General features: G+C 67.9%; 169 protein-coding genes, 2 tRNA genes and 2 pseudogenes (1 of these 173 running past the window's edge). 79 read left to right on the top strand and 94 right to left on the bottom strand.

From position 1 onward, the window contains the following. Window positions 1-164 precede the first annotated feature (164 nt). Together AS181_RS07095 and AS181_RS07090 are read left to right on the top strand one after the other, a co-directional pair. Entirely contained in the window at window positions 165-929 is a 765-nt protein-coding gene (locus AS181_RS07095) for an SDR family NAD(P)-dependent oxidoreductase (RefSeq protein ID WP_058250863.1), read from the top strand. Window positions 930-989: 60 nt separating this feature from the next. Further along, the gene (locus AS181_RS07090; protein ID WP_058250862.1) at window positions 990-2,636 is read left to right on the top strand and encodes a class I adenylate-forming enzyme family protein; all 1,647 of its coding nucleotides are present in this window, start codon (window positions 990-992) and stop codon (window positions 2,634-2,636) included. Window positions 2,637-2,681: 45 nt separating this feature from the next. On the opposite strand, the gene AS181_RS07085 is transcribed toward AS181_RS07090, so the two are convergent. Further along, window positions 2,682-3,872 carry an acyl-CoA dehydrogenase family protein gene (locus tag AS181_RS07085; RefSeq protein WP_058250907.1) on the bottom strand — a complete coding sequence of 397 codons (1,191 nt, stop codon included), beginning with the start codon at window positions 3,870-3,872 and terminating at the stop codon, window positions 2,682-2,684. A gap of 201 nt (window positions 3,873-4,073) precedes the next feature. Here AS181_RS07085 and fabG (AS181_RS07080) point away from each other — a divergent pair, with 201 nt between their 5' ends. Then, complete coding sequence (gene fabG, locus AS181_RS07080; protein WP_058250861.1) at window positions 4,074-4,835, top strand: 3-oxoacyl-ACP reductase FabG; 762 nt, start codon at window positions 4,074-4,076, stop codon at window positions 4,833-4,835. A 45-nt stretch (window positions 4,836-4,880) separates the two neighbouring features. After that, window positions 4,881-6,104, top strand: a complete 1,224-nt coding sequence (locus AS181_RS07075) for an acetyl-CoA C-acetyltransferase (protein ID WP_058250860.1) — start codon at window positions 4,881-4,883, stop codon at window positions 6,102-6,104. A gap of 58 nt (window positions 6,105-6,162) precedes the next feature. Here the strand turns inward: AS181_RS07075 and AS181_RS07070 are convergent, their stop codons facing one another. The 6 genes from AS181_RS07070 to AS181_RS07045 form a co-directional block, all read right to left on the bottom strand. Then, window positions 6,163-7,035, bottom strand: a complete 873-nt coding sequence (locus AS181_RS07070; protein WP_058250859.1) for a LysR family transcriptional regulator — start codon at window positions 7,033-7,035, stop codon at window positions 6,163-6,165. A gap of 6 nt (window positions 7,036-7,041) precedes the next feature. Then, window positions 7,042-7,944 (bottom strand): LysR family transcriptional regulator, encoded by a 903-nt coding sequence (locus AS181_RS07065; RefSeq protein WP_058250906.1) that lies wholly within the window; start codon window positions 7,942-7,944, stop codon window positions 7,042-7,044. Window positions 7,945-7,974: 30 nt separating this feature from the next. Continuing rightward, the gene (locus tag AS181_RS07060; protein ID WP_058250858.1) at window positions 7,975-8,736 is read right to left on the bottom strand and encodes a crotonase/enoyl-CoA hydratase family protein; all 762 of its coding nucleotides are present in this window, start codon (window positions 8,734-8,736) and stop codon (window positions 7,975-7,977) included. A gap of 34 nt (window positions 8,737-8,770) precedes the next feature. Continuing rightward, window positions 8,771-9,895: an MBL fold metallo-hydrolase gene (locus AS181_RS07055; RefSeq protein WP_058250857.1), complete on the bottom strand. Its 1,125-nt coding sequence runs from the start codon at window positions 9,893-9,895 to the stop codon at window positions 8,771-8,773. A 126-nt stretch (window positions 9,896-10,021) separates the two neighbouring features. Beyond that, window positions 10,022-10,807, bottom strand: coding sequence for an alpha/beta fold hydrolase (locus AS181_RS07050; protein WP_058250856.1), 786 nt, complete (start codon window positions 10,805-10,807; stop codon window positions 10,022-10,024). A gap of 56 nt (window positions 10,808-10,863) precedes the next feature. After that, on the bottom strand, window positions 10,864-12,468 hold the full coding sequence (locus tag AS181_RS07045) for an ABC-F family ATP-binding cassette domain-containing protein (protein ID WP_058250855.1): 1,605 nt from the start codon (window positions 12,466-12,468) through the stop codon (window positions 10,864-10,866). A 216-nt stretch (window positions 12,469-12,684) separates the two neighbouring features. Between AS181_RS07045 and AS181_RS07040 the strand changes: the two genes are divergently transcribed. After that, entirely contained in the window at window positions 12,685-13,695 is a 1,011-nt protein-coding gene (locus AS181_RS07040) for an enoyl-CoA hydratase/isomerase family protein (RefSeq protein ID WP_058250854.1), read from the top strand. Window positions 13,696-13,947: 252 nt separating this feature from the next. Here the strand turns inward: AS181_RS07040 and AS181_RS07035 are convergent, their stop codons facing one another. Together AS181_RS07035 and AS181_RS07030 are read right to left on the bottom strand one after the other, a co-directional pair. Next, window positions 13,948-14,676 carry a hypothetical protein gene (locus tag AS181_RS07035; protein ID WP_091344275.1) on the bottom strand — a complete coding sequence of 243 codons (729 nt, stop codon included), beginning with the start codon at window positions 14,674-14,676 and terminating at the stop codon, window positions 13,948-13,950. 28 nt (window positions 14,677-14,704) lie between these two features. Further along, window positions 14,705-16,315 carry a peptide chain release factor 3 gene (locus AS181_RS07030; RefSeq protein ID WP_058250853.1) on the bottom strand — a complete coding sequence of 537 codons (1,611 nt, stop codon included), beginning with the start codon at window positions 16,313-16,315 and terminating at the stop codon, window positions 14,705-14,707. A 143-nt stretch (window positions 16,316-16,458) separates the two neighbouring features. Here AS181_RS07030 and AS181_RS07025 point away from each other — a divergent pair, with 143 nt between their 5' ends. Beyond that, the gene (locus AS181_RS07025; RefSeq protein ID WP_058250904.1) at window positions 16,459-17,346 is read left to right on the top strand and encodes a DUF559 domain-containing protein; all 888 of its coding nucleotides are present in this window, start codon (window positions 16,459-16,461) and stop codon (window positions 17,344-17,346) included. A gap of 63 nt (window positions 17,347-17,409) precedes the next feature. On the opposite strand, the gene AS181_RS07020 is transcribed toward AS181_RS07025, so the two are convergent. Beyond that, on the bottom strand, window positions 17,410-18,426 hold the full coding sequence (locus tag AS181_RS07020) for a beta-ketoacyl-ACP synthase III (protein ID WP_004022635.1): 1,017 nt from the start codon (window positions 18,424-18,426) through the stop codon (window positions 17,410-17,412). A 291-nt stretch (window positions 18,427-18,717) separates the two neighbouring features. Between AS181_RS07020 and AS181_RS07015 the strand changes: the two genes are divergently transcribed. After that, window positions 18,718-19,785: an ATP-binding cassette domain-containing protein gene (locus tag AS181_RS07015; RefSeq protein ID WP_058250852.1), complete on the top strand. Its 1,068-nt coding sequence runs from the start codon at window positions 18,718-18,720 to the stop codon at window positions 19,783-19,785. After that, entirely contained in the window at window positions 19,782-20,546 is a 765-nt protein-coding gene (locus AS181_RS07010) for an ABC transporter permease (RefSeq protein WP_058250851.1), read from the top strand. Before AS181_RS07015 ends, AS181_RS07010 begins: the two co-directional genes overlap by 4 nt. Before the next feature lie 377 nt (window positions 20,547-20,923). On the opposite strand, the gene AS181_RS07005 is transcribed toward AS181_RS07010, so the two are convergent. The 3 genes from AS181_RS07005 to AS181_RS06995 are packed head-to-tail and all read right to left on the bottom strand — an operon-like array spanning window position 20,924 to window position 23,312. Next, complete coding sequence (locus AS181_RS07005) at window positions 20,924-22,003, bottom strand: beta-ketoacyl-ACP synthase 3 (protein WP_058250850.1); 1,080 nt, start codon at window positions 22,001-22,003, stop codon at window positions 20,924-20,926. Window positions 22,004-22,052: 49 nt separating this feature from the next. Then, window positions 22,053-22,619 (bottom strand): aminoacyl-tRNA hydrolase, encoded by a 567-nt coding sequence (gene pth / locus AS181_RS07000; protein WP_058250849.1) that lies wholly within the window; start codon window positions 22,617-22,619, stop codon window positions 22,053-22,055. 45 nt (window positions 22,620-22,664) lie between these two features. Further along, window positions 22,665-23,312 (bottom strand): 50S ribosomal protein L25/general stress protein Ctc, encoded by a 648-nt coding sequence (locus tag AS181_RS06995; RefSeq protein WP_058250848.1) that lies wholly within the window; start codon window positions 23,310-23,312, stop codon window positions 22,665-22,667. Between the two features lie 240 nt (window positions 23,313-23,552). Between AS181_RS06995 and AS181_RS06990 the strand changes: the two genes are divergently transcribed. Continuing rightward, complete coding sequence (locus AS181_RS06990) at window positions 23,553-23,999, top strand: limonene-1,2-epoxide hydrolase family protein (RefSeq protein ID WP_058250847.1); 447 nt, start codon at window positions 23,553-23,555, stop codon at window positions 23,997-23,999. A gap of 24 nt (window positions 24,000-24,023) precedes the next feature. On the opposite strand, the gene arsC is transcribed toward AS181_RS06990, so the two are convergent. The 3 genes from arsC to glmU form a co-directional block, all read right to left on the bottom strand. Continuing rightward, entirely contained in the window at window positions 24,024-24,365 is a 342-nt protein-coding gene (gene arsC, locus AS181_RS06985) for an arsenate reductase (glutaredoxin) (RefSeq protein WP_058250846.1), read from the bottom strand. A gap of 345 nt (window positions 24,366-24,710) precedes the next feature. Next, window positions 24,711-25,688, bottom strand: coding sequence for a ribose-phosphate diphosphokinase (locus AS181_RS06980; RefSeq protein WP_004022643.1), 978 nt, complete (start codon window positions 25,686-25,688; stop codon window positions 24,711-24,713). A 57-nt stretch (window positions 25,689-25,745) separates the two neighbouring features. Next, window positions 25,746-27,206 (bottom strand): bifunctional UDP-N-acetylglucosamine diphosphorylase/glucosamine-1-phosphate N-acetyltransferase GlmU, encoded by a 1,461-nt coding sequence (glmU, locus tag AS181_RS06975; RefSeq protein ID WP_058250903.1) that lies wholly within the window; start codon window positions 27,204-27,206, stop codon window positions 25,746-25,748. Between the two features lie 316 nt (window positions 27,207-27,522). On the opposite strand from glmU, the gene fabG (AS181_RS06970) reads away from it, so the two are divergent. After that, window positions 27,523-28,278, top strand: a complete 756-nt coding sequence (fabG, locus tag AS181_RS06970) for a 3-oxoacyl-ACP reductase FabG (protein ID WP_058250845.1) — start codon at window positions 27,523-27,525, stop codon at window positions 28,276-28,278. Between the two features lie 114 nt (window positions 28,279-28,392). Then, a tRNA-Gln gene (locus AS181_RS06965) sits at window positions 28,393-28,464 on the top strand. A gap of 287 nt (window positions 28,465-28,751) precedes the next feature. Here AS181_RS06965 and AS181_RS06960 read toward each other — a convergent pair. From AS181_RS06960 to AS181_RS06910, 11 genes are all read right to left on the bottom strand, one after another. After that, window positions 28,752-30,287, bottom strand: coding sequence for a long-chain-fatty-acid--CoA ligase (locus AS181_RS06960; RefSeq protein WP_058250844.1), 1,536 nt, complete (start codon window positions 30,285-30,287; stop codon window positions 28,752-28,754). Window positions 30,288-30,303: 16 nt separating this feature from the next. After that, complete coding sequence (locus tag AS181_RS06955) at window positions 30,304-31,755, bottom strand: MmgE/PrpD family protein (protein WP_058250843.1); 1,452 nt, start codon at window positions 31,753-31,755, stop codon at window positions 30,304-30,306. Then, window positions 31,752-32,552, bottom strand: a complete 801-nt coding sequence (locus AS181_RS06950; RefSeq protein ID WP_082652879.1) for an ABC transporter permease — start codon at window positions 32,550-32,552, stop codon at window positions 31,752-31,754. Before AS181_RS06950 ends, AS181_RS06955 begins: the two co-directional genes overlap by 4 nt. Next, the gene (locus AS181_RS06945; protein WP_231742320.1) at window positions 32,549-33,274 is read right to left on the bottom strand and encodes an ABC transporter permease; all 726 of its coding nucleotides are present in this window, start codon (window positions 33,272-33,274) and stop codon (window positions 32,549-32,551) included. Before AS181_RS06945 ends, AS181_RS06950 begins: the two co-directional genes overlap by 4 nt. Window positions 33,275-33,354: 80 nt before the next feature. Further along, entirely contained in the window at window positions 33,355-34,173 is an 819-nt protein-coding gene (locus AS181_RS06940) for an ABC transporter ATP-binding protein (protein WP_058250840.1), read from the bottom strand. 7 nt (window positions 34,174-34,180) lie between these two features. After that, window positions 34,181-35,173: an ABC transporter substrate-binding protein gene (locus AS181_RS06935; protein ID WP_058250839.1), complete on the bottom strand. Its 993-nt coding sequence runs from the start codon at window positions 35,171-35,173 to the stop codon at window positions 34,181-34,183. 28 nt (window positions 35,174-35,201) lie between these two features. After that, window positions 35,202-36,317: a 2-methylaconitate cis-trans isomerase PrpF family protein gene (locus AS181_RS06930; RefSeq protein WP_269434028.1), complete on the bottom strand. Its 1,116-nt coding sequence runs from the start codon at window positions 36,315-36,317 to the stop codon at window positions 35,202-35,204. Window positions 36,318-36,358: 41 nt separating this feature from the next. Then, window positions 36,359-37,258, bottom strand: a complete 900-nt coding sequence (locus AS181_RS06925) for an isocitrate lyase/PEP mutase family protein (protein ID WP_058250837.1) — start codon at window positions 37,256-37,258, stop codon at window positions 36,359-36,361. After that, window positions 37,255-37,863 carry a 3-isopropylmalate dehydratase small subunit gene (gene leuD, locus AS181_RS06920; RefSeq protein ID WP_058250836.1) on the bottom strand — a complete coding sequence of 203 codons (609 nt, stop codon included), beginning with the start codon at window positions 37,861-37,863 and terminating at the stop codon, window positions 37,255-37,257. The genes AS181_RS06925 and leuD overlap by 4 nt, the downstream gene beginning before the upstream one ends. Then, entirely contained in the window at window positions 37,860-39,266 is a 1,407-nt protein-coding gene (leuC, locus tag AS181_RS06915) for a 3-isopropylmalate dehydratase large subunit (protein ID WP_058250835.1), read from the bottom strand. Before leuC ends, leuD begins: the two co-directional genes overlap by 4 nt. A gap of 37 nt (window positions 39,267-39,303) precedes the next feature. Next, a complete protein-coding gene (locus tag AS181_RS06910; protein WP_082652878.1) occupies window positions 39,304-40,095 on the bottom strand; it encodes an IclR family transcriptional regulator in 792 nt (263 codons plus the stop codon). Between the two features lie 233 nt (window positions 40,096-40,328). Between AS181_RS06910 and AS181_RS06905 the strand changes: the two genes are divergently transcribed. Together AS181_RS06905 and AS181_RS06900 are read left to right on the top strand one after the other, a co-directional pair. After that, window positions 40,329-41,699: an MmgE/PrpD family protein gene (locus AS181_RS06905; RefSeq protein WP_058250834.1), complete on the top strand. Its 1,371-nt coding sequence runs from the start codon at window positions 40,329-40,331 to the stop codon at window positions 41,697-41,699. Between the two features lie 51 nt (window positions 41,700-41,750). Continuing rightward, on the top strand, window positions 41,751-43,052 hold the full coding sequence (locus AS181_RS06900) for an SLC13 family permease (RefSeq protein ID WP_058250833.1): 1,302 nt from the start codon (window positions 41,751-41,753) through the stop codon (window positions 43,050-43,052). Between the two features lie 52 nt (window positions 43,053-43,104). Here AS181_RS06900 and AS181_RS06895 read toward each other — a convergent pair whose 3' ends face one another. Beyond that, window positions 43,105-44,445: an NtaA/DmoA family FMN-dependent monooxygenase gene (locus AS181_RS06895; protein WP_058250832.1), complete on the bottom strand. Its 1,341-nt coding sequence runs from the start codon at window positions 44,443-44,445 to the stop codon at window positions 43,105-43,107. Next, window positions 44,442-45,614 carry an LLM class flavin-dependent oxidoreductase gene (locus AS181_RS06890; protein ID WP_058250831.1) on the bottom strand — a complete coding sequence of 391 codons (1,173 nt, stop codon included), beginning with the start codon at window positions 45,612-45,614 and terminating at the stop codon, window positions 44,442-44,444. Before AS181_RS06890 ends, AS181_RS06895 begins: the two co-directional genes overlap by 4 nt. A 187-nt stretch (window positions 45,615-45,801) precedes the next feature. Here AS181_RS06890 and AS181_RS06885 point away from each other — a divergent pair, with 187 nt between their 5' ends. From AS181_RS06885 to AS181_RS06875, 3 genes are all read left to right on the top strand, one after another. After that, a complete protein-coding gene (locus tag AS181_RS06885; RefSeq protein ID WP_058250830.1) occupies window positions 45,802-46,944 on the top strand; it encodes an LLM class flavin-dependent oxidoreductase in 1,143 nt (380 codons plus the stop codon). A gap of 1 nt (window position 46,945) precedes the next feature. Continuing rightward, complete coding sequence (locus tag AS181_RS06880) at window positions 46,946-47,140, top strand: hypothetical protein (protein ID WP_058250829.1); 195 nt, start codon at window positions 46,946-46,948, stop codon at window positions 47,138-47,140. 75 nt (window positions 47,141-47,215) lie between these two features. Further along, window positions 47,216-47,725 (top strand): pyridoxamine 5'-phosphate oxidase family protein, encoded by a 510-nt coding sequence (locus tag AS181_RS06875; RefSeq protein WP_058250828.1) that lies wholly within the window; start codon window positions 47,216-47,218, stop codon window positions 47,723-47,725. A gap of 14 nt (window positions 47,726-47,739) precedes the next feature. Here the strand turns inward: AS181_RS06875 and AS181_RS06870 are convergent, their stop codons facing one another. The 4 genes from AS181_RS06870 to AS181_RS06855 are packed head-to-tail and all read right to left on the bottom strand — an operon-like array spanning window position 47,740 to window position 51,540. Continuing rightward, on the bottom strand, window positions 47,740-48,753 hold the full coding sequence (locus AS181_RS06870) for a glycine betaine ABC transporter substrate-binding protein (protein ID WP_058250827.1): 1,014 nt from the start codon (window positions 48,751-48,753) through the stop codon (window positions 47,740-47,742). Beyond that, the gene (locus AS181_RS06865; RefSeq protein WP_058250826.1) at window positions 48,750-49,568 is read right to left on the bottom strand and encodes an ABC transporter permease; all 819 of its coding nucleotides are present in this window, start codon (window positions 49,566-49,568) and stop codon (window positions 48,750-48,752) included. The genes AS181_RS06870 and AS181_RS06865 overlap by 4 nt, the downstream gene beginning before the upstream one ends. Beyond that, window positions 49,565-50,899, bottom strand: coding sequence for an ATP-binding cassette domain-containing protein (locus AS181_RS06860; RefSeq protein ID WP_058250825.1), 1,335 nt, complete (start codon window positions 50,897-50,899; stop codon window positions 49,565-49,567). Before AS181_RS06860 ends, AS181_RS06865 begins: the two co-directional genes overlap by 4 nt. Further along, window positions 50,896-51,540 carry an ABC transporter permease gene (locus AS181_RS06855; protein WP_058250824.1) on the bottom strand — a complete coding sequence of 215 codons (645 nt, stop codon included), beginning with the start codon at window positions 51,538-51,540 and terminating at the stop codon, window positions 50,896-50,898. Before AS181_RS06855 ends, AS181_RS06860 begins: the two co-directional genes overlap by 4 nt. 149 nt (window positions 51,541-51,689) lie before the next feature. Between AS181_RS06855 and AS181_RS06850 the strand changes: the two genes are divergently transcribed. From AS181_RS06850 to AS181_RS06840, 3 genes are all read left to right on the top strand, one after another. Continuing rightward, the gene (locus AS181_RS06850) at window positions 51,690-52,340 is read left to right on the top strand and encodes a vitamin K epoxide reductase family protein (RefSeq protein WP_058250823.1); all 651 of its coding nucleotides are present in this window, start codon (window positions 51,690-51,692) and stop codon (window positions 52,338-52,340) included. Window positions 52,341-52,396: 56 nt separating this feature from the next. Further along, a complete protein-coding gene (locus tag AS181_RS06845; RefSeq protein WP_058250822.1) occupies window positions 52,397-53,098 on the top strand; it encodes a TetR/AcrR family transcriptional regulator in 702 nt (233 codons plus the stop codon). A gap of 169 nt (window positions 53,099-53,267) precedes the next feature. Beyond that, the gene (locus tag AS181_RS06840) at window positions 53,268-54,851 is read left to right on the top strand and encodes a cation:proton antiporter family protein (RefSeq protein ID WP_058250821.1); all 1,584 of its coding nucleotides are present in this window, start codon (window positions 53,268-53,270) and stop codon (window positions 54,849-54,851) included. Window positions 54,852-54,885: 34 nt separating this feature from the next. Here AS181_RS06840 and AS181_RS06835 read toward each other — a convergent pair whose 3' ends face one another. Next, entirely contained in the window at window positions 54,886-55,458 is a 573-nt protein-coding gene (locus AS181_RS06835; RefSeq protein WP_058250820.1) for a GNAT family N-acetyltransferase, read from the bottom strand. Window positions 55,459-55,560: 102 nt separating this feature from the next. On the opposite strand from AS181_RS06835, the gene mfd reads away from it, so the two are divergent. Then, window positions 55,561-59,139 (top strand): transcription-repair coupling factor, encoded by a 3,579-nt coding sequence (gene mfd / locus AS181_RS06830; RefSeq protein ID WP_058250819.1) that lies wholly within the window; start codon window positions 55,561-55,563, stop codon window positions 59,137-59,139. A gap of 139 nt (window positions 59,140-59,278) precedes the next feature. Further along, window positions 59,279-60,187: a MazG family protein gene (locus AS181_RS06825; protein ID WP_058250818.1), complete on the top strand. Its 909-nt coding sequence runs from the start codon at window positions 59,279-59,281 to the stop codon at window positions 60,185-60,187. 94 nt (window positions 60,188-60,281) lie between these two features. Here AS181_RS06825 and AS181_RS06820 read toward each other — a convergent pair whose 3' ends face one another. From AS181_RS06820 to AS181_RS06810, 3 genes are read right to left on the bottom strand one after another with little or no spacing between them, the layout of a single operon-like run. After that, window positions 60,282-61,619 (bottom strand): amidohydrolase family protein, encoded by a 1,338-nt coding sequence (locus AS181_RS06820; RefSeq protein ID WP_058250817.1) that lies wholly within the window; start codon window positions 61,617-61,619, stop codon window positions 60,282-60,284. Further along, window positions 61,616-62,629 (bottom strand): isopenicillin N synthase family dioxygenase, encoded by a 1,014-nt coding sequence (locus AS181_RS06815; protein WP_058250816.1) that lies wholly within the window; start codon window positions 62,627-62,629, stop codon window positions 61,616-61,618. The genes AS181_RS06820 and AS181_RS06815 overlap by 4 nt, the downstream gene beginning before the upstream one ends. Window positions 62,630-62,669: 40 nt before the next feature. Next, window positions 62,670-63,851, bottom strand: a complete 1,182-nt coding sequence (locus tag AS181_RS06810) for a hypothetical protein (protein ID WP_058250815.1) — start codon at window positions 63,849-63,851, stop codon at window positions 62,670-62,672. A 299-nt stretch (window positions 63,852-64,150) separates the two neighbouring features. Between AS181_RS06810 and AS181_RS06805 the strand changes: the two genes are divergently transcribed. The 15 genes from AS181_RS06805 (at window position 64,151) to AS181_RS25120 (ending at window position 78,832) form a co-directional block, all read left to right on the top strand. Beyond that, window positions 64,151-64,930 carry an ABC transporter ATP-binding protein gene (locus AS181_RS06805; protein WP_058250814.1) on the top strand — a complete coding sequence of 260 codons (780 nt, stop codon included), beginning with the start codon at window positions 64,151-64,153 and terminating at the stop codon, window positions 64,928-64,930. Next, window positions 64,927-65,814, top strand: coding sequence for an ABC transporter permease (locus tag AS181_RS06800; protein WP_078112125.1), 888 nt, complete (start codon window positions 64,927-64,929; stop codon window positions 65,812-65,814). Before AS181_RS06805 ends, AS181_RS06800 begins: the two co-directional genes overlap by 4 nt. A 51-nt stretch (window positions 65,815-65,865) precedes the next feature. Continuing rightward, window positions 65,866-66,897 carry an isopenicillin N synthase family dioxygenase gene (locus AS181_RS06795; protein WP_058250813.1) on the top strand — a complete coding sequence of 344 codons (1,032 nt, stop codon included), beginning with the start codon at window positions 65,866-65,868 and terminating at the stop codon, window positions 66,895-66,897. A gap of 34 nt (window positions 66,898-66,931) precedes the next feature. Beyond that, window positions 66,932-67,582, top strand: a complete 651-nt coding sequence (locus tag AS181_RS06790) for a GntR family transcriptional regulator (RefSeq protein ID WP_058250812.1) — start codon at window positions 66,932-66,934, stop codon at window positions 67,580-67,582. Window positions 67,583-67,727: 145 nt separating this feature from the next. Then, complete coding sequence (locus AS181_RS06785; protein WP_058250811.1) at window positions 67,728-69,134, top strand: sulfatase family protein; 1,407 nt, start codon at window positions 67,728-67,730, stop codon at window positions 69,132-69,134. A gap of 140 nt (window positions 69,135-69,274) precedes the next feature. After that, the gene (gene stf0, locus AS181_RS06780) at window positions 69,275-70,084 is read left to right on the top strand and encodes a trehalose 2-sulfotransferase (RefSeq protein WP_058250810.1); all 810 of its coding nucleotides are present in this window, start codon (window positions 69,275-69,277) and stop codon (window positions 70,082-70,084) included. Beyond that, window positions 70,081-71,070 (top strand): sulfate adenylyltransferase subunit CysD, encoded by a 990-nt coding sequence (cysD, locus tag AS181_RS06775; protein WP_264186743.1) that lies wholly within the window; start codon window positions 70,081-70,083, stop codon window positions 71,068-71,070. The genes stf0 and cysD overlap by 4 nt, the downstream gene beginning before the upstream one ends. Continuing rightward, window positions 71,070-72,992: an adenylyl-sulfate kinase gene (gene cysC / locus AS181_RS06770; protein ID WP_058250809.1), complete on the top strand. Its 1,923-nt coding sequence runs from the start codon at window positions 71,070-71,072 to the stop codon at window positions 72,990-72,992. Before cysD ends, cysC begins: the two co-directional genes overlap by 1 nt. Next, window positions 72,989-73,918, top strand: coding sequence for a formylglycine-generating enzyme family protein (locus tag AS181_RS06765; protein ID WP_388028858.1), 930 nt, complete (start codon window positions 72,989-72,991; stop codon window positions 73,916-73,918). The genes cysC and AS181_RS06765 overlap by 4 nt, the downstream gene beginning before the upstream one ends. A gap of 286 nt (window positions 73,919-74,204) precedes the next feature. After that, window positions 74,205-74,993: a lytic transglycosylase domain-containing protein gene (locus AS181_RS06760; protein WP_058250808.1), complete on the top strand. Its 789-nt coding sequence runs from the start codon at window positions 74,205-74,207 to the stop codon at window positions 74,991-74,993. Between the two features lie 184 nt (window positions 74,994-75,177). Continuing rightward, complete coding sequence (gene eno, locus AS181_RS06755) at window positions 75,178-76,461, top strand: phosphopyruvate hydratase (RefSeq protein ID WP_058250807.1); 1,284 nt, start codon at window positions 75,178-75,180, stop codon at window positions 76,459-76,461. A 12-nt stretch (window positions 76,462-76,473) separates the two neighbouring features. Continuing rightward, a complete protein-coding gene (locus tag AS181_RS06750; RefSeq protein WP_058250806.1) occupies window positions 76,474-77,148 on the top strand; it encodes a septum formation initiator family protein in 675 nt (224 codons plus the stop codon). Then, window positions 77,145-77,681: a DUF501 domain-containing protein gene (locus AS181_RS06745; RefSeq protein WP_058250805.1), complete on the top strand. Its 537-nt coding sequence runs from the start codon at window positions 77,145-77,147 to the stop codon at window positions 77,679-77,681. Before AS181_RS06750 ends, AS181_RS06745 begins: the two co-directional genes overlap by 4 nt. Further along, window positions 77,678-78,625 (top strand): Ppx/GppA phosphatase family protein, encoded by a 948-nt coding sequence (locus AS181_RS06740; protein WP_058250804.1) that lies wholly within the window; start codon window positions 77,678-77,680, stop codon window positions 78,623-78,625. Before AS181_RS06745 ends, AS181_RS06740 begins: the two co-directional genes overlap by 4 nt. A 30-nt stretch (window positions 78,626-78,655) precedes the next feature. Further along, window positions 78,656-78,832: a hypothetical protein gene (locus AS181_RS25120; RefSeq protein ID WP_175404283.1), complete on the top strand. Its 177-nt coding sequence runs from the start codon at window positions 78,656-78,658 to the stop codon at window positions 78,830-78,832. A gap of 11 nt (window positions 78,833-78,843) precedes the next feature. On the opposite strand, the gene AS181_RS06735 is transcribed toward AS181_RS25120, so the two are convergent. The 4 genes from AS181_RS06735 to AS181_RS06720 all read right to left on the bottom strand — a co-directional run bounded on the left by AS181_RS06735 (window position 78,844) and on the right by AS181_RS06720 (window position 82,424). Next, the gene (locus AS181_RS06735; protein ID WP_058250803.1) at window positions 78,844-79,341 is read right to left on the bottom strand and encodes a DUF4395 domain-containing protein; all 498 of its coding nucleotides are present in this window, start codon (window positions 79,339-79,341) and stop codon (window positions 78,844-78,846) included. Window positions 79,342-79,442: 101 nt separating this feature from the next. Next, window positions 79,443-79,934: a hypothetical protein gene (locus tag AS181_RS06730; protein ID WP_058250802.1), complete on the bottom strand. Its 492-nt coding sequence runs from the start codon at window positions 79,932-79,934 to the stop codon at window positions 79,443-79,445. A gap of 90 nt (window positions 79,935-80,024) precedes the next feature. Beyond that, a complete protein-coding gene (locus AS181_RS06725; RefSeq protein ID WP_058250801.1) occupies window positions 80,025-81,239 on the bottom strand; it encodes a fatty acid desaturase family protein in 1,215 nt (404 codons plus the stop codon). Window positions 81,240-81,308: 69 nt separating this feature from the next. Then, the gene (locus AS181_RS06720) at window positions 81,309-82,424 is read right to left on the bottom strand and encodes a ferredoxin reductase (RefSeq protein WP_058250800.1); all 1,116 of its coding nucleotides are present in this window, start codon (window positions 82,422-82,424) and stop codon (window positions 81,309-81,311) included. A gap of 161 nt (window positions 82,425-82,585) precedes the next feature. Here AS181_RS06720 and AS181_RS06715 point away from each other — a divergent pair, with 161 nt between their 5' ends. Then, window positions 82,586-83,248 (top strand): TetR family transcriptional regulator, encoded by a 663-nt coding sequence (locus AS181_RS06715; RefSeq protein ID WP_058250799.1) that lies wholly within the window; start codon window positions 82,586-82,588, stop codon window positions 83,246-83,248. Between the two features lie 34 nt (window positions 83,249-83,282). Here AS181_RS06715 and AS181_RS06710 read toward each other — a convergent pair whose 3' ends face one another. Beyond that, window positions 83,283-83,549, bottom strand: coding sequence for an Lrp/AsnC ligand binding domain-containing protein (locus tag AS181_RS06710; protein ID WP_265965881.1), 267 nt, complete (start codon window positions 83,547-83,549; stop codon window positions 83,283-83,285). Window positions 83,550-83,661: 112 nt separating this feature from the next. Here AS181_RS06710 and AS181_RS06705 point away from each other — a divergent pair, with 112 nt between their 5' ends. The 4 genes from AS181_RS06705 (at window position 83,662) to AS181_RS06690 (ending at window position 87,844) form a co-directional block, all read left to right on the top strand. Beyond that, window positions 83,662-84,024 (top strand): rhodanese-like domain-containing protein, encoded by a 363-nt coding sequence (locus AS181_RS06705; protein ID WP_269434027.1) that lies wholly within the window; start codon window positions 83,662-83,664, stop codon window positions 84,022-84,024. 199 nt (window positions 84,025-84,223) lie between these two features. After that, the gene (locus tag AS181_RS06700; RefSeq protein ID WP_058250898.1) at window positions 84,224-85,402 is read left to right on the top strand and encodes an LLM class flavin-dependent oxidoreductase; all 1,179 of its coding nucleotides are present in this window, start codon (window positions 84,224-84,226) and stop codon (window positions 85,400-85,402) included. Window positions 85,403-85,469: 67 nt separating this feature from the next. Continuing rightward, window positions 85,470-86,597 carry a dimethylsulfone monooxygenase SfnG gene (sfnG, locus tag AS181_RS06695; RefSeq protein ID WP_058250796.1) on the top strand — a complete coding sequence of 376 codons (1,128 nt, stop codon included), beginning with the start codon at window positions 85,470-85,472 and terminating at the stop codon, window positions 86,595-86,597. Then, entirely contained in the window at window positions 86,594-87,844 is a 1,251-nt protein-coding gene (locus AS181_RS06690) for an SfnB family sulfur acquisition oxidoreductase (protein WP_058250795.1), read from the top strand. The genes sfnG and AS181_RS06690 overlap by 4 nt, the downstream gene beginning before the upstream one ends. A 24-nt stretch (window positions 87,845-87,868) precedes the next feature. Here AS181_RS06690 and AS181_RS06685 read toward each other — a convergent pair whose 3' ends face one another. Further along, complete coding sequence (locus AS181_RS06685) at window positions 87,869-89,104, bottom strand: TerD family protein (protein WP_058250794.1); 1,236 nt, start codon at window positions 89,102-89,104, stop codon at window positions 87,869-87,871. A gap of 216 nt (window positions 89,105-89,320) precedes the next feature. Here AS181_RS06685 and AS181_RS06680 point away from each other — a divergent pair, with 216 nt between their 5' ends. The 3 genes from AS181_RS06680 to AS181_RS06670 all read left to right on the top strand — a co-directional run bounded on the left by AS181_RS06680 (window position 89,321) and on the right by AS181_RS06670 (window position 92,853). Further along, window positions 89,321-90,901, top strand: coding sequence for a serine/threonine-protein kinase (locus AS181_RS06680; RefSeq protein ID WP_058250897.1), 1,581 nt, complete (start codon window positions 89,321-89,323; stop codon window positions 90,899-90,901). Continuing rightward, window positions 90,901-91,845: a hypothetical protein gene (locus AS181_RS06675; protein ID WP_058250793.1), complete on the top strand. Its 945-nt coding sequence runs from the start codon at window positions 90,901-90,903 to the stop codon at window positions 91,843-91,845. Before AS181_RS06680 ends, AS181_RS06675 begins: the two co-directional genes overlap by 1 nt. 162 nt (window positions 91,846-92,007) lie before the next feature. Further along, window positions 92,008-92,853: a hypothetical protein gene (locus tag AS181_RS06670; RefSeq protein ID WP_175404287.1), complete on the top strand. Its 846-nt coding sequence runs from the start codon at window positions 92,008-92,010 to the stop codon at window positions 92,851-92,853. 15 nt (window positions 92,854-92,868) lie between these two features. Here AS181_RS06670 and AS181_RS06665 read toward each other — a convergent pair whose 3' ends face one another. The 5 genes and pseudogenes from AS181_RS06665 to AS181_RS06645 form a co-directional block, all read right to left on the bottom strand. After that, complete coding sequence (locus AS181_RS06665; RefSeq protein ID WP_058250791.1) at window positions 92,869-94,206, bottom strand: YibE/F family protein; 1,338 nt, start codon at window positions 94,204-94,206, stop codon at window positions 92,869-92,871. Between the two features lie 83 nt (window positions 94,207-94,289). Beyond that, complete coding sequence (locus tag AS181_RS06660; RefSeq protein WP_058250790.1) at window positions 94,290-95,228, bottom strand: MetQ/NlpA family ABC transporter substrate-binding protein; 939 nt, start codon at window positions 95,226-95,228, stop codon at window positions 94,290-94,292. An 87-nt stretch (window positions 95,229-95,315) separates the two neighbouring features. Continuing rightward, window positions 95,316-96,023, bottom strand: a complete 708-nt coding sequence (locus AS181_RS06655; RefSeq protein WP_058250789.1) for a methionine ABC transporter permease — start codon at window positions 96,021-96,023, stop codon at window positions 95,316-95,318. Further along, window positions 96,020-97,063: a methionine ABC transporter ATP-binding protein gene (locus AS181_RS06650; protein WP_058250788.1), complete on the bottom strand. Its 1,044-nt coding sequence runs from the start codon at window positions 97,061-97,063 to the stop codon at window positions 96,020-96,022. The genes AS181_RS06655 and AS181_RS06650 overlap by 4 nt, the downstream gene beginning before the upstream one ends. Continuing rightward, window positions 97,060-98,465, bottom strand: a pseudogene (locus AS181_RS06645) (LLM class flavin-dependent oxidoreductase). Before AS181_RS06645 ends, AS181_RS06650 begins: the two are co-directional and overlap by 4 nt. 117 nt (window positions 98,466-98,582) lie before the next feature. Between AS181_RS06645 and AS181_RS06640 the strand changes: the two are divergent. Next, on the top strand, window positions 98,583-99,086 hold the full coding sequence (locus tag AS181_RS06640) for a mycothiol transferase (RefSeq protein ID WP_058250787.1): 504 nt from the start codon (window positions 98,583-98,585) through the stop codon (window positions 99,084-99,086). Between the two features lie 350 nt (window positions 99,087-99,436). On the opposite strand, the gene AS181_RS06635 is transcribed toward AS181_RS06640, so the two are convergent. Continuing rightward, window positions 99,437-99,850: a hypothetical protein gene (locus AS181_RS06635; protein WP_058250786.1), complete on the bottom strand. Its 414-nt coding sequence runs from the start codon at window positions 99,848-99,850 to the stop codon at window positions 99,437-99,439. 129 nt (window positions 99,851-99,979) lie between these two features. Here AS181_RS06635 and AS181_RS06630 point away from each other — a divergent pair, with 129 nt between their 5' ends. From AS181_RS06630 to AS181_RS06620, 3 genes are all read left to right on the top strand, one after another. Then, a complete protein-coding gene (locus tag AS181_RS06630; RefSeq protein WP_058250785.1) occupies window positions 99,980-100,909 on the top strand; it encodes an LLM class F420-dependent oxidoreductase in 930 nt (309 codons plus the stop codon). A gap of 343 nt (window positions 100,910-101,252) precedes the next feature. Then, on the top strand, window positions 101,253-101,642 hold the full coding sequence (locus AS181_RS06625; RefSeq protein WP_058250784.1) for a hypothetical protein: 390 nt from the start codon (window positions 101,253-101,255) through the stop codon (window positions 101,640-101,642). Between the two features lie 21 nt (window positions 101,643-101,663). After that, a complete protein-coding gene (locus AS181_RS06620) occupies window positions 101,664-102,500 on the top strand; it encodes an alpha/beta hydrolase (RefSeq protein WP_058250783.1) in 837 nt (278 codons plus the stop codon). Between the two features lie 15 nt (window positions 102,501-102,515). On the opposite strand, the gene AS181_RS06615 is transcribed toward AS181_RS06620, so the two are convergent. The 5 genes from AS181_RS06615 to AS181_RS06595 form a co-directional block, all read right to left on the bottom strand. Further along, window positions 102,516-102,962, bottom strand: a complete 447-nt coding sequence (locus AS181_RS06615) for a hypothetical protein (protein WP_058250782.1) — start codon at window positions 102,960-102,962, stop codon at window positions 102,516-102,518. 108 nt (window positions 102,963-103,070) lie between these two features. Then, window positions 103,071-104,552 carry an alpha/beta hydrolase gene (locus AS181_RS06610; protein WP_058250896.1) on the bottom strand — a complete coding sequence of 494 codons (1,482 nt, stop codon included), beginning with the start codon at window positions 104,550-104,552 and terminating at the stop codon, window positions 103,071-103,073. Window positions 104,553-104,627: 75 nt separating this feature from the next. Next, a complete protein-coding gene (locus AS181_RS06605; protein WP_058250895.1) occupies window positions 104,628-105,437 on the bottom strand; it encodes an alpha/beta fold hydrolase in 810 nt (269 codons plus the stop codon). A 44-nt stretch (window positions 105,438-105,481) separates the two neighbouring features. After that, window positions 105,482-106,414 (bottom strand): alpha/beta hydrolase, encoded by a 933-nt coding sequence (locus AS181_RS06600; protein ID WP_058250894.1) that lies wholly within the window; start codon window positions 106,412-106,414, stop codon window positions 105,482-105,484. A 290-nt stretch (window positions 106,415-106,704) separates the two neighbouring features. Continuing rightward, a complete protein-coding gene (locus AS181_RS06595; protein ID WP_058250781.1) occupies window positions 106,705-108,129 on the bottom strand; it encodes an aldehyde dehydrogenase family protein in 1,425 nt (474 codons plus the stop codon). A 184-nt stretch (window positions 108,130-108,313) separates the two neighbouring features. Between AS181_RS06595 and AS181_RS06590 the strand changes: the two genes are divergently transcribed. Continuing rightward, a complete protein-coding gene (locus AS181_RS06590; protein WP_058250780.1) occupies window positions 108,314-108,634 on the top strand; it encodes a putative quinol monooxygenase in 321 nt (106 codons plus the stop codon). Window positions 108,635-108,640: 6 nt separating this feature from the next. Here AS181_RS06590 and AS181_RS06585 read toward each other — a convergent pair whose 3' ends face one another. The 3 genes from AS181_RS06585 to AS181_RS06575 form a co-directional block, all read right to left on the bottom strand. Beyond that, the gene (locus tag AS181_RS06585; protein ID WP_058250779.1) at window positions 108,641-111,004 is read right to left on the bottom strand and encodes an MMPL family transporter; all 2,364 of its coding nucleotides are present in this window, start codon (window positions 111,002-111,004) and stop codon (window positions 108,641-108,643) included. A gap of 1 nt (window position 111,005) precedes the next feature. Continuing rightward, on the bottom strand, window positions 111,006-111,665 hold the full coding sequence (locus AS181_RS06580; RefSeq protein WP_082652880.1) for an acyl-CoA-like ligand-binding transcription factor: 660 nt from the start codon (window positions 111,663-111,665) through the stop codon (window positions 111,006-111,008). 104 nt (window positions 111,666-111,769) lie between these two features. Beyond that, window positions 111,770-112,783: a LacI family DNA-binding transcriptional regulator gene (locus AS181_RS06575; RefSeq protein ID WP_058250777.1), complete on the bottom strand. Its 1,014-nt coding sequence runs from the start codon at window positions 112,781-112,783 to the stop codon at window positions 111,770-111,772. Window positions 112,784-112,902: 119 nt separating this feature from the next. Here AS181_RS06575 and AS181_RS06570 point away from each other — a divergent pair. Then, a pseudogene (locus tag AS181_RS06570) lies at window positions 112,903-114,360 on the top strand (MFS transporter). 40 nt (window positions 114,361-114,400) lie between these two features. On the opposite strand, the gene AS181_RS06565 reads toward AS181_RS06570, so the two are convergent. The 6 genes from AS181_RS06565 to AS181_RS06540 all read right to left on the bottom strand — a co-directional run bounded on the left by AS181_RS06565 (window position 114,401) and on the right by AS181_RS06540 (window position 122,341). Then, window positions 114,401-115,636 (bottom strand): alpha-hydroxy acid oxidase, encoded by a 1,236-nt coding sequence (locus AS181_RS06565; RefSeq protein ID WP_058250776.1) that lies wholly within the window; start codon window positions 115,634-115,636, stop codon window positions 114,401-114,403. Between the two features lie 20 nt (window positions 115,637-115,656). Next, window positions 115,657-117,144, bottom strand: coding sequence for a rhamnulokinase (locus tag AS181_RS06560; protein WP_058250775.1), 1,488 nt, complete (start codon window positions 117,142-117,144; stop codon window positions 115,657-115,659). Next, window positions 117,141-119,177: a bifunctional rhamnulose-1-phosphate aldolase/short-chain dehydrogenase gene (locus AS181_RS06555; protein WP_058250774.1), complete on the bottom strand. Its 2,037-nt coding sequence runs from the start codon at window positions 119,175-119,177 to the stop codon at window positions 117,141-117,143. Before AS181_RS06555 ends, AS181_RS06560 begins: the two co-directional genes overlap by 4 nt. Window positions 119,178-119,225: 48 nt before the next feature. Beyond that, window positions 119,226-120,386, bottom strand: a complete 1,161-nt coding sequence (rhaI, locus tag AS181_RS06550; protein ID WP_058250773.1) for an L-rhamnose isomerase — start codon at window positions 120,384-120,386, stop codon at window positions 119,226-119,228. A gap of 125 nt (window positions 120,387-120,511) precedes the next feature. After that, on the bottom strand, window positions 120,512-121,885 hold the full coding sequence (locus AS181_RS06545) for an MFS transporter (RefSeq protein ID WP_058250772.1): 1,374 nt from the start codon (window positions 121,883-121,885) through the stop codon (window positions 120,512-120,514). Between the two features lie 108 nt (window positions 121,886-121,993). Next, window positions 121,994-122,341 carry an L-rhamnose mutarotase gene (locus AS181_RS06540; protein WP_058250771.1) on the bottom strand — a complete coding sequence of 116 codons (348 nt, stop codon included), beginning with the start codon at window positions 122,339-122,341 and terminating at the stop codon, window positions 121,994-121,996. A gap of 177 nt (window positions 122,342-122,518) precedes the next feature. Between AS181_RS06540 and AS181_RS06535 the strand changes: the two genes are divergently transcribed. Continuing rightward, complete coding sequence (locus AS181_RS06535) at window positions 122,519-123,373, top strand: SDR family NAD(P)-dependent oxidoreductase (RefSeq protein WP_058250770.1); 855 nt, start codon at window positions 122,519-122,521, stop codon at window positions 123,371-123,373. Here AS181_RS06535 and AS181_RS06530 read toward each other — a convergent pair. The 14 genes from AS181_RS06530 to AS181_RS06480 all read right to left on the bottom strand — a co-directional run bounded on the left by AS181_RS06530 (window position 123,370) and on the right by AS181_RS06480 (window position 133,062). Beyond that, window positions 123,370-123,588 (bottom strand): hypothetical protein, encoded by a 219-nt coding sequence (locus AS181_RS06530; protein WP_004020299.1) that lies wholly within the window; start codon window positions 123,586-123,588, stop codon window positions 123,370-123,372. The genes AS181_RS06535 and AS181_RS06530 overlap by 4 nt on opposite strands. Window positions 123,589-123,816: 228 nt before the next feature. Continuing rightward, complete coding sequence (locus tag AS181_RS24920) at window positions 123,817-124,512, bottom strand: hypothetical protein (protein ID WP_139114196.1); 696 nt, start codon at window positions 124,510-124,512, stop codon at window positions 123,817-123,819. A gap of 371 nt (window positions 124,513-124,883) precedes the next feature. Further along, window positions 124,884-126,251 carry a hypothetical protein gene (locus AS181_RS06525; RefSeq protein WP_058250769.1) on the bottom strand — a complete coding sequence of 456 codons (1,368 nt, stop codon included), beginning with the start codon at window positions 126,249-126,251 and terminating at the stop codon, window positions 124,884-124,886. Window positions 126,252-126,863: 612 nt separating this feature from the next. After that, window positions 126,864-128,018, bottom strand: coding sequence for a phage major capsid protein (locus AS181_RS06520; RefSeq protein WP_058250768.1), 1,155 nt, complete (start codon window positions 128,016-128,018; stop codon window positions 126,864-126,866). Between the two features lie 304 nt (window positions 128,019-128,322). Next, window positions 128,323-128,625 (bottom strand): hypothetical protein, encoded by a 303-nt coding sequence (locus tag AS181_RS06515; RefSeq protein ID WP_058250767.1) that lies wholly within the window; start codon window positions 128,623-128,625, stop codon window positions 128,323-128,325. A gap of 267 nt (window positions 128,626-128,892) precedes the next feature. Next, a complete protein-coding gene (locus AS181_RS24915; RefSeq protein ID WP_156422433.1) occupies window positions 128,893-129,057 on the bottom strand; it encodes a hypothetical protein in 165 nt (54 codons plus the stop codon). Then, window positions 129,054-129,428 (bottom strand): hypothetical protein, encoded by a 375-nt coding sequence (locus AS181_RS24910; RefSeq protein WP_139114195.1) that lies wholly within the window; start codon window positions 129,426-129,428, stop codon window positions 129,054-129,056. The genes AS181_RS24915 and AS181_RS24910 overlap by 4 nt, the downstream gene beginning before the upstream one ends. After that, window positions 129,425-131,047, bottom strand: coding sequence for a hypothetical protein (locus AS181_RS06505; protein ID WP_175404282.1), 1,623 nt, complete (start codon window positions 131,045-131,047; stop codon window positions 129,425-129,427). Before AS181_RS06505 ends, AS181_RS24910 begins: the two co-directional genes overlap by 4 nt. Next, on the bottom strand, window positions 131,044-131,373 hold the full coding sequence (locus AS181_RS06500) for a DUF2742 domain-containing protein (protein WP_058250765.1): 330 nt from the start codon (window positions 131,371-131,373) through the stop codon (window positions 131,044-131,046). The genes AS181_RS06505 and AS181_RS06500 overlap by 4 nt, the downstream gene beginning before the upstream one ends. Continuing rightward, a complete protein-coding gene (locus AS181_RS06495; RefSeq protein WP_058250764.1) occupies window positions 131,374-131,907 on the bottom strand; it encodes a hypothetical protein in 534 nt (177 codons plus the stop codon). After that, the gene (locus AS181_RS06490; RefSeq protein WP_058250763.1) at window positions 131,904-132,116 is read right to left on the bottom strand and encodes a hypothetical protein; all 213 of its coding nucleotides are present in this window, start codon (window positions 132,114-132,116) and stop codon (window positions 131,904-131,906) included. Before AS181_RS06490 ends, AS181_RS06495 begins: the two co-directional genes overlap by 4 nt. Further along, window positions 132,116-132,487, bottom strand: coding sequence for a hypothetical protein (locus AS181_RS06485; RefSeq protein ID WP_058250762.1), 372 nt, complete (start codon window positions 132,485-132,487; stop codon window positions 132,116-132,118). The genes AS181_RS06490 and AS181_RS06485 overlap by 1 nt, the downstream gene beginning before the upstream one ends. Window positions 132,488-132,616: 129 nt before the next feature. Next, window positions 132,617-132,769 carry a hypothetical protein gene (locus AS181_RS24905; protein WP_156422432.1) on the bottom strand — a complete coding sequence of 51 codons (153 nt, stop codon included), beginning with the start codon at window positions 132,767-132,769 and terminating at the stop codon, window positions 132,617-132,619. Window positions 132,770-132,840: 71 nt separating this feature from the next. After that, window positions 132,841-133,062 carry a helix-turn-helix domain-containing protein gene (locus AS181_RS06480; RefSeq protein ID WP_058250761.1) on the bottom strand — a complete coding sequence of 74 codons (222 nt, stop codon included), beginning with the start codon at window positions 133,060-133,062 and terminating at the stop codon, window positions 132,841-132,843. A 117-nt stretch (window positions 133,063-133,179) separates the two neighbouring features. Here AS181_RS06480 and AS181_RS06475 point away from each other — a divergent pair, with 117 nt between their 5' ends. Both AS181_RS06475 and AS181_RS06470 read left to right on the top strand, forming a co-directional pair. Beyond that, on the top strand, window positions 133,180-133,713 hold the full coding sequence (locus AS181_RS06475; RefSeq protein WP_058250760.1) for a helix-turn-helix domain-containing protein: 534 nt from the start codon (window positions 133,180-133,182) through the stop codon (window positions 133,711-133,713). Window positions 133,714-133,718: 5 nt separating this feature from the next. After that, window positions 133,719-134,903 (top strand): site-specific integrase, encoded by a 1,185-nt coding sequence (locus tag AS181_RS06470; RefSeq protein WP_058250759.1) that lies wholly within the window; start codon window positions 133,719-133,721, stop codon window positions 134,901-134,903. Window positions 134,904-134,914: 11 nt separating this feature from the next. Here the strand turns inward: AS181_RS06470 and AS181_RS06465 are convergent. Continuing rightward, window positions 134,915-134,988, bottom strand: a tRNA-Leu gene (locus AS181_RS06465). 189 nt (window positions 134,989-135,177) lie between these two features. On the opposite strand from AS181_RS06465, the gene AS181_RS06460 reads away from it, so the two are divergent. The 5 genes from AS181_RS06460 (at window position 135,178) to AS181_RS06440 (ending at window position 141,187) form a co-directional block, all read left to right on the top strand. Beyond that, on the top strand, window positions 135,178-136,416 hold the full coding sequence (locus AS181_RS06460) for an oxygenase MpaB family protein (RefSeq protein WP_058250758.1): 1,239 nt from the start codon (window positions 135,178-135,180) through the stop codon (window positions 136,414-136,416). A gap of 53 nt (window positions 136,417-136,469) precedes the next feature. Further along, entirely contained in the window at window positions 136,470-138,740 is a 2,271-nt protein-coding gene (locus tag AS181_RS06455; protein ID WP_058250757.1) for an MMPL family transporter, read from the top strand. A 55-nt stretch (window positions 138,741-138,795) separates the two neighbouring features. After that, window positions 138,796-139,482, top strand: coding sequence for a TetR/AcrR family transcriptional regulator (locus AS181_RS06450; protein WP_058250756.1), 687 nt, complete (start codon window positions 138,796-138,798; stop codon window positions 139,480-139,482). A gap of 144 nt (window positions 139,483-139,626) precedes the next feature. Continuing rightward, complete coding sequence (locus tag AS181_RS06445; protein WP_055474978.1) at window positions 139,627-140,493, top strand: Bax inhibitor-1/YccA family protein; 867 nt, start codon at window positions 139,627-139,629, stop codon at window positions 140,491-140,493. A 133-nt stretch (window positions 140,494-140,626) separates the two neighbouring features. Next, window positions 140,627-141,187, top strand: a complete 561-nt coding sequence (locus AS181_RS06440; RefSeq protein ID WP_058250755.1) for a DUF6790 family protein — start codon at window positions 140,627-140,629, stop codon at window positions 141,185-141,187. A gap of 16 nt (window positions 141,188-141,203) precedes the next feature. Here AS181_RS06440 and AS181_RS06435 read toward each other — a convergent pair whose 3' ends face one another. Together AS181_RS06435 and AS181_RS06430 are read right to left on the bottom strand one after the other, a co-directional pair. Then, window positions 141,204-142,427 (bottom strand): acetyl-CoA C-acetyltransferase, encoded by a 1,224-nt coding sequence (locus tag AS181_RS06435; protein ID WP_058250754.1) that lies wholly within the window; start codon window positions 142,425-142,427, stop codon window positions 141,204-141,206. 65 nt (window positions 142,428-142,492) lie between these two features. After that, window positions 142,493-143,428, bottom strand: coding sequence for an SGNH/GDSL hydrolase family protein (locus AS181_RS06430; RefSeq protein ID WP_374193861.1), 936 nt, complete (start codon window positions 143,426-143,428; stop codon window positions 142,493-142,495). A gap of 88 nt (window positions 143,429-143,516) precedes the next feature. On the opposite strand from AS181_RS06430, the gene AS181_RS06425 reads away from it, so the two are divergent. Together AS181_RS06425 and AS181_RS06420 are read left to right on the top strand one after the other, a co-directional pair. Then, window positions 143,517-144,911 (top strand): cystathionine beta-synthase, encoded by a 1,395-nt coding sequence (locus AS181_RS06425; RefSeq protein ID WP_055474900.1) that lies wholly within the window; start codon window positions 143,517-143,519, stop codon window positions 144,909-144,911. A 10-nt stretch (window positions 144,912-144,921) separates the two neighbouring features. Then, a complete protein-coding gene (locus AS181_RS06420) occupies window positions 144,922-146,094 on the top strand; it encodes a cystathionine gamma-synthase (protein ID WP_058250752.1) in 1,173 nt (390 codons plus the stop codon). Between the two features lie 15 nt (window positions 146,095-146,109). On the opposite strand, the gene AS181_RS06415 is transcribed toward AS181_RS06420, so the two are convergent. Next, window positions 146,110-147,216: a class I SAM-dependent methyltransferase gene (locus AS181_RS06415; RefSeq protein ID WP_058250751.1), complete on the bottom strand. Its 1,107-nt coding sequence runs from the start codon at window positions 147,214-147,216 to the stop codon at window positions 146,110-146,112. 163 nt (window positions 147,217-147,379) lie between these two features. Between AS181_RS06415 and AS181_RS06410 the strand changes: the two genes are divergently transcribed. The 4 genes from AS181_RS06410 to AS181_RS06395 are packed head-to-tail and all read left to right on the top strand — an operon-like array spanning window position 147,380 to window position 155,625. Continuing rightward, window positions 147,380-148,087 (top strand): PIG-L deacetylase family protein, encoded by a 708-nt coding sequence (locus AS181_RS06410; protein ID WP_058250750.1) that lies wholly within the window; start codon window positions 147,380-147,382, stop codon window positions 148,085-148,087. Window positions 148,088-148,117: 30 nt separating this feature from the next. Next, a complete protein-coding gene (locus AS181_RS06405) occupies window positions 148,118-151,120 on the top strand; it encodes a BTAD domain-containing putative transcriptional regulator (protein WP_058250749.1) in 3,003 nt (1,000 codons plus the stop codon). A 49-nt stretch (window positions 151,121-151,169) separates the two neighbouring features. After that, window positions 151,170-152,369: a threonine ammonia-lyase gene (gene ilvA / locus AS181_RS06400; RefSeq protein ID WP_058250748.1), complete on the top strand. Its 1,200-nt coding sequence runs from the start codon at window positions 151,170-151,172 to the stop codon at window positions 152,367-152,369. 28 nt (window positions 152,370-152,397) lie between these two features. Beyond that, a complete protein-coding gene (locus tag AS181_RS06395; protein WP_058250747.1) occupies window positions 152,398-155,625 on the top strand; it encodes a BTAD domain-containing putative transcriptional regulator in 3,228 nt (1,075 codons plus the stop codon). On the opposite strand, the gene AS181_RS06390 is transcribed toward AS181_RS06395, so the two are convergent. After that, window positions 155,607-156,440: an ABC transporter permease gene (locus AS181_RS06390; RefSeq protein WP_058250746.1), complete on the bottom strand. Its 834-nt coding sequence runs from the start codon at window positions 156,438-156,440 to the stop codon at window positions 155,607-155,609. The genes AS181_RS06395 and AS181_RS06390 overlap by 19 nt on opposite strands. Beyond that, the gene (locus AS181_RS06385) at window positions 156,437-157,507 is read right to left on the bottom strand and encodes an ATP-binding cassette domain-containing protein (protein ID WP_058250745.1); all 1,071 of its coding nucleotides are present in this window, start codon (window positions 157,505-157,507) and stop codon (window positions 156,437-156,439) included. The genes AS181_RS06390 and AS181_RS06385 overlap by 4 nt, the downstream gene beginning before the upstream one ends. Before the next feature lie 292 nt (window positions 157,508-157,799). Between AS181_RS06385 and AS181_RS06380 the strand changes: the two genes are divergently transcribed. Then, window positions 157,800-158,552, top strand: coding sequence for a hypothetical protein (locus AS181_RS06380; protein ID WP_058250744.1), 753 nt, complete (start codon window positions 157,800-157,802; stop codon window positions 158,550-158,552). Between the two features lie 15 nt (window positions 158,553-158,567). Here AS181_RS06380 and AS181_RS06375 read toward each other — a convergent pair whose 3' ends face one another. Next, a complete protein-coding gene (locus AS181_RS06375; RefSeq protein ID WP_058250743.1) occupies window positions 158,568-159,086 on the bottom strand; it encodes an SRPBCC family protein in 519 nt (172 codons plus the stop codon). Between the two features lie 208 nt (window positions 159,087-159,294). Between AS181_RS06375 and AS181_RS06370 the strand changes: the two genes are divergently transcribed. Then, window positions 159,295-160,230: a hypothetical protein gene (locus AS181_RS06370; RefSeq protein WP_058250742.1), complete on the top strand. Its 936-nt coding sequence runs from the start codon at window positions 159,295-159,297 to the stop codon at window positions 160,228-160,230. A gap of 157 nt (window positions 160,231-160,387) precedes the next feature. Here AS181_RS06370 and greA read toward each other — a convergent pair whose 3' ends face one another. From greA to AS181_RS06355, 3 genes are all read right to left on the bottom strand, one after another. After that, complete coding sequence (gene greA, locus AS181_RS06365; RefSeq protein ID WP_058250741.1) at window positions 160,388-160,879, bottom strand: transcription elongation factor GreA; 492 nt, start codon at window positions 160,877-160,879, stop codon at window positions 160,388-160,390. Window positions 160,880-161,007: 128 nt separating this feature from the next. Then, complete coding sequence (locus tag AS181_RS06360; RefSeq protein WP_058250740.1) at window positions 161,008-161,781, bottom strand: queuosine precursor transporter; 774 nt, start codon at window positions 161,779-161,781, stop codon at window positions 161,008-161,010. Next, window positions 161,778-162,275: a DUF4307 domain-containing protein gene (locus AS181_RS06355; RefSeq protein WP_055474887.1), complete on the bottom strand. Its 498-nt coding sequence runs from the start codon at window positions 162,273-162,275 to the stop codon at window positions 161,778-161,780. The genes AS181_RS06360 and AS181_RS06355 overlap by 4 nt, the downstream gene beginning before the upstream one ends. A 48-nt stretch (window positions 162,276-162,323) precedes the next feature. Here AS181_RS06355 and mca point away from each other — a divergent pair, with 48 nt between their 5' ends. The 3 genes from mca to AS181_RS06340 are packed head-to-tail and all read left to right on the top strand — an operon-like array spanning window position 162,324 to window position 164,075. Next, window positions 162,324-163,220, top strand: coding sequence for a mycothiol conjugate amidase Mca (gene mca, locus AS181_RS06350; protein WP_055474886.1), 897 nt, complete (start codon window positions 162,324-162,326; stop codon window positions 163,218-163,220). Next, entirely contained in the window at window positions 163,220-163,549 is a 330-nt protein-coding gene (locus AS181_RS06345; RefSeq protein ID WP_058250739.1) for a hypothetical protein, read from the top strand. The genes mca and AS181_RS06345 overlap by 1 nt, the downstream gene beginning before the upstream one ends. A gap of 22 nt (window positions 163,550-163,571) precedes the next feature. Then, window positions 163,572-164,075, top strand: coding sequence for a TspO/MBR family protein (locus tag AS181_RS06340; protein ID WP_058250738.1), 504 nt, complete (start codon window positions 163,572-163,574; stop codon window positions 164,073-164,075). Here AS181_RS06340 and rocD read toward each other — a convergent pair. Then, window positions 164,041-165,297 carry an ornithine--oxo-acid transaminase gene (gene rocD, locus AS181_RS06335; RefSeq protein ID WP_058250737.1) on the bottom strand — a complete coding sequence of 419 codons (1,257 nt, stop codon included), beginning with the start codon at window positions 165,295-165,297 and terminating at the stop codon, window positions 164,041-164,043. The two genes, AS181_RS06340 and rocD, sit on opposite strands and share 35 nt — an antisense overlap. Window positions 165,298-165,394: 97 nt before the next feature. Between rocD and AS181_RS06330 the strand changes: the two genes are divergently transcribed. Both AS181_RS06330 and AS181_RS06325 read left to right on the top strand, forming a co-directional pair. Beyond that, window positions 165,395-165,841 carry an Lrp/AsnC family transcriptional regulator gene (locus AS181_RS06330; protein ID WP_058250893.1) on the top strand — a complete coding sequence of 149 codons (447 nt, stop codon included), beginning with the start codon at window positions 165,395-165,397 and terminating at the stop codon, window positions 165,839-165,841. A gap of 249 nt (window positions 165,842-166,090) precedes the next feature. Beyond that, the gene (locus AS181_RS06325) at window positions 166,091-167,179 is read left to right on the top strand and encodes a 3-deoxy-7-phosphoheptulonate synthase (protein WP_058250736.1); all 1,089 of its coding nucleotides are present in this window, start codon (window positions 166,091-166,093) and stop codon (window positions 167,177-167,179) included. Window positions 167,180-167,414: 235 nt separating this feature from the next. On the opposite strand, the gene AS181_RS06320 is transcribed toward AS181_RS06325, so the two are convergent. The 4 genes from AS181_RS06320 to trhA form a co-directional block, all read right to left on the bottom strand. Further along, complete coding sequence (locus AS181_RS06320) at window positions 167,415-169,064, bottom strand: alkaline phosphatase D family protein (protein WP_058250735.1); 1,650 nt, start codon at window positions 169,062-169,064, stop codon at window positions 167,415-167,417. 115 nt (window positions 169,065-169,179) lie between these two features. Further along, complete coding sequence (locus AS181_RS06315) at window positions 169,180-170,739, bottom strand: PepSY-associated TM helix domain-containing protein (protein ID WP_374193859.1); 1,560 nt, start codon at window positions 170,737-170,739, stop codon at window positions 169,180-169,182. Between the two features lie 107 nt (window positions 170,740-170,846). Beyond that, the gene (locus tag AS181_RS06310; RefSeq protein WP_231742312.1) at window positions 170,847-171,398 is read right to left on the bottom strand and encodes a hypothetical protein; all 552 of its coding nucleotides are present in this window, start codon (window positions 171,396-171,398) and stop codon (window positions 170,847-170,849) included. Window positions 171,399-171,457: 59 nt separating this feature from the next. Beyond that, entirely contained in the window at window positions 171,458-172,126 is a 669-nt protein-coding gene (gene trhA, locus AS181_RS06305) for a PAQR family membrane homeostasis protein TrhA (RefSeq protein WP_058250734.1), read from the bottom strand. Window positions 172,127-172,240: 114 nt separating this feature from the next. On the opposite strand from trhA, the gene AS181_RS06300 reads away from it, so the two are divergent. Next, window positions 172,241-173,023: an isoprenyl transferase gene (locus tag AS181_RS06300; RefSeq protein ID WP_058250733.1), complete on the top strand. Its 783-nt coding sequence runs from the start codon at window positions 172,241-172,243 to the stop codon at window positions 173,021-173,023. 27 nt (window positions 173,024-173,050) lie between these two features. On the opposite strand, the gene pdxR is transcribed toward AS181_RS06300, so the two are convergent. Further along, window positions 173,051-174,514: a MocR-like pyridoxine biosynthesis transcription factor PdxR gene (pdxR, locus tag AS181_RS06295; protein WP_058250732.1), complete on the bottom strand. Its 1,464-nt coding sequence runs from the start codon at window positions 174,512-174,514 to the stop codon at window positions 173,051-173,053. Between the two features lie 82 nt (window positions 174,515-174,596). Between pdxR and AS181_RS06290 the strand changes: the two genes are divergently transcribed. Then, the gene (locus AS181_RS06290) at window positions 174,597-175,376 is read left to right on the top strand and encodes an SDR family oxidoreductase (RefSeq protein WP_058250731.1); all 780 of its coding nucleotides are present in this window, start codon (window positions 174,597-174,599) and stop codon (window positions 175,374-175,376) included. Further along, window positions 175,373-175,882 (top strand): carboxymuconolactone decarboxylase family protein, encoded by a 510-nt coding sequence (locus AS181_RS06285; RefSeq protein WP_058250730.1) that lies wholly within the window; start codon window positions 175,373-175,375, stop codon window positions 175,880-175,882. The genes AS181_RS06290 and AS181_RS06285 overlap by 4 nt, the downstream gene beginning before the upstream one ends. Here the strand turns inward: AS181_RS06285 and coaA are convergent. After that, window positions 175,854-176,795 carry a type I pantothenate kinase gene (coaA, locus tag AS181_RS06280; protein WP_058250729.1) on the bottom strand — a complete coding sequence of 314 codons (942 nt, stop codon included), beginning with the start codon at window positions 176,793-176,795 and terminating at the stop codon, window positions 175,854-175,856. The genes AS181_RS06285 and coaA overlap by 29 nt on opposite strands. 97 nt (window positions 176,796-176,892) lie before the next feature. Between coaA and AS181_RS06275 the strand changes: the two genes are divergently transcribed. From AS181_RS06275 to AS181_RS06255, 5 genes are all read left to right on the top strand, one after another. After that, on the top strand, window positions 176,893-178,125 hold the full coding sequence (locus AS181_RS06275; RefSeq protein WP_058250728.1) for a hypothetical protein: 1,233 nt from the start codon (window positions 176,893-176,895) through the stop codon (window positions 178,123-178,125). A gap of 51 nt (window positions 178,126-178,176) precedes the next feature. Further along, the gene (gene glyA / locus AS181_RS06270; RefSeq protein ID WP_058250727.1) at window positions 178,177-179,484 is read left to right on the top strand and encodes a serine hydroxymethyltransferase; all 1,308 of its coding nucleotides are present in this window, start codon (window positions 178,177-178,179) and stop codon (window positions 179,482-179,484) included. 43 nt (window positions 179,485-179,527) lie between these two features. Then, complete coding sequence (locus AS181_RS06265; protein WP_058250726.1) at window positions 179,528-180,394, top strand: acyl-ACP desaturase; 867 nt, start codon at window positions 179,528-179,530, stop codon at window positions 180,392-180,394. Window positions 180,395-180,735: 341 nt separating this feature from the next. Then, the gene (locus AS181_RS06260) at window positions 180,736-182,028 is read left to right on the top strand and encodes a PhoH family protein (protein ID WP_058250725.1); all 1,293 of its coding nucleotides are present in this window, start codon (window positions 180,736-180,738) and stop codon (window positions 182,026-182,028) included. Between the two features lie 558 nt (window positions 182,029-182,586). Further along, window positions 182,587-183,129 carry the 5' portion of a L,D-transpeptidase family protein gene (locus tag AS181_RS06255; protein ID WP_058250724.1) on the top strand. It continues 432 nt past the right edge of the window, so the window shows 543 of its 975 coding nt (coding positions 1-543); its start codon is at window positions 182,587-182,589; the stop codon falls past the right edge of the window.

Genomic DNA, 183,129 nt, shown 5'->3' with positions numbered 1-183,129 from the left:
GCTCGCTTCGCTCGCACCTCAGGGAGCAACGGGGGCTCGCTTCGCTCGCACCTCAGGGAGCAACGGGGGCTCGCTTCGCTCGCACCTCAGGGAGCCGGGGCCGGGCTCGCAAGCTCGCCCCTCAGGGGGCACGGAACAATTTCATCGAAAGGTACTGAATAACAATGAAACTCAATGGACTGTCGGTCGCGATCACCGGCGGCGCATCCGGTCTCGGGCTCGCGACTGCTCAGCGCGTCGTCGACGCCGGTGGCCTGGTCACCCTGATCGATCTGCCGACCTCGGACGGTCAGGCCGTGGCCGACGGACTCGGCGCCGCAGCGTCGTTCGCGGCCGCCGACATCACCGACCGTGAACAGTTCGCGGCCGCACTCGATGTCGCCGACGACCGAGGGGGCCTGCGCGGACTCGTGCACTGTGCCGGCGCGGGCCGGCGCATGCGCATCCTGGACAAGGAGGGCAAGGCGGGTTCGGTGGAGGACTTCGAGTTCGTCATCAAGCTCAACCTCGTCGGGTCGTTCCATGCGCTCTCGCTCGGCGCGGAACGTATCGCTCGACAGAAGCCCGTCGACGGGGAGCGGGGCGCCATCATCATGACCGCGTCGGTCGCGGCGTACGAGGGACAGATCGGCCAGATCAACTACTCGGCGTCGAAGGCGGGCATCGTCGGGATGACGCTGGTCGCCGCACGGGACCTGGCCAGCAAGCTCATCCGCGTCAACACCATCGCGCCGGGCACGATGGACACGCCGTTGCTCGCCCGGCTGCGCGACGACGTGCGCGATGCGCTCGCCGCGAGCATTCCCAATCCGGCGCGGCTCGGTAGGCCGGAGGAGTTCGGTCAACTCGCCGCGTCGATCCTGGAGAACACCTATCTCAACGGCGAGACCATTCGCCTCGACGGGGCGATCCGGATGGCGCCGCGGTAACCCGAACCCCGGCACGTCCGTTCTGCGTCTCCACAACGCCTTTCGAGAGGAATCATCGCGATGTCTGTCACGGCGCCCACCACTCTGAGCTATCCCGACGCCACGATGGCGGTGCTGCCGGCGAGTATGGCCGCCCTCTACGGCGAGCGCGCGGCCGTCGTCGATGGCGCGACGACGCTCACGTTCACCGAGCTCGACGCGCGTTCGGCCGCCGTGGCGTCGGCGTTGCGTGCGGTCGGAGTGAGGGATCGCGATGTGGTCCTGCTGTACCTGACCAACAGCGTCGAGTTCGTCGTCGCCTACTACGGATCACTCCGGGCCGGTGCGGCGGTGACCCTGGTCAATCCGTTGCAGCCCGTACCGGGTCTGCGACGTCAGATCGCGGAAACCGCTGCGGTGGTGGGTTTCACGCAGATCGAGCAGTCCGCTCGTCTCCTGTCCGCCGCCGTCGGCACGGCGTTGACGACGGTGGTGACGGTGGACGGGGCCGCGGATGCGCCGGAGGGCATCGACACCGTCCCCCTAGCGGAGTTCGTCGTCGGGCACGAGACGGCCCCGCCGGTCTCGACCACGAGCGACGACGTCGCGCACCTCGCCTTCACCGGCGGCACCACGGGTGTCTCGAAGGGCGTTCGGGTCCTGCACCGCAACGTGCTCGGCAACGTCACGCAGATGATCGCCTGGCGGGCAGGTCATTCCGTGGCGGTGGGAACCGACGGTCTCCTGACCCTCACTCCCCGGTCGTCTGAGAACCCGGGGGTGGTGCCCGGACATGCGGCGACGGTCGTCGTGTCCCCGCTGTTCCACGCGCACGCCCTCATCAACATGTCGTTTCTCCTGCTGTGCGGTGCCACGCACGTGTTCGCCGGTCGTTTCGAGCCCGGGCGGATGCTGGCTCTCATCGAGGCGCATCGGGCGTCGTACGTGACCGGGAGTCCCGCGATGTGGCATGCGCTCGCCGTCCACCCCGACGTCTCCACACGGGACCTGACCTCGGTGCGGGTGGTCTCCTCCGGCGCGGCGCCGATCGATCACGTGACCCTGGAGCAGCTCGAGAAGGCGTTCCCGGCATCGGCGATCGTGGAAGGATACGGCCTCACCGAGGCGACGTGCCTGGTGTCCTCGGCGCCCCTGACGTCCGGGGGTCGATACCGGCTCGGGAGTGTGGGTCTGCCGACGTTCGACACCCAGATCGAGATCCGCGCCGTCGACGATCCGGCCGTCGTCCTCCCGCCGGGGGAGAAGGGACAGTTGTGGGTGCGCGGCCCGCAGGTCACCGACGGCTATCTCGATCACCCCGAGAAGACGGCCGAGCAGTTCGTCGACGGGTGGCTCGACACCGGTGACATCGCCTACCGCGACGCCGACGGGTACCTCTACATCTGCGACCGCGCCAAGGACATGCTGATCTACAAGGGCTACAACGTGTATCCGCGCGAGCTCGAGGAGATCCTGGTGACGCATCCCGACGTCGGTGCGGCGGCGGTCGTCGCCCGGGAGGCGGGTGCGGTGGGGCAGGAGCCGGTGGCCTTCCTCGTCGCCCGGGACGGTCACGTCATCGACGCCGATGCGGTGTCGGACTTCGTCGCCGCGCAGGTGTTGCCCTACAAGAAGATCCGGGACGTGTACGTGGTCGACGAGCTGCCCACCTCGGCGGCCGGCAAGGTCCAGAAGGTGGCGTTGCGGGAGCGCCTGGCGAACGCCTGACAGGGTCAGCGCCGGCGCCCGAGGCGCCGGCGCACGCGCGTGTGGTCAGCGCTGCGCGCGCTTGACCAGGTTGCGCCCGATGATGAGTCGCTGGATCTCGCTGGTGCCCTCGTACAGGCGCAGCAACCGCACCTCGCGGTAGATGCGTTCCACCGCGACATCGCGCATGTAACCGCTGCCGCCGTGGATCTGCACGGCGAGATCGGCGACCTTGCCGACCATCTCGGTGCAGAACAGCTTGGCAGCCGACGGGGCGATGCGGCGGTCGGTGTCGTCGACCCACGCCCGGGCGGCCTCGCGGACGAGCGCGCGTCCGGCCATCACCCCGGCCTGCTGGTCGGCGAGCATGGCCTGGACCAGTTGGAACTCGCCGATCGCGGTACCGCCCTGGGTGGCGGTGGCGGCCCAGGTGACCGACTCGTCGAGCGCACGCTGCGCGGTGCCCACCGAGAGAGCCGCGATGTGCACCCGGCCCCGGGCCAGGCTCATCATCGCGGCCTTGTAGCCCACGTCCTCGCTGCCGCCGACCAGTGCCGACGCCGGCACCCGCACGGCGTCGAAGTGCACGTCCGCGGTCCAGGCGCCCTCCTGGCCCATCTTGCGGTCCTTGGCGCCGACGCTGAGCCCCGCGGCGTCGGCGGGGACCAGGAACACCGCGATGCCCGTGCCGTTCTCGTCGGCCGGACGGGTACGTGCGAACACGACGAACAGATCGGCCAGCGGCGCATTGGTGATGAACCGCTTCTCGCCCGTGATCACCCAGTCGTCACCGTCGCGGACGGCCCTCGTGCGCAGTCCGGCCGGATCGGACCCGGCCCCCGGTTCGGTCAGCGCGAACGAGGCGACGACCTCGCCGGACGCGATCTTCTCCAGCCACGCGGACTTCTGCTCGTCGGTGCCGAAGTGGACGAGGACCTGGCCGGCGATGCCGTTGTTGGTGCCGAACATCGAGCGCAGCGCCAGGGATGTGTACCCGAGCTCCATCGCGAGTTCGACGTCCTGGGTCAGATCGAGGCCGAGACCGCCCCACTCCTGCGGGATGGCGTAGCCGAAAAGGCCCATGCTCTTCGCCGTCTGGCGGATGTCGTCGGGGATGGCGTCGGTGTCGAGGATCTCCTGCTCCCGCGGGACCACCACCTCGCGGACGAACTCGCGCGTCGCGGCGAGGATGTCGGCGAAGTCCTCGTCGCCCACCTCGGAGGAGGTCGTCCGCGCTGAATGCATCACTCCGGTCATGCTGTCACTCTCGCGGCCGGCGGGCGAGGGGTCCAATACGAAACCGGGATCGCTGCGATAGCCGTTGCGTATGAGCGCGGACGGGTCGATCGGGGCGGAACCTCGATAGATTTGTCCCCGCGGCACTCACCGCGGGCCCGGCGCTTCGCGACCGGTTGCCCGACGACCGTCACCCCGCCGCCCTCGAAAGGACTCCGATACATGTCATCGCACCCGCCCGCCGCCGCGTTGCTGGAGGGTCGTACGGCCGTCGTGACCGGCGGAGCCCAGGGCATCGGTTTCGAGATCGCCCGCTCGTTCGTCGACGCCGGCGCGCGAGTCGTGCTCGGTGACCTCAGCCTCGACGCCGCGCAGGCGGCCGCGGACGAGCTCGGCAGCCGCGACGTGGCCCGCGCGGTGAGGTGCGACGTCGTCGACGCGGGGGAGGTCGACGCGCTGCTCGCGGCCGCGGTCGACGGGTTCGGGGCACTCGATGTGCTGGTGAACAACGCCGGGATCACCCGGGACGCGACGATGCGCACCATGACCGAAGACGATTTCGATCAGGTCATCTCGGTGCATCTCAAAGGCACCTGGAACGGCACACGCAAGGCGGCGGCGATCATGCGCGAGGCCAAGCGTGGTGCGATCGTGAACATCTCGTCGCTGTCGGGCAAGGTCGGCATGGTCGGGCAGACCAACTACTCGGCCGCCAAGGCGGGCATCGTCGGCCTCACCAAGGCCGCGGCCAAGGAGATGGCCCATCACGGCGTGCGGGTCAACGCGATCCAGCCCGGCCTCATCCGGTCGGCGATGACCGAGGCGATGCCGCAGAAAGCGTGGGACCAGAAGATGGCGGAGATCCCGATGCGGCGCGCCGGCGAGGTCGGTGAGGTCGCGAGCGTCGCGCTGTTCCTGGCGTGTGACATGTCGTCGTACATGACGGGCACCGTCCTCGAGGTGACCGGCGGCCGTTTCATGTGACCGCCGGCCCTGCTCCACGCCTCCTCTGACACCGAAAGGTCACCCATGCGCGACGTCGTCATCTGCGAACCGGTCCGTACCCCGATCGGCCGTTACGGCGGGATGTTCAAGAATCTCACCGCCGTTGATCTCGGGGTCGCCGCGCTGACGGGGATGCTCGACCGGACCGGACTCGACCCGGAGAAGGTCGAGGACGTCATCCTCGGTCACTGTAACGGGAACAGCGAGGCGCCCGCCCTGGGACGAGTCATCGCACTCGATGCCGGGTTGCCGATCACAGTGGGCGGCATGCATATCGATCGTCGTTGCGGGTCGGGACTACAGGCCGTCATCCAGGCCGCATACCAGGTGTCCTCGGGGGACAACGACGTCGTGGTCGCCGGCGGTGCCGAGTCGATGAGCAACGCGTCGTTCTACTCGGTGGACATGCGGTGGGGTGGGGCCCGGACCGGAATTGCCATGCACGACAGCCTCGTCCGGGCGCGCTCGACCGCCGGCGGCAAGAACTACCCGGTGCCCGGCGGAATGATCGAGACGGCCGAGAACCTGCGCAAGGACTACGAGATCTCCCGGGAAGAACAGGACGAGCTGGCTGTGGCATCGCACGAACGAGCGGTGCGGGCCCAGAAGGATGGCGTACTGGCCGAGGAGATCATCCCGGTCACCGTGGCTTCGCGATCTGGTGACCAGGTCATCGACACCGACGAGCATCCACGCCCGGATGTCTCGGTCGAGTCGCTGTCGAAGCTGAAGCCGATCATGGGCAAGACGGATCCGGACGCGACGGTGACGGCGGGCAACGCCAGCGGTCAGAACGACGCCGCGTCGATGGCGATCGTGACCACCCCCGAGGTCGCCGAGAAGCTGGGTCTACGCCCGCTGGTGAAGCTGCTGTCATGGGGTCTGGCCGGTGTGCCGCCGCGCACCATGGGGATCGGACCGGTCCCCGCGACCGAGAAGGCGCTTGCCAAGGCCGGTCTGACGCTCGCCGACATCGACGTGATCGAGCTCAACGAGGCGTTCGCCGCGCAGGCACTCGCCGTCACCCGCGAGTGGGGTTTCGGCCGTTTCGGTGCCGGCGGCGATTTCGACCGCACCAACGTCAACGGCTCGGGCATCTCGCTGGGCCACCCGGTCGGCGCCACCGGCGGACGCATGCTGGCCTCCCTGGCGCGTGAACTGCACCGGCGCGAGGCCCGCTACGGCCTGGAGACCATGTGCATCGGCGGTGGCCAGGGCCTCGCCGCGGTCTTCGAACGCGTCAGCTGACCCCGAGACTCACCGGGCCCCACCTGATCCGCACCGGTGGGGCCCGGTGTTCCACCCGTCACCCCGCAGTTTCGCGCACGAGGTCGACGAAGGCCTGACCGACGGCCGACAGCGACGGCGGGTGGAATGCGATGGCAAAGGGTCGCACCACATTCGGTTCGATCTCACGGATCACGACCGGCTCATCGGCCGACTCCGCCACCGATCGTTCGAGTAGAGTGCCACCGATTCCGGACTCCACCATCGGGAGCCGTTCCTCGCGGATCTCCGACAGCACGGCCAGCGGCGGGCGGACGCCCCCGACGCGGATCGCCTCCTCGAACTCGTCGGCCACCGAGTAGCCGCGTGGCACGAACACCATCGGGATCGCCGGCAGATTGTTCAGCGGGATCGGGCCCTCGGGTACGTCGGTGCCCGGCGGGTAGACGAGCACGTGTTCGTGTTCGCCGATCACGATCACCTCGAGGTCGTCGCCGGCGATGGGTAGGTGGGCGACGGCGAACTCGCAATGACCGTCCTCGATGGCCGACGCGGCCCTGGTCTCATCGCGTAACTCGCCGAGTCGCACCGAAACCCGCGGATAGGCGGCCCGGAACCGGGCGACGAGATCGACGACGGGCCCGACCGCGGTCGCGGCGAAGGCCAGGATCTCGAGGTGGCCGGTGAGTTCGTCCGCCGAGGCGGAGAGCAGATCGTCGACGGCGTCCATGTCGCGCACGATCTGTCGCGCGGGACCGACCATCGTGCGCCCGGCCGCCGACAGGACCATCCCGCGACCGATGCGGTGAAACAGCTGGACTCCGAGTTCGCGTTCGAGCGCCCGGAGTGCTTGGGACACGGTGGGTTGCGCGACACCGAGAGCCGACGCGGCCCCGCCGATGCCCTTGTTCTCGACCACCGCCAGGAAGTACTCGACCTGTCGCAATTCCATGGCGTGTCACCAATCCCGTGGTTCGGCGTGGTCCGGCGCGATCCCGCAGTGGACCTTCGCCGCGGAGATGAAGGCGAGGGCGGCCGGCGAGGGGAGCCCGGATCGCAGCACGAGACCCCACGGTCGGGTGAGCGGTGGGTCGAGCGCGATCCGGCGGAGTCCCGCAAGCTGCCGGTCGGCCACAGTGCGTGGGAGAACCGTTGCGCCCGTGCCCTTCTTGACCAGACTCCACACCGCGGACGGTAACTGGCAGTCGACCACCACGTTCTTGGCGTTGTCGTCGAGGAGTCCGCCGAGGAGTTCCGCGCTGATCGGGTCGCTGTGATCGACTACGAGTGGCAGCGAGCGCACCGCAGACTGCGGTATCGGTTCGGGCAGACCGTCGGCGAGCGTCGTCGGCGCCGCGACGATGAGTTCCTGCTCGGCCATCGGGATGGCGGTGAAGGTCGCGTGCTCGGCGGCCGAGTCCATGATCCCGATCTCGGCGTCCCCGGATCGCAACGCCGACAACACCCCGGTGGGACTGTCGGCGGAGACGACTCGAACCGACAAGCGTGGGAACCGTTCCCGGAACAGACGGACGATGTTGACCACCGGGTCCACACTGAACGCCGCGTAGGTCACGATGTCGACGCGACCGGCGCGCAGCTCCCGAACGGCGCCGACCTTGGCCTTGGCGCGGTCGACGTCGGCCAGGATGCGCCGGGCGGCTACGTCGAGTTTGCGTCCGGCCTCGGTGAGTTCGAGGCGTCGTCCGGTGCGGTCGAACAGGGTGACGCCGAGACGTCTCTCGAGCGTGCGGATCGCCTGGGACAGCGACGGCTGTGAGATGTAGAGCGACTGGGCGGCCTTCGTGATGCCGCCGTGGTCGACCACGGCGACGAAGTAGGTCACGAGGTGCAGGTCCACCCCGGTCACTCTAGTGACCCGAGTGTCAGGTCACTTGCCGGTCCAGCGCGGCGCGCGTTTCTCGGCGAAGGCGATCGCACCTTCCTTGGCGTCGTCGGAGACGAACACCGGACCGAGGAAGTCCCACTGCTTCTTGATCAGTTCGGGATCGGTGTAGCGGATCGCCATGGAGGTGACCTGTTTGGTGGCGCGGACGGCGAGGGGGCCGTTGGCGGCGATGACGGCGGCCAGTTCGCGGGCCCCGGCGAGTGCCTCGCCGGGTTCGGTGATCCGGTTGACCAGGCCGAACTGGTGGGCGCGTACCGCGGTGAGCGGGTCGCCGGTGAGCGCGAGTTCCATGGCGAGCTGGTAGGGGAGGATCTTCGGGAGGCGTAGGAGGCCACCGGCGGCGGCGGCGAGTCCGCGCTTGACCTCGGGGATGCCGAACTTGGAGTCGTTTGCCGCGACGACGAGGTCCGCCGACAACGCGAGTTCGCATCCGCCGGCCAGCGCCCAGCCCTCGACGGCGGCGATGAGGGGCTTGGTCGGCGGGGCCTCGGTGAGGCCCCCGAACCCGCGTCCGTCCAGCGCGACCTTCTCGCCGCGAGCGAAGGCCTTGAGGTCCATCCCGGCGCAGAACGTGCCACCGGCACCTGTGATGATGCCGATGGTGAGGTCGTCGCGCGACTCGAGTTCGTCGATCGCGGCGGCGATACCCTCCGACACCTCGAGATTCACGGCGTTCTTCGCCTCGGGGCGGTTGATCGTGATGACGGCGACGCCGTCGGCGAACTCGGTGAGCACGGCACTCATGGGGACTCCTGGAGTTGGTGGACGGGATGGGCGGTCAGGTGTTCTCGGATGTGGAGATCTGTTGCGGCTCAGCCGGTGTGGGCTCGCCGGCGGCAAACCAGCGGATCGGTTCCGGGGTGGTCGGATCGGTCGCCGTCTCATCGGGAACGTGGGCGTCGAGGACGCCGCGTTCCTGCAGGACGACGAGATGGGCGTGCGTCTCCCGCAACGCGAGTCGGCTGAGGGTGAGGGACAGCTCCTCGAACGGACGCGACCACGTCACCGACCGGGTGATCTCCCAGGCCGTGCTCTCCGGATACCGGGTCACGGTCGAGGCGATCTCATCGAGCCGCTCCTCGTGATGCGTGAGGAGACCGGTGACGCGGTCGCCGAGGCCTCGGAACCGGTACTCGTGGGACGGCAGCGCCTCGTGGTCACGCATCTTCTCGGTGTTGGCCAGCGAGATCAGGTAGTCGGCGAGGGGACTGTCGGTCTGCATGGGATTGGTCGAGATGTTCGGACTGATCCGCGGCAGCAGGTGGTCGCCGGTGAAGACGATGCCGGCGGTGTCGTCGGCGAAGCAGAGGTGCCCCGCGGTGTGGCCCGGGGTCCAGACGGCGCGGAGATCCCAGCCGGGGATGTCGAGCGGGGCGTCCCCGGTCAGCTCGCGGTCGACGGTCCGCCCGTCGGGCAGGCGGATGAAACCGACCAGCCCCTCGTCGGCGACCTCGGTCGGTGCGCCGAGAGCGCGGAGTTCGGATCGCGCCTGGCCGAGTTGGGTCTCCACCTCGGTATCGGAGTAGTGGCGCAGGTACCGGGAATCGTTGCGATGCATCCACAGCTCGGCGTCCACGTGCTCGAGTAGACGCGGCACGAGCCCGAAATGGTCGGGGTGCAGATGGGTCACGCCGATGGACCTGATGTCGGCGAGGTCGTGGCCGGTGGAGCGGATGCCTGCGACGAGGATGTCCCACGACTTGTCGGACGGCCAGCCGGCGTCGATCAGTGCGAGACCGCCGTCGGGCAATCCGAGGGCGTAGACCAGGACGTATCGCAACGGATTGGATCCCATGGGGACCGGGATCGACCACAGCTGCGGCCGGACCTCCTCGACCGGGGGCAACACCTTGTCGGCCCAGGCCTGCTTCTGCAGCGTGCCGGTGACCTCGATCGTGCCCATCCAGCCTCCCGCCGGGTCCGTCGCGTGATGACACCGCTGATGATCGTTGCAGTGATCAACAGTCATCCGATCACGAGAGGCGATCGCGCTCAAGCTGGGGGCGGCTCAGACATCCTGAGGTAGGACCTATGGATCCAGGTCGGCGAGTCCGGCCGCGGCGCCGTCGCAGCTCGCCGCGACGTCGTGAACCAGTCGCCCGGCGAGTTCCGGTTGGATGAGCGGGAAGAGATGGCTCGCCCCGGGGACGATGGTCAGCGACGCGTGCTGTGCTGCCTCGACGAAACGTTGTTCGTGGACCCGGAACTGGTCTTGGCTACCGTTGACGAACATCGTTCGGCCGGGGTAGCGCCGGACCTCGCCGAGCGCGTCGAACCGCTTGATCTCGGCGACGACGTCGGCGATCGACCCCAGTGCCAGTCCGCCGATCTCCATGTCGGCGGACACCTGACGTCCCACGGCGAGGCGGGTGGCCACCTGACTGATGATCGCCGCCTGACGCGGCAGGAACGCGGTGACCGCACCGAACGTCTCGAACGGCGCGGCCAGCAGCGGACTGGGCTGCGCGGTCGCGCACATCGGGACGAGGGCCGCGACGGCTTCCGGATGGCGTCCGGCGACCGCCATCGCCACGTAGCCGCCCATCGACATCCCGGCCACGACCGCCGGCCGGCCGAACCCGCTGATCTCGGCGAGCACGGCGTCCACCGCGCCGGACATCGTGAACGCCTCGTCGCGGCGCTGCCCGTGGCCAGGGAGGTCGGGGGTGGCGACCGCGCGCCTCGGGTCGGGACCGGCCACAGCCGCCGCGACCCGGTGCAGGGTCGCGCCGCTCACGCGCAAACCGTGGACGAGGACGACGGGCGTGGGTTCGACCACCGGCGCGTCGACGGGAACGGGTGCGGGCTCGGCCATCGCACGCAGTATGCCGCCGAACGGTTCTCGACGCCGCCGGCGTCACCGACTGTTCGTCAGCGGTCTGCTTCGACGTCGGTTTGTTCGGCACCGATCTGCCCCGGCGTTCCCGCCGGTTCGCCCGGTGGGGGCACCGGTGACACGCGCCGACCGATGCCGATGCGGTCGAGGAAACCGGCGTCGTGAGAGACGACCAGCAGTGCACCGGTCCAGGCCTCTAGTGCGTCCACGAGTTGCGTGACGGTGTCGAGATCGAGGTTGTTCGTCGGCTCGTCGAGGATCAGCAGCTTGGGTGTCGGGTCACCGAGCAGTGCGTCGGCCAGTGCGACGCGCAGCCGTTCGCCGCCGGACAGTTCGGCGAGTGCGCGATCGGCGCGCGCACCCCGGAACAGGAACCGCGCGAGATGCGCCCGCACCTCCTGCGTCGAGATGTCCGGGTGAGTCCGCGCGAGGTGCTCGGCGATCGAGACGGTCGGGTCGGGGAAGGTGATCTGCTGCGGCACGAAGGCGAACGGTACGACGACGGATTCGGAGACGATCAACTCCGCGATCAGTGTCGATTTCCCGGAACCGTTGGGCCCCACCAGAGCCACCCGCTCGGGTCCGTCCATGCGCAGGCGGTCGTCGACGACGATCTGGGCGCGCGGGGCCACTTCCGGCGTCGGCACGACGATCCGTGCGGTGCGGTCGGTGCGGATGTCCTCGCGGGCCTCGTCGAGACGCGTTGCCGCAGAGGCTACGTCGTCACGATGGGCGTTACGCAGTTTGCCCGCCGACACCTGCGCCTCGCTCCGGCGGTTGTGTGCCACGATCTTCGGCACCCGCTTCTCCCGCTCGGCTGTCGCGCCCGTCCGGGCCCGCCGATCGAGTTTGATCAGCGCCTCGGTCATCTCGCGGCGCTGCTTGCGCAGATCGCCGGCGGCGGTGGCCACCGCCGCCTCGGCGGCGTCTTGTTCGGCGTCGATGATCTCGCGGTACCGGGAGTAGGGGCCGCCGAACAGCCGCACCCGACCTCGGTACAGCTCGACCGTCGTATCGACACGTTCGAGGAGTTCGAGGTCGTGACTGACCACGACCACCGTGCCCGGGAACGACTCGATGGCGTCGAACAGCCGGGCGCGGGAGTCGGTGTCGAGGTTGTTGGTCGGTTCGTCGAGGAGCAGGATCGCCGGGTCGGCGATGAGTGCGGCGACGATCGCCAGCAGGGTCGCCTCACCGCCGGACATGGCGCCGACCGTGCGGTCGAGGTCGGGTGGCAATCCCATCTGCTCGAGGAGCCCGATGGCACGCTCCTCGACGCCCCAGTCGTCCCCGACTGCGTCGAAGTCCTGCGGATCTACCGAACCGCTCTCGATTCGTCGTATCGCACAACGAATCTCGTCGATTCCGAGCGCTTGTGCCACGGTCGACGACGGATCGGACTGCGGGTCCTGCACGACCACAGCGACATCGGTCGTCGACGTGTCGCCTGCGATCGTGATGCTGCCCGACGCCGGGCGTGATCGACCGGCGATCAGGCGGAGGAGGGTGGATTTGCCCGCACCGTTCGCGCCGATGAGGGAGTAGGTCTCGGCGCCCAGGGTGAGGTCGAGGTGTTCGAAGACGACTGTCCCGTCGGGCCAGGCGAACGAGACGTCGGACAGCACGATGGAAGACGGCATGAGCGCTCCTGAAGTGGGTCGGGTACACCGACAGGGCGTCGGTGGAGTCCGTCGGCGGTGCCGACGGCCGGGGCCACTTCAGTTCTTCATCGCGGTGGATCACTCCTGGCGGGTCGGGGGGGGGCAAGTGGTGACCACCGTAGCGGACGCGCTCGGAGTTGCCAACGGAATTAACCGCCGACGAATCGGATCCGGGCTCACCGCTACGGTTGGGGTATGTCATTTCTCCGCACCTCGGTGTCCAACGGCGTCGGCGAGATCGTCCTGGACCGGCCCAAGGCTCTCAATGCGTTGGACCAGAGCATGATCGACGACATGTACGTCACGCTCGGCGAATGGGGTGACGACGACGCGATCGACACCGTCCTGGTCACCTCGGCGAGCGACCGGGCGTTCTGCGCCGGAGGCGACATCCGTGCGATCCGCGAGCACGCCATCGACGGCGACCACGCCTCGATCAGCCGCTACTTCGCCGGCGAGTACCGGCTCGATCAGCTCGTCGCCGACTACCCGAAGCCCTACATCAGCCTGATCGACGGGGCGGCCATGGGCGGGGGTCTCGGGATCAGCGTGCATGGCGAGATCAGGGTCGTCACCGAGAAGGCGATGATCGCCATGCCCGAGACCGCGATCGGGTTCTTCCCCGACATCGGTTCGACCTACTTCCTGCCGCGGCTCCCGGAGGGCGTGGGCATGTGGCTCGGACTCACCGGCGCCCGGATCCGCGGTGTGGACGCGGTTGCCGTCGGACTGGCAACGCATTTCGTGTCCTCCGCCGACCTGCCGGCGGTCGCCGACAGCATCCGGTCGGGCGCACCGCTGGCCGACGCGCTGGCGAGGTCGGGGACCGAGGACACCAGCGACGTGCCGTTGCGCAAGATCGGCGAGTACTTCGCCGACGACAACGTCAACGCCATCCTCGGCGGCCTGCGCGGCGCGGTCGGCGACGACTGGGCCCAGGAGATGGTCGGTCTGCTCGAGGGCGCCTCACCCACCAGTCTGTGGGTCACCGCGTCGATGATCAGCGCCGGGGCGAGGTCGGGGATCGACGAGTGCTTCGACCGGGAACTGCATGCCGCAGAGGAGATCACGAAGACCCACGACTTCCGCGAGGGGGTGCGGGCCGTGCTCGTCGACAAGGATCGCAATCCCGAATTCGATCCGGCGCGCATCGACGACGTCGATCCCGCCGTCGTGGCCCGGATCGTCGGTGCCCCCGCTGGTTGAGGTGCCGCCCCGCTGGTTGAGGTGCCGCCCCGCTGGTTGAGTCGCCTCCCCGCTGGTTGAGCCGCCTCCCCGCTGGTTGAGTCGCCTCCCCGCTGGTTGAGCTTGTCGAAGCCACTGGACGGGTTTGCGAGGTCGGTTGCCGAGGTGGCCTCGACGGACGCGGCGTCCTCGCTACGCTCGGTCGACGCTGCTCGACCAGCGGGGGGGTGGCGTCCTTACCACGCTCGGTCGACGCTGCTCGACCGGCAGAACTCAGGGCGTGAGCTGAAACCACCCCGACAACGACACGCTGTCGGTCGAGTTGCCCTCGGACTCCGGCTGTTTCGTGGCCGACGACTCGTCGAGGTCGTAGCGGACGTCGTCGTCGGGCGCGAGCGGGTTGGCCTCGACCCGTGTCGCCGTCGGGCAGGTGAACGAGCCGGCCGCGAGTGAGCCAGACATGCCGCTCACGCTGAGCTGGCACGCGGACGAGTGGTGGTAGTCCCCGTTGATCGAGACCCCGATCTGGGCGTTGATCGGCCGTGTCAACGGCCCGACGGTCGGACGTGTGGCGCCCACCGGTGGCAACAGGCCGCCGGTCAGTTCGCTGATCAGGAACTCGATCTGCGCGCCGCCGGTGCCGGCGTCCTTGAACACGAAGAGCAGCGAGTCCGGCGGCACGCCGGGCTGCGCCGGGCCCCACCGGTCGAACTCATAGCAGTTGGGCTCGTCGGCGGGGGTGGCGCCCACCGCGGGTCCGCGCCGGGAGTCCGCCGGCGTGTCCGCGACCGCGATCTTGATGTTGCCGTGACGGAACTCGAAGTTCTGGCCGCTGCGGTCGACGTTGCCCTGCGGTGGTTTCTCGGTGCAGAGCGTCGAGTCGACCGGGCGTGCGGTCGGCACCGGCGTCGAGGTGGTGGGCGTGGACTGGTGCGGGGCGTCGGAGCCACAGGCGGTGGCGAGCGACGACACCGCCGCGCACATCAGCACGGCGGCGCGCACCGGCCATCGCCGTGCGCTCGTCGACCGGTCAGTCCGCTGCCGCGACAAGGGGTTCGAGAGTGAGGTCGGGGTGTTCCTTCTCGATGTACTGCAGGCGCCATTTGTCGCTGAAGAGGGCGAGAACGGCGCCGTCGGTGCGGGTGAAGACCTCGACGCCGCGTTGCCGATTCAGTTCGGGCGCGCTGTCGGCATCCGTGCGACGGGCGAGGGTGTAACCGAGCGGCTCGATGATGGTGTCGACGTTGTACTCGGCCTTCATCCGCGCGGTCACGACCTCGAACTGCATCGGGCCGACGGCGGCGAGCACCGGCGACGCATCACCGCGGGTGTCGTTGCGCAGGACCTGGACCACGCCTTCGCTCTCGAGCTGGTCCATGCCCTTGCGGAACTGCTTGTACTTGTCTGCGGTGGTGGCACGCAGGGTCGAGAAGTGTTCGGGCGCAAAGGACGGGATCGGCGGGAACTGCACCTTGGGGCCGTCGTAGAGAGTGTCGCCGGGAGCGAGCGCGGTCGCGTTCACCAGCCCGACCACGTCACCGGGGTAGGCGGTGTCGACCGTCGAGCGGTCGCGGCCGAAGACGGCCTGGGCATACTTGGTGGCGAACGGCTTTCCGGTCTGCGCATGGGTCACGACCATGCCGCGTTCGAACTCGCCGGACACGATCCGCATGTACGCCAGGCGATCCCGGTGGCTGGAGTCCATCCCGGCCTGCACCTTGAAGACCACCGCGCTGAACGGGTCGGTCACCGGCCGTGGATTGCCCTCGACGTCGGCCCGCGGCCCGGGCGGGGGAGCGAGCTCCACGAGGACCTCGAGGAGTTGCCGCACACCGAAGTTCAGCATCGCGGACGCGAAGATCATCGGCGAGGTCTGCCCGGCGAGGAACAATTCCTGATCGTGGTCCTGGCCCATCTCGGTGAGCAGTTCGCTCTCCTCGAGTGCCGAGGTCCACTCGTCGCCCTCGCGAGCCAGCGCGTCGTCGGCGGACATGATCTCCTCGGGCGCGATCTTCGCGCCGCCCGCGGTACGGGTGAAGTGCACGTACTCGCCGGTGCGCCGGTCGAGGAGACCACGGAAGTCGCCGGCGATGCCGACCGGGAAGAACAGCGGGGTCGGGGTGAGGCCGATGCGCTCGGTGATCTCGTCGATCAGTTCGAGGGGGCTCTGACCCGGCCGGTCCCACTTGTTGATCACCGTGATGACCGGGATGCCCCGGTGGCGGCACACCTGAAAGAGTTTGAGGGTCTGCGGCTCGAGTCCCTTGGCGGCGTCGATGAGCATCACCGCGGCGTCGACCGCGGTCAGCACGCGGTAGGTGTCCTCGGAGAAGTCGGCGTGACCCGGGGTGTCGACGAGGTTGATGACGCTCGGGATCTCGGGGTCGGCCTGGGCTGCGGCCGAGTAGTTGAACTGCAGCGCCGTCGAACTGACGGAGATGCCGCGCGCCTTCTCCATCTCCATCCAGTCGGAGACGGTCGACTTACGTCCGGCCTTGCCGTGGACGGCGCCGGCCTCGCTGATCATCCGCGCGTGCAGCGCCAACGCCTCGGTCATCGTCGACTTGCCGGCATCGGGGTGGGAGATGATGGCGAAGGTACGACGACGCGTCACTTCGCGACTGATCACCTCGGAACTCACGAGGTTCCAGGCTACCGGGCGTGCAGGGGGCGGCCAAACTCGCTCGCGGCGGAGTGCCGGGGCAGGTTGTGCCGGTATGCGGCACCTTGTGCCCCCCGCCCAAAAACTGGGAACCCGTCACCGTTGCTGTGCGTCTGATGGTCGTGCAGCTTCCACCGGGCCTTCGGCGCCGCGTTCTCGCCCGTGACGGGGTACTGACCATGGCGGATGCGCTCGAATTCGGCCTCACGCGGTCCGCGGTCCGGCGTCGAGTCGATTGCGGAGACTGGATGCCGCACACGCGCGGGGTGTATTCGCTCGCCGATCATCCGACGACGCCGGCCACCCGTGCGCGACTGGCAGTCGCGAGCGTGGGCCGAGGTGCGGCGCTGTCCGGATCGGGAGCGGCGTGGTGGCACGGGCTCCTCGACGAGCCGCCGAAGAAGTTCACGGTCACCGCACCGCGATCGCGGCATGGCACTCCGGTCGAGGGCGTTCGGGTCCGGCGCCGCTGCCTCGCGGACGCGGAGGTGGTGACCCGCAAGGACTTGCTCGTGACAGCCTTGCCGCTGTCCGTGCTGGAAGCCGCACTCGAGCGCGACAGTGGAGTCCTCGACAACGCGCTGCTCGTTCGCAAGGTCTCGCTGCGCCAGCTGCGCGTCGCCGCTGATCGTCGACGTGGCAAGGAGGATGGACCCGCGATCGCGGCCCTCGTCGACGGCGTCGAATCCGGCGCGCGCTCGGTGGCGGAGCGGCTGGCTGTCGACGTGTTGAGCGCCGGAGGTGTGAGCGGTTGGTCGTGCGGTCACCCGGCCGGCGGGTACTTCATCGACCTCGCGTTCCCGGATCGGCTGTTGGCGGTGGAGATCGACGGGATGGCGTTCCACCGCGACGCGGAGACGTTCCAGCGAGACCGCCGACGCCGAAACGACCTCATCGCTTTGGGTTGGACCGTCCTCAACTTCACGTGGAGTGATCTGCGGGAGCGGCCCGACGACGTCGTGGCACGTGTCCGCCAGGCGCTCGGCTTGCAGCACGACCGGCCGGCATGACAAATCCGGGGGCATCATGAGCCGCTGAGCGGATCAGATTGCCCCCGGACTCGATACGGCGCCCTACTCGAACGGAACCGGCGGCATGGTGACGACCTGCGCGGCGTAGGAGAGTCCGGCGCCGAAGCCGAGGAGTAGTGCGGTCTGGCCAGGCTGTGCCTTGCCGGTGGACAGCAGGTCTTCCATGGCGAGCGGGATCGAGGCGGCGCTGGTGTTGCCGGTGTACTCGATGTCCTTGGCGACGACCGCGTCGTCGCGGAGTTTGAGGTTTTTGGCGAGGAGTTCGTTGATACGGGCGTTCGCCTGGTGCGGCACGAAGACGTCGAGGTCCTCGGAACCGAGCTTCGCGGCCTCGAGGGCGCGGTGGGCGACCTTGCCCATCTCGAAGGCGGCCCAGCGGAACACCGCGGTGCCCTCCATGCGCAGGTAGGGGCGCTGGGTGCGGTCGCTGTCGAGGAAGGTGACCCAGTCGAAGTCCTGGCGGATCGCGTTGAACTGGGAGCCGTCCGAGCCCCAGATCACCGGGCCGAGCTGTTGCTGTTCGGTGGGTCCGACGACGACTGCGCCGGCCCCGTCGCCGAAGATGAAACAGTTGGTGCGGTCGGTCATGTCCATGGTCACCGAGAGCTGCTCGGCGCCGATGACCAGCACGTGGGTGGCGCTGCCGCCGCGGATCATGTCGGACGCGAGTGCCATGCCGTAGCCGAAGCCGGCGCAGCCGACGGTGACGTCGAAGGCGGGCACGCCGTTGCAGCCGAGTTCGGTCGCGACCTTGGTGGCGCCGGCCGGGGTCAGCAGCAGGTGGGTGTTGGTGGCGAGGATGACGGCGTCGATGTCCGAGCCCTGGAGCAGCGCATTGGCGATCGCCTTGCGGCCGGCGTTGACCGACATCTCCATGACGCTCTCGTCGCGACGCGCGAACCGGCGCGTCTTGATTCCCGTACGGGTGTAGATCCACTCGTCGGAGGAGTCGATGTGCTGGCAGATCTCCTCGTTGGTGACGACGCGTTCGGGGCGGTACGCGCCGATGCCGAGCATGCCGATGTTGTTGATGCCAGTGGTGTCTGCGATGACCGCCATGGTGAACCCTTCCCAAAACGTGCCCGGCGAATATGTGACCCGACATACGACGGTACTCACACCGCCTCTTACTGGGAAGTAGCGGGACCCCGCCCGCAATCGTTACGGAGTCGCGGAACGCGGACCGAAGTCGTCCTCGATGAGGGGAATGCTGGTCCGCAGGTCGATCGAACACCGCCGGGGCGTCGGAAAGCGGCCCGCGGTCACGACGATCAGCACACGATGACGTGCGCGCAGCGCCGAACGCACGAGTCAGTACACCATTCGACGACATCGAGAAGGGGAGTCCGCATGATCCACGCACGCGGGTTGGTCCAGGTGTTCAGCACCGGGAAGGGAAAGAAGAAGCGCGAGGTGAGGGCCGTCGACGGCGTCGACCTCGACATCGCCGAGGGGGAGGTGGTCGGGTTCCTCGGGCCCAACGGCGCGGGCAAGACCACCACGCTGCGCATGCTGACGACCCTCCTGCGGCCGACGGCGGGAACCGCGACCGTCAACGGTTACGACGTCGTGGCCGACCCGGTCTCGGTCCGCCGCAGCATCGGTTACGTCTCGCAGGCCGGCGGCACCTTCAGCCAGGCGCAGGCGGGCGACGAGATCGTCGATCACGGCATGCTCTACGGGCTGTCCCGGGCCGAGGCGACCCGCCGCGGCCACGCCCTGTTCTCCCAGCTCCAACTCGACGGCCTGTGGGAACGCCAGCCCAAGAACATGTCCGGCGGGCAGAAACGCCGACTCGACATCGTGATGGGATTGGTCCACGAACCGTCCCTGGTCTTTCTCGACGAGCCGACCACCGGCCTCGACCCGCAGGCGAGGGCCAATCTCTGGGACCACATCCGGCGGTTGCGCACCGAACGCGGCGCGACGGTCTTCTTGACGACGCACTACCTCGACGAGGCCGACGAACTGTCCGATCGGATCATCATCATCGACAACGGCCGGATCGTCGCCGCGGACACCGCCGACAACCTCAAGGCGCAGGTGTCCGGCGACCTGGTGGCACTCGAGGTCGCCGACTCCGCGGCCGTGTCCACCGCCGCGGAGAAACTGGCCTCGGTCACCGGTGGCCGCGCGGACGGCCGGATCGAGATCGACGGCCGGCACGTCCGGAGCCGGGTGCCGCGGGCGGGCCGGGCCGTCCCCGGACTGCTGCGTGACCTCGACGCCGCGGGCATCACCCTCGACTCCATCGAGGTCATCCGCCCGACCCTCGACGACGTCTTCCTCACCCTCACCGGTCGGTCGCTGCGTGACGCCGAGACCGAGCGGGGCAACGAGATCCATTCGGAAACAACCGATTCGACGAACGCCGACGCCCAGTCGGCCGAACTCCGTCAGCAGGGAGCCAACCGATGACCACGTTCCTCCGCGAGAGCACCATCGTGTTCCGCCGACAGATCCGCATGAACCTGCGCAACCCGGCCTGGGTCCTCATCGGGGTGATGCAACCGGTCCTCTACCTCGTCCTCTTCGGGCCGCTGCTGAAGCCCCTCGTCGCGCAGTTCCCGGGCGGCGCCGACAATCCGTACACGTTCCTGGTCCCCGGTCTGCTCGTGCAGCTCGGTCTGTTCGGCGCGTTGTTCGCCGGATTCAGCCTGATCGGGGAATGGCGCGAGGGTGTGATCGAGGCCGAACGGGTGACCCCGGCCAGCCGCACCGCCCTGCTCACCGGTCGACTCATGCGCGACATGCTGCAACTTCTCGTGCAGGCGCTGATCCTGGTGGTGCTGGGCTATCTGATGGGCATGCGGGGTTCGGTGATCGGCGTGATCCTCGGCATCATCATCACGATGCTGATCGGTGGCGCGTGCGCCGCGGCGTCGAACGCCCTGGCGCTGACCACGAAGAGTGAAGATGTGATGGCGCCGCTCATCAACATGGTCATGATGCCGGTCCTGTTGCTGTCGGGCATCCTGCTCCCGATGACCCTCGGGCCGTCGTGGCTGCAGAGTCTCAGCGACTTCATGCCGTTCCGGTGGATCGTCGACGCGGTGCGCGACACCTTCTCCGGCGACCTCGCCAGTGCTCAGGTCCTCTGGGGCGTCCTCGCGTCGCTCATCCTGGCCGGACTCGGAACCCTGTGGGGCACTTCGGTGTTCCGCAAGGAGAACGCCTGAGGGGTGAGCCCACCATTGCTCCCTGAGGAGGCCGGAGCTTGCGAGCTCGACCCCTGCTCCCTGAGGAGCGAGCTTGCGAGCCCGACCCCTGCTCCCTGAGGAGCGAGCTTGCGAGCTCGACCCCTGCTCCCTGAGGAGCGAGCTTGCGAGCGTCACGAAGGGTCCTGGCGAGATGCGTCGCCAGACCCTTCGTGACGCGCCCTCCGCAAGCTCCGGGCGCTCCTCAGGGAGCGGGGTTGGCCGCGCCCCCGCAAGCTCCGGGCGCTCCTCAGGGAGCGGGGGTTGGCCGCGGCCTCCGCAAGCTCCGGGCGCTCCTCAGGGAGCGGGGGTGACGCTCGCGAGCTCGCTTCTCCAAGAGCAGGGTCGGGCCCGAAGGTTCAGTCGAAACTGGTGATCGCCGGGGCCGGGGGCAGGGTGACGACCGCGCCCGCGTAGCTCAGGCCGGCGCCGAAGCCGAGGAGCAGCGCGGTCTGTCCGCCCCTCGCCTTGCCGGTGGCGAGCATCTCCTCCATGGCGAGCGGGATGGAGGCCGCCGAGGTGTTCCCGGTGTTCTCGATGTCGTTCGCCATCGGCAGGTCGTCGGGGAAGCCGAGGTTCTTCTTCATCAGGTCGTTGATGCGGGCGTTGGCCTGGTGGGGCACGAAGACTTCGATGTCCTCCACGCCGACGCCCGAGGTCTCCAGCACGGTGGCGAGGGCCCGGGGCAGGGTGACGGCCGCCCAGCGAAACACCTTGGGTCCCGCCATCGTCACCACCATGCGACCGACCGGGTCGGTCTCGGGGTCTTTGTCCTGGTAGGCCTGCGCGCGGTCCATGTACTCGGGGATGTCCCAGTTCTGGCCGATCGCCTCGGCGTTCTCGCCGTCGCTGCCCCAGACGGTCGGGGAGATGCCGTTGTCCGCGCTCGGCCCGACGACCACGGCCCCGGCTCCGTCGCCGAAGATGAACGCGGTGTTGCGGTCGGTGGGATCCATGACCACCGACATGGTCTCGACGCCGACGAGCAGGACGTACTCGGCGCTGCCGGCGCGGACGGTGTCGGCGGCGACGCCGAGTCCGTAGCCGAAGCCGCCGCACCCGGCGGCGACGTCGTAGGCGGGGATGCCGTTGAGCCCGATGTCGGAGGCGACGATCGGGCCACCGTGCGGGATCTTGGTCTTCCAACTGTTGGTGGCGAGGATCAGCGCACCGATCTTCTCCTTCGCCACCCCGGAGTTCGCGATGGCCCGCTCGGCGGCCGCGGCGGCCATCGAACGCGCCGACTCGTCGCCGCTGATCCATCGGCGGTTGCGGATACCGCTCCGCTCGAAGATCCACTCGTCGGACGAATCGAGGACCTGGCAGACCTCGTCGTTGCTGACCAGGCGTCGCGGACGGTAGGCGCCGATGCCGAGCATCGAGACGTTCTGGTGTCCGGTCTTCACCGAGAGGTTGACCACTGTTGCCGATCCCTTCATTGCCCGCCGCAGCGATTCTACGGCCGCGCGGCCGCCGAATTCGGTGTCCTCACCAGGCGTGCACGGTGTTCTGCGCGGACTCCAGATCCTGTCCGAGCAATAGTTCGACGGCGTCGCAACCGTTGGCGATGAGGAGTTCGACCTCGCTGCGAGCCGAGGACGGAAACGGTTTCAACACGAAATCGGCGGGATCCTGCCGGCCGGGTGGCCGGCCGATGCCGATGCGCACGCGCAAATAGTCGCGCGTACCGAGTGCCTGACTGAGCGACCGCAGCCCGTTGTGGCCGCCCTCGCCGCCGCCCCGTTTGAGACGGACGGCGCCGAAGTCGATGTCGAGTTCGTCGTGGACGACGATCAGGTCGTCAGTCGTGACCGAGTAGAACTTGGCGAGCGGGCCGATCTGACGGCCGGACTCGTTCATGTAGGTGCGGGGTTTGGCCACGAGTACCGACTGGCCGCCGAGGCGTACCTCGGCGACCTCGGCACCGGACTTCTTGTGCACCTTCCAGCGCTCGCCGGCCGAGGCGACGAGGCCGTCGGCGACCATCGCGCCGACGTTGTGCCTCGTCTTCTCGTACTTGGACCCTGGGTTGCCGAGTCCGACAATGAGTTTCACCACTTACGCAGTTTCACCACCCGAACCGGGCAGTCGGTGGTCGGATTACTCCGACTCCTCGGCGGCTTCCTCGGTCGCCTCGCCCTCGGCGTCGCCCTCGGCTGCGGCGTCTGCCGAGCCGTCGGCGTCGGACTCGGTGGCGGCGAGCTGCGCCTCGGTGACCGACACGATGAGGGTCTCGGGATCGGCGGTGAGGGTCACACCCTCGGGCAGGTCCAGATCAGAGGCGTGCACGGACAGGCCGATCTCGGCGCCCTCCACGCTGACGACGATCTGCTCGGGGATCGACAGGGCGTCGGCCTCGACCTCGACGACGCTGGCGTCCTGGACGACGAGGGTGCCCGGGGCGGCGTCGCCCTCGACGATGATCGCGATCTCGACGGTGACCTTCTCGCCACGACGGACGATCAGCAGATCGGCGTGCTCGATGTAGTTGCGGATCGGGTGGACGTCGACCTGCTTGGTGAGCGCGAGCTGGCTGGAGCCCTCGATGTCGAGGTCGATGACGGCGTTGAGGCCGCTGTTACGCAGGATGGCGGCGAACTCGCGGGCCGGGAGGTGCAGGTGCTGGGGGTCGGCGCCGTGGCCGTACAGCACGGCGGGGACCTTGCCCTCGCGACGCGCGCGGCGGGCTGCGCCCTTGCCCTTCTCGGTACGGGTGCTGACGGACAGCTTGCTGGTCTGGGTGGCCATGACGGTCTCCTCGCGATCGGTGGGTACGTTCTGTCGGCGTCGCGACGAGCAACACCGGGCACGAGTTCCGACCGCGGGCGTTCCATTCGCCCGGAGGGCGTGAGGAAGACCTGCGATGGCCGCGCCGATCACGGTGACTGGGTCACCCTCGCCGAGACAACGGCGATCAGAGTAGTCGATGACCTGCCGGGATGTCACATCGCCCGCTCGGTTCGCCGCGCTGGGGGATACTGGTCTGCCATGACTTCACAGACGCCGATCGAGATCGTGACGACCCTGCTGGACGAGTTCGCGCGGGGCGACGTGCCCGCCGCGCTGGAGACAATCGACGACGACATCGCCTACACGAACGTCTCGCTGCCGACGATCCGCGGCAAGCGGAAGGTGGCCGGTGTCCTGGGCGGGGTCACGCGCAAGGAGTCGGTGGGCTTCAACTACCAGATGATCAACGTGTCCGCCGACGACACCGGCGTGGTGCTGACCGAGCGCGTCGACGAACTCCGGTTCGGGCGGCTGCATCTCCAGTTCTGGGTCTGCGGCCGGTTCGAGGTACGGGAGGGTCGGATCACGGTGTGGCGCGACTACTTCGACTACTTCGACATGACCAAGGCGCTCGCGCGGGGCGTCGTGGCACTGGCCGTGCCGTCGGTGCAGCGGCCGCTGCCCGCGCCGGCCGTGCCGGCCTGACCTGAGCGCTGCCGCGCCCCTGAGTCAGAGGATCTCGTCGAGTTTCTCGATCGGCCGGGGGATGCGAGTGCCCTTGTCGGTCACCACGATCGGACGTTCGACGAGGATCGGGTGCTCGACCATGGCATCGAGGATCTGCTCGTCGGTGGCCGATGCGAGATCGAGCTCCTTGTAGAGGGCCTCGCGTTTGCGGACCGCCTGTGTGGGTGTGATCCCGGCGTCGGCGAACAGCTCGACGAGTTGTTCGCGGCTGTACGGCTCGTCGAGATACTTCACGACTGCCGGCTCGATCCCGGCGTCGCGCAGGGCCTGCAACGCCTTCCGCGAGGTCGAGCACTTCGGGTTGTGATAGATCGTCGCGTCCACGGGTGACACGGTACTCGGTGGGGCGCCGCTTGTTGGCTGAGGTGCGGGGAGCCGCAGCTTGCTCCCTGAGGAGCGCTAATCCCTCTGCTCCCTGAGGAGCGTCAATCCCTCTGTTCCCTGAGAAGCGCCAATTCCTCTGCTCCCTGAGGTGCGAGGAGCGCAAGCGACGAGCCTCGAAGGGCTGGCGACGTCATCTCGCCAGGACCCTTCGTGACGGCCTCCGCAAGCTCCGGCCTCCTCAGGGAGCAGTGGTTGGGCTCGCTCCAACACAACGGGTTCTTTCGGAGTCCACGCCGGCCGCGAGGCCGCAGATGTTGAGGTGCGAGCGCAGCGAGCCTCGAACGGTCAGGCGATGCCGTCGAAAAGACTTGTGACAGAACCGTTCTCGAAGACCTCGCGGATCGTCTGGGCGAGCAGCGGTGCGATGGAGAGGACGGTGAGGTTCTCGAAGCGCTTCTCGGCCGGGATCGGCAGGGTGTCGGTGGCGATGACCTCCTTGGCGCCGCAGGACGCGAGACGCTCGGCCGCGGGGTCGGAGAACACGCCGTGGGTGGTGGCGATGATGACGTCACCCGCGCCGGCGTCCTTGAGGACCCGCACGGCGCCGGCGATGGTGCCGCCGGTGTCGATCATGTCGTCGATGAGGATGCAGGTGCGTCCCTCGACCTCGCCCACCACGCGATTGGACTTGACCTGGTTGGGCACGAGCGGGTCACGCGTCTTGTGGATGAACGCCAGCGGCGCGCCACCGAGGGTGTCGGCCCACTTCTCGGCTACACGTACGCGACCGGAGTCGGGGGAGACCACGGCGATGTTGTCGGTGCCGTACTTGCCCCGGATGTACTCGGCGAGCTGTCCCTGAGCGTGCATGTGATCGACAGGGCCGTCGAAGAAGCCCTGGATCTGGTCGGTGTGCAGGTCGACGGTGATGATCCGGTCGGCGCCCGCGGTCTTGAGCAGATCGGCGATGAGGCGGGCCGAGATCGGCTCACGTCCGCGGTGCTTCTTGTCCTGGCGGGCGTAGGGGTAGAACGGCAGGATCACGCTGATGCGCTTCGCCGAGCCGCGCTTGAGGGCGTCGATCATGATGAGCGCCTCCATGACCCACTGGTTCAGCGGGTACGGGCAGCTCTGCAGGACGAAGGCGTCCGATCCGCGGACCGAGTCCTCGAAACGAACGAACAGTTCGCCGTTGGCGAAGTCGCGGGCGGTCTGCGGGGTGACCTTGATGCCCAGTTCATCGGCGACTGCTTCGGCGAGTTCGGGATGGGCACGACCAGAGAACAGCATCAGGTTCTTCTGGTTGTCAGTGGTCCAGGTCATGAAAACTCTTCTGTTCGTGTAGTTTCGGATCTGCAGGGTCGAGCGCGGGTCGGGGTGTCAAGCCGTCCCGGGGTTCTTGTCGCGTGCCTCGAGGGCCGCGCGCGCCGCCGCGGTGTCGGGCCGCTTACGCACGACCCAGTCCTCGATGACGCGTTGTTCGCCTGCCGAGACCGCGAGGGCTCCCGGCGGTACATCTTGCCGCACCACGGTTCCGGCGCCGGTGTATGCCCCGTCGCCGACGCTGACCGGCGCGACGAACATGTTGTCCGAGCCGGTGCGGCAGTGGTCGCCGATCACGGTGCGGTGCTTGGCAACCCCGTCGTAGTTGACGAAGACGCTCGACGCGCCGATGTTGGAGTGCTCGCCGATGGTGGCGTCGCCGACGTAGGTGAGGTGCGGGATCTTGGACCCGGCACCGATGGTCGCGTTCTTGGTCTCGACGAAGGTGCCGATCTTGCCCGCGTCTCCGAGGGCCGTGCCCGGTCGCAGGTAGGCGAAGGGCCCGACGGTGGCCTCGGCGCCGATGACCGCGTCACTGCCGTGCGTGCGGATCACCTGCGCGCCGCGTCCGACGGTGACGTCGGTGAGAGTGGTGTCGGGTCCGATCACGGCGTCGGCGGCGATGTGCGTGCGCCCGTGCAGCTGTGTGCCGGGCGCGATGTGCGCGTCGGGCTCGATGGTGACGTCGGTGTCGATCCAGGTGGTGGCGGGGTCGACGACGGTCACCCCGTCGAGCTGATGACGACGGATGATGCGGCGGTTGAGTTCGGCGCCCAGGGCGGCGAGTTGGGCACGGTCGTTGCAGCCGGCCACGAGCACCGGATCGGCGACGGTGTGTCCGCGGACTGCCCGCCCCTCGCCGCGGGCGATCTCGACGATGTCGGTGAGGTAGTACTCGCCCTGCACGTTGTCCGTCGACAGCTTCGACAACCCGTCGCGCAGCGCAGCGGCGTCGAAGGCGTACACGCCGGCGTTGACCTCGGTGATCGCGCGCTGCTCCGGGGAGGCGTCCTTGTGTTCGACGATCGCGGTGACGGCGTCCCCGTCGCGGATGATGCGTCCGTATCCGGTCGGGTCGTCGGCGACGAAGCTCGTCAGCGTGACCGCGGCCCCGCCGTCGGCGAGATGGGTGTCGATGAGCGCGCGGAGGGTGTCGGCGTCGAGGAGGGGGACGTCGGCAGCGGTGACGACGACGGTGCCGTCGAAGTCGTCGGGGAGTCCGCCGAGTCCCACCCGGGCGGCGTCCCCGGTCCCGCGGGGCGTGTCCTGTTCGGCGATGCCGATCTCGACGCCGAGGCCTGCCCCGATCTCGCCGATGGCAGCGGAGACCCGTTCGCGTTCGTGGCTGACGACGGCGATGAGATGCGCGGGGTCGATGCCCGCGGTCCCGTGGAGCGCGTGGCCGACGAGCGAGCGGCCGCCGATGGTGTGCAGGATCTTCGGGATCTTGGACTTCATACGGGTACCGGCACCCGCGGCCAGGACGATCACGGCCACGGACGGCGACGTTCCCGTCATCGAATGCCCACCCTCTTCCTGATCGGTGACTGCCACGATCATGTCTGTCCGACGGCGCCGGCGGGGGTCGCTGACCGGGTTCGCGGTCGCACGTCGGGTGCGATCCTACGCATCGGTACCCGATGGCAGAAATGCAGCGCGCTGTTTGTGGCGAAACCTCGCGACCGGGCCTGATAGAACACATAGGGACCGCAACGCCGAGCGATCAATCGGTAGATCATTGCCGTTGTCGCTGACGGAACAGGGTGGGTGCGGGGGAACCAACCATGCGCGCCGGAGTTGTCCGGCTCGCGAAACGACCACACGGAGGTAGTGAATGAGCACGCAGAAGACGGCGATCGTCACCGGGGCCGCACGGGGGATCGGTGCGGCCGTGGCCAAGCGCCTGGCCGACGACGGGCTCGCGGTGGCCGTCCTGGACCTCGACGCCGACGCCTGTGCCGACACCGTCAAGGCGATCACCGACGCCGGTGGCAAGGCGATCGCGGTGGGTGCCGACGTCGCCGACGAGGCCTCGGTGAACGCCGCGGTGGACAAGGTCGTCGCCGAACTGGGAAAGCCGACGGTCGTCGTCAACAACGCGGGCATCACCCGCGACAACCTGCTGTTCAAGATGACCGTCGATGACTGGGATGCCGTCATGGCCGTGCACCTGCGGGGCGCGTTCAACGTCACCAAGGCCGCCCAGAAGTACATGGTCGAGGCGGAGTGGGGACGCATCGTGAACCTGTCGAGCACCTCGGCACTCGGCAACCGGGGACAGGTCAACTACTCGGCGGCCAAGGCCGGCATGCAGGGCTTCACCAAGACCCTGGCGATCGAGCTCGGCCGGTTCGGCGTGACCGCGAACGCCATCGCGCCCGGGTTCATCGAGACCGAGATGACCGCCGCCACCGCCGAGCGCGTCGGCGTGCCCTTCGAGGACTTCAAGCGCGCCGCCGCCGGCCAGATCCCGGTCAACCGCGTCGGCGTGCCCGAGGACATCGCCCACACCGCGTCGTTCTTCATCAGCGAGGGTGCCGGCTTCGTGTCGGGGCAGGTCGTCTACGTGGCCGGCGGCCCCAAGGACTGATCGGTCACCGGACCCGTTTTCGACGACGCGACCTCGACTCTTGGTCGCGTCGTCGAAACGAGGTCGCGCCGACGTGAGTGCCGCGACGCTGTGGCACAATCGTCAGCGCAGTGATCCGCCATGGTGTAATCGGCAACACTCCTGATTTTGGTTCAGGCATTCTAGGTTCGAGTCCTGGTGGCGGAGCAACAGTAGATGTCAGAGATTCGCTGACGCGGCACCGACGGTGATCGATATGTGAAACCGTCCCGGGAGTGTTGGGTGAAACCTCGTGCTGCGCAAACCATTCGAGAACAAGCGCTGATCATGTGCGTCGACCCTCCGCTGCCGGCCGTCGAATGACTGGCGCCGTCGATGACACCCGGCGGGGCTACCGCCTGTGTCCCTCACGGTTCGATGTCCGACCTGACGAGGTCGCGATTTGCAGTGCGATGTCGTGCGTCCCTGGGACATCGGTCCCAGGGACGGACCGGTCAGAGCTCGCGTTTGATGATTTTTCCCGTGCTGGTCATGGGGAGTGATCCGACGAACTCGACGAGACGAGGGTATTTGTAGGCGGCGAGTCGCTCTTTGCACCAGTCGATGAGTTGCGCCTCGGTGACACCGCCGTGGTCCGTGTTCTCGACGACCACCGCTTTGATCTCCTCAGCGTGTGATTCATGTGGTACGCCGACGACGGCGACCAGGGACACCGCGGGGTGGGTGATCAGCAGTTCTTCGATCTCGCGTGGATAGACGTTGTACCCGCCGCGGATGATCATGTCCTTGCTACGGTCGACGACGTAATACCAGCCGTCGCTGTCCTTCCGGGCGAGGTCGCCGGTGCGGAACCAGTTGTCGCGGATCGCCTCTGCGGTCGCTTCGGGGCGGTTGTAGTAGCCCTTCATCACGTTGTGGCCCCTGATCGCGATCTCCCCGATGGGACTGAAGCCGTCGTCGTCGACGTCACCGGCGATCTCGGTCCACTCGTCGTCGACGAGTTTCATCTCGACGCCCGGTATCGGGACGCCGATCGACCCGACCCGTGGCTCCTGCCCGTAGACGGAGAACGACGCCACCGGCGATGTCTCCGACAGTCCGTATCCTTCCAGCAGGGTGACTCCGAAGCGGTCCGCGAAGTTCTTGTGTACCTCGCCGGGGAGTGCCGAGCCACCGGCAACGGCGACGCGCAGCCGGTCGGCGACCGCGGAGACGTCGACGCTTTCGTCGACCGCATCGAGCAGACCCCAGTACATCGTCGGGACACCCGCGAAGAACGTGATGTCATGGGTGAGCATCAGCTGGAGGGCGGTGCGTGCCTCGAATCGCGGCAGCATCACCACGGTGCCACCGAAAGCGACCGACCCGTTCTGGATGACTGTCTGGCCGAACGAGTGGAACAGTGGCAGTACGCACAGGTAGTTGTCCGGCCTGGAGGCGTCGGAGCCGAACAGATCCCTGCTGGCCAGAGCGTTGTCGCGCATGTTGCGATGCCGGAGCTCGGCGCCCTTCGGCCGGCCGGTGGTTCCCGATGTGTAGAGCAGGACTGCCGTTGCGTCGTCGTCGACGTCGAGGGTGGCGAACTCGGGTGAGTGGCCCGCCCACGGAGAAGCGGCGGGATCGGCGGGCACGACGAACAGCGAACGGCACCCGTCGGTGTCGTCGAAAGCCGCCGTCGCCGCATCACCCGTCGGGAGGTCGGCGGTTCCTTCGAAAGCGAAGTACGCCACCGCGTCAGAATCCGAGAGGTGGTATGCGATTTCACGAGGCTTGAGCAGCACGTTCATGGGTACGACAGTGGCCCCGGCCTTGAGGATGCCGAAGTAGATGATCGTGAAATGGGGAAGATTCGGGAATGACAGGGCGACCTTGTCACCGTGTTGCACGTCGTGCGCAGCCAGGAGATTCGCGACCTGGTTCGATGCGCGATCGAGGTGATCGTAGGAGAGTTCGGTGCCGTTGAAGACGATGGCTGTGCGGTCGGGGTGACTGTCGGCCGCTGCGTCGAGCAGGGCTGCGAGGTTGGTCATGGTGGACTCCTTCGGGCTAGAGCGTCACGGGTAGTGCCGAGACGTCGGCGGCGAGTTCGTCGACGAGGTCGGAGACGTCGGTCACCGACTCGAGGTCGACTACGAGGCTTTCGATTCGCTGCCATCGGTCGGCAATCCCGATCGATGCGGCGAGACGGCGAGCCTTGGTCACGATGTCCGAGTTGGACAGCGGGCGGGTCGCCCCGCCGAGGGGGCCGTCGACCTCGATCGTCTCGAAGCGACCGTCTTTGAGGGTCAGGTGCATACATGTGCGAAATCGGTCCTGCGGCTGATCGAAAGCCTCACGATGGTGGACCGAGATGCGAGACAGGAGGTCCCAGACATCGCCGGAGTCGACCCGAGCACGGGTGAACTGCTCTGCCAGAACCTGGCCGTCGAGTAGTGCAACCGCCACGGTGTACCCGATGTTCATCTGCGCGCCGATGGTCTCCAGCGGACGCTCCGGTTCCCACCAACCGTGGTGGTAGGCAGCATGGGAGACCCCGATGTCGACGGAAGCGATGTCGGCGGCATCGATCCCTCTGGAGCGTGCCTCCAGTGCACAGTCGATGGGCGCGTGCGTCGCAGCCATCGATGCGTACGCCTTGACCGCAGTGTCCAGCAGCGTCCACTCCTCGCCCAGGTTCGCGACGATGAGATCGGCACGGGGGTGGTGGCCTTCACCGAAGGTGGTGAGGAACCCCCCATAGGGACGTTCGTAGACGCGTTTGATCCCGCTGTATCCGGCCTCGGCAAGACCTGCCGCGTACCAGCCGTTGCGGGAGGAGAAGCCGTGGTGCATCCGTTTGGACATGGCCTCGTACTGGGCCGCCATCAACCCGGCCGACTGGGTGCCCGCGAGGCCCAACGCGTCCTCGACTCGCGAGGGATCGAGCCGACGCAACCACGCCGACGTCGCTGCACTGGCGTGTGTGCCGAACACTGCCCCCGAATGCCATCCGCGGGAGAGCATTTCCGCGCCGTGCAGGGCAAGACCGACGCGCGGGCCCACCTCGTAGCCGGCGATCAGTGCCGTCAGCAACTCGCGACCCGAGACCGGCCGGTCGAGCATGGCGATGGTGCTGATGGCACTCGGCAGTACGAGCGAGTTGCTGTGCAGCGGGGCCTTCACGTGATAGTCGTCGAGTTCGAATCCCTGGATGAACGTGCCGTTCAGCAGGCACGCTGCCGGAGCCGACGTGGTGCGTCCCCAGCCAAGTACCGGTACGTCTCCCCGCCCTTCGAGTGCCAGGACTGCCTCGACAGCGCGTTCGGACCAGGGCAGTCGAGCCCCGACCAGGGCACAGATCAGACCGTCGAGAACGAGATGCCGTGACCGTTCCCGCACATCGTCTGGAATGTCTTCGTAGCCCAGGGATGCGATCCAGGTGGACAGTTGGCCGGTGACGCCATCCGGGTCGGTGGGCAGTCCGATCTCGAGTTGTGTCGCGTCGGGTGTGGTGGTCATGAGTTCACCTCGTAGCGGTTGCGAATCCGGACCTCGAGCTGTTGGAGCGCGAGAGTGGGTACCAGTGCCAGTACGCCGATCAACACGACCTGTCCCATGATGTTCTCCACTCGGGCCAGAGACAGATTGCGCAGCAACTCGTATCCGAGTCCACTGGAGCCGGAGAACATCTCGGCCAGGAGTAGGCCGATGAGAGTCAGTCCGAAGCACAGGCGCATGCCTGCGGCAAACGAGGGCAGGACGCTCGGGACGATGATGCGTCGCATGAGCGAGCCGCGCGACATATTCAGACCGGCAGCCATTTTCAGGTGGAGGCGACTGACGCCGGCCGTGGCCTCCACCATGATCAGGAACATCGGTAGTACGCCTGACACGAAGGCGAAGGCGCCGCGGCTGAAGTCGCCGATACCGAGGAAGAGCAGGAAGATCGGGTACAGGACGATCTTGGGAATGCTGTTGAGTGCGTACACGACAGGTAGGGTGGCGCTGGACCAGAAGGCGCTCAGTCCGAGAAGCATTCCGGCGATTGAACCGATGGCGATTGCAGCCACATAGGACAGCAACAGAACTCGCGCGGTGTCCAGCACGCTCTGCTGGAGCCGGTCGCTCCCGATGTCCGCGCGCAAGCTGTCGAGCGCCTCGACAGGCCCAGGGTAGACCGCGCTGTCTGCGAGCGCGGCGCTGGCCGCCCATATGAGGAGGAGAACAATTGCGAGAGCGACTGGTGGCACCCAGGAAGGTGTTCCGCGTCGGCGCAGAGATGTCCGGTCCGCTGTCGATCCCGGTGTGGCCGTCATCGCCGCCTCCAATCGAATGAACTCAGCGCGGCACTGAGGGCGAGGTTTGCCAGTAGGGCGAAGGCGCTGACGAACAGAATGCCTGCGTACATGTCCACGGTATTGAAATTGTTGTAGGCGCGATTGACCACCTGGCCGAGACCTGTTGTGGCCAAGATGAATTCGGTGGCCAGCACGGCGATGATCGTGTAGGCGAGACCCAGTTTCAGGCCCGCCAGGATGTCGGGCAGTGCAGAGGGGAGGAGGATCTTCCGGAACTGTTGTGATTGCGACATCTCGAGTGACTTGGCGAGCTTCTTGGCGATCGTCGGTGTCGCCTCGAAGCCGACAAGCGAGTTCGAGATGACGATGACGACACTGAACAGGATCGCCAGGAGGATGATCGGCACGACACCGGTCCCGAACATCACCACCATGACGGGATACAGCGCGAAGATCGGCAATGCATAGAACACGTTCACGTACGGCTTGAAGGCGTTGTGCACCCACCACGATCGGGACATCAGGTAGGCGACGAGTACGCCGGTGACCGCGGACGCCACGAAGCTGGCGCAGATCAGCAACATGCTGCGCACCAGTGCGTCGACGACGAAGTCGCGGTCGCCGAGCAATTCCACGGCTCGTGAAGCCATCTGACTCACAGGAATCAGATCGAGCCGGGAGATGGCACCCGAGCGGGCGTAGAGTTCCACTGCAGCGACAGCGGTAACGACCAGCACCATCGTCCAGGCCGCGGCCGGAAGGCCTGACACGCGGCGGGGCGTCGGGCGGACATACGACGGGACAACAGACGCTCGCGGGCTCACCGTTCGGCCCCCATGGCCGCCTCTGCCTCCGCGCGAATCTGTCCCCAGATGCGTTCCTGGGCCGCAGTGGCCGACGGTTCGGACAGGGCGGCGTGTGCGCGCGGACGAGGCAGCGCGATCGGCACCTCGTCGATGAACGTCCCCGGGCGCCTGCCCATCACCATCACTCGGTCCGACAGCAGCACGGCTTCCTGGATGCTGTGGGTGATGAACAGGACTCCACAGCCGATCGACGCGACCACGCGCAGCAGTTCTTCTGCCATCAACATCCGTGTCTGCTCGTCGAGGGCGCCGAACGGTTCGTCGGCGAGGATCAGGTCCGGATCCATCGACATCGCCCGGGCCATTGCCACACGCTGCCGCATTCCGCCCGACAGCTGCGCGGGGTAATGGTTCTCGAATCCGCCGAGACCGACGACCTCGACCAGCTCCCGGGCGCGGCCGCGACGTTCCTTCTTCCCGACACCCCGAACCTCGAGGGCGAACGCGACGTTGTCGAGAACGGTCCGCCACGGAAGAGTGGCGGATTCCTGGAAGACGATCGCGGTACGGCGTCGCGGACCGTCCAGCGGCGATCCGCCGACCTCGACGGTTCCCCGTGCCGGGTCCTGCAGTGCTCCGATGATCTCGAGCAGGGTCGACTTTCCGCATCCGCTCGGGCCGACGATCGACACGAACTCTCCGCGCCCGATGGTCAGATCGACCGGGCCCAGGGCGTGAACCGGACCGAAATGTTGCTCGACGCCCTCGACTTTCACGATCGGTGCCGGGGGCGTCACCGTGGAGTTTCGCGCTTCTTGGGTCTGGACTCTCATCTCTTTCTCACTTGCACTCGTCGGGGAGGGTGTCGGAGACGTTCTCGGGCAGGAAGTCGTCACGGAACAGGTCACAGAACCGGAGGTCGTCGGAATCCATCGCGATGCGCTGGGCCTTCACCGCCTGCTCGATGGCGTCCGCGTCGAACCCCGCACCCCAGTTGTCGTACTGGACGGCCCGGTTCACGATCGCCCTGGCGGACTCGATGTCGATATCGATGTAGTCGGCGTAGAGCTCGGCCGCCCGATCGGGGTTGTCCCGGATGGAATCGACCGCCTCGGCGTAGCCGGCGACAACGCCTCTGACCGTGTCGGGGTTGTTTTCGGCGAACTCTGGAGCGGTGGCGATGACGCTCTGCTGGAACTTCTCGAGGTAGTCGGCGCTCGAGACCGCGACCCGGAACTTGTCGGTCTTGGCAACCACCGACGGAGGCACAACTGCAACGTCCACGCTGCCGGCCTCGAGGAGCGCCACACCTTCGCCGACACCACCGGAGGATGTTCGCTCGATCGGCTGTGTCGCACCGGCGACCTCCGGCAGGATGAATGACAGGGCCTGGGTCACCGACTGCGGGTTGGTGTATGCCCATGTCGAGATGTCGTTGATGGTGCGTACTCTGTCATTGCTCGCCAAGGCATAGAAGTCCAGTCCGTAGACGCTTTGCGTGGCGCCACCTACGACCGCGAGTTCTGCTCCGGCCCCGCGGGATTCGAGCACCGAGGTGAAACCGACGTCTGCGATCGGGAGGTCGCCGCTGAGCATGTTCCGGACGGTGGTCCCGCCACCCTTACCGGGGACGATATCGCCGATCGTCACCCCGTGCTTCTCGAAGAGTCCCTGGTCTTTTCCGACGAGCCAGGGGATCGAGTACGGTTCTGTTGCGTTGCTGACCGCGATGTCGAATGCGGTGACATTCTCGCCGCTTCCGCCCGAACATGAACTCAGGGCGAGTGCGGTGACGAGCGCGCCGGTCGCGACGGCGATCGTGGTTCTGTTCATGGTCTTCCTTCTGTCAGGGTCGTGACTGTCACATCTGGACGTACACACGGCAGTCGGCGATGCGGCGTGCGGTTCTGCTCATTCCGAGCATGTGGAATCGGGGTGTCTCGGCCGGGGCGTCGCTGCAGGCGACCGACACGCGCATCACGCCTGACGGGTGGCCGGCCAGGAGTCGGTCCGTATCCGTGTCCGTTGCCAGGCGGGCAACGACGGAACCCGAAAGTCGGGACGCTGCGGCGAGGTTGACCGACGCAGTGCCGGCCAGGCTTTCGTGCAGCGTGCCCATGAACATCAAACGGACCGTCAGATTCATCTCGGACGCGCGCGTCCGCGTGTCGTTGATCGCGGTGTAGTCGGACGGCGGTGCGACCATGCCGACCACCGGGAGCCCCGGTGTCACGATGTCGGCGTCGCGCCAACCAGGGCTCATCGCGAGCATCTCTGCGGCACGGGCACGGATCTCGCGCAGGGTTGCGAGCAGCGTTGCCGAGTTGTCGATCTCCGACTTCGACTCGTCGCCACGAGCCCCGACCGACTCCGCCGCGACCCACACTGCCGGGTTCCCGACATCGCAGATGGTCACCGGGACGCTTCGGCCGTCGGACAGGGACAGGCGGTCGACGATGTTGCCGGTGGGGAGCAGCGTGCCGGTGCGAGCACCCACCGTGGCCGACCAGTCCATGACGATCTCGGCGCCGGTACCCGGGACACCGGGGACGGCACAGGTCCCGGTGGGGGTGTGGTGGCCATTCGCGACGGGAACGTGGGCCGTCATGATCTTCTGCGTGTTGGTGTTGAAGATCCGCACCTTGGTGATCCCGTCGGTGGCCGGAACCAGGCCTTCGTCGATAGCGAACGGACCTATTCCCGCAGAGATGTTGCCGCAGTTGCCATTCCACTGAACAATCGGTGCGTCGACGGCCACCTGCGCGAAGGTGTAGTCGACGTCGGCGTCGGGCCGGCTGGATGGCCCGACGATCGCGACCTTCGACGTGATGGCGCGAGAGCCGCCGAGCCCGTCGATCTGCAGGGCGTCCGGGGACCCCATGACCCGCAGGAGGAGCTGGTCGCGTTCATTCCCTTCGGGTGGTAGGTCGGCGGCGTGGAAGAACACGCCCTTGCTGGTGCCACCGCGCATGATCACAGCCGGTACGGTCCGCTGAGGTGAGCGGCTCGTTCCGGGGCTCATCGGACCGGCGCGGAGTCGGGTACCAAACCGTGCTCTTGTGGCCAGTCGAGCCAGTTGCTCAGGCCGACGATCTCGAAGAGATCGGCAGGTCCGCTCCCGTCGACCGGGGGCAGTCCGGTGGAATGCAGCTCACGCAGTGCGACCTGGACAGCCGCTGCTGCGGCGGCGATCGTCACCGCGGGGTAGATCGCCAGGGCGAATCCCAGGTCGCGAAACTCCTGCGCGGACAACAGAGGCGTCCGCGAGTTGGCCAGCACATTGACGACGAGCGGGACGGTCACCGCGGAACCGATGGCTTCCAGGTCATCGATGGTCTCCGGGGCCTCGACGAAAATCATGTCTGCACCGGCGTCGGCGAACGCGCGGGCCCGAGCGATCGCGGCGGCGCGCCCTTCGACGGCCAGTGCGTCCGTGCGCGCGATCACGACCAGGTCCGTGTTCGCCGCCGCGATGACCGCGGCACGCACTCGCGACACCGAATCTGCCAGCGGTGTCAGGGATTTCCCGGCCAGATGACCGCACCGTTTGGGTAGTTGCTGATCCTCGATGTGTACTGCGGCCGCCCCGGCGCGCCACATCCTGTCGATGGTGTGGCGCACGTTCAGTTCGTTGCCGTAACCCGTGTCGATGTCGACGATGAGAGGGAGGTCGGTCACCGCCCTCAGCCTGCTGACGTGCGTTGCCATCTCGGAGCCGGTCATCAATCCCAGATCGGGGACCCCCGTGACCGACACCGAGGCAGCGCCGCCCGAGACATACGCGGCCGGGAAGCCGATCGACTCGACCAGAGCCGCGGTGAGGCCGTCGTAGATGCCCGGCGCGAGTACGAACTGTCCGGAGTCGATCAGCGAACGGAGTCGGGCACCCGGGGACGGTGTGTTGGTGTGGTCGATCATGCTGCTGGACGCCTTCTCGGGAGGTGGTGATTGTTGGCCTGCTCGTGTGCCGCGATCTGCGTCTCACGCAGGAGAGTGATGTCGATGTCGTCGAGGCCCTCGATGAGCCGGCGGCACGTGAAGTCATCGATGTCGATGAGGGCCTCGCCACGATGATCACCGTCGTCCCAGGTCAGGGTTTTCGCGCGGAGTTCCACCGAGACAACGGTTTCGGGGCGGTTGCGTACCGCGCGCATCAACTGTTGTAGCGGTTTGTCGTCGATGCGTGCGGCCAGGACGCCGTTCTTACCGCAATTGGTGTAGAAGATGTCGCCGAACCGGGACGAGACGACGACGCGAAAGCCCCACTCCTGCAACGCCCACACCGCTGCCTCGCGGGACGATCCGGTTCCGAAGTCGCGTCCGGCGACCAGGACGGACGCTGTACGGCGGCTCGCATCGTTCAGAGCGAAGTGCGGGTCGGACCGCCATCCCTCGAAGAGGTGTTCGGCGAACCCGGTGCGGGTGACCCGCAGGCAGTGCTTGGCTGGAATGATGATGTCGGTGTCGATCGATGTCCGGTCCACCTCGATGGCGGTCCCACGATGACGGGGAAGGGGCTTCATACGAGTGCTCCCAAGGATTCGGGTGAGGTGAGGTGCCCGGTGACGGCTGTGGCGGCCGCGACGGGTGGGGAGACGAGGTGGGTGCGCGACCCCGTGCCCTGGCGGCCCTCGAAGTTCCGGTTGGACGTCGACGCGGCACGCTGACCGCGTTTCAGGACATCGTCGTTCATCCCGACGCAGAGCGAGCAACCGGCGTTGCGCCATTCGGCGCCCGCTTCGAGGAAGATGTGGTCGAGCCCTTCGGCTTCGGCGTCGGCCTTGACCGCCATGGAGCCCGGCACGACGACCATGCGCACGCCCTCGGCGACGCGACGGCCGCGGAGTACTTCCGCCGCGGATCGGAGATCCTCGATCCGCCCGTTCGTGCACGAGCCGAGGAAGACCGTGTCCACTCCGATCTCGCTCATCGGCGTACCGGGCGCGATGTCCATGTACTCGAGCGCCCTCGCAGCGGCCGCACGCGCTTCGGGTGTGTCGAAAGCGGAAGGGACGGGGACAGATTCGGACAACGGCGATGCCTGACTCGGGTTCGTTCCCCAGGTGACATATGGAGACACCTGCGTGGCATCGATGACGACTTCGCTGTCGTAGTGGGCGTCCGCGTCGCTGGCGAATTGTCGCCATCGCTCGACGGACCGCGTCCAGCCGTCGCCGGCCGGGGCGTAGGGCCGACCGCGCAGGTAGGCGAAGGTGACCTCGTCGGGACCGACGACACCTGCTCGGGCTCCGAGTTCGATACTCATATTGCACAGCGTCATACGCTGCTCCATGGACAAAGCGCGGATTGCCTCGCCGCGGTACTCCACGACGTGCCCCTGTGCTCCTCCGGTGCCGATGCGAGCGATCATGAAGAGCGCCAGATCTTTTGCGGTGGCGCCGTTCGGTAGGGCGCCGACGACGGTGATCGCCATGGTCTTCGGCTTCTCCATCGACAGGGTCTGGGTCGCGAGAACATGCTCGACCTGACTGGTCCCGATACCGAAGGCGAGTGCGCCGAATGCGCCGTGTGTGCTGGTGTGGCTATCACCGCACAGGATGGTCATTCCCGGTTGTGTCACTCCGAGTTCGGGCCCGATGACGTGCACAATTCCCTGGCCGGGTGACGCCATCGGATGGATCATGACGCCGAACTCGTCACAGTTCATACGCAGCGTGCGCATGAGCAACGCGGCGGTGTTGTCGGCGGGGGGGTAGGTGAGCGTTCTGGTGGGGACGATGTGGTCTTCGGTTGCCAGCGTCAGATCCGGTCTTCGTACGGATCGGCCGGATCGGCGGAGGCCGTCGAAAGCCTGTGGGCTCGAGCCCTCGTGAAGTAGGTGGAAGTCCACGTAAAGTAAGTCGGGAAATTCGGAATCCCGATGTACCACATGAGATTCCCACAGTTTGTCGATGATGTTGGGCAAGGTTGTTCCTTTGTATCGGGCATGTCGGCGGGATCGTTCAGAGGGCGTTCGGCGCGAAGCGTTCCGGCGATGCCGATTCCAATTCCCGCCAGCCGAGCCGCCGCGAGAGTCTGGCGGCTGCGAGTGACATCTCCGGACCGATTCGTTCGGCGACGTCGGGGGTGAGACGGAAGGACGGACCACCGACAGCGAGGGTGGCGATGACCAGTCCGGATGCGTCGCGCACCGGCACGGCCATGGAGTTGAGGCCGACTTCTCGCTCCCCCTGGGTGTAGGCCCAGCCCTGGGCGCGGATGTGGTCCAACTCCCCGCGAAGCGAACCCAGCTCGGCCAGTGCCCCTCCCGCATCGGGACCTTCCTGCGCCACGGCCGCACGGAATACGTCGTCGTCGAAGGCCATGAACACCTTGCCGGCCGCGCCGGCATGCATCGGCATGACCTGACCGACCCTCGCCTGGTACACGACGGACCGCTGCGAGAGTTCGACGGCGACTGCGACGCGGCTGTTGCCCCGGCGGACATAGGCCCCGGACGTTTCCCCGGACAAGTCCCGCAGCTCGGTGAGCACCGGACCTACGGCCTCGAGCAATTCTGATCCTGCGGTGGCTGCGGCCGTCCAGCTCAGCGAACGCAGGCCGATCGAGTACTGATCCCCCGCCCTGCGCAACAGGTCATGGTCGACCAGCGTCTTGACCAGTCGAGCTGTTGTCGTCGTGGGCAGATCGGTGATCCGTTTGATCTCGGCAACGGTCATGCGGGGCTGATCAGGGGTGAAGCAGTCGAGGATACGCATCATCTTGGCGAGCACCTGCACCGAATCGGTTGACACAGTCGGCCTTCCTACGAGTGGAGAACCACGATGTGGTTTGTCTCACCATAGAGTGGCAATGAAGTCCGCGCAACATCGAAGTTGTCGGACGATAGCGCGCTTGACGTGACTCAGGCCACATGACTATTGTCCACTCAGCGGATAGTTAAACCGCATTCTGGTCTTCACGTAGCAAGCCGACAGCGCGATGTCTTTCCGCTGGTACCGCACACTTCACACGAACGGTTGAACAGATGGCTCCTGATACGTCCGTCGTTGCGGACACCGCTGCACTCGCGAACTGGCTGGTCGGCCTCACCTACGAGGATCTCGGTGCTGCTGTCCAGACACGTATTCCGCTCCACTTCCTGGATTTCGCCGCGGTTGCCGCAGCCGGTAAGACGTACGCGGAATCGAGTGAGGCCTTGCATGCGGCCACCTTCGGTGCCTCGGATGGAGCCGGTGCTCTCAATGGGTGCACTGTCATCGGGGAGCGCGCCGTACTCGGGCAAGGCCCGGCCGCATTCCTCAACGGGGCCTACGCACATTCGCTCGATTTCGACGACACCACGATCTCCTCGTCGCTTCACCCGGGCGCTCCGGTCATAGCGGCCGCGCTACCGCTCGCGGAGTCGTCGTGTGTCAGTGGGAGGCGCCTCATCACCGCCCTCGCCGCCGGATACGAGGTCACGTGCCGAGTCGGCGAGTCGCTGGGGCAGAGCCCCTACGAACGTGGATTTCACCCCACGGGATTGGCGGGAATATTCGGCGCGGTGGCAGCGGGGGCGCACCTACTCGGCCTCGATTCGGCCCGGACCACGAGTGCATTGGGCCTCGCCGGATCGATGGCAGGGGGTTCGTTGCAGTGCCTGGAAGACGGCACCTGGAACAAGCGCATCCACCCAGGGCTGGCCGCACGTGATGCCCTGTTCGCTCTCGAGCTCGCACGTCACGGTTTCCGCGGCGCAATCGAGCCATTGACAGGCAGATACGGCTTGCTGCAAGCGTTCTCGCGCAGCCCGAATGCAGACGTGCTGACCGCTGACCTCGGCGCAACGTGGACGTTGCTCGGCACGGGCATCAAACCTTACCCAGCGTGCCGGCTCACCCACGGCGCGATCGACGCAGCACTGGACGTGCGAACCCGACTGACGCCCGAGCAACTCGGCAGGGCCTCGATCACCGTCGAGATCAGTCCGATCGCGCACGACATCGTCGGCAAAGCCGTCCCCGCCAAGCGATTCCCCGGCACGACCGTCGACGGCCAGTTCAGTGTGTACTTCCAGATCGCGGCGGCTCTGCGGTACGGCAACCTCGGATGGGCGGTCTACGACCGCCTCTCGGATCCGGACGTCGTCTCGCTGAGCGAGCGGATCCAGGTCGTCGTCAACCCCGACGTGGAGCCCGCCGGGGCGTCCCTCACGGTCGGCGTAGAAGCGGTTCGCGTCGATGCCCCCTCGGGTGAACCCGACGGCGGAATCGATCTCAGCGTGGTGGCCGGAAAGTTCCGATCGATCACCGGCGCAGTGTGGGACCCCGACCGCCAGAACTCGATCGTGTCCGCGGTGACCGGCATGTCGAGCAGCGCGGACGTCTCCGGCGTCATCCGACTACTTCGCGGATAGCTCGCTCGTCGCTCCTGTCTGCGAACTCCACATTTCAGCGAAAGTACGAATATGCACAATCACGTCCACCTTCTCGGCATCCTGGTACTCGCGGGGGTGCTGGTCCTGGGAACCGCCCGACCGATCAACCTCGGAGCGTTGTCCCTGGTGGCCGCCTTTGTCATGGGCTCGATCGGATTCGGTTCCACCACCGCGGAGATCCTCGAGCCGTTCCCTGCCAATCTCTTCGTGATGCTCGTCGGCATCACATATCTGTTCTCGGTGGCACGCGCGAACGGAACGGTCGATTGGATGGTCGACGCGGCAATGCGTCTGACGGGCAACCGGGCTCAGATAGTCCCCTGGGTACTGTTCGTTCTGGGCGTGATCATCTGCTCCATCGGGGCCTTCTCTCCCGCTGTCGCAGCGATGCTCGCCCCGATCGCGATGAGTTTCGCGGTCAAGTACCGGCTGGACCCACTCCTCTGCAGTATCGTGATCGGCCTCGGCTGCATCGCCGGATCGTTCTCGCCCATAGCGCCGCTCGGGGTCATCGTCAACAGCGTCGGTGAACGCAGCGACATCGACGTCGCCCCGACTGTCCTCTACGTCGGTGTCCTCGTCATGTCCACCCTTGTCGCCATCGGGACGGCCGTTGTGCTGCGGATGCGATCGCGACCCGAGTTCACCGACCAACGTGCCCCGCAGGAGGCACTCCACGGCACATCGGGTGTCGTCAGGCGAAGCGGTCCCGGCGCGATGACCGAGGTCCGCCCGATCGGGGTCGAGAATTACATCACCGCCGTCGGATTCGTCGTCCTGGCGGTCGGCGGACTCATCATTGGTCTGGACATCGGCTTCTTGGCGCTCACCATCGCAGTTGTCCTCTCGCTGGTGTTTCCGTCGTCGAGTAAGCAGGCGATCTCCGAGATCAGCTGGGGAGTGATCCTGCTGATCTGCGGGGTGCTCACCTACGTCGGCCTCCTGGAAGCGAACGGAACGGTGGAATGGGCCGGGACGAAGGTGGCCGATTTCGGGGCCCCCGCTGTCACGGCGCTGCTGATCCTGTTCGTGGCCGCCATCGCGTCCGCTGCGGCGTCGACCACGGGACTCCTGGGCATGATCGTCCCGCTCTCGGTTCCTTTTCTTGCCACCGGCAACGTCTCGGTGGCCGGGTTCTTGATCGCCCTGGCGATCTCATCCTCTCTGGTCGACCTCTCGCCGTTCTCCACGGGCGGCGCCATCTATCTGGCCAACGCGCCGGAACAGTGGCGGCCCCGCATGTACAGAGGTCTCCTCACGTTCACCGGTGTGATGGTGATCGTCGGGCCGCTCAGCTCGTGGTCGCTTCTTGTTCTTCCGGGGTGGGTATGATACGACCCGGGCTTCGGCCTGGCCCCGGATGTGTCGACTTCCGGACCGCCGATCACCGGGTAGGGGCCGCCAGCCCCAGATTGTCCCGCAGCGTGGTGCCGTCGTAGTCGGTGCGATACGTGCCCAGCTCCTGCAGGACCGGCACCACCTCGTCGACGAACCGGTCGAGTCCGCCGGGCACGATGTGCGGCACGAGGATGAAGCCGTCGGCGACGTCGGCCTGAACGAAGTCGTTGATCGTGTGCGCGATGGTCTGTGGCGAGCCGACGAACGACTGGCGGCCGGTGACCTCGATGATGAGTTCGCGCGTCGTCAGGTTCTTCGCCTCGGCCAGGTCGCGCCACTCGTGCGCCACGGCGACCGGGTCGCGATGCATACGCACACTTGCGCGTCCCTTCGCGACGGTGTTCTCACCCGGGACCGGATCCACCTGCGGCAGCGGACCGTCGGGGTCGTGGTCGGAGAGGTCGCGATTCCACAGCTGCTCCAGAAACTTGATCGCCGTCTGCCCGGTGACCTGTTGTAGGCGCACCTCGTGGGCGAGTTCGGCGGCCTGCGCGTCGGTGTCGTCGACGACGAAGGTGGCCGCGGGTAGCACCAGGAGTTCGTCGGGTCGCCGGTCGTAGGAGGCGAGTCGCCGCTTGACGTCGGCGTAGAAGGCTCGACCGGCATCGTAGGTGGCGTGCCGGGAGAAGATCGCGTCTGCGGTCGCGGCCGCGAACTCCCGGCCCTCGTCGGAGTCACCGGCTTGGAAGATCACCGGCCGCCCCTGCGGCGAGCGCGGGGTGGGGAAGTGCCCGCGGATGTCGAATTGGGAACTGGTGAACTCGAATTCACCCGCATCGGGGCGCGCGAGGAAGCGGCCGGATTCGGTGTCGGCGAGTATGTCGTCGTCGCGCCACGAGTCCCAGAGAGTCGTCGCAGCGGTGAGGAATTCCTTCGCGCGTGCGTACCGCTCGTCCTCGGCCAGGTAGCCACCCCGTCGGAAGTTCTCACCGGTGAACTCGTCCCACGACGTCACGACGTTCCAGGCCGCGCGTCCCCCGGACAGGTGATCGAGAGTGGCGAATTGCCGTGCGACGTCCACCGGTTCGTTGAAGGTCGAGTTGATGGTGCCGGTCAGGCCGAGGTGGGTGGTCACTGCGGCCAGGGCGGACAGGACGGTGAAAGTATCCGGTCGGCCGACCACGTCGAGGTCGTAGATCAGCCCGTTCTGCTCGCGGAGCCGCAGTCCTTCGGCGAGGAAGAAGAAGTCGAACCTCCCACGTTCGGCGGCCTGGGCCAGATGGACGAACGAGTGGAACTCGATCTGACTGCCGGACTGCGGGTCGCTCCACACCGTGGTGTTGTTGACCCCCGGAAAGTGCGCGGCGAGATGGACCTGTTTGGTCATGCGACACCGGCCTTTCCAGTGGCGAAATGATTGGACGGGCGCGCCAGGCCGAGGTGCCCACGCAGCGTCGAATGGCTGTACTCATCGCGGAACTGGTTGCGGCGCCGGAGTTCCGGTACGAGCTCTCGGGTGATCGCGCGCAGGTCCTCGGGCAAGGCGGCCGGGTGTAGTCGTACTCCGCTGATTCCTGCCACCGCGGCCCAGCGCTCGATCTCGTCCGCGAGCCCGACCGGTGTGCCGGTGAAGACCGCGCTGTCGGGCGTGAACGGGCCACCTGTCCAGTCGTCGAGCTGCGCCCGACGGTCGTCGGCCTCCGCCTCCGATGCGGCGAGCACGACGAACAGGTCGACGAACAGGAGTGCTGGATCGGTGATCTCGCGACCGGCGTCGGAGTGTGCGGTGCCCACGGCGTCCACCGCGCGTACGGCGTCGTCGACGTCGCGCGGGCTGATGAACCCGAGGTCGGCGCCCCGACCGATCAGCCGCAGATCGGTGGGATGGGCGCCGGTCGCGGCGATGACCGGCCGGCCCTGCGGCGGGCGCGGCGTGATGGCGGGGCCGCGCACCGAGAACTGATCCCCGGCGAAGTCGATGTAGTGCAACTTGTCCCGGTCGATGAAACGGCCGGTCGCGACGTCGCGGATCTCGGCGTCGTCTTCCCAGGAATCCCAGAGCAGTCCCAACACAGTCGCGAAATCGAGTGCCTCGGAGGCGAGGTCGGCGAGCACCGCCGGGTCGTCGGGGAATCTCCTTCGACCGAACAATGCGGCCTCGTCGGGATCCGCGGTGGTGCGCACCACGACTCCGGCACGGCCGTTGCTCACATAGTCGAGGGTCGCGATCGCCCTGGAGACGTGGAAGGGTTCGGTGTGGGTCGCGGTCGCCGTCGGGATCAGCCCGATCGAACGGGTCGTGGGAGCGAGACGGGAGGCGAGTAGTACCGAATCGAGTCCTCCCGTCGCCCGGTCGGTGCGGGGATGCCCGCGATGCAGGGCGAAGGTATCCGCGAGGGTGACGAAGTCGAGGAGCCCGGCTTCGGCCTCGCCGACCAGTTGCTGCCAGTGCGCCGCTGTCGTGAGCGCGTTTGCCCGGGCCCCGGGCGCACGCCACGCACCCGGATGCGACCCGCAACCGTCCAGCGCCACGGCGACGCGTACGTGTTCGGTCATCGAGTCTCCCCTCGAGTCGTGTCGTCGATGTGTGTCTCCGTCTCGAACAGAGGCGGCATGACACGGGATTCCAGGACCAGGCCATCGGATCGGCGTGGGCCTAACCCTTCCGATGTCCCGCCGATGCCGCTTCGCTGATCAGGATGAGGTGTGTTCGGCACAGGACTCGAGACGGTCGGGGAGCGGTATGACGGGACATGAACCCATACCGCTGTCCGTGCTCGACCTCGCGCCGGTCACGGAGGGGAGTGACGCGGCGACGGCGGTGCGCCGCAGCGTTGCCTTGGCCCGGCACGCCGAACGTCTCGGATATCACCGCTTCTGGCTTGCCGAGCATCACTTCGTGGCAGTGGCCAGCTCGTCGACGACCACGCTCATCGGACTCATCGCCGGCGCGACCGAGTCCATCCGCGTGGGATCTGCGGCGGTCCAGAGTGGCCTGCACACCCCGGTGTCGATCGTGGAGGCCTTCGGGACCATCGACGCGCTCCACCCCGGCCGACTGGACCTGGGTCTCGGTCGTTCCGCGCAGCGTCGCACCGAGTTGGCGACTGCCGACCGGAGATCCGCACCCCGCGAGCCCGCACCCCGACAGCCCGACGAGGTCGTCGACGGCCTGCTCATACCGTCGCCGTTCCCTGTCGAGTCGATCCTGAACGCACCGCGGGTCGTCGCCGCGTTCGAGGCCTCGCAGTTCGACGGTGCGTCGCCGCCGGACTTCGACGACGCCGTCGGTGATGTCCTGGCGCTCCTGACGGGCGGGTTCAGTCACCGCGACGTCGAACTGACCGCGGTGCCGGGGCGGGGCGCTGACGTGGCGGTCTGGATCTTCGGGAGCAGCAAGGGGCAGAGTGCCCAGACCGCAGGTGCGCGCGGGTTGCCGTTCGTCGCCAATTATCACGTCAGCCCGAGCACGGTCCTGGAGGCCGTCGAGGCGTACCGAAGTGCGTTCCGGCCGTCGCCGGTCCTGGCCGAGCCGTATGTGGTCGTCTCCGCGGATGTCGTTGTCGCCGCGGATGAATCGACGGCACGGCACCGTGCATCCACCTACGGACACTGGGTGTACGGCATCCGCAGCGGAGCCGGCGCGCAACCGTACCCGGACCCTGACACGGCACGGCCGCTCGACGATGACGCGCTCCCACTGGTCGACGATCGCGTGCGCACCCAGTTCGTCGGCGACCCCGACACCGTGGTGGACGGGCTGCGCACCCTCGTGCGGGTGACCGGCGCCGACGAACTGCTCGTCACCAGCGTCACCCACGACTTCGACCACCGGCTGGCGTCGCATGAGTTGCTGGCGGCCGCATGGGGATTGCGAGGGAAGTGAGATGACCGGCTACGCGGCAGAGGGTTTCGGACGACGCGCCGGTGTGCGGTCGTCGTTGAGGGTGCTGTTCACCGGCATCCGGCGTCGCGTCGACGTGGATTTACTCGCCGTGTGTGCGGCGCTGCATCCGGAGGCACCGCACCTGGGTCTCCCGCTGGAGTCAGCAAGAACGGTCGGCCGCGGAAAGGTCTCATAACCGGGTCCCGGTGGCACCATGAGGTTCTCCGGTGACGACGGTCGTCGCCGACGAGCAGCCACGAGGACGCCCACCATGTACGAGACCCCGGATGAACTACACGAACTGCAGACCCTTCTCGACGCGTCCCTGTCCCGATCGACTGATCATCTGCGGTCCATCATCAGCAGCGAGAACACGGTCGACGCAACCCAATTGACCGAGATCCTGACCGGTATGCGAGTGCTTGCGCTCTCGACGGTGACCGCATCGGGTGAACCGCGGATCAGTGCCGTCGACGGCCATTTCCTCCACGGCAAGTGGGTCTTCGGCACGGCGCGCACAGCTGCGAAGGCTCGGCACCTCGCCGCCCGTCCGGCCGCCAGCGCGGCTCACATCCAGGGCGAGGAACTCGGGGTGTTCACGCACGGGACGGTCGAGATCCTCAACCCGCTCGACGGCGACCGCGCCGATGACTGGCCCGAGTTGGTGGCCCACTTCAAGAAGATCTACGGCGATGATGCGTTCGACTGGGACGTCGAGGTCATCTACTTTCGCCTGCACCCGCATTGGATGACGGTCTACGCACCGAGCCAGTCTCATTGACTGTGAGTCGACGGTCAGTCGACCGGGACGATGAAGCCTTCTTTCACGAGCCAGTCGTAGGCGACGTCGGAGGGGTCGGCACCATCGATGTCGATGAGTCCGTTGAGTTCCTGCATGAGCTCGTCGGTGAGTTTCGCCGACACCGGAGCCATGAGTTCGGCGATCTCCGGGTTCGCGTCGTTGACGCCGGTGCTCACCACGAGGCAGCCGCTGTAGGGCAGGAAGAACTTCTTGTCGTCTTCCAGGACGACGAGGTCGAGGTTCTTGATGCGACCGTCGGTGGAATAGACCATGCCGAAGTTGCAGGGTTCGCTCCGTGCGGTCGAGGTGTAGACGACGCCGGAGTCCATGGTCGTCACGTTGCTCTTGGGCACGCCGCCGGGGGCGTCGAGCGGGATGTCGTATGCCTCCAGCATGGGGATGAAACCGTCCGCGCGCGAGAGGAACTCGTCGTTGATGCAGAACGTCCGCTCGGATTCGGGCAGCTTCGCGATGTCGGACATCTTGGTGACGTTCAACCGCTCGGCCGTCGGTGCCGAGGCGGCGAAGGCGTAGGTGTTGTTGAACGACGAAGGCGGCAGCCACTCGACACCGTTGGCGCGTTCGGCGTCGCGGACGCGCTCGTACAGCTGCTGCGGATCCGCGATGGTCTCCGTCTCGCCGAGATAGGTCTGCCAGGCGGTGCCCGTGTACTCCCACACGATGTCGGCGTCACCGTTGAGAACCGCTTGCCGCGAGGACATCGAACCCGGTGCGTTGGTGAGGTCGTCGACGTCGGCCCCGGCCGCTGCCAGATAGGTCGCGGTGATCTTGCCGAGCAGGACCTGTTCGGTGAAGTTCTTCGACGTCACGGCGACCGACGTACCCTCCAGCGGACGTTCGCCGCCGGGAAGGGAAGCGGGACGGAAGGTTCCGGACGAACTCACCAGACCACACGCCGACAGCGTCATCACGAGGGCCGCCGACGCGGCCAGGATTGCGAGTGCCCGGGAGCGCAGCGAGCGGGCCGAGTGCGACCGTGTCATCATGCGATCCCCCGTGGTGTCGCGACGAGTTCGACGAGGCGGCCGAGCCAGTCGATCGTCATGGCGAGCAGGGCGACCAGGATCGCGCCCGAGACCAGCAGCTTGGGCAGGAACAGCGTGATGCCGGTGGTGATGAGCGTGCCCAGGCTGTTCGCGCCGATGAACGTGCTGAGGGTGGCGGTGCCGACCAGGATCACCAGTGCGGTCCGCACCCCGTTGAGGATGACGGGTACGGCGAGCGGGAGTTCGACTTGGACGAGGGTGCGGACGGCGGACAGGCCGATGCCCCGGGATGCCTCGACGGTCCGTTGATCGACCTGACGCAATCCGACGATGGTGTTCTGCAGGATCGGGAGCACGGCGTAGACGACCAGGCCGACGACGGCGGTGTTGAAACCGGTGCCGAGCCAGAAGGTGAACAGCACCAGCAGACCGATCGCCGGCGCCGCCTGCCCGATGTTGGCGATGTTGACCGCGATCGGGTTCAGCCACCGGAGCGACGGTCGGGTGAGCGCGATACCCAGTGGGATCGCGATCACGACGACGATGACGGTGGCGACGAGAGTCAGTTGGATGTGATCGAGGATGGTGGCGCGCAGCGCGGCCCATGACATCGACGCGCTCTCGGTGGTGGTGAACGTGGTGTTCGCGTACCAGATGGCGAAACCCACGCCGACGACCACGATCACGAGCGGTTCGAACCACACGTCGATGGGGATACGGGAGAGCCGTCGTCGAAAGCCGCTCGGGACCGACTCCGGGGCAGGCGGTTTCGCGGTCTCGGTGATCCTCGCCTCTTCGGCGATGAAACCCGTCACCGCTCGGCGCTCGTCTCGGGCGTGCCCACCGGCGCTGTCGCGGAACCGGCGCCTGCGGCAGGTTCCAGGCCGGGCTCGTCGTCGGCCGCGACGACCGGGGTCTCGACGGGAGCCGAACCCTCGGCGTGGTCGAGATAGCCGCCGTGGTCGTCGTCCTCCCGCACCGTCGCGAGTTGGCCGCGGATCGCTTCCATCACCGAGGCGATGTTCAGCGCACCGACGACCGCGCCGCGTCCGTCGGTGACGAGAACACCACCCTGGCTCGTCGCGAGCATCGAGTCGAGAGCGTCGTTCAGCGTCGAGGACTTGGCGACGACCGGGAGGCGATGGTCGAGGTAGTCGGAGACCTCCGGCTTGGCGCGGATCTCCTCGACCGACGGCCATGCGCGTGGGCGGCCGTGTTGGTCGACGACGGCGACCCAGTCCTCGCCGGCCGCCTTGGCGCGGGTCACCACGGCACCGGACGGTTCTCCGACCCGGGCGGTGAGCACCTCTTTGAAGTCGACATCGCGGACGCGGGTGAGGGTCAGGTGGGCGAGAGTCGCGCCCGATCCCACGAACTCCTCGACGAACGGGCTCGCCGGATTGGCCAGGATCTCCTCCGGCGGCGCGAACTGTTCGATGTGCCCGCCCTCGGAGAGGATCAACACCTTGTCGCCGAGTTTCGTCGCCTCCTCGAAGTCGTGGGTGACGATGACGATGGTCTTGGCCAGCTCGTGCTGGATCGCGATCAGCTTGTCCTGCAGGCGTGTTCGGGTGATCGGATCGACGGCGCCGAACGGCTCGTCCATCAGCAGCACCGGGGGATCGGCGGCGAGGGCGCGTGCGACGCCGACCCGCTGCTGCTGGCCGCCGGACATGTCCTTGGGGAGCCGTTCGGCGAAGGTCGCGGCGTCGAGTCCGACGAGGTCGAGCAGGTACTCGGTGCGCTCGGCGATACGTTTCTTGTCCCAGTTCAGGATTCGCGGAATGGCGCCGATGTTCTTGCTCACCGACCAGTGCGGGAAGAGTCCGCCGGACTGGATGACGTAGCCGATGGACTGCCGCAGCTTGTCCGGGTTCTCCGCGGTGACATCGCGTCCACCGATGTAGATGCGCCCCTCGGTGGGTTCGATGAGGCGGTTGATCATCTTCAGCGTCGTCGTCTTGCCACATCCGGACGGGCCGACGAAGGCGACGATGTCACCGGCGTCGATCTCCAGGTCGAGACGGGCGACGGCCGGCGTGGTGGCTCCCCGGTAACGTTTGGCCACGCCGTCGAGCCGGATGGACTCGCCGGTGACGTTGCGGTTGTTGCCGTTCGGCGCGGACGAGGTGGCGGAGTCGGTCATGAGAGTCCCTTGGAGATGGTGAGTCGGCCGAGCAGAACCAGGAGAGCGTCGAAGACGAGGGCGATGATGACGATCAGGATCGTTCCGGCGAGCGCCATTTCGAGTGCATTGGCACCACCGAGGCGGGAAAGCCCGTTGAAGATCAGCGATCCCAGGCCGGGGCCGAGGACGTAGGCGACGATCGCGGCGACACCGACGATCATCTGGGTCGACACGCGGATGCCGGTCAGGATCACCGGCCAGGCGATCGGCAGCTCGACGGTGAGCAGGATGCGCCATCTCGAAAGCCCGATGCCGCGGGCGGATTCGACCACGGCCGGCGGCACGGACCGTAGACCGACGACCGCGTTGCCGATCACCGGCAGCGTGGCGAAGAAGGCCAGCATCAGAAACGACGGCGTCACACCGAGTCCGAACGGCACGATCAACAGGGCCAGGAGGGCAAGCGACGGAATGGTCAGCGCCACACGGCTCGACGTCAGCGTCAGCGCGCTGGCGAGCGGGAGGCGATAGACCACGGCGGCGATGAGGATCGCCACGGCCGTACCCACGAGCACTGTCTGAAATGACAGAGACGCGTGTTGATATGTCAGAAAAGTGAGTGATCGGGCGTTCTCGCTGAGGTAATCCCACAATTGCACTGTCGGTGTCCCATCCCCGGTGTCCCACCCCCGGTGTCTGCGTCGACATTACGCAGAGTTGAACGAGACTGCCGACATTTGGACCGATCCAGTGTGACTTTCACGCGGCGTGGGTCGATCTCCGCTCGACGCGGTGCCATCCTGGATGGGTGAGTGAGACTGCGCTGACCAGCTCGGAGGTCGGACCCGACGACGATCGGGCCCACCTGGCCGAGGCCGTGCGTTCCTGGACGCGCATCGTCGCCTGGGTGCTGAGTGTCGGCGGGGCCATCGGCTTCGTCGCGGCGTTCGTGCTGACCGTGGAACGATTCGAACTGGCCGCCGACCCCGAGTACGTGCCGTCCTGCAACTTCAATCCGGTGCTGAGCTGCGGTTCGGTGATGGCGCAGCCGCAGGCGGCGCTCTTCGGTTTCCCCAACCCGCTGCTCGGGATCGCCGGTTTCGCGGTCGCGATCACCACCGGGATGGCCTTGCTGGCCGGGGCGCGCCTCGCCGGCTGGTACTGGGCGGGGCTACAGGTCGGGGTCACCGCGGCGATGGTCTTCATCGGGTGGCTGGTCTATTCGAGCCTCTATTCGATCGGGGCGCTGTGTCCCTACTGCATGGTCGTCTGGGCGGTCACACTGCCGATCTTCGTCCTGGTCAGCGTGCGCAACGCGCACGCGAGCGGGCTCACCTCGCGGTCCCGTGTCGCGCTCGCCCTGGCCCGCAACCACGCGCCCATCCTCGTCGCGGCGGTCGGCCTCGTGATCGTGCTGATCGCGGTGCGATTCTGGTCGTACTGGTCCAGCCTGTACTGAACCCGACCTCGCGCGACCGCTCGGAATCTCCCGAGATGCACCACTACGCTGGGCCCATGGCTATCGGGCGTCCATCGGAGGGTTCGGCGGAGGTGCAGCGCGCGCCGCGGGCGCGGATGACCGGCGCGCAACGGCGATTGCAGCTCATCGAGGTGGCGCGCGGACTGTTCGCCGAACGAGGTTTCGAGGGCACGTCGATCGAAGAGATCGCGCAGCGTGCCGGTGTCTCGAAACCGATCGTCTACGAGCACTTCGGCGGCAAAGAAGGTCTGTACGCGGTGGTCGTCGACCGTGAGATGGAGACCCTGCTGGAGATGGTGACCTCGTCGCTGTCGAAGAACCGCTCGCTCTATCGCATCCAGCAGGTCGCACTCGCGCTGCTGACGTACATGGAGGAGCGCACCGACGGCTTCCGCATCCTGGTCCGCGGCGACAGCACCGCGAGCACGGACGAGACGGCGACCTACTCGAGTCTCCTGAACGACGCGATCAGTCAGGTCGAGCACATCCTGGCCGGGGACTTCGAACGACGCGGCTTCGATCCCGCCCTCGCACCGCTCTACGCCCAGGCGCTCGTCGGGATGGTGTCGGTGACCGCGCAGTGGTGGCTCGACGTCCGCGAACCGTCGAAGGAGGTCGTGGCGGCGCACCTGGTCAACCTGTGCTGGAACGGGCTCACACGACTCGAACCCGATCCCGAACTCGTCGGGCCCGACTACGTCGAATCGCTCAAGCGGACGACCGTCGACGACGCCTGACCGGGGGCCGCTCGCGCCCCGGCCCACACCCGACCCGAGGTGCACGGCAGTGTGCCCCGACCGCGTCTATTGTTGATTCACTCTGCGTCCCCCGGTCGGAAGGATCAACCGATGTCGACCCCGTACGGCGCCGGTCGGCCAGCCGTGGCATCCCGCTGAGGCGCCGCGCGTGGAGACCGTTGGGATCTACCTGGTCGTCATCTTCGGATGCGGATTGCTCGCGCGTGTGGCCCGCCTGCCCACCCTCGTCGGCTACCTCGCCGCCGGGTTCATCCTGCACGCACCGGGAATCGACGAACTGCCGATCATCGACACGATGGCCGAACTGGGCGTCACGATCCTGCTGTTCACGATCGGGCTCAAGCTCGACGTGCGGATGCTGCTCCGGCGCGAGGTCGTCATCACCACGGCGGCGAACCTGCTCGTCATCCTCGGTCTCACAATGGGTTTCCTCGGCGTCCTGGGTGCCATCGGGGTGCGGCTGCTCGCCGGTGAGGGCTGGGAGACGGTGGCGCTGTTGGGATTTGCGCTGTCCTTCTCGAGCACGGTGTTCGTCGTCCAGGTACTCGACGAGCGGTCGGAGTCGCATTCCCTCTACGGCCGGATCGCCATCGGCGTCCTCGTGCTGCAGGACATCGTCGCCGTCGTCTATCTGACCGCCATGCAGGGCGAGCCGCCGAGCCCCTGGGCGCTGGCCCTGGTGTTGCTGATCCCCGGCGCGTGGATCGTCCGGCGGTTGTGGAACACCCTCGGCCACGGCGAGTTGCAGACGTTGTTCGGGATCGTCATGGCGCTCGTGCCCGGCTACTGGCTCTTCGAATCCGTCGGTGTCAAGGGCGATTTCGGAGCGATGATCATCGGCGTCCTCCTCGCTTCGCACCCGCGCGCGGGGGAGCTGTCGCGGACGTTGTTCGGTCTGCGTGAGCTGCTGTTGGTCGGTTTCTTCGTGTCGATCGGTCTGCACGTCACGCCGACGACCGAGACCGTGCTGCTCGGCTTGCTCCTGCTCATCCTGCTGCCGCTCGAGGGAGCGGTGTACACGCTGGTCCTCTCGCTGTTCGGCCTGCGTCGCCGGACGTCGATCCTCACCGGACTCGCCTTGGCCAACTTCTCGGAATTCGGGCTCATCGTGATCGCGACCGGTGTGGGGGCCGGCATCATCGGCGAGGACTGGCTGGTGGTGACATCGGTCGCGGTGGCGGGAAGCTTCGTGTTCTCCACCCTCGTCAACCGTCGCGGCACGGGCCTGGTGACCCGGCTCTCGGCGTTCGTCCCGACCACGGCCGCCGCCCGGGCGCACCCCGACGACGCGCCGATCGTCCTGGCACCGGCGCGCGTACTCGTCCTCGGGATGGGTCGCGTCGGCCACTCGGTCTACGACCGGCTGGTCGACGAATACGGCCTACCCGTGATCGGCGTGGAGAACGACCCGCTCAAGGCGAGCGAACTGGCCGAGCAGGGTGTCCGGGTACTCGACGCCGACGCCACCGAGACCGACTTCTGGGACCGGGCCGTCGGCGTCGGCGAGCTCGAACTGCTCGTCCTGGCCATGCCCTTCCACGGCTCGAATCTCGTCGCGCTCGAACGGATCGAGGAGCTCGGCGTCACCGGGACCATCGCCGTCGTCGCGCAGTACGACGACGAACGCGACGAGTTACTCCAGCGAGGGGCCGACGTGGCGTTCCACATCTACGAGGGCACCGGCGTCGGACTGGCCGACGCGGCCGCCGAGGCCGCGGGTCTGGAACGCTGAGCGACGGCTCACCCCGACCCGGTGGCCCGGCCGGTCAGGCGCCCGCGACGGGAGCATCGTCGCCGTTCCAGAGGTCCTTCTGCATGTAGACGCAGTCGATCCACTGCTCGGCCTTGTGACCGATGGCGCGCAGGCGACCCACCTCGTCGAATCCGAACCGCCGGTGCAGTGCGATCGAGCCCTCACCTCCGGTCGCGGCGATGACCGCGACGATCTGGCGGACGTTGTCCGGGTCGGCGCGGGCGAGCAGCGCGGACATCAACGCGGTGCCGATCCCGCGCCCCCCGTGACCGGGCCGCACGTAGATCGAGTCCTCGGTCGACAGGTCGTACGCGGGCATCGTCCGGAACGTCCCCAGGTAGGCGTATCCGACGACGTGCTCGACCCCGTCGTCGACCGCGCGGGCCACCACGAACGGCCGGCCCGCAGCGGTGATCGCGGCGTGCTTGGCATGCCACTGCGAGACCGACGGAACCAGGTAGTCGAAGGTCGCGACGGTGTGCTGCACGTAGTGCGCGTAGATGTCCGCGACGGCCTCGCAATCGTCGATCGTCGCGTCTGACACGCGGATCGGGGGCGAGGTCGCGCCGGAGGTGCGGTCGCTCATGCCGATGAGAGTAGGGCAGGGGCGCCGACGGCGAGAACTCCGTCGGGACGAGTCCGCCGACCGGGCAGGGCGGGTCGATCGGCGACCCATACAATCGACGGAGTGTCGACGCTGTCTGCCCTGTCCGGTCTGGCCACACTCGCGTGTGCGGACAAGTCCTTCCGCGAGGTGCACAAGCACCGCGACGAGCGCCGACTGGACATCACCGCGCCGGATGCCGCGCGCCCCTTCCTCGTCTCGTGCCTGGTCACCGATGCGCAGGCGCCGCTGTTGGTCGTGTCGGCCAACGGCCGCGAGGCCGACGATCTGACGGCCGAGCTGGGCGAACTCCTCGACGACGCCGGGGCCGTCGCACAGTTCCCGTCCTGGGAGACGCTGCCGCACGAGCGGCTCTCCCCGAGTGCGGACACCGTCGGACAGCGACTGGCCGTGCTGCACCGCCTGGCGAACCCCGGCGACACCCCGCTGCGGGTCGTCGTGACCACTGTTCGCTCGCTCGTCCAGCCGATGGCACCGGGCCTCGCCGACGTCGCCACGGTGACCCTGCGTGAGGGCATCGAGGTCGACTTCGACGCACTGCTGTCCCAGTTGGTCGAGATGGCCTACGAGCGCGTCGACATGGTCGGCCGACGCGGCGAGTTCGCGGTACGCGGCGGCATCCTCGACGTCTTTCCGACGACCGCCGATCATCCGGTGCGCGTGGAGTTCTGGGGCGACGAGATCACCGAGATGCGTGCGTTCTCGGTGGCCGACCAGCGCAGCCAGCCCGAGGTCGAGACCAGCGAGGTGCGGATTCACCCGTGCCGTGAACTGCTCCTGACCGAGAAGGTCCGTGCGCGGGCCGCCGATCTCGCGGCCGCCGATCCGGGCGACACGACCATGACCGAGATGTTGGGCAAACTCGCCGAGGGCATCCCGGTGGAGGGGATGGAGGCGCTGATCCCCGCGCTCGTCGACGGCGACATGCAGTTGCTGACCGAGGTGATCCCCGACGGCACCCGGGTCCTCATCCTCGACCCGGAGAAGGTGCGGACCCGGGCCTCGGATCTGTCGAAGACGGGTGCGGAATTCCTTGAGGCATCGTGGACGGCGGCGGCCATGGGCGCCTCGGCGCCGATCGACGGCCGGTCGTCGGAGAGCCTCGGCATCGATCTGCAGGCCAGCGCGTACCGGTCTCTCGACGAGGTGCGGAAGGCGACGCTCGCCGCGGGCCGGCCCTGGTGGACCCTGAGTCCACTCGCGACCGGCAGCGGTGACGAACTCGAACTGGACCTGGCTCCCGGCCCGGCGCCACGGGGCGACGACCGCGAGATCGCGGCGACGTTCGCGCAGTTGCGCGCCCACGTCTCCGACGGCAAGACGGCGGCGATCGTGGTGGCGGGCAAGGGCACCGCACAGCGTGTCGGCGAACGACTGTCCGACGCCGAGGTGCCCTACGTGCTCGCCGAACCCGGGCATCGGCCGCAGCCCGGCGAGGTGACCGTCTTCTGCGCGCCGCTGCGTGCCGGGATCGTCTGTCCCGACGCGGGTCTCGTGGTGGTCGCCGAGGCCGACCTCACCGGTACACGGGTCGCGAACGTCCGGGACGGCCGCCGGCTGCCGGCGAAGCGGCGCAACCAGGTCGACCCGCTCGCCCTGGCCGCCGGCGACCTGGTGGTGCACGACCAGCACGGCATCGGCCGGTTCGTCGAGATGATCGAGCGGACCGTCTCGGGTGCCCGGCGCGAGTACCTCGTCCTGGAGTACGCCTCGAGCAAACGCGGCCAGCCGGCCGATCGGTTGTATGTCCCGATGGATGCACTCGACCAGCTCTCGCGGTACGTCGGCGGCGAACAACCGTCGCTGTCGAAACTCGGCGGGTCGGACTGGCAGAACACGAAACGCAAGGCGCGCAAGGCTGTTCGCGAGATCGCCGGCGAGCTCGTACAACTCTATGCCGCCCGCCACGCAGCGCCCGGACATGCGTTCGGTCCCGACACCCCGTGGCAGCAGGAGATGGAAGACGCCTTCGACTTCACCGAGACCGTGGATCAGCTCACGGTCATCGCCGAGGTCAAGGCCGACATGGAACGTGCGGTGCCGATGGACCGCGTCGTCGTCGGCGACGTCGGTTACGGCAAGACCGAGATCGCCGTCCGTGCCGCCTTCAAGGCCGTCCAGGACGGCAAGCAGGTCGCGGTCCTGGTCCCGACGACGATTCTCGCGCAACAACATCTGCAGACCTTCACCGAACGGATGAGCGGCTTCCCGGTGCGCGTGCGCGGCCTGTCGCGTTTCACCGATGCCAAGGAGTCACGCGAGATCGCCGAGGCGATGTCGAAGGGCGAGGTCGACGTCGTCATCGGTACCCACCGACTGTTGCAGACCGGGATCGTATGGAAAGACCTCGGACTCGTGATCGTCGACGAGGAGCAGCGGTTCGGTGTGGAACACAAGGAACACATCAAGTCGCTGCGCACCCATGTCGACGTGCTGACGATGTCGGCCACCCCGATCCCGCGCACGCTGGAGATGTCGATGGCCGGGATCCGCGAGATGTCGACGATCCTGACCCCGCCCGAGGAACGGCACCCGGTGCTCACCTACGTCGGTGCCTACGCGCCCAAGCAGGTCGCCGCCGCCATCCGCCGCGAGCTGTTGCGTGACGGCCAGGTCTTCTACGTGCACAACCGGGTGTCGACCATCGACAAGATGGCCAAGGACATCGCGGCGATGGTCCCGGAGGCGAGAGTTGTTGTCGCACATGGTCAGATGGGCGAGGATCAGCTCGAGCGCACAGTGTCGGGATTCTGGAATCGTGAGTACGACGTGCTGGTCTGTACGACGATCATCGAGACCGGTCTGGACATCTCGAACGCCAACACCCTGATCGTCGACCGCGCCGAGAACCTCGGCCTCTCGCAGCTACATCAGCTGCGCGGTCGCGTCGGTCGCAGCCGCGAGCGTGGATACGCCTACCTGCTCTACAGCCCCGACCGGCCGCTGACCGAGACCGCCTACGACCGGCTGGCGACGATCGCGCAGAACAACGAGCTCGGCGCGGGAATGGCGGTGGCGCTGAAGGATCTCGAGTTGCGCGGCGCCGGAAACGTGTTGGGCGCCGAGCAGTCCGGGCACGTCGCGGGCGTCGGCTTCGATCTCTACGTCCGGCTGGTCGGCGAGGCGGTGGAGGCCTACCGCGCGGCCGCGGACGGTAAGCCCGTCGAATCCCGGGAGACGGGCGAGGTGCGCATCGACCTTCCCGTCGATGCGCACATCCCGGTCGAGTACGTCGATTCCGACCGCCTGCGTCTCGAGGCGTACCGCAAGCTCGCGTCGGCGACCGACGACGCCGCGGTCGACTCGGTCCTCGTCGAACTCAACGACCGCTACGGCCCACCGCCGGTGGAGACCACGCGGCTGGCATCCATCGCCCGGCTGCGCTTGCGATGCCGGGAGCGGGGGATCACCGAGATCGGTCTCGCCGGACAGGGAATGAAGATCTCGCCGCTGTCGCTGCTCGACAGCGAGCAGGTACGTCTTCGTCGCCTGTACTCGTCGGCCACCTACCGGGCGACGACGTCGGTGGTCACGCTGCCCATCCCGCGCACCGGAGGCGTGGGGTCGGCGCGCCTGCGCGACGACGAGCTGATCGAGTACCTGACGACTTTCCTCACCCAACTCCGGCCGGACCCTTCGTGACGCGCCCTCCGCAAGCTCCGGGCGCTCCTCAGGGAGCGGGGGTAGCGCGCCCTCCGCAAGCTCCGGGCGCTCCTCAGGGAGCGGGGGTAGCGCGCCCTCCGCAGGCTCCGGGCGCTCCTCAGGGAAGGGCGTACGACGAATGACGGTGGTGCTGCTGGACCCGGCACGGCCGGATCTGATCCCCATTCAGGCACGCTCATGTCTCGCCGGGCCGGTGCAGGTCACCGAGGACGTGCCCGCGGCGATGCTGTGGGAGTTCGACCACGTCGAACCCGTCTTCGACGACGCACCCGTTGATCCGGCATCGGTGCTCGTCAGTACCGATCCCGAACATCCGCTGGTGCAGGCGCGAATCGCGCGCGGGGAAGACGTCATCGCGGCGCAGACGGTTTCCGGCATGGCGCTTCTCGAGTCCGTGGCGTTGATGGACACATTGCGTCGGAACGGCCCGTGGGAGAGCACGCAGACGCACCACTCGTTGCGGCGTTACCTGCTCGAAGAGGTCTATGAGTTGCTCGACGCCATCGAGGCCGGTGACCCCGTGGAGCTCTGTGAGGAACTCGGCGACCTCCTGCTACAGGTGCTGTTCCACGCGCGCATCGCCGCCGACGACCCGGAGTCGCCGTTCGACATCGACGACGTCGCACGGAGTTTCACGTCGAAGGTGACCGGCCGGACCCCGGGCGTGCTGTCCGGCGCCCACTCGGATCTGGAGACCCAGATCCGGGAATGGGAGGAACGCAAGGCGGCCGAGAAGCGCCGCGGCTCGGTGTTCGACGGCGTCGCCACGACCCAGCCCGCTCTCGCCCTGGTGCAGAAGGTCCTCGAACGGCTCACCGCGGCCGGTTATCCCGTCGACACCATCCCCGCGGAGACCCTGACCGTCACGGTCGTCGCCGGCGGCGACAGCGTCGAGGCGCAGGCGCGGGACCGAGCGCTCGCGTTGATGGCCGACGTGCGCGCGGCAGAAGCGCGTGCGGCCGAGCGAGGCATCACCCTCGACTCGCCCGAGGCGTGGTCGGCCGTACTGGGCGAGAACCCGGCCTGATCATCAAGCGGCGCAGTTGTCGCGTTTCGTTGCGATCCGCGCAACGAAACGCGACCACTGTCGCGGGGTGTGGGGAGATGAACCGGATCGAGGCTCAGACGGACAGTGCGGCCAGCTGTTTCGTGAACCCCCCTTCGTCGATTCGCGTGTGGCGTCCGTCCGCGACGACGATCTCGCCACCCACCATCACCGTGTCGACGATGGACCGTGATCCGGTGGTGAGCAGCGACGCGCCGGGATCCCGGACGGGGAGGGTGGCGTAGTCGCGATCGAACCGCACCAGGGTGAGGTCCGCGGGCGACCCGACCGTCACGCCGCCGGTCACCGGCGACAGACCGAGCGCGGAGTTGGCGCCGCCGCAGGCGATGTCGAGCATCTGGGGGAACCCGAGCAGGTCCGCACGCCGGTGGACGGCACGTTGCAGGTAAGCGGCGATGCGCAGCGTCGCCAGCATGTCCTGGGTGTCGTTGCTGGCGGCGCCGTCCACGCCCAGCCCGACCGCCAGGCCGCGCTCCAGCATCGCCGGGATCGGGGCCACCCCGCTGCCGAGACGCATGTTCGACAATGGATTGTGCGACACCGCCACCTTCCGGGCGGCGAGGGTGCGCTGGCCGGCGTCGTCGAGCTCGACGCAGTGGACGGCGAGCACGCGGTCCCACAGGAAGCCGTTGCGGTCGAGGTGGTCGACGGCCCCGAAGCCGGTGTGCTGCCGGCACATCTGCTCGTCGGTGCCGGTCTCGAGCAGGTGGATGGAGACCGGCAGTCCACGTTCCTGCGCGAAGTCGCGGATCGTCCGCATCCCGGCGTCGGTGACCGAGCGCGGATTGGGTACCGCCAGGGCCATCGAGATCGCTGACCCGGCAACCTCGTTGCGGAGATGGTCGACGTGGTCGAGGACTTCGCCGAGGGGTTGCATCAGCCGCGGTTCGAACCCCCACTTGCGGCTCGGGTCGGTGCGGTCGGCGACCCCGCGGCCGAGGATCGCCCGGATTCCGGTGTCGCGCAGTGCCCGCACGACGGCGTCATGGATCTCGTGCGACGGGTGCGGCCACATGTGTTCGACCACGGTCGTCGTGCCCGATCGCAACAGTTCGAGGCAGGCCGAGACGGCGGCGAGGTAGGCCCGCTCGGGTGTGATCGCCACCGATTCCTCGCCCACGGCCAGCAACCATTCGAGCAACGGTGTGCATTCGGCGATTCCCCGCATGAGCGACTGCTGGAGGTGCGTGTGGGTGTTGACGAACCCGGGGATGACGTAACCGTTACCGGTTCCACCGCCCGGACGGGCGGTGGGTGCGATCGCGGTGACGATCCCGTCGACGACATGGACGTCGTGATGGGCTTTCCACTGCCCGGCCGTGTAGACGGTGACGTCGCGAAAGGCCGGGGCCGCCGCGGTGACGGCGGCCCCGGGCAATGATGTGTCGGTCACTTCGCGAAGTTCGCGGCGATGCGCTGGGCGAGGTAGTCGGCGGCGGTGATCGGCGGGTAGGTGCCGCCCGCGCTCTCGATCAGCACGTCGGAGTTCGCCTGGGCGAAAAACGCGAGCGTGTAGCGCGGACCGGTGTACTCGCCCCGTCGGGGAGCCCGGACCCGATGGAAGTTCGACGGCAGTCGGTCGTCGGACCAGCGCATCAGCATGTCGCCGATGTTGCAGGTGATGGCGTCGTCGGACGGCTCGACCGACGTCCAGGCCTGACCGTCGGCCTCGGCTCCCGGTAGCACCTGCAGGCCTCCCTGACCGGACCGCTGGAACAGCAGGGTCAGTGCGTCGAAGTCGGTGTGTGCGCCGGCGCGCCAACTGTTCTCGGAGTCGATCAGTTCGTCGGGGAACGCGTAGTAGTGCAGCAGCCGCAGGGTGCTCTGGTAGGTGTCCGCCGTCGGGTCGTGCGCCCGGGTGAAGAAGTCGCGGTCGAGACCCAGACGCTGGGCGAAACAGCTGAGCAGGGTCATGGCCACCGACCAGCACCGGTGCTCGAAATCCTCGATGGTGGAGCGGAATCCGGCGAGCTCGCGCTCACTCGGCCACAGTCCGTCCATGCGGGGCCGGGTGAACTGGTAGGACTCCTTCTGGTCCGGTGTGCCGATCGACGGGCGTACCTGGGTGCGGTACTCCCAGCCCGCGTTCTGGCCCTTCTTGAGCGGATACTGCTCCTTGATCGAACGGGGGAGCGCGAAGAACCGGGCGGACATCTCGAACGCGTGGTCCACCGCGGCCAGGTCGATGCCGTGGTCGATCACCTGGAAGAAGCCGATGTCGGTTGCGGCCGACCAGAGTTGGTCGGCGATCTCGTCGCGGCGGTTGTCCAGATCGGCCAGACTGATCCGGCGGATCTCGCGGTCGGTGGTCTCGGTTCCCAGCCCGCCCATCCGGCGTTCCCGGTCGAGCTCGGCCAGGCCGGCCGAGGCGGCCGGCGATGGGGGTGTGGTGGTCTCGGTCATCGTGTGTCTCTCTGTGGTCGGGGAAGACGTGGGCGTCGGGTCAGCGGATCTGTTCATCGATGAACTGGGTCGTGAACAGCTGGTCGGCGGGCAATGCGGCCGGCAGGTCGGCGCCTCCGCCGTTCAGGATCGGCACGAGGTCGTTGATCACGTTCTGCGCCTTCACCATGTCGTAGCTGCCGTAGACACCGTCCGCGCCCGGGGCGATGACCGCGCGATCCTTCAGCAAGCCCGCCGAGTACGCCGCCTCGCCGGCTGAATACGGGGTGAAGGAGACGTCCTGGGACACCCAGTCGACGATGGTGGCGTTGACCGCGTCGGGCGAGGCCACGTAGTCCTTACCGGTCTGCTGGATCATCGGGACCAGCTTCTCCAGACACGGCGACATCTCATCGACGTCACCGGCGCGGACCGAGACGTTCGACGCGTAGACGTCGTACCCGGCGTCCTTGACCATCGCGTAGGCGACCGGCTTGTTCCACGACGGGGTCTCGTTCTCGTAGGTGTAGGGCTCGGAGTTGGCGAACCCCTGCTGGGTGATCGACGGGTCGCCGACGAAACGTGCCGGGGCGCCGTCGTAACTGGTGTCGAGCTGATCCTGCTGCAGCAGCCCCTTCGCGACCAGCCACTGCGGGAAGATCTGATCCTTCGACACCACCACGCTGGCGTCGGATCGGCCGATGTCGGCGATCGTCTTCACGTCCGGGTGGGTTGCGGGGTCCCACATGATGATCGAGGGGTTGTACTGCAGCAGGGGCGTCACACCGACCACGCGTTGGTCCTTGGCGGCGGAGATCATCTGGTCGCCGTGGACGAGACCGAGGTGGATGGAGTCGTCGGAGTACATGGCCGAGGGCACCGACTGGAATCCGATGGCCGGGCCGCCGGCGCGCAGCGTGATGTCGACGCCGGTGTCCATGCCGTCGAAGACGAGCGGCCCGGAGACCGACTTGTTGTCGGTGTCGACGGTGTACCCGGGTCCGAGAAGTCCGATGACCCCGGCCATGTCCGACTGCGGTTGCCACTGCAGTTGAACCACCACGTTGTCGGGGCAGGTTCCGGCGAGGGTGGATTCGGCCGGCGCCGAGGGGAGGCTCGACGACGCGGTGTCGTCGGACCCGGAACTCGAGCAGCCGGCGAGAACCGCTGCGCAGATCGTCGCCGCCGTGGCGGCCACGGCCAGACGCGACGTGCGGAGGCGGGACGGTGGGTGAGGGGTCATGGGATCTCCTGGACTGATGCCGTTCATTCGCGACACATTCGCGATCTACATGTGAAAGCTAGGTGGACGTTCAGGATTGCGCCAGCCGAGAACGGTGGTGTCTCGAACGTGTCGAATTCGGCCGTAGATGTGCATTGAACTGGACTTATGGGTCGAAATGCGCGATGTGAGGGGCCCGGTCCGCCGCGGCTGGTGACGCAGTGTTTACACGCGGTCATCAACCTGAAATACATGTAACCAATCATCTAGTTGCAGTAAGAGTGCAACAGTTACATGTAGACAGCACAGGGGAAGGCCGGATGGAACTCTACGACACGGTGAGGGATGTGGATGCGCGTCATCTCACCAAAGATGTGGTCGCGTCCGTCTCCGGGGTGACGAAGCGATTCGAGTCCGGGACCCAGGCGCTGGACCGGGTGGACCTCGACGTGCGCGCCGGCGACTTCATGGCCGTCGTCGGACCGTCGGGTTGTGGTAAGTCGACCCTGCTCCGGATGGCCGCCGGTCTCGAGAAGCCCACGGAGGGAAGCGTGGCACTGTCCACGGAGTCGGTCGGGTTCATCTTCCAGGAACCGACCCTCCTCGCCTGGCGCAGTGTGCGGGGCAATGTCGAACTCTGCGCCGAGATCGCCCGGCTGCCGCGGGGTGAACGACGACGCCGGGCGCAGGCCGCCATCGACGCGGTCGGTCTCACCGGGTTCGAGTCGCAATTGCCGCGCATGCTGTCCGGTGGCATGAAGATGCGTGCCTCGCTGGCCCGCGCGTTGACCTCCGAGCCCGAATTGTTGCTCCTCGACGAGCCTTTCGGCGCTCTCGACGAGATGACCCGGCTCGACATGCAATCCGAGCTGCAACGGCTCTACGCCGAACGCCGGTTCACCGCGATGTTCATCACGCATTCGGTGTCCGAAGCGGTCTTCCTCGCCAACCGGGTGATCGTGATGTCCGCACGCCCCGGGCGGATCGTCGCCGACATCGGCATCGACTTCGCTCACCCACGCCACCCGGATCTGCGCTACGACAGCCGTTTCACCGACCACGTCGCCGAGATCTCCGAGACCCTCCGAGGTGCACGATGACCACCGCCGCCCGATCTCGTCCCGCCGCCGGCGAGCACCACGGACCGGTCTCCGCGCCGCAGCCCGAACCCTCACGCGGCGAACGGTCGTCGCGGAAGAGTGGCGCCCGCCGTGTCACGGCAGCCGTGCTGAGGTACGGAGCACCCCCGGTCCTCTCCCTCGCCGTGGGAATCGCCGCCTGGTACGCGGTCAGCTATCTCATCCTCACTCCGGAACGGCGTTTCCTGCTCCCGCCGCCACACAGCGTGCTGACCGAGTCGCTGCTGGACCCGGACAGCGTCGGCCCCATGCTCGACGCCCTGTGGGTCACCGCGAAGGTCTGTCTCGTGGGTTTCGCCTTCGCCGCGCTGATCGGGGTCGCCATCGGCGTCCTGATGAGCCGGGGGTCCTTCCTCGAACGTGCGATCTACCCCTGGGCCGTTGTGCTGCAGGTGATCCCGGTGCTCGCGATCGTTCCGCTGATCGGACTCTGGTTCGGCTACGGGATGGTCGCCCGCACGATCGTGTGCGTGATCATCGCGATCTTCCCCATCATCGCCAACACGCATTTCGGGCTCGTCTCGGTCGACAAGTCCTCACAGGAGCTGTTCACCCTGTCGAAGGCCTCACCGGTGCAACGCCTGCTGATGCTCGAGTTCCCGTCGGCGCTCCCGTCGATGATGACCGGCTTCCGGACGGCCTCGGGGCTGGTCGTGGTGGGCGCCATCATCGGTGACATGTTCTTCGCCAAGGGCGAACCCGGTATCGGGACCCTGCTCGACATCTACCGGGCTCGCCTGCAGTCCGACGACCTCATCGCGGCGATCGTCCTGGCCTCGGTGTTCGGCATCCTCGTCTTCGGCGCCTTCAGCATTCTCAACGCAGCCGTGAACCGTCGTCGCTGAGGCCATCTCCGCGCTCGCAACCACCTCGACCCGAACCCATCCGGAGGATTCATGTTCACCGTTCCCACCATCGACATCTCGCCCTACCTCGACCCGGAGAGCTCGGCCGCGGCCCGCGACGGCGTGGCGCGCGCCCTCGACGACGCCTGCAGCGCAGTCGGTTTCGTCCAGATCGTCGGTCACGGCATCGCACCGGCCGTCATCGATGCCCTGACCGCGGCGCTCGACGAGTTCTACGCGCTGCCCCTCGAGGTGAAGAAGCAATACGCCCGCCCGGGGCAGAATCGTGGCTACAGCCCGCCGAAAAGTGAGTCGCTGAGCATGAGTCTGGGTGTGGCCGCGGCGAATCAGATGAACGACTTCTACGAGGCGTTCACCGTCGGCTCGGAGGGTTCCTGGTTCCCGGGCCTCGACCTGCCGGCGTCCAGCTACCCGACGAACACGTGGCCGGACGCGGCGCCGGGATTCCGCCCGGCCGTCGAATCCTGGTTCGACGCGGCGCGGGGCCTCTCACGAGTTCTGCTCACCGCCTTCACCGATGCGCTCGGTCTGCCGCCCGGGTACTTCGACGGGATGACCGATCACTCCATCGACGCGCTGAAGCTCAACAACTACACCCTCCCCGAAGGCGAGATCGAACTCGCCGGGGAGCTGACCGGGATGGGTGCGCACACCGACTTCGGCATCCTCACCGTGCTCTGGGCCGACCAGGTGCCCGGGCTCCAGGTGCTCGATCACGAGGGGCGGTGGCACGACGTGGCACCCGCCGACGGCGCGCTGCTGGTCAACCTCGGCGACGCCATGGCGCGGTGGACGAACGACCGGTGGCGATCGACTGTCCACCGCGTCGACCCGCCCGTCGTCGACGGCCGGATCCTGCGTCGTCGATCGGCAGCGTTCTTCTTCGACGGCAACGCCGATGCCGTCATCGAGACGCTGCCCGGGTGCGCGCGTACCGACCACCCGGGATATCCGCCGATCACCGTCGCCGAGAACATCGATGCGAAGCTCGCCGGGATGAAGAGCGGAATCGCACCCGTCGGCGCCGAGCGCGAGGCGCAGCGCGTGATGGCCGCGGGATGAGGTCGGGGCATCGGCCTTCTACGCTGGGACGATCATGACGGGAAACGGAGACGACGGCGCGCTGCTCATGCAGTCGGTCCTGCGCCGGATACGCGACGAGATCTTCGACGGCACGCTCGAACCCGGTGCGTCGCTCTCGGTTCCCGGTCTGGCCGCCCGACTGGACGTGTCCCGCAGCCCGGTGCGCGAGGCGGTCCAACAACTCGTCATGGACGGGCTGGCGGTCTACACGCCTCGTGTCGGTGCGAAGGTGGCTGTCCTCGACGACGAGATGCTGCGGCACGTCTTCGAGGTCCGCGAGGTCCTCGACGGACTCGCCGCGCGCCAGGCCACCATCCGGGTGACCCGTGCCGAGCTGACCGGGCTCTGGGATCGGGTTCGTGAGCAGGAACGTCTGCTGGAGACCGAGCCCGATCACCGACGCGACGCCGAACTCGATCTCGACTTCCACACCGCGGTCCGGTCGCTGTCGGGAAACGCCCCGCTGTGCGACGCACTGCTGAAGCTCGACACCCAGTCACATCTCTACCGATCCGACATGTGGTCGCACGAGGACAACCGTCGGCACGCCGTGACCGAGCACCGCCGGATAGTCGCGGCACTGGAGGTCGGTGACGCCGACGAAGCGGACCGGGCCGCGCGCGCCCACGCCGCCGGCGTGCTCGTCCGGCTGCTCCGTACCTGATCCGGTGCGCGATCGCCGTGACCCCGGCCACCGGACTTTCGCTCACGCTGATTTGATCTGGTCAGGCGGTGCGGCGGCGGGAGAGAGCGCATCCGCCGCCCCGGGTGGGCCCCGGCAGGGGAATCGTCTGCGCCATCATGGGTGAATGGTCTCTTCACCCGATGCCGCGCGCCGCGACAACGTGATCCTGGTGCACTGGCACGATCTCGGTCGCCATCTGCGGTGTTACGGCGCCGATGGCGTCGAGAGTCCCGTCCTCGACGACCTCGCGGCCGCCGGCATCCGGTTCGCCGACGCACACGCCACGGCGCCGCTGTGCTCACCGGCCCGCGGTTCCCTGTTCACCGGGCGCTATCCGCACGGCAACGGGCTCGTCGGCCTGGCCCACCACGGGTTCGAGTACTTCCCGGACGTGCAGACCCTGCCGGCTCTCCTCGCGGGTGCGGGCTACCGCTCGGCACTCTTCGGGATGCAGCACGAGAGCGCGGACCCCGGCCGGCTCGGTTTCGACTCGGTGGACGTGTCCGACTCGCGCTGCGACTACGTGGTGGACCGGTCTCAGGACTGGTTGCGACGACATGCGCACGACGATCGGCCGTTCTTCCTGACGGCGGGCTTCTTCGAAACGCATCGGCCCTACCCGGTCGACGAGTACAAGCCGGCGGACACCAGCACGATCGCGGTGCCCGGGTTCCTGCCGGACACCGACGACGTGCGCGACGATCTGGCGGGTCTGCACGGCTCGATCACGAAGGCCGACTCGGCCGTGGGCCGGCTCCTCGACACCGTCGCCGAACTCGGTCTCGACGACTCCACCTGGATCGTGTTCGTCACCGATCACGGTCTGGCGTTCCCACGGGCGAAATCGACGCTGTACGCAGAGGGCACCGGGATCGCATTGATCATGCGCCCGCCGTCGCGGCTGGGGATCACGCCGACGGTCTACGACGATCTGTTCTCGGGGGTTGATCTCACGCCGACGCTGCTCGACCTGGTGGGTGTCGACATCCCGGACACGGTCGACGGTGACTCGCACGCCCCCGCGCTGGTGGGAACCGAATGCACGGCCGTTCGCACCGAGGTGTTCACCGAAAAGACCTACCACGATGCCTTCGATCCGATCCGGGCCGTGCGCACCAAGGACTTCAGCTACATCGAGAACTACGCGGCGCGGCCGGCGTTGTTGCTCCCGCTCGACATCGCCGACAGTTTGTCGGCGCGGTCGCTGGATCGGCAAGAGGTGCAACAGGATCGGTTGCGGGTCGAGCTCTACGACCTGCGTTCCGATCCGCATGAGCGCAACAACCTCGCCGACGACCCGTCGTATGCGCATGTCCGGGACGAGCTCGCGCGGGCGTTGGCCGACTGGCGCGAGCGCACCCATGACGACTTGCCCGATGAAGCGGCCGGCACGGCGACGGCGGAGGCCTTCATGGACGCATTCCACGCCAAGGCGGCGCAGGTCGAGGCCGAGGAGGAGGCATTGCCGTCCCGGCGTCCGCTGGGTGCCCGTCGCGAGTTGGCCGGGGACATCACATCGGGCGAGCGCTGAGGGGCGTCGGCACGAAAGCGTCATCTCGGACACGCGATCTCACGACACCCACAGCGCGGTCTCGGTGTCAATGGTTTCGACCCGGCTGCGCGTAAAAGGCCAGCTTGCGGTGCTTTTCCCGCTCGCTAGACTCGTCTTTCATGTCAGCGAAGTCCTCGTCGGGACCGGCAAATTATCTGGTGTGTGCCAGCCAGCGCAGCGGCAGCACGCTGCTGGTGGAGTCGCTCGCCGCGACCGGCGTTGCGGGTCGTCCGGAGGAGTTCTTCCAGTACTTCTCGGATTCCTCGGCGGCTCCGCAGCCGCGTGAATGGTTCGCCGGTGTCAGCGATCCCACCATCCTCGAGCTCCTGGAGCCACTCGATCCCGGGGTGGTGGACACCCGCGATTCGGCCACCTGGCGCTCGGACGTGCGGGCGGCGGGTCGCACGCCGAACGGGGTGTGGGGCGGCAAGCTCATGTGGAACCAGACGCCGCTGCTGATCTCGCGCAGCCGGGTCGCGTCGGGTTCGTTGCGCGGCGCCGTCCGCTGGCTGTTCGACGGAGCCGATCCGCTCTACGTGCACGTCCATCGAGAAGATGTTGTGCCGCAAGCGGTGTCGATGTGGCGCGCGGTGCAGACCCGCGTGTGGCGGCACGACGGCTCGGACACCGACGAGCACGACGAGGCGGTGTATCACGCCGGCGGTATCGCCCATCTCGCCGGCATCTTGAGCGACCAGGAACGACAGTGGCGCAATTGGTTCGCCGCCGAGGGGATCGAACCGCTCGAGATCGGGTTCCGGGACCTGGTCACCGATCCCACGAAGGCGACCGCACTGGTGCTGGAGAAGATCGGGCAGGACCCGGAGCTGGCGCCGCCGCCACCGCTGAAGCCACAGTCCAATTCGCGGTCCAAGGAGTGGGCCCGACGCTATCGAGAAGACGCCGAACGAAACGGATACCCACTGTGACCGCTGTAGACGAGACCTCGCTCGACCGGGCGACCGGCGACCGGGCCCGGCCCGGGGACGCCGACGACTTCGACCATGTGACCGCCATCCGGGTGCTGGAGGCCGAGGCGGTGCACATCATCCGCGAGGTGGTGGCGGAACTGGAGCGGCCGGTGCTGCTGTTCTCCGGCGGCAAGGACTCCATCGTCCTGCTCCGGTTGGCCGAGAAGGCATTTCGGCCCGCGCCCCTGCCCTTCCCGATCATGCACGTCGACACCGGCCACAATTTCGACGAGGTGATCGAATTCCGTGACCGACGGGTCGCGCCGACCGCCGAGAATCCCGAGGGCATCGAACTCATCGTGGCCTCGGTCCAGGAGTCCATCGACTCCGGACGAGTCGCCGAGTCCACCGACCCGTCGGGTTCGCGGAACCGCCTGCAGACCCGCACCCTGCTCGATGCGCTGGAGGAGGGCGGATTCGACGCCGCGTTCGGCGGCGCCCGCCGCGACGAGGAGCGTGCCCGCGCCAAGGAGCGCATCTTCAGCTTCCGCGACGAGTTCGGGCAATGGGATCCCCGCGCCCAGCGACCCGAACCGTGGTCGCTGTACAACGGGCGGATCCGTCGTGGGGAGTCGGTGCGTGTGTTCCCGCTCTCGAACTGGACCGAGACCGACATCTGGCGCTACATCGAGCTCGAGGGCCTCGAGCTGCCCTCCATCTATTTCGCCGCCGAGCGGGAGGTCTTCGACCGGGACGGGATCCTGCTCTCGGTCTCGGAGTACTCACGGCCCCGCGACGGTGAGGAGGTACGGACCGAGTGGGTGCGCTACCGCACCGTCGGTGACCTGACCATCACCGGGGCGGTTCGCTCGCGGGCCACCACGATCGCCGAGATCATCGCCGAGATCAGCGAATCCACCGTCTCCGAACGCGGGGAGACCCGCGCCGACGACCGCACGTCCAGCGCCGCCATGGAAGACCGCAAGCGCGAAGGATACTTCTGATGACTCTCACCTCGCCACAGCCGGTCGTCCCCGCCGGTGACGAAACAAGCACGTCCGCAAGGCAATTCCTGCGGATCGCGACCGCGGGCAGTGTCGACGACGGCAAGTCCACGCTCATCGGCCGGATTCTGCACGACACCGGCAGTCTGCCGACCGATCATCTCGCCGCGGTCACCGACGGCGACGGTGATGTCGACCTGGCCGCCCTCTCCGACGGCTTGCGCGCCGAACGCGAACAGGGCATCACGATCGATGTCGCCTACCGCTTCTTCTCCACGCCCACACGGAGTTACGTCCTCGCCGACACCCCCGGACACGAGCGGTACACCCGCAACATGTTCACCGGGGCGTCGAACGCGCACGTGGCGATCCTGCTCGTCGACGCCCGGCACGGCCTGCTGCGGCAGACCCGACGCCACGCCCGGATCGCAACTCTCGTGGGCGTGCCGCACGTGATCGCGGCGGTCAACAAGATCGACCTCGTCGATTACTCCGAGCACCGTTTCGACGAGATCCGGGCCGACCTCGCCGAACTCGCGGTGCAACTCGGGATCGGGGAGATCCCGGCGATCCCGGTGGCCGCCAAGCACGGGGACAACGTCGTGCACCGCTCGTCGAACACCCCGTGGTACTCCGGGACAACGCTGTTGGAGTACCTCGAGGACGTCGAGCTCCACGCGCCCGCGCCGGTGACCGAGGAACTGCGCCTTCCAATCCAGTGGGTGTCGCGTCCCAGCGAGTCGAACCGGCGCACCTACACCGGCCGGCTCGCCTCCGGAACACTGCGCGTCGGTGACGAGATCGTCGTGCTGCCGTCGGGAAGCCGCTCGACCATCACTGCGCTCGATACCCTCGATCCCACGAGAGACGTTGCGGTGGCGCCTCTCTCGGTGGGAATCCAGGTCGCCGACGACATCGACATCGGTCGCGGCGACGTCATCGTGAGCGGTGCGGACGGAGCGCATGTACCGGTCCTGGCCCGCGAGATCGATGCGCACGTGTGCTGGTTGTCGAACTCGCCGCTGCGGGCCGGTGACCGCGTCGCCCTCAAGCACGGCCCGTCGACGGTCCGCGCCACCGTCCAGTCCCTCGAGCGGCGCCTCGACCCGGACACCCTCATCGAGCACGTCGCCCCCGGTGAGCTCGTGCTCAACGACATCGGCACCGTCACGCTGCGGACGTCGTCGGTGGTGCCGGCCGACCCCTATGCGAGCAACCGCGACACCGGCGCGTTCATCCTCATCGACGAGGCCTCGAACGACACGGTCGGCGCGGGGACGATCCTCGTGCCGCGCGAGGTCATCCCGGGTAAGGCGACGCGCAACGACATCAAGTGGCATCCGAGTTCGCTGGCGCGTGCGGAACGATGGGCGCACACCCGGCAGCGCGGAGCGACGGTGTGGCTCACCGGTCTACCGGCGTCGGGCAAGTCCACCGTCGCCGTCGCGCTCGAGCGGGCCGTCGTCAGCCGCGGGCGCGTCGCCTACCTCCTCGACGGCGACAACATCCGGCACGGGATCTCCGACGACCTCGGCTTCTCCGCCGGTGACCGCGCGGAGAACATCCGCCGTGTCGGCCACGTGGCCCGACTCTTCGCCGACGCCGGGGTCATCGCGATCGCGTCGATGGTCTCGCCGCTGCGTTCCGACCGGGAGATCGCGCGTGAACTGCACCGCGCCGCCGACCTCGACTTCATCGAGGTCCACGTCTCCACGCCGGTCACCGAATGCGAACGCCGCGACCCCAAGGGCCTCTACGAACGAGCGCGTCGCGGCGAACTCCGCGGGCTGACCGGTATCGATGCGCCCTACGAGAGTCCGGAGAGCCCCGATCTGCGATTCGACACCACCGGCGCGGACATCGACCGGCTGGCGTCGCTCATCCTCGGTGCGCTGATGGATCGCGGCATCATGGCGGGGTGAGTTGCTGTCATCCCCCGGGACCCGCGCACGGCGGCCCGGGTGCGCCGTTCCCGCCGGCCGAGCACGCCGGTGGCGGTCCCGGAGTGCACCCGATCGAGACGGTGGACATCCCGGCCGGGGGCTTCGCCATGGGGGACGCGTTCGACGAGGGGTACCGCACCGACGGTGAGCGACCGGTGCACGAGGTCGAGCTCGGTGCGTACTCGATCGACGCGACGACGGTGACCAACGCCGCGTTCGCCACGTTCGTCGCGGCGACCGGACACCAGACCGATGCCGAGCGATTCGGCGGTTCCGCGGTGTTCCACACCTACGCCACCGCGCCGGGCAAACCCGTGCCGGGAACACCGTGGTGGCTCGCGGTCGAAGGTGCGTCGTGGCGCCACCCGGCGGGTCCCGGCAGCCGGGTCGACGATCTGGCCGACCACCCCGTCGTCCACGTCAGCCACCGCGACGCGCAGGCCTATTGCGCCTGGGCCGGACGTGTCCTGCCCACCGAAGCGCAGTGGGAGTACGCGGCGCGGGGTGGGTTGCGCGGCCGACGATATCCGTGGGGGGACGCGGAGCCGACCCCGGAAGAGCCCCGCTGCAACATCTTTCGCGGCGAGTTCCCGGATGCGCCGACCGCCCGGGTCGGCACCGTGCCCGTGCGGGACTTCGAGCCCAACGGCTTCGGCCTGTACCAGTGCGCCGGCAACGTCTGGGAATGGTGCGCCGACACGTTCAGCGCCCGGTACTACCGCGTGTCCGACCGCAGCAACCCGCTGGGGCCGGGCCGGGGAAGCGCTCGCGTCCTGAGGGGCGGCAGCCATCTCTGCCACGACTCGTACTGTCATCGCTACCGGGTCGCTGCGCGATCGCACAACACGCCGGAGTCGACGGCGAGCAACATCGGGTTCCGGACCGTCGGTCCCGCGGCCGGCTGACATCCATCCGGCCGACAACCCGTCCACACGTCGCTGGACACACAGGGCCCGCTCGCTGCGCTCCCGGCGCCCGGGACACAGGGCCCGCTCGCTGCGCTCCCGGCGCCCGGGACACAGGGCCCGCTCGCTGCGCTCCCGGCGCCCGGGAACCGAACTCCACCGCGGTCAGTTGGATCAGCAGACTGTGTGTCGATTTCCGGGAGACCCGATCGGCTGTGCGATCGTGGTTCCCCTCGGGCGGTGTCCGCCCGAAAGTCGTCGGACCGGAGAGGGGAGTAGGGCAGGAATGCGTGTGGAGGGCCGGGATGCGGCGCGTCGGGAGTCGAGGCGGCCGAACCCGTGGAGGAACGGCCTCATGGCCTCGGCCGTGGCGGTCGCGTCGTCGGTGCTGCTGGCCGGCTGCATCGACCTGCCGTCGCTGACCAGGCCGGACATCCCGGAGGGCATCCCGCCGGGGGCGGGCGTGCCCCAGCCCTACATCGACATCAACGCACCCGGGCGTACCGCGGACAGGATGCACGACTGGGCCGTGCCCATCGCGGAGTCCACCGGTATCCCGGTCGTCTCGCTCCAGGCCTACGGCAACGCCGCCGAGATCCAGCGCCAGCAACACCCCGAGTGCGGACTGAACTGGACCACGCTGGCGGGGATCGCCGGCGTCGAGAGCAAACACGGCCACTACCGCGGCTCCGACGTGGCCGACAACGGCGACGTCAACCCGCCCATCCGGGGCGTCAAACTCGACGGCACCCGCGGCAACATGGAGATCCTCGACACCGACGGCGGCGCACTCGACGGCGACGCCACCCACGATCGAGCGATGGGGCCGTTCCAGTTCATCCCGGAGACGTGGAAGCGCTACGGCGTCGACGCCAACGGTGACGGCGTCCCCGACCCCGACAACATCGACGACGCCGCCCTCTCGGCGGCCCGCTATCTGTGTGTCTCCGCCGGCAACGACATGACGACGCCGGAAGGGTGGGAGAAGGCCGTCCGGACCTACAACAACTCGATGGCCTACGTCCTCGACGTGCGCGATCACGCCAACGCCTACTCGATCAACGTCCGCTTCTGAACCCTGCCGGGAAGGCCTTCTGCGCTTGCGTCGACCTTGTCACGTGCGGCTTCGGCGCAGCCACTAGGCTCTTGCCTATCGGCCGGCACCAGACCCGGCCGTCGTCGGCGTAGGCGGCCCCGTCGGAGGACACATCTCCTGGGATCACGCCGACGAACTCGTCCACCGAGATTGGGGTGCAACCGTGGCAATCATCGAGCAGGTAGGTGCGCGTGAGATTCTCGATTCGCGGGGCAACCCGACGGTCGAGGTCGAGGTCGTCCTGGATGACGGCACCTTCACCCGGGCCGCCGTGCCGTCCGGGGCGTCGACCGGCGAACACGAGGCCGTCGAACTGCGCGACGGTGGCGACCGGTACCTGGGCAAGGGCGTCACCAAGGCCGTCGAGGGTGTCCTCGGGGAACTGGCCCCGGCCGTGATCGGGATCGAGGCCGAGGAACAGCGCCTCGTCGACCAGGCACTGCTCGACTGCGACGGCACCCCCGACAAGAGCCGTATCGGCGCCAACGCGCTGCTCGGTGTCTCGCTCGCGGTCGCCAAGGGCGCGGCCGAATCGGCCGGGCTGCCGCTGTTCCGTTACATCGGCGGACCCAACGCCCACATCCTGCCGGTGCCGATGATGAACATCATCAACGGTGGCGAGCACGCCGACAACGGCATCGACTTCCAGGAATTCATGATCGCCCCGGTCGGCGCGCCGACCTTCAAGGAGGCGCTGCGGTGCGGTGCCGAGGTCTACCACGCCCTCAAGGGCGTCCTGAGCAAGCAGGGCATGAGCACCGCACTCGGCGACGAGGGTGGCTTCGCCCCCGACCTGCCCAACACCGAGGCGGCCATCGCGGTCATCGGTGAGGCGGTCGGCAAGGCCGGCTACAACTTCGGCCGCGACGTCGTCATCGCGCTCGACGCCGCAGCGACCGAGTTCTTCTCGAACGGTGCCTACAAGCTCGAGGGCAAGGAACTCGGCGCCGACGAGATGGTGTCGTTCTACGAGAAGCTCATCAGCGACTTCCCGATCGTCTCGATCGAGGACGGTCTGTCCGAGGACGACTGGGACGGCTGGGCCAAGCTGACCGAGTCGATCGGCGACCGGGTGCAGCTCGTCGGTGACGACCTGTTCGTCACCAACCCCGAGCGTCTCGAGGAGGGGATCTCCAAGGGCATCGCCAACGCGCTGCTCGTGAAGGTGAACCAGATCGGCACCCTGACCGAGACCCTCGACGCCGTCGCACTCGCGCACAACAACGGCTACAAGACGATGATGAGTCATCGGTCCGGTGAGACCGAGGACACCACCATCGCCGACCTCGCCGTCGCCTGCAGCTGTGGACAGATCAAGACCGGCGCTCCGGCCCGCTCCGAGCGCGTCGCCAAGTACAACCAGCTGCTGCGGATCGAGGAAGGACTCGGCGACGCGGCACGGTACGCGGGCGACCTCGCCTTCCCGCGTTTCTCGTTTGGTTCGTGATTAGCTGTCTGCATGGCTTCGCAGCGACGTCACCGCGGTGACGGGCGTCAGCGTGGGCGCGATCGTCGGGTAGACGCGCGCTCACGCGAACGCGCCCGTCGCACGCGGCGGCACGCTCGTCCTGCGTCGTCGGCGGCGCCCGAGGAAGCGGTCGAGGCGGCCGGGCACGAGGTTCCCGCCGATCTCGACGCACCGGTCGCCGACGACACCTCGGATTCCGGGGTCCGTCGGGTGGCGCCGGAGCGCGTGCCTCGAACCCGCCGACGTCCGGCCCGCGCCGGCATCGGCGCCCGCCTGCGTGGTGTCGAGATGACCCCGGCCGGCCTTGCGACGCTCGTCATCACCGTCGTGGTGGTGTGCGTGGTGGCACTGACGCTCGCGATGCCGCTGCGGACGTACTTCAGTCAGCGTTCGGAATTCCGTCAGCTGACCGCGTCGAACGAGCAGCTGCAACGCGAGGTCGCGGACTATCAGCAGAAGGTCAACGAGCAGAACGATCCCGCCTACATCGAGGCCCAGGCGCGGACGCGCCTGCAGTTCGTCAAACCAGGAGAGATCCCGCTCGTGATGTTGTTCCCCGCCGACGAGGCACGGCGCGAGGCCGCCGAACGTGCCGAAGAGCGCGCCCGCGCACCGTGGTACGGAAATCTCTGGGACACGCTGTCGACCCCTCCCGGCGTGCAGTGAGCTCCTCCTCCGGCCACGGTGTCTCCGCGGAGGATCTCGCCACGGTGGCCGCCCAGCTCGGACGCGAACCGCGCGGGGTCCTCGAGATCAGCTACCGCACACCTGACGGGAAGCCCGCGGTCGTCAAGACCGCGCCCCGGCTGCCCGACGGCACACCGTTCCCGACGTTGTACTACCTGACCGATCCGCGTCTGACCGCCGAGGCGAGCCGCCAGGAGTCGGCCGGTGTCATGAAGGGCATGACCGCGCGCCTGCACGACGACGCCGAACTCGCCGCGGCGTACCGCCGTGCGCACGAGGACTATCTCGCCGAACGCGACGCGATCGAACCCCTCGGCACCGATTTCACCGGTGGCGGTATGCCGGACCGGGTGAAGTGCCTGCACGTCCTGATCGCGCACTCCCTGGCCAAGGGCCCCGGGCTCAATCCTCTCGGTGACGAGGCGGTGGCGCTCGCGGCCGCGAACGGGTTGCGCGGCAGCGCGATTCCGGAGGACTGGCCCGAGCCGTCGGATACGGGGACCGACGAGTGACCGTCGTCGGAGCCGTGGACTGCGGCACCAACTCGATCCGCCTGCTCGTGGCGAAGCCGGGCCCGGACGGGCGACTCGTCGATCTCCATCGTGAGATGCGTGTGGTCCGACTGGGTTACGGCGTCGACGCGACCGGGATGTTCGCCGCGGAATCGATCGAGCGGACGCGGGTCGCCCTCAGCGACTATGTCGACACGATGGAAGCGCTCGGCGTCGAGAGAGTGCGGATGGTCGCCACCTCCGCGACCCGCGACGCGTCGAATCGCGACGAGTTCTTCGCCATGACCGCCGATCTGCTCGGGTGCGTGTCCGCAGGCGCGATCGCCGAGGTCATCACCGGCGACGAGGAGGCGCGGCTGTCGTTCCGCGGGGCAGTCGGCGAATTGGATTCGGCGGATGGGCCTTTCGTGGTCACCGACCTCGGCGGCGGTTCGACAGAAGTCGTCCTGGGCGATGCGGACGGTGTGACCGCGGCGTACTCGGCCGACATCGGGTGTGTTCGGCTGACCGAGCGTGCTCTGCCGTCCGACCCGCCCACGCCGGCGGAGCTGGCCGCGGCGACCGAATTCGCACGCGCACGTCTCGCCGAGGCGTTCGCCGCGGTGCCGGTTCAGTCCGCTCGCACCTGGGTGGGCGTCGCCGGCACGATGACGACGCTCGCCGCGCTCGGTGCCGGCCTCCCCGAGTACGACTCGGACGCGATCAATCTGTCGACGATCTCGCTGCCCGAACTCGACCGGGTCTGCCGGAACCTGATCGGTATGACACGCGCCGACCGCGCGGCGCTCGGACCGATGCACCCCGGGCGCGTCGACGTCATCGGCGGCGGATCACTGATCACCCTCGAGCTCGCGAGAGTGCTGTCGGAAAGTGCCGGTATCGACGAACTAGTCGTGAGCGAACACGACATCCTCGACGGGATCGCGTTGGGAATACTCGACTGAGCAATGCTCGATCCAGTTACCATGCGTCGCATGGCATACAACCTGCGTTGCCCCTGCGGTGAGTCCATCACGGCCCTCGAAGCCGACTTCGTGCCGTCGGTCCAGGCCCACCTCGCCGCCGAACATCCCGGCCGCGACTACAGCGAGACCGAGATCATGATGGTGGCCATGACCGTTCCCGACCGTTCGGTGAAGTCCGACGGCTGAGCGGCGTCGGATCAGACGGCAGCCGGATCGCGCAGCGAGATGTTGTTGCACGCCTCGCAGACCGACTCGGGGATGACACCGCGGCGCTGCAGGAATCCGAAGATCGTGCAGCCCAGGCAGAAGCCGAAGACGGCCTCGAGCGTAGCGGCGGCGATCAGCACGCCCGTGGCGATTTGGGCGGCGAGCCCGTAGCCGAGCAGGCTGAGCACGAAGGCGGTCCCGCTGACGACGAGGCCGATGGTCTGGGCGAACCGCTTGGGCGGCCCCGGGACCAGCTTCTCCTTGCGGATGATCTTCGGCACGAGGAAGCGCACCGAGAGTTGCCCGAAAGGCGACAGGGTCGGTCCCGATGCCACACGCAGCGCGAACCCCAGGGCGAGGATGCCGTAGAGCACGGGCGTGTTCGCCGACACCGCGATGATCGCGAGGACGACGACCAACCCGGCGGTACTGCGCGCGGCGTAGTCGTTGACCGGGTTCGGGAACGTGAGGACAGAGCGCACCGACATCGGGCAACAACCTCCGGAGAGCGGGGACAATCGCCGACCAAGGTACGTGCGACGGCCCCATCGGGCAACGATTGCGCCCAGGGTGAATCGATCGGCGCCGGTCAGGACCCTGCGGTCGGGTCCATTCGCGGCTCGGACGCGGCGATGTCCCGCGGGTCGTCGACGTCCGGTTCGTCCTTGTCGGTCTCGCCGCCGTCGGAGGCGAGTTCCGCCTCGCGGGAGACCTCGCCCTCCTGGTCGATACCGGCCTGCTCGCCGACGTCGATGCGGTCTGGCAGTTCGTCCATGTCCACTCCGGTCACCTCTCTGGCCTGTTCGGATTCGGCGTACGGGGCCGAGGTGTCCACCTCGGACGATGCGTCCGCGAACTCGGCGTCGATGATGCCGCTCGCGTCGTATCGCGAGTGCGCGTCGGCTTTGGCCTTGCGGGCGGCCTCGCGCATCTCGAACCCGTCGGTCACGATCTCACCGATCTCGCGGGTCACGCCCGCAACGGCTCCGGTGATGATGGTCGCTATCCGGCCGACATGGGTGGCCGTGGACTCGATCAATTCCTGGAACAGATCCTTGTTGCGTTCGATGCTGTCGACCATCGCTTCGGGAATCCCCCTGCAGTTGGTTGCGGCTGGAGCCTGATCGGTGTGCCCAGAGCCTACCCCCGGGGCACACCGATCAAACCGGCGTCAGGCGACCGAGGCGGGCTTCTCGCGCTCGACGATGACGGTGAGATCGTTGTCGTCGCGCGTCATCCAGTTGGGCAACGACAGCTTCGCGATCTTCTTCCAGGTCGACGCGAGCTGGTGGCTCAGCGAGCCGGTGTTGTACGGCAGTCCGTAGCGTTCGCAGATCTCCCGGACCTCCGCGGACATCTCGGGGTAGCGACTGGCCGGGATGTCGGGGAAGAGGTGGTGCTCGATCTGGTGCGAGAGGTTGCCGCTCATCACATGGAACAACGGGCTGCCGGTGATGTTGGCCGAACCGAGCATCTGCCGCAGGTACCACTGGCCCCGCGTCTCGTTCTGGCATTCCTCGGACGTGAATGTCTGTGCACCGCTGGGGAAGTGGCCACAGAAGATGATCGAGTAGGTCCACACGTTGCGCACCAGGTTGGCGGTCGCGTTACCGATGAGGGTCGGGACGAACAGCGGGCCCGTGAGCGCGGGGAAGACGACGTAGTCCTTGAGGACCTGACGACCGGCCTTGCGCCACATGCCTTTCAGCAGGCCTTTGACGTCACTCCACTTGCGCTTGCCGGCGATGACGTTCTCGGCTTCGAGGTCGTGCAGCATGACGCCCCACTCGAAGAGCAGCATGAGGGCGGTCGCGTAGCCGAGGTTGCCCAGGTAGTAGGGGTTCCACTTCTGATCGCGGTCCATTCGCAGGATGCCGTAACCAATGTCGCGGTCCTCACCCAGGATGTTGGTGAAGGTGTGGTGCAGGTAGTTGTGGCTGTGCTTCCACTGGTCGGCCGGACAGACGGTGTCCCACTCGAACTCGCGGGAGTTGTAGGTGTCCTCGCGCATCCAGTCGTACTGACCGTGCATGACGTTGTGGCCGATCTCCATGTTGTCGAGGATCTTCGACACCGAGAGGGCGCCTACCGCGGCGATCCATGCGGGCGGGAAGAACCCGAGGTACATGAGTGCGCGTCCGCCGATCTCGAAGCCGCGCTGGGCGCGGATCACCGAGTAGAGGTAGTCGCGGTCCTTCTGGCCCAGGTCGGCGACGATCCGGGCTCGCAGGGCGTCGAGGTCCCGCCCGAGCGCTTCGACCTGCTCGTAGGACATGACGACGGTGTTGGGATCGTCCGCGACCTTCTGGTCGGCGCCGACGCGGTGCAGCGCGGGCAGGTTGTCGTCGATGGTGGTCTCGATGTCACGGCTGATGTCGATGGTCATGGCATTGCCTCCTTCTCGGAGAGGAGATGTGGCTGGGAAGGGTGGATCTGGGGGATCAGCTCGCGGGCATCAGATGTCGATGTCTACCGAGCCGACCGGCGCGCTGATGCACAACTGGATCTGGGTGTCCGACTCGTCGTCGATCTCGCCGGTCAGGACGTTGCGGGTGCACCCCGACTTCTTCGTCGCGACGCAGGAGAAGCAGATCCCCATCCGGCACCCGGATTCGGGCGTGAGCCCGGCCGTTTCGGCCTGGTCCAGGATCGGACGGCCGTCGTTGGCCGCCGACGTCCCCGACGAGGAGAACGTGACCTCGCCCTCGACGGAGTCCGGGTCGACGGCCGGGATGACCGGCGCGAAGGCCTCGCTGTGCAACGGCTGGCTGATGGCGAGTTCGGCATGGACCCGTGCGACCTCGTCCATGAGGGCGGCGGGGCCGCAGACGAACACGTCGGCGTCGGACAATCCCGGGATTCCGTCGAGGTGGTCGGCGCTGAAGTGTCCGTCGTCGCGCGTGTGGTACACGCGCAGGTCGAACCGGGGATGGCTGTCCGCGAGTTCACGCAGCTCGTCGCGGTAGGCGACGTCGGCCGGGGTGCGCGCATAGTGCACGAACGTGATCGGTCCCGCGTACTGTCGGGCGACGAGTGTTCGCGCCATTGAGAGTACAGGTGTAATCCCGCTGCCGCCGCTGACGAAGACCGCCGACGTCGGGTCGGTGTCGGGAAGCACGAACTCGCCGTCGGCGGCGGACAGCCCGACGACGTCCCCGGCGCGGGCGTGCTCACGAAGGTGGGTGGACACGAAGCCGTCGTCGTGTGCGGTGATGGTCAGCTCGATCTCGCCGTGCGGGCCCGCGGCGGCGTTGGCCGGCGAGAAGCAGCGGGTGTGCCGAACGCCGTCGATGACCACCTTGAGCTGCACGAACTGGCCGGCCTCGTGGCCTCGCCACTGACGGGTCGGACGAATGGTGAGGCGGACGGTGCGCGCCGTGGGACGCTCGACACGGGTGATCTCGCCGCGCAGATCGCGCCAGGTGATCATCGGATCGAGCAACTCGAGGTAGCGGTCGACCGGATGCGGCGACAGCGCTGCCTCCACGATCGAACCGACCAGACGGCTCCACCGGCCGGGCTCGGCGCCGGTGCCGGCGCGGGTCTGGTCCTGGGGTGTGCGGATGCTCATGGGCTGGGCTCCGTTCGGTCTGTTTCGGTGTACATGTGTACACCGGCAAGTGTGACACAGCGCGATGGTCGATCGTCAAGTGTTCGCTGATGTGACTGCCGTCACGACACCGCCTGTGCCTCTCCGCCGCGTCGGCTGACCCGACGCATAGACTCGGATGCGTGACACGCACGCGAGAGCCGAGCCGGCGCGATGCGCAGACCCGTGCGGACCGCAAGAACCAGACGCGACAGGCGTTGCTGGACACCACGCGGTCACTGGTCGGCGAGCGCAGTTTCGGCAGCATCAGCCTCCGTGAGGTCGCCCGTGGCGCCGGGATCGTGCCGACCGCCTTCTATCGCCACTTCGCATCGATGGAGGATCTCGGGGTCACCGTCGTCGAGGACTCGATGCGCGTCCTGCGACGGGCGCTGCGTGAGGGACGACGCGACCTGGCGGCGCGTGACGCCCTGCCCACCGCACAGAACTCGCTGGCCATCCTGCTGCGGCACGTCCGCGAGAACGAGTCGCAATTCCGGTTCCTGGTGCGCGAGCAGCGGGGCGGCATCGCCGAGATCCGTCGTGCGATCGACACCGAACTCCGGTTGTTCTCCAAGGAACTCGCGATCGATCTCGCCCGTATCCCGGACCTGGCACGGTGGCAATCAGACGACCTCGAACTGGCAGCGGAGCTGATCGTCATCATCATGCTCACCGCGGTGGCCGATCTGCTCGACGGTGAGTATCGCGGACGTTCCGCCGAGCAGGAGATCGTCGAGCGCACCGAGCGACAACTCGTGATGGTCTTCCTCGGTATGGGTCAATGGCGCCCGTCGACCGACTGAGCGGCGGGGATCGGACGCCCTGGTAGTTGCCGACCTACAGCTTGGCGGCGCTCTCGGTGAGTCCCGACCCGCTGGGCGGGAGTAGCGGGCGAGGTGGCAGCGGGGAGGAGTAGACCACATTGGTGGTGACGCTGCCGAGGGTTCCGACCATGCCGCTGACCCGTTCCAGGTGCTTCATGTCGGTGGCGACGACCTTCATGATGAAACAGTCGTCGCCGGTGACGTGATGCGCCTCGATGACTTCGGGTAGCTCCGCGAGCAGGGTGTGCAACGGCTCGTACCTGCTGCTGGGATACCGCAGCCGTAGGAAGGCCAGGATCGCGAACCCGAGCCGCTCGGGGTCGACGCTGGCGCTGTAGCCGCTGAATCACCCCGAATTCTTCGAGGCGGGCTTCGAGACCGATGCGTCCGACGTGCACGCCGATCAGGAACGCGGTGTGAACTTCGTCTTGATCGACTCACGAGGTGAGGCGGCGTGGGCGCAGGGGCGCATCGTCGGAGCCGTGCACATGCCGACGTCACAGATCGCCGCGCGCGCCGTCGACGAGATAGCAACGAGCACACCGGTTGTGACGTACTGCTGGGGGCCCGGATGCAATGGTTCGACGCGGGCCGCGCTGGAGTTCGCCAAGCTGGGTTACCGGGTCAAGGAGATGATCGGCGGTTACGAGTACTGGGCGCGCGAGGGCTACCCCGTCGAGAATGATCACAGCCGGATCATCAGGTCCAAAGACCCGCTCACCGCGCCACTGGACTCGGTGGTCTGTGACTGCTGAAACAGTCGTATCCGCCGACGCCTAGCGGCCGGGCCCCGCGGTTGTCGATTTGCCCTCAGGGCGATTTCAACTGTGGTCCGTCGACGCGATGGTGCCGGACACTGGGCCGAGGCACCGCGCCGGCCCACTCGCCTCGAGGCGGGAGTCGAGGCGGTGTCGTGCTAGTCACGTGCCGACCCGACCGAAAGGTGCCCTCGCGGTGTCTCTGCATTTCCACTGGTTCCTGCCCACCTACGGCGACTCGCGCAATCTGATCGCGGGCGGACACGGCAGCCAGATGACAGGGGACCGGCCGGCCGATCTGCGCTACCTCAAACAGCTCGCCGGCGCCGCCGAGGCCAACGGCTTCGAAGCCGTCCTGACCCCGGCAGGTCTCTGGTGCGAGGACGCCTGGCTGACCACCGCCGCTCTGATCGACGCCACCGAGAGCCTCAAATTCCTGGTGGCGTTCCGCCCCGGGCTCATCTCGCCGACGCTGGCCGCCCAGATGGCCGCCACGTTCCAGTGGCATTCGCAGGGCCGCCTTCTGGTCAACGTCGTCACCGGCGGCGAGTCGAGTGAACAGCGCGCCTTCGGCGACTTCCTGGCGAAGAACGCGCGGTACGAGCGTTGCGACGAGTACCTGGAGATCATCCGGCGACTCTGGACCGAGGAAGAACCCGTCGACGTGGTGGGGAAGTACCTGCGCGTCGAGGGTGCGCAGCTCGGACGTCGTCCCGATCCGACGCCGGAGATCTTCTTCGGCGGATCGTCGCCGGCCGCCGGTGACGTCGCCGCCAAGCACGCCGACACCTACCTCACCTGGGGCGAACGTCCGGACGCGGTGGCCGAGAAGATCGCGTGGGTCAACGGCCTCGCGGCCGCGCAGGGCCGGGAACTCTCGCACGGCATCCGTTTTCACGTGATCGCCCGCGAGACGTCGGAGCAGGCCTGGGCCGAGGCGGCCCGTCTGCTCGGTGCGCTCGATCCGGCGCAGGTCGCGACCGCCCAGCAGAATCTGGCGCGCTCGGAGTCCGAGGGTCAGCGACGTATGTCCGAACTCCACGGTCGTGGAGCCGGTTTCGCCGACCACAACGATCCGCACTCGCTGGAGATCCACCCCGGCGTGTGGGCCGGGGTCGGACTCGTCCGTGGTGGTGCCGGCACCGCTCTGGTCGGCTCCTACGACGAAGTGGCCGCACTCATCGCCGAGTACGCCGCGCTCGGACTGGACCACTTCATCCTGTCGGGCTATCCGCATCTCGAAGAGGCGTACCACTTCGGCGACGGGGTCCGGCCCGCTCTCGCCCGGCTCGGACTGCTCGACCCGGCGTCGGCAGGCCCGTCCGAGGCCGTGCGCACCGCGTTCCTGCCGCGTTTGCAGGCCGCATCATCCTGATCGACAACACTTTTCACCTTCACCACGTCCCTTCTCGCCATGTAACCGACACCTCGCGGAGGTAGCCATGTCCACCGAGTCCATCGCGGACCAGATCAAGTTCGCCTACTGGGTGCCCAACGTCAGCGGTGGCCTGGTCACCAGCACCATCGAGCAACGCACCGGCTGGGACTACGACTACAACGTCAAACTCGCGCAGACCGCCGAGAACAACGGTTTCGAGTACGCGCTGTCGCAGGTGCGGTACGAGGCAAGCTACGGAGCCGAATACCAGCACGAATCCACCAGTTTCAGCCTCGCGCTCCTGCTCGCCACGCAGCGGCTGAAGGTGATCGCGGCGGTGCACCCGGGGCTCTGGCATCCGGCCGTCCTGGCGAAGCTCGGCGCCACCGCCGACCACCTGTCCAAGGGTCGCTTCGCGATCAACGTCGTCAGCGGCTGGTTCAAGGACGAGTTCACCCACCTCGGCGAGCCGTGGCTCGAGCACGACGAGCGGTACCGGCGCAGCGGAGAGTTCCTCGAGGTGATCCGCAAGATCTGGACCGAGGACGAGGTCGACTACCGCGGCGACTTCTACCGCATCCACGACTTCACGCTGAAGCCCAAGCCGCTCAACACCGTCGAGCGTCCGAACCCCGAGCTGTTCCAGGGCGGGAACTCCTCGGCCGCCCGCAACAACGGCGGACGGTACGCGGACTGGTACTTCTCCAACGGCAAGGACTTCGACGGCGTGACCGAGCAGCTCGACGACCTCCGCGCCGTCGCACGTGCCCACGAGCGCGAGGTGAAGTTCGGGCTCAACGGCTTCATCATCGCGCGGGACACCGAGAAAGAGGCCCGCGACACTCTGCGCGAGATCGTCGAGAAGGCGAATCGCCCTGCGGTGGAGGGCTTCCGGGACGCCGTCCAGCAGGCCGGGAACTCGACAGGCGACAAGAAGGGCATGTGGGCCGACTCGTCGTTCGAGGACCTCGTCCAGTACAACGACGGCTTCCGGACCCAGCTGATCGGCACCCCGGAGCAGGTGGCCGAACGCATCGTCGCCTACAAGCGTCTGGGCGTCGACCTGATCCTCGGCGGCTTCCTGCACTTCCAGGAGGAGATCGAGTACTTCGGTGAGAAGGTGCTGCCTCTGGTGCGCGAGATCGAGGGCGCCCAGAGCGACACCGCCCCGACGCCTGCGGGAGTGGCGTGACCGCAGTGAGCCAGGCGCGGGTCCGGTCCGCCGTGCGGATCGGGTCCGAGGCCGAGGCGCTGTCGATCGCGCGCGAACTGGCCGCCGAATTCGCGGTCGGGGCGGCCGAGCGCGACCGCGAACGTCGGTTGCCCCATGCCGAGATCGACCGTCTGTCGCAGTCGGGGCTGCTGGCACTCACCGTCCCGGCTCGGTTCGGTGGTCTCGACCTGCGTCCCAGTGCGCTCGCCGAGGTGGTGTCCATCCTGGCCGCCGCGGACGCGAGCATCGCGCAGATCCCGCACAGCCACTTCGTCTACCTCAACCTCGTCCGCCTGTCCGCGGGAGAAGTGTTGCAGGAGCGCATCTTCGCCGACGTCCTCGCCGGCGGACGGGTGGCCAACGCTCAGTCCGAGCGGGGCGGCAAGACCATCGCCGACATCTCGACACGGTTGAGTCCGGTGGCCGATCGAGCATCGACGCTATTCGTCCTCGACGGTGAGAAGTTCTATTGCACCGGTTCGTTGTTCGCGGACACCCTCGCCGTCCTCGCGCGGTTGGACGTCGCCGTCGGCGACGTCGCGCCCGGGGAGTACGTGGCGTTCGTCCCGGCCGATGCCGACGGCGTGGAGATCGTCGACGACTGGGATGCGGTGGGACAGCGCACGACCGGCTCGGGGACCGTCCGGTTCAGCGGGGTCGGCGTGGGTCTCGCGGATCTGGTGGCGCGCGCACCGGCAACATCGGCGCCCACCGGTTACGGCGCCTTCGCCCAGCTGCTCCATGTGGCGATCGACGTCGGTATCGCCCGCGGTGCGCTGCGCGCGGCGTCGGAGTTCGTGCGTACGAAGTCGCGACCGTGGTTCGAGGCGAATGTCGAACGGGCAGTGGATGATCCGCTGTTGGTGCAGCGCTTCGGCGAGTTGGAGGTCGAGGTCGCGACCGCCGAGGCGACCCTCGCCGCGGCCGGTCGAAGAGTCGACGCGGCAGTGGGAGGTACCCCGGAATCGTCCTCGCGCGAGTTGGTCGCGGAGGCCTCGATCGCAGTCGCGACGGCGAAGGTGGTGGCCGACCGGGTGGCCCCCTCGGTGGCGTCGGCCCTGTTCGAGGTGAGCGGGACCCGCAGTGCCGCCGGTGGTGGGGGGCTGGATCGCTTCTGGCGCGACGCCCGGACGCACACGCTGCACGACCCCGTGCGATGGAAGTACCAGCACATCGGGCGCTGGGTTCTGCGCGGCGAGGAGCCGCCCCTGCACGGCGTGATCTGACCGCGGGGGCGTCCGGCGTCGGCGTCAGAGGTAGCGGCCGACGAGCGGCACGGCCTTCTTCGGGGTCTTCGCGTTGAAACCGTCGCCGATCGCACGCAGTTTCCACTCGCCGCCGTCGCGGGAGATGACCGCCATCGCGACCGCGGTGAACGGCATCCCGCCCTTGAGGGTGTAACGGGCCAGCTCGGCGGAGGTCGTCTCGTCGACGAGCCGGCAGTAGGCGTTCTCGATCTTCTCGAACGTGTGGCCCCGGTACGACGTGACGATGAACATCAACGCGTCGATCTGGGGTGGGACCGACTGCAGCGCAACGCGGATGACCTCGTCGTCGCCCTCGCCTTCACCGGTGAGGTTGTCGCCGGAGTGCAGGATCGAACGGTTCTTGCTGTTGAGGTGACCGTAGTAGACGGTCTCGACGCATTTCCCGCCCGAGAACATGAGCACCGAGGCGTCGAGGTCGATCGAGCCCCGGCGCCCGAATCCGCCGCGCACCGGATCCCACCCGAGTCCCATCTGGATGTCGGTGAGTGCCACGCCACCCTCCTTGCGGAGGGTGACCTTCTGGCCTTTCGCCAGGCTCACCGGGGCGCCCTTGCGCAGGCTGACCTCGGCGGGCTGCGCCGGGGGTGCGGGAGCAGGCGGTCCGGGTGCAGGGGGCGCGGGAGTGGGCGCCGCCGCCGGGGGCGCGGGTGCCGGGGGAGTGGGAGCCGACGGCTGCGAGTAGCTGATCGGCGCGGGCGGGGCGGGTATCGGTTGCGGCTCGTCGTCGACGCTCACCCCGTGGTCGCGGACCAGGTCGGCGAAACCGCCCGCGTATCCCTGACCGACGGCACGTACCTTCCACTCGCTGTTGCGTCGGTACACCTCGAGGGCGATGACCACCGACTCGCTGGTGAGGCCGGTGACGGTGAAGTCGTACAGCGGCCGGCCCGCTTCGTCGGTGACGTGAGCGACCGGCGGTGCGAAACGGCCGAAGGTCGACGACGCGTCGTCGAGCGTGATGACCGCGCGGACCGCGTCGATGTCGGCAGGTACTCGAGCGGTCGAGATGTGCAGTCGCGCAGAACCTGCGGCGGCCTGTTCCAGCCGGACGCCGGGCCCGGTCGGCTGGTTGTAGAAGACGAAGTCGTCGTCGGTACGCACCACCCCCCGGTCGGTGACCAGGAGGGCCGACAGGTCGGCGGCGGTCGCGAGGTCCACCGAGACGATGACATCGGGGGTCGGCAACGGGCCGTTCTGGCCTTTGGTCAGAGCAGACATCTCCGGGCGTTTCCTCACATCAGTCGGGCCGAGTCCGTATCGGCGCCGGGAGCGGAGCGAGCGGGCCGAGTCCGTGCCGTCCGGGTGGACGGCGTCACCAGGCACAGCGTAGTCACGCGACGGCGCGGGCTCGGGGCCCGACGCGACACCTGTACTCGGAAGGTGCAATCGAGTGGTCGACAGACGATGTCCGATTACCGACATATGCTCCTGCGTATGGCTGGGAGTCGGGTCAACACACAGTTCGGGCCGTACCGCCTCGACGAACTACTGGGCCGCGGTGGGATGGGCGAGGTCTACCGCGCATACGACACGACCAAGGACCGGGTCGTCGCGCTGAAGCTGCTCAACCCCGGGCTGGCACACGATCCGATGTATCAGGAACGGTTTCGCCGGGAATCGCATGCCGCGGCCCGCCTCGGCGAACCGCACGTCATCCCGATCCACGACTGGGGCGAGATCGACGGCGTGCTGTTCATCGACATGCGGTTGGTCGTCGGAGAAGATCTACGCGCGCTCCTGACGCAGGAGATGCGGCTCCCGCCCGAACGCGCGGTGTCGATCATCGAACAGGTGGCCGCGGCGCTCGACGCCGCACACGCCGAGGGGCTCGTGCACCGCGACATCAAACCGGAGAACATCCTGGTCGGGGCGAACGACTTCGCGTATCTCGTCGATTTCGGCATCGCGCATGCCGCCGAGGACACCCACCTCACCCAGACCGGGACGGCCGTGGGATCGATCGCCTACATGGCCCCGGAGTTGTTCGACGCCGCCCAGGTCAGCGCGGCCAGCGACATCTACGCCCTGGCCTGTGTGCTTTTCGAGTGCCTGACCGGGCGGGTGCCGCATCCGGCGAAGACGGTGAGTGCGGCGATCAAGGCGGCCGTACTGTCACCGGCCCCGTCGCCGAGTGCGGTCAACGCCGACGTCCCGCCGGCGATGGACGAGGTGATCCGCACGGCCCTGGCCGCCGATCCCACCTCCCGTCACGATTCCGCGGTCGCGCTCGCCCGCGCGGCTCGCAGCGCGCTCGCCGGGGGAGTGGAGGGGGTCCGGCCGGGGCCGGGGCCGGATCTCGTCAAGGCGTCGCCACCGCCTCCGGAAGCACCCACCGGTGTCGTCCGCGCTCCGGACACGGTCATCGCGCCCACCGACCCCGGGTACGAACCGACCCTCGTGCGGCACACGACGGGCCCCGAGGCCGGAGCCGGGACCACGCAGTTCTCCGGGCCGCAGCAGTTCTCGGGGCCGCAGCAGTTCTCGGGGGCGCACAACTACGCAGGACCGCAACCCGGTCCGCCGGTGTACGGGCCGTCGGGGTATCCGCCCGCCTATCCGCCGCCGCAGCGACGCTCGGTCGCGATACCGGTGCTGATCGGGTTGATCGCGGTGGCACTCGTCGGGCTCGCCGTCCTCGGCGGCGTCCTGATCGCCGGCTCGGGTGACGATGCCGAGACCCGGGCCGACGAGGAGCCGACGACACCGACCGTGACCGAGACGGTGGCGCCCCCGCCGACCGTCCAGAACGTTCCGCCGGCGCCGCCGGCCCCGGCTGCGCCGCCGCCCGGTTCGAGTCCGTGCGATGCGACGGTCGGGATCGGTACATCGGTGACCAGCTGCCCGTTCGCGTTCGCGGTGCGCGATGCGTATGTGGGAGCGGGTGCGCCACGGTCGCCGCGCGTCGTGGTCGCGGTCAGCCCGGTCACCGGGCAGGCCTATGCGATGAACTGCGTTCCCGAAGGCGGGATCGTCGCGTGCCGGGGAGGCAATGACGCCCTGGTGCACATCTACTGATGGACACCACCCGACGGCCGTTGTGGCCCACGCGGACTCGGCGGAACCGCTGCATCGTCGTGCTCGGCGCGCTCGCGCTCCTCGCCGGTTGCTCGACCGAATCCGACCCGAAACCCGTTGTGCCGGTCACCGTCACGGTGACCGCCGACCCATCGGCGTCAACACCCGCCGCACGCGCTACAGACATCCCGACGTCGTCGGCGGCCGTCGCCTCCGGGTCGTATGGAGGCCTCGCGGCGAGTTTCCGCAGGGTTGCCGCGTCGACCGGACTGACGGTCGGCATCGCGATCGCACCGGTCGGTGGGTCGGCCGTCCCCGGGCTCACCCTCGGCGATGCGACACCCCGGGTGGCGTGGTCGACGATCAAGGTCCCGCTCGCGGTCGCCGCAGAACGGGCGAACGGCCCGGGCCCGGCGGCGCGGGCGGCGATCGTCGACTCCGACAACGCCGCCGCGGAGAGCCTCTGGTCCTCGCTGGGCGGCGGACAGGCGGCAGCCGACGCCGTCACCGCGGTGCTGCGGGACGGCGGTGACACCACGACGGTGGTCCCGGCGACGCAGCGTCGTGCCGGTTTCACCGTGTTCGGGCAGACGGTGTGGTCGCTGCCGGGGGCCGCGACGTTCACCGCCGGCTTGCCCTGCATCTCGGGTTCGCGACAGGTCGTCGCCCTCATGGGTCAGGTGGGCGGCAATCAGCAGTGGGGAATCGAGATCATGCCGGCGCCCCGCGCAACTGCGGTGAAGGGTGGTTGGGGTCCGGGAGTTTCCGAGGGATACCTCGTCCGTCAGATCGGAATTCTCACCTTCCGCGACGGCCAACGTGCGGCGGTGGCGATGAGCGCGGTCGGGGGCTCGATGTCGGGGGGTATCGCCGCGCTGAATTCGGTGGCGAACTGGCTCGACACCAACCTCGCCCGTCTTCCGCGCGGCCGCTGTTCCGCCTGACCGGTCCTCGAAGCGGTGTGACCCCGGTCCCAGCAAGGTTCCGATTGGGTATACAGCCTGGTCCCTGGTGCGTAACCGCCCTAGTCTCATGTGTCTGAAGTGACTCAGGAGACAGATGTGAAAGTTGTGACCAGGATCGGCGTGGTGTTCTGCGCGGTGGCGATGTCGATGGTGATCGGCGCGGGCTCGGCGACGGCGATACCGCTCCCGGTGTTGCCGCCACTGCCGGAACCCTTCGCCACGTGGTTCAAGCCACCGGAGCCGCTCGACAAGAAGCTCGCGAAGAGCTATGCCGCACTGACGAAGTCGATGCGGAAGTCCTTGCCCGGCCAGCTCGGGATCGCGATCGTGCCCGTCGGCGGGGACGAGGTCATCTCCCTCGGGTCGCTCAAATCGGGACGTGCATGGTCGACGATGAAGGTTCCGGTGTCGCTCGCCGCGCAGCGCAAGCGCGGTCCCGCGGTCGCCGCGATGGAGGACAAGGCGATCACCTTCTCCGACAACGATGCAGCCGGCGAATTGTGGGGGGTGCTCGGCGGCGGGCACGCGTCCGTCGACGCTGTCAGTGCGGTTCTCCGTGAGGGCCACGACGTCCGGACGCACGTGTCCTCTGAGGTCGACAACCCCCCGTCGTACCCCGGTCACACCGCGTGGGCGTTACGCGACCAGGCGATCTTCGGCGCTCACCTGCCGTGTCTGCCCGACAGCGAACACCTCATCCGGCTGATGAGCGCCGTCGCCCCGAATCAGCAGTGGGGTATCGCGAAGGTGGGGCGCAGTCAGGGAGCGGTGACCGCCGTCAAGGGCGGCTGGGGTCCGGCGACGTCGAAGTCGTCGGCGCATCTGGTGCGGCAACTGGGCATCATCACCACGACCAGCGGCCAGGTCGCGGTGTCGATGGCGGCGATCCCGCGGAGTGGATCGTTCACCGACGGGACCAAGATGCTGACCCGGCTCGGCAACTGGCTCGGAAAGAACCTGGCCGACCTCCCCAAGGGTCGATGCTGATCGCGGGCCGTGACCTCAGGCCGCGGCGTGCGCGGCCGGTGTACGTCCCGCGCCCGCCGGGGTCGTGAGCGCGGCGGCGATCGCCGTCGTGAGCGGAACCGACAGCGCGATCGCGATTCCGCCGACGAACGAGCGGGCCAACTCCACTGCCACGACGTCGGTGGTGAGCAGTCCGCCCAACGGCTGCTGGGCCACCGAGAACAGCAGCATCAGCGGCAGCGCACTGCCCGCGTAGGCGAAGACGAGGGTGTACACCGTGCTCGCGATGTGGTCGCGGCCCACGCGCATCGCGGCGCGGAAGGTCGCGAGCCGTGACGGTTCGCCGGCCGCGGCCAGTTCGAAGGCCGCCGAGGCCTGGGTGATCGTGACGTCGTTCAGAACACCGAGGGTGCCGATGATGAACCCGGCGAGCAGGAGACCGCTGACCGAGATGTTGCCCTGATACACCTGCAGATTGGTGGTCTGATCGCCCGAGAGCCCCGTGAGGTTCATGGTCCGGATGGCGAGCCAGCTCAGGAATCCCGCGAGCAGCAGGGAGGTCAGCGTCCCGAGCAGAGCCGAACTGGTCCGGAGACTGACACCGTGCGCGAGGTAGAGGACCACGAACAGGATCACCGCCGACGACACGACCGCCACCGCGACAGGGGACGACCCGTCGAGGATGGCCGGCAGCGTGAACACGGTGAGTATCCCGAAGGCGATCGCCAGCCCGATGATCGAGCGGAACCCGCGCCACGCCGCCACCAGCACGATCGCGGCGATGAACAGCACGGCCCAGAAGATGATCGCCGGTCCGCGCTGGAAGTCGAAGAAGCTGTACCGGTCGCTGCCGTCGGGGCCGGGAACGGTCGCGAGCCGGATGTCGTCACCGGCGTTCAACGTCGGCTGGCCGGCCTGGGGGTCGTCGAGCGTGCCGGCGGCGGGGGCCACGGTGTCGGGCCCGGATCCGGCCTGTGCCCGGTTGGTCGGGATCTCCAGGACGGTGTACTGGCCGGCCACGTCACCGGAGGTGAACCGGACCGCGTTGAGGATGCACGGCCCACCCGGCACCGGATTCACCGGTATGTCGGCGGTCTCGAGCACTGATCCCGCCACCGAGTTGAGGCAATTCGCATGGAACTGGTCCACGATCTCGCCGTCGACCGTGGTGATCGGCCCGCCGTCGGCGGACCGGAACTGGGTGGGGATCGGGTGTTCGGAATCCGACGGCCACAGGACGACCATGCCGACCGCGACCGCGACCGCGGTCACCGCGAGCGTGCCGATGACGAACCACCGGGCGATCGGCGACAGCGTGTGGCTGATGTCGGACAGCGAGTGCGCATGACCGTGCCCGTGATGTGTGCGGCTCACGCGGTGAGCCTATGCGCACCGCACCCGGGTCGCGATGGGCGACCCGGGTGCGGTGATGGGGTGTGCAGCAGTGCCGACGCTGGTCACAGGGGCAGCAGGATGCCCTTGACCCGCGGATCGGTCCGCAGGAATTCCTGCACGGCAGGGTCTTTGAACGCGGCGACCAGGTTCTTGATGTTCTCGGTGTCCTTCCACTGCGTCCCGATGGTCAGCTGCCCGGCGAACTCGTCGGGAGCGGGCGGAGCGTAGATCTGCTTGGCGATGTCGATGTTCGCGGCGAGGTAGTACTCGGTGTAGCCCACGGTGGCGTCGAGGTCGGCGAGCGAGCGCGACTGGGCGGCGAAGTCGAGCAGGACGAACTGCAGGTTCCGCGGATTCGTGGCGATGTCCTTCTGGGTCGCCTTCCACTTGTCCACGCCTGGTTTCAGCGTGATGAGTCCGGCGCGTTCGAGCAGCCAGAGTCCCTGGGCTTCGTTCGCGGGATCGGAGTAGAGGGAGACGCGGGCGTTCTGCGGCAGGTCGGCGACGTCGCGGTACTTGTCCGACCAGATGCCGAATCCCCAGCGGAACACCGGCGTCGCGGCTTCCTCCTGGAAGTCCGGGTTCGCCTCGAGGACCTGCGACAGCCACAGCTTGTGCTGATAGACGGTGCCCGCGACCTCCCCGTCGCTGACCGCACGGTTCAGCGTCGTGGAGTCGGACAGGCCCTTGAATGCGACCTTGATGTCATACCGGGGTGCGACCTCGTCGGCGATGAACTCGACCAGTGCCTGCTCGGAGGCGTTGCCCTCGGCGGTGACGACGGTCAGTGTCGCACCGGCGGTCTCGTTGGGCGACGTCGAGTCGGACCCGAGGAAGCGCCAGCCGACGACGGCGGCGATCACGGCGACCACGACCAGCGCGCCGACGATCAGCGGCCAGCGGCGACGTGTCGAGATCTCGATTCCGGAACTGCCGGGCGGAGAGGGAGTCTCGCCGGATTTCGATGAGGTGCCGGTGGTGGAACCGGTGTCCTGTGTCATGGGGTGCCTTTCGGGTGTGGCTGGGTGATGCGGTGACGGGCGCTCCGCCGCTCAGGGAGCAGAGCCGGCCGGCGGTTTTGTGGTTCTTCAGTGGTTGACCCGGCGGGACGTGACCGGGTTGAGGCTGCGGGCGAGGGCGTCGCCGGCGACCTGGATCACGGCCACCGTCACGATGAGCACGATGATGGTGGCGACCATGACTCCCTGATCGAATCGCTGGTAGCCGTAGGTCACGGCCACGTATCCGAGTCCGCCGGCGCCGATGGTGCCGGCGATCGTGGAGTACTCGATCATCGCGATGGTGTTGATCGTCAGTCCGCCGACGATGCTCGGCAGCGCCTCGGGAACTTGTGCCTTCCAGATGATCTGGGCGTTCGATCCGCCGGACGCACGTGCCACGTCGATGGTCGAGGCCGGGACCGACCGCAGCGAGTTCTCGACGATGCGTGTGAAGAAGGCGATGCCGGCGATCGACATCGGTACCACCGCTGCGGCGATGCCGATGTTCGTGCCCGTGACCAGGCGGGTGAACGGGATGATCGCCGTCATAAGCACCAGGAAGGGCAACGACCGACCGATGCTGATCACCCACGACAGGGGGGTGTGCAACGAGCGTCGTGCGAAAAGCCCGCCGGGAGCGAGGTTGTGGATGAGTGCGCCCAGCGGGACTCCCACCACCAGGACGACGACCATCACGATGCTCACCATCAGGACCGTGCCGATGGCCGCCGGGATGAGCAGGTCGGGGATCTCGTCGAGCGGCACCGTGATGTTCGCCGAATACGTGGTGCTCACGCGGCCACCTCGGAGCCGGTGACGGTCTCGACGGCGGTACCGCCCGCGGTCGCGGTGGCGTCGAGAAGGCGCGCGGCCAGGCCTAGTTCACCCGCGGCGCCGATGAATTCCGACGCGTGTCCGGTCGGCACCGACACGGTGAGATCGCCGAAGACGGTGCCGTCGATGGTCTGCACGTTGGCGCCCAGCACCGAGATCGAGATGTCGAGTCGCCTGCCCAGCTGGGTCAACCAGTCCGCGGGGACCGTCGCGGAGTGGTAGACCACCGAGATCGGGGTTTCGGCCGAGGCCGGTTGCGCACTCGGCCCGCGCGGCCGGAGTGCCCGTCCCAGAACCGAATCCGGTTCCAGGACCACATGTTCCAGTCTTCCGTGCTCGACGATGCGGCCGCGTTCGAGACGGCCGACGGTGTCGGCGACCCGCACGACCGTGTCCATCTCGTGGGTGATGAACACCACCGCGAGATCCAGTTCGTCCCGAACGTCGGTGAGGAGCCGTAAGAAGGTGTCCGTGGCCGCGGGATCCAGACCCGAGGTGGCTTCGTCGGACAGCAGGACGGAAGGTTTGAGTGCGAGGGCCCGAGCGATGCCGACGCGCTGCCGCTGACCGCCGGACAGCTGATGCGGATACAGGTCCGCCTTGTCGGCAAGGCCGACCAGATCGAGAAGTTCGCCGACGCGTGCCGTGGTCGATCGCTTTGTCGCACCCAGATATTCGAGAGGCAAAGCGACATTCTGCGCCGCGGTTCGCCGGGACAGCAGACTCGCCGACTGGAACACGGTGCCGATCCGGCGCCGGGCGTCGCGAAGGCCCGACGTGCCCAGTGCGGTGAGATCCTCCCCGTTGACCACGACCTTGCCCGACGTCGGACGTTCCAGCAGATTCAGACACCGGGCCAGCGTGCTCTTGCCGGCGCCGGACGGGCCGACGACGGCGAAGATCTCACCGGCGTCGACAGTGAAGTCGACCTCGTCGAGCACCGTCGTCGGGTCGGGCGAACCGACACCGAACACCTTCGTCAACCCCACCACCTCGATCACCGGAGGCCCCCGTTCGCGCTGGTGAGCTGAGCGGCTTCCCTGATCGAATCGTCGATGGTCGAGTTGCTCCCACCGACCCGGTACGTGGACCCGCGATGATTCTCCGGCAGTTGATCGCCACGCCCGAAGAGCTTGTGGCGCAGGGTTCCCGGGACGTAGTCCCGGTCGTAGAGTCCGCGCCGCTCGAGGGCGGGCACCACGTGGGTGATGATGTCCTCGAACGATCCGGGGGTCACCGCGTAGGCGACGTTGAAGCCGTCGACGTCGGTCTCGGTCACCCAGTCCTGCAGAGCTTCTGCCACCTCGTCGCCGGAGCCGATCAGGACCGGACCCATTCCGCCGATGCCGCCCCACGCCGCGATGTCCCGCACGCGCCATTCCTCGCCGGTGTCACTCGCCTGCTGGAAAGCGGCGACCGCGGACTGGATCGCGTTGCTTGCACGTTGCCGATCGGTTCGTCGATCTCGTAACTCGCGAGGTCGATGCCCATCCAGCCCGACATGAAGACCAGCGCACCCTCGGTGCTGGCGTAGGACTGGTACTCCGCGGCTTTCGCGCGGGCTGCCTCCGGAGTCGAGTCGGTGATGATCGTCAGCAGCGTGTAGATCTTCGCGTCGTACGGGTCGCGTCCGGCCAGGATCAGCTCGTCGCGCACCTTGCTCACCACATCACGCAGGATGGCCTTGGTCGGCGCGGCCACGAAGATGGCCTCGGCGTTCTCCGCGGCGAAACGTCGGCCGCGAGGCGAGGCCCCGGCCTGGTAGATGACCGGTGAACCCTGCGGCGACGGCTCGGCGAGGTGAATGCCGGGCACGGTGAAGTGCTTTCCGCGGTGCCCGATGTGATGGACCCGGGCCGGGTCGGCGAAGATGCCCGCCTCGCGATCGCGGAGGACCGCGTCGCGTTCCCACGAACCCTCCCAGAGCTTGTACAGCACGGTGAGGTACTCATCGGCCTGGTTGTAGCGCTCGTCGTGCTCGAGTTGATCGTCGGCGCCCATGTTACGGGCTGCCGCAGGCAGGTATCCCGTCACCACGTTCCAGCCGATCCGGCCACGGGTGAGGTGGTCCAGCGTCGACAGGCGCCGTGCGAAGGGGTAGGGATGCTCGAAACCCGTACCGGTGGTGACCCCGAAGCCGAGGTGTTCGGTGGCGTGCGCCATCGCCGAGACGAGCAACAGCGGGTCGTTCACGGGGATCTGCGCACCCTGGCGGATGGCGGCTTCGTCGTTGCCGGCGTACACGTCGTAGGTGCCCAGGACGTCGGCGATGAACAGACCGTCGAATCCGCCGGTCTCCAGCAAGCGGGCGAGGTCGACCCAGTAGTCGATGGTGTTGTAGTCCCACGACCGGTCGTCGGGGTGGCGCCACAGACCCGGTGACTGGTGCGCAACGCAATTCATGTCGAAGGCGTTGAATCGGATCTTACGTGGGGCATTCGGTTCTGACACTGGAGGAATGATGCTGACGGATCGTCGGAGTGGCCATCGTTGTGCCCACCGCGAACCTAAACTTGTGCCATGCGATCCACAGATGTGTTGCTCGACGGTCTCGGTCGAGTCGTCGAGAATGTTCACGCCGTCCTGGACGACATCTCCACCGAGGAATTGAATCGGGCTCCCGCGCCCGGTGCCAACACGATCGCCTGGCTCGTGTGGCATCTGACGCGCGTGCAGGACTCGCACGTCGCCGACGTCGCCGGAACCGACGAGGTGTGGGTGACCGGGGGATGGGTCGAACGGTTCGGTCTGCCGTTCGACCCCGGGGAGAGCGGGTACGGGCAGTCTGCCGACGAGGCGGCGCGGGTCGTCGTCGACGACCCGGACCTGTTGCGTGGCTACTACGACGCAACACACGCGGTCAGCGTCGACTACATTGGCGCGCTGTCGGATTCAGATCTCGACCGCGTCGTCGACGACAACTGGGACCCGCCGGTCACGTTGGGCGTACGACTGCTCAGCGTGATCGACGACGACACCCAGCACATCGGCCAGGCGGCATACGTCCGGGGACTGTTGTCCTGACTCGTCGCTGTCGCGCTGCGTTCTGAGTAATTGCGGCCTGGCGGCCGTCGTGGACCACGACAGAACCGTTGTGCGCTGTGCGAGCCCATTTACTGCTCCCTGAGGAGGCCGGAGCTTGCGGAGGCCGTCACGAACGGTCCTCGTGAGTCGGGTTGCGAAGACCCTTCGTGACGCGCCCTCCGCAAGCTCCGGGCGCTCCTCAGGGAGCAGGAGTAGACGCGCCCTCCGCAAGCTCCGGGCGCTCCTCAGGGAGCAGGAGTAGACGCGCCCTCCGCAAGCTCCGGGCGCTCCCCAGGGAGCAGGGGGTTGGTCGCTATCTACGTCGCACCTCAGGCACCGGTGCCGGACGGTCAGGACAGGCAGCCCTTGAAGGTCTGGAAGTCACCGGCGAACGCGGGTCCCTTGCAGGTCGGGCCGTTCTTGCCGTCGACGACGACCTCGCCGCCGGGTCCGGCGATACCGATGGCCAGGCCGGGACGAATGCCGTCCATGGTGACCGTCGCTCCGGGACCGAGGGCGATGGCCGCGGGTCCGGCGAAGTTGTCGGCGGTGACGTTGGCTTCGCCGCCGTTGTCGGTGATGGCCAGCGAGAGTCCGGTCGGGCCGGAGTCGGCGCTACACGAGGCCGCAGAGGCGGACTGGCCGGGAAGTGCCGGACATACGGTGGGCGCGGCGCCGGCGGACGGCGCGGCGGCGAGCGATACTGCGGTCGCACCTGCGGCGGCGACGACGAAACCCAGAGCTGTGCGCGTGAACGTCTTCATGTTGGGACTCCTTTGTCGAGGAACGGTGTCGTGCGTGGAGCGATTCGGAATGGCCGCCGGGCCGGATTGGGTCCGCTTCGCACGCCGCCTCGCCACCGGTCGTGTGCCCAGCGCGCGTAGGTTGAAAACGTGCAACTGCGAATCTTCACCGAGCCCCAGCAGGGTGCGACCTACGACGACCTGCTCACCGTCGCCAAGGCGACCGAAGACCTGGGCTTCGATGCCTTCTTCCGTTCCGACCATTTCGCCGGAATGGGCGGCGACGGCCTCCCCGGGCCGACCGACGCGTGGATCACGTTGGCGGGCTTGGCGCGCGAGACCTCGCGAATCCGGCTGGGGACGCTCGTCTCGTCGGCCACTTTCCGGCTACCCGGGCCGTTCTCGATCGCAGTCGCCCAGGTCGATCAGATGAGCGGTGGCCGTGTCGAATTGGGAATCGGAACGGGCTGGCACGAGGGTGAGCACGAGGCGTACGGAATCCCGTTCCCGCCGTTGAGGGAACGGTTCGACCGCCTCGAGGAGAACCTCGAGATCATCACCGGGTTGTGGCAGACCCCGCTGGGCGAGGAGTTCGACTACGAGGGCACACACTTTCGCCTCTCGAAATCGCCGGCCCTGCCCAAACCCGTGCAGCACCCGCGCCCGCCGATCATCATCGGGGGCAGTGGCAAGAAGCGGACGCCCGCGCTGGCCGCGCGTTTCGCCGACGAGTTCAATGTCGTGTTCCAACCACTCGACGTCGCCGGGGATCTCATCGGGCGCGTCCGCACGGCGTGCGTCGACACCGGCCGCGACCCGGAGTCGCTGACCTACTCCGCCGCGCTCGTATTGTGTTGCGGCCGCGACGAAGCCGAGTTCCGGCGCCGGGCCGAGGCCATCGGCCGGGAACCGGACGAGCTGCGCGAGAACGGGGCTGCCGGAACCCCGGACGAGGTCGCCGCGAAGATCGCGACCTTCGGCGAGCTGGGCGTCACGCGCATGTATCTGCAGACCCTTGATCTGTCGGATCTCGATCACCTCGAGCTCGTCGCGTCGAAGGTCGCCCCGCAGTTGGCGTGAGCGCCCGCGGGCACCCCGTCTGCTGGGTGCGGCGTTCGCAAAGCTTGCTCCTCAGTGTCAGCGGCCCGGCGGCCGTCGCGCGGGGGCGATCTGGGACTGCTCCCTGAGGAGGCCGGAGCTTGCGGAGGCCGTCACGAAGGGTCCTGGTGAGTCAGGTTGCGACGACCCTTCGTGACGCGCCCTCCGCAAGCTCCGGGCGCTCCTCAGGGAGCAGGGGGCAGGTCGTTCTTCCGGCACAGGGGCCAGGGGTTTGGTGGTTCTGTCGGACTAGACAGCGGAGTGTCCTCGAAGGGTTCCCCCGACCCGGCACCCGGGCCGACCGCGATGGGCCATAATCCACCTCATGGCCGACAGGGGCGAGCACACATCATCGAGACCGCCGGAACGTCAACGGATCAAGAAGCTGGCCCAGGCCGCGCTCAACGCCGACGTGACCGTCGAGCAACTCGAGGGCATCATCGCCGACATGGGGGAGACCCTCGAAGGACTCGGTCCCACCCTGGACGGGCTGAACTCGACGATCGCGAAACTCGACGTGACGCTGGTGCGACTCTCCGGAACCCTCGACCAGGTCGACGCCACCGCCGACCGCATGTCCGACATCGTCGGGCGGCTCGAACGGGTGGTCGGGCGGGTCGAGGCACTCGTCGGTATCGGCGAGGCCGCCTTCCGTCCGCTCGGCGCCCTGGAGTCGGCAGGCAAGTCGGTCGCCGCCCGACTCGGCTGGCACTGAACATCGAAACGAGATCAGGGAATGACACCGGAAGAACACAGTTTTCGTGGCCGGCACGGGCACACCATCGTCTATGACGTCCACCGGCCCGCGGACAGCCCGCGCGGCGTGGTCGTCGTGGTGCACGGACTCGCCGAACACGGACGACGGTATCTGCATGTGGCCCGTCGGCTCGTCGACGACGGTTACCTCGTCGCGATACCGGACCACGTCGGTCACGGCCGCTCGGGTGGCAAGCGACTCCGGTTGCGCCGGTTCGGTGACTTCACCGACGACCTCGACACCGTGCTCGCCCATGTCGCCGACGGCAGCGTCCCGACGTTCCTGATCGGGCACAGCATGGGCGGGTGCATCGCTCTCGACTATGCGCTCGACCACCAGGACAAGCTCGACGGACTGATCCTGTCGGGGGCGGCCGTGCTGCCCGGTGACGACCTGCCCGATCTGGCCGTCCGATTCGCGCCGCTGATCGGTCGGATCGCACCGGGATTGCCCACCACCGAGTTGAGTTCGTCGAGCATCTCCCGGGATCCGGACGTCGTGGCCGCCTACGACGCCGACCCGCTGGTGACGCGCGGCAAGATCCCGGCCGGGCTGGGCGGGGCGATGATCGGCACCATGCGGTCGTTTCCCGAGCGCCTGCCGTCCCTGCAACTACCCATCCTGGTGATGCACGGCAGCGAGGACGCGCTCACCGACCCGCGCGGCAGCGAACTCGTCGAGCGGCTCGCCGGATCGGCGGACAAGACGCTCGTGATCTACGACGACCTGTTCCACGAGATCTTCAACGAACCCGAGCAGGCGGTGGTGCTCGACGCGGTGATCACCTGGTTGCGCGGTCACACCGAGCGCCCGTGACCGTCGCGCGACCACTCACGTCAGTCGCACCACTACCCCGGCCAGCAGGACCAGCACGCCGCCGATCTCGCCCACGATGAGCGCGAGCATGAACAGGTAGGTGCCGGGAGTCGGGTCGACGAACTGATTCGTGGTGTCCCGCAGGGCGCCGTGGATGCAATACGCGGCGATCGCCGCGACGAAGAAGACGATCGGGACCGCCGCGGCGATCACGTTGACGGTCGTCGGGAAGGCGCTGAGTTCGACCAGCGCGGCGAGCACCAGGGTGGCGAACGAGTACATCAGCGCGGCCCGATGCGCGATGTCGACATACACATGGGCCGTCCGGTCCGGTGAGGTGCGGATGCCGTGGTACTTCCACACGCCCAAGACGAGTGCCCAGACGAGGATCACACCGGACGCCACGACCACGACGATGGTGTCGACGCCGACGAGGTCGGCGAGATCGGGGTCGGCGGTCATGGCTGAACGCTAGCAGCAGGTGCGGTAGAAGGGATCGGTCGCTCACGCAGTCCGTTCCCGCTCACACTTCCGGTGAGCGGGAACGGAAACCGTGAGCGGGAGCGCCGGTCAGCGGGACGGGACCGGGGTGCTGCTCGAGGTACCGGGTGTGACGGGCCCCGTCGGGGCGAGCTGGGGCACGGTCGGCGTGCTCGTCTCGGAACTGGTGGCCGATTCCGGGACGGACGCGTCCACCGACGCCGAGCCCGACACCGCGGACGGTGCGAGGTCGGCCGAGGACGACCCGGAGGCCGACGACTCCGCTGCGGACGACTCGGCGGACGAGGAGGCCGACTGAGAGGCGGACCCGGTCTCGTCCGAACCACGGGCCGACAGACCTGACAGGTCGAGCGCCGGCGATTCCTCGGCCGCCTTCTTCGCCGCCAGGGTCACCTTCGCGGGGCCTTCGGGATCGGGGTCGCCCGAGGCGGAGACGACGGTCGTCTTCGTGGTCACCGGTGGGTTGTTGCGCAGCGTGGTCAGCACGTGCTCCTTGCCGTCACCGAGCGCACGTCCCCAGTTCTCCCACGTGTGGCCGCCGTAGTTCGGCAACGAGATCACCGATACGCCGGCCTGCTTGGCCTGCAACTGCATGAGCACGGTCGACACCGCGGACAGGATCTCCAGGGCCATCGCACTGAGCTGGTCCTGCGGCGACAGCTTGGCCATCTCCGACGGCGTCAGGAAACCGTTGCCCGAGGAGATGATGAGAACCTGGCCGTTGTCGGCCAGCTGCGTCAGGTTCTTCGACGGGTCGTTGTCGGTCCAGCGGGTGCCGCCCGGCGCGCCCCACATGTTGACGACGCCGTTGACGTAGTTGGACACCATGGTCTGCGTGGCGAACACGCCGAGGGCGCCGACCGGGTTGTCGGTCTGGTAGTAGCCCGACATCGCCTGCACGACCTTGAACTGCTCGGGGTGGCGCTCGGCGAGGGTCACCGCGGGCCCGCCGGACATCGACAGTCCGATGATCGCGTTGTTGTTGCGGGCCACGCCGAACTCGCGCTCGAGGTAGCCGGGCAGCTCCGAGGTCAGGAAGGTCTCCTGCTTGATGACCGTGTTCTTGTCACCGGCGCCGCCGTCCCAGTCGGTGTAGAACGACGATGCGCCGCCCACCGGCATGACCAGGGTGGTGTCGGCCTTGGCGTCGTAGACCTTGGCGGCCTGCACGTCGGTGGTCCATGCCGAGCGGGTTTCGCTGGCACGCATGCCGTCGAGCAGGTAGACGCCGCTGTCGCTGCCGCTCGAGGCGCGGATCTGCACGATCACGTGCCGTTTCTGCGACTCCGACCAGACCTTGCAGTTCTGGACGTAGTTCCCGGAGGAGTCCCACGTGCAGCCCGGCCGCAGCACTTCGGGATGCCCACGCAGAGCGCTGGCGGTGTTCGACGAGTTGATCAGCGTGCTCGCGCCGAACAGGCCGAGCGTGAGGATCGCGACCACCGAGATGCCGGTGAGGAGTCGGCGACGAGGTGAGGGTCGGCGTGGCGACTCGGGCGTCTGGCCCGCGGGGGTGGAGGGGACGGGCGGTTCGCTGTGCGAGTGCGACATGGAGCTCCTGACATACGCGGCCACCCGACTACACGGTGCCGATGTCAGGGATGTCGTTCGGAGAGTGGACCGGCGTTACCGGGCGAGTGCATTTTTCCGGACGACCTCGGCGGTCTCGTCCGGACGTTCCCACCAGAACATGTGTCCGACACCGGACCAGCGCGCCAGGGTGGCCTGCGGGATGAGGTCGGCGAGCCGCTCGCCCTCGGCGACCGCGATCATCTCGTCGACGTCGCCGTGGATGACCGCCGTCGGCATGTCGAGTGAGCCGATCCGGTCGCGGGTGTCGTGTGCCGCACAGGCGCCCGCCTGCCACGCGACGACTGCCGACGGAACGCGGCGCTGCCTCGACAGCGAGACGAAATGGTCGAAGGCGCCGGCGCGGGCGATGAACTCGGGAGACAGATTGACCTCGAACGCGATGCGTGCGACGCGGTCGGCATCGCGCGACGAGATCGCCTCGACGAGGCGGGCGGCGCCGGACGAGCCGGGCGCACCGATGGCCCCGGGGCCGCCCGCGGTGGTGCAGCCGAGGACGAGACTGCGCACCCGGTCCGGCGAGTTCAGGGCGAGTTCCTGTGCGATCGTGCCGCCCATCGACGTGCCCAGCACGTGGGCGGAGTCCCAGCCGAGGCCGTCGAGGATTCCGCGGGCGTCGGCGGCCAGGTCGGCGATGGTGAACGGTCCCTCGGCCCGACTGCTCGTGCCGATGCCGCGATGGTCGTAGGCGGCAACCGAGAAGTGCGGGGTGAGGGCGTCGAGGAGCTCATCGGTCCACATCCCGCGGTGTGCGGACATGCCGCCGATGAGCAGCAGCGGTTCGCCCTCGCCGAACACCTCGGTGTCGAGGACGGGACCGGTATCGGACGCGACGGGGATCTGCATGCGGAGATGGTAGCCAGGCGGATGACCGGATTCCGTGATTCGCCTCAGAGCGCCGGCGAGATCGCCGCCCACATGTTGGGGAGTTCCTTCTCCCAGTAGTACCAATGGTGGGTTCCGACCTCCTGCAACGCGTCGGTGAACGGCAGACCCGCACCGCGCAACAACCCGGCGAACCGGCGCGAACAGTCGCTGGTCGCGATCTCGAACGCCGACGATGCGGCGAGTACCACCTGGTAGAGGCCTTCCTCGGGCGTCACGTTCCGCTTGAGGTCGGCGGGACCGAGCCGGCCGGCACCGGAGTACAGGTACAGGGCCTTGCCGCGGAGACGGTCGAGATGCAGCGCCGGGTCGTGGTCCCGCCATCCGGCCGAACCGACCGGCCCCCAGAGGTTGTCGGCGTTCGCCCCACCCCGGGCGAGGGTGGCCCGCACGTACGACTCTCCCTGCGGCGAGGACACCGGAGGACATCCGCTGATCGAGGCCACCGCGCGGTACAGCGACGGGGCCCGTGACGCGAGCGTGAACGCCGCCTGCCCGCCCATCGAGACGCCCGCGATCCCGCGCGAACCGTTCGACTCGAAGCGGGCGTCGATGAGGGGCGGGAGTTCCCTGGTCAGGAACGTCTCCCACATCGGTTGTCCGACGCGCGGATCCCGGCGCTGCCAGTCGGCGTACTGGCTGCCGTACGCACCCGTCGGGAGTATGACGTTCACGTCCTTGTCGGCGAAGAACTCGTCGGCATTGCCGGCTCCACGCCATCCACTGTCGTTGCCGCGCGAACCCGCCCCGTCCAGTAGGTAGAGCGTCGGCCGGGGTCCGGTCTTCGTTCGTGGCGTGAGGACGAAGAGCTTGATGTTCTTGGCCATCGCCGCCGAGTAGACCCAGACTATGGCGCGTGTGGGGGACTCGTGCACGACCGACACCACCCGCGGCGCCACGGGCGCTGCCGCCGCCGGCGCGGCGGCCAGACACAGCATCACCAGACATGCGGCACAGACCGCACGAAGAATCACTCGAAGCACCGTTCCCCCATGTGTACCGCGCGGACGCTCTTCCCCCGAAGAATGTGGATTCGATCGGTAGGCGGCCGGGCCGCCGGATCGAAGTCGTTCGGCAAGCGTAGGACGTTCGCGCAGTCCTGTCCGGGCCTTGCGAAATCCCGGGGTACCGCGATGGGCGCGACTCCGCGGCCTCGACGAACGACGCCGCCGGGCACATCCGTTGGGGATGCGCCCGGCGGCGTCGGGAGAGGGAACGGGCTGGGTTGTCAGGCCCCGAAACCGAGCAGCGACTTCACCTCGAGGAATTCGTCGAAGGCGTAGTCACTCCACTCGCGGCCGTTGCCGCTCTTCTTGTATCCGCCGAACGGTGCGCTCGGGTCGAGCTGGGCGCCGTTGAGCGAGATCGAACCCGCACGGATCTGTGATCCGATGCGGCGGACCTCGTCGACATCCTTGCCGGAGACGTAGCCGGCGAGGCCGTACTCGGTGTCGTTGGCGACCTTGATCGCTTCGTCGATCGAGTCGTAACCGATGACGACGAGGACCGGGCCGAACACCTCGGTGCGGGCGATCTCCATGTCGTTGGTGACGTTGGTGAACACGGTCGGCTTCACGTAGTAGCCGGTCTCGAGACCCTCGGGGCGCCCGGGACCTCCCACGACCGCGGTCGCGCCGTCGGCGACGGCACGCTCGATGAGACCCTGGATCTTGTCGAATTGCGCCTCGGACACGACCGGGCCGAGCTTCACGTCGGTGGTGGGATCGCCGACGGTGAGCTCGGCAGCGACCCCCTTGGCGATCTCGGCGACCTCGTCGACGCGGCCGGCCGGGACCAGCATGCGGCTCGGGGCGTTGCAGGACTGGCCCGAGTTCATCATCATCGTCGCGATGCCGCCGGCGACGTTCTTCGCGAAGTCGTCGTCGTCGAGGATGATGTTCGGGCTCTTGCCGCCGAGTTCCTGGGCGACGCGCTTCACGGTCGGCGCGGCACTCTTGGCGACCTCGATGCCGGCGCGGGTGGACCCGGTGAACGAGATCATGTCGATGCCCTCGTGGCTCGACAGCGCGGCGCCGACGCCGGGGCCGTCACCGTTGACGAGGTTGAACACGCCTGCGGGTACGCCGGCGGCGTCGAAGATCTCGGCGACGATCGCCGCGCTGAACGGCGCGACCTCGGAGGGCTTGAGGACCATGGTGCAACCGGTGGCGAGTGCCGGGGCGACCTTGCACATGACCTGGTTGAGCGGCCAGTTCCACGGGGTGATGAAGCCGCACACGCCGATCGGCTCCTTGGCGATGCGCGAGCTGCCGCGGTCCTCGACGAACTTGAAGTCGGGGAGTTGCGCGGCGGCGGTCATCAGGTGGCCGAGACCGATCGGCACCTGGGCGGCGTTCGTGAGGCCGACCGGCGAACCCATCTCCTCGGTGACCGCGGCGGCGAGGTCGCCCATGCGGTTCTGGTACTCGGCGATGATCCGGTTGAGGACTTCGAGACGTTCCTCGACGGTCGTCTGTCCCCAGGTGACGAATGCGCGACGGGCGGCGTCGACCGCTGCGTCGACGTCGGCCGCGCTGCCGATGGCGACCTGTCCGGCCGACTTCTCGGTGGCCGGGTTGATGACGTCGATGAGGTTGAGCTCGGCGGGCTCGACCCACTGACCGTCGATGTAGAACTTGGTGATGTCCGGCATGGTGCCTCCGTTGCAGCCTGAAGTGAGGACAATTGTTGTCTGTTTCACACTCTAGGCGCTGCCGCGACCGGGGTCTCGCGAATCCCGGCGTTCCGGGGGCGACACTTTGTGACCGGTTCTGGAACAGCCGTCCCAGTCGCATGCTGCGACGCTCGGCCCGGCCGCGAACGACTAGGGTCGAATCATGATCCTCATCGTCGTGAAGTTCCCCATCAAGCCCGAATTCGCCGACGAGTGGCCCGAGTTGTCCCGCGAGTTCACCGAGGCAACCCGCGCCGAACCGGGTAACATGTGGTTCGACTGGTCGCGATCGCTCGAGGACCCCAACACCTACGTCCTGGTCGAGGCGTTCGACGACGATGCCGCGGAGGCACATGTCACCGCCCCGCACTTCAAGCAGGCCCAGCAGGAACTCCCCAAGTACCTCCAGCGCACACCCGACGTCATCAACACGACGATCGAGGGCGACACCTGGTCCGAACTCGGGGAGTTCCGGGTCGACTGACCTCTCTCAGCGGCCGGCGCGGACCTCGGAGTCCGTGTCGGCCCCCGCCGGGTCCGCCGGTCGCGCCGCGTCGTCGCCGATGCCGAGCTTCTCGCCCTCGATGTCCACGTCGGGCAGGATGCGGTCGAGCCAGCGCGGGATCCACCACGCCTTGTCGCCGAGGACGGTGAGCACCGCCGGCATCAGGGTCATCCGGACGACGAAGGCGTCGAGGAACACCGCGGCGGCCAGGGCGAAGCCCATCACCATGATGAAGGCCATGTCTTGCAGCATGAATGCGGCGAAGACCGAGATCATGATGGCCGCGGCCGCCGCCACGACGCGGGCGCTGTGGCGATATCCCTCCACCACCGCGGTCTTCGCGTCGGCGCCGTGCACGTACGCTTCCCGCATCCGGGTCACCAGGAACACCTGATAGTCCATGGCGAGTCCGAACACGATGCCCACCAACATGATCGGCAGGAACGACACCAGCGGTTGCGGGTTGTCGACGATCCCCAGGGCGCCGTCGGTGAAGAGGGCGACGGTCACACCGAAGGTCGCGGCGACGCTCAGCAGGAAGCCGAGCGCGGCGGTCAGCGGCACGAGGATCGAGCGGAACACGATGATCAGCAGGATGAAGGCGAGACCCACCACGACCAGGAGGTAGGGGATCAGCGAACTCGACAGGCGGTCGGAGATGTCGAGTTCGATCGCGGTCTGCCCGGTCACCCCGTAGGAGATGCCCGTCGTGCCCTGTACCCGAGACTCCATCTCGCGGAGCGATTCCACGAGTGCGGGCGTCGCCTCGTCGGCCGGCGCGGTCGACGGGATGATCGTGATCTTCGCGGTGTCCTGGGCCTCGTTGAGCCCGCCGGCACCGATCTGCGCCACCTCGACGTTGTCGACGCGACCCAGGTCGTCGACGAGTGAGTTGAAGGCGCGCAAGCGCTCCCCGGTGTCCTGGATCTCGCGACCGTCCGCGACGACGACCAGCGGTCCGTTCACGCCGGGTCCGTAACCCTCGGCGACCATGTCGTAGGCCCGGCGCTGCGTCTCCGACGGCTCGGCGGTCCCGTCGTTGGGTAGCGCGAGCTTGAGCCCGGCCATCGGGATCGCGAGGACGACGAGAATGCCGACGATCGCGACCGTCACGGTGCGCGGCCGGGCCACGATGCGCTGGACCCAGCGCTGGCCGTTGTGCAACCGCTCCGCATCGTGCGGTCCGACATCGGGAGCGTTGAGGCGCGGCACCCGTCCGGCGAACGCCTTGCCGCCGAACAGGCCCAGGATGGCCGGCAGGAGGGTGAGCGCGACCAACACGACAGCCACCACGGTGCCCGCGGCGGCGATACCCATCGCGGTGAGGAACGGGATGTTCACGATCGCCAGTGCGGCCAGCGCGATGACGACGGTGCTGCCGGCGAAGACGACCGCCGAACCCGCGGTGCCGACCGCCCGCCCCGCCGCGTCGGCGCGGTTCGTCGACCGATGGATCTCGTGGCGGTAGCGGGACACGATGAACAGCGCGTAGTCGATGCCGACCGCGAGGCCGATCATCGTCGCGAGAATCGGTGTCTCGTTGCTGAGGTCGAAGAAGTGGGTGCCCATCTGCACGCCGAGCATGCCGATCGCGACGCCGACGATCGCGGTGATGATCGGCATGCCCCACGCGACCAGGGAGGCGAACGTCAGGATGAGGATCAGCGCACCGACCCCGATGCCGATCAGCTCAGAGGTGATCCCGAGCTCGAATTGCTGTGTGGCCGAACCCTTCATCTCGACGGTGAGGCCGGCGGCCCGCGCGTCGTCGGCGATGGCGTCCATCTGTTCGCGCATGGTCTCGGTGACGTCCGAGGATGCCTTGACGTCGAAGGAGGCGCCGAGCTGCGCAACCGTGCCCGCCGCGTTGATCGGCGAAGTGGCCTGCGCGTCGGCGGCGGCCTCGTCCGCACTCTTGCCGAAGGTTTCCCGCTGGAAGGTCGCCGAGAGTTCACGGAGCTGACCGGGGGATTGCTCGGTGCCGTACGAGACGAACGGGTTGGCGATCGAATCGGGGCTCTTCACGTTCTCGACGGTCTTGAGGCCGGCCACCATCGAGTCGATGGTGCTCTGGAACCGGGGCTCGCTCAGCGTCGAACCCTCCGGTGCGCGCACGACATACGTGACACCGATGTCGGAACCGAACGTCGCTTCCCCGGGGAAGCGTTCGATCATCAGGTCCTGGGCGCGCTCCGACGGGATGCCCGGGATCGAGAACGACTCCGAGGTCGGTTTGGCCAGCAGGCTCGCGCCGATGCCCAGCCCGATCAGGACCAGAACCCAGATCGCGATGGTCTTGAGGCGGTTCTCGTACGCCCATCGCCCTAGTCGGTACAGGTGTGTTGCCACGTCAGTGCTCCTCGAGGGATGGGTCGGCGAGTTCGTTCAACGGTGGGATGGGTTGTGCGAGCCCGGACGCCAGTTGGTCGAAGGCGGACTCCAGCACGGTGGCCAGGTCGGCAGTGGTGCCCGGGGTGTCGTCGTGATGGGTCACCCAGAATTCGAGGGCGACGCGGATGGTGGTGATCGCGTTGTGCAGGACGAGGCGCGGATACAGGGTGTGTGCCGGCTGTCCGCGCTGCGCGCACAGTTCGGCGAGACGCGCTTCGACGGTGTCGCCCAACTCCATGTCGCGGGACCTGGCCGTCAGCCCCGGATCCGTGTCGAGGAGGCGCAGGAGCGCGACGATCTCGGCGGGTTCGCCGACGTCGGGCGAGGTGGCGGCCTCGATGAGGGCGGTTCGGACCGAGCAGAAGAAGCTCTCGTCCGTCGGTCGGGCCTCGATCCGCTCCACGAGCGTGTCGAACAGTGACGACACGAAGTGCAGCAGCGCATCCTCTTTGCCGCTGAAGTAGTTGTGGAACGTGCGGACCGAGACGTTCGCCTCCGCCGCGACGGCGTCGATCATCACGTGATCCATCCCGACGCTGGTGGACAACCGCAGCACAGCGCGGGCGAGCGCCGAACGGGTCGCCGCCTTCTTCGCCTCGCGGAGTCCGGGGGAGTTCACCTCACCCACGGTACGGAACTTGCAGAACCCTGCAAACTTGCAGGACTACGCAATATTAGGAGAGTCCTCACACCGTCTACCCGGCGATGGCGTGCGTCACACCTTCAGCCCAGTGTCGATGCGCGGGCGACCAACTCGGGCTGGAACACGAGGTTCGACGGGACGTGGCGTTCGGCGGGATCGTCGGCCGCGCTCATCAGCAGATCGACCGCGGTGACGCCGATGCGGGAGGTCGGCTGCCGGATCGACGACAACGGGACGACGGCCGAGCGGGCGAAATCGATGTCGTCGTAACCGATGAGCGCGATGTCGTCGGGAACGCGGACGTCGCCGCCGAGCATCGTCAACGCCTGCAGGACCCCGATCGCGAGGAGGTCGTTGGCGCAGAACACCGCATCCGGTCGGTCGCGGGGGGCCCTGGCCAGCAGGGCCTGTCCCGCCTCGCGTCCGGCCAGCACACTCAGGTTCGTCGTCTGCACGACCTCGAGCGTGGCGTCCTCGACGGCGTCGACGGCCTCCTGCGCGCCCCGCCGACGGTCCGCGACCTGCCGCAGTCCGGGCGGTCCGCCCACGAAGACGATCCGGCGACGACCGGTCTCGCACAGGTGTGACACCGCGAGCCGCCCGCCCGCGATGTCGTCGACGGCGACGGAATCGAAGGGGGAGCCGCCGGCGTCCCGGTCGACGAGGATCACCGGGGTACCGCGACGTCGCAGCGAGTCGAACCGCCGCAGATCGTCGCCGATCGGCGAGACGAGCAAACCGAACACCCGCTGCTCGTCGAAGGTGTCGAGATAGGCCTGTTCGCGTGATTCGTCGTCGTCGGAGGTGCCGAGCAGCACCGTGAGGTCGTGCTCGCCGGCCCGTTGTTCGGCGGCGCGGGCGATGTCGGTGAAGAAGGGGTTACCCACGTCGAGTACCACCATGCCGACGCAACGCGAACGGCCCGCACGGAGTTGGCGCGCGGCGTCGTTGCGCACGAAACCCAGCTTGTCGATCGCCGCCTGGACCCGCGCGACGGTCGCGGGCGAGACCTTTCCGGGCGAGTTGAGCACGTTCGAGACCGTGCCCACCGACACCGAGGCCGCCGCCGCGACATCCCGCATGCTCACACCCATGTGTCCATCTCACCAGATGCGATGCCGGTACTCGCGTTTCGCGGACTCGGGAGGGTCGCCCATCTCGCGAGCTGATTGACTACGAACACCCGCGGTACCCCCTGTAGGAAAGGCGATCCATGTCGACTCCGGCCAGCCCGTTCTCCGCGGACTACGAACCCGACCCGCGGCGCTGGAAGGCGCTCGCGGTGTGCCTGGTGGTCGGCTTCATGACCCTTCTCGACGTCTCGATCGTCAACGTCGCGCTCCCGTCCATCGAATCCGGTCTCGGCGCGAACTCGGCCGACCTGTCGTGGGTCGTGTCCGGCTACGCCCTCGCCTTCGGCCTCGTCCTGGTCCCGGCCGGCCGGGTCGGGGACGCGCGCGGCCGCAAGGTGACCTTCCTCATCGGGCTGTCCCTGTTCGTGCTGGCGTCGGCGGCATGTGGGTTCGCCCAGGGCCCGACGCAACTCGTCGTCTTCCGCCTGATCCAGGGCGTCGCGGGCGGCATTCTCGCGCCGCAGGTCTCCGGGCTCATCCAGCTGCTGTTTCGCGGGGCCGAGCGTGGCCGGGCCTTCGGCATGTTCGCCGCGACCATCGGGATCTCGACCGCGGTCGGGCCGCTGCTCGGTGGGGTCCTCATCTAGCTGGGCGGGTCCGCCGACGGGTGGCGCTGGATCTTCTTCGTGAACGTGCCGATCGGCATCGCGGCCTTCCTCGCCGCGATCCGGTTGATCCCGGCTCGGCCCGAAGAACTCAAACAACCGCTGCGGGGGAGTTTCGACCCGGTGGGCGTTGTGCTCCTGGGCACCGGGGTGTTCGCGCTGATGCTGCCGATGGTCCAGGAGCAGGAGTGGCCCGGCGGGCGGAAATGGCTGCTGCTCGTCGTCGCGGCGGTGCTGATCGGTGCGTTCGTCCTGTGGGAACGCCGGCAGGGCCGCGTCGGCCGCCAGCAACTCGTCGACCTCTCGTTGTTCTCCATGCGGTCGTACACGTTGGGGTGCATCATCGCGATGGTCTACTTCGCCGGGTTCACCACGGTGTTCTTCATCTACACGCTGTTCGTCCAGCAGGGCCTGGGCTACTCGGCACTGCAGGCCGGTCTGGCGGTGACCCCCTTCGCGCTCGGCTCGGCGGTGTCGGCCAGCGTCGGCGGTAACATCGTCAACCGGGTCGGGCGCTCGCTGGTGTTGCTCGGTCTGGGCCTGGTGGTCGTGGGGATGATCGCGACGATCGTCGCCGTCGCGCTCGTGTCTGGTCCCGGTGTCGGGTACGCCGCCGCGCTGCCGCTGCTGGTGGCGGGTATCGGTTCCGGTCTCGTGATCTCGCCCAACCTCACGCTCAGCCTCGACCAGGTGCCGGTGACCAAGGCGGGCATCGCCGGCGGCGTCCTGCAGACCGGTCAGCGCATCGGGGCCGCCGCGGGGATCGCGCTCGTCGGTGCGGTGTTCTTCGCCCAGGTGGCGAACACCGGAGGCGACTGGGCGCGGGCGTTCCAGATCGGGCTGGCGACCGCCGCGGTCCTGGTGCTGATCGCGCTGGTGGTGGGCCTCGTGGATCACTTCGCCCACCGCCGCGAGGACGCGGAGGTCGCGTAGGCGGCCGGTCTGATGCCCACGCGACCTCGGCAGTCGAGCCTCAGGAACGCGCCCGGGGCACCAGCCGCTCGAGCTGGGTCACGTGCGCGGGTGTCAGCTCGTCCAGCGAGGCGACACCGAGCAGCCGCATCGTACGTGCGATCTGCTCGCCGAGGATCTCGATCATCCGGTCCACCCCGGCCTCCCCGCCGGCCATCAGGCCGTACAGGTAGGCCCGGCCGACGAGCGTGAACCGCGCGCCGAGGGCGACCGACGCCACGATGTCGGCACCGCTCATGATGCCGGTGTCGAGCATGACATCGGTGTCCGCGCCGACCTCGCGGGCCACCTCGGGCAGGAGGTGGAACGGGATCGGTGCGCGGTCGAGTTGGCGCCCTCCGTGATTCGACAACACGATGCCGTCGGCGCCGAGGGCCGTGACGGCCTTGGCGTCGTCGACGGTCTGAATGCCCTTGACCACCAGCTTGCCCGGCCACTGCGACTTGATCCACGCCAGATCGTCGAAGGTGACGGTGGGGTCGAACATCGTGTCCAGCAGTTCGGCCACCGTTCCGGACCATCGATCGAGCGAGGCGAACGCCAGGGGCTCGGTGGTGAGGAAGTCGATCCACCACTGCGGGCGCGGGATGGCGTTGAGCACGGTCTTGGCGGTCAGCGCCGGCGGGATCGACATGCCGTTGCGCTTGTCGCGCAGACGAGCCCCGGCGACCGGCACGTCGACGGTCACCAGCAGGGTGTCGTATCCGGCCTTCGCCGCGCGGTCGACCAGGGCCATCGAGCGCTCCCGGTCCTTCCACATGTACAGCTGGAACCAGTTGCGGCCGTGCGGATTCGCATCCCGGACGTCCTCGATCGACGCCGTACCCATCGTCGACAGCGAGAAGGGGATCCCGGCCCGGCCGGCGGCGCGCGCACCAGCGTATTCGCCCTCGGTCTGCATCATCCGGGTGAACCCGGTGGGTGCGATGCCGAACGGCAGTTCCGAACGCCCGCCGAGGATCGTGCACGAGGTGTCGACCTTGGACACGTCACGCAGGATGGCCGGGTGGAACTCGATGTCGGCGAACGCCTGTCGCGCGCGTTCGATGGACAGCTCGGCCTCGGCCGATCCGTCGGTGTAGTCGAAGGCCGCCTTCGGGGTGCGGCGCTTGGCGATCGCGCGCAGGTCCTCGATGGTGAGGGCGGCGTCGAGACGGCGCTTCTTCGCGTCGAACTGGGGCTTCTTGAACTGCATCAGCGGCGCGAGGTCGCGCGGTTTGGGAACTCGACGCTTCATGGGAGAACTGCCTTGCATGGTCATGCCTTTCCTGTCCCCACCGCGGTCCGGGAGCGCGTGCCGCGGGAGTGTCGGGGTGCGTAGTGTTGCGGCGGGAACCTATCGGCGACGATAGACCTCATCGCCTCGAGGTCGCCATCGATCAGGCCGTGGGCGCGGGCGGTGATCAGCACGTTGCCCAGCGCGGTCGCTTCCACCGGACCGGCCTGCACCGGCAGACCCAGCCGGTCGGCGGTGAGTTGGCACAGCAGCCGGTTCTGCGAGCCGCCGCCGACGAGATGGACGGTCTCCACCGTCGTGCCGGACAGTTCGGCCGCTCGCGCCACCCCGTCGGCGAAGGCCGCCGCGAGGCTCTCGACGATCGCGCGCACCATCTCGGCGCGCGTCATCGGCGGACGCATGCCGCGCTCGTCGTACCAGTCGCGAATGCGTCCGGGCATGTCTCCCGGTGGGAGGAACCGGGCGTCGTCGGTGTCGAAGATCTCGACCGTCGCCGGCGCCTCGGCGGCCTGCGCGAGCAGTTCACCGAGATCGGCGCGATACCCTTCGCGCTGGTACTGGCGGACCGTCTCGCTGAGCAGCCACAGGCCCATCACGTTGTGCAGGTAGCGGATACGGCCGTCGGCGCCGACCTCGTTGGTGAAGTTGGCCTTCCACCCGTCGCGGGAGACGACCGGCTGCTCGAGTTCGACGCCGACCAGACCCCAGGTCCCGCACGAGATGTACGCCGACCGCGACGGGTCCATCGGGATGGCGGCGACCGCCGACGCGGTGTCGTGGGACGCGACCGCGGTGACGCGGGTCGACGTCGACAGTCCGAGGCGCTCGGCGACGTCGCCGAGCAACGGGCCCTGGTCGGTGCCGGTCTCCACGAGGTCGGGGAACAAGCCGACGGGCAATCCGAGACGCTCCATCATCGCGGTGTCCCACCGCCCGTTGATGCCGAGCAGTCCGGTGGTCGAGGCGTTGGTGCGTTCGGTGCCGCGCCGGCCCGTGAGCCAGTACGTGATGAGGTCGGGGATCAGCAGGGCGGTGTCGGCCTGATCGAGCAACCCGTCGGCCTTCTCGGTGGCCAATTGGTACACGGTGGTGAACGGCAGGAACTGTAAACCGTTGCGCACGTACAGGTCCGCGGGACCGAGTTCGGCGTGCACGGCGTCCACCCCAGCCGCGCTCCGGGTGTCCCGGTAGTGGTGCGGCAACCCGAGCATGCGGCCCTCCCGCAGGAGCGCGTAGTCCACCGCCCAGGAGTCCACCCCGATCCCGACCAGATCGTCGGACTGCCTGCCCGCCTCGGCGAGGCCGGCCGACGCGGCGCGGAACAGCGCCGGGACTTCCCAGTGCAGAGCGGACCTGCGCCCGTTCCAGATGTGGACCGGGTCGTTGGTGAACCGGGCGACCTGTTCGAGCTCGAGTCGTCCGCGCGAGACGTCGGCCAGCATGACCCGGCCGCTGGTCGCGCCCAGGTCGATCGCGGCGACCTGGGCGGACCGGGTGGATCGGCTCATCGCAGGAACGCGGCGGCGACGCCCGCGTCCACCGGCACGTGCAGGCCGGTGGTGTGCGAGAAGTCGGACGTGCAGAGTGCGAACGCGGCGTTGGCGATGTTCTCCGGCAGCACCTCGCGCTTGAGCAGGGTGCGCTGCGCGTAGAACTTGCCGAGATCCTTCTCCTCGACGCCGTAGACGGCAGCGCGCTTGGCGCCCCAGCCGCCGGCGAAGATCCCCGAACCACGCACCACGCCATCGGGATTGATGCCGTTGACCTTGACCCCGTGCTCGCCGAGCTCGGCGGCCAGGAGACGGACCTGATGGGCCTGGTCGGCCTTCGTCGCCGAGTAGGCGATGTTGTTCGGCCCGGCGAAGACCGAGTTCTTCGACGAGATGTACAGGATGTCGCCGCCGAGCTTCTGATCGATGAGGGCGCGTGCGGCGGCCTTGCTCACCAGGAACGAACCGCGGGCCATCACGTCGTGCTGGAGGTCCCAGTCGGCGGCGGTGGTGTCCAGCAACGACTTCGACAGCGACAGGCCGGCGTTGTTCACGACGAGGTCGATGCCGCCGAAGGCGAGCACCGTTGCGTCGATCGCGGACTGTACGGCCGCTTCGTCGGTGACGTCGGCGGCCACCCCGATGGCGACATCGGTCGAACCGATCTCCTCGGCGGCCGCCCGTGCCTTCTCGGCGTCGAGGTCGGCGATCACCACGCATGCACCTTCGGCGGCCAGACGCGTCGCGATGGCCTTGCCGATGCCGGATGCCGCCCCGGTGACCAGGGCGATGCGGGTCGCGAGCGGCTTGGGCTTCGGCATGCGGGCGAGCTTGGCCTCCTCGAGCAACCAGTACTCGATCCGGAACTTCTCCGACTCGTCGATCGGTGCGTAGGTCGAGATGGCCTCGGCGCCGCGCATCACGTTGATGGCGTTCAGGTAGAACTCGCCGGCGACACGTGCGGTCTGCTTGTCCTTGCCGAAGCTGAACATTCCGACGCCCGGGATCAGCACGATGGCCGGGTCGGCGCCGCGCATCGCGGGGCTGTCCGCGGTGGCGTGACGGTCGTAGTACGCGCGGTAGTCCTCGCGGTAGGCCTCGTGCAGTGCCGTGAGGCGCTCCTTGCACTCCTCGACGCTCGCGTCGGCCGGGAGGTCGAGGACCAGCGGCTTGACCTTGGTGCGCAGGAAGTGGTCCGGGCAACTGGTGCCGAGTGCGGCCAGGCGCGGATGCTCCTCTGCCGCCAGGAATTCGAGGACCGGGTCGACGTCGGTGAAGTGACCGACCTGCGGCTTGTCCATCGAGGCGAGGCCGCGGATGAACGCGGCGAGCGCCGCGGCCTTGGCCCGGCGTTCCTCGGCGGGCAATGCGCCGTAGCCGTCGATCGGGCCGCCGAAGGGTTGCGGCCGACCGTTGGCGGCGATGTACTCCTCGGCGGTGCGGATGATCTCCAGCGAATGTGCCTGCGCCTCATCGGAGGTGTCGCCCCAGGCGGTGATCCCGTGGCCGCCGAGGATGCAACCGATGGCCTGCGGGTTGTCCTTCTTGATCGCCGAGATGTCCAGCCCGAGCTGGAAACCCGGACGACGCCACGGCACCCACACGACGCGGTCACCGAAGATCTTGTGCGTCAAGACCTCGCCGTCGGCCGCGGTCGCGATGGCGATACCGGAGTCCGGGTGCAGGTGGTCGACGTGCGCGGCGTCGACGAGGCCGTGCATCGCGGTGTCGATCGACGGTGCGGCACCGCCCTTTCCGTGCAGGCAGTAATCGAAGGCGGCGACCATCTCGTCCTCACGGTCGAGGCCGGGATAGACGTCGACGAGCGCACGCATGCGATCGAGCCGGAGCACGGCCAGGCCCTTCTCGGTGAGGGTGCCGAGATCACCGCCGGAGCCCTTCACCCAGAGCAGTTCGACGTCTTCACCGGTGACCGGGTCGGTGTCGGAGCCCTTGGCGGAGGTGTTGCCGCCGGCGTAGTTGGTGTTCTTCGGATCCGATCCGAGTCGGTTGGACCGCTCGATGAGGGCGGCGACTGCGGGATTGGTCATTAGGGGTGATCTCCTCGGGAGTTCAGGGAACTGGGGCTGGGGGAGGGCTCAGGCGCCCCAGGACGACTGGGTACCGCCGACACGCTCGGCGACGATGCGCTCGTGGTATCCGGAGTCGACGTATGCGGCCATCGGGTCTGCGGGCAGGCCGCGACGGACACGACGCTCGGCGAGCATCGGACGGACGTCGGTGTAGAACGCGTCCATCACGATCGCGTTCGCGCCCAACACGTCTCCGGCGGCCTGTGCCTCGGTCAGCGCATCGGTGTCGACGAGTAGTGCGCGGGCCGTCATCTCCTCGACGTTCAGCACCGAACGGAGCTGGCCGGGGATCTTCTCCTCGACGTTGTGGCATTGATCGAGCATGAGAGCGACCGGCGACCCGGCGTCGAGCCCGCCGCCGCGGATCACCTCGAACAGGATCCGGAAGAGCTGGAACGGATCCGCGGCACCGACGATGAGGTCGTCATCGGCGTAGAAGCGCGAGTTGAAGTCGAAGGAACCCAGCTTTCCGAGGCGAAGCAGCTGCGCGACGATGAACTCGATGTTGGTTCCCGGCGCGTGATGGCCGGTGTCGAGGCAGACCATCGCCCGCTCGCCGAGCGCGGTCACATGGGCGTAGGAGGTGCCCCAGTCGGGGACGTCGGTGACATACGTCGCGGGCTCGAAGAACTTGTACTCCAACACGAGTCGCTGGTCGTCGCCGATGTGCTGGTAGATGGTCGCGAGCGACTCGGCGAGCCGGTCCTGGCGTCCGCGGATGTCGCCCTGTCCGGGGTAGTTGGTGCCGTCGGCCAGCCAGATCTTCAAATCGCGCGAACCGGTCGCGTTCATCACCTCGATGCAGGCGAGGTGATGGTCGATGGCCATCTGCCGCACCGTCTTGTCGGTGTGGGTCAGGCTGCCGAACTTGTAGGCGTCGTCCTGGAAGGTGTTGGAGTTGACGGTGCCCAGGCCGACGCCGAGATCCTTCGCGTAAGCGGCCAGGGCGGTGTAGTCGTCGACGGTGTCCCACGGGACGTGCAGGGCGACGGTGGGTGCCAGCCCGGTCAGCTCGTCGACCTTCGCGGCGTCGGCGATCTTCTCGTGGATGGTGCGGGGGGTGCCCGGGGTGCCGAACACCTTGAACCGGGTGCCGGAGTTGCCGAACGCCCAGGAGGGGAGCTCGATCTCGAGGTTGTCGAGGATCGTCTCGTCAAAGGTGGCCATGAAATTTCTTTCGGTTGGGATTCCCCGCCGCCGGCGTCGGGGTCAGCCGGCGGCGGGGAGGTCTGAGTGGAACATTCGAACTGGTGGAACGTTTCAATCGCGCACCGCGCGATCAGGCCGTGGTGTCAGGCCGGGGCCCGGTGTCCCGACTCCGCGGCCGGGTTGGTGCCCGGGGTCGGGTGCGCGGCGGATGCCGGTGTCTCGATGAGCTCGGGTGACAGCGGAGCGCCGTAGCGCTCGACCTCGATCTGCTGCAGCGTCTTGCCCTGGGTGTCCGGAGCCGCGATGGCGCCGATGATCAGCGCGACGGTGAGCAGTGCGACCAGCAGGATGCCGACCGTGGTGAGTCCGGTCGCCGCGAGCATGGTGGGGAAGAAGTAGCTCAACAGACCGGTTGCGGTGCGGACGGCGAAGAACATGACGCCCTGGGCGCTGGCCCGATAGGGCGTCGCGAACATCTCGCTGGCCCAGAGGCTGTAGAACGCTTGCGCGCCGATGCCCGAGGAGATGCCCCACAGGACCGCGAAGACGAGCATCGTGGCGACACCGCTGTCGGTGAAGGCGACCAGCACGATCCAGGCGACGATGCCCAATGCGGCGCCGAAGACGTACAGGGCGCGCTGGGAGACCCGGTCGGCATATCGCATGAAGCCGAAGTAGGTCGCGAGGACGGTGCATCCCCAGACCAGCACCTGCAGCAGGTTCTGCTGGACCGCGCTCTCGACGCCCGCGGTCTCGTAGACACGCGGCATGAAGATGCCGGCCTGTCCGGCCACGGTGTTCCAGAAGAGGTAGATGCCACCGAGCAGGAGTAGTGCGGTGATGTTGACCTTCTTGGAGAACAGGCCCTTGATTCCCCGGGCGCCGACGGAAGCGGTGAGCTCACGGGTCTCGTTGACCGCCTCGTCGGACCAGATCTTGGACTCCGCGAGCCCTTGGCGAATCCACCAGACGACCGCGGCGACGACGAAGAGGTGCAGGAAGATGATCCGCGAGCCGAGTAGGCCCATCGGGGCGAGCGCGGCCGCCAGTGCGAAGCCGATCAGGGGTCCGACCGACCAGGCGAGCTGGGCGGTGCCGACGTGTTTGGCGCGTTCGACCGATGGCGCCTCTTCGGCGATGTAGGTCCAGGACGCGGGTACGCCCGCGCCGACCGCGAGGCCGGTGATGATGAACGCCGCCAGCAGCATGGTGAAGTTGAGCGCGAAGGCGGCGAGCAACACGCCGGCCATGTAGACCAGCAGGTCGTAGGTGTAGATCGCCTTGCGGCCGTAGCGGTCGCACAGCGGTCCGCCGATGGCGGCGCCGACCGCCGCGCCGAACGCGTTGGCGCTCAGTGCGGCCAGCAGGCCGACGGCGAAGTTGCTGATGCCGAACTCGTCCTGCCAGAAGGTCAGGCTGGTGGCGATCGCGATGATCGAGCCGGCTTCGATGTAGTTCGACATGGCAACCGAGATGGTCGCCCGCCAGCCGGTGGTGGAGCGCGCTCCTACTTTCATGGGATTCCTAGCGTCGGAGATCAGTAGAGAGGGTCGGGATCGGAGGGGTCAAGCCGGGTTCGCTGATGTCGGTGTGCCCGTCAGTACGCGTCGTGTGTTCGATGTCGGTCAGTCGAGGTGGAAGTACTCGAGGAGTTCGGTACGGATGGTGTCGGGATTGGCGCAGTCGGCGTCTCCGCCGGTGGCCGGGAGGAAGTACTCGGACATGTGCGCCTGCCACCGGGCGTTGACGTCCGTTGCCTCCATGGCGGCGGCGGTCGTCGCGAAGTCGTCGGTCTCGAGGTAACCCACGACCATGCCGTCGTCCTTGCGGAGGAACAACGAGTAGTTGCGCCATCCGGTCTCGCGCAGGGCGTCGAGCATCTCCGGCCACACCTCCGTGTGGGCGTCGAGGTAGTCCTCGACGCGCTCCGGGCGGAGCTGGAGCACGAAGCAGACGCGCTGGGTATCGGGCATGGCTGCTCCTGACAAACGACGTGATGGGAAACGCAGACCGTCGAGAGAGGATCAACCCGGCGAATTAAAACGTTTCAATTTGTGATGGCAGCAACACTAAGAGCGGCCTGTGAGGATGTCAAGACCCGGTTCGCACAAAGCGCACCCCGCCGGAACGGGATCGGTCATGCTCTGTTCGTGCTGGAATTCGGGAAGACGCGCGGAGCAGATGTCGGGGGCAGGATCGCGATCGTGACCGGGGGCGGGTCCGGTATCGGGGCCGCGCTCACGCGCGCGCTGGTGACCCGGGGAGCCCACGTCACCTGCGCGGACATCGCCCTACCCGCGGCGCAGCGGGTGACGGACTCCTTGTCCGGTGGGCCGGGCACCGCACGGGCGGTGCAACTGGATGTGACGGATGCTGCCGCTGTGCAGCGGGTGGTCGACGAGGTCGTCGCCGAGTGGGGGCGCCTGGATCTGATGTTCAACAACGCAGGGATCACCTGGGGTGGTCCGACCGAGATGCTGACGCCGGAACAATGGGACGCGATCATCGACGTCAACATCCGGGGCGTCGTGCACGGGGTCGCGGCCGCGTACCCGGTGATGATCGAGCAGCGTTCCGGACACATCGTCAACACGGCGTCGATGGCCGGGCTCGTCGCCGCCGGACTGATCACGAGCTACGTGATGACCAAACATGCGGTCGTGGGGCTGTCGCTCGCACTACGGACCGAGGCTGCGGGCCGCGGGGTGAACGTGCTGGCGGTGTGTCCCTCGGCAGTGGAGACCCCGATCCTGGACAAGGGATCGGTCGGCGGATTCGTCGGTCGCTCTTATTATCTGGCGAGTCAGGGTTCGTCGACCGCGTACGACGCCGACCGCCTTGCCCGGGACACGCTCGCCGCCATCGAGCGGAATCAACCACTGCTGGTCGTCCCGCGTCGATCCCGGATCACCTGGCGCGTCCAGCGATTGGCGCCCGGCCTCACGAATCGGCTTGCCGCGCAATTCATCGATCGGCAACGCGCGGAGTTGCGGCCGGAGGGTTAACCGCCGGCGGTGCTGCTCAGGATGGCGATGATGACACCTGCCACGGTCAGTACACCGACGACCCAGGCCATCGTGATCGCGACCCGTCTGCGTCCGAACCGGGCCGCGTTGATTGCGATCCCGAGGCACACCAGGACCGCGATCGAGTACACCGAGATACCGAGGGTGAGCAGGGCGACGGAGGAGTCGGCGAGCAGGACAACCCGAGTGGACATGACACCGAGTACATCATCAGCGGGCTCGGGGGATGCACGCGGATCGAGACAGCCCAGTGGCGTGCCGGCTTTCCGTGACACTTCGTCTCGTGCTTTCGACGCAACGCGTTTGCAACGACGCAGGTAGCGGGATCAGGCGCAGAGGTCTGGCGGTGTTCTTGACGTGCTCCCGCGCAATTGGGATGTCGCCGTTGCGCACTGCGGAGTGAGTCGGGATGGGCGATCTGGCTATCGGTTCGGAACAAGCTCCCAACGACCTTGCTCCCAGGTGTAAGAATCCCTGATCCCTGAGTAATCGAAGGGCAGGGTGACAAAATCCTCGCCATTGTCGCGCCTCAGGTCATAGCGCACAGTTTTGCCGTTGACGATGAAGCGCAGCCGCAGGAACCACATGGTGGGTCGACTGGTGGTGTACGCGTGTACTCGGAAGACTTCGGTCGAACCTTGTGGTATTTCGAAGCGAAATGGCACGCGTGGGGCACTTGGGTCGTCACCGCGATGGCATACAAGTGTTTCGTCATCGAGTGACACGAGGAGATAGTTACCCTCTAATGGCCCGCCCGCGGGCGGAGGGAGAATCGCTATGCCATCGACACTGCCGAAGCCGGGCCGCAAGACGGGTTTACCGCCCGTCAGGGCAACGGTCGCATTTTGAGCTTGTACTTCGAACTCGAACACGGTGTGCCCCAGCTCGATTCCCCTGTTCTCATTGATCCAATCAAAGGGCTTACTGTAGCTGGTCCGAGAACCTAGATCCCGCAGCTCGGTCAACTCGTCCGGCGTCCCTACGGGGAAGAAGAAGCGTTTGACCCTCATGTCACCGAAGGTGTCATAGTCCTCGTCGACGCTAACTGTGACTCGGGATCGACGCAGATAGGCCTGCGCCGCTTGTCCTGCCAATGCCGCTCCTGCTACCGGGTCCATTCACATATCCTCTCACTCCCGGCGTTTCTGCCGAGCCAAAATGTTGGCGTCCGAGTTCGGGTTGCGCCGACACTCGGCGACTGCGGGCCAGGCGTAGGTGTCGTCCGCCGCACGATTTTCCCTGCGGTAGCGGGCGGCCGCGAAAGGCGAACGGCATCGCTAAGCCTGCGCCACACGTTCGCGGAGATGCAACTTATGGAGGGGAGCACTTCATGTGGTCAGCCGGTGGATGGGTCGCAGCACCTTCACCCCACACACTCGACGCCTACGGTGACTGGATTCCTGAGGAAGGCGGCGGCGCACTGAACGATTTGCCCGATCCCTCCCAGCTGATTCCGCATGAGGCCCCCGAGTCGTCGGATGACGTTCCTCTATTCGGACGGTGAAGGTAAATGGGCGTAGTTGCTCGCGTACGTCAAGACACGTGGCGCGAGTAAAATGTAGGGCGGAACCGGAACCTTCCGTGTGAACCCTAGACCGGACTGCAACGCGTAAAGACCCTCTTTTCCTTCGAAACGGTCGACAAGGTCTTTCACAGTCGCGACATCGTCAGCGATATCGGGATACAGAATCGCATCCAGTTGGTCTTGTAGTTCAGCAATCTGAGGTTGGGCGGCCTTGATCATGTCCAAGACGCTAGGATCGTAGTCGATGGCCTCGAGTTCGGTGATCTTGATCCATTTTTCTCGTGCAGCCCTGTTGAATTTGATCATGTAATCACGGTCCATAAACACGTTCGCGGTGCTCTCGCCTTCTAGGCGAGCATTGAGTTCAATCTTGAAAGCATTAATGTCGCCATGAAGCAGGGCGTCACGCATTTTGATTAACCATCGGTAATCAAACGATGACACGAGCAGATCATCAAACAGATCGAGAGCTTGTTTCTCCTCTACGGTCTTGCGGCCGAACTGCTCGCGAACTGCGCGGATGGACTGATCTCTATGACTGTGGAGCGCGCTAGTGAAAGATATGAGCGCTGAACGGATTCGCCTTCGGCGCTCGTCGAAAGCATCTTGATCGGACAGTGAAATTCGCCGACTAGTGACATCGGAAATTACTGCAATAAGCAAATCGCAGAATCTCTCATTTTCATCAGAAATGTGCTGGAGAAGTTCGCTGTCAATCATGCGGCGGAGGCGCTCGTGTGCCGTGCGATACTCTGCGTCTTCATCTGCAGTGAATGAGCAGAGCTTTTTGAAGATGATAGCAGCATCGATACCCGGATCGGAATATCCCAACATTGCTCCGTACGGGTCGGAGGCGGCAGCTGCGTCGTCGTCAGCGTCCTGTTTTATCTGTTGCTCTCCCTGTTCCTGTATCTTATTGAACACCGACAGAGAATTGGTGATTATTTCGCGAATCTCATCTTCTGTCGGGAGCTTTGTAGATAGCCAGTTGCGAGCGCGCTGAGCGACTTCTTGTAGTGCGGTGCGCATTGAGTTCTGGACGTCGTTTCTCGTCATTCGGTCGCGGGCGTCTGGTGTGTTCGCGTAGTCCATTGCCGCGGAGGCCAAGACCTCCGCTTGAGCCCGCATTGTCTCCAGCACAATGACCATGGCCGCGCTCTGAGGCGGTGGCGCGGTTTCCCTGGAGATTAGGTCCCGCCACGCGTCCATGAAGTGTTCGCAGAAGTCAAATGGGCTGTCGCCGTCGAATTCGTCTAACTTGGCGATCAGTCCGTCTAACTTTCGTATCCAGTCTTCCAAACTGGTCTTGGCTTCATCGTCTTCCGGTGGCACACTTCGACTCCTGTCATGCTCGAACTTCGCGGCCTCGTCGTGGACAGCCTGTAAGCATCGCACGTACGCAACTCATTGCGTCTGACATCTGATCCCGCGTGTCGCGCTGATGCGGCAGCTTGGGTAGCACGGGGGTGGCACTGTAATCGTTCGGATGACGCGAGGGAACGGCAATAGTCAATCTACCTGCGGCGATGCGGTGCCCCCAGTCGGACTCGAACCGACACTGTGCCGATTTTAAGTCGCAAGATCACCGTCCGATGCAGTCCGTGACGGTCCGCCCCGTCGCTGCGACCTGCATCAATCATTCGGCATCGTCCACGACTGAACGCAGATGTGTCACTGAGATGTGTCACTCACGTGTCACGAAATCCCGGCGGACGAACCCGGAAGGATCGTCATCGGATGAACCCCCTGGGAGGTGTACACCCGGCCGGAGGTGTACACCCGGTGCGAGTTGTACATCCCGCGGTGTACAACCCTCGGGTCGTCCGCGAAAACGGCACCTACCGGCGGAGGGGCCGCGACCTGCGGTTCGTGGTGATCCTGAGGCCCCTTCCCCTCGCGGTGGGACGTCCCGACGAGGGTGGGACGTCCCACCGCGAGGCTGGGTCAGGCGGCGGCGGTCGCGATCTTCACGACGCCGAGCGGGGCGAACACGTCGACTCCGAACCGGCCCTCGCAGCGGGCGCGGACCTGGTTCTTGGTGAAGTCGTCGCCGGTGTTCTCCGACCACTTCAGTTCGATCCCGGCGGAGTCGGTGGAGACCGACAGCGCGGTGGTGTCGAACAGCAGTCCCGTCTTGGTCGGCAGGGCGAGCGACACGACGACCGGGACGCCCCAGAGTTTCTGGTTGACGCGGTCGACGGGGAGGCCGCGGTAGGCGATCGCACCGGCCGAGGTTGCCGCGGCGATCTCCAACGCTTCCCAATCATCAGGCCTCACAACGAACACCGAGGCCGTGTGGCCGGCGGTCTCGAGTGCGGTGACGGCTTTGCGGGTCGAGGACAGGACGTCGGTGGCGAACGCCTGGGTCTGGATGCCGCTGGTGTTGAGCAGACCTCGCAGGTTCGGTGTGGTGCCGTTGCCGCCGAGGACCTGCGCCTCGACTGCGCGCCGCAGACCGTAGAGCAGTTCGGTTTCGACGAACCGTCCGAGGCTCGTGGCGTCGGCGAGGAGGTACTTGTCGACGGTCTCGGACAGGTGGGCGATGACGTGGAGTCCACCGTCGACCGGGGTGAGGCCGTATTCGCTGGTCGGCTTCACGCCGCCGGCGGCGACCGGTGCGGCCGCGTTGGTGCGGGTCGTCTGCCGCAGGTACCGGTAGGTCGGTGTGGATCGGACGGTGACCGGTAGCGCGTCGAGCAGTGAGGTCGCGACCTGGCCGAGCGCGATCGGGTCCTCCTGCAGCGGCACCTGTGTGGCGAGCTCACCGGCCGGCAGCAACGCCTTGCGGCCGCCGAGCGCGTCGCCGAGCATCCGTCCGGCGGCGTCGCGGGCCACTGCCTTGATCTGGGTGCCGGTAAACGCCAGGCGCTTCTCGCCGCCACCATCGTCGGGTGTGGCGCCGAGCGCGTCGATCGCAGAGAGCAGTCCTTCCGACTGGAGCGCTTCGGCGATCTGAGTGTCGAGGCTCTTCACCTCGTCGATGAACTTCTGCACTTCGGCGGCCTGCTCGGCGGTCAGCTCGACGCCGTCGGCCTTGGCCTTCTCGATGATGGCGTGGGCGGCCTGGTAGGCGGCGGCACGCTTCTGACGGAGATTCATTGTGTGACAACCCCTTTCAAAAGGGCATGGCAAGGGAAAGTGTGGGGTGCGGCGTTCGGGGGCGGGCGGGTTGGAAGCTGGCCGATCCGGGCGGGCCACGTTTGTGGCCCCTCGGTGGCGGGCGACCGTGTACCGATGGCCGATCCGATCACGCTGCGGGCCGGGTGTCGTTCGGCAGTCGGGGGACCCTGGCACTGACCCAGCGCCCGGTAGCGAGCCGGACCTGGCGGCGGTCGATCCGCGCCGACTGCCGAAACCTGACAGCCGAATTGCAGTGAGTCCGTCGTGAACTCAAGGTCGGAGTCTACTCCGGGTCGCCGCGGTTGGGGGTATCTCGCTCCCGCGCGGCGACGTCGGCGGCGGCGAAGACCCATCGGCGGACCTGTTCAGTCACGAACGACTTCGCTTCCGGGCGTGGGTCGCCGCCGGACTCGTATTCGGTGATGGTGCGGTGGAGGCGGACGACGAGTGCGAGCGTCACATCGCCGAGGACACCGTCGGCTTCGGCAACGCGGAGGATCTCGAGGACCCGGTCGTGGTCGTCGGAATCCCATGCTTCGACAGCTTGTGCGGCCGTCAGGGCGGCGTCGGGGTTGGTGGGGTTCACGGGTGCTCCTTAGTTGCTGGGTGGTGGATTGGGTTGGGGTGGTGTCGTGCTGGCGCTCAGCGCCACCGAGGCGGGTTAGATCGGCTGCAGCCACTCGGGATACCCGACGCCGCTCAAATCGGTACGCGTCCTCGTCCAGGGCGGCGTCGATGCATCCGGTGCAGGTCCATCCCCAGCGCGAGCCTTTCCAGGTCCGGCACGGGCCGTTGCAGGCTCGGCAGACGCCGGGTGTGCCGTTCGGGCGGTTGCGGGGATGGGTCGGTGGGGTCACTGGGTCTCCTGTTCTTCGACGGCGTCGACGAGATCGTCGGCGAGAGTGAGGGCTTCGTGATCAGACAGTGAGACGAGCAGTGCGCCGATACGGACCTGGACCGGCCGGTCGGCGTCAACTCGGCGGACTCGGGCGGGCGCGGTGAGACCGTGGACCCTCACCGATGGACCTCCCGATGAGCGCCGCACGCCGCACCGGGTTCAGCGACGCGCGCACGACACGGCCGTCCCGATGCGGTGGGCCGGCCACACCGCAGCACGACGGCCGCTACCCGGTCGCGGAGATCGTCGGGCAGCGGCCCGAGCCGCTCGTGTGGCGGTGCCTCGACGGCCCCATGGTCAACGTCGCGATGATCATCGACGTCGGCGAGATGGTGGCGGGCAACTATCCACGCCTGCCGCTGACCGTCCCGGTCGACAGTTTCGGCGATCGTGTAGCCATCCAGGCCGACGTCGGCGAGACCGATCTCGGTGGGCGGGTCGATGATCAGATCGCAGTCGCGGTCTCGATCGCTGGGCGGTGGTGTCGTCATGGCCGTGACGGACCTCCTCGGCGTCCGACCGAACGGTCGCGATCAACCCGCATCCGCTCGGAGTAGACGGGCACCGCTCGGCGCGGCTGCGGCTTGGGCGGTGCCGGTCGTCGTGGGGGCTCGGCGCAGTCCTCGCACCTGTCGCCGGTGTGTGCGGCGGGCAGTTCGATCGTGCAGTCGACGCATCGGCGGGGACGGTTTTCCATGGCTGGTTTCGCTCTCTTCGCCGTCGCGAGGATGTCCATGACGCGAGGCGTTGTCGGCTCGATTTGTGCGTCGGTGGGGGGTCCATCGTTGTTTTCGGGTCCATCGTCGTTGACCTGCGGTTTTGGGGGTCCATCGTTGAACGCTGGACCTACCGATGGACCCTCGTTTTCGCAGGTCAGAGACGATGGACCGGGGTGGACCCCGATGGACCCCCCTGAGAGCCGATAACGGGTGCCTTTCGACACCGCGATCTCAACCACCGCGCCCTCGGAGACGAGTTCGGTCAGGGCGGGGGTGAGCGCGTCGCGCCAGTCGGATCGGGCACGCATCCGGAGGTCTCGCGTGGCGAGTTCTCCGTCCTTCTCCAGCCACCTCAGGATCGCGGCGCGGGCTCGTTGAACCTTGCGGGCGGCGATCACTTCGTCACGGTCGGCGGCGGCCAGTGCACGGGCCTCGTTAACCTTGCGGGCCACCGCTTGGGCTTCGCGTTCGATGCGGGCTCGGGTGTGATCCGACACCCTCATGAGCACACCCGCGAGGTCCCAGTCCTCGACTGTGATGGTGTGCATGCGGCCGTCGAGGACCATCATCGCGGCCGCGACCTTGGCGCGGGTGAGCATCTGGTGACCGTCGAGAGGGTTGATGTCGGGGTCATCGCGCAGCTTGCGCAGATGGTGTTCTTCCATCGCCTGGACGGCCTCAGTCGGCAGGGTGAGACGGACTTCCCTGTCGGCGGGGACCAGAGTGCGGGATACCGTCCACCGCTCAGGTTCCGCCGGCCGGATGTCGGGGGCGTCGGGATCCGCGACGGGCAGCCAGAGGAACCGTTGCGCGGTGCCGGCGAGGTCGGACAGCAGCGGTGCGGCACGTTCGGGTTGCACTCCGACCGACAGCACGGCGCGGTAGGAGTGCGCCGGGACGATGAGGCGGGTGTGTTTCTGCGCGTTGGCACCGCCGATCGACTCGCCGGAGTAGAGCTGTCGCAGCGCCGACATGATCGTCGCGCCCTGGCGGGAACCGAGGGCGGCGAGACCGTCGACCTCCGAGGCGGTGAACATTGCTCGGTTGGTGTCGCGGTGGCCGTCGCCGTCGACAGCGAAGGTGCGCGCCAGGCCCTCACCCGACCCCACCGGCAACTCGGGCAGCAGCGGGAGGTTCGTGGCGTCGCGGGCGGCGGCCTCGGTCGCCCCTTTGCCGTGCCCGGAACGTCCGACGAACGCGACGAACGTGTTCAGCGACGCGACACCGCCGATCGTGGGTGGCAGGACCACGGTGGGGTCGAGCGATCCGTTGGCGCGCAGAATCAGCGACCCGAGCAGCGCCCACGGCCCGACCATCCGCGCGCGGGCGAACGCGAGGATGTGAGTCAGGACGGGCCGACTCTCCCAGAAGGTCTCGGCGTCGGTCGTCATGCGGTTCTCCGTTTCAGATCTGGGTGTTCGCGGTGGAAGTCATCGCGTTCTCGGATTCGTCGGGCCACCTGGGCCCAGTCCCTTGCTTGGGCGACGGCAATGCTCGCTCGTTTGAGGGCGTCTCTCTGCCAATTGATTTCGGCGATCTCTTCCTCAAGGACCCATCGGGATCCAGCGATGACGAGCGCCGCCAACTTGGCGGGGTCGTCGTCGTGGAGCTGGCACCATTCGGGTGTGCCGGCGACCGGCAGGCCGGTGTGGGTGACGTCGGCCAGGACGCGGTGCACGTAAGCGCGCACCGCGTCCCAGTCGACATGGCCGGACATCTAGTCGGTGCCCGCCAGATCGCACGCCGCGGTAGTTCCCTGCACGAGACGTGGAGCCTCGTCGTGGGTCACGGCGTTCCGGCGACCGCTCGAGTACTGCTCCGACGTCGAATCCCGGTGGCTGGGGTCGGCGGTCTGGACGACCAACGCGTAGTCGGCGTGCGCGGCGGCGTGGCCCGGTTCGTGCCGGTCTGCGACAACCCAGAACTCCGAGCACCACGAACCGACGGGACGGTTCTTGCACCTGCGGATTCGGCGCCACCGTTCGACTCGGCACTGTGCGGCTCCTCCCCGCCAATACTCTTCGGCGAGGCCGGCGACGACGCGGAGTTGCCGTGCGGTCAGGTGCTTCTCGGCGACGACCAGCACGCGGCCGTCGTCCCACACCTTGATCCAGCAGGCCGATTTCCAGAGGCGTCCGTCGCGGAACCGGAACACCGGTTCGTCGCCGTCGACGCGGATCTGCACGAAGTCACGGATCGCGTCGAACGGGGTGGTTCTGACCAGCCGGGTGTGCCAGTCGTCGTGGTTCATGCGACCACCGCCGTCTGCAAGGTGATGGCGCCGCGGTCGACGTCGAGTGCCAGGTCGGCGAGGTCGAGCAGATCGGAAACGTCCTCGGGCTCGATGGCGGCGAGCGCGTCGTGCAGGATGTCACGCACGAGGTCGTCGTCGGCGGCCAGCGGCGTTACCGATCGAATGACGGGGCGTGCGGTCTGTCGGGTGCGACGGGTACTCTTCATCAGTAGTTCTCGCTCTCTTGGTGGGGGTTGGAAACTCTGGCTCCGGACGGTGTTGGCGCACCGCCGGGGCCGCTTTCATCTCCGGACCGGTCGGCCCGGGAGTCTTGAGTGTTTCGGTGCAGCTCGTCGGCGAGGTCCTTCACCGCGAACGTCAGGGAGCGCAGATGGTCTCGGCGCGGGTCCTGCTTCGGTGTCTCGACCAGCACGTCATGTAGCAGGTCGGCGGCCTGGTCGAGCATCCGTAGACGCACGCGAACATCGAGGACCTCGTCCTCCTCTGGTGACGGCGTGCCCCCGGACGGACCGAAGCCTCCCGATCGCTCGACCGCGGCCATCATGCGGTCGGCCATCCCCTCGTCGGGAACGCCCATCTCGATGTTCGAGCTGTCGACCGGAGTCGGTGTGACCCGCTCGGACGGCCGGGTGAACCGGGCGGGGCCTTCGAACTCCTCCGCACCGAGACCCGCGTCGGCAGCTTCGGTGAACGGATAATCGATCAGTCATTCCGCTTCCTCGTCTTCGTCGTCGAAATCGTCGGTCTCCCGGTAGGCGGGCAGTTCGAGCAGCCACGAGGCGAGCATCTTCGAGTTGGGGTGCCGCGATAGCTCGGCGTGGTCGTCATCGGTCGGCTCGTCGAGCAGGCGAAGGACCACGCCCCTAGTCGGAGCGTCCAGGGACTCGAACGTTTCGAGGTCGATCTCCTGGTTTGGCCAATCGGGACGCGTCATGCCGCGCCGCCGCGGGTAGACGCGCCTTCAGCCTCGGCCTCGAGGGCGGCAATGTACTCGGCGAGGAAGCGGCGGGTGGTGTATCGGCGACGCCCCACCTTCACGGTCTTCAGGGCATTCGAGCTGATGAGTTGGTAGACGGTCGTCCGGCTCGCGTTGAGTGCGTTCTGGATGTCGGGGACCTTCAGGAGTTCGGATCGATCCTCGGGTGTGGACATGGGGCGGAATCCTCTCGATTCGTAGCAACTACGAACAATGGTGGCGTTCGTCGTAGTGATTACTCGTTCTACACTGTGCGTGGTCGTTACGCAAGGCTTGGCGTAGTCTGCGTGTCCATGACGACGTGGAGTGAGGACCTGGTGTCCCGGGTCGCAGGTGCGATCAAACGTAAGCGCGAGAGTTCGACGCCGAAGGTCACCGCGACGCAACTCGCCGAAAGGACTGCCGCGCTTGGACTTCCGATATCGCGGTCGGTCATCTCGGACCTCGAGACTGGTCGGAAGCGGAGCCTCGACGTCGCCGAGCTGATCGTGTTGGCCGCAGCGCTGCGTGTGCCGCCTATCCAGTTGCTCTATCCCGACATCCCGGACAAGCACGTGGACGTGGTGCCGGGATATGGTGTCGAATCCGCACGAGCCGCCGCGTGGTTCGCCGGACTCTCCGGATTGAGCCATGTACCAACGGATTTCACTCTCACGAGTGCGGTGGATGAACGACGCCGACTGAGGAACGCGCAGACTCGCGAGGTCCTCGACGCGCTCAGCTCGGAGGATGGACGTTGGGCGGAGATCGAACGCCGCTACCACGACCGGATCGAGACTCTCACCGACCAGATCCGCCGTCTCGGCGGAAAGATCTACGAAAGCTGAGAATCATGGCGCGACAACAACTCCCGCCGCAGATCCGGAAACTGTCTGTCACGAACCGGCGTACCGGAAAGGTCGAGACGCGGTACGAGGTGCGGACCGAGGTCGGCGTCGGCGACGCCCGCCGACAGGTGAAGCGCCGATTCCGCACCGAACGTGAGGCCCGGGACGAGCTGGCGACGTTGCAGGCGTCGGTCGCGGCCGGCACGTACGTGCATGCGTCGAAGCTGACGACGTCGATGGCGATCGACAACTGGCTCGCCGCGAAGCACTCGCTCAAGCCGTCGACCCTACGCGGACACACGGGTGCACTCAGTGTGGTGAAGGACGAGCTCGGGGACACGCTCGTGCAGCGGCTCACGAAACGCGACATCGACGACCTCGTCGGGCGGCTGCGGGCCGGTCAGGTCGAGGGTCGCAAGGTGTGGTCACCGCGGTCCGTGAACTACATGCTCTCGCTGCTCACGGCCGTGCTCGACGATCAAGAGCAACAGGGCCACGTCGTCCGCAACGTCGCCCGCCTGGTCGACCGCGTGCCCGGAGAGCGCGCCGAGATGAAAACCCTCACGCAGCAAAACATGTTCCGGATCCTCGATCACGAATGCCGGGACCGTCACGTGTGGACGCTCGCGCTGTACGGGCTGCGCCGCGGCGAGATCGCCGGCCTCCGGTGGGACAACGTCGACCTGAAGGCGAAGACAGTGACGATCTCCGAGAACCGCGTCGCGGTCGGAGACCAGATCGTATCCGGGACGCCGAAGTCGATGAGGTCGCGACGGACGCTGCCGATGCCCGCCGAGGTCGTCGAGGTACTGAAGGCCGCACGCAAACGTCAGCTCGAGGAACGGATGGCCCTGGGCGAGGCGTACGGGCCGGGCGAGTACGTCGCGTGTGACGAGGCGGGGCAGCCCTACCACCCGAACCTCCTCACATTCCGGTGGGGAAAGCTGCTCGACGAGCTGAGGATCGAACGAGTGCGTCTGCACGACGCGCGGCACTCGTGCGCGACGCTGATGCACCTGCGTGGTGTCCCGATCGCTGTCATCGCCGCGTGGATGGGTCACGCCTCAGCCGCGTTCACGATGGCGACCTACGCGCACAGCCACGACGACGCACTGCGGGTCGCGGCGACGAGTTTCGGTCGAGATGTGTCAATCAGTGTCAGCGAGACCGGCTCGGACGGTACGAAATAGCCTCTGACCAGTGCCCCCAGCGGGACTCGAACCCGCACTGTGCCGATTTTAAGTCGGCTGCCTCTGCCAATTGGGCTATGGGGGCGAAGGGTCCGCTCGACGACGGTCCCCACGGTGAGCATAGTCAGCCGCGGCAGCGTGTCCGAATTCGTCCGGCGTTGCCACCGACAGACGTCAACTCGACCGCCAGACTTCGATCGAGGTCTGGCAGTCGAGTCGACGTCTGGGAGTCAGCCGTCCTTGACCGGCCCAGTCGCCGGGGTGATCATGGGGCATGGACGCGGCAGCGGTGACCGGGGCACGCAATTGGGAGGCCGTCCGAGAGCGGCATCCCGCCATCGTCGAGCGCCTCGAGGCGGGTCTGACGCAGGGTGATCCGCTCGCCGACGCGGTGATCGTCGAGGCCAGAGAACGCGGAATCTCTTTCTCCACACTGGTCGCGCTCTTGGAAGAGCACACCTCCGCCGAGGAGGAGACCGATGTCGAACACCTCGAGATGCCCGCCTCGATGACGCATCTGTTGCAGGTCGCGAGCACCCCACCTCCGTGGTTCGATCCGGCCTGGGCGGAGGCCGGCGCCCGCGCCTGGTGGCGGTTCGGGACGTTGCAGTCGTCGACGCTGTATCAATCGCTGATCTACGGATTCAAGGCGCAGGGGTTCGTCCGTCCGCTGGTGGCCACCGGCCGGCTGGGATCGGGGACACGTGATCGGGTCGAGTCGACGGCCCGCTGGGTCGCCGAGGCGACCACGCCCGGATCGATGCTCCCGGGCCGTCCCGGTTGGGCTGCGACGCTTCGTATTCGGCTGCTACACGCCTACATCCGCGACGTCCTGCGGCACCCGCCCGGCGGCGATCCGACGGACGACGCCGGGGCCTGGGACGAAGGGGAGTGGGGCGCACCCATCAACCAGACGTATGCCGTGATGACCATCTCGTGCGGCTTCCTGGCTCTCCCTCTCGTCGTCGCACGGGATTTCGGGATCCACTACAGCAGTGCGGAATGTGAGGCGATCACACATCTGTGGCGCTGGATCGGCTGGGTCATCGGGGTCGACGACGACCTCCTGCCGCCGAGTTACGAGTCGTCGAGCGAATTGTTCCGTATCGCAGGCGAATTCGAGCTGCAGCCCGACGATTCGTCGAAGGTGCTGATCAAGGCGCTGCTTCGCGAGGGGTACGACCTTCCGCGCGTCGTGCACGGGGCCGCGCCGATTCCGGTGCCGGGGTTGCTGGTCTCCGCGGTGGATGCGATCACCAGACCCCTGCTCATGTCGTCGTTCTCGGCCATCAGCACCAGATGGGTCGAGCGCCCGGTCGCCCGGCGGATGGGTCTGCGCCGGACGCCGTTGCACCATCTCGTCGACGTCGCACGGCCCGCCGTCAGGCTGCGCGAGATCGCGCGGGCGACCGGACTGCTCGGATCGGAGTCGACGGTGATCGAGCGCGAACTGCGAACGGTCCGACGCGGACTCGGCATGCCGCACGTCCCTGAATCGTCCTTGACCGCCTAAATTACTGCTGATAACTTAACGCCGTAAAGTCGACCGACGCGACAGGGGTCCGCATGCTGGTCAGATTGACACGGCTGGTCATATCCATGCCCAAACGAGTGCTGCTGGGTGCACTCATCCTGCTGGTGGTGTGCGGCGCGTACGGCGCCACCGCGGCCGAACATCTGCTGGCCGGAGGGTACAGCGATCCGAACTCGGGGTCGGCGCGGGCGGAGAGAACGCTCGACGAGACGTTCAACCGCGGCGGGGTCCAGGTCGTGCTCAAACTGGACGGTCCCGACGGAGTCGACGTCTCCCGCGACCCGACGGCCCGGGCGGTCGGTGAGGACATCGTCGCCGACCTGAATCGCAATCAGTACGTGCAGGACCAGATTTTGTCGGTGTGGGCCAATCCGGCGCTCGACTCCGCGCTCGTCAGTCGCGACCGGACGTCGACGCTGATCATCGCCTCGCTCGACGGTGGCGAGGATTCGGCGCCGGGGCACGCCGAGGAGATCGCCGCGGCCCTGGCCGGTGACCGCGACGGGATCACCGTGCAGGTCGGCGGTCAAGGAATGGTCTTCGCACAGGTCAACGATCAGACCGCGTCCGATCTCCTCGTCGCCGAGGCCATCGCGATCCCGATCACGTTCATCGTGTTGATCTTCATCTTCGGCGGATTGCTCGCCGCGGCCGTCCCGGTCGGCATCGGCATCGTCTCGATCATCCTCACCTTCGCGCTGCTCCGGGCGATCGGATCGGTCACCGACGTCTCGGTCTTCGCGCTCAACCTCACCACCGCACTGGGTCTCGCGCTCGCGATCGACTACACGCTGCTGATCCTGACGCGCTACCGGGAAGAGGTCGGACACGGTCTGAGCCGGCCCGACGCGATCGTCCGGACCCTGGCCACGGCCGGGCGGACGGTCGCCTTCTCCGCGGTGACCGTCGCCCTGTCGCTCAGCGCGCTCGTGCTGTTCCCGCAGTACTTCCTGCGCAGCTTCGCCTTCGCGGGTCTCGGCGTCGTGGTCGTGGCCGCGGTGTCGGCGCTCGTGCTCACGCCGGCCGTGCTCATGCTCCTCGGTGATTCCATCGACGCGTTCGATGCCCGGAAGCCACTCCGGCGCCTGCTTCGGCTGCCGCCGGCGCGGCCCGTCGAACCCGAGGACACCTGGTGGTATCGGCTCGTCCAGTGGGTGCTGCGCCACGCCTTGCCGGTCGCCGCGGTCGTCACGGTTTTCCTACTGGTACTCGGTGCGCCGTTCCTGTCGATGAAGCTGGGGTTCCCCGACGACCGGGTGCTCCCCGAGTCGGCGAGCGCCCACGCGATCCAGCAGGAGATCCGAGACGACTACGAGGACGACCTGTCCGCAGCGGTCACCGTCGTCGTGCGGGGGCCGGTGGACGATGCGGCCCTGGCCGACTACACCCGCGCCCTGTCGGGGGTCGGAGATGTCAACTCCGCAGGGTCGTCGGCCGGGACGTTCGTCCGGGGTGCGCCGGCCGCACCCGGCAGCCCGGACGACACCCGGGGCGACGTACACGTCCTGCAGGTGTCGACCGACCGCGACCCGATGAGCGAGTCGGGGATCGCCCAGCTCGACGAGCTGCGGGCGGTGCCGCCGCCGGCGGGAACGGAGACCCTGTTCAGCGGGCTCGCCGCCGCCACCGACGACACCGTCGGGTCGATCTACGCGCATCTGCCGTGGGTGCTCGGACTGATCGCGATCGCGACGTTCGTGCTGCTGTTCCTGTTCACCGGGAGCGTCGTGTTGCCGCTGAAGGCGCTCGTCCTCAACATCCTGTCGCTGTCGGCGACGTTCGGCGCGATGGTCTGGTTCTTCCAGGAAGGGCACCTCGGAGGTTTGGGGACCACCGCGACGGGCACCCTCAGCGCGACCATGCCGGTGCTGCTGTTCTGCGTGGCGTTCGGCCTGTCGATGGACTACGAGGTGTTCCTGTTGGGACGGATCCGCGAGGAGTGGTTGCGATCGGACCGGACGCGGGGGGCCAGCGACCATGCCGTGGCCCTGGGCTTGGCCCGGACCGGCCGGGTCATCACGGCCGCGGCCCTGCTGATGAGCATCGTCTTCGCCGCCATCGCGGCGTCGGAGGTCTCGTTCATGCGGATGTTCGGGGTCGGTCTCACCCTGGCGGTCCTGATGGACGCGACGATCATCCGCATGTTCCTCGTCCCCGCCTTCATGCGGCTGGCCGGGCGGGCGAACTGGTGGGCGCCGGGTCCGCTGCGACGGCTACATGATCGGATCGGGTTGTCCGAGGAGGCCCCGGAGGTCGGGCGTCCCGAGAAAGCGGCGCCGGACACCGCGCCGACGAGGGTCTGACACCGAATACGTCATGGCGACGGATGAACGGCGGCGGGACAGGTGCAGGAGTGCAGTGACGACACGTAGACGAGCGAGATCACCGCGCGGGTCCGGAGAGAACCTCGCGGAGGAGATCATCGAGGCGGCCGGCGAGCTGCTGGTGGAGAACGGTGACGACACCGCGATGTCGATCCGTGCGGTCGCCAACCGGGTCGGTGTCACACCGCCGTCGATCTACCTGCACTTCGCCGACAAGGAGGCCTTGCTCGACGCCGTATGCGCGCGCTATTTCGAGCGCCTCGACGACGAGATGGCCGCCGCGTCCGAGGGCGTCGACGACGCCTTCCGGCGCGCACTCAACCAGGGGATGGCGTACGTACGCTTCGCCGTCGCCACCCCGGTGCTCTACCGGGTGGCGTTCGGCAAGCCCACCTCCGCGGGGCATCCGTCGAAGGTCGACGAGGTACTCGCCGCCAGTGCGTACTCGCGGTTCGCCGGAACCGTCACCGAGCTGGCCGACGAAGGGGTGTTCGATCACGCCGAGATCGCCGACATCGTTCTCGAGTTCTGGGCCGCCGCCCACGGGATCGCGTCGCTGATGCTCGCCAAACCGGGTCTCGCCTGGGGGGACGACTTCGCGCGTGCGGAAGCCATGCTCACCGCCATGTGCCTGGGCCGGGCCTCGCTCGCGACCGACGGCGGTATCGATCAGACCGCAGTGGGCCGCCGGTTGAGGTCGCTGCGCGACCGGGTGAACTGACCCGGTGGCGGGTGTCTGACGACAGAAGGGTCAAGAGTCGGTAAAGTCGACGTCGACTCGGTCGTTGCGAGCTCTCGTCAGGGAACTCTCAGAAACGGCCCGACGTTGAGACGGCAGACATCCGTACCGATGAAGGAGCGCTTCGTGCGAGAAAGCAGCAATCCGGTGATGCGCGGCGTGGTCCGCGACAATCAATCCGGATACGCGGGTTTCGGGGCCGGCATGGCCGGCGCCGGCGCCGCGGCCAACCAGTTCGGTCAGGCCACTGACCCCTACACCCAGCCGGCACCGCCGGCCACTCGTCAGCTCACGATCGACGACGTCGTCACCAAGACCGCGATCACTCTCGGAGTGCTGACGCTGGCCGCCGCCGCCACGTACTTCGCGATCAGCAGCCGCGCCACCGAGGCCGCCCAGGCAGCTCTCGCCACGCCGCTGATGCTGGTCGGCGCCATCGCCGGTCTCGTGCTCGTCCTCGTGGCGAGCTTCGGTCGCAAGCAGGACAACCCGGCCATCGTGCTGGCCTACGCCGCGTTCGAGGGCCTCTTCGTCGGTGCCATCTCGTTCGTGTTCGCGAACTGGGCGGTCGCCGGCGACACCTCGGCCGGTGCGCTGATCGGACAGGCAGTCCTCGGCACCTTCGGTGTGTTCTTCGGCATGCTGTTCGTGTACAAGGTCGGCGCCATCCGCGTGACGCCGCGCTTCACCCGCATGCTGTTCGCCGGCATGATCGGTGTCCTGGTCCTGATGCTCGGCAACCTGGTCATCGGTCTGTTCACCGGTGAGGCCGGAGTCCTGCGCGACGGTGGCCCGATCGCCATCATCTTCTCGCTGGTCTGCATCGCCCTCGCCGCGTTCAGCTTCCTGCTGGACTTCGACGCCGCGGATCGCCTGATCCGCGCCGGCGCACCCGACCGGGCCGCCTGGGGCGTGGCACTCGGCCTGACCGTCACCCTGGTCTGGCTGTACGTCGAGATCCTGCGTCTGCTGACCTACTTCAACTCCGACTAGTCAGTCATGTGACAGTGGCCCCGCACCTCGGCAGGTGCGGGGCCACTGTCGCGTCAGGGTCGGTTGGCGACAAAGTGTGCCACCCGGTGCGTTTGCGGGAACAACCCCATCACCGCGGTTCTACCGTGCGGACATGGTGTTCTTTCTGATCCAGCTGGCGCTGATGATCATCGGCGCCGTCGTACACATACTGGTGGACCGATCGACGCGACGACGCACCGTCGGCCGCGCAGCCGAACTCGTGCTGCTCTGGATACTCGTCCCCGGCGGCGCATTCGGCATCCTCGCCGGGGTCGGCCACGTCGGCCCGAACGCCCCCGAGATCGCCGAGGGCATCGGGCCGGACTTCATCCCGTCCATGTTCCAGTGGGAGCTGGGGTGGAACGACATCGCCGTGGGCGTGCTCGGCGTGCTCTGCTACCGGGTGCGCAATCGTGGCGGATGGCTCGACGCCGCCGTGTGGGCACTGGCGATCAGCTACGGGGGAGACCTCGCCGGTCACATCTCGCAGTACTACATCCACGACAACACCGCGACGAACAACGTCTGGGCGATCCCCGCCGAGATCTACATCGTCGGTGCCGTCGTCATCGCCTGGTTCGTGTACCGGCGAACGACCCCCCGCAGCGTCGCGGTCCTGGGACCGAACGCGGCGAGGGGTGTCGACGAGACGGAGACGGCCTCGCTCAGCTGAGGCGCTCCAGCACTGATCAGCTGAGGCGCTCGAGGACCATGGCCATGCCCTGACCGCCACCCACGCACATCGACTCGATGCCGAAGGTCTTGTCGCGGGTCTGCAGGTTGTTGAGCAGGGTGGTGGTGATGCGGGCGCCGGTCATCCCGAACGGGTGACCCAGGGCGATGGCGCCGCCGGACACGTTGAGCTTGTCGTGGTCGATGCCGAGATCACGGGCCGAACCGAGGACCTGCACGGCGAAGGCCTCGTTGATCTCGACGAGGTCGATGTCCGACAGCGACATCCCCGAGACCCGCAGCACCTTTCGGATCGCCTCGATCGGACCGAGCCCCATGATCTCCGGCGACAGGCCGGTGGCCGCGGTGGCGACAACGCGCGCCAGCGGGGTGAGGCCCAGTTCCTTCGCCTTGGTGTCGCTCATGATGACCAGCGCCGCGGCGCCGTCGTTGAGTGGGCACGCGTTACCCGCGGTGATCGTGCCGTCCGGGCGGAAGACCGGCTTGAGCTGCGAGATCTTCTCGTAGGTCGTGCCCGCGCGGGGGCCGTCGTCGGTGGTGACCAGCGAGCCGTCGGGCAGGGTGACCGGGTCGATCTCCCGCTCGAAGAAACCGGACTTGATGGCTTCCTCGGCGCGGTTCTGGCTCAGCACGCCCCACTTGTCCTGGTCCTCGCGCGAGATGCCGGTGAACGAGGCGACGTTCTCGGCGGTCTGGCCCATCGCGATGTACACGTCCGGGATGACCCCGTCCTTGCGCGGATCGTGCCAGATGCCGGCGTCACCGGCGGCCGCCTTCTCCGTGCGGGCCATCGCGTCGTCGAACAGCGGGTTCTTGGAATTCGGTGCGCCGTCGGCGCCGCCGGAGATGCCGAAGCTCGACACGCTCTCGACACCACCGGAGATGAGGACGTCGGCCTCGCCGGCCTTGATGGCATGCAGCGCCATCCGGGTGGTCTGCAACGACGACGAGCAGTAGCGGTTCACCGTGACGCCGGGGATGTGGTCATGACCCAGCTCGACCGCGATGACCCGGGCGATGTTGTAACCGCCCTGTCCGCCGGGCTGGCCGATGCCCCAGTGGATGTCCTCGATCAGCGCCGGGTCGAGCTCCGGCACCTTGGCGAGCGCGGCTTCGACCATCTGGCGCGACAGGTCGTCGGGTCGGATGTCTTTGAGGGATCCCTTGGCGGCGCGGCCGATCGGGGAACGGGCGTGGGCGACGATGACGGCTTCAGGCATACCTCGAAACTACCGCACCAAGCATCTGCTTGGTCGCGAGGCCGGTCAGCCCGGGTCGTGGCTGGTCACCGACGTGTCAGACGTCTCCTGAGACGTGTGACGAACCGTGTTTCTTCGACGGCCTCGGACACCTTCGGCGGTTCGGGCAGCGGCGTCGGACCCCACTCGCCGATCGAGGCGAGCACCTCGGGCACCAGGATGTCGGCGGCCAGCTCATACCCCGCGGCCGACGGGTGGAATCGATCGGGCGACAGCATGTGCTCGGGGCGCGCGAGGAACTCCTCGGTCAGCAGGTCGGCCAATGGGACCGGCCGCCCCCCGGCGGCCCGGACCGCCGATCGCTGCGCCGCCGCCAGCGTGAGTCCCCAGCGTCGCAACACCATTCGCAGGGGCTGGGGGATCGCGGTCACCACGCCGAAATCCGGGCAGGTGCCGACGACGACCTTCGCGCCCTCGTCGACGAGTGCGTGGACGGCATCTCCGAGCCGGCGCGCCGACGGGAGCGGACTGTTGCGGGCGGTGACGTCGTTGGCGCCGACGAGGATGACGGCCACGTCGGGTCGCTCGTGATGGACGAACATCGCCTCGATCTGGGCCGCGAGCCCCTTCGAGGTCGCGCCGACGATGGCCTTGTTGGCGTAGCGGACCACCCGATCGGTCTCCGCGGCCACGCGGCGGGCGATCTGGACTCCTGGCGTCTCGTCCGCGGTCTCGGCACCCAGTCCGGCCGCGGTCGAGTCCCCGAACACCACGAGATACAGGTCGTACACGGTGTCCCGGGTGAAACGTGCGCTGGTGCCGTCGGGGCGGTACACGCCGTCGCCGTCCGGGGCGTTGTCGGTACGGTGCGGGATCACCACGCGGGCCTCGGCGGCCTGACTGTTCAACAGGTTGTAGGCGGCCCAGCCGGCGCCGGCCGCGCCCGCGGTCGCAACCGCTGTCGCGCCGACGTCGCGCACGATCCTGGCGGGGACGATTCCTCGACGACTCGAACCGGACACGAGTGCCAGTTTAGGCGTTCAGCGGGATCTGCTGACTGGGGCAGCGGCCGGGTGTCGCTGTTCGCGGTGGCTCTGGGACCATGGACACATGCGCATCGCCAATCACGTCGTCGACCTGGTGGGCAACACCCCGCTGGTCAAGCTGAACTCGGTGACCTCACCCGGATCGGGCCTGGTCGCCGCCAAGGTCGAGTACCTCAATCCCGGTGGCAGCAGCAAGGACCGCATCGCCGTGCGGATGATCGACGCGGCGGAGGCCTCGGGTGAACTGAAGCCGGGCGGGACCATCGTGGAACCGACGTCGGGAAACACCGGCGTCGGCCTGGCGCTCGTCGCCCAGCAGCGCGGCTACAAGTGCGTGTTCGTGTGCCCGGACAAGGTCGGTGAGGACAAGCGCAACGTCCTGCGCGCCTACGGTGCCGAGGTCGTCGTCTGCCCGACCGCGGTGGAGCCGTCCCACCCGGACAGCTACTACAGCGTCTCCGACCGCCTGGTCACCGAGATCGACGGTGCGTGGAAGCCCAACCAGTACGCGAACCCGGCCGGTCCGCAGAGTCACTACGAGACCACCGGTCCCGAGATCTGGGCCGACACCGACGGCAAGGTGACGCACTTCGTGGCCGGCGTCGGCACCGGCGGCACCATCACCGGCACCGGCCGGTACCTCAAGGAGGTGTCCGGCGGCTCGGTGAAGATCGTCGGCGTCGACCCTGAGGGGTCGGTGTACTCCGGCGGGACCGGGCGCCCCTACCTCGTCGAGGGTGTCGGGGAGGACTTCTGGCCGTCGGCCTACGACCCGGACATCCCCGACGAGATCATCGCGGTCTCCGACGCCGACTCGTTCGACATGACCCGGCGTCTCGCCCGCGAGGAAGGGCTGCTCGTCGGCGGCTCGTGCGGGATGGCGGTGGTCGCGGCCCTGCAGGTCGCCGAACGCGAGGGACCCGACGCCGTCGTCGTCGTACTGCTGCCCGACGGTGGCCGCGGCTACATGGCCAAGATCTTCAACGACCAGTGGATGAGCAGCTACGGCTTCCTGCGGACGCCGCTGGACGCCAACACCAAGGAATCCCTCGTCGGAGATGTGTTGCGCGGCAAGACCGGCGCCCTGCCCGACCTCGTGCACACCCACCCGCAGGAGACCCTGCGCGACGCGATCGAGATCCTGCGCGAGTACGGCGTCTCGCAGATGCCGGTCGTCGGCGCCGAGCCACCGGTGATGGCCGGCGAGGTCGCGGGTGCGGTCACCGAGCGCGACCTGCTCAGCGCGGTCTTCGAAGGTCGTGCCAGCCTCGCCGACCCGGTGTCGGCACACATGGGAGAGCCGTTCCCGCTCATCGGTTCCGGCGAACCGGTGTCGGCGGCCACCAAGGCGCTCGGCGACTGCGACGCGCTGATGGTCGTCGAGGACGGCAAGCCCATCGGCGTGATCACGCGCCACGACCTGCTCGCCTTCGTGTCGAGCCACCCGATCGTCGGATAGGAGCATCACCGTGAGTGAACGACGCAGTGCCGCGGATTCGGTTCGCTGGCAAGGCTTCTCGACCCGCGCCATCCACGCCGGCTACGATCCGGATCCGCAGACCGGGGCGGTGAACGTCCCGATCTACGCCAGTTCGACCTTCGCCCAGGACGGCGTCGGCGGACTGCGCGACGGCTTCGAGTACGCGCGCACCGGCAACCCGACCCGACGCGCCCTCGAAGCCAATCTCGCTGCGCTCGAGAGCGGCACCTACGGACGGGCTTTCGCTTCCGGTATGGCCGCCACCGACTGCGTTCTGCGTTCGACGCTGCGGCCGGGCGATCATCTGGTGATCCCCAACGACGCCTACGGCGGCACCTTCCGGCTCATCGACAAGGTGTTCAGCCAGTGGGGCATCACCTACTCGGTGGCCCCGGTGTCCGACGTCGCCGCGGTGCGCGACGCCATCCGGCCGGAGACCAAGCTGGTCTGGACCGAGACGCCGACCAACCCGCTGCTCAACGTCGGCGACATCGAGACCCTCGCCGCCGTCGCGCACGAGGCCGGCGCGAAGCTCGTGGTCGACAACACCTTCGCCTCGCCGTACCTGCAGCAGCCGCTCGTCCTGGGCGCCGACGTGGTGCTCCACTCCACGACCAAATACCTGGGCGGGCACTCGGATGTCGTCGGCGGCGCACTGGTCACCGACAGCGAGGAGCTCGACGAGGCGTTCGCGTTCCTGCAGAACGGCGCCGGGGCGGTCCCCGGACCGTTCGACGGGTTCCTCACCCTGCGCGGCATCAAGACCCTCGGCGTCCGGATGGACCGGCACTGCGACAACGCGGAGAAGGTCGTCGACTATCTGAGCGGCCACGACAAGATCGACGCCGTCCTGTACCCGGGCTTGGAGAACCATCCGGGCCACGAGGTCGCGGGCAAACAGATGAAGCGCTACGGCGGCATGGTGTCGGTGCTGGTCAAGGGCGGGCTCGACGCCGCCAAGGAGTTCTGCGCCCGCACCGAGGTGTTCACGCTCGCCGAATCGCTCGGCGGCATCGAGTCGCTGATCGAACACCCCGGTGCGATGACGCACGCCTCGACGGCCGGATCGCTCCTCGAGGTCCCCGCCAACCTCGTCCGGCTCTCGGTCGGTATCGAGGACATCGACGACCTCCTCGGGGACCTGGAGAACGCGCTGCGCTGAGGAGTCGGGTGGGCGTCAGACCCGCGCCTCGAGGAGCAGGTTCGACGCAGTGGTCGCCGCGACACGCGCCGAGGTCAGACCGGCCGCCCGGAAGGTGTCGAGCAGTCGAGTGGGGCCGGCCTGGGCGCCCAGCGAGGTCGTGCCGTCGGCGATGCTGTGCGGTACGCAGAGGTATGAGCTACCCGAATAGAACAGCAGTGCAACGGGATTGGTCAGATTCTCGGCCAGTGTGTCGTGCGCCAGCGGTTCGACGGCGATCACCTGACCGCCGGGACGCAGTGACGACCGTGCGTGTGCGAGCGCACCCACCGGATCGCCGAAGTCGTGCAGGGCGTCGAAGATCATGATCGCGTCGTGGTCGCCGGCGTACGACTGGGCCGTGGCCACCTCGAAGCGGACCCGGTCGTCGACCCCGGCCGCATGGGCGGCTGCGGTGGCGCGCCGGACGGACTCCTCGTGGCTGTCTACGCCGACGAACGTGGAGTTCGGGAAGGCCTCGGCGAGCAGGATCGTGGGGACCCCGTACCCGCACCCGACGTCGAGAACGCGGATGCCGTCGGTGAGGCGCTGTCCGAGGCCGTCGATCGCCGGAACCCACTCGCTGAGCAACGACGCGCGGTAGATCGTGCCGTAGAACCGTTCGACGCCGGAGAACAGCCGGGAATCGTGGGCGTGCCAGGGCACGCCGTCGCCGGTCGCGTACGCATGCGCGAGCTGGTCGACCGAGGACCACACCGCGGCAGCGACCTCGAAGCCGGCCACGATCGCCGCCGGACTGTTGTCCTCGGCGAGCACCATCGCGTGCTCGGCGGGGAACACGAACACCTCTGGGCCATTCGCGGCGTCATCGCCGGCGTCGTGGAGCAGGACGTATCCGGCCGCGGCCTGCACGCACAACCATTCGTGCACATACCGTTCGGCGAGTCCCGAGCGTTCGGCGAGCTCGGCGCTCGTCGCCGAACCGAGTTGCGCCAGAGCCCGCCACAGTCCCAGGCGGTCGCCGAGGTAGGTGCTGATCGAGTGATAGGCATGGGTGAGATCGGCGCTCACCTGGCCGGCGAAGGCCTCGACCCGAGCGAAGTCGGTCGCGGTGCCGGAACCGGCGGCGTGTGTGGTGGTCATGGGATGAACCTCTCGTGTGCGATGTCGTAACCACGCCGGGCGGCGTGTGCACCGAGCGTGCGCCGGCGTCCTGTCGCGGCGCTGTCATGACCGGACCGTGACCCGCTGGGCGGTGAGCCGATGGTGACAGCCCCGTGACAGCGGGCTCGGAGACCGTCGACGCATGAGAACAACACAGATCAGCGACCTGGGCACCGTGATGTCCATCTGGGCTCACCCCGATGACGAGACCTACCTCGCCGGCGGCGTGATGGCCGCCGTCCGCGACGCGGGTGGGCGCGTGGTGTGCGTGACCGCGACCCGCGGCGAAGCGGCCGACGAGAATGCCACCGCCGCAGAGCGTTCGGAGCTCGCCCTGGTCCGGACCGGCGAGCTTGAGAAGGCTTTTATCGAGCTCGGCATCCAGGAGCACCACTGGTTGGACCTACCCGACGGTTCACTGGCGGCGATCGACGAGAGCGGCCCGGTCGGACGCATCACCGCCCTCCTCGACGACGTGTCACCCGACACCGTCCTGACCTTCGGTCCCGACGGCGTGACCGGGCACCCCGACCACCGCACCGTCAACCGGTGGGTCCGCCTCGCCGTCGACCGTTCGTCGACCTGCCCGCGAATCCTTCACCCGGTGGGCACCGGGCGGGGGATCGAGTTCGACCTCGCCCGTGAGTTCGACATGTGGGCGCTGGGCGGGCCGCGCCAGTGTCCGAAGGAGATGGTCGCGTTGCGAATCGATCTCGACGGGGCCGAACTGGACCGTAAGGTGCGAGCCCTGCTGGCTCAGCGCTCGCAGACCGCGGACCTGGCCGCGGCGATCGGCCTCGAGCGATATCGAACATGGGTGTCGGTGGAGACCTACGCTCATCCTGCATAGGCCGTCGGAGAACAGAGAGCGACGATCGGGATGGTGGTGCGCGAAACCGAAGACGGGCACGTGTCGCCCGCGGTCGAGGTCGGCCTGCTGGGTGCACTGAGGTTGCGGGTCGACGGTGCCGAGGTCGCGGTCCCCGGGGAACGACGACGCGCCCTGCTCGCGCTGTTGACCGTCGCCGGCCGGCACGGCATGGGTATCGGGCGGCTCGTCGACGCGCTGTGGGGCGACGATCTGCCGCGGGAACCGATTGCCGCACTGCACAATCTGGTGTCCCGGCTGCGACGCCATCTCGGCCGACACGCCGATCTGTTGGAACGACGCCCCGACGGCTACCGGCTCCGGGTGTCCGTCGTCGATGTGACGATCGTGCGCGACCTGCTCGCATCCGCCGCCGACACGCCCGATCCCGCCGAGCGTCTCCGTCTGACCGTCCGGGCCCGCGAACTCTGGCGCGGCGAGCCGCTCGGCGAGTTCGCCGGCATCCCGGACCTGGACACCGAACGCGTTGCGTTGGAGGACCTCCACAATCGGCTCGCCGACACCCACGTCGAAGCGCTGGTGGAGTGCCGCGACCCGAGCGCGACCGCGACAGCGAGGGCCGGTGTCGCGTCCGCGCCGCTCCGCGAGAGTTCGGCACGACTGCTCATCCGCGCACTCGCCGCCGACGGGCGTGTCGGCGACGCGATGGCGGTCGCGATGGAGTTCCGCGACCGGTTGCGCGAGCGGACGGGTCTCGATCCGAGCCCGGCCCTCGCGTCGCTCGAGCAGCGGGTGGCGGCGGGCTCCGAATACGGGCAGGCCGAGACGAATCCGGGGCCCGGCGTGACGTCGCGGCGTCGACCTGCTGCGCCGGCCGGGCCTCTGGTGGGGAGGGAGCGAGAACGCGCCGAGATCATCCGGCTGTTGTCGGCGCATCGGGTCGTGACCCTGACCGGTACGGGCGGCGTCGGCAAGACCAGTCTCGCGCTCGACGTCGCCGCCGACCCCGCGGTGTTCCCCGGGTACGGCGTTGCCGTCGTCAACCTCGCCGCGGTCGCGCGAGCCGACCGCGTCCTCCCGTCGGTGGTGTCCACCCTGGGTCTCGAGGTCGGGGTGGGTGCTTCCGTGGACGCGATCGCGCGCGCCGTCGACGGGTCGCTCCTGCTCGTCCTCGACAACTGCGAACATGTGTTGTCGTCCTGCCGCGAATTGGTCGCGGCGATCGTCGAACTGGCTCCTGCAGTGCGGATCCTGGCCACCTCCCGAGTCGTGCTCTCACTCTCCGCCGAGTACGTCCTGCGTCTGCAGCCCCTGACCTTTCCCACCCGCGTCGACGACGTCGACGCGGTCGTTCGGCAGCCTGCAGTGCGCGCGTTCGTCGAGCACGCGCTGCGACGCAATCCGACCTTCGCGGTGTCGAGTCGTGAGCTCACGGACCTCGTCGACGTCGTGCGCCGTGTCGACGGGCTCCCGCTCGGCATCGAGCTGGCGGCGCGTCAGGCCGCCGTGATGCCGATGTCGGCCGTGGCCCGAATGCTCGATGGTGCACTCGATCTCGCGACGGGAACCGGAGCCGACGACCAGCGGCGGCTGACGCTCCGCAGCAGCATCGACATGTCATTCCGACGGCTGAGCGTGGTCGATCAAGCCGTACTCGCCGCCCTCGCACCGTTTCCCGGCGGTGTGTCGCTGCGCACGTTCGAATCCGTCGCACTGAGCGTCGAAGCGGAGGTCGTCGGCGCAGCGGGCATCGGCACGCGAGGTGACGGCGGGCTCGACCCGGTGGAGACCCTGCACCGTCTGATCGACAGCTCGTTGCTCGTCGCCGACGCGTCGGGCGGCAGATACCGTCTCGTGCATCTCATCCGCACCCATCTGCTTGATCACCTCGACCGTGCGGGCGTGCTCGCCGCGGCCGAGGACCGGTTCCTCGACGAATGTGTCGCAACGGTGCGGGACATCGGCGACGAGTGGCTCGGCGTCGCGGAGTTCGAGGCGAATGAGCGTCTCCATGCCGAGATGGACAACCTGCGGTCGGCGCGGGACCTGGCACTGGCGCGCGGACGCGTCGACGTACTCGTGGCGATCACGACATCGCTGTCGCTGATCAGCACATGGCGCAACCTCAACGAATTGTGGACGTGGGCCGTCGAATCGGCGCGTTCGGCGTGGCTCGATGGTCATCCCGATCGCGCCGAGATGCTGTCCGCGGCGGCCGAGGCCGCGCGGCTCGTCGGCGAGTTCGACCTCGCCGTCGACTTCGCGACCTCCGCCCTACGTCCCGATGCCTCCGGGGCACCACCGGATCCGGATGCGCCCGCGTTGGTCGGCGCGCGGGCGGCCAGGGCGGCGGTCGCGCACTTCCGTGGCGACTTCGCGGTGGCGGTACGGGAATGGACCCGCTGCGGCACACACCCGTCCCTGGGGTCGGCGTTCCTCGCGTCTGCGGCGCTCGCCGCGTCGTACTCCGGTGACTCTAGCGGGGCTGCCCGGCTGTTGGCCGAGGCCCGGTCGACGCTGGACCCGTCGGCGGGGCCGTCGCAGCACGCCTTCCTCGACTACGTCCACGGCGAGCTGCTGTCCGCGCACGACCCGTCCAGCGCGCTCGCCCTCTACGAACGCGCCCACGAACGGGCCGCCGGCGTCGGGGCGACGTTCATCGTCGGGGTCGCTCGTGTCGGCGCGGCGGCGTGTCTCGTCCGCGTCGGCGATGTAGCGCGTGCCGCGGAGGCCTACGTCGTCCTGCTCGGGGCATGGCGCGACAGCGGTCAGCCGACGCAGCTGTGGACCACGGCGCGCGACGCCGCCGCACTGCTGCGCGTCCGGGGCCGGATCGACGTGGCCGACCTGCTCGTCGAGTGTGCCGATCTCGACCCCGCCGCGGCCTTCGACACACGCAGAGGTGCCGCGGACCGTGCTTTCGGGGACCTGGTGCACGCCGACAACACGGTCCACGCCGACACCGAAGTCGTGCTCGACCGGGCGATGCGCGAACTCCGAGAGATCAGGGAGTCGACGTCATCGGACGACCGCGGGAGCTCGGCGGCGCGATGACGTCTCCTCGGGTGGCTCCTGCAGGGCGGAGATGGCCGATACTGGTCGCATGCTGCTGACTGCCGACGACGTCGACCGCGCGACCGACGAGCTTGCGTCCGTGATCCGGCGGACCCCGACGATCGCGTCGCGGGTGGTGTCCGAGCGGAGCGGTGCGCAGGTGTGGCTCAAGTGCGAGAACCTGCAACGCACCGGATCTTTCAAGCCACGCGGCGCGTACCTGCGTATCTCGCGGTTGTCGGCGGGGGAACGTGCCCGTGGGGTCGTCGCGGCCAGTGCGGGCAATCATGCGCAGGGAGTCGCCTGGGCGGCATCGGAACTGGGGATCGCCTCACGGGTCTACATGCCGGTCGGAGCCGCGCTGCCGAAGATCGCCGCGACGAAAGCCTATGGCGCAGAGGTGGTGCTCGCCGGATCGACCGTCGACGAGGCGCTCGTCGAGGCGCAGCGTCATGCCGGTACGACGGGCGCGGCTCTGATCCACCCGTTCGATCATCTCGACATCGTTGCCGGACAGTCGACGGTCGGCGTCGAGATCCTGGAGCAGATCCCGGACGTGTCAACGATTCTCGTGCCACTCGGCGGCGGTGGGCTGCTCGCCGGCGTCGCCGCGGCGGCGCGTCTGCGACGACCGGAGGTCGAGGTGATCGGCGTGCAGGCGGCGCAGGCCGCGGCCTGGCCGACATCACTCGCCGAGGAGCGACCGACGCCGGTCGCGGCGATGAACACCATGGCCGACGGCATCGCCGTCGCGACACCCGGGAAGGTCCCGTTCGCGCACGTCTCCGAGTTCGTCGACCGGATCGTCACGGTCAGCGAGGAAGAGTTGAGCACCGCGCTGCTGCTCATGCTGGAGCGGGCGAAGCTGGTGGTCGAGCCTGCCGGGGCCGCGGCGGTGGCGGCGGCGGTGAGCGGTCGGCTCGCGCTGTCCGGGACCGTGTGCGTCGTGTTGTCCGGCGGCAACATCGACCCGCTGCTGCTGCGCCATGTGACGACCCACGGCCTGACCGCCGCCGGACGATTCCTGACCGTGACCGCGACCGTCTCCGACCGGCCCGGTGGACTGGTCGCACTGCTGGAACTGCTCCGCGACCTCGGCGCGAGTGTGCTCGACGTCGTCCATTCCCGCGTCGCCGACGATTTGTATCTCGGCGAGGTGCAGGTGACCGTCAGTGTCGAGACCCGCGGACACGACCACCAGCACGACGTCCGGCGGGCCCTCGCCGACGCGGGGTTCCTGCGGGACTGAGGGCGAACGTCGGCGCTAACCTGTCTGGGTGGCTGCCGACGGACCCGCCCTGATCGGTGTGCTGGGCCCGATCGCGGTCGGCGCGTGCCCGGTGGGCGCCGAGAGCCCCGATCGGCTCGTCGCGGTGCCGGGGCTGCGGGCCCGACGCCTGCTCGTGTCGCTCGCCCTCGCCGACGGGCGCGTGATCTCGGCGGACCGCCTCATCGACCACGTCTGGGCTGACGATCCGCCGCGTTCGCCGCACAGTGCGTTGCACACCCAGGTGTCCCGGCTGCGCAAGCTCCTGCCCGAGGGGGTTCTGGAGGGCACCGAGAACGGTTATCGACTGCGCAACAGCCGCACCGACCTCGACGTGGTCGACACGCTGCTCGCCGAAGGCGGCCGGGATGCCCACGACCGGGCCCGGCAGTGGTGGCGCGGCGTGCCCGGAGACGATCTCGGGGACGGGTCCCCGGTGACGGTGACACTGTCCGCACGCATTCGACGTACCCAGGACGCGCTCGACGGTGCGCAGCTGACGGCCTCGCTCGCCGAGGGTGACTTCGCGACCGCGCGATCCATCGCCGAACAACGCTGCGCGCGAGACCCGTTCGACGAGCCGGCACACACCGCCCTGATGCGGGCGCTCGCCGGGGAAGGCCGCGCCGCCGACGCGCTCGTGGTGTTCGACCGGCTCCGACGGCGGTTGTCGACCGAGCTGGGGACGGACCCGGGTACCGAGATGGCGCGGGTCCACGCCGAGATCCTCACCGCGACATCACCACCTGAGATCAGCGCGCCACGGCCGGTGCGTGCCGTCGGATTGCGCTCGCCCACCACCGAACTCATCGGACGCGGTGCCGACCTCGACGCCGTGGCGAGCATGCTCGACACCGGGCGCGTGGTGACCGTGCTCGGTCCCGGCGGCGTCGGCAAGACGCGGATCGCGACCGAGATCGGCCATCGGCTGCATGCGGCGGGCGCCCCGGTCTACTTCGTGTCGCTCGCCTCGGTGCGGTCCGGCGAGGACGTGATCCCGGCGATCGCCGCGACGCTCGGGGTCGGCGAATCCGATCTCTCCGCAACCGGCCGTCCCCGCATGACCCCCGGAGACCTGACCGCACGTCTCGAGGACGCGCTGCGCGAGCGGGCGTCGGTGGTGATCCTCGACAACTGCGAGCAGATCATCGGCGCGTGCGCCCGGATCGTCGCCGAACTCACCGCGGCCGTGCCCGGCGTCCGCGTCCTGTCCACCAGCCGAACGCCGCTGGCCATCGTCGGCGAGCAGGTGCATCAGCTACCCGTACTTGCGGCGGTGGACGTGAATTCATCTGCGGTGCAATTGTTCCGGACCCGCGCTCGGGCTGTGCGTCCCGACGCGGAGCTGCCCGCGGGGCGCGTCGTCGAGCTGTGCCGCCACCTCGACGGACTGCCGCTGGCCATCGAGCTGGCGGCGGCCCGGATCCGGACGATGACGGTCGAGGAGATCGCCGACCGCCTGGGGGAGAAGTTCGCGCTCCTGCGGTCCGCCGACCGCACGACGCCGGATCGCCATCGCACCCTCTACGCGGTGATCGAGTGGAGCTGGGAACTGCTCGACGACGCCGGCCGGGCAGCGCTGGTGCAGCTGTGCCGCTTTCCCGGTGGGTTCAGCCGATCGGCTGCCCGGGCGGTGACCGGGGCCTCCGGGACGGTTCTCGACGACACCCTCGAGAGTCTGACCAACCAGTCGCTGCTGTCGGTCGTGGAGACCGACGGTTCGGTCCGTTTCCGCATGCTGGAGATGGTTCGTGAGTTCGGCGAGACCCGGATGGCCGCCGACCTGGCGGCCCGGGTCGAGTCGCAAATGCGTGGCTGGGCCATCGAATTCGTTTCCCGTATGCGCGACCTGGCCGAGAACGGCGACCACCCCGCCGGTGCCGGCGGTTTGGCCCGGGAGGCCGACAACCTGACCTGGATTCTCCGGTCGGCCTGCGAGTCCGCGGTCGTGGCGCCCACCGACGACATCGTCGCGGTACTCACGACGCTGTACCCGGCACTGGCGTATCACTGGACGGTTCGTGGTCTGCACGGGGAGACGCGCGCGTGGGGCGCGCGGGTCCTGATGGCGTTACCGCGCCCACCCGCGGCACCCGACGACGCCCTGCGCGAGAACTGGGAGGTGACCGCCATCGTCGGTGCGGTGCACGGCATGATGACGGGCGAACTCCGAGTGCAGGCCACCGCCCGGTTCCTCTTGCGCTCGCTCCATCGTGCCCACCTCACATTCCACCGGGCGAGCGAGTTCCTGTCGGCCGTGGCGCTGGCCTCGACGTCGACGGGCGCGTACCGGATCATCTGCGAGGCGGCCGAGACCGCGGTCGACGACGAGGTCCGGGCACTGGCCCTGACGCTACGGTCACATCTCCGAGAGAATCGCGGGCTGGTCGGTCCGGCACTCCGGGACTCGACGGCTTCCGGCCGATGGCTCGCGGGCAGCCGCTACGCCTCGTGGTTCCAGGGCATGCGGCAGTCGAGCACGGGCGGTCTGTACGGACAGCAGGGCAGGTATTCCGAAGCCGCGGCGACCTATCGAGCCGGAATCGACTTGCTGGCACCACTGGGCGCCGTCGAAGACGTCCGCCAGATCAGGACCATGCTGGTCCTCACCTTGCTCGCCGGCGACTTCCCGGACGACGCGCGTCGCGAACTCCACGTGATCACCGACGACTGGGACCTCGAGGCCGAGGACCCACAGGGCAATCCGGAGGTGATCGGGCCCGCTCTGCTGGGTGTTGCCGAACTCGCCTTCGCAGACGGCGCGTCGAATCCGGAGGTGGCCGCGGGTTTTCTGCGCGCCGCACGGGTCATGCTGCGGGAACACCCCTTCGGCGTCGCCGACCCCGCGGTGCTCATGGTGGTGTCCGCCGCCGTCGCGGGCCTCGTCCGCAGCGGAGATGTCGACGCCGCGTGGGAGCTGGTTCCGGAAATGGTGAAGGGACTCGACGACATGACGTTCGGTCCGGGGTGGCAGGACCTGCCGCAGGCGGGCACGGTGGCATCGGCCTTCACCGTGCTGTGGAACGCCGGCCGCCCCACGGATTCCGTCGGCCGACGCCTCGTCGAGTTGGCGGTGAGTCTGCCCGGACGACGAGACTGCCCGTCGCTGGACTGGGCATGGCACTGGACACAGGAGCAGGCCGGAAAGGACGGGGTGGCGCGACACCCTGCGGTGCCGCGCCACGTGGCCGTCGAGGAGCTGCAGCGACTACTGCACGATCAGGCGTTTCGCATATAGGCCCGCACGGCGAGTGGTGCGAACACCGCGGTGATCACCGCGGCGCCGATCAGGGCCCACACGACGTGGATTCCGGCGTGACCGGAGTTCGTCAGTTCGCGGACCGCCGTGACCAGATGGCTGACCGGGTTGACGTTCACGAAGCCCTGCAGCCAACCGGGCATGCTGTCGACCGGGACGAAGGCATTCGACATGAAGGTCAGGGGGAACATGATCATCATCGAGATGCCCTGCACGGCTGATGCTTTGCTCATGAGGCAGCCCATGAGTGCGAAGATCCACGAGACCGCGAAGCTGCACACGATGATGAGTGCGGCCGAGGCGATGACACCGAGAACATCGGGGCGCCAGCCCATCAGCACGCCCATCACGACGGTCAGTACGGTGGCGATGGAGTAGCGGATGACGTCGGCGAGCAGGGCGCCGGCGAGTGGGCTGATCCGGGCGATCGGTAGCGAACGGAACCGGTCGAAGACGCCCTTGTCCATGTCCTCCCGCAACTGGGTGCCGGTGACGATGGAGGTCATGATCACGGTCTGCACGAGGATGCCCGGAATGATCACCGGGAGATAGGCTTCCACGTTGCCGCTGATCGCGCCGCCGAAGATGTAGGTGAACATCAGCGTGAAGATGATCGGCTGGAAGGTGACGTCGAAGAGCTGTTCGGGGTTGTGCCGGATCTTGAGCACACCGCGGTAGGCCATGCTGAAGGACTGCCGGAACGACTCGGCAAGGCTGATGGAGGTCTTGACCTGCGCGCGTGCGGCGCGGGTTGTGATCGAGGTCGACGGGGGATTGTCGAGGGTCGTGGTCATGAACGGGCCTCCTGGGTGGTGTCGGAAGAATCTGTGTCGGATGGCCGGTGCCCGGGTGCGCCGGTGTCGGCGTCGGATTCCGCGGGCCTACCGGTGATGGTGAGGAACACCTCGTCGAGGCTCGGCTTCTGCACGGTGATCTCTTCGACGCCGATCCCGTTCTCGCGCAGTGCGATCAGGACGTCGGGCACAAGCTCGGCCGAACTCAGCGGCACGGTCGTCCGCGCGGCCTCCGGACTCAACGTGGCCTTCTGCCCGAGGATCGACTCGGCGATCTCGCACACGCGGGGTGCGTCGGCACGGTCGGCCGCGACGAGCTGGAGTGTGCTGGCGCCGATCGAGTGCTTGAGTTCGTCAGCCGTGCCATCGGCGATGACGCGGCCGTGATCGATGACGGCGATCCGGTCGGCCAGCTGATCGGCCTCGTCGAGGTACTGGGTGGTGAGCAGGACTGTCGATCCGCCGGCGACGAGCCGGCGGATCGTGTCCCACATCTGGGCGCGGGTTCGCGGGTCGAGGCCGGTCGTCGGTTCGTCGAGGAACAGCAGCGGCGGGGTGTCGATCAGGCTGGCCGCGAGGTCGAGGCGCCGTCGCATACCGCCGGAGAAGTTCTTCAGCGGTCGAGCCGCGGCGTCGGTGAGGGCGAATGCTTCCAGCAACTCGTCTGCGCGCGAGCGGGCCGCGGTCCGTGAGAAGCCGAGCAGGCGGGCGAAGAGCACCAGGTTCTGGGTGGCGGTGAGGTCCTCGTCGACGGAGGCGTATTGACCGGTGACGCCGACGAGCGAGCGCACGGCGACCGCGTCGTCGACGACGTCGTAGCCGAACACGCGCGCCTCTCCGGCGTCCGGCCGCAGCAGGGTCGCCAGCATGCTGACGGTGGTCGTCTTTCCCGCACCGTTGGGGCCGAGGACGCCGTACACCGATCCGGTCGGCACGGCGAGGTCGACGCCGTTGACCGCGCGGGTCGAACCGAAGTGTTTGACGAGGCCGCGAGCGTCGATCGCGAGGTCGGTGCGGAGGGACCGGGCCGACCCGACGTCGGGCCGGGGAGTGGTTGTCGTTGTCATGCCGACAACTGTGGCGCCGTCGCCTGTCGTCGGGCTTGCGTCGGCTTACGTGGTGCTGTCGCGCGGGGCGAAGTGTTCCGCGGAACGCTCCGGAGGGACGTCGCCGCCGACGGGAGACCGGCGTGGATTCGACGCGGCGGACACGAGGAGTTCTGTGGATGGGCTTTCTGCTGTGGATTCCCGCCCGGCTGCGATAGCGGGACAGATTACGTTGCCCGCCATGGGACGACGTACACACTCCGCTGAGGCGGCCTGGACACCGCGGATTGCTCACCGCGTCCGTCACGAGCTCATGGATGACGTTCACGAGCAACGACGGAAGGCCTACCGGCGGCTGGACGAACTCGAGGCCGAAGCGAGTCTGCTGGCCGAAGATCTCAACGATGCGGACGATGGCTCGCTGCATCTCGATCCGGACGAGTACACCGACAGGGAGGCCGCACTCGAGGAGGCGGACCGACTCCTCGGCCTCATCAACTGGTGGTCTTCGTCGCTCGCGGTGACGGTGTTGAATCTCGCCGACGCGCCGGTGCACTGGGTCACTGCCCCGGCAGTAGAGCTGATCACAGGCGTGCGGAACGAGGAAGCCACCGCCGGGGGTGGCGGTGTGGACACCCGCGTCCTACCAACATTGGGTAGCGCCGGTCTCGCCTTGTTCGAGAGGTCCGCCGGACGCCATCGACCATCGAAGAGATGTCCGGGTCTCGACAATCGCGACGTCGGGATCGACGGCTTGTGCTGGTGGCGAGCAACACTCGGTGGGGAGAACTCGCCGCCGCCCGTCGTGGACATGATCACGCTGCACGTGCTGACCCGCGACCGGAAGCTCTGCCGCTCCGCAGTGGTCGACGGGCGACGCCCGGCGGTCGTCGACGTGGATGCGTTCACCGTGGCGGTCGAGCCTGCGTGGACGGGGAGCGCACAAGCGTCTCCATCGGTTCGCGTGCTGATGCGTCTCGCCGATGACCTGGTCCGGGGCACGCTGACTGCCTCGCCTGTGCCGACGACGGGTCGAACTTCGGCGGCCGTCGCGGTGGTGGCCTGACAACCGGCCGGCGGCTCACTTCGCAGGTTCGAGGTTCGCGAAGTGCTTGAGGGTGTCGGCCTCGATGGTTTTGTAGACCGTCGACGACGCGGGACCGGAGAACGCGGTGACCACACGGGACGAGGTGGGCAACTCGAGCGCGAAGGTCCAGCTGAGTCGGCAGCCCACGTCGGCGGGCAGGATCTCGGTCGCCTCACCAAAGCGTCGGATGCCGGGTACGTTCGCCCTCAGGACCCGGAAACCGTTGCGGTAGTGACCGTTCGCCGGGTCCTCGGTCCAGTCGAAGAAGTCCTCGTCGAGGGTCACGTAGCCGGGACCGAGGACCGCGCGGCGTTGCGTTCCCACACCGTACGGCGGCGGTGAGACGAACTCGATCTTCTTGATCGCGCGGCACCAGTCCAGCGTGTGCTGACGGGTGAACTCGGCCCACGCGCGTTCCGGCGTGACCGGCAGGCGCACGTCGATGACGTGCCGCACCGGCGCATCGTCGAAGAAGTCGAGATCGAAGGACTCCAGCTCATGGGAACGTGCCATGGGTCACATTGAAGCACGGTCTTCCGGGTCGAGCCTCGGGCGAGCGTGGTCGAAACAGGGTCGGCCTCCTGTTCAGGTCTACCGGTGCACTTCAACTCGACTCCTGGACTTCGATCGAAGTCCAGGAGTCGAGTCGAGGTTCGCCGGTCGTGGGGTGCACGACCCTCGCAAAATGGATCCGCCAGCGGCCCTGGTGCGTCCTAGTGTCATGACCTCTTTCCCCACCGACAGGTACGGGCTGATTCGCCGCACGGCAACGCTGCGACTCGGCATCAACGACGACGCTGTGACAGCCGCCGTACGGCGCGGCGAACTGATTCGTCTTGCCCCGGGGGTCTGCGCACTGGCGGCCGACGAGGCGTCCGCCGAGGACCCGGGTGACCGTCTGTACCGACTGAGATCGATCGCGGTCGCGACGTCTGTTCGAGACTGTGACGCGTCGATCCTGAGTCACGACTCGGCGGCAGCCGTTCACCAGCTGCCGCTGCTGCACCCGGAACGCGAGGTCGTGCATCTGACGAAGAAGTCGAAGGTGGGCGGGTTCGGGCACGGGTTACGGATCGTCCATGCCGGGCCGGTGGCGCCCGACGAGGTGGTCGACATCGGCGGAATCAGAGTCACGTCTCGTGAGCGAACCGCTGTAGATGTTGCGATGTCCGGTGACTTCGCCCAAGCGCTGGTCGTGTTCGATCGCGCGCTAGCGTCCGGCGCCGACATCGCCACGATGACCCGTATCCTCGCGTCGCGGAACCGTTGGCGCGGTGCGGGGACCGCGCGTCGTGCCCTTGCGCATGCGGACGGTGCGTCGGAGAGTGTCGGGGAGTCGTGGAGCCGGGCGCAGATGATCGAGGCCGGGTTGCCGACTCCGCGACTGCAGCACACGTTTGAGACGGACGCCGGAGACGCGCGGACCGACTTCGACTGGGACGGAACACTTGTCGGTGAGTTCGACGGACTACAGAAGTACGGCCGACTGTTGCGCCAGGGTGAGAGCCCGCGCGATGCACTCATCCGGGAGAAGCGTCGGGAGGATGCGCTGCGCGCACAGGGAATCATGGTGATCCGGTGGACGTGGGGAACGCTCGAACGCGGCGAGCTCGCCGATATGCTCCGGCCGTGGTTGGACAAGCTGACCGCGGCTTGACCGATGAACCCCAACTCGACTCCTGGACTTCGATCGAAGTCCAGGAGTCGAGTCGAGGTTCGCCGGTCGCGCGACCGGCGGTAGCTCACGGACGAGAACCCCCGAAAACACGAAACCCGGGACGGTCATGCCGTCCCGGGATGTGTTCGTCGTCCGATCAGCCGTGGTAGGGCTCCGCGCTGACCAGGGTCACCTTGATGGTGGCGCCGCTGGGGACGGAGTACTCGCGGGTCTCGCCGACCTTGGCGTCGATGAGGGCGGAACCGAGCGGGGAGCTCGGGGAGTAGGTCTCCAGGCCGCCCTGGCCGCTCTCCTCGCGGGTGGCGATGAGGAACGTCTCGGTGTCCTTCTCGTCACCGTCGTAGTAGACGGTCACGACGGAACCGGGCAGTGCGACGCCGGACTGGGTCGGCGCCTCGCCGACCTTCGCGTTGTTCAGCAGTTCCTGCAGCTGGCGGATACGCGCTTCCTGCTGGCCCTGCTCCTCGCGAGCGGCGTGGTAGCCACCGTTCTCCTTGAGGTCGCCTTCTTCGCGACGCTCGTTGATCTCGGCGGCGATGACCGGACGGTTGGCGATCAACGAATCGAGCTCGCTCTTGAGGCGGTCATGCGACTCTTGGGTCAGCCAGGTCACCTGGGTGTCGGTCATCGGTCACTCCTTTGTGTTGTCCGCGCCCCGGGCGACCGTTTACACCAGGGGCATATGGACTGCTGAAAATGCAGCAACACGACCCCTCGCGGAGCCGTGTATCCGTTCAGGGTACCAGGTGGTGAGACCTATGGCACATCGGTACTGCCGCGCGACAGCGCGCCGAGAGCGTCCTGATACGTCGGTTCCATCCGTTTCAGCCATCCCACAACGAAATACGTCACAGGCATGAGGATGACCTCAACAAGTGTTTTCCAGACGAATCCGACGATCGTGTAATTGACGAAATCTCCCCAGGTCGAGATACCCAGGGCGGTGGCGGCGATCGAACAGAAGACGATGGTGTCGGCCAACTGGCCGACAATCGTCGAACCCAGCAGGCGCGCCCAGAGACGATTTTCCCCGGCGCGTTCCTTCATTTTGACCAGGACGAAGGAATTGAGGAATTCGCCCACGACATAACCGGCCAATCCGGCTAGCAGGAATTGTGGGACGACTCCGGCAACCGTCTCGAAAGCCGCCTGGCCTTCATAGAATTCAGCGGCCGGGAGGTGAATGGTCAACCAGAAACACAACGACGCGAGAATCAGGACCGCGAACCCGGCGAGGATCGTCCGGCGCATGGCACGGAACCCGTAGACCTCGCTGATCACGTCGCCCAGCACGTACGCGAGCGGGAACAGGAAGAAGGCGCCGTCGGTCACCAGGCCGTCCATCTGGATCGGCCCGAGATCGACCTGCAGCCATTCGTCGAACAGGACGACGCCCTTGGTGCCGGTGACGTTGCTGATGAGCATGACGCCGACGAAGACGGCGACCAGAAGGGGGAAGTAGCGGCTGCCGATGGAGGCGAAGGCGGCGCGCGGCGACGGCAACTCACTGCCGGTGGACGCGGCGGTCACGAGGCCGACGGCTTCAGGTAGGCCGGCACGTCAAGGGTGCACCCGAAGACCTCGCCGATGACCGGTGGTTTCGACGTCGTGACCTCGGTGCGGACGCCGATCCGTTCTGCGGAGTCCGCGGGGATCAGGATCTCGCGACGCCCGGTCTCGCCGCCGTCGCGGGAGCGGCCGCGCACCACACAGGCAGCCGCCCGGCTCGGATCGGAACGCTCGACGGTGAACTGCACCGCGACGGTCGAGCCGTCGATGATCTCGTAGCCGGTGGCCTCACCGGTCACGTCCGCCGACGAGAACTTGCTGTAGCCGATGACGGCGAGGGTCACGCCGGCCGCGACGACCAGGATCGACAGGGCGATGAACCAGCGACGACGCCCAGAGGCGGTCTCCGAACGCTCCGGATAGGTGGCGCGCGGACCGCTGTGCGGTCGCAAGGTGTCGGGTGTCGCGCGCGGCGCGTCACCGGCGTCTGCGGCGCCCCCGTCCGAACTGTTCACGCGTCAATACCTACCATGGGAGGAGTAGCGATCCGAAGGTGAGGAACTGTGACCGAATCCCACGTCGGCGACCCCAAGTCGGGTGTGTTCCGGCTGATGGCGGTGCACGCGCACCCAGACGACGAGTCGAGCAAGGGTGCCGCCACGACCGCGAAGTATGCGGCCGAGGGCAACGAAGTGCTCGTCGTCACACTCACCGGCGGTGAGCGTGGCGACATCCTGAATCCGGCGATGGACCGCCCGGGCATCAAAGAGCGGATGACCGAGGTCCGTCGCGAGGAGATGGCCAAGGCCGCCGAGGCGCTCGGCGTCCGACAGACATGGCTCGGCTTCGTCGACTCGGGCCTCCCCGAGGGCGACCCGCTCCCGCCTGTTCCGGAGGGTTCCTTCGCCTCGGTGCCGCTCGACGAGGCCACCGAGGCCTTGGTGCGCGTGGTCCGCGAGTTCCGCCCGCACGTGATCGTCACCTACGACGAGCACGGCGGATATCCGCATCCCGATCACATCCGCTGCCATGAGGTGTCGGTCGCGGCGTACGAGCAGTCCGGCGATCCGGACGCGTTCCCGGACGCCGGCGAACCGTGGACGGTGTCGAAGCTCTACTACACCCACGGGTTCATCCGGGACCGGATGGTCCTGTTCTCCGACGAGTTCGCGCGGCACGGCCAGGAGAGTCCGTTCGCCGAGTGGCTCAGCAAGTGGGACCCGAGCCGTGGCGATCTGATGGGACGTGTGACGACCCAGGTCGAGTGCTCCAAGTACTTCCCGCAGCGTGACGACGCGCTGCGCGCCCACGCCACGCAGATCGATCCGAACGGGGTGTTCTTCGCGGTGCCGCTGGAGTGGCAACAACGCCTGTGGCCGACGGAGGAGTTCGAGCTCGCCCGGACCCGGGTCAAGACCGCGTTGCCGGAGACCGATCTCTTCGCCGGGATCGAGGCGTGATGGGCACCAGCACAGTCGTGAACGACACCCTGATGGTCCTGGCGCAGGAACCCCAGGGGCCGGAGTTCGGCAAGGCCTCACCGCTGGGCCTGCTCGTGATCCTGTTGCTGCTCGTCGGGACCGCGTTCCTCATCTGGTCGATGAACCGGCAGCTGAAGAAGCTGCCCGCGTCCTTCGACGCCGAACACCCGGAGGCCGACCAGGCCTTCGACGAGGGAACCGATTCGCCGGGCCCGGCCGGTTCGGACGCGGTCGCACCGAACCCGCCCGGGACCCCGGGTGCCACCAGTGCCGCGGGCACCGACGACCGGCGGCCCGCCGACACCTGAGTCGAGGCGTAGAAGTGGAGTCATGCGCATCTCCACTCTGATCGGGACGTCACTCGCGACCGCTGCGGCGGCAGCCATCGGCAGTGTGGTCACCAAGCCGGCGGTCGAGACCTGGTATCCGAAGCTGGCGAAACCGTCCTTCGTACCACCGAACTGGGCGTTCCCGCTCGCCTGGACCTCGCTCTACGCCGACCTCGCGGTGACCTCGGCAGTCACCCTCGACGACCTGGCCGACGACGGCGACCACGAACAACGTCAGCGGTATCTCGCGGCGCTCGGCGCCAACCTCGTGCTCAACGGCGGGTGGAGCTGGATCTACTTCGGCCGGGGCGCCCTCGGAACCGCGTCGGTCGCGGCGGCGGCGCTCACCGTGAGCAGCGCCGACCTCGCCCGGCGCACCGCACGGACGAACCGGACGGCAGGTGCCGCGCTCGCCGCCTACCCGGCGTGGTGCGCGTTCGCCACCGTGCTCTCGACGAGCGCCTGGTGGCTCAATCGTGGTCGGCGGTCACCGGCGCCTGCCTGAGCGTCGCGGCGAATCGGTCCATCGCCCAGTCGATCTCGGATTCCGTGACCACGAGCGGTGGTGCGAGTCGCAGCGTCGAGCCGTGGGTGTCCTTGGCGAGGACATTGCGTTCGGACAGCCGCAGACAGAAGTCCTTGCCGGTGCCGAGCGCGGGGTCGAGATCGATCCCTGCCCACAGGCCGAGGCCGCGCACCGCCACCACCCCGTTCCCGACGAAGTCGCGCAGTCGGGCGTGCAGATGATCGCCCAGTTCCGCCGCCCGTCGTTGCCAGGTCCCGTCGGCGAGCATGTCGACGACGGTGTGACCGACGGCTGCGGCGAGCGGGTTACCGCCGAAGGTCGATCCGTGCTGACCGGGATGCAGCACGCCGAGGACGTCGTGGTCGGCAACCACCGCCGACACCGGTAGGAGCCCGCCGCCGAGTGCCTTCCCCAGCAGGTAGACGTCGGGTTCGACGCCCCAGTGCTCTACTGCGAAGGTCCTACCGGTGCGGCCCAGACCGGACTGGATCTCGTCGGCGATGAACAGCACGCCGCGTTCGGAGCAGAGGGCCCGCGTGCCGGGCAGGTAATCGTCGGGAGGCACGACGACGCCGGCTTCGCCTTGGACGGGTTCGAGCAGGACGGCCACCGTGTTCTCGTCGATCGCGGCATCGAGGGCAGCCAGGTCGCCGAACGGGACACGAACGAATCCCGGTGTGTAGGGGCCGAATCCGGCGCGCGCCTCGGGGTCGTCGCTGAACGAGACGATCGTCGTCGTGCGGCCGTGGAAGTTCCCGGAGGCCACCACGATCGTGGCGCGGCCGTCGGGTACGCCTTTGACGTCGTAACCCCACTTGCGGGCGACCTTGATCCCGGATTCGACCGCCTCCGCACCTGTGTTCATCGGCAGGACCATGTCCTTGCCGCACAGGGAAGCCAGTGCGGCGCAGAACGGTTCGAGTCGATCGGACCGAAATGCGCGGCTGGTGAGGGTGACCCGCGCCAGCTGATCGAGTGCGGCGGCGACGATGCGTGGATGGCGGTGGCCGAAATTGACCGCGGAATAGGCCCCGAGACAGTCGAGGTGTCGACGGCCGTCGATGTCGGTGATCCAGGCCCCCTCGGCGGTGGCCGCGGTCACCGGGATCGGCGAATAGTTGTGCGCCACATGAGGTTCGACGACGCCGAGCGGTGCGCCCGCGCTGGTGTGGGTGCCGGTGCCGGGGCTCGTCATCGTCATGAATCGAGGGTATCGTCGAGGTCTGGTGCAAACAATCGACGTCGATTGCGTCTGAACGCAACGGATCGCCGGTATGGAAGCAAAGGGGAGCGGTCTGTTGCGGACACTGGACGACCTCGACGAGAGGGTGCTCGCGCACCTCACCCGGGACGCCCGGGCGACCTACCAGCAGATCGGGCAGCAGGTGGGGTTGTCGGCCCCCGCGGTGAAACGACGCGTCGACCGCCTGGTCGCCGACGGCGTCATCCGGGGTTTCACCGCGGTCGTCGACCCGCACGCGATGCAGTGGACCACCGAGGCATACGTGTTGGTGTACTGCCGGGGCAACATCTCGCCCGACGAGTTGAAGGCGGCGTGGGAGCCCATACCGGAGGTGGTGGGTGCGGCGACGGTCACAGGTCAGGCCGACGCCGTCCTGCGCGTGATGGCCCGCGACGTACGGCACCTCGAGCAGGCGCTCGAACGCATCCGGCGGGCCGGCCCGGTGGATCGATCAGAGTCGATCCTCGTGCTCAGCGAGCTGATCGACCGGGGGCACCCGTGAGAATCGGGGTGTCGAAACCGTTGTGCTAGTGTGGTCGCCGTGATCAGCACCGTGCGCGCGTATTGGCGCTTTATCGAGGCTCCGGGTGGGGCCACGATGATGCGTTGACCTGACGCGCGCACGACACACCCGGAGCCCGAGCAGCGACCCCACGGTCGCTGCTCTTGTCATTTGAGCGGGGCTCCGACCACACCCAGGGCATGCCTCGTCACCACAACGACACGGGCATGACCTCGAAAGGCACACAACGTGACCACCTTGCCGGACCTCCCGATCCGATCCGACGACAACGCCGAATCGACCTCCGACCGCCGCATCCGGGCGTTCCGTCCGATCCCGTCGCCCGACACCGTGCGCAGCGAATTGCCCCTCTCGGCACGACGAGCCGTCGCCGTCCAGCGCGACCGGGACGAGATCGCCGACATCCTCGCCGGCCGCGATGACCGGCTGCTCGTCATCGTCGGGCCCTGTTCGGTCCACGATCCGATCGCCGCCATCGACTACGCCCGGCGCCTCGCGCCGCTGGCCGATGCCTACTCCGAGCGACTCAAGATCGTGATGCGCGTCTACTTCGAGAAGCCGCGCACCACCGTGGGGTGGAAGGGCCTGATCAACGACCCCGGGATGGACAACACCTTCGATGTCGAGCGTGGCCTGCGCACCGCCCGGTCGTTGCTGCTCGACATCATCGACCTCGGTCTGCCCGTCGGATGTGAGTTCCTCGAACCGACCAGCCCGCAGTACATCGCCGACGCGGTCGCGTGGGGTGCCATCGGCGCCCGCACCACCGAGTCCCAGGTCCACCGGCAGCTGGCGTCGGGCCTGTCGATGCCGATCGGCTTCAAGAACGGCACCGACGGCAACGTCCAGGTCGCCATCGACGGCGTGAAAGCCGCTGCGGCCGAACACGTCTTCTTCGGAGTCGACGACTTCGGCAACGGTGCCGTGGTGGAGACCGCGGGCAACGAGGACTGCCACATCATCCTGCGCGGCGGCACGCGCGGCCCGAACTTCGACGCGGAGTCGGTGTCGGCGGCCGCCGAGGCGCTCGCCGCGGCCGGCCTGCCCGCCCGGGTCATGATCGACTGTTCGCACGCCAATTCGGGCAAGGATCATGTCCGTCAGGCGGAGGTCGCCACCGAGATCGCGACGCGACTCCGGGCGGCGCGCGAGGCCGGTGAGCCCTCGAACGTCAGCGGCGTGATGCTGGAGAGCTTCCTCGAGCCCGGCGCGCAGTCGACCGAGGCCACCCCGCTGGTGTACGGCAAGTCCGTCACCGACAAGTGCATGGGCTGGGAGGCCAGCGCCCAGGTCCTGGCGGCGCTCGCGCGGGGCTGACCCTTCCCTCGCCTCAGTATCTGCGGCTCGGCGGCCGTCGTGGACCATGAAAGAACACTCGTGAGCGTCCGAATCTCATGCTCCCTGAGGTGCGAGCGAAGCGAGCCACGAAGGGTGTAGCAACGTGTCTCACCAGGCCCTTCGTGGCTCGTCGCTTGCGCTCCTCGCACCTCAGGGATCAGTGGGTTGTGTGCTTCTTTCGGACCGGGGAACGATGGGAGACGCTTCGCTCGGGTCAGACGACGTCGACCTCAGACGTCGAGTCCGGGATCGTGATCAGTGCTCGACGACGCAGTGTTCCGCGGGGCGACCGTACCGACGGCGCCACGCGGAACTCGGCCTCCCACCGATCGGAGTGGATCCGGTTGAGCAGGTAGCCGCGTTGCGAGTTGCCGAACCGGACGTGGGGTGACGCTTCCTTGAGGCGGCGGTCGCCGTCGTCGCTGTCCTCCCCGTCCCCGCCGGAGGTGATCGACGTCGCGGCCAATTCGACGCCGCGCGTGAGCGATTCATCGGTGTAGGAGGTCCGGAGGTCGGCGACCACGCTGCGATGGATGTCGCCGGCGAGGGACACCAGATTGCGCACGCCCCGGTCGGCGGCGCCGCCGAGGATGCGGGAGCGCGAGGCCTCGTAGCCGCTCCACCCGTCCATGCTGACCGCCCGGGTCGAGCCGACGGTTCGGGCGAGGTCGGCCATCGGTACCTGCTGGGCGAGGACGTTCCACCGGTGCCGGGACGAGGCGAAACCGTCGAGCACCCATCGTTCCTGTTCGGCGCCGAGGATGGTGCGGGAGACGTCCGCGGTGCGCGCGTTCTGCCCGGTGTCGTTGTCCCCGTTGGCCTGATCGCTGCGGTGACTGCGGGTGTCGAGGAGGGTGAGGTCGACGAGATCGCCGAAACCGAGCCGCCGATGCGCGCGGATGACGGTTCCGTTCGGTCGGGCCGCCACCCGCACCGGCGTGTTCTCCCACCAGGCGCGCAGCGCGCGGGCGCGACGCAGCGCGAACGCGGTGAGTGGGGTGTGGTCCTCGGGAATCGCTGCGGCCCAGTTGTTGTCGACCTCATGATCGTCGAAGGTGATCACGAACGGTGCCATCGCGTGGGCGAGTTGGAGGTCGGGGTCGGACTTGTACAGCGCGTAGCGCTCGCGGTAGTCGTCGAGGTCGACTGCTTCCCGTGTTGCCGAGAGAGGAAGCACCGCATCGGGTCTCGCACCACCATGAACCGGGATCGGCTTCTCGTAGATGTAGTCACCGAGGTGGAGCACCACGTCGGGTGCATGCGCCGCCAGGTCGGCGTACGCATGGTAGTAGCCGTCGGACCAGTTCTGGCAGGACGCGACGGCGACCGTCATCTTCTCGACGCGTGCGAAAGGTGCTGGTGCCGTTCGGGTCCGGCCGACCGTCGAGACCTCGCCGAGTGCCCGGAACCGATAGAAGTAGTCGGCGGCGGGCGCGAGACCGCGGACATCGACGTGCACGCTGTGCCCCCATTCCGCGGTGGCGTGGACCGTACCCCGACGCACGATGCGGGTCATGGATTCGTTGGCGGCGATCTCCCAGTCGACTCGCACCGGGCGTGGTCCCATGCCGCCACCGGGCGCGAACGGGTTGCGCGACAATCGCGTCCACAGCACAACGCCGTCGGGGAGGGGGTCACCGGACGCCACCCCGAGTCCGAACACGCCGGCGGGGTGAGCCGGTGTGGGTAGGGCCGGCGAGGTGCCGCCGAGGAGGCCGGGCGTGAACGCGAGACCGGCGACGAGTGCCGACCAGGTGAGGAAGCGGCGTCGGGAAGTGCCGCCGCGGAGCGTGAGGTCGGGATGACAACGGATGGTCGACGGTGTGAGAAGGGCCGGTGATGCGTCGGCCGGGTTTCCCCGCATGGCCTCAGCCGACCAGGATCACCTGACCTGGGCTCCACCTGCAGACGGCGGGGACATGATGCGGAGGTGAAGTCTCCGACCTCCACGCGTACGTCCCCGCCGCCTGCCCGACGGGCTACCGCGAGTCGATCAACCCGCTCGACTCGCTCTCGGCGTCGGTCACGACGCCGACTCGCTTGCGACGGGCGCGGATTCCGAGTGCGGCGTCGACCACGAGGAACCCGAGCAGGCTGAGTCCGAGCAACGGCACGAACCAGCCCACCACCGCGGCCACCACCACGATCGCGACCGCGCCGGCCACCGGCACCCGACGCAGTGCACCCCGTGCCGGCGGGCGACCCACCGCGACCGCGCCGCCACGCTTCGGCCGCCGTTGCCACCACATCTGATAGCCGCGGACGATCAACACCACGAGCGCGATCGCCAGGAGCAGGAGAACCAGCTGGCTCACCCAGCCGAACAGGATGCCCATGTGCAGTGCGATGCCCCAGGTCGTGAGTTTCGCGGCGAGCGGCCAGTCGGCGAACCGCAGTTCGTCGACAACGGCACCGGTCGCGCCGTTCACGGTGACGGTGTCCTGGGCGAACTGCCAGGGCTGCCTGGTCTCGGCGATGGTGAAGGCGGTGTCCGCATCGGTCGGGATCGAGACCTCCACCTGGCCGTCCACACCGGCGGCCCGAGCGGTGCCCAGCACCCGGTCGAGCTGCGCGATCGTCTGCCCGGACGCTTCCGGAACGTGCTGCTCGTGACCCGCGCCGCCGTGATCGCCGTGCCCGCTGTGATCACCCAGCCCGTCCGATCCGGACGTCGATCCGGACAGCGAGGTGTCGACCGTCGGGGTCGTCCAGCTCAGCGCCGTGCGCACATCGGAGACGTGCTCACCGGCGTACTTCGACCAAGTCAGACCGGTGGCCGACAAGAACACCAACCCCACCGCGATCCAGACGCCGATCACGCCGTGCCGGTTGCGGGTGCGGTTGCGTCCGGTCGCCGATCGGTCGAAGGCGACCAGGTCGGCGGCGCGTCGTTTTCGGCGCGCGCGATACGCGGAGATCCACAGCGTGAGGCCGGCCACGGCGATGACCCACAGCCAGGAGGCGGCGAGCTCGCTGTAGATCCGGCCGGGCTCGCCGAGATGGAGGTGACGGTGCAGTTCGCTGATCCAGGTGCGCATCGGCAACGCCGCGCTGCTGCCGTAGGACACCAGCTCTCCGGTCGATTCCAGGGTCACCGGATCGATGAACACGGCCTGGCGCTTCGACGCCCCGAGGGAGGGATCGTCGAACAGGACGCGGGTCGTGTCGCCGGCCTCGGCGGCCGGGCGCACCGCGGACAGGGTGAGGTCCGGGCGGAGCCGGGCCGCCGCCTCGACCTGTTCGGAGATCGGACGTGCGTCGCCGGTGCTGTCGGTGGAGAGTTGATCGCGGTAGACGACCTGTTCCAGCGACGGGGAGATCGCGTAGAGCCCGCCACTGACCGCCGCAACGATCAGGAACGGCGCGATGAAGATGCCTGCGTAGAAGTGCAAGCGGCGCAGCAGAGGTTGCCAGCTGTTCGGGGTCACCCGCCGGTCTGGTGCGGCGGCTGGTGGAGTGGGGTTGTCGTCGGATGTTTTGGGACGGGGGTCGGGCGGCCCGGTGGGTTCACCGGGGCGGGACAGGTTCGACAGGGACACGGTGGGCCTCTCATGCGGAAGACGGCGCGCGGCATCGACCGCGGTCAGGCGGGATGGCAGACGCGCACCGACCGGCCCGTCGGGTGACGGGTCGGCGGAGTAGGGAATCAGCGCGTGAGGGCCGGGGGTCCGCGGGTGTCGAGAGCGGCGATGGCGCGCAGGCGGGGCCGCGCGTCGTCGTGGGTCGCCCGCGGGGCGCGCAGGATCGCGTCGTCAGCGGGCGGGTCGAGGACGGCCCGGATGAGAGCGACGACCGCGGTCAGGACGCTGAGCAGGGCGGGTTCGACGACGTGGATGGCGGCGGCGGTGAGCAGAGTCGCCACCGCGTGGACGAACAGCATGGTCCCGCTCGGCGCGTGTGCAAGCGCACTCACACCGGCGTGGTGCGCCGACGAGGCATCGAGCGCGGTGAGGGACACGTGTGCGAGCACCTGTCCGGCCGCGAGGAGCCCGATCGTGCCGAGCCACCCGGGACGACGACGGGCCGTCGCGCCGATCGTCCAGCCGAGTACGGTGCACGCCGCGATCATGAACACCAGAGATGAGGTGGCGGGGAGAGAACCGGCCGCGAGCCCGTGCGCGGCCACCGCGGTGCTCGCCGACAGCGCGCCGACGACCCCACCGCGAAGGCGGTGGAGGGCGCGCACGTCCGGGTTCACGGAAGGAGCATAGCGACGGCGGTCATGCCCGAACCGCGCGCGGTCAGCGAACGGGCAGGTCAGCCCAACACCAGGAGCCAGGCGGCGACGTAGTGCAGCAGGGCCGCGACTGCGGTGCATGCATGGAACACCTCGTGATGACCGAAGGTCTCCGGCCAGGGGTCGGGCCAGCGTGCCGCATAGAGGACGCCACCGACGCTGTAGAAGACACCGCCGAGCGCGAGCAGGATCAGAACGGGCAGACCGGTCTCGCCGACGAGCGCCGGGGCGACGGCCACGATCACCCAGCCCAGCACGATGTAGAGGGTGACCCCGAGCCAGCGGGGTGCGCCGGGCCACGCGATCTTGAGGGTCGCACCGGCGGCTGCGCCGGCCCAGACGATGCCGAGGACCCACCAACTGGTCGGCGAGGGAAGCCCGAGGGCGCAGAACGGCGTGTAGGTGACGGCGATGAACAGGAAGATCATCGCGTGGTCGGCACGTTTCATCCGGGTCCGCGCGCGGGCGGTCTTCCACGGAATCCGGTGGTAGCCGGCGCTGATCGCGAAGAGTCCGAGCACGGTGACCGCGTAGACGGCACACGGGACGACGGCGACGGGGTCGCCGACCGTGGCCGCGCCGATCACCAGGGCCAGCCCCGCGACCGCGGCCACATAGGCGGAGTAGTGGTGGATGACCCCGCGCAGTCGTGGGCGGACGTCAGCCGGCGGGTTCAGCAACGTGCTCACCGAACCTACGGTACCGTAACTTCGCGCGTCCACAGCGTCACCGGCAAGGCGCGATGCGACGCGTAAGGTGTCCTGCGTGACACGAGGCCGACACGACGCGGGAACGACGCGAGGATGAAGCTCCTGCCGGACCGGCTTCGACGACCCGTTCTCTCCGTCTACGAACGGCGGCTCATCCAGCTCCTCGACACCGAGCGCCTGCCGCGTCACGTGGCGATCATCTGCGACGGCAACCGGCGGTGGGCGCGTGAGGCTGGTTTCGAGGACGTCAGCCACGGACATCGCGTGGGTGCCCAGCGCATCGCGGACATGCTCGGCTGGTGCGCCGGCCTGGGCATCGAAGCCGTCACGATCTACCTGTTGTCGGCCGAGAACCTCAACCGGTCGTCGGACGAGCTCGACGCACTCCTCGAGATCGTGCCGGACATCGTCGACGAGATCTCCGCGTCCGAGGGCGAGTGGCGGATCCGCATCGTCGGCACCCTCGACGCACTGCCCGAGCCGGTGGCCGGACGTCTGCGGGCGGCCGCCGACCGCACCGCCGAACGGCAGGGGATGAACGTCAACGTCGCCGTCGGATACGGCGGGCGCCAGGAGATCGTGGACGCGGTTCGCGCACTCCTGGAGGAGAAGGTGACCGCCGGGGCGACTGCGGCCGAGATGGTGGATGCGGTCACCGTGGAGGCGATCGACGCCAATCTCTACACCAAGGGTCAGCCCGACCCGGATCTCGTGATCCGGACCTCCGGAGAGCAGCGGCTGTCGGGATTCCTGTTGTGGCAGAGCGCCTATTCGGAGATCTGGTTCACCGACGCCTACTGGCCGGAGTTCCGTCGGGTGGACTTCCTGCGCGCCTTGCGCGACTACTCCGCGCGGAGCCGGCGGTTCGGCAAGTGACTCCGCCGGTGTCGATCCGCGCCGGGTTCAGCGTGCGGCGGAGTCGGCCAGGAGCCCGGTCAATGCGGTGAGATCGGCGCCGAAGGTCGACGCCGCGGGAGTGCCGAAGCCGACGCCGATCCCGCCGGAGGGCAGCGGGTCGGCGTCGGGATGCCGGAACAGGGACTGTCCGGTCACCGCGATTCCGCGTTCGTAGGCCCGGTGGACGATGGTTCCCTCGTCGGCATGGTCGACGGGGATCAACGCGTGCAGTCCGGCGGCGATGCCGGGGAGTTCGAGTCCGATTCCGGCCAGGGCCGACACCAGCGCATCGCGCCGGGTCCGGTAGGCCTGACGGCTGCGCCGGATGTGCCGGTCGTAGGCTCCGGAACCGATCAGTTCGGCCAGCGTGAGCTGATCGACGATGCTCGCGTCGGCCTCACGGAAGCCCTTGCCGCGCAACACCGGTTCGACCAGGTGGGCGGGAGTGGCCAGCCAGCCCGCGCGTACCGCCGGCGACAGGCTCTTGCTCAGCGAGCCGGTGTGGACGACGACGTCGGGGCCGAGCGCCTGCAACGCACCGACCGGTTCGCGGTCGTAGCGGAACTCGCCGTCGTAGTCGTCCTCCACGATGACCGCGCCGGTCCGCCGCGCCCAGTCGACGACCTGCATCCGGCGCGCCGGCGAAAGAGCGACACCGGTGGGGAACTGGTGGCTGGGGGTCAGCACGACCGCGGCCGCCCCGGTGCGTTCGAGCTCGTCGATCACCATGCCGTCGGCGTCGATGCGCACCGGTACGACCCGCGCGCCGCCGCGCTCGAGGGCGTGCCGATGAAAGGGCAGACCGTGGCTCTCGACCGCGACGACACCACCGATCACCGTGCGCGCCAACAACTCCAGTGCCGACAGCACCGACGTCCCGAGAACGATCAGGTCCGGTGCGGTGCGGACACCCCGCGTGCGGGCCAGGTAACCGGTGAGGGCGTTCCGCAGCTCGAGGCGCCCGCGGGGGTGAGCCGGTCCGAAGGCGTCGTCGGGGGTCTCGGTCAGGGCGCGTCGGGTGGCGCGGATCCAGTCGTTGCGCGGGAACATCCCGGCGCAGGGTCGTCCCAGCGAGAAGTCGTGACGCAGGGCCGGCAAGGCGGTGGACGCACCGGGATCGTCGATGGCCGGTGGCCGTGCCGCACCGTCGGCGACCCGGGTGGCCGAGCCCTGGCGCGCGGTCAGCCACCCTTCCGCGATCAGTTCGGAGTAGACCGCCGACACGGTGCCGCGAGCGAGACCGAGGTCCGCGGCGAGGGATCGGTACGGCGGCAATGCGGTGCCCGCGGGCAGCCGGTTGTCGAGGATGGCCGAGCGCAGCGCCTCGGTGAGGGCCCGGCGCAGGGTGGCACCGCGCCCGCGTGCACCCGCGCCCGGATCGGGCTGCAGATCGAGGAAAAGGTCCGCGCCCAGCCGCTCGGCTACTTCGGCCCAGGGATCCGCCATCGAATTGACCCGCTTTTCTGCCATCGGATTGGACCACTTTCTTGAGCTAATTGCGGCATAGCCTAAACCCACAACACAGAGCTGTCCGTCCTTGAGGAGGAACGAGATGAAGATCGTGGTCGTGGGTGCCAGCGGTGCGCTGGGAAGTCGGGTCGCCGACCTGCTCGTCGAGCGGGGCCACGAGGTGGTGCGCGCCAGCCGGGCGACCGGCGTCGACGCCTACACCGGAACGGGTCTGGCGGCGGCGTTCGACGGTGCCGACGCCGTCGTCGACTGCCTCAGTCTCCAGACGCTGAAGGCGAAGGAGGCGATCGACTTCTTCGAGACCACGGCGACCAAGATCGGCCGCGCCGCGACGACGGCCGGCGTCGCGCACGTCGTCGTGGTGTCGATCGTCAACGCCGGCGATCCGGCGGTCAACGCCAAATTCGGTTACTACCAGGGCAAAGCGGCACAGGAGGCCGCCTACGGCGAGGTCGTCGACCCCGCGGCACTCAGCATCCTTGCGTCGGTGCAGTGGTTCGAGCTCGCCGAGCAGATGATGTCGTCGATGGGGTTCGGTCCGATCGCCGCGGTGCCCAGGATGCGGTGCGCCCCGGCCGCGGTCGCCGACGTGGCCGTGGCGGTCGCCGACGTGGTGACCGCGGGTCCGACCGGGAAGCGGACGATCGAGGTGAGCGGACCGGTGGAGATGGACCTGGTCGATGTGGCGAAAGCGGTTGCTGCGCAGACCGGCTCACCGCGATGGATATTCGGCGTCCGGTTCGGGGGGCCGGCGATCCGCGGGGGCGGACTCGTGCCCGCCGATCCCGACGTCGTCACGTCGACGACGCTCGACGGGTGGCTGGCCGGTCGCGAGAGTGCGAATGCCGGGGAACGGCGATGAGCGCCGCCGCCCGGCCGGCGACGAGAATGTGGATACCGCAGGACAATCCGTCCGTGTACAAGGCCCTCGTGGCTCTGCAGCGGGCATCGTCGGCCGGCGTTGACCCAGAACTCGCCGAACTGATCGTCATCCGGGCCTCGCAACTCAACGGGTGCGCCTACTGCCTGCACATGCACACCTCCGATGCCCTCGCCAAGGACATCGACCCGCACAAACTGATGATGATCGCCGCGTGGCGGGAGGCCGGATCGGCGTTCACCCCGGCCGAACGGGCGGCGCTGGCTCTCACCGAGAGCGTCACGCTGATCGGCGAGAACGGTGTCCCCGACGACGTGTTCGATTCCGCACGAGCCTATTTCGACGCCGCCGCGATGGGTCAGCTGGTCGCGTCGATCGTGATGATCAACGCGTGGAACCGCATCGCGCTGGCCGGCGGGTACCCGGCCGGACTCGACGAACGCCGGGCCGCGTCGTCGGTCAGAGCTTCCGCAGGCGCACCCGGTTGATGGAGTGGTCGTAGTCCTTGCGCAGCACCAGTGACGCCCGCGGCCGGGTGGGCAGGATGTTCTCGATCAGATTCGGACGGTTGATCGAGGTCCACAGATCCCGGGCCGCGGCGGTCGCCTGATCGTCGGTCAGCGACGCGTACGCGTGGAAGTGCGAGTCCGGGTTGGCGAACGAGGTGGTCCGCATCTGCAGGAAGCGCGAGATGTACCAGGATTCGATGTCGTCGATCTTGGCGTCGACGTAGATGGAGAAGTCGAACAGGTCCGAGACCATCAGCGTCGCTCCGGTCTGGAGCACGTTGAGGCCCTCGAGGATCAGGATGTCGGGCTGGCGCACATAGTGATAGACGTCGGGCACGATGTCGTAGGCGAGGTGCGAGTAGACCGGCGCGGCGACCTCGCGCGCACCCGACTTCACCTCGGTGACGAAGCGCAGAAGGGCCCGGCGATCGTAGGACTCGGGAAATCCCTTGCGGTGCAGAATGCCCCGACGCTGCATCTCCGCGGTGCGCAGCAGAAAACCGTCGGTGGTGATCAGGTCCACCTTCGGGTGGGACTCCCAGCGGGCGAGCAGGGCGGCGAGCACGCGTGCCGTCGTCGACTTCCCGACCGCCACACTGCCGGCGATCCCGATGACGAAGGGCACCTGCCGATTGGTCTGTCGCTCACCGAGGAAGGTGGAGGTCGCGGCGAACAACCGTTGCCGCGCAGCGACTTGCAGGTGGATCAGACGAGAGAGCGGCAGATACACGTCGGCGACCTCGTCGAGGTCGATCTGCTCACCGAGGCCGACGAGCTCGGCCAGTTCGTCCTCGTTGAGGACCAGGGGCATCGACTCGCGGAGTTCGCGCCACTGCCTCCGGTCGAGTTCCAGGTACAGACTGGGATCCCGATCGGTGGCGTTGCGGGCCATCAGGGCAGCTCCGCCGATGTCGGTTCCGCCGCTCCCGGAGTGATCATGCGTACAGCTTAGGGCGACGTGTGACAGCGTCGATCGGTAGCCTGCCGGTATGCCGTCCCCGACCGTCGCCGACACCGACCACGCCTCGGACCCGCTGGTGGCCGAGTACCTCCGCCTCGGCCTCGCTTTCGACCGCCTCGAACGGGGCTTCGTCGACGCCTACACCGGCGATCCCGCGCTGAAGGCGGAGGTCGAGAACGCGTCCGCACCCGATCCCGCCCGGCTCGCCGACCGCGCGCGCGGGCTGCTCGCCGACCTGCCCGGTGCTCTCGACGCGGCGCGCGCCGAGTTCATCGGCGCCCACCTGCGCGCGCTGGAGTGCTCGGCGCGCAAATTCGCCGGCGACGACGTCGGATTCGTCGACGAGGTCCGCGCCTACTTCGACGTCGACATCGCGATGGCCGATCCGGACCGGTATCGGCAGGCGCACGCCGACCTGGCGGAGGCCCTCGGCGTCCCGGGCGCCACCGGCGACGAGCTCCGCGACATCTACGCCGCGCACCGGCGTGCCGACGAGATCCCGCCCGAGCGGGTCGACGAGTGTGTCCGCGCGTTCAGCGGCGCGCTCCGCGAACGAGTTCGGTCCGCATATCCGTTGCCGGACAACGAGATCGTCGAGTTCGAGGTCGTCACCGACAAGCCGTGGTCGGGATTCAACTACTACCTCGGCAACTATCGCTCACGCGTCGCCATCAACGCCGATCTCACGCAGTACATGTCCTCCCTGCCCGCGCTCATCGCGCACGAGGCCTACCCCGGTCACCACACCGAGCACTGCCGTAAAGAGCAGTTGCTCGTCGGCGCGGGGCACGACGAGCAGTCGATCTTCCTGGTCAACACCCCGCAGTGCCTGATGGCCGAGGGCCTCGCCGACCACGCGCTGGCCGCGATCGTCGGTCCCGAGTGGGAAACGTGGGCACAGGAGATCTACGCCGACCTCGGACTCCGCTTCGACGCCGGCCGGGCGATGGGCGTCGGACGCGCCACCGCCGGGCTCCTCGGCGTTCGTCAGGACGCCGCGCTGCTGCTGCACGACCGCCACGCCGACGCCGACACCGTCGCCGAACATCTCCGGCGCTGGCTTCTCGCACCCGAGGAACGGGCCCGGCAGATGCTGCGATTCCTCACCTCGCCGCTCTGGCGCGCGTACATCAGCACCTACGTCGAGGGATACCGATTGGTCGAGGCGTGGCTCGAGCAGGCCGACGACCGCGCGGCCGCCTTCGGTCGCCTACTCGACGAACCACTCATCCCGGCGAGTCTGCGGCGCGAACTGCTGTAGACACTCGGCCCGCTCGCTTCGCTCCCGGCGCCTGGTACCTAGAATCGGGGCATGACCGCGAATCCGTCATCCTTGAACTCGATGTCCCTGGCCGAGCTCGACCCCGACGTCGCAGCCGCCATGAACGGTGAACTCAGCCGCCAGCGGGACACCCTCGAGATGATCGCCTCGGAGAACTTCGTGCCGCGTGCGGTGCTGCAGGCCCAGGGCAGCGTGTTGACCAACAAATACGCCGAGGGATATCCGGGACGTCGCTACTACGGCGGGTGCGAGTACGTCGACGTCGTCGAGGACATCGCCCGCAACCGGGCGAAGGAACTGTTCGGCGCCGACTTCGCGAACGTGCAACCGCACTCGGGTGCCCAGGCCAACGCCGCGGTGCTGCAGGCCCTGATGGAGCCGGGGGAGACCATGCTCGGTCTCGACCTCGCGCACGGCGGTCACCTCACCCACGGCATGCGCCTGAACTTCTCCGGCAAGCTCTACGAGAACGCCTTCTACGGCGTGAGCAAAGAGGACTTCCGCATCGACATGGACGAGGTGCGCAAGATCGCCCTCGACGTCAAACCGAAGGTCATCGTCGCCGGGTGGTCGGCCTACCCGCGCACGCTCGACTTTGAGGCGTTTCGCTCCGTCGCCGACGAGGTCGGTGCATACCTCTGGGTCGACATGGCCCACTTCGCCGGTCTCGTCGCCGCCGGCCTGCATCCGTCGCCGGTCCCGCATGCCGACGTCGTGTCCTCGACCGTGCACAAGACCCTCGGCGGCCCGCGTTCGGGGATCATCCTGGCCAAGCAGGAGTGGGCCAAGAAGCTGAACTCGGCGGTGTTCCCCGGTCAGCAGGGCGGGCCGCTCATGCACGCGATCGCCGGTAAGGCGGTGGCCCTGAAGATCGCCGCCACCGACGAATTCGCCGAGCGCCAGCGGCGCACCCTGTCCGGGGCGCGGATTCTCGCCGAACGCCTCAACGGCACGGATGTGGCCGGCGCCGGCGTCTCGGTCCTGACCGGCGGTACCGACGTCCACCTCGTGCTCGTCGATCTGCGCAACAGCGCACTCGACGGCCAGCAGGCCGAGGACCTGCTGCATCAGGTCGGCATCACCGTCAACCGCAATGCGGTGCCGTTCGATCCGCGGCCGCCGATGGTCACCTCGGGCCTGCGCATCGGCACCCCGGCGCTGGCCACCCGCGGCTTCGACGACGAACAGTTCACCGAGGTCGCCGACATCATCGCCACCGCGCTCGCGGCCGGCGACGCCGCCGACGTCTCGGCGCTGCGTGGTCGCGTGTCCAAGCTCGCGCTCGACTTCCCGCTCTACGACGGTCTCGAGGAGTGGGGCCTGATGAGCCGGATCTGACCTGGATTGCCTGTCCCGGCGGCGCGTCCGTATCCTTTCAGCGATGAACGCCCTCACTGAAGACGACCTGATCATCGCGCTCGAGAAGGCTCTTCCCGAGATCGCCGAAGACCACCAGTCGGCCGCGGCTCCGTGGAATCCGCACGACTGGGTGCCGTGGGACGACGGACGCAACTTCGGGTTCCTCGGCGGAGCGGATTTCGATCCGTCGGAGGCCTTCCTGTCCGATGAGGCACGTGCGGGACTGCTCGCCCTCCTGCTGACCAAGGACAACCTGCCGTCGTACCACCGGGTGCTGGCCAAGCACTTCCCGGCCTTCTCGGACTGGCGGCAGCTCGTGGGCGTGTGGACCGCCGAGGACAACCGCCACGCGATCGTCCTGCGCGACTACCTCGTCGTGCGGCGCGCGATCGATCCGGTGGACGCCGAGGAGCGTCGTCGCATCCACGTCACGCAGGGGTATCGGCAGACGCCGGAGCAGGTCGAGCCGCTCGGCCCGCTCGACGTGCTCGCGCTGATGGCGGTACACGAGAACCAGTGCGTGCACTTCATCAAGCGCCTGTCGGCGGTTGCCGGCGACGAGGCGCTCGTGGAGATCCTGACGAAGATCTCCAACGACGACCAGGGCCAGGCCACCACCTTCGGCGCGTCCCTCAACGCCGGTGTCGTCGCCGACCAGGACACCACGGTCCTCGCCATCGACCGGGCGCTGGCCCTCGACGAGCCGATCGGCCACGACATCGCCGACTTCGACGCCGAGCGCGCACTCCTCGCCGACTACGAGAACGCCGAGGTGAAGGCGGCCATCGCGGCGGCCCTGGCCGACGCGGTCAAGCTCGACACCGTCTCCGGTCTTGGTGAGGAGGCGGAGGCCGCGCGCACCCGCATCCTCGCCCGCACCGGCCGCTGACGACTCGCGCCCAGTACGAACACGGCGCCACCGGGACGACGAAAGTCCTGGTGGCGCCGTGTTGCGTCTCCGGTGGAAACGATACGGCGGTTTACCCACAATTCACGCCGACACACCGGATTCCGGCGCGCCGCCAACGATTTCCGCGCGTACGTTGGCGAGTGACGGACCGCGGGGAAGCGGTTCGTTCGGGAGGTTCAATTCGTGGTTTGTGCGAGCAACGCGAGGGGACCGGCCCCGGTCCTCGTCCCCCTCGGCTGACGCCGGGACAACGGACAACTGGACCGGCCGGTCGACCAACACTGGTTTGTGCGGGAGCCGCACGAACGTAGGAGCCCCACGTGACCACACGCACCTACGTCCTCGATACCTCCGTGCTGCTGTCCGATCCCTGGGCGGTCATGCGTTTCGCCGAACACCACGTCGTGCTGCCACTGGTGGTCATCAGCGAACTCGAGGGCAAACGTCACCACCACGAACTCGGCTGGTTCGCGCGTGAGGCGTTGCGCATGCTCGACGACATGCGACTCGAACACGGCCGGCTGGACCTGCCGCTCGAGATCGGCGACGAGGGCGGCACCCTCCAGGTGGAGCTCAACCACACCGACCCCGCGGTGCTGCCCGCCGGCTTCCGCACCGATTCGAACGACTCCCGGATCCTCGCCTGCGCACTGAACCTGCGCGCCGAGGGCAAGGACGTGACCCTGGTCTCGAAGGACACACCGCTGCGGGTGAAGGCCGGCGCGGTGGGCCTGGCCGCCGACGAGTACCACGCGCAGGATGTCGTGGTCTCAGGGTGGTCGGGCATGACCGAACTCGATGTCGCCACCGCCACGGTCGACACGCTGTTCGCCGAGGGCGTCGTCGACCTCGACGAGGCACGCGAACTGCCGTGTCACACCGGTGTTCGACTGCTCAGCGCCACGTCGAGTGCCCTGGGCCGGGTGAACGCGGACAAGCGGGTGCAACTGGTCCGCGGCGACCGCGAGGCCTTCGGACTGCACGGACGGTCGGCCGAGCAGCGGGTCGCCCTCGACCTGCTCCTCGACGAGAGCGTGGGGATCGTCTCGCTCGGCGGCAAGGCCGGTACCGGAAAATCGGCGCTCGCGCTTTGTGCGGGACTGGAAGCGGTCCTGGAACGGCGTACCCAGCGGAAGGTCGTCGTGTTCCGGCCGCTGTACGCCGTCGGCGGACAACAGCTCGGCTATCTGCCCGGTAGTGAGTCCGACAAGATGGGTCCGTGGGCGCAGGCGGTCTTCGACACGCTGGAGGGGCTCGCGTCGCCGGAGGTCATCGACGAGGTCTTGAGCCGCGGCATGCTGGAGGTGCTGCCTCTGACGCACATCCGCGGGCGGTCGCTGCACGATTCGTTCGTCATCGTCGACGAGGCGCAGTCGCTGGAACGCAACGTGTTGCTCACCGTCCTGTCCCGCCTGGGGTCGGGATCTCGCGTGGTGCTGACCCACGATGTCGCGCAACGTGACAATCTTCGCGTGGGCCGCCATGACGGCGTCGCCGCGGTCATCGAGAAGCTGAAGGGACACCCGCTCTTCGCGCACATCACGCTCACCCGCAGCGAGCGGTCGCCGATCGCCGCACTCGTGACCGAGATGCTCGAGGAGTTCGCGCCGTAGGGTCGGCGCCGACCTCTGGGTTCCAATTGCTCGGTGGCCGTAAGGATTTCGCCGCCGGAAACTCGAAGGCCGCGTCGACTCCGGAAGGGAGTCGACGCGGCCCTCGTGTGTCAGATCAGGCGGTCGGCGGTTCGATCGGGGTGAAGTCGCGGAGCGAATTCAAGAGGTCGACGATGGCGGTGAGCAGTTCGACGTTCTCCAAGGATGTCATTGTTCTCCCTTAATCGAATGGCTATCCGTTTCGACGGCCGCCTCTATTCGACGCCGTCGTTCGCAACAGTAATGATCTGATAACAAACGCGCAAACAAAGTCCAAGAGAATTCGACCCCTTTCTCAGATTAATTCGTCGAATGCGTTTTTGTACTGCCTCTCGAATCATGGCAATTCTGTGTTTTCGAATCGAGAAATCGACCTCGACCGAGTGAATCCGGCTTCTGTCCATACGCTGACCGACTCGTCGCCGACACCCGATCCGAACCGCACCGTGACCAGGACGTGACTCATGGTCTCTTGCGTACTGTCAGACTGGCATGGTGCAGAAGTTACTGATGAGGCGAATGAGACTGCTGGGACTGTTGGTGATCGCGGTGCTCGCCGCGGTTGTCGGCGGCGCCGGGCAGTCGGTCGCCGCCCCAGAGACAACTACACCCGAGACATCCACGCCGGGGACGTCCACCACGCCTAGTCCGGGAACGACGCCCGGGTCGGGCATGCCGCTGCTCGACGGCATTCTCGACCAGCTCGCCGGTGGGACCGGGTCGGACGACGGCACCGGCGGTGCCGGTGTACCCGGGGCGGGTGGGCCGACGAGCCAGATGATCGTCGTGACCGCGCCGAAGGCGTCCGACACCACCGCCACCCTGACGGCCTTCGACCGGGGCGCCGACGGCAGTTGGAAACCCGTCATCGGCCCGACGAAGGCCTACCTCGGTTCGCTGGGCATGGGCGAGCCGAAGGACAACGTCCACCGGACCCCGCAGGGCACCTTCCCGCTCGACCAGGCCTTCGGCCGTGCGGAGAATCCCGGGACCAAGATGCCGTATCGCAAGGTCGACCAGCAGGACTGGTGGGACTCGAACATGAAGTCGCCGACCTACAAC

Origin of the sequence: Gordonia sp. SGD-V-85 (genome assembly GCF_001456905.1) — a bacterium.
GTDB classification, from domain to species: domain Bacteria; phylum Actinomycetota; class Actinomycetes; order Mycobacteriales; family Mycobacteriaceae; genus Gordonia; species Gordonia hongkongensis.
Note: the sequence above shows the minus strand (reverse complement) of the source record. Positions and strands in the feature narration are given on the sequence as shown.

Excerpts from the sequence above, each read along its gene's own strand:
- AS181_RS06615 (WP_058250782.1), bottom strand. The coding sequence starts at position 102,962 with ATGACCGCCGACCCCGATCTCGCCGACCTCGTCGGCGTCGACACCATC.
- AS181_RS06390 (WP_058250746.1), bottom strand. The coding sequence starts at position 156,440 with ATGACCACGACCCTCGACAATCCCCCGTCGACCTCGATCACAACCCGC.
- AS181_RS06825 (WP_058250818.1), top strand. The coding sequence starts at position 59,279 with ATGACGGTGGTGCTGCTGGACCCGGCACGGCCGGATCTGATCCCCATT.
- AS181_RS06440 (WP_058250755.1), top strand. The coding sequence starts at position 140,627 with ATGGTGTTCTTTCTGATCCAGCTGGCGCTGATGATCATCGGCGCCGTC.
- AS181_RS07070 (WP_058250859.1), bottom strand. The coding sequence starts at position 7,035 with ATGGAATTGCGACAGGTCGAGTACTTCCTGGCGGTGGTCGAGAACAAG.
- AS181_RS06805 (WP_058250814.1), top strand. The coding sequence starts at position 64,151 with ATGGAACTCTACGACACGGTGAGGGATGTGGATGCGCGTCATCTCACC.
- cysC (WP_058250809.1), top strand. The coding sequence starts at position 71,070 with ATGACTCTCACCTCGCCACAGCCGGTCGTCCCCGCCGGTGACGAAACA.
- AS181_RS06885 (WP_058250830.1), top strand. The coding sequence starts at position 45,802 with ATGACGGGACATGAACCCATACCGCTGTCCGTGCTCGACCTCGCGCCG.
- AS181_RS06900 (WP_058250833.1), top strand. The coding sequence starts at position 41,751 with ATGCACAATCACGTCCACCTTCTCGGCATCCTGGTACTCGCGGGGGTG.
- AS181_RS06520 (WP_058250768.1), bottom strand. The coding sequence starts at position 128,018 with ATGAATCTCCGTCAGAAGCGTGCCGCCGCCTACCAGGCCGCCCACGCC.
- AS181_RS06415 (WP_058250751.1), bottom strand. The coding sequence starts at position 147,216 with ATGACCACCACACACGCCGCCGGTTCCGGCACCGCGACCGACTTCGCT.
- AS181_RS06950 (WP_082652879.1), bottom strand. The coding sequence starts at position 32,552 with ATGACGGCCACACCGGGATCGACAGCGGACCGGACATCTCTGCGCCGA.
- AS181_RS06935 (WP_058250839.1), bottom strand. The coding sequence starts at position 35,173 with ATGAACAGAACCACGATCGCCGTCGCGACCGGCGCGCTCGTCACCGCA.
- greA (WP_058250741.1), bottom strand. The coding sequence starts at position 160,879 with ATGACCGACACCCAGGTGACCTGGCTGACCCAAGAGTCGCATGACCGC.
- AS181_RS06725 (WP_058250801.1), bottom strand. The coding sequence starts at position 81,239 with ATGACCATCGACATCAGCCGTGACATCGAGACCACCATCGACGACAAC.
- AS181_RS06945 (WP_231742320.1), bottom strand. The coding sequence starts at position 33,274 with ATGGTGCTGGTCGTTACCGCTGTCGCTGCAGTGGAACTCTACGCCCGC.
- AS181_RS06370 (WP_058250742.1), top strand. The coding sequence starts at position 159,295 with ATGACCTCTTTCCCCACCGACAGGTACGGGCTGATTCGCCGCACGGCA.
- AS181_RS06460 (WP_058250758.1), top strand. The coding sequence starts at position 135,178 with ATGGACGCGGCAGCGGTGACCGGGGCACGCAATTGGGAGGCCGTCCGA.
- AS181_RS06610 (WP_058250896.1), bottom strand. The coding sequence starts at position 104,552 with ATGTCGCACTCGCACAGCGAACCGCCCGTCCCCTCCACCCCCGCGGGC.
- AS181_RS06750 (WP_058250806.1), top strand. The coding sequence starts at position 76,474 with ATGGCTTCGCAGCGACGTCACCGCGGTGACGGGCGTCAGCGTGGGCGC.
- AS181_RS06620 (WP_058250783.1), top strand. The coding sequence starts at position 101,664 with ATGACACCGGAAGAACACAGTTTTCGTGGCCGGCACGGGCACACCATC.
- fabG (WP_058250861.1), top strand. The coding sequence starts at position 4,074 with ATGTCATCGCACCCGCCCGCCGCCGCGTTGCTGGAGGGTCGTACGGCC.
- AS181_RS06925 (WP_058250837.1), bottom strand. The coding sequence starts at position 37,258 with ATGATCGACCACACCAACACACCGTCCCCGGGTGCCCGACTCCGTTCG.
- AS181_RS06425 (WP_055474900.1), top strand. The coding sequence starts at position 143,517 with ATGCGCATCGCCAATCACGTCGTCGACCTGGTGGGCAACACCCCGCTG.
- AS181_RS06795 (WP_058250813.1), top strand. The coding sequence starts at position 65,866 with ATGTTCACCGTTCCCACCATCGACATCTCGCCCTACCTCGACCCGGAG.
- AS181_RS06485 (WP_058250762.1), bottom strand. The coding sequence starts at position 132,487 with ATGGGCGTTCCCGACGAGGGGATGGCCGACCGCATGATGGCCGCGGTC.
- AS181_RS07055 (WP_058250857.1), bottom strand. The coding sequence starts at position 9,895 with ATGGGCACGATCGAGGTCACCGGCACGCTGCAGAAGCAGGCCTGGGCC.
- AS181_RS06575 (WP_058250777.1), bottom strand. The coding sequence starts at position 112,783 with ATGGGTGTGAGCATGCGGGATGTCGCGGCGGCGGCCTCGGTGTCGGTG.
- AS181_RS06680 (WP_058250897.1), top strand. The coding sequence starts at position 89,321 with ATGGCTGGGAGTCGGGTCAACACACAGTTCGGGCCGTACCGCCTCGAC.
- AS181_RS06980 (WP_004022643.1), bottom strand. The coding sequence starts at position 25,688 with ATGACCTGGACCACTGACAACCAGAAGAACCTGATGCTGTTCTCTGGT.
- AS181_RS06800 (WP_078112125.1), top strand. The coding sequence starts at position 64,927 with ATGACCACCGCCGCCCGATCTCGTCCCGCCGCCGGCGAGCACCACGGA.
- AS181_RS24910 (WP_139114195.1), bottom strand. The coding sequence starts at position 129,428 with ATGACGACACCACCGCCCAGCGATCGAGACCGCGACTGCGATCTGATC.
- AS181_RS06960 (WP_058250844.1), bottom strand. The coding sequence starts at position 30,287 with ATGACCAACCTCGCAGCCCTGCTCGACGCAGCGGCCGACAGTCACCCC.
- AS181_RS06675 (WP_058250793.1), top strand. The coding sequence starts at position 90,901 with ATGGACACCACCCGACGGCCGTTGTGGCCCACGCGGACTCGGCGGAAC.
- AS181_RS06815 (WP_058250816.1), bottom strand. The coding sequence starts at position 62,629 with ATGACCGAGACCACCACACCCCCATCGCCGGCCGCCTCGGCCGGCCTG.
- AS181_RS06595 (WP_058250781.1), bottom strand. The coding sequence starts at position 108,129 with ATGCCGGACATCACCAAGTTCTACATCGACGGTCAGTGGGTCGAGCCC.
- AS181_RS06375 (WP_058250743.1), bottom strand. The coding sequence starts at position 159,086 with ATGGCACGTTCCCATGAGCTGGAGTCCTTCGATCTCGACTTCTTCGAC.
- AS181_RS06685 (WP_058250794.1), bottom strand. The coding sequence starts at position 89,104 with ATGTCTGCTCTGACCAAAGGCCAGAACGGCCCGTTGCCGACCCCCGAT.
- AS181_RS06565 (WP_058250776.1), bottom strand. The coding sequence starts at position 115,636 with ATGAAGCGTCGAGTTCCCAAACCGCGCGACCTCGCGCCGCTGATGCAG.
- AS181_RS07095 (WP_058250863.1), top strand. The coding sequence starts at position 165 with ATGAAACTCAATGGACTGTCGGTCGCGATCACCGGCGGCGCATCCGGT.
- AS181_RS06835 (WP_058250820.1), bottom strand. The coding sequence starts at position 55,458 with ATGAGCGACCGCACCTCCGGCGCGACCTCGCCCCCGATCCGCGTGTCA.
- AS181_RS06345 (WP_058250739.1), top strand. The coding sequence starts at position 163,220 with ATGGGCACCAGCACAGTCGTGAACGACACCCTGATGGTCCTGGCGCAG.
- AS181_RS06300 (WP_058250733.1), top strand. The coding sequence starts at position 172,241 with ATGAAGCTCCTGCCGGACCGGCTTCGACGACCCGTTCTCTCCGTCTAC.
- AS181_RS06995 (WP_058250848.1), bottom strand. The coding sequence starts at position 23,312 with ATGGCCACCCAGACCAGCAAGCTGTCCGTCAGCACCCGTACCGAGAAG.
- AS181_RS24920 (WP_139114196.1), bottom strand. The coding sequence starts at position 124,512 with ATGGACCCGGTAGCAGGAGCGGCATTGGCAGGACAAGCGGCGCAGGCC.
- AS181_RS06990 (WP_058250847.1), top strand. The coding sequence starts at position 23,553 with ATGACTTCACAGACGCCGATCGAGATCGTGACGACCCTGCTGGACGAG.
- ilvA (WP_058250748.1), top strand. The coding sequence starts at position 151,170 with ATGCTGCTGACTGCCGACGACGTCGACCGCGCGACCGACGAGCTTGCG.
- AS181_RS06490 (WP_058250763.1), bottom strand. The coding sequence starts at position 132,116 with ATGAAGAGTACCCGTCGCACCCGACAGACCGCACGCCCCGTCATTCGA.
- AS181_RS06320 (WP_058250735.1), bottom strand. The coding sequence starts at position 169,064 with ATGCGGGGAAACCCGGCCGACGCATCACCGGCCCTTCTCACACCGTCG.
- AS181_RS06790 (WP_058250812.1), top strand. The coding sequence starts at position 66,932 with ATGACGGGAAACGGAGACGACGGCGCGCTGCTCATGCAGTCGGTCCTG.
- AS181_RS06660 (WP_058250790.1), bottom strand. The coding sequence starts at position 95,228 with ATGACACAGGACACCGGTTCCACCACCGGCACCTCATCGAAATCCGGC.
- AS181_RS06540 (WP_058250771.1), bottom strand. The coding sequence starts at position 122,341 with ATGCCCGATACCCAGCGCGTCTGCTTCGTGCTCCAGCTCCGCCCGGAG.
- AS181_RS06530 (WP_004020299.1), bottom strand. The coding sequence starts at position 123,588 with ATGTCCACTCGGGTTGTCCTGCTCGCCGACTCCTCCGTCGCCCTGCTC.
- AS181_RS06760 (WP_058250808.1), top strand. The coding sequence starts at position 74,205 with ATGCGTGTGGAGGGCCGGGATGCGGCGCGTCGGGAGTCGAGGCGGCCG.
- AS181_RS07050 (WP_058250856.1), bottom strand. The coding sequence starts at position 10,807 with ATGGCCGAGCCCGCACCCGTTCCCGTCGACGCGCCGGTGGTCGAACCC.
- AS181_RS06600 (WP_058250894.1), bottom strand. The coding sequence starts at position 106,414 with ATGCTGTGTCTGGCCGCCGCGCCGGCGGCGGCAGCGCCCGTGGCGCCG.
- AS181_RS06340 (WP_058250738.1), top strand. The coding sequence starts at position 163,572 with ATGCGCATCTCCACTCTGATCGGGACGTCACTCGCGACCGCTGCGGCG.
- AS181_RS06670 (WP_175404287.1), top strand. The coding sequence starts at position 92,008 with ATGTCGATGGTGATCGGCGCGGGCTCGGCGACGGCGATACCGCTCCCG.
- AS181_RS07090 (WP_058250862.1), top strand. The coding sequence starts at position 990 with ATGTCTGTCACGGCGCCCACCACTCTGAGCTATCCCGACGCCACGATG.
- rhaI (WP_058250773.1), bottom strand. The coding sequence starts at position 120,386 with ATGGCCACCTTTGACGAGACGATCCTCGACAACCTCGAGATCGAGCTC.
- AS181_RS06500 (WP_058250765.1), bottom strand. The coding sequence starts at position 131,373 with ATGTCCGGCCATGTCGACTGGGACGCGGTGCGCGCTTACGTGCACCGC.
- AS181_RS06560 (WP_058250775.1), bottom strand. The coding sequence starts at position 117,144 with ATGAGCCGATCCACCCGGTCCGCCCAGGTCGCCGCGATCGACCTGGGC.
- AS181_RS06495 (WP_058250764.1), bottom strand. The coding sequence starts at position 131,907 with ATGAACCACGACGACTGGCACACCCGGCTGGTCAGAACCACCCCGTTC.
- fabG (WP_058250845.1), top strand. The coding sequence starts at position 27,523 with ATGAGCACGCAGAAGACGGCGATCGTCACCGGGGCCGCACGGGGGATC.
- AS181_RS06405 (WP_058250749.1), top strand. The coding sequence starts at position 148,118 with ATGGTGGTGCGCGAAACCGAAGACGGGCACGTGTCGCCCGCGGTCGAG.
- AS181_RS06455 (WP_058250757.1), top strand. The coding sequence starts at position 136,470 with ATGCTGGTCAGATTGACACGGCTGGTCATATCCATGCCCAAACGAGTG.
- AS181_RS06730 (WP_058250802.1), bottom strand. The coding sequence starts at position 79,934 with ATGGTCGACAGCATCGAACGCAACAAGGATCTGTTCCAGGAATTGATC.
- coaA (WP_058250729.1), bottom strand. The coding sequence starts at position 176,795 with ATGGCCCGCAACGCCACCGATCGGGATCCCAGTCTGTACCTGGAACTC.
- AS181_RS06285 (WP_058250730.1), top strand. The coding sequence starts at position 175,373 with ATGAGCGCCGCCGCCCGGCCGGCGACGAGAATGTGGATACCGCAGGAC.
- sfnG (WP_058250796.1), top strand. The coding sequence starts at position 85,470 with ATGTCCACCGAGTCCATCGCGGACCAGATCAAGTTCGCCTACTGGGTG.
- rocD (WP_058250737.1), bottom strand. The coding sequence starts at position 165,297 with ATGACGATGACGAGCCCCGGCACCGGCACCCACACCAGCGCGGGCGCA.
- AS181_RS07060 (WP_058250858.1), bottom strand. The coding sequence starts at position 8,736 with ATGAGTGCCGTGCTCACCGAGTTCGCCGACGGCGTCGCCGTCATCACG.
- AS181_RS07040 (WP_058250854.1), top strand. The coding sequence starts at position 12,685 with ATGTCATTTCTCCGCACCTCGGTGTCCAACGGCGTCGGCGAGATCGTC.
- AS181_RS06895 (WP_058250832.1), bottom strand. The coding sequence starts at position 44,445 with ATGACCAAACAGGTCCATCTCGCCGCGCACTTTCCGGGGGTCAACAAC.
- AS181_RS06385 (WP_058250745.1), bottom strand. The coding sequence starts at position 157,507 with ATGACAACGACAACCACTCCCCGGCCCGACGTCGGGTCGGCCCGGTCC.
- AS181_RS06810 (WP_058250815.1), bottom strand. The coding sequence starts at position 63,851 with ATGACCCCTCACCCACCGTCCCGCCTCCGCACGTCGCGTCTGGCCGTG.
- AS181_RS06435 (WP_058250754.1), bottom strand. The coding sequence starts at position 142,427 with ATGCCTGAAGCCGTCATCGTCGCCCACGCCCGTTCCCCGATCGGCCGC.
- AS181_RS06475 (WP_058250760.1), top strand. The coding sequence starts at position 133,180 with ATGACGACGTGGAGTGAGGACCTGGTGTCCCGGGTCGCAGGTGCGATC.
- AS181_RS06380 (WP_058250744.1), top strand. The coding sequence starts at position 157,800 with ATGGATGACGTTCACGAGCAACGACGGAAGGCCTACCGGCGGCTGGAC.
- AS181_RS06410 (WP_058250750.1), top strand. The coding sequence starts at position 147,380 with ATGAGAACAACACAGATCAGCGACCTGGGCACCGTGATGTCCATCTGG.
- AS181_RS06635 (WP_058250786.1), bottom strand. The coding sequence starts at position 99,850 with ATGAAGACGTTCACGCGCACAGCTCTGGGTTTCGTCGTCGCCGCCGCA.
- AS181_RS06590 (WP_058250780.1), top strand. The coding sequence starts at position 108,314 with ATGATCCTCATCGTCGTGAAGTTCCCCATCAAGCCCGAATTCGCCGAC.
- AS181_RS06275 (WP_058250728.1), top strand. The coding sequence starts at position 176,893 with ATGCCGTCCCCGACCGTCGCCGACACCGACCACGCCTCGGACCCGCTG.
- AS181_RS06785 (WP_058250811.1), top strand. The coding sequence starts at position 67,728 with ATGGTCTCTTCACCCGATGCCGCGCGCCGCGACAACGTGATCCTGGTG.
- AS181_RS06265 (WP_058250726.1), top strand. The coding sequence starts at position 179,528 with ATGAACGCCCTCACTGAAGACGACCTGATCATCGCGCTCGAGAAGGCT.
- AS181_RS06720 (WP_058250800.1), bottom strand. The coding sequence starts at position 82,424 with ATGAGCATCCGCACACCCCAGGACCAGACCCGCGCCGGCACCGGCGCC.
- AS181_RS06880 (WP_058250829.1), top strand. The coding sequence starts at position 46,946 with ATGACCGGCTACGCGGCAGAGGGTTTCGGACGACGCGCCGGTGTGCGG.
- AS181_RS06505 (WP_175404282.1), bottom strand. The coding sequence starts at position 131,047 with ATGACGACCGACGCCGAGACCTTCTGGGAGAGTCGGCCCGTCCTGACT.
- AS181_RS06890 (WP_058250831.1), bottom strand. The coding sequence starts at position 45,614 with ATGACCGAACACGTACGCGTCGCCGTGGCGCTGGACGGTTGCGGGTCG.
- glmU (WP_058250903.1), bottom strand. The coding sequence starts at position 27,206 with ATGACGGGAACGTCGCCGTCCGTGGCCGTGATCGTCCTGGCCGCGGGT.
- AS181_RS07085 (WP_058250907.1), bottom strand. The coding sequence starts at position 3,872 with ATGACCGGAGTGATGCATTCAGCGCGGACGACCTCCTCCGAGGTGGGC.
- AS181_RS06605 (WP_058250895.1), bottom strand. The coding sequence starts at position 105,437 with ATGCAGATCCCCGTCGCGTCCGATACCGGTCCCGTCCTCGACACCGAG.
- AS181_RS06955 (WP_058250843.1), bottom strand. The coding sequence starts at position 31,755 with ATGACCACCACACCCGACGCGACACAACTCGAGATCGGACTGCCCACC.
- AS181_RS25120 (WP_175404283.1), top strand. The coding sequence starts at position 78,656 with ATGGCATACAACCTGCGTTGCCCCTGCGGTGAGTCCATCACGGCCCTC.
- glyA (WP_058250727.1), top strand. The coding sequence starts at position 178,177 with ATGACCGCGAATCCGTCATCCTTGAACTCGATGTCCCTGGCCGAGCTC.
- stf0 (WP_058250810.1), top strand. The coding sequence starts at position 69,275 with ATGTCAGCGAAGTCCTCGTCGGGACCGGCAAATTATCTGGTGTGTGCC.
- AS181_RS06860 (WP_058250825.1), bottom strand. The coding sequence starts at position 50,899 with ATGACCGACTCCGCCACCTCGTCCGCGCCGAACGGCAACAACCGCAAC.
- AS181_RS06870 (WP_058250827.1), bottom strand. The coding sequence starts at position 48,753 with ATGATGACACGGTCGCACTCGGCCCGCTCGCTGCGCTCCCGGGCACTC.
- AS181_RS07045 (WP_058250855.1), bottom strand. The coding sequence starts at position 12,468 with ATGCCGTCTTCCATCGTGCTGTCCGACGTCTCGTTCGCCTGGCCCGAC.
- AS181_RS06905 (WP_058250834.1), top strand. The coding sequence starts at position 40,329 with ATGGCTCCTGATACGTCCGTCGTTGCGGACACCGCTGCACTCGCGAAC.
- AS181_RS07005 (WP_058250850.1), bottom strand. The coding sequence starts at position 22,003 with ATGAAGGGATCGGCAACAGTGGTCAACCTCTCGGTGAAGACCGGACAC.
- AS181_RS06625 (WP_058250784.1), top strand. The coding sequence starts at position 101,253 with ATGGCCGACAGGGGCGAGCACACATCATCGAGACCGCCGGAACGTCAA.
- AS181_RS06875 (WP_058250828.1), top strand. The coding sequence starts at position 47,216 with ATGTACGAGACCCCGGATGAACTACACGAACTGCAGACCCTTCTCGAC.
- AS181_RS07075 (WP_058250860.1), top strand. The coding sequence starts at position 4,881 with ATGCGCGACGTCGTCATCTGCGAACCGGTCCGTACCCCGATCGGCCGT.
- pdxR (WP_058250732.1), bottom strand. The coding sequence starts at position 174,514 with ATGGCAGAAAAGCGGGTCAATTCGATGGCGGATCCCTGGGCCGAAGTA.
- AS181_RS06545 (WP_058250772.1), bottom strand. The coding sequence starts at position 121,885 with ATGAAAGTAGGAGCGCGCTCCACCACCGGCTGGCGGGCGACCATCTCG.
- AS181_RS06640 (WP_058250787.1), top strand. The coding sequence starts at position 98,583 with ATGCGATCCACAGATGTGTTGCTCGACGGTCTCGGTCGAGTCGTCGAG.
- AS181_RS06555 (WP_058250774.1), bottom strand. The coding sequence starts at position 119,177 with ATGACCAATCCCGCAGTCGCCGCCCTCATCGAGCGGTCCAACCGACTC.
- AS181_RS06480 (WP_058250761.1), bottom strand. The coding sequence starts at position 133,062 with ATGTCCACACCCGAGGATCGATCCGAACTCCTGAAGGTCCCCGACATC.
- leuD (WP_058250836.1), bottom strand. The coding sequence starts at position 37,863 with ATGAAGCCCCTTCCCCGTCATCGTGGGACCGCCATCGAGGTGGACCGG.
- AS181_RS07015 (WP_058250852.1), top strand. The coding sequence starts at position 18,718 with ATGATCCACGCACGCGGGTTGGTCCAGGTGTTCAGCACCGGGAAGGGA.
- AS181_RS06290 (WP_058250731.1), top strand. The coding sequence starts at position 174,597 with ATGAAGATCGTGGTCGTGGGTGCCAGCGGTGCGCTGGGAAGTCGGGTC.
- AS181_RS06845 (WP_058250822.1), top strand. The coding sequence starts at position 52,397 with ATGGCTATCGGGCGTCCATCGGAGGGTTCGGCGGAGGTGCAGCGCGCG.
- AS181_RS06470 (WP_058250759.1), top strand. The coding sequence starts at position 133,719 with ATGGCGCGACAACAACTCCCGCCGCAGATCCGGAAACTGTCTGTCACG.
- AS181_RS07020 (WP_004022635.1), bottom strand. The coding sequence starts at position 18,426 with ATGGCGGTCATCGCAGACACCACTGGCATCAACAACATCGGCATGCTC.
- AS181_RS06940 (WP_058250840.1), bottom strand. The coding sequence starts at position 34,173 with ATGAGAGTCCAGACCCAAGAAGCGCGAAACTCCACGGTGACGCCCCCG.
- AS181_RS07010 (WP_058250851.1), top strand. The coding sequence starts at position 19,782 with ATGACCACGTTCCTCCGCGAGAGCACCATCGTGTTCCGCCGACAGATC.
- AS181_RS06735 (WP_058250803.1), bottom strand. The coding sequence starts at position 79,341 with ATGTCGGTGCGCTCTGTCCTCACGTTCCCGAACCCGGTCAACGACTAC.